Origin of the sequence: Borborobacter arsenicus, assembly GCF_003934165.1 — a bacterium.
GTDB classification, from domain to species: Bacteria; Pseudomonadota; Alphaproteobacteria; order Rhizobiales; family Rhizobiaceae; genus Pseudaminobacter; species Pseudaminobacter arsenicus.
Map to the genome: position 1 here is coordinate 402799 of NZ_RKST01000001.1, position 229863 is coordinate 632661.

At 62.1% G+C, this 229863-nt stretch carries 205 protein-coding genes, 2 tRNA genes, 2 other RNA genes, 2 pseudogenes and 2 riboswitches (1 of these 213 only partly in view); of the genes and pseudogenes, 82 read left to right on the top strand and 129 right to left on the bottom strand.

The features are described from left to right. From EET67_RS09490 to EET67_RS09500, 3 genes are all read left to right on the top strand, one after another. On the top strand, positions 1-55 hold the 3' portion of the coding sequence (locus EET67_RS09490) for an endonuclease domain-containing protein (protein ID WP_245450826.1). The gene continues 428 nt to the left of window position 1, outside the view; the window shows 55 of its 483 coding nt (coding positions 429-483); its start codon lies beyond the left edge, outside the window; it ends in the stop codon at positions 53-55. Next, complete coding sequence (locus EET67_RS09495; protein ID WP_128625892.1) at positions 52-2631, top strand: GcvT family protein; 2580 nt, start codon at positions 52-54, stop codon at positions 2629-2631. The genes EET67_RS09490 and EET67_RS09495 overlap by 4 nt, the downstream gene beginning before the upstream one ends. Before the next feature lie 65 nt (positions 2632-2696). Next, complete coding sequence (locus EET67_RS09500) at positions 2697-4058, top strand: M24 family metallopeptidase (RefSeq protein ID WP_128625893.1); 1362 nt, start codon at positions 2697-2699, stop codon at positions 4056-4058. Here EET67_RS09500 and EET67_RS09505 read toward each other — a convergent pair. Beyond that, positions 4025-4855, bottom strand: coding sequence for a phosphate/phosphite/phosphonate ABC transporter substrate-binding protein (locus EET67_RS09505; protein WP_245450828.1), 831 nt, complete (start codon positions 4853-4855; stop codon positions 4025-4027). The genes EET67_RS09500 and EET67_RS09505 overlap by 34 nt on opposite strands. A 145-nt stretch (positions 4856-5000) precedes the next feature. Next, complete coding sequence (locus EET67_RS09510) at positions 5001-6014, bottom strand: fatty acid desaturase (protein ID WP_128625894.1); 1014 nt, start codon at positions 6012-6014, stop codon at positions 5001-5003. 651 nt (positions 6015-6665) lie between these two features. On the opposite strand from EET67_RS09510, the gene EET67_RS09515 reads away from it, so the two are divergent. Both EET67_RS09515 and bmt read left to right on the top strand, forming a co-directional pair. Next, on the top strand, positions 6666-7517 hold the full coding sequence (locus tag EET67_RS09515; RefSeq protein ID WP_128625895.1) for a helix-turn-helix domain-containing protein: 852 nt from the start codon (positions 6666-6668) through the stop codon (positions 7515-7517). Positions 7518-7606: 89 nt separating this feature from the next. Next, positions 7607-8626 (top strand): betaine--homocysteine S-methyltransferase, encoded by a 1020-nt coding sequence (gene bmt / locus EET67_RS09520; RefSeq protein WP_128625896.1) that lies wholly within the window; start codon positions 7607-7609, stop codon positions 8624-8626. Here bmt and EET67_RS09525 read toward each other — a convergent pair whose 3' ends face one another. Together EET67_RS09525 and EET67_RS09530 are read right to left on the bottom strand one after the other, a co-directional pair. Continuing rightward, positions 8627-9286 carry a 4Fe-4S dicluster domain-containing protein gene (locus EET67_RS09525; RefSeq protein ID WP_128625897.1) on the bottom strand — a complete coding sequence of 220 codons (660 nt, stop codon included), beginning with the start codon at positions 9284-9286 and terminating at the stop codon, positions 8627-8629. A 92-nt stretch (positions 9287-9378) separates the two neighbouring features. Continuing rightward, complete coding sequence (locus EET67_RS09530; protein ID WP_128625898.1) at positions 9379-10953, bottom strand: trimethylamine methyltransferase family protein; 1575 nt, start codon at positions 10951-10953, stop codon at positions 9379-9381. A 263-nt stretch (positions 10954-11216) separates the two neighbouring features. Here EET67_RS09530 and EET67_RS09535 point away from each other — a divergent pair, with 263 nt between their 5' ends. Continuing rightward, entirely contained in the window at positions 11217-11915 is a 699-nt protein-coding gene (locus EET67_RS09535) for a corrinoid protein (protein WP_128625899.1), read from the top strand. 53 nt (positions 11916-11968) lie between these two features. Here the strand turns inward: EET67_RS09535 and EET67_RS09540 are convergent, their stop codons facing one another. Then, a complete protein-coding gene (locus EET67_RS09540; protein ID WP_128625900.1) occupies positions 11969-12106 on the bottom strand; it encodes an entericidin A/B family lipoprotein in 138 nt (45 codons plus the stop codon). An 80-nt stretch (positions 12107-12186) separates the two neighbouring features. Between EET67_RS09540 and EET67_RS09545 the strand changes: the two genes are divergently transcribed. The 9 genes and pseudogenes from EET67_RS09545 to EET67_RS09585 all read left to right on the top strand — a co-directional run bounded on the left by EET67_RS09545 (position 12187) and on the right by EET67_RS09585 (position 20546). Further along, positions 12187-12828, top strand: coding sequence for a DUF1638 domain-containing protein (locus EET67_RS09545; RefSeq protein WP_128625901.1), 642 nt, complete (start codon positions 12187-12189; stop codon positions 12826-12828). A 58-nt stretch (positions 12829-12886) separates the two neighbouring features. After that, the gene (locus tag EET67_RS09550; protein WP_128625902.1) at positions 12887-13459 is read left to right on the top strand and encodes a DUF4893 domain-containing protein; all 573 of its coding nucleotides are present in this window, start codon (positions 12887-12889) and stop codon (positions 13457-13459) included. A 171-nt stretch (positions 13460-13630) separates the two neighbouring features. Continuing rightward, a complete protein-coding gene (locus EET67_RS09555; RefSeq protein WP_128625903.1) occupies positions 13631-14272 on the top strand; it encodes an exopolysaccharide biosynthesis protein in 642 nt (213 codons plus the stop codon). A 63-nt stretch (positions 14273-14335) separates the two neighbouring features. Then, positions 14336-15117, top strand: a pseudogene (locus tag EET67_RS09560) (formyl transferase). A 137-nt stretch (positions 15118-15254) separates the two neighbouring features. Further along, positions 15255-15557, top strand: a complete 303-nt coding sequence (locus tag EET67_RS09565; RefSeq protein ID WP_128625904.1) for a virulence factor — start codon at positions 15255-15257, stop codon at positions 15555-15557. Beyond that, positions 15550-16203, top strand: a complete 654-nt coding sequence (locus EET67_RS09570) for a methylenetetrahydrofolate reductase C-terminal domain-containing protein (RefSeq protein ID WP_425359518.1) — start codon at positions 15550-15552, stop codon at positions 16201-16203. The genes EET67_RS09565 and EET67_RS09570 overlap by 8 nt, the downstream gene beginning before the upstream one ends. Then, on the top strand, positions 16203-17291 hold the full coding sequence (locus EET67_RS09575) for a methylenetetrahydrofolate reductase (protein WP_170313221.1): 1089 nt from the start codon (positions 16203-16205) through the stop codon (positions 17289-17291). Before EET67_RS09570 ends, EET67_RS09575 begins: the two co-directional genes overlap by 1 nt. Before the next feature lie 75 nt (positions 17292-17366). After that, positions 17367-18332, top strand: a complete 966-nt coding sequence (locus EET67_RS09580) for a methyltetrahydrofolate cobalamin methyltransferase (protein WP_128625906.1) — start codon at positions 17367-17369, stop codon at positions 18330-18332. A gap of 141 nt (positions 18333-18473) precedes the next feature. Next, positions 18474-20546: an ASKHA domain-containing protein gene (locus tag EET67_RS09585; RefSeq protein ID WP_128625907.1), complete on the top strand. Its 2073-nt coding sequence runs from the start codon at positions 18474-18476 to the stop codon at positions 20544-20546. 133 nt (positions 20547-20679) lie between these two features. Here EET67_RS09585 and EET67_RS09590 read toward each other — a convergent pair whose 3' ends face one another. Next, a complete protein-coding gene (locus tag EET67_RS09590; RefSeq protein ID WP_128625908.1) occupies positions 20680-21582 on the bottom strand; it encodes a LysR substrate-binding domain-containing protein in 903 nt (300 codons plus the stop codon). A 166-nt stretch (positions 21583-21748) separates the two neighbouring features. On the opposite strand from EET67_RS09590, the gene EET67_RS09595 reads away from it, so the two are divergent. The 3 genes from EET67_RS09595 to EET67_RS09605 all read left to right on the top strand — a co-directional run bounded on the left by EET67_RS09595 (position 21749) and on the right by EET67_RS09605 (position 23731). Beyond that, on the top strand, positions 21749-21934 hold the full coding sequence (locus tag EET67_RS09595) for a hypothetical protein (protein ID WP_128625909.1): 186 nt from the start codon (positions 21749-21751) through the stop codon (positions 21932-21934). Positions 21935-22280: 346 nt separating this feature from the next. Continuing rightward, positions 22281-22421, top strand: coding sequence for a hypothetical protein (locus EET67_RS09600; RefSeq protein WP_128625910.1), 141 nt, complete (start codon positions 22281-22283; stop codon positions 22419-22421). A gap of 371 nt (positions 22422-22792) precedes the next feature. Beyond that, complete coding sequence (locus EET67_RS09605; protein WP_425359519.1) at positions 22793-23731, top strand: GlxA family transcriptional regulator; 939 nt, start codon at positions 22793-22795, stop codon at positions 23729-23731. 36 nt (positions 23732-23767) lie between these two features. Here EET67_RS09605 and EET67_RS09610 read toward each other — a convergent pair whose 3' ends face one another. The 5 genes from EET67_RS09610 to EET67_RS09630 form a co-directional block, all read right to left on the bottom strand. Further along, positions 23768-24154 (bottom strand): MerR family transcriptional regulator, encoded by a 387-nt coding sequence (locus EET67_RS09610; RefSeq protein ID WP_128625912.1) that lies wholly within the window; start codon positions 24152-24154, stop codon positions 23768-23770. Positions 24155-24263: 109 nt separating this feature from the next. After that, positions 24264-25682 carry a magnesium transporter gene (gene mgtE / locus EET67_RS09615; RefSeq protein ID WP_128625913.1) on the bottom strand — a complete coding sequence of 473 codons (1419 nt, stop codon included), beginning with the start codon at positions 25680-25682 and terminating at the stop codon, positions 24264-24266. A gap of 201 nt (positions 25683-25883) precedes the next feature. Beyond that, on the bottom strand, positions 25884-26249 hold the full coding sequence (locus EET67_RS09620) for a hypothetical protein (protein WP_165899847.1): 366 nt from the start codon (positions 26247-26249) through the stop codon (positions 25884-25886). Next, positions 26246-27325 (bottom strand): hypothetical protein, encoded by a 1080-nt coding sequence (locus tag EET67_RS09625; protein ID WP_128625915.1) that lies wholly within the window; start codon positions 27323-27325, stop codon positions 26246-26248. The genes EET67_RS09620 and EET67_RS09625 overlap by 4 nt, the downstream gene beginning before the upstream one ends. 476 nt (positions 27326-27801) lie before the next feature. Beyond that, a tRNA-Leu gene (locus EET67_RS09630) sits at positions 27802-27886 on the bottom strand. A 178-nt stretch (positions 27887-28064) separates the two neighbouring features. Between EET67_RS09630 and lipB the strand changes: the two genes are divergently transcribed. After that, complete coding sequence (lipB, locus tag EET67_RS09635; protein WP_128626162.1) at positions 28065-28808, top strand: lipoyl(octanoyl) transferase LipB; 744 nt, start codon at positions 28065-28067, stop codon at positions 28806-28808. Between the two features lie 346 nt (positions 28809-29154). On the opposite strand, the gene EET67_RS09640 is transcribed toward lipB, so the two are convergent. From EET67_RS09640 to EET67_RS09755, 24 genes are all read right to left on the bottom strand, one after another. Further along, positions 29155-29838: an ABC transporter ATP-binding protein gene (locus EET67_RS09640; RefSeq protein WP_128626163.1), complete on the bottom strand. Its 684-nt coding sequence runs from the start codon at positions 29836-29838 to the stop codon at positions 29155-29157. Further along, entirely contained in the window at positions 29838-31121 is a 1284-nt protein-coding gene (locus EET67_RS09645) for a lipoprotein-releasing ABC transporter permease subunit (RefSeq protein ID WP_128625916.1), read from the bottom strand. Before EET67_RS09645 ends, EET67_RS09640 begins: the two co-directional genes overlap by 1 nt. Further along, positions 31118-32446 carry a proline--tRNA ligase gene (gene proS, locus EET67_RS09650; protein WP_128625917.1) on the bottom strand — a complete coding sequence of 443 codons (1329 nt, stop codon included), beginning with the start codon at positions 32444-32446 and terminating at the stop codon, positions 31118-31120. The genes EET67_RS09645 and proS overlap by 4 nt, the downstream gene beginning before the upstream one ends. Positions 32447-32959: 513 nt before the next feature. Continuing rightward, positions 32960-33229 carry a DUF1467 family protein gene (locus EET67_RS09655; protein WP_128625918.1) on the bottom strand — a complete coding sequence of 90 codons (270 nt, stop codon included), beginning with the start codon at positions 33227-33229 and terminating at the stop codon, positions 32960-32962. Continuing rightward, positions 33226-33630: a methylmalonyl-CoA epimerase gene (gene mce / locus EET67_RS09660; RefSeq protein ID WP_128625919.1), complete on the bottom strand. Its 405-nt coding sequence runs from the start codon at positions 33628-33630 to the stop codon at positions 33226-33228. Before mce ends, EET67_RS09655 begins: the two co-directional genes overlap by 4 nt. A gap of 16 nt (positions 33631-33646) precedes the next feature. Continuing rightward, entirely contained in the window at positions 33647-35317 is a 1671-nt protein-coding gene (locus EET67_RS09665) for a ribonuclease J (RefSeq protein WP_128625920.1), read from the bottom strand. Positions 35318-35376: 59 nt separating this feature from the next. Further along, positions 35377-36204, bottom strand: a complete 828-nt coding sequence (locus EET67_RS09670) for a biotin--[acetyl-CoA-carboxylase] ligase (RefSeq protein ID WP_128625921.1) — start codon at positions 36202-36204, stop codon at positions 35377-35379. 4 nt (positions 36205-36208) lie between these two features. Further along, positions 36209-37645, bottom strand: a complete 1437-nt coding sequence (nuoN, locus tag EET67_RS09675; RefSeq protein ID WP_128625922.1) for an NADH-quinone oxidoreductase subunit NuoN — start codon at positions 37643-37645, stop codon at positions 36209-36211. A gap of 13 nt (positions 37646-37658) precedes the next feature. Continuing rightward, positions 37659-39164, bottom strand: coding sequence for an NADH-quinone oxidoreductase subunit M (locus EET67_RS09680; RefSeq protein WP_128625923.1), 1506 nt, complete (start codon positions 39162-39164; stop codon positions 37659-37661). Further along, positions 39164-41152, bottom strand: coding sequence for an NADH-quinone oxidoreductase subunit L (nuoL, locus tag EET67_RS09685; protein WP_128625924.1), 1989 nt, complete (start codon positions 41150-41152; stop codon positions 39164-39166). Before nuoL ends, EET67_RS09680 begins: the two co-directional genes overlap by 1 nt. Before the next feature lie 12 nt (positions 41153-41164). Next, positions 41165-41473 (bottom strand): NADH-quinone oxidoreductase subunit NuoK, encoded by a 309-nt coding sequence (gene nuoK / locus EET67_RS09690; RefSeq protein WP_128625925.1) that lies wholly within the window; start codon positions 41471-41473, stop codon positions 41165-41167. A gap of 2 nt (positions 41474-41475) precedes the next feature. Then, complete coding sequence (locus EET67_RS09695; RefSeq protein ID WP_128625926.1) at positions 41476-42090, bottom strand: NADH-quinone oxidoreductase subunit J; 615 nt, start codon at positions 42088-42090, stop codon at positions 41476-41478. 137 nt (positions 42091-42227) lie between these two features. Continuing rightward, a complete protein-coding gene (gene nuoI / locus EET67_RS09700; protein ID WP_128625927.1) occupies positions 42228-42719 on the bottom strand; it encodes an NADH-quinone oxidoreductase subunit NuoI in 492 nt (163 codons plus the stop codon). Positions 42720-42721: 2 nt separating this feature from the next. Beyond that, on the bottom strand, positions 42722-42913 hold the full coding sequence (locus EET67_RS09705; protein WP_128625928.1) for a hypothetical protein: 192 nt from the start codon (positions 42911-42913) through the stop codon (positions 42722-42724). Then, positions 42910-43953, bottom strand: a complete 1044-nt coding sequence (nuoH, locus tag EET67_RS09710; protein ID WP_128625929.1) for an NADH-quinone oxidoreductase subunit NuoH — start codon at positions 43951-43953, stop codon at positions 42910-42912. The genes EET67_RS09705 and nuoH overlap by 4 nt, the downstream gene beginning before the upstream one ends. Positions 43954-43960: 7 nt before the next feature. Next, the gene (gene nuoG, locus EET67_RS09715; RefSeq protein WP_128625930.1) at positions 43961-46042 is read right to left on the bottom strand and encodes an NADH-quinone oxidoreductase subunit NuoG; all 2082 of its coding nucleotides are present in this window, start codon (positions 46040-46042) and stop codon (positions 43961-43963) included. A gap of 61 nt (positions 46043-46103) precedes the next feature. Next, positions 46104-46706 carry an NADH-quinone oxidoreductase subunit E gene (locus EET67_RS09720; RefSeq protein WP_245450831.1) on the bottom strand — a complete coding sequence of 201 codons (603 nt, stop codon included), beginning with the start codon at positions 46704-46706 and terminating at the stop codon, positions 46104-46106. A 128-nt stretch (positions 46707-46834) separates the two neighbouring features. After that, the gene (nuoF, locus tag EET67_RS09725) at positions 46835-48139 is read right to left on the bottom strand and encodes an NADH-quinone oxidoreductase subunit NuoF (protein ID WP_128625932.1); all 1305 of its coding nucleotides are present in this window, start codon (positions 48137-48139) and stop codon (positions 46835-46837) included. A gap of 10 nt (positions 48140-48149) precedes the next feature. Next, positions 48150-49424 (bottom strand): NADH-quinone oxidoreductase subunit E, encoded by a 1275-nt coding sequence (locus EET67_RS09730; protein WP_128625933.1) that lies wholly within the window; start codon positions 49422-49424, stop codon positions 48150-48152. Continuing rightward, the gene (locus EET67_RS09735) at positions 49424-50614 is read right to left on the bottom strand and encodes an NADH-quinone oxidoreductase subunit D (RefSeq protein WP_128625934.1); all 1191 of its coding nucleotides are present in this window, start codon (positions 50612-50614) and stop codon (positions 49424-49426) included. Before EET67_RS09735 ends, EET67_RS09730 begins: the two co-directional genes overlap by 1 nt. Positions 50615-50660: 46 nt before the next feature. Continuing rightward, the gene (locus tag EET67_RS09740; RefSeq protein WP_128625935.1) at positions 50661-51047 is read right to left on the bottom strand and encodes a four helix bundle protein; all 387 of its coding nucleotides are present in this window, start codon (positions 51045-51047) and stop codon (positions 50661-50663) included. A 34-nt stretch (positions 51048-51081) separates the two neighbouring features. Then, on the bottom strand, positions 51082-51684 hold the full coding sequence (locus EET67_RS09745; RefSeq protein ID WP_128625936.1) for an NADH-quinone oxidoreductase subunit C: 603 nt from the start codon (positions 51682-51684) through the stop codon (positions 51082-51084). Between the two features lie 6 nt (positions 51685-51690). Next, complete coding sequence (locus EET67_RS09750; RefSeq protein WP_128625937.1) at positions 51691-52272, bottom strand: NuoB/complex I 20 kDa subunit family protein; 582 nt, start codon at positions 52270-52272, stop codon at positions 51691-51693. Beyond that, complete coding sequence (locus tag EET67_RS09755) at positions 52263-52628, bottom strand: NADH-quinone oxidoreductase subunit A (RefSeq protein WP_128625938.1); 366 nt, start codon at positions 52626-52628, stop codon at positions 52263-52265. Before EET67_RS09755 ends, EET67_RS09750 begins: the two co-directional genes overlap by 10 nt. Before the next feature lie 346 nt (positions 52629-52974). On the opposite strand from EET67_RS09755, the gene EET67_RS09760 reads away from it, so the two are divergent. From EET67_RS09760 to EET67_RS09795, 8 genes are all read left to right on the top strand, one after another. Then, positions 52975-54201: a winged helix-turn-helix domain-containing protein gene (locus EET67_RS09760; RefSeq protein WP_128625939.1), complete on the top strand. Its 1227-nt coding sequence runs from the start codon at positions 52975-52977 to the stop codon at positions 54199-54201. 2 nt (positions 54202-54203) lie between these two features. Next, positions 54204-54407: riboswitch (cobalamin riboswitch) on the top strand. A gap of 39 nt (positions 54408-54446) precedes the next feature. Beyond that, complete coding sequence (locus tag EET67_RS09765; protein WP_128625940.1) at positions 54447-54869, top strand: DUF1636 family protein; 423 nt, start codon at positions 54447-54449, stop codon at positions 54867-54869. Further along, positions 54866-55903, top strand: a complete 1038-nt coding sequence (gene cobW / locus EET67_RS09770) for a cobalamin biosynthesis protein CobW (protein WP_128625941.1) — start codon at positions 54866-54868, stop codon at positions 55901-55903. Before EET67_RS09765 ends, cobW begins: the two co-directional genes overlap by 4 nt. Positions 55904-55996: 93 nt before the next feature. Beyond that, positions 55997-59341: a cobaltochelatase subunit CobN gene (cobN, locus tag EET67_RS09775; protein ID WP_128625942.1), complete on the top strand. Its 3345-nt coding sequence runs from the start codon at positions 55997-55999 to the stop codon at positions 59339-59341. Then, positions 59338-60834 carry a precorrin-3B synthase gene (gene cobG, locus EET67_RS09780; RefSeq protein ID WP_128625943.1) on the top strand — a complete coding sequence of 499 codons (1497 nt, stop codon included), beginning with the start codon at positions 59338-59340 and terminating at the stop codon, positions 60832-60834. The genes cobN and cobG overlap by 4 nt, the downstream gene beginning before the upstream one ends. A 2-nt stretch (positions 60835-60836) precedes the next feature. Further along, the gene (locus EET67_RS09785) at positions 60837-61469 is read left to right on the top strand and encodes a precorrin-8X methylmutase (RefSeq protein ID WP_128625944.1); all 633 of its coding nucleotides are present in this window, start codon (positions 60837-60839) and stop codon (positions 61467-61469) included. Then, positions 61466-62203 (top strand): precorrin-2 C(20)-methyltransferase, encoded by a 738-nt coding sequence (locus EET67_RS09790; protein ID WP_128625945.1) that lies wholly within the window; start codon positions 61466-61468, stop codon positions 62201-62203. The genes EET67_RS09785 and EET67_RS09790 overlap by 4 nt, the downstream gene beginning before the upstream one ends. Further along, complete coding sequence (locus EET67_RS09795; RefSeq protein ID WP_128625946.1) at positions 62200-62964, top strand: precorrin-3B C(17)-methyltransferase; 765 nt, start codon at positions 62200-62202, stop codon at positions 62962-62964. The genes EET67_RS09790 and EET67_RS09795 overlap by 4 nt, the downstream gene beginning before the upstream one ends. Here EET67_RS09795 and EET67_RS09800 read toward each other — a convergent pair. Continuing rightward, positions 62928-63695, bottom strand: a complete 768-nt coding sequence (locus EET67_RS09800; RefSeq protein WP_128626164.1) for a cobalt-precorrin-6A reductase — start codon at positions 63693-63695, stop codon at positions 62928-62930. The two genes, EET67_RS09795 and EET67_RS09800, sit on opposite strands and share 37 nt — an antisense overlap. Before the next feature lies 1 nt (position 63696). On the opposite strand from EET67_RS09800, the gene cbiE reads away from it, so the two are divergent. The 3 genes from cbiE to cobM are packed head-to-tail and all read left to right on the top strand — an operon-like array spanning position 63697 to position 66079. Beyond that, the gene (gene cbiE / locus EET67_RS09805; RefSeq protein WP_128625947.1) at positions 63697-64935 is read left to right on the top strand and encodes a precorrin-6y C5,15-methyltransferase (decarboxylating) subunit CbiE; all 1239 of its coding nucleotides are present in this window, start codon (positions 63697-63699) and stop codon (positions 64933-64935) included. After that, on the top strand, positions 64920-65318 hold the full coding sequence (locus tag EET67_RS09810; protein ID WP_245450833.1) for a cobalamin biosynthesis protein: 399 nt from the start codon (positions 64920-64922) through the stop codon (positions 65316-65318). Before cbiE ends, EET67_RS09810 begins: the two co-directional genes overlap by 16 nt. Next, entirely contained in the window at positions 65315-66079 is a 765-nt protein-coding gene (gene cobM / locus EET67_RS09815) for a precorrin-4 C(11)-methyltransferase (RefSeq protein WP_128625948.1), read from the top strand. Before EET67_RS09810 ends, cobM begins: the two co-directional genes overlap by 4 nt. Here the strand turns inward: cobM and EET67_RS09820 are convergent. Then, complete coding sequence (locus EET67_RS09820) at positions 66046-67176, bottom strand: cobalt-precorrin-5B (C(1))-methyltransferase (protein ID WP_245450848.1); 1131 nt, start codon at positions 67174-67176, stop codon at positions 66046-66048. The genes cobM and EET67_RS09820 overlap by 34 nt on opposite strands. Before the next feature lie 53 nt (positions 67177-67229). Here EET67_RS09820 and cobA point away from each other — a divergent pair, with 53 nt between their 5' ends. The 5 genes from cobA to EET67_RS09845 all read left to right on the top strand — a co-directional run bounded on the left by cobA (position 67230) and on the right by EET67_RS09845 (position 71508). After that, the gene (gene cobA, locus EET67_RS09825; RefSeq protein ID WP_128625950.1) at positions 67230-68015 is read left to right on the top strand and encodes a uroporphyrinogen-III C-methyltransferase; all 786 of its coding nucleotides are present in this window, start codon (positions 67230-67232) and stop codon (positions 68013-68015) included. Continuing rightward, entirely contained in the window at positions 68012-69325 is a 1314-nt protein-coding gene (locus EET67_RS09830; protein WP_128625951.1) for a cobyrinic acid a,c-diamide synthase CobB, read from the top strand. Before cobA ends, EET67_RS09830 begins: the two co-directional genes overlap by 4 nt. A gap of 3 nt (positions 69326-69328) precedes the next feature. After that, the gene (locus EET67_RS09835) at positions 69329-70087 is read left to right on the top strand and encodes an adenosylcobinamide-GDP ribazoletransferase (RefSeq protein ID WP_128625952.1); all 759 of its coding nucleotides are present in this window, start codon (positions 69329-69331) and stop codon (positions 70085-70087) included. Positions 70088-70107: 20 nt separating this feature from the next. Further along, positions 70108-71118, top strand: coding sequence for a nicotinate-nucleotide--dimethylbenzimidazole phosphoribosyltransferase (cobT, locus tag EET67_RS09840; protein ID WP_128625953.1), 1011 nt, complete (start codon positions 70108-70110; stop codon positions 71116-71118). Positions 71119-71193: 75 nt separating this feature from the next. Then, positions 71194-71508: a hypothetical protein gene (locus EET67_RS09845; protein ID WP_128625954.1), complete on the top strand. Its 315-nt coding sequence runs from the start codon at positions 71194-71196 to the stop codon at positions 71506-71508. Positions 71509-71517: 9 nt separating this feature from the next. Here the strand turns inward: EET67_RS09845 and EET67_RS09850 are convergent, their stop codons facing one another. Further along, positions 71518-72192: an SH3 domain-containing protein gene (locus EET67_RS09850; RefSeq protein WP_165899848.1), complete on the bottom strand. Its 675-nt coding sequence runs from the start codon at positions 72190-72192 to the stop codon at positions 71518-71520. 93 nt (positions 72193-72285) lie between these two features. After that, the gene (locus EET67_RS09855; RefSeq protein WP_128625956.1) at positions 72286-73464 is read right to left on the bottom strand and encodes a BaiN/RdsA family NAD(P)/FAD-dependent oxidoreductase; all 1179 of its coding nucleotides are present in this window, start codon (positions 73462-73464) and stop codon (positions 72286-72288) included. Between the two features lie 112 nt (positions 73465-73576). On the opposite strand from EET67_RS09855, the gene EET67_RS09860 reads away from it, so the two are divergent. Together EET67_RS09860 and EET67_RS25620 are read left to right on the top strand one after the other, a co-directional pair. Next, on the top strand, positions 73577-74461 hold the full coding sequence (locus tag EET67_RS09860) for a DMT family transporter (protein WP_128625957.1): 885 nt from the start codon (positions 73577-73579) through the stop codon (positions 74459-74461). A gap of 166 nt (positions 74462-74627) precedes the next feature. After that, a complete protein-coding gene (locus tag EET67_RS25620) occupies positions 74628-74804 on the top strand; it encodes a hypothetical protein (protein ID WP_165899849.1) in 177 nt (58 codons plus the stop codon). 154 nt (positions 74805-74958) lie between these two features. Here EET67_RS25620 and EET67_RS09865 read toward each other — a convergent pair. After that, a tRNA-Lys gene (locus tag EET67_RS09865) sits at positions 74959-75034 on the bottom strand. A gap of 99 nt (positions 75035-75133) precedes the next feature. Then, a complete protein-coding gene (locus EET67_RS09870; RefSeq protein ID WP_128625958.1) occupies positions 75134-76042 on the bottom strand; it encodes a PhzF family phenazine biosynthesis protein in 909 nt (302 codons plus the stop codon). A 125-nt stretch (positions 76043-76167) separates the two neighbouring features. On the opposite strand from EET67_RS09870, the gene EET67_RS09875 reads away from it, so the two are divergent. From EET67_RS09875 to EET67_RS09885, 3 genes are read left to right on the top strand one after another with little or no spacing between them, the layout of a single operon-like run. Continuing rightward, complete coding sequence (locus EET67_RS09875; RefSeq protein ID WP_128625959.1) at positions 76168-77454, top strand: efflux RND transporter periplasmic adaptor subunit; 1287 nt, start codon at positions 76168-76170, stop codon at positions 77452-77454. 6 nt (positions 77455-77460) lie between these two features. Next, a complete protein-coding gene (locus EET67_RS09880; RefSeq protein WP_128625960.1) occupies positions 77461-78165 on the top strand; it encodes an ABC transporter ATP-binding protein in 705 nt (234 codons plus the stop codon). After that, entirely contained in the window at positions 78165-79373 is a 1209-nt protein-coding gene (locus EET67_RS09885) for an ABC transporter permease (protein ID WP_128625961.1), read from the top strand. Before EET67_RS09880 ends, EET67_RS09885 begins: the two co-directional genes overlap by 1 nt. A 2-nt stretch (positions 79374-79375) precedes the next feature. Here EET67_RS09885 and EET67_RS09890 read toward each other — a convergent pair whose 3' ends face one another. Together EET67_RS09890 and EET67_RS09895 are read right to left on the bottom strand one after the other, a co-directional pair. Continuing rightward, positions 79376-80092 (bottom strand): hypothetical protein, encoded by a 717-nt coding sequence (locus EET67_RS09890; RefSeq protein WP_128625962.1) that lies wholly within the window; start codon positions 80090-80092, stop codon positions 79376-79378. Between the two features lie 37 nt (positions 80093-80129). Beyond that, positions 80130-81245, bottom strand: coding sequence for an endonuclease/exonuclease/phosphatase family protein (locus tag EET67_RS09895; RefSeq protein WP_128625963.1), 1116 nt, complete (start codon positions 81243-81245; stop codon positions 80130-80132). Positions 81246-81416: 171 nt separating this feature from the next. Here EET67_RS09895 and EET67_RS09900 point away from each other — a divergent pair, with 171 nt between their 5' ends. Then, the gene (locus EET67_RS09900; protein ID WP_128625964.1) at positions 81417-81950 is read left to right on the top strand and encodes a BA14K family protein; all 534 of its coding nucleotides are present in this window, start codon (positions 81417-81419) and stop codon (positions 81948-81950) included. 85 nt (positions 81951-82035) lie between these two features. On the opposite strand, the gene ilvC is transcribed toward EET67_RS09900, so the two are convergent. The 4 genes from ilvC to EET67_RS09920 all read right to left on the bottom strand — a co-directional run bounded on the left by ilvC (position 82036) and on the right by EET67_RS09920 (position 86631). Continuing rightward, on the bottom strand, positions 82036-83055 hold the full coding sequence (gene ilvC, locus EET67_RS09905) for a ketol-acid reductoisomerase (protein WP_128625965.1): 1020 nt from the start codon (positions 83053-83055) through the stop codon (positions 82036-82038). Positions 83056-83092: 37 nt separating this feature from the next. Next, on the bottom strand, positions 83093-83728 hold the full coding sequence (locus EET67_RS09910; RefSeq protein WP_128626166.1) for a TetR/AcrR family transcriptional regulator C-terminal domain-containing protein: 636 nt from the start codon (positions 83726-83728) through the stop codon (positions 83093-83095). 140 nt (positions 83729-83868) lie between these two features. Beyond that, complete coding sequence (locus tag EET67_RS09915) at positions 83869-85734, bottom strand: potassium transporter Kup (protein WP_245450836.1); 1866 nt, start codon at positions 85732-85734, stop codon at positions 83869-83871. A 156-nt stretch (positions 85735-85890) separates the two neighbouring features. Then, a complete protein-coding gene (locus tag EET67_RS09920) occupies positions 85891-86631 on the bottom strand; it encodes a pyridoxine 5'-phosphate synthase (RefSeq protein WP_128625967.1) in 741 nt (246 codons plus the stop codon). A gap of 116 nt (positions 86632-86747) precedes the next feature. Between EET67_RS09920 and EET67_RS09925 the strand changes: the two genes are divergently transcribed. Continuing rightward, positions 86748-87143 carry a SpoIIAA family protein gene (locus tag EET67_RS09925; protein ID WP_128625968.1) on the top strand — a complete coding sequence of 132 codons (396 nt, stop codon included), beginning with the start codon at positions 86748-86750 and terminating at the stop codon, positions 87141-87143. A gap of 187 nt (positions 87144-87330) precedes the next feature. Further along, on the top strand, positions 87331-87873 hold the full coding sequence (locus tag EET67_RS09930) for a hypothetical protein (protein WP_128625969.1): 543 nt from the start codon (positions 87331-87333) through the stop codon (positions 87871-87873). 132 nt (positions 87874-88005) lie between these two features. Here the strand turns inward: EET67_RS09930 and EET67_RS09935 are convergent, their stop codons facing one another. After that, complete coding sequence (locus EET67_RS09935) at positions 88006-89133, bottom strand: ATP-dependent DNA helicase (RefSeq protein ID WP_128625970.1); 1128 nt, start codon at positions 89131-89133, stop codon at positions 88006-88008. Between the two features lie 216 nt (positions 89134-89349). Here EET67_RS09935 and EET67_RS09940 point away from each other — a divergent pair, with 216 nt between their 5' ends. Both EET67_RS09940 and EET67_RS09945 read left to right on the top strand, forming a co-directional pair. Continuing rightward, entirely contained in the window at positions 89350-89817 is a 468-nt protein-coding gene (locus EET67_RS09940; protein ID WP_128625971.1) for a DUF4126 family protein, read from the top strand. Next, positions 89814-91193 carry an FAD-containing oxidoreductase gene (locus tag EET67_RS09945; RefSeq protein ID WP_128625972.1) on the top strand — a complete coding sequence of 460 codons (1380 nt, stop codon included), beginning with the start codon at positions 89814-89816 and terminating at the stop codon, positions 91191-91193. The genes EET67_RS09940 and EET67_RS09945 overlap by 4 nt, the downstream gene beginning before the upstream one ends. 1 nt (position 91194) lies before the next feature. On the opposite strand, the gene EET67_RS09950 is transcribed toward EET67_RS09945, so the two are convergent. The 6 genes from EET67_RS09950 to EET67_RS09975 all read right to left on the bottom strand — a co-directional run bounded on the left by EET67_RS09950 (position 91195) and on the right by EET67_RS09975 (position 96000). Beyond that, positions 91195-91524, bottom strand: a complete 330-nt coding sequence (locus tag EET67_RS09950) for a nitrile hydratase accessory protein (RefSeq protein ID WP_128626167.1) — start codon at positions 91522-91524, stop codon at positions 91195-91197. Positions 91525-91543: 19 nt separating this feature from the next. Next, positions 91544-92203: a nitrile hydratase subunit beta gene (gene nthB / locus EET67_RS09955; protein WP_128625973.1), complete on the bottom strand. Its 660-nt coding sequence runs from the start codon at positions 92201-92203 to the stop codon at positions 91544-91546. Further along, on the bottom strand, positions 92200-92820 hold the full coding sequence (gene nthA, locus EET67_RS09960) for a nitrile hydratase subunit alpha (protein WP_128625974.1): 621 nt from the start codon (positions 92818-92820) through the stop codon (positions 92200-92202). Before nthA ends, nthB begins: the two co-directional genes overlap by 4 nt. A 40-nt stretch (positions 92821-92860) precedes the next feature. Further along, positions 92861-93457 (bottom strand): LysE family translocator, encoded by a 597-nt coding sequence (locus tag EET67_RS09965; protein WP_128625975.1) that lies wholly within the window; start codon positions 93455-93457, stop codon positions 92861-92863. A gap of 108 nt (positions 93458-93565) precedes the next feature. After that, on the bottom strand, positions 93566-94138 hold the full coding sequence (ilvN, locus tag EET67_RS09970; RefSeq protein WP_128625976.1) for an acetolactate synthase small subunit: 573 nt from the start codon (positions 94136-94138) through the stop codon (positions 93566-93568). 74 nt (positions 94139-94212) lie between these two features. Further along, the gene (locus EET67_RS09975; RefSeq protein WP_128625977.1) at positions 94213-96000 is read right to left on the bottom strand and encodes an acetolactate synthase 3 large subunit; all 1788 of its coding nucleotides are present in this window, start codon (positions 95998-96000) and stop codon (positions 94213-94215) included. A gap of 348 nt (positions 96001-96348) precedes the next feature. Between EET67_RS09975 and EET67_RS09980 the strand changes: the two genes are divergently transcribed. After that, positions 96349-98190 carry an ATP-binding protein gene (locus tag EET67_RS09980; protein WP_128625978.1) on the top strand — a complete coding sequence of 614 codons (1842 nt, stop codon included), beginning with the start codon at positions 96349-96351 and terminating at the stop codon, positions 98188-98190. 65 nt (positions 98191-98255) lie between these two features. Here EET67_RS09980 and EET67_RS09985 read toward each other — a convergent pair whose 3' ends face one another. Next, positions 98256-99047, bottom strand: a complete 792-nt coding sequence (locus tag EET67_RS09985; protein WP_128625979.1) for a GGDEF domain-containing protein — start codon at positions 99045-99047, stop codon at positions 98256-98258. A 139-nt stretch (positions 99048-99186) separates the two neighbouring features. Continuing rightward, positions 99187-100122, bottom strand: coding sequence for a tRNA (adenosine(37)-N6)-dimethylallyltransferase MiaA (gene miaA, locus EET67_RS09990; protein ID WP_128625980.1), 936 nt, complete (start codon positions 100120-100122; stop codon positions 99187-99189). Between miaA and serB the strand changes: the two genes are divergently transcribed. Together serB and EET67_RS10000 are read left to right on the top strand one after the other, a co-directional pair. Then, positions 100100-100987 carry a phosphoserine phosphatase SerB gene (gene serB / locus EET67_RS09995; protein WP_128625981.1) on the top strand — a complete coding sequence of 296 codons (888 nt, stop codon included), beginning with the start codon at positions 100100-100102 and terminating at the stop codon, positions 100985-100987. The two genes, miaA and serB, sit on opposite strands and share 23 nt — an antisense overlap. After that, a pseudogene (locus EET67_RS10000) lies at positions 100984-101557 on the top strand (GNAT family N-acetyltransferase). Before serB ends, EET67_RS10000 begins: the two are co-directional and overlap by 4 nt. A gap of 253 nt (positions 101558-101810) precedes the next feature. On the opposite strand, the gene EET67_RS10005 reads toward EET67_RS10000, so the two are convergent. The 8 genes from EET67_RS10005 to EET67_RS10040 form a co-directional block, all read right to left on the bottom strand. Next, positions 101811-103379, bottom strand: coding sequence for a DegQ family serine endoprotease (locus tag EET67_RS10005; RefSeq protein WP_128625982.1), 1569 nt, complete (start codon positions 103377-103379; stop codon positions 101811-101813). A 119-nt stretch (positions 103380-103498) separates the two neighbouring features. Next, positions 103499-103684, bottom strand: a complete 186-nt coding sequence (locus EET67_RS10010; RefSeq protein ID WP_128625983.1) for a DUF2065 domain-containing protein — start codon at positions 103682-103684, stop codon at positions 103499-103501. 8 nt (positions 103685-103692) lie between these two features. Next, entirely contained in the window at positions 103693-104634 is a 942-nt protein-coding gene (gene hflC / locus EET67_RS10015) for a protease modulator HflC (protein WP_128625984.1), read from the bottom strand. Further along, positions 104634-105773 (bottom strand): FtsH protease activity modulator HflK, encoded by a 1140-nt coding sequence (hflK, locus tag EET67_RS10020; protein WP_128625985.1) that lies wholly within the window; start codon positions 105771-105773, stop codon positions 104634-104636. Before hflK ends, hflC begins: the two co-directional genes overlap by 1 nt. A gap of 141 nt (positions 105774-105914) precedes the next feature. Further along, positions 105915-106433 (bottom strand): dihydrofolate reductase, encoded by a 519-nt coding sequence (locus EET67_RS10025; RefSeq protein WP_128625986.1) that lies wholly within the window; start codon positions 106431-106433, stop codon positions 105915-105917. Positions 106434-106739: 306 nt separating this feature from the next. Then, positions 106740-106943, bottom strand: a complete 204-nt coding sequence (locus EET67_RS10030; protein ID WP_128625987.1) for a DUF3329 domain-containing protein — start codon at positions 106941-106943, stop codon at positions 106740-106742. A 30-nt stretch (positions 106944-106973) separates the two neighbouring features. Beyond that, positions 106974-107768, bottom strand: a complete 795-nt coding sequence (locus tag EET67_RS10035) for a thymidylate synthase (RefSeq protein WP_128626168.1) — start codon at positions 107766-107768, stop codon at positions 106974-106976. 142 nt (positions 107769-107910) lie between these two features. Further along, positions 107911-108222, bottom strand: a complete 312-nt coding sequence (locus tag EET67_RS10040; protein WP_128625988.1) for a DUF2853 family protein — start codon at positions 108220-108222, stop codon at positions 107911-107913. Between the two features lie 145 nt (positions 108223-108367). Between EET67_RS10040 and ssrA the strand changes: the two genes are divergently transcribed. The 5 genes from ssrA to EET67_RS10065 all read left to right on the top strand — a co-directional run bounded on the left by ssrA (position 108368) and on the right by EET67_RS10065 (position 110608). Next, positions 108368-108733: a transfer-messenger RNA gene (gene ssrA / locus EET67_RS10045) on the top strand. A 97-nt stretch (positions 108734-108830) separates the two neighbouring features. Continuing rightward, positions 108831-109415 carry an AAA family ATPase gene (locus EET67_RS10050; protein ID WP_128625989.1) on the top strand — a complete coding sequence of 195 codons (585 nt, stop codon included), beginning with the start codon at positions 108831-108833 and terminating at the stop codon, positions 109413-109415. A gap of 138 nt (positions 109416-109553) precedes the next feature. Continuing rightward, positions 109554-110090 (top strand): SspB family protein, encoded by a 537-nt coding sequence (locus tag EET67_RS10055; RefSeq protein WP_128625990.1) that lies wholly within the window; start codon positions 109554-109556, stop codon positions 110088-110090. 93 nt (positions 110091-110183) lie between these two features. Beyond that, entirely contained in the window at positions 110184-110381 is a 198-nt protein-coding gene (locus EET67_RS10060) for a DUF4169 family protein (protein ID WP_128625991.1), read from the top strand. Then, positions 110378-110608: a ribbon-helix-helix domain-containing protein gene (locus tag EET67_RS10065; protein ID WP_128625992.1), complete on the top strand. Its 231-nt coding sequence runs from the start codon at positions 110378-110380 to the stop codon at positions 110606-110608. The genes EET67_RS10060 and EET67_RS10065 overlap by 4 nt, the downstream gene beginning before the upstream one ends. Positions 110609-110619: 11 nt before the next feature. Here the strand turns inward: EET67_RS10065 and EET67_RS10070 are convergent, their stop codons facing one another. Next, positions 110620-114492, bottom strand: a complete 3873-nt coding sequence (locus tag EET67_RS10070) for an AsmA family protein (RefSeq protein ID WP_128625993.1) — start codon at positions 114490-114492, stop codon at positions 110620-110622. A gap of 355 nt (positions 114493-114847) precedes the next feature. Here EET67_RS10070 and EET67_RS10075 point away from each other — a divergent pair, with 355 nt between their 5' ends. Together EET67_RS10075 and EET67_RS10080 are read left to right on the top strand one after the other, a co-directional pair. Beyond that, on the top strand, positions 114848-115480 hold the full coding sequence (locus tag EET67_RS10075; RefSeq protein WP_128625994.1) for a DUF1326 domain-containing protein: 633 nt from the start codon (positions 114848-114850) through the stop codon (positions 115478-115480). Between the two features lie 9 nt (positions 115481-115489). Further along, positions 115490-116260 (top strand): DUF2182 domain-containing protein, encoded by a 771-nt coding sequence (locus EET67_RS10080; protein WP_128625995.1) that lies wholly within the window; start codon positions 115490-115492, stop codon positions 116258-116260. Positions 116261-116270: 10 nt separating this feature from the next. Here EET67_RS10080 and EET67_RS10085 read toward each other — a convergent pair whose 3' ends face one another. Then, positions 116271-117680, bottom strand: a complete 1410-nt coding sequence (locus EET67_RS10085; RefSeq protein WP_128625996.1) for an FAD-binding oxidoreductase — start codon at positions 117678-117680, stop codon at positions 116271-116273. A gap of 86 nt (positions 117681-117766) precedes the next feature. On the opposite strand from EET67_RS10085, the gene EET67_RS10090 reads away from it, so the two are divergent. Beyond that, positions 117767-118252, top strand: coding sequence for a thioesterase family protein (locus EET67_RS10090; protein WP_128625997.1), 486 nt, complete (start codon positions 117767-117769; stop codon positions 118250-118252). Positions 118253-118783: 531 nt separating this feature from the next. Here the strand turns inward: EET67_RS10090 and EET67_RS10100 are convergent. Then, positions 118784-119659 carry a dienelactone hydrolase family protein gene (locus EET67_RS10100; RefSeq protein WP_128625999.1) on the bottom strand — a complete coding sequence of 292 codons (876 nt, stop codon included), beginning with the start codon at positions 119657-119659 and terminating at the stop codon, positions 118784-118786. 204 nt (positions 119660-119863) lie between these two features. On the opposite strand from EET67_RS10100, the gene EET67_RS10105 reads away from it, so the two are divergent. Next, entirely contained in the window at positions 119864-122503 is a 2640-nt protein-coding gene (locus EET67_RS10105; RefSeq protein ID WP_128626000.1) for an ATP-dependent helicase, read from the top strand. A gap of 23 nt (positions 122504-122526) precedes the next feature. On the opposite strand, the gene panC is transcribed toward EET67_RS10105, so the two are convergent. From panC to EET67_RS10125, 4 genes are all read right to left on the bottom strand, one after another. Beyond that, positions 122527-123435 (bottom strand): pantoate--beta-alanine ligase, encoded by a 909-nt coding sequence (gene panC / locus EET67_RS10110; RefSeq protein WP_128626001.1) that lies wholly within the window; start codon positions 123433-123435, stop codon positions 122527-122529. Further along, on the bottom strand, positions 123432-124280 hold the full coding sequence (gene panB, locus EET67_RS10115) for a 3-methyl-2-oxobutanoate hydroxymethyltransferase (protein ID WP_128626002.1): 849 nt from the start codon (positions 124278-124280) through the stop codon (positions 123432-123434). The genes panC and panB overlap by 4 nt, the downstream gene beginning before the upstream one ends. Positions 124281-124436: 156 nt before the next feature. After that, positions 124437-125543 (bottom strand): FAD-binding oxidoreductase, encoded by a 1107-nt coding sequence (locus EET67_RS10120; protein WP_128626003.1) that lies wholly within the window; start codon positions 125541-125543, stop codon positions 124437-124439. 11 nt (positions 125544-125554) lie between these two features. Beyond that, positions 125555-126802 (bottom strand): aromatic ring-hydroxylating oxygenase subunit alpha, encoded by a 1248-nt coding sequence (locus tag EET67_RS10125; RefSeq protein ID WP_128626004.1) that lies wholly within the window; start codon positions 126800-126802, stop codon positions 125555-125557. Between the two features lie 114 nt (positions 126803-126916). Further along, a riboswitch (cobalamin riboswitch) is annotated at positions 126917-127121 on the bottom strand. 456 nt (positions 127122-127577) lie between these two features. Here EET67_RS10125 and EET67_RS10130 point away from each other — a divergent pair. Further along, a complete protein-coding gene (locus EET67_RS10130) occupies positions 127578-128738 on the top strand; it encodes a hypothetical protein (RefSeq protein WP_128626005.1) in 1161 nt (386 codons plus the stop codon). Between the two features lie 82 nt (positions 128739-128820). On the opposite strand, the gene EET67_RS10135 is transcribed toward EET67_RS10130, so the two are convergent. The 3 genes from EET67_RS10135 to EET67_RS10145 all read right to left on the bottom strand — a co-directional run bounded on the left by EET67_RS10135 (position 128821) and on the right by EET67_RS10145 (position 130462). Further along, positions 128821-129111, bottom strand: coding sequence for a hypothetical protein (locus EET67_RS10135; RefSeq protein WP_128626006.1), 291 nt, complete (start codon positions 129109-129111; stop codon positions 128821-128823). Positions 129112-129287: 176 nt separating this feature from the next. Next, a complete protein-coding gene (locus EET67_RS10140) occupies positions 129288-129929 on the bottom strand; it encodes a DapH/DapD/GlmU-related protein (protein ID WP_128626007.1) in 642 nt (213 codons plus the stop codon). A gap of 47 nt (positions 129930-129976) precedes the next feature. Further along, positions 129977-130462 carry a CreA family protein gene (locus EET67_RS10145; RefSeq protein ID WP_128626008.1) on the bottom strand — a complete coding sequence of 162 codons (486 nt, stop codon included), beginning with the start codon at positions 130460-130462 and terminating at the stop codon, positions 129977-129979. Between the two features lie 180 nt (positions 130463-130642). Between EET67_RS10145 and EET67_RS10150 the strand changes: the two genes are divergently transcribed. From EET67_RS10150 to EET67_RS10160, 3 genes are all read left to right on the top strand, one after another. Further along, the gene (locus EET67_RS10150; RefSeq protein ID WP_128626009.1) at positions 130643-131221 is read left to right on the top strand and encodes an SCO family protein; all 579 of its coding nucleotides are present in this window, start codon (positions 130643-130645) and stop codon (positions 131219-131221) included. A gap of 46 nt (positions 131222-131267) precedes the next feature. Beyond that, a complete protein-coding gene (locus EET67_RS10155; RefSeq protein ID WP_128626010.1) occupies positions 131268-132140 on the top strand; it encodes a 50S ribosomal protein L11 methyltransferase in 873 nt (290 codons plus the stop codon). Positions 132141-132261: 121 nt separating this feature from the next. Beyond that, positions 132262-134091 carry an aminopeptidase P family protein gene (locus EET67_RS10160; protein ID WP_128626011.1) on the top strand — a complete coding sequence of 610 codons (1830 nt, stop codon included), beginning with the start codon at positions 132262-132264 and terminating at the stop codon, positions 134089-134091. On the opposite strand, the gene EET67_RS10165 is transcribed toward EET67_RS10160, so the two are convergent. The 22 genes from EET67_RS10165 to mraZ all read right to left on the bottom strand — a co-directional run bounded on the left by EET67_RS10165 (position 134092) and on the right by mraZ (position 160473). Then, positions 134092-134388, bottom strand: a complete 297-nt coding sequence (locus EET67_RS10165) for an AzlD family protein (RefSeq protein WP_128626012.1) — start codon at positions 134386-134388, stop codon at positions 134092-134094. Further along, positions 134385-135110: an AzlC family ABC transporter permease gene (locus EET67_RS10170; protein WP_128626013.1), complete on the bottom strand. Its 726-nt coding sequence runs from the start codon at positions 135108-135110 to the stop codon at positions 134385-134387. Before EET67_RS10170 ends, EET67_RS10165 begins: the two co-directional genes overlap by 4 nt. 202 nt (positions 135111-135312) lie before the next feature. Further along, positions 135313-137466, bottom strand: a complete 2154-nt coding sequence (ligA, locus tag EET67_RS10175) for an NAD-dependent DNA ligase LigA (protein ID WP_128626014.1) — start codon at positions 137464-137466, stop codon at positions 135313-135315. 132 nt (positions 137467-137598) lie between these two features. Continuing rightward, a complete protein-coding gene (recN, locus tag EET67_RS10180; protein WP_128626015.1) occupies positions 137599-139275 on the bottom strand; it encodes a DNA repair protein RecN in 1677 nt (558 codons plus the stop codon). An 11-nt stretch (positions 139276-139286) separates the two neighbouring features. After that, on the bottom strand, positions 139287-140153 hold the full coding sequence (locus EET67_RS10185; protein WP_128626016.1) for an outer membrane protein assembly factor BamD: 867 nt from the start codon (positions 140151-140153) through the stop codon (positions 139287-139289). A gap of 172 nt (positions 140154-140325) precedes the next feature. Further along, positions 140326-141261 carry a UDP-3-O-acyl-N-acetylglucosamine deacetylase gene (gene lpxC, locus EET67_RS10190; RefSeq protein WP_128626017.1) on the bottom strand — a complete coding sequence of 312 codons (936 nt, stop codon included), beginning with the start codon at positions 141259-141261 and terminating at the stop codon, positions 140326-140328. Between the two features lie 297 nt (positions 141262-141558). After that, positions 141559-143226: a cell division protein FtsZ gene (ftsZ, locus tag EET67_RS10195; protein ID WP_128626018.1), complete on the bottom strand. Its 1668-nt coding sequence runs from the start codon at positions 143224-143226 to the stop codon at positions 141559-141561. Between the two features lie 141 nt (positions 143227-143367). Continuing rightward, on the bottom strand, positions 143368-144678 hold the full coding sequence (ftsA, locus tag EET67_RS10200) for a cell division protein FtsA (protein ID WP_128626019.1): 1311 nt from the start codon (positions 144676-144678) through the stop codon (positions 143368-143370). Beyond that, positions 144675-145616 (bottom strand): cell division protein FtsQ/DivIB, encoded by a 942-nt coding sequence (locus tag EET67_RS10205; protein WP_128626020.1) that lies wholly within the window; start codon positions 145614-145616, stop codon positions 144675-144677. The genes ftsA and EET67_RS10205 overlap by 4 nt, the downstream gene beginning before the upstream one ends. Next, on the bottom strand, positions 145604-146527 hold the full coding sequence (locus EET67_RS10210) for a D-alanine--D-alanine ligase (protein ID WP_128626021.1): 924 nt from the start codon (positions 146525-146527) through the stop codon (positions 145604-145606). The genes EET67_RS10205 and EET67_RS10210 overlap by 13 nt, the downstream gene beginning before the upstream one ends. 277 nt (positions 146528-146804) lie before the next feature. Continuing rightward, complete coding sequence (gene murB, locus EET67_RS10215; RefSeq protein ID WP_128626022.1) at positions 146805-147770, bottom strand: UDP-N-acetylmuramate dehydrogenase; 966 nt, start codon at positions 147768-147770, stop codon at positions 146805-146807. Beyond that, complete coding sequence (gene murC, locus EET67_RS10220) at positions 147767-149173, bottom strand: UDP-N-acetylmuramate--L-alanine ligase (RefSeq protein WP_128626023.1); 1407 nt, start codon at positions 149171-149173, stop codon at positions 147767-147769. Before murC ends, murB begins: the two co-directional genes overlap by 4 nt. Beyond that, the gene (gene murG / locus EET67_RS10225) at positions 149170-150297 is read right to left on the bottom strand and encodes an undecaprenyldiphospho-muramoylpentapeptide beta-N-acetylglucosaminyltransferase (RefSeq protein ID WP_128626024.1); all 1128 of its coding nucleotides are present in this window, start codon (positions 150295-150297) and stop codon (positions 149170-149172) included. The genes murC and murG overlap by 4 nt, the downstream gene beginning before the upstream one ends. A gap of 3 nt (positions 150298-150300) precedes the next feature. Then, complete coding sequence (gene ftsW / locus EET67_RS10230) at positions 150301-151455, bottom strand: putative lipid II flippase FtsW (RefSeq protein WP_128626025.1); 1155 nt, start codon at positions 151453-151455, stop codon at positions 150301-150303. After that, positions 151455-152855 (bottom strand): UDP-N-acetylmuramoyl-L-alanine--D-glutamate ligase, encoded by a 1401-nt coding sequence (murD, locus tag EET67_RS10235; protein ID WP_128626026.1) that lies wholly within the window; start codon positions 152853-152855, stop codon positions 151455-151457. The genes ftsW and murD overlap by 1 nt, the downstream gene beginning before the upstream one ends. Positions 152856-152864: 9 nt before the next feature. Further along, positions 152865-153947 carry a phospho-N-acetylmuramoyl-pentapeptide-transferase gene (gene mraY / locus EET67_RS10240; RefSeq protein ID WP_128626027.1) on the bottom strand — a complete coding sequence of 361 codons (1083 nt, stop codon included), beginning with the start codon at positions 153945-153947 and terminating at the stop codon, positions 152865-152867. Positions 153948-153973: 26 nt separating this feature from the next. Continuing rightward, entirely contained in the window at positions 153974-155407 is a 1434-nt protein-coding gene (locus EET67_RS10245; protein ID WP_128626028.1) for a UDP-N-acetylmuramoylalanyl-D-glutamyl-2,6-diaminopimelate--D-alanyl-D-alanine ligase, read from the bottom strand. Continuing rightward, complete coding sequence (locus EET67_RS10250) at positions 155404-156858, bottom strand: UDP-N-acetylmuramoyl-L-alanyl-D-glutamate--2,6-diaminopimelate ligase (protein ID WP_128626029.1); 1455 nt, start codon at positions 156856-156858, stop codon at positions 155404-155406. The genes EET67_RS10245 and EET67_RS10250 overlap by 4 nt, the downstream gene beginning before the upstream one ends. Before the next feature lie 53 nt (positions 156859-156911). Then, complete coding sequence (locus EET67_RS10255; protein WP_128626030.1) at positions 156912-158624, bottom strand: peptidoglycan D,D-transpeptidase FtsI family protein; 1713 nt, start codon at positions 158622-158624, stop codon at positions 156912-156914. After that, a complete protein-coding gene (ftsL, locus tag EET67_RS10260; protein ID WP_128626031.1) occupies positions 158621-158995 on the bottom strand; it encodes a cell division protein FtsL in 375 nt (124 codons plus the stop codon). The genes EET67_RS10255 and ftsL overlap by 4 nt, the downstream gene beginning before the upstream one ends. A 6-nt stretch (positions 158996-159001) precedes the next feature. After that, the gene (rsmH, locus tag EET67_RS10265) at positions 159002-160012 is read right to left on the bottom strand and encodes a 16S rRNA (cytosine(1402)-N(4))-methyltransferase RsmH (RefSeq protein WP_128626032.1); all 1011 of its coding nucleotides are present in this window, start codon (positions 160010-160012) and stop codon (positions 159002-159004) included. Further along, positions 160009-160473 (bottom strand): division/cell wall cluster transcriptional repressor MraZ, encoded by a 465-nt coding sequence (gene mraZ / locus EET67_RS10270; protein ID WP_128626169.1) that lies wholly within the window; start codon positions 160471-160473, stop codon positions 160009-160011. The genes rsmH and mraZ overlap by 4 nt, the downstream gene beginning before the upstream one ends. 405 nt (positions 160474-160878) lie before the next feature. On the opposite strand from mraZ, the gene EET67_RS10275 reads away from it, so the two are divergent. Further along, the gene (locus EET67_RS10275; RefSeq protein ID WP_128626170.1) at positions 160879-161991 is read left to right on the top strand and encodes a cystathionine gamma-lyase; all 1113 of its coding nucleotides are present in this window, start codon (positions 160879-160881) and stop codon (positions 161989-161991) included. Between the two features lie 46 nt (positions 161992-162037). Here EET67_RS10275 and rnpB read toward each other — a convergent pair. From rnpB to EET67_RS10300, 5 genes are all read right to left on the bottom strand, one after another. Then, positions 162038-162436: RNase P RNA component class A (gene rnpB, locus EET67_RS10280), an RNA gene on the bottom strand. A 92-nt stretch (positions 162437-162528) separates the two neighbouring features. After that, the gene (locus EET67_RS10285; protein ID WP_128626033.1) at positions 162529-163287 is read right to left on the bottom strand and encodes a lytic transglycosylase domain-containing protein; all 759 of its coding nucleotides are present in this window, start codon (positions 163285-163287) and stop codon (positions 162529-162531) included. Between the two features lie 179 nt (positions 163288-163466). Next, positions 163467-164237 (bottom strand): peptidoglycan recognition protein family protein, encoded by a 771-nt coding sequence (locus EET67_RS10290; protein WP_128626034.1) that lies wholly within the window; start codon positions 164235-164237, stop codon positions 163467-163469. After that, positions 164234-164953: a J domain-containing protein gene (locus tag EET67_RS10295; protein ID WP_128626035.1), complete on the bottom strand. Its 720-nt coding sequence runs from the start codon at positions 164951-164953 to the stop codon at positions 164234-164236. Before EET67_RS10295 ends, EET67_RS10290 begins: the two co-directional genes overlap by 4 nt. 173 nt (positions 164954-165126) lie before the next feature. Further along, positions 165127-165339 carry a hypothetical protein gene (locus tag EET67_RS10300; RefSeq protein ID WP_128626036.1) on the bottom strand — a complete coding sequence of 71 codons (213 nt, stop codon included), beginning with the start codon at positions 165337-165339 and terminating at the stop codon, positions 165127-165129. A 211-nt stretch (positions 165340-165550) separates the two neighbouring features. Between EET67_RS10300 and EET67_RS10305 the strand changes: the two genes are divergently transcribed. Continuing rightward, entirely contained in the window at positions 165551-169360 is a 3810-nt protein-coding gene (locus tag EET67_RS10305) for a hydantoinase B/oxoprolinase family protein (protein ID WP_128626037.1), read from the top strand. A gap of 99 nt (positions 169361-169459) precedes the next feature. Here the strand turns inward: EET67_RS10305 and EET67_RS10310 are convergent, their stop codons facing one another. Then, a complete protein-coding gene (locus tag EET67_RS10310) occupies positions 169460-170851 on the bottom strand; it encodes a serine hydrolase domain-containing protein (RefSeq protein WP_128626038.1) in 1392 nt (463 codons plus the stop codon). Between the two features lie 209 nt (positions 170852-171060). Between EET67_RS10310 and EET67_RS10315 the strand changes: the two genes are divergently transcribed. Both EET67_RS10315 and EET67_RS10320 read left to right on the top strand, forming a co-directional pair. Further along, complete coding sequence (locus EET67_RS10315) at positions 171061-171876, top strand: glycoside hydrolase family 25 protein (protein ID WP_128626039.1); 816 nt, start codon at positions 171061-171063, stop codon at positions 171874-171876. A 108-nt stretch (positions 171877-171984) separates the two neighbouring features. Next, positions 171985-173136: a lytic murein transglycosylase gene (locus EET67_RS10320; protein WP_425359520.1), complete on the top strand. Its 1152-nt coding sequence runs from the start codon at positions 171985-171987 to the stop codon at positions 173134-173136. 94 nt (positions 173137-173230) lie between these two features. Here EET67_RS10320 and EET67_RS10325 read toward each other — a convergent pair whose 3' ends face one another. Further along, positions 173231-174451, bottom strand: coding sequence for an alanine racemase (locus tag EET67_RS10325; RefSeq protein ID WP_128626041.1), 1221 nt, complete (start codon positions 174449-174451; stop codon positions 173231-173233). Between the two features lie 231 nt (positions 174452-174682). Between EET67_RS10325 and EET67_RS10330 the strand changes: the two genes are divergently transcribed. After that, the gene (locus tag EET67_RS10330; RefSeq protein WP_128626171.1) at positions 174683-175564 is read left to right on the top strand and encodes a DMT family transporter; all 882 of its coding nucleotides are present in this window, start codon (positions 174683-174685) and stop codon (positions 175562-175564) included. Positions 175565-175993: 429 nt separating this feature from the next. Here the strand turns inward: EET67_RS10330 and metF are convergent, their stop codons facing one another. Then, positions 175994-176920, bottom strand: a complete 927-nt coding sequence (metF, locus tag EET67_RS10335; protein ID WP_128626042.1) for a methylenetetrahydrofolate reductase [NAD(P)H] — start codon at positions 176918-176920, stop codon at positions 175994-175996. Continuing rightward, positions 176920-177927, bottom strand: a complete 1008-nt coding sequence (locus EET67_RS10340) for an ArsR/SmtB family transcription factor (protein WP_128626043.1) — start codon at positions 177925-177927, stop codon at positions 176920-176922. The genes metF and EET67_RS10340 overlap by 1 nt, the downstream gene beginning before the upstream one ends. Before the next feature lie 115 nt (positions 177928-178042). On the opposite strand from EET67_RS10340, the gene tsaA reads away from it, so the two are divergent. From tsaA to EET67_RS10355, 3 genes are all read left to right on the top strand, one after another. Then, the gene (gene tsaA, locus EET67_RS10345; RefSeq protein ID WP_128626044.1) at positions 178043-178540 is read left to right on the top strand and encodes a tRNA (N6-threonylcarbamoyladenosine(37)-N6)-methyltransferase TrmO; all 498 of its coding nucleotides are present in this window, start codon (positions 178043-178045) and stop codon (positions 178538-178540) included. A gap of 12 nt (positions 178541-178552) precedes the next feature. Beyond that, complete coding sequence (locus EET67_RS10350) at positions 178553-178879, top strand: DUF2293 domain-containing protein (protein ID WP_128626172.1); 327 nt, start codon at positions 178553-178555, stop codon at positions 178877-178879. A gap of 72 nt (positions 178880-178951) precedes the next feature. Further along, complete coding sequence (locus EET67_RS10355; protein WP_128626045.1) at positions 178952-179917, top strand: aminotransferase class IV; 966 nt, start codon at positions 178952-178954, stop codon at positions 179915-179917. Positions 179918-179933: 16 nt separating this feature from the next. Here EET67_RS10355 and EET67_RS10360 read toward each other — a convergent pair whose 3' ends face one another. The 3 genes from EET67_RS10360 to ettA form a co-directional block, all read right to left on the bottom strand. Next, the gene (locus tag EET67_RS10360; RefSeq protein WP_128626046.1) at positions 179934-181058 is read right to left on the bottom strand and encodes a beta-ketoacyl-ACP synthase III; all 1125 of its coding nucleotides are present in this window, start codon (positions 181056-181058) and stop codon (positions 179934-179936) included. Between the two features lie 117 nt (positions 181059-181175). Next, positions 181176-181943: a trans-aconitate 2-methyltransferase gene (tam, locus tag EET67_RS10365; RefSeq protein ID WP_128626047.1), complete on the bottom strand. Its 768-nt coding sequence runs from the start codon at positions 181941-181943 to the stop codon at positions 181176-181178. A gap of 66 nt (positions 181944-182009) precedes the next feature. Next, positions 182010-183659, bottom strand: coding sequence for an energy-dependent translational throttle protein EttA (gene ettA, locus EET67_RS10370; protein WP_128626048.1), 1650 nt, complete (start codon positions 183657-183659; stop codon positions 182010-182012). A 130-nt stretch (positions 183660-183789) separates the two neighbouring features. Between ettA and EET67_RS10375 the strand changes: the two genes are divergently transcribed. The 3 genes from EET67_RS10375 (at position 183790) to EET67_RS10385 (ending at position 187631) form a co-directional block, all read left to right on the top strand. Beyond that, positions 183790-184722: an alpha/beta fold hydrolase gene (locus EET67_RS10375; protein WP_128626049.1), complete on the top strand. Its 933-nt coding sequence runs from the start codon at positions 183790-183792 to the stop codon at positions 184720-184722. Positions 184723-184812: 90 nt separating this feature from the next. Further along, positions 184813-185985 carry a CaiB/BaiF CoA transferase family protein gene (locus tag EET67_RS10380; protein ID WP_128626050.1) on the top strand — a complete coding sequence of 391 codons (1173 nt, stop codon included), beginning with the start codon at positions 184813-184815 and terminating at the stop codon, positions 185983-185985. Continuing rightward, on the top strand, positions 185982-187631 hold the full coding sequence (locus EET67_RS10385) for a thiamine pyrophosphate-binding protein (RefSeq protein ID WP_128626051.1): 1650 nt from the start codon (positions 185982-185984) through the stop codon (positions 187629-187631). Before EET67_RS10380 ends, EET67_RS10385 begins: the two co-directional genes overlap by 4 nt. Before the next feature lie 44 nt (positions 187632-187675). On the opposite strand, the gene EET67_RS10390 is transcribed toward EET67_RS10385, so the two are convergent. From EET67_RS10390 to aptA, 7 genes are all read right to left on the bottom strand, one after another. Further along, positions 187676-188113: a CHRD domain-containing protein gene (locus EET67_RS10390; protein WP_128626052.1), complete on the bottom strand. Its 438-nt coding sequence runs from the start codon at positions 188111-188113 to the stop codon at positions 187676-187678. Between the two features lie 154 nt (positions 188114-188267). Continuing rightward, on the bottom strand, positions 188268-189233 hold the full coding sequence (locus tag EET67_RS10395; protein WP_128626053.1) for an ABC transporter substrate-binding protein: 966 nt from the start codon (positions 189231-189233) through the stop codon (positions 188268-188270). Between the two features lie 23 nt (positions 189234-189256). Next, the gene (locus EET67_RS10400) at positions 189257-190375 is read right to left on the bottom strand and encodes an ABC transporter permease (protein ID WP_128626054.1); all 1119 of its coding nucleotides are present in this window, start codon (positions 190373-190375) and stop codon (positions 189257-189259) included. Then, positions 190372-191250, bottom strand: a complete 879-nt coding sequence (locus EET67_RS10405) for an ABC transporter permease (RefSeq protein WP_128626055.1) — start codon at positions 191248-191250, stop codon at positions 190372-190374. The genes EET67_RS10400 and EET67_RS10405 overlap by 4 nt, the downstream gene beginning before the upstream one ends. 3 nt (positions 191251-191253) lie before the next feature. Further along, positions 191254-192045 carry an ABC transporter ATP-binding protein gene (locus tag EET67_RS10410; RefSeq protein WP_128626056.1) on the bottom strand — a complete coding sequence of 264 codons (792 nt, stop codon included), beginning with the start codon at positions 192043-192045 and terminating at the stop codon, positions 191254-191256. A gap of 287 nt (positions 192046-192332) precedes the next feature. Beyond that, the gene (locus tag EET67_RS10415) at positions 192333-193583 is read right to left on the bottom strand and encodes a Zn-dependent hydrolase (RefSeq protein WP_128626173.1); all 1251 of its coding nucleotides are present in this window, start codon (positions 193581-193583) and stop codon (positions 192333-192335) included. A gap of 115 nt (positions 193584-193698) precedes the next feature. Further along, a complete protein-coding gene (gene aptA, locus EET67_RS10420; protein ID WP_128626057.1) occupies positions 193699-195027 on the bottom strand; it encodes an omega-aminotransferase AptA in 1329 nt (442 codons plus the stop codon). A gap of 225 nt (positions 195028-195252) precedes the next feature. Here aptA and EET67_RS10425 point away from each other — a divergent pair, with 225 nt between their 5' ends. Continuing rightward, entirely contained in the window at positions 195253-195894 is a 642-nt protein-coding gene (locus EET67_RS10425; RefSeq protein ID WP_128626058.1) for a TetR family transcriptional regulator C-terminal domain-containing protein, read from the top strand. 27 nt (positions 195895-195921) lie between these two features. Here EET67_RS10425 and EET67_RS10430 read toward each other — a convergent pair whose 3' ends face one another. Together EET67_RS10430 and EET67_RS10435 are read right to left on the bottom strand one after the other, a co-directional pair. Next, on the bottom strand, positions 195922-196380 hold the full coding sequence (locus EET67_RS10430; protein WP_128626059.1) for a carboxymuconolactone decarboxylase family protein: 459 nt from the start codon (positions 196378-196380) through the stop codon (positions 195922-195924). A gap of 15 nt (positions 196381-196395) precedes the next feature. Continuing rightward, positions 196396-196911 carry an RrF2 family transcriptional regulator gene (locus EET67_RS10435; protein WP_128626060.1) on the bottom strand — a complete coding sequence of 172 codons (516 nt, stop codon included), beginning with the start codon at positions 196909-196911 and terminating at the stop codon, positions 196396-196398. A 238-nt stretch (positions 196912-197149) separates the two neighbouring features. Between EET67_RS10435 and EET67_RS10440 the strand changes: the two genes are divergently transcribed. Both EET67_RS10440 and EET67_RS10445 read left to right on the top strand, forming a co-directional pair. Continuing rightward, positions 197150-198133: a TAXI family TRAP transporter solute-binding subunit gene (locus tag EET67_RS10440; protein WP_128626061.1), complete on the top strand. Its 984-nt coding sequence runs from the start codon at positions 197150-197152 to the stop codon at positions 198131-198133. A gap of 113 nt (positions 198134-198246) precedes the next feature. Beyond that, the gene (locus EET67_RS10445) at positions 198247-200313 is read left to right on the top strand and encodes a TRAP transporter permease (RefSeq protein WP_128626062.1); all 2067 of its coding nucleotides are present in this window, start codon (positions 198247-198249) and stop codon (positions 200311-200313) included. Positions 200314-200373: 60 nt separating this feature from the next. On the opposite strand, the gene preA is transcribed toward EET67_RS10445, so the two are convergent. The 10 genes from preA to EET67_RS10495 all read right to left on the bottom strand — a co-directional run bounded on the left by preA (position 200374) and on the right by EET67_RS10495 (position 215974). Then, complete coding sequence (preA, locus tag EET67_RS10450; protein ID WP_128626063.1) at positions 200374-201687, bottom strand: NAD-dependent dihydropyrimidine dehydrogenase subunit PreA; 1314 nt, start codon at positions 201685-201687, stop codon at positions 200374-200376. Between the two features lie 2 nt (positions 201688-201689). After that, complete coding sequence (locus EET67_RS10455) at positions 201690-203054, bottom strand: NAD(P)-dependent oxidoreductase (RefSeq protein ID WP_128626064.1); 1365 nt, start codon at positions 203052-203054, stop codon at positions 201690-201692. Positions 203055-203285: 231 nt separating this feature from the next. Beyond that, entirely contained in the window at positions 203286-203549 is a 264-nt protein-coding gene (locus EET67_RS10460; RefSeq protein WP_128626065.1) for a hypothetical protein, read from the bottom strand. A gap of 90 nt (positions 203550-203639) precedes the next feature. Next, entirely contained in the window at positions 203640-206066 is a 2427-nt protein-coding gene (locus EET67_RS10465) for a GcvT family protein (protein WP_128626066.1), read from the bottom strand. Between the two features lie 206 nt (positions 206067-206272). Continuing rightward, on the bottom strand, positions 206273-207808 hold the full coding sequence (locus EET67_RS10470) for a trimethylamine methyltransferase family protein (RefSeq protein WP_128626067.1): 1536 nt from the start codon (positions 207806-207808) through the stop codon (positions 206273-206275). Between the two features lie 16 nt (positions 207809-207824). Beyond that, positions 207825-209144: an MmgE/PrpD family protein gene (locus tag EET67_RS10475; protein WP_128626068.1), complete on the bottom strand. Its 1320-nt coding sequence runs from the start codon at positions 209142-209144 to the stop codon at positions 207825-207827. Between the two features lie 195 nt (positions 209145-209339). After that, a complete protein-coding gene (locus EET67_RS10480; protein ID WP_128626069.1) occupies positions 209340-211907 on the bottom strand; it encodes a dipeptide ABC transporter ATP-binding protein in 2568 nt (855 codons plus the stop codon). 15 nt (positions 211908-211922) lie between these two features. After that, positions 211923-213083 carry an ABC transporter permease gene (locus EET67_RS10485; protein ID WP_128626070.1) on the bottom strand — a complete coding sequence of 387 codons (1161 nt, stop codon included), beginning with the start codon at positions 213081-213083 and terminating at the stop codon, positions 211923-211925. A 1-nt stretch (position 213084) separates the two neighbouring features. Continuing rightward, on the bottom strand, positions 213085-214119 hold the full coding sequence (locus EET67_RS10490) for an ABC transporter permease (RefSeq protein ID WP_128626071.1): 1035 nt from the start codon (positions 214117-214119) through the stop codon (positions 213085-213087). Positions 214120-214321: 202 nt separating this feature from the next. After that, positions 214322-215974, bottom strand: a complete 1653-nt coding sequence (locus EET67_RS10495) for an ABC transporter substrate-binding protein (protein ID WP_128626072.1) — start codon at positions 215972-215974, stop codon at positions 214322-214324. A 351-nt stretch (positions 215975-216325) separates the two neighbouring features. On the opposite strand from EET67_RS10495, the gene EET67_RS10500 reads away from it, so the two are divergent. From EET67_RS10500 to EET67_RS10530, 7 genes are all read left to right on the top strand, one after another. Beyond that, positions 216326-221797, top strand: coding sequence for an alpha-2-macroglobulin family protein (locus EET67_RS10500; RefSeq protein ID WP_128626073.1), 5472 nt, complete (start codon positions 216326-216328; stop codon positions 221795-221797). A 250-nt stretch (positions 221798-222047) separates the two neighbouring features. Then, complete coding sequence (pbpC, locus tag EET67_RS10505) at positions 222048-224144, top strand: penicillin-binding protein 1C (protein ID WP_128626074.1); 2097 nt, start codon at positions 222048-222050, stop codon at positions 224142-224144. A 221-nt stretch (positions 224145-224365) separates the two neighbouring features. Continuing rightward, positions 224366-225394: a sulfate ABC transporter substrate-binding protein gene (locus tag EET67_RS10510; RefSeq protein WP_128626075.1), complete on the top strand. Its 1029-nt coding sequence runs from the start codon at positions 224366-224368 to the stop codon at positions 225392-225394. 7 nt (positions 225395-225401) lie between these two features. Then, positions 225402-226253, top strand: a complete 852-nt coding sequence (cysT, locus tag EET67_RS10515) for a sulfate ABC transporter permease subunit CysT (RefSeq protein WP_128626076.1) — start codon at positions 225402-225404, stop codon at positions 226251-226253. After that, the gene (cysW, locus tag EET67_RS10520) at positions 226246-227130 is read left to right on the top strand and encodes a sulfate ABC transporter permease subunit CysW (RefSeq protein WP_128626077.1); all 885 of its coding nucleotides are present in this window, start codon (positions 226246-226248) and stop codon (positions 227128-227130) included. Before cysT ends, cysW begins: the two co-directional genes overlap by 8 nt. A 106-nt stretch (positions 227131-227236) precedes the next feature. Next, positions 227237-228280, top strand: a complete 1044-nt coding sequence (locus EET67_RS10525) for a sulfate/molybdate ABC transporter ATP-binding protein (protein WP_128626078.1) — start codon at positions 227237-227239, stop codon at positions 228278-228280. Positions 228281-228460: 180 nt separating this feature from the next. Beyond that, complete coding sequence (locus EET67_RS10530; protein WP_128626079.1) at positions 228461-228910, top strand: RrF2 family transcriptional regulator; 450 nt, start codon at positions 228461-228463, stop codon at positions 228908-228910. Positions 228911-228946: 36 nt separating this feature from the next. Here EET67_RS10530 and EET67_RS25625 read toward each other — a convergent pair whose 3' ends face one another. Continuing rightward, positions 228947-229096, bottom strand: a complete 150-nt coding sequence (locus EET67_RS25625) for a hypothetical protein (RefSeq protein ID WP_165899850.1) — start codon at positions 229094-229096, stop codon at positions 228947-228949. A gap of 354 nt (positions 229097-229450) precedes the next feature. Next, on the bottom strand, positions 229451-229768 hold the full coding sequence (locus tag EET67_RS10535; RefSeq protein ID WP_128626080.1) for a BRA0787 family protein: 318 nt from the start codon (positions 229766-229768) through the stop codon (positions 229451-229453). Positions 229769-229863: the final 95 nt, after the last annotated feature.

Genomic DNA, 229863 nt, shown 5'->3' on the forward strand with positions numbered 1-229863 from the left:
TCGTCCCGCGCGCCCCTCTGAATCAATCCATGCAAATCCGGATCTAACATCATGAAATCCCATGCAAAAGCTGTTGTCATCGGCGGTGGCGTCGTCGGTTGCTCGGTGCTTTATCATCTCGCCCGCGCCGGCTGGAAAGACGTGATGCTGATCGAGCGTTCGGAACTGACTTCCGGCTCGTCATGGCATGCCGCCGGCGGTTTCCATACGCTGAACGGCGACCCCAATGTAGCAAAACTGCAGGCCTATACGGTGCAGCTCTACAAGGAACTGGAGGAGCTTTCCGGCCAATCCTGCTCGCTGCATCTGACCGGCGGCATCATGATGGCCGATAGCCCCGAACGCATGGATTTCCTGCGCCTTGCCCATGCCAAGGGCCGCTATCTCGGCATGGACACCGAGCTCATCACGCCTTCGGAAGCCAAGGCGATGTTCCCGCTTATGGACGAGACCAATTTCGTCGGTGCCATGTGGGACCCGGTCGAAGGCCATCTCGACCCCTCAGGCACGACCCACGCCTATGCCAAGGCGGCGCAGAAACTGGGCGCCGAGATCGTGCTGCGCAACCGGGTGGTCGAACTCACCCAGGAACCGGACGGCACTTGGAACGTCGTGACCGAGCAAGGCACGGTGAAGGCCGAGCATGTGGTGAATTGCGGCGGGCTGTGGGCGCGCGAGGTCGGCCGCATGGTCGGCATCGAACTGCCGTTGCTTGCCATGGAGCACATGTATCTGCTGACTGAGCCCATGCCCGAGGTGGAGGCATTCAACAGAGCCACCGGCCGCGAGATGGTCGGCGTGCTCGATTTCAAGGGCGAGATCTATACGCGCCAGGAACGCAACGGCATCCTGCTCGGCACCTATGAAAAGGCCTGCAAGCCGTGGTCGCCGGTCAACACGCCATGGGATTTCGGCCACGAACTGCTCCAGCCCGATATCGACCGCATCGCGCCGTCTCTGGAGATCGGCTTCAAGCATTTTCCCGGCATTGCCGATGCTGGCATCAAGCAGATCATCAACGGGCCCTTCACTTTCGCGCCGGACGGCAACCCACTGGTCGGGCCGGTGCAGGGGCTGACCAATTTCTGGTGTGCCTGCGCCGTCATGGCCGGCTTCAGCCAGGGTGGCGGCGTCGGGCTGGCGCTTTCGAACTGGATGGTGAATGGCGATCCGGGATTTGACGTATGGGGCATGGATGTCGCCCGCTTCGGCGAATGGGCGACCCTGCGCTACACCAACGCAAAGGTGCGCGAGAATTATTCGCGCCGCTTCTCGATCCGCTTCCCCAATGAAGAGCTCCCGGCCGCAAGGCCGGCACAAACGACTCCGCTCTACGACACGATGCTCGCCAACAATGCGGTGATGGGCGATAGCTGGGGGCTGGAAACACCGCTCTGGTTTGCGCCGAAGGGCACCGAGCCGAAGGACGTGGTTTCCTTCCGCCGCTCCAATGATTTCGAACATATCGGCAATGAAGTGCGGGCCGTTCGGACAAGCGTCGGCGTCACCGAGATCGCCAATTTTGCGAAGTATGAAGTCGCGGGTTCGGGCGCCGGGGATTTCCTCAACCGGCTGATGACCAACCGCATGCCGAAGCCCAGCAGGCTGGTGCTGACGCCGATGCTCAACGAGTTTGGCAAGCTCATCGGCGACTTCACCATCGCCAATATGAGCCGGAATGGACAAGAGCGCTTCATGATCTGGGGCTCGTCGGCAGCCCAGAAATATCACATGCGCTGGTTCGAGCGGCATCTGCCCAAGGACAAGTCGATCAGTATCCATCGCTTCGACCAGACACTGGTCGGCCTCGCCATTGCCGGCCCGCGGGCTCAGGATTTGCTGGCGAGATTGGTGGACGAGGACGTTTCGACCAAGGTCTTCCGCTTCATGGATTGCCGCGAAATGGCGGTCGGCGGTGCGCCAGCAATCATCAACCGCATCAGCTATACCGGCGACCTCGGCTACGAAATCTGGATGGAGCCGGCCTATCAGCGGCTTGTCTATGCCGCTATCAAGGAGGTGGGCAAAGAGTTCGGCATCGCCGATTTCGGCATGCGCGCGCTGCTTTCCATGCGGCTGGAGAAGAATTTCCCGACCTGGTTCCGCGAGCTGCGGCCGATCTACGGGCCGTTCGAAGGCTCGATGGAGCGCTTCATCCGCATGGAAAAGAACGACTTCATCGGCCGGGAAGAAGCGGCCCGCGAGCAGACGCAAGGCCCGAAGCTGCGCCGCGTCTCGCTCGTGGTCGACGCGCTCGACGCTGATGTGATGGGGGATGAACCGATCTGGGCCAAGGTCTCGACCGATTACGGCACGGTGGACAAGCCGCATGGCTATGGCGCGCCGCGCTTCGACGAGACCGGCAAGGAGGTGCGCGTATCGGCGGCGGACGAAGGTGCTTCCTCCATTCGCGGTCTTGTCGATGGCGAGTGGCGCGTGGTCGGCTGGGTCACCTCGGGCGGCTATGCCCATCACGTGCGCAAATCGCTGGCGCAGGGCTATGTGCCGGCTACTCTTGCCGATGACGAGAGCGAAGGGTTGTTCGAGATCGAAATTCTCGGCCAGCGCCGCCCTGCCCGCATCAACACAAGGCCGTTGTTCGATCCGGACGGCGAAAAGATGCGCGGTTAGAGCATCGGACCGAAAAGTGGAACCCGGTTTTCGGAAAAATCCGATGCTCAAGGGATGGCGTCGACATGGCTGATCGGATCGCATCAGGAAATTTCGGCCGTCATCGCAAGATCATGCCGTTTGAGCCCGGCGATACCGATGACCGCCTGCGGCTTGCATCACGTCGCAAGGCCGCCGGCCTGAACCAGCATGTGCTGGGTTATGGCGCGCTGGCGGAAGACGAATGGCGCAGGGCCGGCATCGCCGATCCTGACCTGGCTGCGATGCGGCGCTATCGCCTGGAGCGCATCCGCACTGAGCTGAAGCGGCGCGACTATGCCGGGGCCCTGCTCTACGACCCGGTGAATATTCGGTATGCGACCGATTCCACCAATATGCAGCTCTGGGTCGCGCATAATCCGACGCGCCATTGTTTCGTCGCCACCGAAGGGCCGGTCGTGCTGTTCGACTATTTCTCCTGCGAGCACCTGTCCGATCACTCGGGTGTCGTTGACGAGGTCCGTCCGGCAATTTCGTGGATGTATCTCTATAGCGGCGACCTTACCGACATGAAGGTGCGGCGCTGGGCTGCGGGGATTGAGGAACTGGTTCGGGAACATGGCGGCGGCAACAGGCGCATCGCCGTCGACCATCTCGATGCCGAAGGCGTGACCGAGCTTGCCCGACGTGGCATTAAGATCGGCAATGGCGAAGCCGTCATGGAAAATGCCCGGCTGATCAAGTCGCCCGACGAAATCTTGTGCATGCGCCGGGCGATCGTGACCTGTGAGGCGGCGATGGGCGAGATGGAGGAAGCGCTGCGGCCCGGCATTTCCGAAAACGAGCTATGGGCCGAATTGCATCGCGGCAATATCGCGCGCGGCGGCGAATGGATCGAAACGCGCCTGCTGTCGTCCGGTCCACGCACCAATCCATGGTTCCAGGAATCCTCCTCGCGCATCGTCGAGGCGGGCGATCTCGTCGCCTTTGATACCGACCTCATCGGTCCCTACGGCTTTTGCGCCGACCTGTCGCGAACATGGCTGTGCGGAGACGAAACACCGAGCGATGAACAGCGCTATCTCTATCGCATCGCCGCCGAGCAGATCGCCTTCAACACCGAATTGATGAAACTCGGCGTATCGTTCCGTGGACTGGTAGAGCGTGCCAAAAACCCGCCGCCCGATTGCTTTCCTACCCGCTATGGCGTGCTTTATCACGGTGTCGGTCTTGCCGATGAATATCCGACCCTGCCCCATGCGGCGGACTGGACCGAAGACACACCCGATGGCGTGCTCGAGCCCGGCATGGTGCTGTGCGTGGAAAGCTATATCGGCCGGCTCGGCGGGCACGAAGGCGTCAAGATCGAAGAGCAGATCCTGATCACCGAAACCGGCAATGAAAAGCTGTCGAACTATCCGCTGGATGACGGGCTGATGGCACGCTGATCGGCCAGGGCGAGAACGCTTCGCAGCGCTGCGACTACAGGTGCCGGCGTGTTGATCGATGTGATGAACGGCAAGCCTTTGCGGCGACGGGTCCAGCCCACGGGTTGAAGCAGCTTCGCCGCCGGCTCGAAGCGCTGCGCCATCGCCCAGCTCCGGCAGTCCGCGGCACAGACATCTGCAAGCCCTTGCGCAACCGCAATCATCGAAGCGCGATGTCCGCCTGTCTCGATGGGCTCGGAAAACAAAGAGAGATCTTCGCCTATTGCTGCAAGGTCACGTGTCAGGGCGATTATGCCCGACATGGAATCCTCGCCATTATAGGCGAGCCGCTTGTCGCGAAGGCCATCGAGAGGGATGATCGCGCGGCCATCCGAAGGAGAAGAAATGCTCTCCTCCGAGTTGCCCGCCCGCATCAGGATCACGCTCGAATAAGATTCCCCCTGCCCGCCTTCGAAGCCTGAATAGTCAGGCTGACCGATCACCTGCACATGCCGCGACAATCCCAGTTCCATCGGGCCCCAGCAGGTCTGCGCAAGAAGAAGCCCCGGATGGCGCCATAGCGCCGGCAGGTCGAGCCTGTCTTGGGGCAGCGTGGCCGGATCGGGGGCGATGACATTGCCATCACCATCCCTGATACCACCCGGCACGGCAGGCAGATCGCCATTGCGGCGCGTGAGATGCTGCGGCGCATCGATGCCGGCAGATCGCAACCGGCCCCGTATCTCCGCCCACTCGGCATCGATCTCATGCCGCCTCTCGGGCCAGTCATACATGGGAAGCGCCGCAACATATGTCATGGCAGCATTTCCCACGGGTTCAGGCGCAAAGGCAAGATGAAGCGGGTAGATCGTTTCTGCTTTCTCCGAACTGCAAAAACGACCTCCCCTTTGTTTTTACGCAATTCCGGACGCAAAACCGCGGCACACTTTTGCTGGAATTGCTCTATTCCTTGGGCGGTTCGGCCGGTACGGGAACCGTGCCAAGTCCATGGACCGAGCGGCCGCGCACCCGCGGCTTGAAAGCGCGGCCGGCTTCCGGCGCACGGCGCAGAACCGGGTGCACCACCGGCTCCTTGGCCTTGAAAGCATAGGCTTTCAGCAGCGCCAGATAGTTCGGGAACACATACCCCTTGTTCATCCGCACCCACTCGTCCCGCTGTTCGCGGAACAGGGAAGGCAACTCATACCAGGCGATGGTTGGCCGTTTGTGGTGCACGAAATGCAGGTTGTTGTTGAGGAAAAGAAAGGCAAGCGGCGAGCGCTCGATGATGATGGTACGCCCGTCCGGCCGCTCCGACCACTGATGTTCGGCAAAGGTGCGGATCGACATGAATGATTGGCCAAGCCAGACCGGCACGAGGATGTAAAGCCACAGCGGGATGCCGAAGGCCAGCGTCACCAGCGGCAGGACGACGGTAAGACCGATCGCGTGCAGCATCCATGCCTTGCGCACAGGGCGGTCGCCATCGGCAATCAGCTTTGCCTCAGCCAGCAGGAATCCCGCGCTGCCGAGGACAGGGCCGAGCACGAAACGGCCGACCATTGTGTTGTTCAGCGTGAGCAGCGCTTTCATGGCGCGCGGCAACTCCCGATGGTGCCAGAGCGCCTGATAGTAGCTTTCGGGATCGTCGAACGGGTCGGTCAGGCTTTCGTCGGCGTGATGCCTCAGATGCAGCGCCTTGAACCTGCGGAACGGATAGACAAGCCCGATCGGCAAGCCGACGAGCACTTCGTTGACCCAGGCCTTGCGGGTCGGATGACCGTGCGAGGCCTCATGCATCAGTGAAGATTGCATGGCCAGGATAAAGCCAAGCAGAATCAGCGCCGGAATAGGATAAAGCGGCCAGAGGAAAATGCCGGCGCCCGCCCACGCCATATAAGTTGCCGCGATAAGCACGACCGTCGGCCACTCGATAGACGGCCTTTCGCTTCGCCGCTTGTATTTCCTACTTGTCATTGCCTCGTAAGCCCCACGCCCGGACTCCAAAGAGTCCTGACATGACGATGTCAGGAGCCGAGGTAGGATTCAACGCGACAATGTGCACAAAATGTTGATATTGCGCATATTGCACGCCAATTGTTGTGTATTATAAACAAAAGCGCGGAACCATCGCACCTTTGCGGCATTGAAGTGGGTCTGCGCACAAAATAGGTAGACCGGCAGACGCCCGGATAAATCCTGGCTGCCGCTCTATCTGATTGTTTTTGCCGCATTTGTGCGACGCCAAGTGGGTCCACTTGGCTGCAAAATGCTCTAGGACCAATCGACATTCAGGATTTGAGGCGTGGTATGAGCAAAAATCGTTCAGTTCGAGGAGCAGAGCCGATGGCGCAGTGGCCCTGCGTCGAGGCTTCGCGACGCGGAAATGGACGATTTTGGCCATATCCCTTCGGGACGCGGCGGATTTCGGCCCTCTGCCCTTCGGGCGTTCAGCTCTCAAAACGTCCACTGGACGTTTTGTCGGGCTACGCCCGAGACGAGACCTCACCGTCGAAAATGCTCGACGGTGGTCAACACCGCCTTGCGCTTTTCTCCTGTTCAGGACCGAAATCCGGCTCGCGCCACGCCCGAAACCTGAATGTCGATTGGTCCTAGTCGGAGCCAGCCGTGGATAAGCGTGATCTTTCGGGACTTTTTCGTGAGCGGCTGAAGACGCTGCTTCAGCGTTCCGGCCAGAACCAGTCGGCCTTTGCCGCTTCGGTCGGCATCGACCGTTCCGCCCTGTCGCAACTCCTGTCTGACGCCACGACCAGGCTGCCGCGCGCCGAAACGCTGATGACGATTGCCGCCGAGCACAAGGTCTCGCTGGACTGGCTGCTGGGCTTGAGCCAGGATGAAGGCCTGACCGGAGAAATTCGCGCCAGTCTGGAAATCGAGGAAGGCCCTGGAGGTTTCGACCGGACCTTGCTCGCCAAATGGCATGCCGAGGCGGCCGGCTCGAAAATCCGCTATGTGCCGGCGGGCATCCCCGACCTGCTACGCACCGAGACGCTGGTGGCCTACGAGGCCGATATTGCCAACAGGAACCGGCGCGCACAGGCGATCGAGACGCAATACCGCATCGACTATAGCAGGCGGCCCGAAACCGACATGGAAGTGTGCATGCCGCGCCACACGCTGGAGATTTTCGCGCGAGGTCTCGGCGTGTGGGACGGCCTTACCGAACAGCAGCGCCGGGCGCAACTCAACCATATGGCAAGGCTGCTGGACGACCTTTATCCGACCTTCCGTCTGTTTCTTTATGATGGCCGCGCGCGCTATTCGATCCCCTATACGATCTTCGGCCCCTACCGGGCCGCTATCTATGTCGGAGACATGTATCTGGTGCTCAACGCCACCGCGCCGATCCGCACGCTGACACGCCATTTCGACAATCTCATCCGTGGAGCCGACATCAATGCCCACGAAGCCGCAGATTTCGCGCGCAAGCTCGCCCAGACGGATCTCTCCACGCTATAGGCGGTTCTTTGCACGCTCAGGTTCATTGACTAGATATAATGACTTCTTTATATCATTATCTCACTCATTTTTCCGGAAGGCATCATCCCATGACCAACCCCATCGAGGCGCTGCTGGCCGAAAAGGGCGTGCTTCTTGCCGATGGCGCCACCGGCACCAACCTGTTCAACCTGGGGCTTGCCTCCGGTGAGGCGCCTGAGCTGTGGAACGAGAGCGCGCCGGAAAAAATCACCGCGCTCCACCAGAATTTCGTCGATGCCGGGGCCGACATCATCCTCACCAATTCGTTTGGCGGCACGCGGCACCGCCTGAAGCTGCACAACGCGCAGGATCGCGTCCACGAACTGAACAAGCGCGCTGCCGAGATCGCCCGCGCCGTCGCCGACAAGGCCGGCCGCAAGGTTGTCGTGGCGGGCTCCGTCGGACCGACCGGCGAGCTTCTGGAGCCGCTCGGCACCATGACCTATGACGATGCAGTCGAAGCCTTCTCCGAGCAGATCAAGGGTCTCAAGGAAGGCGGCGCCGAGATTGCCTGGATCGAAACCATGTCGGCGCCCGGTGAAGCCAAGGCGGCCGCGCAGGCAGCCATCAATGTCGGCCTGCCCTACACCTACACCGTTTCCTTTGACACCGCCGGCCGCTCGATGATGGGCCTGGCACCGAAGGACATCCACGGTGTGGTCGAAGGACTTGCCGAAGAGCCGGTCGGAGTCGGCGCAAATTGCGGCGTAGGCGCGCCCGATATCCTTGCCTCGCTTCTTGACATGACCGAAGCCAAGCCCGAAGCCACGGTGATCGTGAAGGGTAATTGCGGCATTCCGCAGTTTCACGGCACCGAGATCCGCTATTCGGGGACGCCGGAACTGATGGCAGATTACGTGCGTCTTGCCGTCGACAGCGGCGCGAAGATCATCGGCGGCTGCTGCGGCACCTCCTTCGAGCACCTCGCGGCCATGCGCAAGGCGCTCGACACCCACCACAAGAGCACGCGTCCGACCATCGAAACGATCGTCGAGCGCATCGGGCCGTTGCGCAACAAGACAGCCAATCAGAGCGGTGAAAGCGCGGAGGGCGCCGAGCCCCGCCGCGAACGGCGTCGCCGCGGCTGATCACAGGCCGGCGAAACTCGCCATATGGAAGGTCTGTTCATCGGCCGGGTAGCGGTATTCCGCCCCATAAGAGCAGGCATTGCGAGCCACACACCCCTCGCCCCGGCAGGCCTCGCCATTCTCTCCGCGCACATGCGACCGGCAGTTGTCATAGGCGAACCCGGACTGCGAATAAGCTCCGACCGGACAGGAATTCAGGCAAGGTTTTCCGACGCATAAGTCGCAAAGATGAATCTGTCCCTGAGGTCGCTCAATCTCGACCTCATGGTCGAACAGCAGCGCACCGCGATAGGCGTGCCACAGTCCGTATTGCGGATGCATGAGAATGCCCAAGGGCGACGGCTTCAGGCCCTCGGCGCGCATCGCCCATTGCTGGAATGGTAGCCACGGCTTGTCGGATGGCGAGACAGCGCGGGCGCCGAATTTCTCGGCCACCGCGCCGATGACTTCCCGCGCCCATGTATCGAGCGGATTTGCCAGGCCATCAGGCTGACTTCCCAGCCATTGCTGGAAATGCGGCCAGGGGGCTGCTCCCGCCTGCCCGACAAGCAGAACCGATCGTGCCGGGGCACCTGAGGGACCGGGCGGTGCATTCTCGTTGCCGGAGAAAACGAAGCCGCCACGCAGGATGAGACCATGTGCAGCGAGCGTTTTCTCCATCAGCGTTTCCTGTCCGGGTCGGAGAAGGCGCTCCGCCAGACTTCCTTGTGGATGATTTCGGCCACTTTAGCCCGGCCTGTATCGGGCTCTTTTCAAGTGAAGGCGTCGGGCATGGACTCCTTCTTGCGCGCGATGAAGTCCTTCAGCCCGTCATCGATACCCGGATCGAGGTAAGGCGCCTCATATGTTTCCAGCCAGCGCCGCGCGAGCGCGTTGGCGCGCTGCGGTGCGGTCTTCTGGCCTTCCGCCAGCCATTGCTCGTAGGAATTGTTGTCGGCGATGGAAGAGCGATAAAAGGCGGTCTGGAAATTGGCCTGGGTATGATCGCAACCGAGGAAATGGCTGCCCGGCCCGACCTGGCGGATGGCGTCCATGGCCTGGCCGTTTTCCGACAGATCAACGCCTTCGGCAAACTTCTGCTGCATACCGAGCTGGTCAATGTCCATCATGAACTTGTCATAGCTCGACGCCAGGCCGCCCTCCAGCCAACCGGCGGCGTGCAATACGAAATTGGTGCCGGCAAGCATGGTCGAGTTCAGCGTATTGGCGCTTTCATAGGCTGCCTGCGCGTCCTCGACCTTGGAGGCGCATAGCGAGCCGCCGGTGCGGAACGGTAGACCAAGGCGACGGGCAAGCTGGCCTGCCCCGTAAGACACCAGCGAGGGCTCCGGCGTGCCGAAGGTCGGGGCGCCCGATTGCATCGAGATCGACGAGGCGAATGTGCCGAACAGAACCGGCGCGCCCGGCCGGATCAACTGGGTGAAAGCGGCACCGGCAAGCACCTCGGCCAGAACCTGCGTCAGCGTGCCGGCGACCGTCACCGGGCTCATCGCACCGGCAAGGATGAACGGTGTGACGATGCAGGCCTGGTTGTGCCGGGCATAGACCTTGAGCGCGCCCAGCATGGTTTCGTCGAACACCATCGGGGAATTGGCGTTGATCAGGCTGGTCAGCACCGTGTTGTTTTCGACGAAATCGTCTCCGAACACGATCTTGGCCATCGCCACCGTGTCTTCAGCGCGTTCCGGCGCCGTGACCGAGCCCATGAACGGCTTGTCCGAATAGCGGATATGCGCATAGATCATGTCGAGGTGGCGCTTGTTGACCGGCACGTCGACCGGCTCGCACACCGTTCCGCCCGAATGGTGGATCGACGGCGCCATATAGGCGAGCTTCACGAAATTTTGGAAATCCTCGATCGTGGCGTAGCGGCGGTTGCCGTCGAGATCGCGCACGAAGGGCGGGCCGTAGACCGGAGCGAACACCGTCGCATCCCCGCCGATCTGCACCGACCGCGCCGTGTTGCGGGCATGCTGGATATAGGTGGATGGTGCTGTCTTCAGCAGTGAGCGCGGCAGGCCCTTGGGGAAATGAACGCGTTCGCCCTTCACATCCGCGCCGGCTTCCTTCCACAGTGCCAGCGCCTCCGCATCGTCGCGAAATTCGATGCCGGTTTCCTCAAGAACAATGTCGGCATTGGCTTCGATGAGCGCCAGCCCTTCCTCGTCCAGCACTTCATAGACGTTGATCTTGCGATTGATGTAGGTCTGCTGAATACCCGGCCCGCCCCCTGAACGCGCCGCGCGCCGCGCAGCAGCGCCACCGCTGGCGCCGCGCCCACGCCGTGCACCTGAGGCTTCCTGCTCGGACAAGAGCTTTTCTTCCATCGAACTCGTTCCTTAAGAAAACAGACTTTGGACGCATGTTTGCGCCCTTGCCTGGATCGTAGCCATGCACCTTTAGCGAAACGGCTTGACAGCGCCAAGCGCTGTCGCAAATTCGACACGAAATCCGATAAGTTGCCAGTCGCTTTCCTTTTGCAGGAAGTCGCAAATCAGCTATGGATTTGCCGCCGATGCGAGATAGGTATTGAAGCGAAGTTGCGCGCTGCGCTGGATGGGTAACCTGCAGCCACGAGGAGCCAGAAAAAATGTCAGATGATGAGATCATCCTGTCCGAGCTTTCCGACGACGAACTCGTGCAGCAGATGCATGACGACCTTTACGACGGTCTCAAGGAAGAGATCGAGGAAGGCACCAATATCCTGCTCGAACGCGGATGGGCCCCTTACAAGGTTCTGACCGAAGCACTGGTCGAAGGCATGCGCATCGTCGGCGAGGATTTTCGCGACGGCATCCTGTTCGTCCCCGAAGTGCTGCTTTCGGCAAATGCGATGAAGGCGGGCATGGCGATCCTGCGCCCGCTGCTGGCGGCCACCGGCGCGCCCAAGCAGGGTAAGATGGTCATCGGCACCGTCAAGGGCGATATCCACGATATCGGCAAGAACCTTGTCGGCATGATGATGGAAGGCGCGGGCTTCGACATCATCGACCTTGGCATCAACAATCCGGTCGAGAAATATCTGGCGGCGATCGAAGAGCATCAGCCCGATATTGTCGGCATGTCCGCCCTGCTGACCACGACCATGCCCTATATGAAGGTCGTCATCGACACCATGAAGGAAAAGGGTATCCGTGACGATTATGTCGTGCTTGTCGGCGGCGCCCCGCTCAATGAAGAGTTCGGCAAGGCCGTGGGGGCGGATGCCTATTGCCGCGACGCGGCCGTGGCGGTCGAAACCGCCAAGGAATTCATGAAACGCAAGCACAATGTGCATGCCACTGCCTGATTAAAAAAGGCCGCGTCTTACGCGGCCTTTTTTTCTTGATGAGCAGGCTGAGTTTATTCGACTGTATCTTCAACCGCATTGGCAGTCGATTTGACGTCCTGGCCGACGCCGCGAACCGTGTTGGCACAGGCCGAAATGGCCATGGCGCAAGCCAGAACGGCGGCAATTGATGCAAGGCGTGACAGTTTCATGGACGATGTCTCCCTCATTTACTAAATAGAGCAGGTGGGCAAATACAACTCCAACAACGCGGTCGAACTGAAGTGGTTCCATGACAGCCACACGCAAAGATAGTCGGGCTAAAGCCGATACAGTCCTCGTCATTGCTTGCGGCATGATCGCGCGCGAGGTTCTGGCGGTGAAGGAGCGGCTGTCCTTCGATCATCTCGAACTCACCTGCCTGCCTGCCGAATTTCATTACTATCCCGACCGTATCGCGCCGGCGCTGGACAAGGCGATCTTGCAGGCCAAGGCGGATGGCTACCGGCATATTTTCATCGGCTATGCCGATTGCGGCACTGGTGGAATGATCGACCGGATCTGTGAAAAACACAGCGTCGAGCGCATGGAAGGGCCGCATTGCTTTGCCTTCTATCAGGGCATCGAGGCCTTCAAGGCGATAGAAGACGGCGACATGCTTGCCTTCTATATGACGGATTTCCTGTGCCGGCAGTTCGAGGCGTTCTTCATCAAGCCGCTGGGGCTCGATCGCCACCCCGAACTGATCGGCGAATATTTCGGAAACTACGAAAAGGTGGTCTATCTCGCCCAGACCAACGACCCGGCTCTTGACAAGGTGGCCGAGGATGCAGCCCGTATGCTTGGGCTTACCTATGAGCGCCGCTTTACCGGCTATGGCGACCTGACAACGACGCTGCGCGCCAAGGCGGGCAAGACACCTGCCGATGCCTGACCACGAAAGCGTCGAAATCGCAGGCTCTTTTCGGGGCTGAAAGGAGCTGCACACAGCGATGCGCAGAGCACTTCTCACCTTGGTGCTGGCACTGAGCACATCGCCAAGCTTCGCCACAGGCGAGATCGAGGGTCTCATAACCCCACCCGACCGCACGCGCCTGGCACAATTCGGCGCCACTCGCAGCGCGGCGATCGACGAAGCGCGCAGGGGCGGTTTGGCCGAGGATGTCTCAACACTTGATATGATGCTGGCGAAGGAACCTGTCTCTTTTGCCGATTTCGACATGACGGGTGAGTGGCAGTGCCGCACCATCAAGGCCGGTGGCCCTGCCCCGCTGGTCGTCTACGGATGGTTCAGATGCCGCGTCATCGACGACGGATCAGGCTGGACATTGGAAAAGCTCACCGGCTCACAGCGCACGAAAGGACGCTTCTTCACCGATAGCGACAGCCGCCTGACCTATCTTGGCTCGTTTTATGTCGCGGGGGAAAAGGCCAAGCCCTACGGAAGCGAGGCCGACAGCGACCAGGCAGGCTATGCATTTCGCAGCGGCCCGAACGAATGGCGCATCGAATTTCCCGCACCGCGCTATGAATCGAAATTCGATATACTCGAATTCAAGCGTTAGCGCGCCTACGTGATGCTGCAACTACATTGCCTGATGCCTCTTGGCCTTGTAGACAACACTTACCGGTCGCCTGGCTCTCGTCACCAAGACTTAACCGCTCTTTGCAAAAGTGAGGCGGGGTGTCCGTGGCAAACGGACTGGAAAGGGCGCAAAGGGCGAATGGAATCCGATATGAAGGAATCTGACGCGGGCGGGACCCTCCAACCCAGGCGGCGAGCGCGTCAATTGTCGCAGCTTTTCATGCAATTGGCAGAGGATGCGGAAGACCGCGTGACGATGGGCAGCATCCGCGATGCCCTGGGAACACGCAGCTTTGCTGCATTGCTCGTCCTATTTGCCGCCTTCAACCTGTTGCCGCTTCCGCCCGGTGCTTCGGCATTTCTCGGCGTGCCGCTGCTGATCGTCTCCGCCCAGATGATGTATGGCAGCAAGCGCGTCTGGCTGCCGCAATTTGTCACCGAGAAATCGCTCTCGGCCGAACAGTTTCGTGCCATCATGGCGCGTGTGATCCCCCGACTCACGCAGGTCGAGCGCTTTATCAAGCCGCGCTACTGGCCCTTCTGGCGTCGCCGCGGCGACCGCGTCATCGGCATTGTCGCTTTCCTGCTGGCCATCGTGGTGACCCTGCCCATTCCCCTTGGCAACTGGCTTCCGGCCTTTTCTACAGCACTGCTCGGACTGGCGCTGTCGGAGCGCGACGGCATCCTGCTCGCAGTCGGGGGCGCGGTCGGCGTAGCCGCGCTCAGCGTTGTCATGCTCGTTGTCGGCACAGCCACGGCGGCGACACAAGCAGCGTTAGGGTGGGTTTTTTAGCCGGTGTTAGGTCGTGGGCTGAGTGTGTAAGCTCGCCTTCTTTCTGTCACCGCATGGGCCGCAATGGCGATGACCACCGCAAGACGAAAGCCGATTGTCGTGGTAACGGAGGGCGGGCCGCATATATGGGCCATCGTCAATGCGATCGGCGACGCGCTCCGGCCGGTTACCGTCATTCTGGAAACTCCGGAATCGAAGGCAAGGTTGCTGCAGCGCCGGGCCCGCAAGCAAGGCTGGGTTTCAGTTGCCGGCCAGATCGGGACAATGGCGTTCACCCGCGCCGGCAAACGGCTTTTCGCCGATCGCATGCAAAGGCTGGTCGCGCGAAATCATCTGGAAACCGCCCCCGACGCGCAGCAGAAGATAGTGCCGGTGCCCTCGGCCAATTCTGCCGAATTCCTCAAGGCGCTGGAAGATATCCGGCCGGCGGTCGTCCTGCTTGCCGGCTGCCGGATGCTATCGCCCGCAACGCTTTCAGCAATCAAATGCCCGGTACTGAACTATCACGCCGGCATTACCCCGAAATACCGCGGCATGAACGGCGGCTATTGGGCGCTTGCGACCGGTGACCGCGACAATTTCGGCGCAACCGTCATCTGGTCGATGCCGGCGTGGATACGGGAGGGGTGTTGTATCAGGTGCGCGGCAGGCCCGACCCGGACGATAATCTGACGACCTATGCGTTGCGGCTCGCCGCAATCTCGCGCCCTATCTGCATCAAGGCGATCCAGGATGCCCTTGATGGCAAGCTCGAGCCCATCGACACGCGGCTTGCTTCAAGGCAATGGTATCATCCGCCGATCTGGAGCTATCTCTGGACCGGCATCCGGCGCGGCATCTGGTAATTGCCGCGCCTCGTCCGGGCGGCTTTCATTTGCGACTCCCTGATACGTCGCTTTTGAATGCGCGCGCGTCGTCCCATAACAAGCAGCCCGGCAACGGTTCCGGCAATGCTCCCTCCCAGAAGAAAGTGAGACTTCAAATGGCTGACCTCGTCATCGTCTATTGGCGCGACATTCCTGCACAGGTCATCGTCAAGAAAGGCCGGCAGAACGCCAAGCGCGAGCTTCCGCTGCGCTTCATCGAGGCGATCGACATGTGCGCCATGCGCAGCGGTGCCCGCGACAGCAGCGACTATCTCGAAGACTGGCGCAAGGCCGATCCGGTGCCAGTCGGCGACGACCTCGAAGCCGAAGCCGACAAGGCGGCGGCCGAACTCGAGGCGCAATATGACAAGGCAAGGCTTGTCGCCCTCGTCAATTCACACGGCAAGGAAAATGTCTGACCCCCAGCCGATCTCCACTACCGCGGCCGGCTCCTCCGATGCGCCGCAAATCCTGCCGCCCGCCTCGTCGGGCGGCATGACCCAAGCGACCGTCGTCAGGAAGACGGCGCCGAAATCCGACTACAAGCCCTCCGACGTCTCGCCGCAGCGGCGGGTCCAGCGCTCCTACACCGTTCGGCTTTGGTCCGTCCGCCATTCGCGGCTGCTCGAATGGTTCTATGGCCGGTTCGCCGACGCCTTCCTGATGCTGCATCCGCTCTGGAAGGGCCTAGGTTATGAGCGCGTAGAAGCCCCGGTGAAATTCGTCGAGAAGCGCGTCAAGGGCTTTATGTTCGACTGCCGCATGTGCGGCCAGTGCATTCTTTCTTCCACTGGCATGTCCTGCCCGATGAACTGCCCCAAGCAGCTGCGCAACGGCCCCTGCGGCGGCGTTCGCGCCAATGGCAATTGCGAGGTCGAGCCCGACATGCCCTGCGTCTGGGTCAAGGCTTGGGAGGGCTCCCGCAACATGGTCCATGGTGACGCCATCCTCAATGTGCAAAAGCCTGTCGACCAGTCGCTGCGTGAAACCTCGGCCTGGCTGCGGGTGACCGCCCAGTCTGCCGCAGCGCGCGAAGCCGCCGTGCAAAGCGAGGCCAAGCCATGATGCGCCAGCGCGACGAGCATCCGGACGGGGTGCATCTGCCGCTCGATCCCCTGCCCGGCCATTCCTCGCGCGGCCGGCTGGAACGCATCCTGCGGCGCAGTGAATTCGCTGTCACCGCCGAGTTGAACCCGCCTGACAGCGCCGACCCGGAAGACGTCTATGATCGGGCGCGCGTTTTCGACGGCTGGGTGGATGGCATCAACGCCGTCGACGCTTCCGGCGCCAATTGCCACATGTCCTCTGTCGGCATCTGCGCGCTGCTGACCCGCATGGGCTATGCACCGATCATGCAGATCGCCTGCCGCGACAAGAACCGTATCGCCATACAAGGCGACGTTCTCGGCGCAGCCGCCATGGGCGTCGCCAACATATTGTGTCTGACCGGCGACGGCGTGCAGGCAGGCGACCAGCCGGGCGCCAAGCCGGTATTCGACCTCGATTCCATGTCGCTGCTCGAAACCATCCGCGTCATGCGCGACAATGGCAAGTTCCTGTCCGGCCGCAAGCTGACCACGCCGCCCAGCGTTTTCCTCGGCGCCGCCATCAACCCCTTCGCTCCGCCCTATGATTTCCGTCCGCACCGTCTTGCCAAGAAGATCGCAGCCGGCGCGCAATTCGTGCAGAGCCAATATTGCTTCGACGTGCCGATGTTCCGGACCTACATGGAACGGGTGCGCGATCTCGGCCTGACGGACAAATGCTACATATTGTGTGGTGTCGGCCCCCTCGCCTCGGCGAAAACCGCAAGATGGATTCGCTCCAATGTCCCGGGCATCCACATTCCTGATGCGGTGATCAAGCGGCTGGAAGGAGCCGCCGACCAGAAGAAGGAAGGCAAGCAGCTCTGCATCGACATCATCAATGAAGTGAAGGAAATCCCCGGTGTTTCCGGCATCCATGTGATGGCCTACCGGCAGGAGGAGTATGTCGCCGAAATCGTCCATGAATCGGGCGTGCTGAAGGGACGGCGCCCATGGCAGCGCGAAGCGCGCGCCGATGACCAGATGGTTGCCGACCGGCTGGAGCATATCCTGCATCAGGGCGAAAGCGAGCAGCCGGTGCAGATGGTGGAAAAGGCAGCGCAATGAGCTGTTTTGCAAGCGGCAGGTTGAAACAAAATAGATAACGATATAAAGAAGTCTTTATATCAAACGGAGAGTTTCATGACGCGTACGATTGTCGCCTCGGCTACCAGGGAAATCATCATCGGCTTCGATCAGCCCTTCTGCGTGATCGGCGAACGCATCAACCCGACCGGCCGCAAGAAGCTTGCGGCCGAAATGATGGAAGGCAATTTCGAGACGGTAAAGAAGGACGCGCTGGAACAGGCCGCCTGCGGCGCCACCATGCTGGACGTCAATGCCGGCGTGACCGCCGTCAACCCCAACGAAACCGAGCCCGCCCTCCTGGTGCAGACACTGCAGATTGTCCAGGATCTGGTCGACCTGCCGCTTTCGATCGACAGCTCTGTTTCCGGTGCCATCGAGGCGGCGCTGAAGGTCGCCAAGGGCCGGCCATTGGTCAATTCGGTCACCGGCGAGGAGGAAAAGCTCGAAGCGATCCTGCCTCTGGTCAAGAAATACAATGTCCCTGTGGTGGCGATTTCGAACGACGAGACCGGCATTTCAATGGACCCTGACGTGCGCTTCGCCGTGGCGAAAAAGATCGTCGAGCGCTGTGCCGACTATGGCATCCCGGCGCATGACGTTGTCGTCGATCCGCTGGTGATGCCGATCGGCGCGCTTGGCGATGCCGGCCGCCAGGTCTTTGCCCTGCTGCGGCGCCTGCGCGAAGAACTCAAGGTCAACACCACCTGCGGCCTCTCCAACATCTCTTTCGGGCTTCCGCATCGCCACGGCATCAATGCCGGCTTCATTCCGATGGTGATCGGCGCTGGCATGACGTCTGCGATCATGAACCCCGTACGCCCGCAGGAAATGGAGGCGGTGCGTGCCGCCAATGTGCTCAACGGCACCGACCGGGACTGCACGACCTGGATCAAGACCTACAAGGATTACAAGCCCGCTGCGGCTGGAGCGGCTGCCCCGGCACCCGTGGCAGCAGGCGAAGGTGCAGCTTCCGGCGGACGCCGACGCGGCGGACGCGAAGCACGCATGGCGCGTGGATGATGGGCAGCTTGATATCATGACCTACCTGCCGTCCCTCGGTTCCGCCGGAAGCCTCCCTCCAAGAGGTCGAGGATTGCCGGCATGCCGAGGAGACGGGCAAATCGATAAGACGTGCCGATCCCGGCCGGAAAGCAGCTTGCCATGAACCCGCCTCCGAACATCACCGATCCGCTCGTATTGTTCATGCCTTCGGGTAAGCGCGGGCGCTTTCCGATCGGCACTCCGATCCTGGATGCGGCCCGCCAGCTTGGCGTCTATGTCGAAAGCGTCTGCGGCGGACGTGCGACCTGCGGCCGTTGCCAGATCGAGGTGCAGGAAGGCAATTTCGCCAAGCACAAGATCGTCTCGTCCCTCGAACATATCTCCCCCAAAGGCCCGAAGGAGGAGCGCTATGAGCGCGTGCGCGGCCTGCCGGAGGGGCGGCGCCTCTCCTGCTCGGCCACGGTCCAGGGCGACCTCGTCGTCGACGTGCCGCAGGACACCGTCATCAACGCCCAGGTGGTGCGCAAGGCCGCCAGCGACCGCGTGATCGAGCGCAACCCCGCCATCCAGCTTTGCTATGTCGAGGTCGAGGAGCCGGACATGCACAAGCCACTGGGCGATCTCGACCGCCTCAGGCTGGCGTTGGAGAAGGAATGGGGCTGGAAGAATCTGCTGATCGCGCCGCATCTGGTTCCGCAGCTTCAGGGCATCCTGCGCAAGGGCAACTGGGCCGTCACAGCCGCTATCCATCGCGACGCCGGCGCCTCGCGCCCCTTCATCGTCGCCTTGTGGCCGGGCTTGAAGAACGAGGCCTATGGCATTGCCTGCGACATCGGCTCAACCACCATCGCCATGCATCTGGTTTCGCTGCTGTCGGGGCGGGTTGCCGCTTCGTCCGGCACATCGAACCCGCAGATCCGCTTCGGCGAAGACCTGATGAGCCGCGTCTCCTACGTGATGATGAACCCGGACGGGCGCGAGGCCATGACCAAGGCCGTCCGCGAGGCGGTGAACGGCCTGATCGGCAAGGTCTGCGAGGAAGGCAACGCGAACCGCGACGACATCCTCGATTGCGTGTTCGTGGCCAACCCGATCATGCACCATCTGTTCCTTGGCATAGATCCGACCGAGCTTGGCCAGGCACCGTTTGCGCTCGCCGTTTCCAGCGCGCTGCAATATTGGGCGCACGACATCGATATCGAAGTCAATCGCGGCGCTCGTCTCTACACCTTGCCCTGCATCGCCGGCCATGTCGGTGCCGACGCCGCCGGCGCGACGCTGTCGGAAGGGCCTTACCGCCAGGACAAGATGATGCTGCTCGTCGATGTCGGCACCAATGCCGAGATCGTTCTTGGCAATAGGAACCGGGTCGTCGCAGCCTCGTCCCCCACGGGGCCTGCCTTCGAAGGTGCCGAGATTTCAGGTGGTCAGCGTGCGGCGCCCGGCGCCATCGAGCGCGTACGCATCGATCCGGAAACGCTGGAGCCGAAGTTCCGCGTTATTGGCGTCGATAAATGGTCCGACGAACCAGATTTCGAAGAAGCAGTCGGTGCAGTCGGCGTCACCGGCATTTGCGGCTCGGCGATCATCGAGGTGGTGGCGGAGATGTATTTGTCCGGCATCATTTCCGAAGACGGCGTCATCGACGGCGAATTGTCCGCCCGCTCACCGCGCATATTCCAGGACGGCCGCACCTATTCCTATCTGCTGCGCGACGGCGAGCCCCGGCTGGTCATCACGCAACGCGATGTGCGCGCCATCCAGTTGGCCAAGGCGGCCCTTTACGCGGGCGTCAAGCTGCTGATGGAAAAACAGGGCGTCGACCATGTCGACATGATCCGCTTTGCCGGTGCATTCGGCTCTTTCATCGACCCGAAATACGCCATGGTACTCGGCCTGATCCCGGATTGCGACCTGGCCGAGGTCAAGGCGGTCGGCAATGCTTCGGGAACAGGCGCCATGATGGCCCTGCTCAACCGCGATCATCGCCGTGAAATCGAAGACGCGGTCCATCGTATCGAGAAGATCGAGACCGCGCTGGAACCACATTTCCAGCAAATCTTCATCGACGCCATGGCACTACCCAACAAGGTCGATCCTTTCCCGAACCTTGCTTTGGCCGTGAACCTGCCGCCTCGGCAGGCAAATTCCGAGGAGAAGACGGCAAGTGGCGAGGCAGCACCTCGGCGCCGCTCACGCGAGGAGCGCGCGGCCCGGCGGGAGCGTGGATAGAATATGATCCCGAAAAGTTGCAAACTTTTCGGACAAGCTCATGCATCAAGAACAAGGGTTTAGCGCAATTAACCACGCAGAAGAAAGGATCCGATCCTGCCCGGGATCGGACCCTTTTTTCTGTGATGGGAGCTCAGAATTTGCCGGTCTCCCGGAAAAGATCGAAGGCGGCGCGTATGTGGTCGGCAACCGCCTTCACCGGCGCGCTGGCCTCGGGGGCTACAAGCAGTGCCAGGCTATATTCGCCGATCTCTGGCATACCGTCCTTCGGCCCCAACTCGGCCAGATTGCAGCTGTTCAGGAAGGACTTCGGCAGCGGCGCCACCGCAAGATCGGCCAGGATTGCGGCTCGCTGGCCAGCCGTGTGTGCGCTCATATAGGCGATACGATAGTTGCGCCCTTCCCGCCCCAGAGCTTCCAGTGCCCCGGCGCGCCAGGCACACCCCTCTTCCCATAACGACACAGGAAGCGGCTCGCGCAGATGCGCCGATCCGCCCTTGGCTCCGGCCCAGACGATCGGCTCCGTCAGCAGCGTTTCGGCACCGGCCATCGCCGGCTTGTAGGAATTGGTGACAAGGGTGATATCGAGCGTTCGGTCATCCATGCGCCGGATGAGGCTCTTGCTCTGGTCGATGGTCACATCGACGGCGATCGACGGATGCGTCTGCGCAAAACGCTTCAACACATGCGGCAATATCCGTTCGCCATAATCGTCCGGAGAACCCAGCCTGACCACGCCGACAATGTCCGGAACGATGAACTTCGACACCGCCTCGCGATTGATCGACAAAAGCCGCCTCGCATAGCCAAGCAGCATTTCGCCGTCATTGGTGAGCGTCACCGAGCGGGCATCCCGGGAAAACACCGAGCGGCCGAGAATATCCTCGAGCTTCTTGATCTGCATCGACACCGCTGACGGAGTGCGGAACACCGCATTGGCGGCGGTGGTGAAACTGCCGGTCTCGGCAATCGCCACGAAGGTGCGCAATACGTCGAGATCGAGCACCGGCAACGGATGATTGAGTGGAGCTGTCATCGCTCTTCACTTTCAATTTTTCTGATCAACATGATCATTTCATTTCGATTGATTGAATATCACAAGCGGAGGATAGTCAAGACCGTGCGATGAGCCTGATGACATCGATCAGCCATCGCCAAGACCCCGGCAGAATTCAGGCCGGTAGCAACCTCAGGAGAGTGCCATGTCCGTTATTTCGACCATCGGCCGCTTTGCCGCCGATTATGCCGCCGCCCGCAGCCGCCGCCAGACCGAGCGCGAAATCCGCTCGCTGCCGCTTGAGGTACAAAAGGATATCGGCTGGCCGGACATCGAGCCCCGGCACCGCGTTTTGCCGTTTACACTTGGCGCATGGGCAGGATGCAAGTAATCATGCCCGCCCAACACATGGCCGGCCGGACCTCGCGACAGTGTCCGGTCGGCCTTTTCTTGGCTGCGGCCTCTCTGCCAAGTAGAAATGCCAGCCATGCGTTTCCGCAGGGCGCGTATGAAGCAGCCGCATAGCCAGTTAATTTTAGAATAAGTATTTGTAATAATTATATTTTTTAACGCTACCGCGACATGGGCGACATGGGCGATGTCGTTTTTCACGCCAAGTAGTTCGCTTTTTCCGCTTAACTTGCGCCACGAACTAACTATATCCGCATCGTCAACGTGCTGCCCCACTCCATCAAGCGAAGGCACCCCGTGTAACACTGACTGCATGGAGATGTGTCATGAAGATTTTTTCCCGCTTTTTCCGCGGCAAGCGCCGTGAAATGAACCTCACCACCGCGCTTGAGCGTCAGCGGCTTGACCGTACGATGCCCGGCCAGTCGGGTGCGGTTGCTGCAGCGCGCCTCGGGTTTATCGCCTGAGCGAAACCGGGTCCGACCGGAGCCGCCTCGCCTCAAATTTGGCTGGGTCGTTCCGCCGTAGTGTTGCACACCATCCGAAACCAGTCGGCTGCCAGAAACGCCTGATGAACTGCCGTTCTGCGAGAGCCGGAGCGGTAGTTTTTGCTTGAAATCTGCCACCGGCAGCCTTCGAGCCACCAGCATTCACCGATGTCGCAAATATTGTTTCCGGATGCGGCCCCAACCCATTGACAGCAACGAGTTTTGCTGATGACGCTATGCTGATCGCGACATCCGATCGCGCCGCTGCCGCTTTGCGTGAGGGTTTGGTGAACGCTCCTAAACAACCGATCAAGAGATCGCTTGTCTTCTTTCTGGTTCCCGATTTTACGATGATCGCCTTTGCAACGGCGCTCGACCCTCTGCGATCGGCCAACAGAATGCTTGGCTATGAAGCCTATCGCTGGCGTCTGGCCAGCATCGACGGCAAGCCTGTCCGCGCCTCCAACTATGTCGAATGCTCGGTCGACACTTCGCTGGAGGAAGAGCGCAAGAAGATGGCCGGACCGGACCGCCCGTCGATGGTGGTGGTGTGCAGTGGGCTGAATGTCGAGACATATCACAACAAGTCGGCCTTCGCCTGGCTGCGCGAAGAGTACAATCGCGGCGTTGCCGTTGGTGGCCTTTGCACCGGCGCGCATATTCTGGCAGCGGCCGGTCTGCTATCCAACAAGCGCTGCGCCATTCACTGGGAAAACCTGCCCGGTTTTGCCGAAGCTTTCCCGAAATCCAACGTGTTTGCCGACCTGTTTGAGGTCGACCAGAACATCTACACCTGCGCAGGCGGTACGGCTGCCCTCGACATGATACTGAAGCTGATCGGCGATGATTTCGACGACAGTCTGGTCAACCGGGTTTGCGAGCAGGTGCTGACCGACCGTGTGCGCAGCCCGACAGACCGCCAGCGCCTGCCGCTGCGCGCTCGCCTTGGCGTGCAAAATTCCAAGGTCCTCACCATCATCGAATTGATGGAGGCAAACCTTGCCGAGCCGCTGTCGCTGATCGAGATCGCCGATCATGTCGGCCTGTCGCGGCGCCAGATCGAACGGCTGTTTCGCACCGAGATGGGCCGGTCGCCGGCTCGTTACTACCTCGAAATCCGCCTCGATCGCGCCCGCCATTTGCTGATCCAGTCATCAATGCCGGTCGTGGAAGTGGCGGTCGCCTGCGGTTTCGTCTCAGCGTCGCATTTTTCCAAATGCTACCGCGAACTCTATGCACGCTCACCGCAGCAGGAACGCCTCGACCGCAAGCAGCTTATCGCGGCATAGCCAAGTCGGTCGCAGCTTCCGCCCGTTGCAGATGCATCAGGTCGTCACGCCAAGCTCGACGAGGCGTTCGACGCAGGACTCCTCGGCCTGGTCCAGCTCCGCAAGCGTCTCCTCAAGATCGCGCCGCTTCTGACGTAGGTCCTCGCGCTTTTCTTCGATGCGCGTGATCATCAGATGAAGCTGCCCGACCTCACCCGGCGGCTCCTTGTACATCTGGATGATCTCGCGAATTTCGTTGATCGAAAAGCCCAGCCGCTTGCCGCGCATGATCTGCTTGATCAGATGCCGGTCGCTTGGCCGGAACAAGCGCGTGCGTCCGCGTCGCACCGGTTGGATCAGCCCCTCATCCTCATAGAACCGCAGCGTACGTGTCGAGATGCCAAACTCGCGGGTCAGCTCCGTGATCGAATAATATTCCCGCATCAGGCTCCGTGCCGGTCAAAGATTCTCAGACCGGTCATTTACGCACGGCATTTACGTAAAAGTCAATTACAGCGATGTCCGCGATGCCGGGCTGCAGGGCTGCCGGGGGTCAAAGCAGGCCAAACCACCAGGTGGCGAGGCCGAGGAAAGCAAAGAAGCCGACCACATCCGTCACCGTGGTCACGAAAACGGCAGACGCAACAGCCGGGTCAGCCCCCAGCCTGTCGAGAAGAAGCGGGATAAGAATGCCCGCAAGGGCAGCGACGAACATGTTGATGATCATAGCCGCCGCGATGATGCCGCCGAGATTCGGGTCCTGAAACCAGAGCGCGGCAACAATGCCGATCAGCACGGCAAAGATCATGCCGTTGAGGGACCCTACCCCCATCTCACGGCGGATGATGCGCCCCGCATTGTAGATATCCAGGTCACGTGTTGCCAGAGCCCGCACGGTAACGGTCATGGTCTGCGAGCCCGCATTGCCACCCATGCCGGCCACGATCGGCATCAACACCGCTAATGCCACGATCCGTTCGATCGTGTGGTCGAACAAGCCGATGACCGACGCTGCGAGAAAAGCCGTGAACAGGTTGACCAGCAGCCACGGCACGCGCGAGCGCGAGGCCGCCAACACGCTGTCGGAGAGTTCTTCATCGCCGACACCGCCCATGCGCAGCAGGTCCTCCTCTGCCTCCTGCTGGATCACATCGACGACATCATCGATGGTCAAGACGCCGACCAACCGGTCATTTTCATCGACAACGGCAGCAGACAGAAGGTCATATTGCTCGAATTCATGCGCCGCCTCCTCCTGGTCCATGCTGGCTGGAATGGCATGGCGCGTCTCATGCATGACATCTTCGACCTTAACCGCACGTTTGGAGCGCAGGATCTGATCAAGGTCCACTGCGCCAAGCAGCTTGAAGGTGGGGTCGATGACAAAAATTTGGGTGAAGCGGTCAGGAAGATCCTTGTCCTCGCGCATATAGTCGATGGTCTGTCCCACCGTCCAGAAAGGCGGCACCGCCACGAATTCCGTCTGCATGCGCCGGCCGGCCGATTCTTCCGGATAATCCAGCGAGCGCCGTAGCCTGATCCGCTCTGTGAACGGGAGCTGTGCAAGAATCTCGTCCTGGTCTTCCTGGTCGAGGTCTTCCAGAATGTAGACGGCATCATCAGAATCGAGTTCCTGGACCGCCTGGGCGATCTGGGCATTAGGCAGACTGTCAACGATCTCGAGGCGGATCGCCTCATCGACCTCGGTCAGCGCCGAAAAGTCGAAATCGCTGCCCATGAGATCGACCAGCGCGCGTCGTTGCTCAGGCAGCAACGCCTCCAGCAGATCGCCAAGCTCCGACTGATGGAGCTTTCCGACCTCCTGCCGTAGGGTCAGCGTGTCGCGGTCAGCGATCGCGGCCCCGACCAGAGCCAGAAACGATGCACGAATGACGCCATCGTCGCCGTAGAGATCGGCGTCGGCATGAGGATGGGCGCTGGCCCCCGGCGAATGTTCGTCCTGGCCTTCCAAGCTTGCCTCGTGTTTTGCGATTTCCGGGAAGGATGCCTCCCAGAACTAGAGCAAGTCACGCGGCAAGATCAAACGAAATACGGATGTCTCAGTTGCGGAAATGGGGATTCCAATCAATCGGCGAGGTGCACCACATCGCGGCCGACAGAGCCGACCAGCCGCTCTCACGCTCGCATTATGAGAGAACTGCCCTCATGGGCCTCAAAGATGGCTAACCCTCATCTCCGGCGCCGCCACAGAGGCAAGCGCCGGGCGTCGCCTTTCGGGCCAGCACAGGACAATCACGGCTGAAACCGCCAATCCAAGCAGCAGGAAAATTGGAAAAGCAAGCAGCGCACGCGGCGGCAAGATAGCGCCGACCACTTCGGGTGGCGACAGCGGCTGGAAAAGATCGCCGGCTTTATCGCGCGTCATCTGGCGCGCCGACTGCAGGAGTTCCTGATAGTTGGCAGTCAATTTCACGAGCTCTGAAGCAGCCAATTCCCTGAACTGCGGGGTGATTCGTGTTTGCTCCATGCTGGATGCAAGTTCGATCTCTTTTTGCAAACTCGATATCTCTGCGATCACTTCTTGACGCTGTTCCAGCACACTTCGAACATAGTCGAAAGGGACGCCGTTCGCGTGAGCTCCATAATCTGCCCCAGCGCGTTGTCACCCACCTGCAGGCTCTCCGATCGATTGCCCCCCTGACCAATGGTCCCTAACTCCTGCGCGCGCGTATCCCTGCCGCCATGTTGATATTCACGAAGGTTGGAAAGCATCTGATCGAGACCAGCCACCCGCCGTTTCCGATCGTCGATCGCCAGGTAGCGTTCCCGCACATAAGTCGCTGAGACCGTATCGTTTCCGTCAAGGCCATCCGCGAATATCGGGTTGAAATAGATCGTTCGGAATAGCTTCAGTTCGGCGCTAACATCTTCAGCTGAATGACTTGCTGCCGTCGTCAGGGAGGCTAACCGGTTGTCGCTCGACAATATGGCCAATCCCTTCTCAATATTGGCCAGCCTGGCATTAGTAACCAGAATGCTCGCAGGTGTATCAAGGCGCTCACCCGACTGCGTCACCGCCATCCCTTGCAGGCGTGTATCGGCAAAAATACGAAATTCGCTGGAGTAGATACTCCAGATTCGCGGCAACGCAGTAGCGATTGCCGCGCCTGTATCTTCGTCCACGCCAAGGGCCATATGGTTGACGTCAATGCGCAGACCGGAAAGCATCACCCCCTGCAATTCGAGTTGATAGGCGGCATTTATCGCCTCTATCTCAGTCTGGCCGAGATTCTTGGCCGACAGCTTTTCTCGGTATTTCATGGAGACGGATGCCGCCATTGGCGAGCCGTACTGCACGTTTATGTAACGCCTTAGATCAATACCTTCCGGAATATTGAACTGATCGCTAAGCGCTCCGACAACCGGCGCGATCAACAAATCCTGCGGCGAAAAGGCCGTCCCATTGGGAAACTTTGAATTTTCTATGTTCTTGAGAGTAATGAAATAGCTGACGGGGGTCTGAACGCCTGTCGCCGCCTTGAAAACCCAAATGCAGGCCAGAACCAAGCACAGGAAAAGCACCGAAGCCAACAGACCTCGCAGCCGCCATGCCTTCTTTAAAGTATCTATGACCGAAATCTCGGTATTATCCACGACTCGCCCAAACCATAACCCACCGATTACTGATTTGCCTGACGGTTTCCATAAGTCAAGATGAGACTGAAACTCCTATATCAGTAAAAAATCAGTCGTACCGTATTACGATATTTTACCAATTAAGTAGCTATCCTTTACTCAGAGCATAGGGCCGAAAAATAGAATCGGCTTTCGGATTATTCCGATGCTTAATCAAAGTGTTAGAGCGTCCTTTATGCGTCCGTTCGGACGCATAAAGGACGCTCTAACAACGCTCTCGAACCAAAGACTTGCTCTGGGGCGCCACCACGCGACAGATTACAGCGTGCCATTTCGGTCCGAGAGGATGGAAGGTAAGGGAATGCGGGCTTGGCGTAACAGGCCGTTAGCCTGACGCCAAGATGTCGACCACTCGCGGGGGCACATGATTACATGCCCGGTCAGCAGACTTTTTCTGAGAAAAGAAAGGACCTATCTCCGAAGGAGATTTTTCATGGTGCGGTCGAGAAGACTCGAACTTCCACGGGTTGCCCCACAGCGACCTCAACGCTGCGCGTCTACCAATTCCGCCACGACCGCACGTCACGAAAATAGCCGGTCGGAACCGGTCAGCGGCATGTAGCAAATCGCCCCTGACGAAACAAGTGTGCGTTCACAATATTCGGCAGGAATTCATGGCTCTGCACAGACCATTGCCGGCAACGCTGGACCTTTTGCATGGCTACCGCCATATGGAGAGCGAGCCTGGAAATTTTCGATCATGCAACGCAGCCAGATAGCAACGTCCTTCCTGCCCCTAACGGGTTCGCCAGCCGCCGAATGGCGGATCGAGCCGGGGTTGACCGCCTATGAGGATGCGCTGGCCGTGATGGAGCGACGCGCCGCAGAGATTCGCGAAGGCACCCAAGGAGAATTGATCTGGCTGGTCGAGCATCCACCGCTCTATACCGCCGGCACCAGCGCCCAGCCCTCCGATCTTGTCGATCCGGGCCGCTTTCCAGTCTTCAACGCCGGACGGGGCGGAGAGTACACCTATCACGGCCCCGGCCAGCGTGTCGTCTATGTCATGCTAGATTTGAAGCGACGGCGCGAGGACGTCCGCGCATTCGTCGCAGCGCTCGAAGAATGGATCATTGCCACCCTTGCCAGTTTCAATGTCCGCGGTGAACGGCGTGAAGATCGAGTCGGGGTCTGGGTGGTTCGGCCCGACCGCCCATCCATGCCCGATGGTTCTCCCGCTGAAGACAAAATTGCCGCGATCGGCATTCGTCTCCGGCGTTGGGTCAGTTTTCACGGTATCGCCATCAATGTCGAACCGGATCTTTCTCATTTCAGCGGTATCGTTCCCTGTGGCGTTACCGACCATGGCGTTACCAGCCTGGTGGATCTTGGCCTGCCGGTTACCATGGCCGACCTGGACATTGCCCTTAAATCCGCCTTCGAAACGGTTTTCGGCCCCGTGGAGGCTGTGTCGGGCCTTCCGCTCCGCACCGCCGGCTGACCCCGACAGGTGCCTTGATTACATCGCGCCGATCCACATCGCCATAGTCACCAGAAAGGCACTCATGCAGACCAGCGAGGCAACATCCTGAAGCAGTTCGGTCATGATTCTCTCCTGTATTCAGTATGTTCTTATTTTGTTCTATCTTTGTCTGGACGTCAAGACGGAACAAGCGTGCGGCCCGGCAGATTTGGGCGAACGCTTGCCATGAAGGTTAATAGCTGGTTACCACATCGGCGCAGGATGGACGGTGCTACATGACCTCAAGCTTTTGAAGTCATGTAACCTGTGCATCCCTGCGCCATCCGGTCATGGGAAAAGACAAGAACGCGCCAGCGAAGGCTTGTCAGATCGGGACGACCTTGCCCTCGGACAAGGTGACGCGACGATCCATGCGGGCGGCGAGCTCATGGTTGTGCGTCGCAATCAGCGCCGCCAGTCCGGACTGCCTCACCAAAGCGGCCAAAGCATCGAATACATAGCTGGCAGTGACCGGATCGAGATTGCCGGTGGGCTCGTCGGCCAGAAGCACCAGCGGAGCATTGGCAACCGCGCGTGCAATGGCGACCCGCTGCTGCTCGCCGCCGGAGAGTTCGGCCGGACGGTGATGGCCGCGCTTGCCGATCTGCATATAGTCAAGCAACTGCGCTGCCCGCGCGCTGGCTTCCGCCGGCGGCAGCCCCTTCACCAGTTGCGGCATCATGATGTTTTCCAGCGCCGAGAATTCCGGCAGCAGATGGTGGAACTGGTAGACGAAGCCGATGTCGTTGCGCCTTATCGCGGTGCGCTCGTCATCTGACAGGCGCCCGCAGGCACGCCCGCCAAGGATGACATCACCAGCATCTGGGCGTTCAAGCAAACCTGCGGTATGCAACAGTGTCGACTTACCTGCACCCGAGGGTGCTACCAGCGCCACCATCTCGCCGCGACGCAGTGAAAACTCGACACCATTCAGGATGGTCAGCTTGCGCGCCCCCTGCACATAGTGGCGCTCCACGCCCTTCAACTCGATAATCTTGTCGCCTGTCATCATTCGTACCGAAGCGCCTCGACCGGATCGAGCTTGGCGGCACGCCAGGCGGGAAACAGCGTTGCCAGGAAGGACAGCGCCAGTGCCATCAGGATGACGCTGAGTGTCTCACCGAAATCCATCTTCGCCGGCAGTTTGCTGAGGAAATAGAGTTCGGGATTGAACAGAACCGTCCCGGAAATCCACGAGAAGAACTGGCGGATCGATTCGACATTGAGGCAGATGACGATTCCGAGCACCACCCCAGCCAGCGTGCCAGTGACGCCGATTGCCGCCCCCGTCATCAGGAAGATACGCATCACGGCCCCGCGCGTCGCTCCCATGGTGCGCAGGATCGCAATATCGCGGCCCTTGTCCTTCACCAGCATGATCAGGCCGGAAATGATATTGAGCGCCGCCACCAGCACGATCAGCGTCAGGATCATGAACATAACATTGCGCTCGACCTGAAGCGCGGAGAAGAAGGTCTGGTTGCGCTGGCGCCAGTCGGAGATGAACACGGGGCGCTTTGCAGCCTCCTCCACCGCCGGTTTCAGGCTGTCGACAGCGTCCGGATTGTCCACGAACACCTCGATCGTCTGGGCGCGATTTTCCATGTTGAAGTAAAGCTGCGCCTCCGAAAGCGGCATGAAGACAATGGAGGAATCATATTCCGACATGCCGACTTCAAAAATCGCCACCACGGGGTAAGCCTTCACGCGGGGCGTTGTGCCGATCGGGGTGATATCGCCATCCGGAGAAACCAGCGTGATCGGGTCCCCGAGCGACAGACCCATATTGTCGGCCATACGCTGCCCGATCGCCACGCCTTCGCCGCTGTCGAAACCAACAATCGAACCCTGGCGAATATTATTGGCCACGAGCGAGACCTTGCCGAGGTCCTCCCCACGGATGCCGCGTACCAATGCGCCGGTGCCGGTTCCGACATTGCCTTGCGCCAATACCTGTCCGTCGATCAGCGGCACGGCATATTTGACGCCCGACACCCCGTTGATGCGGCCAGCAACCTCGGCATAATCCTCAAGCGGCATATCCACCGGCTGCACGATCAGGTGCCCGTTGATGCCAAGGATGCGCGTCAGAAGCTCGGCGCGGAATCCGTTCATCACCGCCATGACGATGATGAGCGTGGCAACCCCCAGCATGATCCCGAAAAACGAGATCGAGGCGATCACCGAAATGACGGTCTCCTTGCGCCGGGAACGCAGATAGCGCCAAGCGACCATGCGCTCGAATACGGAGAAAGGCCCCGCACCCGTCGGGCCGCTTGCCGTCATGCTCATCTGGCGGCACCAAAGCGTTGGGCGGCCTGCGCCAATGGCAGCGTCTCGCGTTCGCCCGTGCGCCGATTCTTGATCTCGACCTCGCCGGCTGCCACGCCGCGCGGGCCGACAATCACCTGCCAGGGCAAGCCGATCAGGTCGGCAGTCGCGAACTTTCCGCCCGGCCGCTGGTCGGTGTCGTCATAAAGCACTTCCTTGCCCGCTGCCGTCAGCGCGGCAAAAAGCTCTTCGCAGACCCGGTCACATTCCGCATCCCCGGTCTTCATATTGATGATGCCGACGTCGAACGGAGCAACCGACTCCGGCCAGATGATACCGTTTTCGTCATGCGACGCCTCGATGATCGCTGCAATCAGCCGGCTCGGCCCGATGCCATATGACCCCATGGAGACGAAATGTTCCTTCCCGTCGGGGCCTGCAACCTTCGCTCCCATCGGCTTGGAATATTTGTCGCCAAAATGGAAAATATGGCCGACCTCGATGCCCCGCGCGGACACCCGGTCGCGATCGGCGATAACATCCCAGGCGGCTTCATCATGCATCTCGTCGGTCGCCGCATAAGGCGTGGTCCACTGCTTCACGATATCGGCGATCTGGCTGTCATTGGTGAAGTCCGTGCCCTCTCCCGGCACCGCCAGGTCAAGGAAATCGCGATGGCAATAGACCTGGCTTTCGCCAGTATCTGCCAGGATGATGAATTCGTGGCTGAGGTCTCCACCGATCGGGCCCGTGTCGGCACGCATCGGAATGGCCTGCAAGCCCATCCGCGTGAAAGTGCGCAGATAGGCGACGAACATGCGGTTATAGGCGGCCTTGGCGCCCTCATAGTCGAGGTCGAAGGAATAGGCGTCCTTCATCAGGAATTCGCGCGAGCGCATCACGCCAAATCGAGGCCGCACCTCGTCGCGGAACTTCCATTGGATATGGTAGAGGTTGAGCGGCAGATCCTTGTAGGACTTCACATAGGAACGGAAGATTTCGGTGACCATTTCCTCATTGGTCGGGCCGAACAGCATGTCGCGCTCATGCCGGTCCTTGATGCGCAGCATCTCCTTGCCATAGTCCTCGTAACGGCCGCTTTCGCGCCACAGATCAGCAGACTGGATCGTCGGCATCAGGATTTCGAGCGCCCCTGCCCGGTCCTGCTCCTCACGCACGATGCGACAGACCTTGTCGAGAACCCGCTTGCCCAGCGGCAGCCAGGAAAAGCTTCCCGCGGCCTGCTGACGGATCATGCCGGCACGCAGCATCAGCCGGTGCGAGACGATCTCGGCCTCGCGCGGATTCTCTTTCAGGATGGGAAGGAAATAGCGCGACAGACGCATGGGATATTCCGTCAAAAGAAGAATGATGGATGGCACCGGAATCGGCGGCAACAAAGAGCTGACTGCCGGGACTTCATAGCCATTTCGTGGCAGAATGGAAACCCGCGCGACCGCGTCACGTGCACGCGCCGGGCCTGTGGCATGTCACATGAAGATCCTTGCATATTTATTGTGCAGCGCAGCACATCTAATCCTGCCCTGACGGAAAATTGTTAGTGACATTTTAGCGCACCTTGGTCTAAGGTGCCCCGATAACTGAGGGAGCAGAGAAAAATCTGTCCCCCTACGCGGTCAAGTCTTGGGAGGATGCGATCTAGGCGCGATAACTACGCTGCCGCCGGATACCGGAAAGTAGATCGGACGCGTTTAACTGCAAGGCCTCGTGCCTTGCATTTTTTTTGGCAATCAGAAGCTTGCGACAAAAACCTCACGCATCGGTCAACCAGCCGCGGCGGTTGACCGGTTGCCAGAGGCGCAATTCTTCCAGCCGTCGCGCCAAATGTATCCCGTGGTTCAATCGACCTGCGGAATTACGATCGGGATATCGTCGAACCCTAGGCCGAGGACCCGCGTAACGTAGTACAGGCCGCCAAAAATGATCAGCGAAATGATGGTGGTGCGGATCACGGCCTTCAGCATATGAGGACGGCCGGGAGCACTCGAGACCGTGCCAAGAGTCACGTCTTCACTGTCGTCCTGCGTCTTCAGCCCGAATGGCAGGGCGGCAAACAGCACGGTCCACCAGATGATGAAGAAGACGGCAGCACCCGAAACCCAACTCATGCCTGCTCCAGTTCCACCAGCGTACCCAGGAAGTCCTTGGGATGAAGGAAAAGCACCGGTTTGCCATGCGCACCGATCTTGGGGTCGCCGTCGCCCAATATGCGCGCGCCGGCAGCCTTCAGGCGATCCCTCGATACGATGATGTCATCGACCTCATAGCAGATGTGATGCATGCCACCTGCCGGGTTCTTTTCCAGGAATGCCGCAATCGGCGAATTTTCGCCCAATGGCTCCAGCAATTCGATCTTGGTGTTGACGGTGTCGATGAACACGACCGTTACGCCATGCTCGGGCAGCGTCTGCGGCTGTGTGACCTTCGCACCTAGCGTATCCCGATAGACCGCGGTTGCGGCGGCAAGATCCGGTACGGCGATAGCGACATGGTTCAATCGGCCAAGCATTGTCATCGCTCCGAGTTCAGCGCGTGACGAAAACCGTCACCAGCGGCTTCTTGCCCCAGGCTTCGTTGGCAGCCGAGCGCACGGCACGGCGCACAGCCTCCTGTACAAGGTCCAGGTCTTTTCGGCGCGCACGCGGTATGGAGTCGACCGCGCCGATTGCCGCATCCAGCATCAGTTCTTCCAGTTCCTCGCCGTCGCCATCGGTTCGCGCCACCCCGATTGCAACTATATCGGGATCACCGGACAGTTCGTAGCGATCATCGAGCACGACATTCATCGCGACATGGCCGGCAAACGACAGTTTACGCCGTTCGCGAATGCCCATCGCTTCGTCATTGCCGATCAGCTTGCCATCCTTATAGATGCGGCCGAACGGCAATTGGTCGATGATTTCGGCAGCGCCCGGCGCCAGTCGCAGCATATCGCCGTTACGTATCTGCGCCACCTCCGGCACGCCGGCCGCACTGGCCAGCGCACCATGAGCAACCAGATGCGCTGCTTCGCCGTGCACCGGCACGGCAATGCGCGGCCGCGTCCATTCATACATGCGGCGCAGTTCGCTGCGGCGCGGGTGGCCTGAAACATGCACCAGCGCATCGCCATCCTCGATGATCTTGACGCCCTGGTCGATCAACAGATTCTTGATCTCGAGAATGGCCTTTTCATTGCCGGGGATCGTGCGCGAGGAGTAGATGACAGTGTCGCCCGGGGACAGCGCGACCGTCTTCATTTCGTCGCGCGCCAGCTTGGCAAGCGCCGCACGCGGCTCACCCTGGCTACCCGTGCAGATGATGACGAGATTTTCCCGCGGAATGTAGCCGTAATCTTCTTCGGAAATGAATTCCGGCAGCCCGTCCATATAGCCAAGCTCGTCGGCGACATCGATGACCCGCTTGAGCGAACGGCCGAGCACCAGAACCTGACGGCCGGCATCGCGCGCGGCCTCCGCGATGGAGCGGATGCGCCCGACATTGGATGAGAAGGTGGTTACGGCGACACGGCCGGGCGCTTTCTCAATGACGCCGCGCAGCCCTTCGCCCACCGCCTGCTCCGACGGCGAATCGCCGTCGCGCAAGGCATTGGTAGAGTCGCAAACCAGGGCCAGCACGCCCTTGTCGCCCAGCGCCCTGAATCGCGCCTCATCCGTCTCCGGTCCGATTTCCGGTGCCGGATCGATCTTCCAGTCGCCGGTATGGATCACCGTTCCGAGCGGCGAGGTGATCGCCAGCGACACCGGTTCGGGGATCGAGTGACTGACCGGCACCGCCTCGATACTGAACGGTCCTACTTCAAAAGTCTCGCCGGCCCGATAGATCGTCACCGGAACCTTGATGGTGCCGCTTTCGGATTGCCGCTTGGCTTCCAGCAGCCCGGCAGAAAACGGCGTCATCCACACCGGTGCCTTCAGCTTCGGCCACAGGTCGAGCAATGCGCCGTAATGATCCTCATGCGCATGGGTAATGACGATACCGCGCAGATTATGCACTTCGCCTTCGATGAAGCGTGTGTCAGGCAGGACAAGGTCGACACCTGGCAGGGATGCATCGGGGAAAGTGACGCCGACATCCACAATGATCCATTCGCGCTTGTCCGCCGGGCCATAGCCGTAGAGCGCGAAATTCATGCCGATCTCACCGACACCGCCCAACGGTGCGAATACGAGTTCAGCCTGCCTGTCTTGCGCCATGTCTTTTTCTCCAGTCCGGAAACGGTATCGCAAGACGAACCCGACTTGCAGCCCTCCGTTTATTGCGCGCCGGCCGACGCGACCGCGCCGAAATGCACGTCGCCGGCAGCGATTCTCACTATTTCGCCCTTGGTGTTGCGAATGACAAATCGGCAATCCTCGTCGATGGTCTCGAACACGCCGCGCACCACATCGCCATCGACCCTGACGGCAACCTCGCCGCCCAGCCCCGCCGCCCGCTCCAGCCATCGCTTGCGGATATGGCCAAGGCCCTGCCCCCCGTTCCATAGCCGGATGTTCTGGCTCCATGCATCGGATAGCGCAAGGAACAGCGTTTCGGCATCGCAATTCGCACCCAGCACATCGAGCGACGTCGCCGGATAAGGAACATCGTGGGGATAGGCTACGACATTGACACCGATACCAATGGCAACAGCCGCCCGCTGGCGATCGAGCACCGCAGACTCAAGCAGGATACCGGCAAGCTTGGCGCCCTCAGCCAGCACATCGTTCGGCCATTTCAGCTCGAAGCGATTGCCGCGTTCGCCACTGCCGCCGTCGGGAGCGATCCTGATCCGCCCGCCCGGCACCACCGCATCCAACGCATCGGCAAGCGACAGACCGGCAACAAAGCCGAGCGTGGCGGCAATCTTCAGGTCGCAATCGGTGACCATCAACAGCGTAGCGGCAAGATTGCCTTCCGGCGTTGCCCATGACCGCCCGCGCCGCCCGCGTCCGCTTTCCTGCTTTTTCGAAACCACCCAAAGCCGGCCGGGATCACCCTGCCGCGCCCGCTCCAGGGCAATCGCATTTGTCGATCCGACACTATCATGCGCTTCGAGCCTGAAGCCCTCGGACGCGGAAGTCGGAGCCAGTGTGAAGGCCATGCTGTCAGAAGAACGTTTTTGCGGCTGCTTCCGCCATGCGCCCGATCGGAGCACCGATCAACACGTAAAACAGAACGAACAGCCCCGATGCGCCGAGCACCAGCCGCAGCTCGCCGGCCATAGGCTGGAAGCCCTCATCCGGCTCGTCGAACCACATGATCTTGATGATGCGCAGATAGTAGTACGCGGCCACTACCGACATCAGCACGCCGATAACCGCGAGCGTGTATAGCTCGGCATTGATCGCGGCGAGGAACACATACCATTTCCCCCAGAACCCGGCGAGCGGCGGAATACCGGCCAGCGAGAACATCAGGAGCGTCAATAGTGTCGCCATCATCGGGTTGGTTCCGGCGAGACCCGCGAGGTCGTTGATCTGCTCGACATTGCCGTCCTTGCGCCGCATCGCCAGGATAAAGGCGAAGGCGCCGAGCGTCATCACCAGATAGATCAGCATATAGATGGCAACGCCGCGAATGCCTTCCTCGGTGTTGGCAGCCAGCCCCACCAGTGCGAAGCCGACATGGCCTATGGAGGAATAGGCCATCATGCGCTTGATATTGCGCTGGCCGATCGCCGCGAACGAACCCAGCGCCATCGAGGCAATGGAGACGAAGACGATGATCTGCTGCCAGTCCGGTCCAATCGGCTCGAACGGCGTCATCGTCACGCGAACCATCAACGCCATCGCCGCCATTTTGGGCGCGGAGGCAAAGAAGGCCGTGACCGGCGTCGGCGCGCCCTCATAGACGTCTGGCGTCCACATATGGAACGGCACGGCAGAAATCTTGAAAGCGACGCCCGCAAGCACCAGCACAAGGCCGAAGACCAGGCCGAGCTGCCGTCCGGTGTCGGTCAGCGCGCTGGCAATAGCATCGAAACCGGTATGGCCGGTGTAGCCGTAAACCAGCGTGATACCGTAAAGCAGGATGCCTGAGGAAAGTGCGCTGAGGACGAAATATTTCAGCCCCGCTTCGGTCGAGCGCGCGCTGTCGCGATTGATCGCCGCAACCACGTAAAGCGCCAGCGACTGAAGCTCCATGCCCAGATAGAGCGTCATCATGTCGTTGGCCGAAATCATCATCATCATGCCGGTGCTGGCGAGCAGCACGAGCACCGGATATTCGAACTTGTCGAACTTCTCGGCCTTGGCGAAGCCCACCGACATAATCAGCGTGATTGCAGCGCCGATCAGCATCAGCACCTTCATGAACACCGCGAAGGGATCGCTGACGAAGGCACCGCCGAACGCCTTGCCGTGACCGGCAAACAAAAGCATCCAGGCGCCCGCGCCTGCAAGCACGGCAACCGCCAGCCCATTGACGATGTCATTGGCCCGCCGTCCCGAAAACACCCCGACCATCAGCAGCGCCAATGCACCAACCGCAATAATCAGTTCAGGGGAAGCCAGCGAGAGGCTCGAAATGAGTTCCGGCGTCATAGGCCCATTCCTGTCAGTTCGCAGCCGCGCTCTGCGCGGCGTCGAGCGATACGGTTACGTTGTTGATCAGCGCCTGCACCGAGTTCGCGGTCACGTCGAAGACCGGTGCCGGATAGACGCCGAACAGGATGGTGAAGGCGATCAGCGGATAAAGGATCGCCTTTTCCCGCGTCGACAGATCGAGCATGCTCTTCAGGCTTTCCTTGGACAGCGCGCCGAATACAACCTTGCGGTAGAGCCACAGCGCATAGCCGGCCGACAGGATGACGCCCGTCGTGGCAAACAGCGCGACCCAGGTATTGGCCTTGAAGGCGCCAAGCAGCGTCAGGAACTCGCCGACAAAGCCGCTGGTGCCCGGCAGACCGACATTGGCCATGGTGAAGATCAGGAAGGCCACGGCATATTTCGGCATGTTATTGACCAGACCGCCATAGGCGGCGATCTCGCGGGTATGCATACGATCGTAGATGACACCAACGCACAGGAACAGCGCGCTGGACACCAGCCCATGCGACAGCATCTGGAAGATCGCGCCCTGGATGCCTTCCTGGTTTAGGGCGAAGATACCCATCGTCACATAGCCCATATGCGCCACCGACGAATAGGCGATCAGTTTCTTCATGTCCTCCTGCATCAGCGCCACCAGCGAGGTGTAGATGATGGCGATCACCGACAGGGCAAAGACCAAAGGCTGGAAGTAGAGCGACGCATCCGGGAACATCGGCAGTGAGAAGCGCAGGAAGCCGTAGCCGCCCATCTTCAGGAGAATGCCTGCCAGGATGACCGAGCCCGCTGTCGGCGCTTCCACATGTGCATCCGGCAGCCAGGTATGCACCGGCCACATCGGCATCTTGACCGCGAAGGAGGCGAAGAAGGCCAGCCATAGCCAGGTCTGCATACTAGCCGGGAAGTCATGCGTCAGCAGCGTCGGGATGTCGGTGGTGCCGGACTGCCAGAACATCGCCATGATGGCGAGCAGCATCAGCACCGAGCCGAGCAATGTGTAGAGGAAGAACTTGAAACTGGCATAGACGCGGCGCTTGCCGCCCCACACGCCGATGATGATGAACATCGGGATGAGGCCGGCTTCGAAGAACACGTAGAACAGCACGATATCCAGCGCACAGAACACGCCGATCATCAGCGTTTCCAGCACCAGGAACGCGATCATGTATTCCTTGACGCGGCTCTGGATCGACTCCCAGCTCGCCAGGATGCAAAGCGGCATCAGGAAGGCGGTCAGGACAACGAACAGCATCGAAATGCCGTCGACGCCCATATGGTAGGAAATGCCGCTGTCCAGCCAATCGGTCTTTTCGACCATCTGGAAGCCGGCCTCGCCATTGTCGAAGCCTGCCCAGACGAACAGCGACAGGATGAAGGTGAAGACGGTCGTCAACAGCGCGACATTGCGGATATTGCGCCGCGCATTGTCACTGTCGTCACGGATCAAGAGGATCAGGAACGCGCCGACGAGCGGCAGAAAGGTGACCGTGGAAAGAATAGGCCAGTCGGTCATCAGAACGAGCTCCCGAGCATCATCCAGCTGAGGAACGCGGCAACGCCGATCAGCATGACGAAAGCGTAGTGATACATGTAGCCGGACTGGAAGCGCACGGCCCTATTGGTGACGTCGATGACGCGCGCCGAGATGCCGTCAGGCCCGAGCCCGTCGATGAACCAGCCGTCGCCCTTCTTCCACAGGAAGCTGCCGAGCCACTTCGCGCTGCGCACGAACAGGAAATCAAAGAGCTCGTCGAAATACCACTTGTTGAGCAGGAAGGCGTAGAGGCCACGGTGACTTGCCGCCAGGTTCTTCGGCGTCTCCGGCGAGCGGATGTAGAAATGCCATGCGGTCAGGAATCCGACCAGCATCGCCACGAACGGTGCAAGCTTCACCCACAACGGCACGTCGTGGAAGTCGTGCAATATGTGGTTATCGGCTAGTGTGAACAGAGCCGTCTTCCAGAAGAGCTCATAGCTGGCCCCAATGAAGTAGTCGTGGAAGACCACGCCGGCAAATAGCGCGCCAATGGCAAGCAGCACCAGCGGCACCAGCATCACCGGCGGCGATTCATGCACATGATGCATGACATCGGCGGTTGCACGCGGCTGGCCGTGGAATGTCATGAAAATCAGGCGCCAAGAATAGAAGCTGGTGAATACCGCGGCAATGACAAGCAGCGTGAAGGCAAAGCCCGCAACCGCATTGTGCCCGACAAAAGCGCCTTCGATGATCGCATCCTTGGAGAAGAAGCCGGCCGTGCCGATGAGGGTCGCAGGAATACCGACGCCGGTCAGCGCAAGCGTGCCGATGATCATCATCCAATAAGTGACCGGGATCAGCCTTCTCAAGCCGCCCATCTTGCGCATGTCCTGCTCATCCGACACCGCATGGATGACCGAACCGGAGCCCAGGAACAGCAGCGCCTTGAAGAAGGCGTGCGTGAACAGATGGAAGATGGCCGCCGAATAAAAGCCCATGCCCAGTGCCACGAACATGTAGCCGAGCTGCGAACAGGTGGAATAGGCGATGACCCGCTTGATGTCGTTTTGCACCAGCCCCACCGTCGCCGCGAAAAACGCGGTGAAGGCGCCGATGAAGGTAACCACCGTCAGCGCCGTATGCGACAGCTCGAAAATCGGCGACATGCGTGCCAGCATGAAGACGCCGGCCGTCACCATGGTCGCGGCATGGATCAGAGCTGAAACCGGAGTCGGGCCCTCCATGGCATCGGGAAGCCAGGTGTGCAGCGGCACCTGCGCCGACTTGCCCATGGCTCCCATGAACAGGAGCAGGCAGACCACGGTCAGCGCACCGGCCCGATCGAGGTCGTGGCCGAGGAAATTGAAGATAGCCGCGGTATTTTCCTGCGCGCCCTCAGCCGGAACATAGGAAGCAGCCGTTGCAAAGATCGTGCTCAGATCGACCGAGCCGAACAGCACGAACACGCCGAAAATGCCAAGCAGGAAGCCGAAATCACCAACGCGGTTGACCACGAAGGCCTTGATCGCCGCCGCATTGGCCGACGGCTTCTTGTACCAGAAACCGATCAGCAGATAGGAGGCAAGGCCCACGCCTTCCCAGCCAAAGAACATCTGCACCAGGTTGTCTGACGTCACCAGCATCAGCATGGCGAAGGTGAAGAGCGACAGATAGGCGAAGAAGCGCGGACGATGCGGGTCGTGATGCATGTAGCCGATCGAATAGATGTGCACCAGCGCCGACACGGTGTTGACCACGACCAGCATGACCACCGTCAGCGTGTCGATGCGCAAGGCCCAGTCAGCCTGCATACCGCCTGAATCCAGGAAGCGCAGAACCGGAATGCTCAGGGTTTCCGCCGGACTGAAGCCGACAGAAAAAAAGGCGATCCAGGACAGAACGGCAGAGACCACCAGCAGGCCGGAGGTGATGTATTCGGATGCCTTGGCGCCAAGCGCTGTGCCGAACAGCCCGGCGATCAGGAAACCCAGGAGCGGAAGGAAGACGATAGCGTGATACATTGCTTTGTCCCGTCAACCCTTCATCATGTTGACATCGTCGGCCGCGATGGTGCCGCGATTGCGGAAGAAAACGACAAGGATGGCCAGGCCGATCGCAGCCTCGGCCGCCGCGACCGTCATCACGAAGAGCGCGAAGACCTGTCCGGCAAGGTCTCCAAGCACCGCCGAGAACGCCACGAAATTGATATTGACCGCCAGCAGGATAAGCTCGATCGACATCAGCATGACGATCACGTTCCGCCGGTTGAGAAAAATGCCGAACACGCCGACCGTGAACAGGATCGCCGAAACGGCAAGAAAATGTGCGACGCCGACTTCCATCGTCAGACCCCCTTGCCCGTTTCGACCTTCTTGACCTCGATCACCGGCTTGCGGGCAACTTGGGCCACGACGTCCTGGCGCTTGACGTTTTCCTTGTGGCGCAGCGTCAAAACGATCGCGCCGATCATCGCAACCAAAAGCACCAATCCTGCCATCTGGAACTGGAAAATGTAGTCCGTGTAGAGAATGTCGCCGAGTGCTGCCGTATTGTGCCGTGTGGCGATATCAGGCGTGGGCTGGGCAACGGCTCCGCCAAGCTCGGGCGCGAAGGCATAGCCGGCGGTCACCACGATCAATTCGGCAGCAAGGATCAGGCCTACCAGGGCGCCGATCGGCGCATATTGCAACGCGCCCGATTTTAGTTCGGCGAAATCCACGTCGAGCATCATCACGACGAACAGGAACAGCACCATGACCGCGCCGACATAGACGACGACGAGGATCATCGCCAGGAACTCGGCACCGGCGAGCAGGAACAGACCCGCGGCGTTGAAGAACGCGAGGATCAGGAACAGCACCGAATGTACGGGGTTGCGTGCGGAGATGACCATGAAGGCCGACGCCACCACAACAAAGGCAAAGAGGTAGAAAAAGGCTGCCTCTAATCCGCTCAGCATGGGTTCCCCCAGTTTTCCTTTTCGAGCCCACAGCTTCGCATCGGGGCCCGCTTCAGGTCCTCGCCTCTCCGTCTCCGGAAGGCCCAAGACCGCGTGTTCCTTAGACGAGCAAAACCGGCTCGTCCATGATTCTCATCTCAGCGATAAGGCGCATCCAACGCCATATTGCGTGCCAGTTCTCGTTCCCAGCGATCGCCGTTCGCGAGAAGCTTGTCCTTGTCGTAATAGAGCTCCTCGCGCGTCTCGGTCGCGAACTCGAAATTCGGACCTTCGACGATCGCGTCCACCGGGCAAGCCTCCTGACAGAAGCCGCAATAGATGCACTTCACCATGTCGATATCGTAGCGCACCGTGCGGCGCGTGCCGTCGTTGCGGCGCGGTCCGGCCTCGATGGTGATCGCCTGCGCCGGGCAGATCGCCTCGCACAATTTGCAGGCGATGCAGCGTTCCTCGCCGTTCGGGTAACGACGCAGCGCATGCTCGCCACGAAAGCGCGGGCTGACCGGCCCTTTCTCGTAAGGATAGTTCAGCGTGTATTTCGGTGCGAAGAACTGCCGCACCGAAAGCACCAGCGCCTCCACGAACTCCTTGAGCAGAAGCGATTTCGCAGCCTGGGCGAGAACCGACATCGTCAATCTCCAACTACATAAGGGGCTACGATGTAGCCGATGATCGGCAGGAGCACGAACTGGCTCAGGCCGGTAATATTCAGGACCCGTTTCGTTTCGGGCAGATCGACGCGCGAAGCAAGCAAGCGCAGCAGCATGAAATCCGCCGCCGCAATAGCCAGTCCTGCCAGCACGCCGATCAGGCCCGCGCTCATGCCAGACCCGTCAGCTTGAGGAAGGCGGCCGTCGCAATGACCATGAAGATCGAGATCGGCAGGAACACCTTCCAGCCCAGCCGCATCAGCTGGTCATAGCGATAGCGTGGCACGAACGCCTTCACGATCGAGAACATGAAGAAGACGAAGCAGACCTTCAGCACGAACCAGATCACGCCGGGCACCCAGGTGAAGGGCGCGATATCCAGCGGCGGCAGCCAGCCGCCAAGGAACAGGATGGTTGTCAGCGCACACATCAGCACGATCGCCACATATTCCCCGAGGAAGAACAGCAGGAACGGCGTCGAGGAATATTCGATCATGTGACCGGCGACGAGTTCGGATTCGGCCTCGACCAGATCGAAGGGCGGCCTGTTCGTTTCGGCCAGCGCCGAAATGAAGAAGATGATGAACATCGGGAACAGGCCAAGCCAATGCCAGTCGAGGAAGCTGTTGGGCAGGCCCATCATGGTGCCGAGCCCGTCGACTTGCGACAGCACGATATCGGTCAGGTTGAGCGAGCCGACCAGCAGAAGCACGGTGACGATGACGAAGCCGATCGACACTTCGTAGGACACCATCTGTGCCGCCGAGCGCAACGCGCCGAGGAACGGATATTTCGAGTTCGACGCCCAGCCGCCCATGATCACGCCGTAGACCTCAAGCGAGGAGAAGGCGAGAAGATAGAGGATGCCGACATTGATATCGGCGACCGCCCAGCCTTCACTTACGGGGATGACTGCCCAGCAGGCCAGCGCCAGCACGGCCGAAACCAGCGGCGCCAGAAGGAAGACGCCCTTATTGGTACCGGACGGGATGACCGGCTCCTTGAACACGAATTTGAACAGATCGGCGAAGGACTGCAGCAGGCCCCACGGCCCGACCACATTCGGCCCGCGCCGCAACTGCACGGCAGCCCAGATCTTGCGGTCCGCATAAAGGATATAGGCCACGAAGATCAGCAGGATGACGATCAGCGCCACCGACTTCAGCAGGATCAGCAGTCCGGGCAGGACGTAGAATGAAAAGAATGTATCCATGACCGTCCTATTCGGCTGCCTGTTTGATGTCGCCCTTCGCCAGAGCCGAGCATTCCGCCATCACGGCGGAAGCCCTTGCGATCGGGTTCGTCAAATAGAAATCCTTGACCGGCGACACAAACGCATCCTTGCCGAGCTTTCCGCCCAGCCGGGCGACCTTCGCGATATCAGCCGGATCACCCGCCGCAATCTCATCGATTTCGGCCAGATGGGGATGGTCGGCATAGAGCCTTGCCCGCAACTGAGCCAGCGAATCGAATGGCAGCCGGTGTCCGAGCACATCCGACAGCGCCCGCAGGATCGCCCAATCTTCCCTGGCCTCGCCCGGCGCGAAGCCGCCGCGATTGGTCTGCTGCACCCTGCCTTCGGTATTCACATAGGTGCCCGCCTTTTCGGTATAGGCAGCACCAGGCAGAATCACATCGGCGCGATGCGCTCCGGCATCGCCATGCGTGCCGATATAGACGACGAACGAGCCCTCGGTCCTGTTCATGTCGAGTTCGTCGGCGCCGAGCAGGAACAGAACGTCCATGTTGCCCAGCATTCCGGTGACATTCTTTCCGCCCTCGCCCGGCACGAAGCCGATATCGAGCGCGCCGACACGCGCCGCCGCCGTGTGCAGCACGGCAAAGCCGTTCCATTCGTCGCTGACCGCGCCAATGGCGGTCGCAAGCTTCGCAGTCTGGCCGAACACCGCCGCGCCATCGGCGCGTGCAAGAGCACCCTGGCCGATGATGATGAGCGGCCGAGAGGCCTTCTTCAGTGCCGAGAAGAACTTGCCCTTGCCGTCCGCCAGTTCCTTGAGCGATTCCGGACCAGCGCCCAGCATCTCGTAATCGTAGCGCAGGTCGCCCATGTCGCCGATCACGCCGATCGGCAGCCCGCCCGCACGCCAGCGCTTGCGGATGCGGGCATTGAGCACCGATGCCTCGAAGCGCGGATTGGCGCCGATGATGAGGATGGCGTCAGCCTCCTCGATGCCCTCGATCGTCGAGTTGAAGATGTAACTTGAGCGGCCGAGCGCCGGGTCAAGCGCGGCGCCATCCTGCCGGCAATCGATATTGGCCGAGCCGAGCGAGGTCATCAGTGCCTTCAGCGCGTAGATTTCCTCGACCGCCACCAGATCGCCGGCTATGGCGCCGATCCGATCGGCCGATGTCTTTGCAACCGCTTCCTTTATGGCGGCAAAGGCTTCGGCCCAGCTTGCCGGCTGGAGCCTGCCATTGCGGCGCACATAGGGCCGGTCCAGGCGCTGCGTGCGCAGCCCGTCCCAGATGAAGCGCGTCTTGTCGGAGATCCACTCCTCATTCACCGCGTCATTGTTGCGCGGCATGATGCGCATCACTTCGCGGCCGCGGCTATCGACGCGAATGGCCGAGCCGACAGCATCCATCACGTCGATGGACTCGGTCTTGGTCAGCTCCCATGGCCGCGCCTGAAAAGCGTAGGGTTTCGACGTCAACGCGCCGACCGGGCACAGATCGATGACATTTCCCTGCAATTCGGACGTCATCGCGCGCTCGAGATAGGTGGTGATCTCCATATCCTCGCCGCGCCCGGTGGCACCGAGCTCGGAAATGCCGCCCACCTCGGTGGTGAAGCGGATGCAGCGCGTGCAATGGATGCAACGCGTCATGATCGTCTTGACCAGAGGGCCGATATATTTGTCCTCGACCGCGCGCTTGTTCTCATGGAAGCGCGAGGAATCGACGCCATAAGCCATCGCCTGGTCCTGCAGGTCGCATTCCCCGCCCTGGTCGCAGATCGGGCAGTCGAGCGGATGGTTGATGAGCAGGAACTCCATCACGCCTTCGCGCGCCTTCTTGACCATAGGCGTGGTCGTGAAGATTTCCGGCGCCTCGCCATTCGGGCCGGGGCGCAGGTCGCGTACGCCCATGGCGCAGGAGGCCACCGGCTTGGGCGGCCCGCCCTTCACCTCGATCAGGCACATGCGGCAGTTGCCGGCAATCGACAGCCGTTCATGGAAGCAGAAGCGCGGAACTTCCGCGCCCGCCTCCTCCGCCGCCTGCAGCAGCGTATAGTGATCGGGAACCTCGATCTCCGTGCCGTCGACTTTGAGTTTCGCCATGCTCAAACCTCTGCGGTGATCCGCAACTCTTCGCCGGACGCTTACTGTCCGGCCAACCAATTCAATGCGTCGTCTTTTCAGCTACCAGCCGTGTCGCCTGCGCGGCCCAGCCATCACGCCCGATGCGGCCCTTGAACGACAGATAATCCTCGACCCATGCGATCTCCGCCTCGTCCCAGGCGATGACCTGCTCATAGGTCCACACACCAAGCCCGTTCAGGACCTGCTCGAGCTTCGGGCCGATGCCCGAAATCCGCTTCAGATCGTCAGGGGTGGCCGGACGGGCAAGCGCCAGCGGCTGCCTTGCTTTGACGCCAGGCTTTTCAGCGCCGGTCAGACCGGCGGTCGCTTCGCTGACGTCCCGCACCATCGAACGAACATCGGCCATCAGCGTCTTGGCAACGGCGCGCGCCTGTGTCGTCGCGGATTTCTCCTTGGGAACGAATGCGTCGACATCTTCCATTGCCTCGTCGTCCTGCGACACGAAGAAGCTCTGCGTGGCATGCGCCGCTCCAGCGACCGCGCCCATCCAGACACCCATCGCATGGCTTGCCATGCCGAGCCCGAGCGCCGAGCACGCGGCAGCACTGGCCACCGGGTGCACCATCAGATTGATGGCACCGGCAAAGTCATCCCGCAATGTGAAAGCCAATTCCTGATTCATATCTTTCCGGTGTTTCGCATCGGGTGTGAGAGTCTCGGATGTGGAAGATGTCGACATTGATCGGCTCCATCCTTTACCTGTTCACCCCACGGCCGCCGCGCGGCCGTGCCCGCTACAAATTCATTCCCTCATTCGGCAGCCGCCAGCACAGGCTGGGCGCGATGTGCATTGCGCGTGAACTCATCGATCCGACGCTCGATCTCCGGCCGAAAATGCCGGATCAGGCCCTGGATCGGCCAGGCTGCAGCATCGCCCAGGGCACAGATCGTGTGCCCTTCGACCTGCTTGGTGACATCGAGTAGCATGTCGATCTCACGCTTCTGCGCCTCGCCACGCACCAGGCGCTCCATCACGCGCCACATCCAGCCGGTGCCCTCGCGGCACGGCGTACACTGGCCGCAGCTTTCATGCTTGTAGAAGTAAGACAGCCGCGCGATCGCCTTCACAATGTCGGTGGACTTGTCCATCACAATCACCGCTGCCGTGCCGAGGCCCGACTTCAGGTCGCGCAGCGCATCGAAATCCATCGGCGTATCGATGATCTGCTCGCCCGGCACCAACGGCACCGACGAGCCGCCGGGAATGACTGCAAGCAGATTGTCCCAGCCACCGCGAATGCCGCCGCAATGCTTCTCGATCAGTTCCCGGAACGGGATAGACATCGCTTCCTCGACCGTGCACGGATTGTTGACGTGGCCCGACACGCAGAAAAGCTTGGTGCCTGCATTGTTCGGCCGTCCGAAAGACGAGAACCAGGCAGCCCCCCGGCGCAATATTGTTGGCGCAACCGCGATCGATTCGACATTGTTGACGGTCGTCGGGCAACCATAGAGGCCGACATTGGCCGGGAAAGGCGGCTTCAGCCGCGGCTGCCCCTTCTTGCCCTCGAGGCTTTCCAGCAGTGCCGTTTCCTCGCCGCAAATATAGGCACCGGCGCCGTGATGCATGTAGACGTCGAAGTCGTAGCCGTTCTTGTTGCCCTTGCCGATCAGGCCGGCGTCGTAAGCCTCATCGATCGCCCGTTGCAGCGCCTCGCGCTCGCGGATGAACTCGCCGCGCACATAGATGTAAGCCGCGATCGCGCCCATGGCGAAGCCGGCAATCAGGCAGCCTTCGACCAGCGTATGCGGGTCGTGGCGCAGGATCTCGCGGTCCTTGCAGGTACCCGGTTCGGACTCGTCGGCATTGACCACCAGATAAGAAGGACGGCCGTCGCTCTGCTTGGGCATAAACGACCATTTCAGGCCGGTCGGGAAACCTGCGCCACCACGACCGCGCAGGCCGGAAGCCTTCATCTCGTTGACGATCCAGTCGCGCCCCTTGGCAATGATGCCAGCGGTATCATCCCAATGGCCGCGCGCCATCACGCCTTTCAGCGAGTTGTCGAAGCGGCCGTAGATGTTGGTGAAGATGCGGTCTTTGTCCTGAAGCATTTTTCGTCCCTCAGACCGGCTTCTTGCCGAAGACGCGGATATATTCGGCCACACCGCCCTTGGCGAGCGCCTTGGCCTGTTTGCTCCAATCCTCGCGCTCGATACGGCCCTTGAAGTTCAGATAGGCGTCGACCCACTCACGCTCGGCCTTTTTCCAGGCGGCGATCTGCGCAAAGGTGAATATGCCGAGCGAGTGCAATATGGACTCGTTCTTGGGCCCGACGCCCGAAATCAGCTTGAGATCGTCCACCAGAGCCGGCCTGTCGATGCCTGCCGGACGGTTCTTGTCGTCCAGCGACGGCTTGGCCACGGCACCGACCTTGCGCCCACCGGCGCCGATCGGCTCACCCTTCAACCGCTCAGGTGACTTGAAGGCACTGGCGGGCTCATGCCTGGACGCCGCGCCCTTGCGCTGCTTGTCGACGGCTTCAACTGTCTGTTCGGCCTTGTTTGCGGCTGATTGATTGGCCACCGGTGCCGCTGCGCTCTGCTTTTTTTCCGCCTTCGCGCCGGCCTTCACCGGAGACGGCGATTTTACTGTGCCATTGGTCTCCATTGCATGCGTCTTCGGCTTAGCGGCCTTGGAGGGCGGCACGACTGCGCCGGTTGCCGCCACCTTCGCTGCCTTTGCGGCAGCCTTGGCTTCAGCCTCGCGCGTGGATTTCAGCACCGCCTTTTCGTCCTGCAGACTGGTCAGACCCGCCTGCGGGGCCGAATAGATGCGATCGACCTGCGGGCCGACCTTCACGCTGTCGCCCTTGCCAGCCTCGAACAGATCGATGATTTCGGCCAGGCGTTCGGGCGTCAGATCCTCATAGGCATCCTTGAAGATCATGATCATCGGCGCATTCACGCAGGCGCCCTGGCACTCGACCTCCTCCCAGGAGAGCGTGCCGGTCTCGTTAGTATGGAATTGGTCGTGATGGATCTTGGAACGGCAGACATCCATAAGCGCTTCGGCACCGCGCAGCATGCAGGGTGTCGTGCCGCAAACCTGGATATGAGCGCGCGTGCCCACCGGCTGCAACTGGAACTGCGTATAGAAGGTAGCGACCTCGAGCACCCGGATCAGCGGCATGTCGAGCATCTCGGCGACATGCTCGATGGCTGCCCGCGTCACCCAGCCTTCCTGCTCCTGCGCCAGCATCAACAGCGGGATCACCGCCGACTGTTCGCGCCCCTTGGGATATTTCTTGATCCATGTCTTTGCCTGCGCGGCCATGGCGCGGCTGAAGACAAAGCTTGCTGGCTGGACGTCAGTTTCTGCAAGACGACGGACTGACATTAGCGATCGACCTCACCAAACACGATGTCGAGGGAACCGAGAACGGCCGAAACATCGGCCAGCATGTGCCCCTTGCACAGAAAATCCATCGCCTGGAGATGCGCAAAGCCAGGCGCGCGCAGCTTGCAGCGATAGGGCTTGTTGGTTCCGTCCGACACCAGATAGACGCCGAACTCGCCCTTCGGCGCCTCGACAGCGGCATAAACCTCGCCGGCCGGGACATGGTAGCCCTCGGTGTAGAGCTTGAAGTGATGGATCAACGCTTCCATCGACCGCTTCATGGCCGCGCGCTTGGGCGGAACCACCTTGCCGTCGAGATTGGAAACCGGTCCGGTCGACTCCTTGCCAAGCAGGCGATCCACGCATTGGCGCATGATCTTGGCCGACTGGCGCATCTCTTCCATGCGGATCAGATAGCGGTCGTAGCAATCGCCATGCTTGCCGACGGGGATATCGAACTCCAACTCGGAATAGCATTCATAGGGCTGGCTCTTGCGCAGGTCCCAGGCAGCGCCCGAACCGCGCACCATCACGCCCGAAAAACCCCAGGCCCAGGCATCGTCCAGCGAGACGACGCCGATATCGGCGTTACGCTGCTTGAAGATGCGGTTATCCGCCAGAAGCACGTCGATGTCGTCGAGCGTCTTGTAAAAGGGGTCGATCCACTTGCCGATGTCCTCGACAAGCTGCTGCGGCAGGTCCTGATGCACGCCGCCGGGCCGGAAATAGGCCGCATGCATGCGCGCGCCACAGGCCCGCTCATAGAACACCATGAGCTTTTCGCGCTCTTCGAAGCCCCAGAGCGGCGGCGTCAGCGCGCCGACGTCCATCGCCTGCGTGGTGACGTTGAGCAGATGCGAAAGGATACGCCCGATCTCGGAATAGAGCACCCGGATCAACTGCCCGCGCTTCGGCACCTCGATGCCGAGCAACCGCTCCACCGCCAGCGCGAAGGCATGCTCCTGGTTCATCGGCGCGACATAATCGAGCCGGTCGAAATATGGGATCGCCTGGAGATAAGTCTTATGCTCGATCAGCTTTTCTGTGCCGCGGTGCAGGAGCCCGATATGCGGATCGACACGCTCGACCACCTCGCCGTCAAGCTCGAGCACAAGGCGCAGCACGCCATGTGCGGCCGGGTGCTGCGGCCCGAAATTGATGTTGAAATTGCGGACGTTATGTTCGGTCATAGACCTGACCTCACAGGCAGTCGGCTATAGGCAGTCGGCAGTCGGTTCATGACGACGCTCCGGTAGGTTGCACGGAACGAATCAGGCCGCGAAGCATCTTCCCAACCGTCTCCGCGCGCTCAAGTACTGGTGTCACAGCATCCTGCGAAGCAAGCCCAACCTTAAGTGCGAGCAACACATGGGTCTCCAGTTCCTTCAACGAGCCTTGTGCGTTCCTCAGAAATTGCGTGTAGCTGCCCGCGCTCTCGCGGCCATAACCTTCGGCAATATTGGCCGGCACGGATGCTCCGGCGCGGCGAATTTGCGAAGTCATGCCAAACGCCTCCTCGCGAGGAAAAGCGTGGGTCAACCCATAGCACGCCGCAGCCAGTTCCATAGCCTCGTTCCAAACTCTCAGATCGCGATACGAGCGAATAGCGCCGTCATCCGACATTCCGATTGCCCACTGCCCATTGCCGACTGCCGTATCACTGCTTCGCCTTTTCGTCTCCTGGCAGGACGTAGTCCGTCCCTTCCCATGGAGACAAAAAGTCGAAATTGCGGAATTCCTGCTTGAGCTCCACCGGCTCGTAGACGACCCGCTTGGCCTCGTCGTCGTAGCGGACTTCGACAAAACCGGTCAGCGGGAAGTCCTTCCTCAGCGGGTGCCCCTCGAAACCGTAATCCGTCAGCAGCCGGCGCAGGTCCGGATGACCGGAAAACAGGATGCCATAAAGATCATAGGCCTCCCGCTCGAACCAGTCGGCACCCGGAAAGACGCCGGTCAGCGACGGCACCGGCGTATCCTCGTCCGTCGCCACCTTGAGCCGGATGCGCAGATTCTGGCGCGGCGACAGCAGATGATAAACGACGTCGAAACGCTTTTGGCGTGCGGGATAATCAGCACCCGAAATGTCGATGAAAGACACGAACTGGCACTGCACATCATTGCGCAGGAACGTCGCGACACTGATGAGATCATCCGCCGGGATCGACAGCGTGAGTTCGCCATAGGCCAGCACGCTTTCGCTGATCTTGCCGCCGAGTTTTTCTGCGAGATAGGACGCCAGGTCCTTCAGGGCTTCACTCATCGCCACTCACCGTTCGATCGTGCCAGTGCGGCGGATCTTCTTCTGCAACAGAAGAATTCCATAAAGCAGCGCTTCGGCCGTGGGCGGGCAGCCCGGTACATAGATATCCACCGGCACCACGCGGTCACAGCCACGCACCACCGAATAGGAATAATGATAATAGCCGCCGCCATTGGCACATGATCCCATCGAGATCACATAGCGAGGCTCAGGCATCTGGTCGTAGACCTTGCGCAGCGCCGGCGCCATCTTGTTGGTCAGGGTGCCGGCAACGATCATCACGTCGGACTGGCGTGGGGAGGCGCGTGGCGCGATGCCGAAGCGCTCGGCGTCATAGCGCGGCATAGAAATGTGCATCATTTCCACCGCGCAACAGGCCAGACCAAACGTCATCCACATCAGCGAGCCGGTGCGCGCCCAGGTGATCAGCGCCTCGGACGAGGTGACGAGGAAGCCCTTGTCGGACAGTTCGCTGTTGATGTCGCCGAAAAACGGATCATCCGCCCCAACCGGCTTGCCCGTATTCGGATCGATGATTCCCTTCGGCCTGGCCGCGACCAGCGTGGGAGAAGCGTCGTTCAATCCCATTCCAGTGCTCCCTTTTTCCATTCATAGATGAAGCCGATGGTCAGCACCGCCAGGAAGACCATCATCGACCAGAAGCCGAGCATGCCGACATCGCCGAACGAAACGGCCCAGGGGAACAGGAACGCCACTTCCAGGTCGAAGATGATGAAAAGGATCGACACCAGATAGAAGCGTATGTCGAACTTCATGCGGGCATCGTCGAAGGAGTTGAAACCGCACTCATAGGCCGACAGCTTTTCCGGGTCCGGATTGCGATAGGCGATTATGAAGGGTGCCACGATCAGCGCCAGGCCGACGACCAGCGCCACGCCGATGAAGATCACGACAGGAAGATATGAACTCAAAAGCTCGTTCATGCTCCGACTTTCCGTTGTCGACCACGACCTGATTATAAGCTCTGACGCGAACCGGAGAACCGTGACAGATTGGCCCTATTAGACCGGCGCCGAGAAACCATGCTGCAACGCGGCGAGGGTTAGCGCAGGCAATCTTGCGAAGCAAGTCCAACCTTGGCGAAACCATGGACCCGAGAGTTAGTTTTCAGCCAAATGCCTCTATGCCGCACATATCTTATTTCTATACTTTTTTACTCAACTTTTTCTCCTGACATGGATGGCAAGTCGAACCTGCTAGTTTCGGGTGGATTTGCTGATTCAATTATGTGACCTCACCTCGATCAACCAATTTTTCCGGCGGGTTGGAATGAAGGAAACGATCTCGGCCGCTACGGCCCGGCGCATCGCGCTCGCAGCGCAAGGTTTTGCCGAGGCACGGCCGAATGGAGCAATCGACCAGCGCCACATCAACCGGACGCTCGCCCGTATCGGCCTGCTCCAGATCGATTCTGTCAGCGTCGTGGTGCGGGCGCATTACATGCCGCTTTTCTCGCGGCTCGGGTCCTATGCGCGCACGCTTCTGGACAATGCCGCCTCAGGCAGGAAACGTTCCTTATTCGAGTATTGGGCACATGAGGCCTCCTTCCTTCCGGTGGAAACCTATCCGCTGATGCGTTGGCGCATGGACCGCGCCGCTCGCCACGAGGATATTTATGGCGGCCTTGCCAAATGGGCGCGCGCCAATACCGGGCTGATTGACGATATTTACCGGGAAGTAGCGGCGCGCGGGCCGCTAGCAGCATCCGACATCAAGGGCGCCAAGGGTTCTGGCGGCTGGTGGGGATGGAGCGACGAGAAACATGCCTTCGAATGGCTGTTCTGGGCTGGACGCATCACCACCGCTTCGCGACGCGGCTTCGAGCGCGTCTACGATCTGCCGGAACGCGTCCTGCCTGCCTCGGCCGTCAACGCTCCTGTCCCCGCGCCGGCCGACGCGCATCGCCAATTGCTGCGCATCGCCGCCCGCGCCCATGGCATCGCCACTACACCTTGCCTGCGAGACTATTTTCGCCTTTCGGCCGGCGACATGAAGGGCCGCATAGAAGAACTGGTCGAGGCCGGCGAACTGCTGCCCGTGCGCGTAGAGGGGTGGAACCGGCAAGCCTATCTCCATGCCGGCGCGCGCATTCCACGCAAGGTGGAGGCACGGGCGCTGCTTGCCCCCTTCGACCCGCTTGTCTTCGAGCGCGCCCGCACCGAAGCGCTGTTCGATTTCCGCTACCGTATCGAAATCTACACGCCCGCGCCGAAGCGCCAATATGGCTATTACGTGCTGCCCTTCCTGCTCGGCGACCGGCTGGTGGCGCGGGTCGACCTCAAGGCCGACCGCCCGATGGGCACACTGCGGGTGCTTGCCGCCTATGCAGAACCGGCCGCACCGGCACACACGGCCGAGGCATTGGCAATGGAACTCCGCCTGATGGCAGACTGGCTCGGGCTGGAACGCATCGAGGCCGTTCCGGCCGGCGACCTCGGCCCGGCGCTGGCCGACATCATCATGTCGCAGCCACGCGTTGACACGGCAGCGCGCTAACGCATAAGTTCATGGCTGACGGTCCCCTCTCCGCAATGGGAGGGGCTAAGAGGGAATGCGGTGCGAAACGCAATGTTTCAAATCCGCAGCTGTCCCCGCAACTGTAAGCGAAGAGCCGAAGGCCGATAGCCACTGGGGTTTCCCGGGAAGGCAGCCCGAGGTGACGATCCGCGAGCCAGGAGACCTGCCGTCAGACCAGAAAATCCGATCGTCCGGCGGGTGTCCCGGACAAGGAGAACGATCGAGTGAAAATCGACGGTGATTCCGTAACACGGACTGATGACGCCGATCCCGGCGGCAGCGATGTCACCATTGTGGTCTGCTCCTCCTGCCGCGATGAAACCGGATCGGATATCCGTCCCAGTGCCGGCCAGCGCCTTGGCGAATCGACCACGCATGCGGCCCGCAATACGACAATTCACGTGCGACAGGTCGAATGTCTCGGCAATTGCCGACGACGGCTCAGTGCCGCGATCATCCGTGACGGCTCGTGGAGCTATGTCTTCGGCGATCTGACACCTGACAGCGGACCTGACCTGATTGCGGGCGCCGAACTCTTCGCCACCTCGACCGATGGCATCCTGCCCTGGCGGGGCCGTCCCGACAGCCTCAAGCGCGGCCTTGTCGCACGCATCCCTCCTATCGACCTTTTGAAGGATCCTTCATGACCGCTTCCGCTACCCGCGTCCCCTGCACCGTTGTCACCGGCTTTCTCGGCTCCGGCAAGACGACGCTGATCCGCCATATTCTCCAGCACGCCAACGGCAAGCGTCTGGCTCTGATCGTCAATGAATTCGGCGATATCGGCATCGACGGGGAAATCCTGAAAGGCTGCGGCATCGACACATGCCCGGAAGAAAACATCCTCGAACTGGCCAATGGCTGCCTCTGCTGCACCGTTGCCGACGATTTCGTCCCCGCGCTCGACCAGATCCTGGCGCTCGAGCCCAAGGTCGATCACATCATCATCGAGACCTCGGGGCTCGCTCTGCCCAAGCCGCTGGTGCAGGCCTTCCAGTGGCCTTCGGTCAAGAGCCGCGTCACTGTTGACGGCGTGGTTGCCGTGGTGGACGGCCCTGCCCTTGCCGATGGCAAGGTGGCAACCGACATGGAGGCGCTGCAGGCCCAGCGCCAGCAGGACGAGTCGGTCGACCACGACGACCCCGTCGAAGAGGTCTTCGAGGACCAGCTTGCCTGCGCCGACCTCATCATCCTTTCCAAGAACGACCTGCTCGACGAGGCCGGCAGCCTGCGTGCCAACACCCGCATCGGTGACCATCTTGCCCGTGCGGTAAAGATCGTGCCGACCACCCATGGCCGCATCGAGCCGTCGGTGATGCTTGGCCTCGGTCTTGCCGTGGAAGACGATATCGAGAACCGCAAGACGCATCATGACGGCATGCTCGACCACGAGCATGACGACTTCGACAGCTTTATCGTCGAACTGCCCGCCACCTCCGATCCGGACGATCTTGCCGCACGCGTGGCGGCTGCGGCGGAACAGGAAAACGTGCTGCGGGTAAAGGGCTTTGTCGATGTCAGCGGCAAACCGATGCGGCTTCTGGTCCAGGCTGTGGGCCCGCGCGTCAGCCATTATTACGACCGTGTCTGGACACCTGCCGACGATCGCCGCTCGCGGCTCGTGGTGATCGGGCTGAAAGGCCTGAACCGCGAAGCCGTCGAGAGGATTCTGGTGAACTGAGGTCCCGGTGAAAAGACGGCGTTCCACGTTGCCAGAGGGGGGTGTCGTAGAGCACCACCTTCGAAACGTCTTCACGTCGAGACGGGCATCGCCATGCACATACTGACCACCACATCCGCTTCGCTCGACGATCTGGTCGAGCCGGTCGATTTGCGGCAGGCGCCGGCGGATATCGTGGCGCTGTCCTTTACCGACAGCGATCTTGCCGGGTTGGCGGCGGCATGGCGGCAAGATGCCGCCACCTTGCCGTCAATGCGGCTGGCCGCCCTTCGCGACCTGCGCCATCCGATGTCGGTCGATCTGTGGATCGACAGCGTAGCGCGCCATGCCAAGGTCATCCTTATCCGCATTCTCGGCGGTTACGACTGGTGGCGCTATGGCTGCGACCAGCTCGCCGCGATCTGCCGGCAGAAACGCATCCATCTGGCGCTGCTGCCGGGCGAAAGCCACGATGAAGACATCCGGCTAATCGAATGCTCGACCCTGCCGCGCGAACAACTCGACCATTTGCTCGCCTATTTCCGTGCCGGCGGTCCCGCCAATATGCGTGCGCTGATGCAGCGCCTGGCTGGACTTGCCGGACATGAAGCAGCGGCGCCCGAACCGGTCGCGGTGCCGAAAGCAGGGTTTTATATGCCTGGTGCGGGCGTGGTGGAAGCGCTCCCTTATTTTCCTCCTGGGAAGGGTAAAGCAGCCCCGCTCGTCCCGATCCTCTTCTACCGCTCGATGCTGCTTGCCGCCGATGCCGCTCCCATCGACGCGCTGGTCGAGGCATTGCACGAACGCGGCATGGTCCCGGTTCCGATCTTCGTTTCCAGCCTGAAGGACCCCGCCTCGCTCGATTTCGTCGAGCAAGCGCTGAGATCCTTGCAGCCGGCCGCCATCGTCACCGCCACCGCATTCGCCAGCAGCGCGGAGCCCGGCATCGAAACGCTGTTCGACCGGGCCGGTGTGCCGGTGTTCCAGGCCATTGTCGCAACAACGCGCCGCGAGGCCTGGGCGACGAGCCAGCGCGGCCTCGCCCCTGCCGACCTTGCCATGCATGTGGTCATGCCCGAGCTCGACGGGCGCATCATGGCCGGTGCGATCTCCTTCAAGGCTGAGAGCGAGGCAGACGATGCACTCGCCTTCAAGGGTTTAATCAATCTGCCTGAGCTGGACCGCATCGCCCAGGTCGCCGAACGCATCGCCGCCTTCATCCGCATGCAGCGCGAACCGCGTGCAACGCGAAAGCTCGCAATCCTCATCCCTGACTATCCAAGCGCCCCCGGCCGTACCGGCTATGCCGTCGGCCTCGATGTGCCTGCAAGCGTGCTTGCCATGCTGCACGACCTGAAGGACGCCGGCTATCTGGTTGAGGAGATTCCGGAATCCCCACGCAGACTGCTGGATCTGCTGGAACGCAGCGACCACGGCTTGAGTCTTGAGGACTATGCGCGCCTTTCCGCCGAATTGCCGGCAGAGGCGCGGGCGACGGTCGAGGCTGCTTGGGACCCGAACACGGACTTTACCTTCTCCTTTCGGGCTGCGACCTTCGGCAATATCACCGTGGCACTCGCACCTGATCGCGGACGGGCAGCCGACCGCCGCGCCGACTATCACGACCCGACCTTGCCGCCACGGCACGCGCTGGTTGCCTTCGGCCTCTGGCTGCGCCACTCGATTGGCTGCCATGCGCTGGTGCATGTTGGCGCACACGGCACGCTGGAATGGCTGCCGGGCAAGACCGTGGCGCTGAGCAATTTCTGTTTTCCCGAAATCGTCACCGGCGCGCTGCCGGTCGTCTATCCGTTCATCGTCAGCAACCCCGGCGAAGCTGCACAGGCCAAGCGGCGCATCGGCGCCGTCACGCTCGGCCATCTGCCCCCGCCTCTTGCCGCCGCAGGCATGGACGAAAACCAGCAGAAGTTGGAACGGCTCGTCGACGAATACGCCCAGGCCGACGGGCTAGACCGACGCCGCCGCGACCGGCTGGCGAGGCTGATCGTCGAAACCGCAGCGAACAGTGGTCTTGCCGCGGAAGCCGGTGTGACTGGAACCGACGCTCCCGACGAAGCGCTGCGCCGCATCGATGCCTGGCTCTGCGACCTCAAGGATTTCGCCATCAAGGACGGGCTGCACATTTATGGCCGTTCGGCTTCCGACGAGCAGGACCCGCTACGTCGGTGCAGCGCCACATGCGAGCGCGACATGCTGATTGCTGCGCTGGACGGCCGTCATATCCCGGCCGGTCCTGCGGGTGCGCCAGCGCGCGGCCGCATCGATGTGCTGCCCACCGGCCGCAACCTGTTCACCACCGATCCGCGCACCATGCCGACGCCGACCGCCTTCGATCTCGGCCGAGCCGCCGCTCAGGAGGTGTTGACGCGCTATCTGCAGGATCACGGCGACTGGCCGCGCTCGCTGGTCATCGACCTCTGGGGCAGCGCCTCGCTGCGCACCGGCGGCGAGGAGATCGCACAGGGCCTGTTCCTGATGGGTTGCCGCCCGCAATGGGATGCCGCAACCGGGCGCGTCACCGGCATCGAGGTGCTGCCGCCAGCCAGCGTCGGGCGGCCACGCGTCGATGTCACATGGCGCATTTCCGGCCTGTTCCGCGACATGTTCCCAACCCAGATCGCGCTGATCGACGCGGCCGTGAAGGCTATAGCGGCGCGTGAGGAAGAGGCATCGGAAAATCCCCTGGCCGCCGATACCCGTTCAACCGGCAAGACGCCTTCGCGGATATTCGGCTCCTCTCCCGGCACCTATGGGGCGGGCTTGGAAGACCTGCTTTCCAGCGGCGAATGGGTAAGCCGCGAGGAACTCGGCCGCGCCTATCTCGATGCCACCTCCCATGCCTATGGCGGCGCCGATGGCGAGGGCATCTCCGCCCCCGGCGCCTTTGCAGAGCGGATCGGGAGGGCCGATCTGCTCGTCCACAGCGGCGACGATCCCGCCCGCGATATTCTCGAAGGCTCGGCCGATGTTGCTTTCATCGGCGGCTTTTCGGCAGCACTCGCCGCACTTGGCAAAAATGCCGACGTCATCGTGCTCGACACCACCGACCCGGCGCGTCCGCGCCCTCGCTCGATTACCGAGGCGGTAACGCGCGTCGTGCGCGCCCGCGCCGTCAATCCGCGCTTTATCGCGGGTCAGATGCGCCATGGGCCGCGCGGCGCTTCTGAATTTGCCGAGACGGTCGATCGCCTCATCGGCTTTGCCGAAACCACCGAAGCCATTCCGGGCGCGCTGATCGAGGCGGTGCATGACGCCTATATCGGCGACGAGGCCGTACGTGCCTTCCTGCTGCGGGAAAACCCGGCGGCGGCAAAGGTGATCGCGCAGCGTTTCGCCTCCGCGCGTCATCGTGGCCTGTGGCATCCGCTGCGCAATTCGATCGATGACGAGCTTGCCTGGCTTATCGCCGAGGCCGAGGCGCTGGAGGAGGCAGCATGAGCGCCTTTGCCCGCCGCGGTGCCTGCCCCTCCATCTCCCGTCCGATGCAGACCGGCGACGGGCTTCTGGTGCGCCTCAATCCGGTTGCTGGAAGTCTTTCGCCCAAAACGTTGATCGGACTCTGTGAATCGGCCTTGCGCCATGGCAATGGCATGATGGAGGTGACGGCTCGCGGCAGCCTGCAGATTCGAGGCCTGACCGCACAAAGCGCGCCATCGCTGGCGGCAGAAGTGGATGGGCTTGGCATCGCGGCCCGCACTAGCGTTCCTGTCGAAACCGGTCCCTTGGCCGGGCTGGACCCGCAGGAAATCAGCACCCCCATGGCGCTTGCCGAAAGCATCCGTCAGGAGATCGCAGCATCGGGCCTTGCCGACCGACTCGGTCCCAAAGTCTCCGTGGTCGTCGATGGCGGCGGCCAGTTGAATATGAATTCCGTACCGGCCGATGTCAGGCTTGTTGCCGTTACCAAGCAAGACTGGCTGCTGGCGATTGCCGGCGATGCGCATAACTGCACTCCCATCGGCAGTTTCAATGAGGCCGACGCGCTGACGGCGGCCCTTACGATATTGCAGGCCATCGCCGGCCTCGGTCCAGAAGGCAGGGCGCGGGATTTGGACGAGAAACATTTGGGGGAGTTACTTCACCAGCTCGAGAGCCTGAGTTCTTTCACGCCCCCCTCTGTCCTGCCGGACATCTCCCCCTCAAGGGGGGAGATCAGCCGTCATCGACTTTTCCAGCCTCTTTCTGCACCGCCAGCACCGTCTTACGCTGACAATTCGAGCGGAGAGCCCGGTGCCAGCATAATCTCCCCCCTTGAGGGGGAGATGTCCGGCAGGACAGAGGGGGGCAATATAGAACACCCCTCCCCGATCGGGATTTTCACACTTCACGCAACACTTGCCCTCGGCCTTGGGTTGCCTTTCGGCAGCATACCGGCCGACAGGCTGATCGCTCTGGCAAAGGAAGCGCTTTGCCTCGGCGCGACCGAAATCCGGGTCGCACCCCAGCGGGCGTTGCTCGTTCTCGGCCTGTCAGAAACTGCCTGCGCTTCGCTGCAGAACAGTGCCAAGAAACTCGGCTTCATCATCGATGCTGACGACCCACGTTGCGGCATTGCCGCCTGCGTCGGCGCGCCCGCCTGTGCCTCTGGTCACATCGCCACCCGCCAGATCGCGGAAAGCATAGCCCGCGACGCTGGCGACCTGCTCGACCCGCCCTTCGTCCTGCATGTCTCGGGCTGCGCCAAGGGTTGCGCCCATCCGGGCGCAGCAGCATTGACGCTGGTCGGCAGCGAAGCCCAACACGTCGGGCTGGTCCTGACCGGGACGGCACGAGACGAACCGGCCGCCTATGTGCCAACCGATAGACTTGCACGGGGATTCCGGCGCATGGCAGCGGCTTTGCGCATTGAACGCCACGCAAGTGAAACCACAGCAACCTGCCTCGCACGCATGGGGCATGCCCGGGTTGCCGCATTTTTCCAGCAAGGATGAGAATGGCCGCCTACGACTATATCCGCGACGGCAATGCGATCTACGAGCGCTCCTTCGCCATCATTCGAGCCGAAGCCGATCTCGGCCGCTTTTCCGAAGCCCAAGCCGATATCGCCATCCGCATGATCCATGCCTGCGGCATCGTCGAGGCAGCGGAAAAATTCGAATTCGGCGAGGGCTTCATCAAAGCCGCCCGCAACGCATTGAAAGCGGGCGCGCCGATCTTTTGCGATGCCGAAATGGTGGCACGTGGCGTCACCCGCGCCCGCCTTCCCGCCGACAATGAGGTCATCTGCACCTTGCGCGACCCGCGCACCCCTGCCCTTGCAAAGGAAATCGGCAATACGCGCTCGGCCGCTGCGATCGAACTCTGGCGCGATCGCATGGCTGGTTCGGTGGTCGCCATCGGCAATGCGCCGACCGCCCTCTTCTATCTACTCGAACTGCTGCGCGATGGCGCGCCAAAGCCGGCGGCCATCATCGGCATGCCGGTCGGCTTCGTCGGTGCGGCCGAATCGAAGGATGCGCTGGCCGAGAACTCTTACGGCGTGCCCTATGCCATCGTGCGCGGCCGTCTTGGCGGCAGCGCCATGACCGCCGCCGCCCTCAACGCGCTTGCGAGGCCGGGCCTATGACCGCTCAACCCAAAGGCCGCCTGATTGGCGTCGGCACTGGCCCCGGCGACCCCGAACTGCTGACGCTGAAAGCCGTGCGCGCGCTGCAAGAGGCGGATGTGGTCGCCCACTTCGCCAAGCGCGGCAGCAGTGGCAATGCCCGCGCCATCGTTTCCGGCCATTTGAAGCCGCAAATCATCGAACTGCCGCTGCTCTATCCGGTGACCACTGAGATCAACAAGGATCATGCCGATTACAAATCGGCGATTAGCGCATTCTATGAAGAGTCGGCGCAGGCCGTGGCCAACCATCTCAAGGCGGGGCGGATCGTAGCCGTTCTCAGCGAAGGCGATCCGCTATTCTACGGCTCCTATATGCATCTCCACGTGCGGCTGGCGTCAGATTTTCCGACCGAAGTCATCCCTGGCATCAGCGCCATGTCCGGCTGCTGGTCGCAAACCGGTCTGCCCATCGTGCAGGGCGACGACGTGCTGAATGTCCTGCCCGGCACGTTGAGCGAGTTCGACCTGACCCGTCGTCTGGCCGATGCCGATGCCGCCGTCATCATGAAGGTCGGGCGCAATCTGCCTAAAATCCGCCGCGCGCTCGAAGCAACGGGCAAGCTGGACCGTGCCGTCTATGTCGAGCGCGGCACGATGCAGAACACCGCCTCCATGAAGCTTGCCGCAAAGACCGACGACACCGCACCCTATTTTTCCATTGTTCTGGTGCCGGGTTGGGAGGGGCGGCCATGAGCGGGCGTCTCTTCGTCATCGGGCTTGGTCCCGGCAATCGCGGCCAAGTCACGCCGGAAGCGAGCCGTGCCGTGGCGGAAGCCGAATTCTTCTACGGCTACGGCCCTTATGTCGAACGGCTGGAGTTGCGACCCGACCAGACCCGCATCGCCTCCGACAATCGCGAAGAACTGTCCCGCGCCAACGCCGCGCTGCAAAAGGCGGCCGAAGGCGCCAGCGTTGCCGTGGTTTCAGGCGGCGACCCCGGCGTCTTTGCCATGGCCGCCGCCATCTGCGAGGCAATCGATACCGGCCCGGCGCAATGGCGCGATGTCGAACTGACAATCATTCCCGGCGTCACCGCCATGCTGGCCGTCGCAGCCCGCATCGGCGCACCGCTCGGCCATGATTTCTGCGCAATCTCGCTGTCGGACAATCTGAAGCCGTGGGACCTGATCGTCAGGCGGCTGGAGGCTGCTGCCAGCGCCGGTTTCGTCATCGCGCTCTACAACCCGATCAGCAAGGCGCGGCCCTGGCAACTCGGCAGCGCCTTCGAGACGCTGCGCCGCATCCTGCCCGACACCACGCCGGTCATCTTCGGCCGCGCCGCCGGCCGGCCCGACGAGCGCATCGAGATCACACCCCTTTCCCAGGCAAGGCCGGAGCAGGCCGATATGGCCACCTGCGTCATGATCGGCTCGGCCGAGACGCGCATCATCGAGCGTAAGGGTCGGGCTCCGCTGGTCTACACACCGCGCTTTTCGGCAGGTTCGAACCAATGATCGATCCAGCCGACAAGCTCCGAAACGCTCGCTGCCTGCCGCACCTGCGGCAGTTCCGGCCGGCGCAGCAGGATCACCTCGACGCCAAGTTTTCGTGCTGCGGCGATCTTGCCATAGGTAGCCGTCCCGCCGCTGTTCTTGGCCACGATCGCATCTATGTGATGGCTGGCCAGGAGGCTGCCTTCGTCTTCCTCGCGAAACGGCCCCCGTGCCAGGATATAGGTCGCGTGTGGCACGGCAAGCCGCGGTTCGACCGGATCGACACTGCGGATGACATAGGCATGTTGCGGGGCTTTTTCGAAATCTCCGATTTCCTGTCGTCCCAGCGCAAGGAACACCCGGCGTGGCTTTGCGCCGAGCGCCGCAACCGCTCCCGCGCCATTTTCGACCAGCGTCCAACGATCGCCTTCGACCGGCTCCCAGGCCGGGCGGCGCAGCGCTACGAGCGGGATACCCGCGATCTTGCCGGCTTCGGCCGCGTTGCGCGAAATGGTCGCCGCATAAGGGTGCGTCGCATCGACCAGCAGGCCGATCCGTTCAGCACGCAGATAGTTTGCGAGCCCTTCGGCGCCTCCGAAGCCGCCGCTTCGCACAGGCACCGGCAGAGCCGCCGGCTCGGCGGTGCGACCGGCAAGCGACATGGTCACCTTCAATCCGGCACGATGCGCCAGTTGCCCGGCCAATTGCCGGGCTTCGGTCGTTCCACCAAGTATCAAAATGCGGTGCATCATCATGCCTGCTGAGCGCCAATTATCCGCCGCACCTGATCGCTGGCTCACCATCGTCGGCATCGGCGAAGACGGTGTAGAAGGTCTTGGTGACGAGGCCAAGCGCCGGATCGCCGAGGCCGAGACGGTTTTTGGCGGCAGACGGCATTTGGCGCTGGTGGAAGGGCTCGTGCGTGGCAGGGCGCAGCCATGGCCCACACCCTTCGACGCCGGCATGCAAGCGGTGATCGCACTTCGCGGGCAGCGCATCTGCGTGCTCGCCTCCGGTGATCCCTTCTGCCACGGCGTCGGCACAACGCTCGCCCGCCATGTGCCCGCCGACGAGATGCATGTCATCCCGGCACCCTCTTCCTTCAGCCTTGCCGCCGCCCGGCTCAGCTGGTCGCTGCCCGAGATTGCGACAATCTCGCTGCATGGCAAGCCGATCGACCTGATCCGGCCGCTGCTGCACCCAAAGACGCGCATTCTGGCTCTGACTTCCGATGGCAATGGGTCGGCAGCGATTGCCCGCCTGCTATCGGAATTGGGCTTTGGCCCGTCGCGGCTGACGGTGCTGGAAGCGCTCGGCGGGCAGGCCGAACGGCTGATGTCGGCCCAGGCATCGACCTTCGACCTTAAAAACATCAGCCCCCTCAATGTTTTGGCGATCGAAGTGGAATCAACGCCTGAAGCGCGCATCCTGCCACTCAGCGCCGGCATAGCGGATGATCTGTTCGAGCATGACGGCCAGATCACCAAGCGGGAGATCCGCGCGGTCACCCTGTCGGCCTTGGCGCCGCGCCGTGGCGAGTTGTTGTGGGACGTTGGCGCCGGCTCCGGGTCGATTGCGATCGAATGGATGCTGCGCGACCCGTCACTGTGCGCCATCGCGATCGAGGCTTCCCCCGAGCGGGCCGTCCGGATCGGCCGCAATTCGGTTGCCTGCGGCGTCCCCGGGCTCACGGTCATCGAAGGACGTGCGCCGGTTGCCTTGTCGGGGCTGCAAACACCCGATGCGATCTTTGTCGGCGGGGGCGGCACGCAAGCTGGCGTGATGGATGCCGCCATCGACGCCCTGCCCGCCGGCGGGCGGCTGGTCGCCAACGCGGTCACATTGGAGATGGAAGCCCTGCTGCTTTCCCTGCACGCGAAGCATGGTGGCGACCTCATTCGGCTTTCGGTATCGCGCACGACACCGGTCGGCTCGATGCAGGGCTGGCGGCCGGCGATGCCCGTCACGCAATGGGCATGGGTGAAGCCATGATCGTCGCAGGCATCGGCAGCCGCAAAGGTGTCGGCGAAGAACAGGTTCTGAACGCGATCCGTAAGACCCTGGCGCAGTATGACCTTGATCCATCGCGCCTCGATGGCCTCGCCACCGCGACACTGAAAAGACAGGAGGCGGCGATCTTTTCGGCAGCACGCAAGCTTGGACTGCCCGTCACCATCGTGGACGACGATGCATTGGCAAAGGCCGGGGCGTATGTGCCAAGCCATTCGCAGCTTTCGCTGGCACTCACCGGCGCACCTTCGGTCTCGGAAGCGGCAGCCCTTGCCGCCGCCGGCGAGGACGCCCGACTACTCGGACCGCGTCTTTTGCTCGATTCGGTTACCTGTGCTGTTGCCATCAGTGGAGAACGCCCGTGACCGTCCACTTCATCGGTGCCGGCCCTGGCGCCGCCGACCTCATCACCGTTCGCGGCCGCGATCTTCTGGTCCGCTGCCCGGTCTGCCTCTATGCCGGTTCGATCGTCCCTGCAGAAATGCTCGCCTATTGCGCGCCCGGCACAAAGCTTGTCGACACCGCGCCGCTATCGCTCGATGAGATCGAGGCCGAATATCTTGCGGCTCATAATGCCGGGAAGGATGTCGCCCGGCTGCATTCGGGCGACCTTTCCGTCTGGAGCGCAGTGGCCGAACAGATACGCCGGCTTGAGCGCCATGGCATTCCTTATACATTGACACCGGGGGTTCCGGCCTTTGCCGCCGCCGCCGCCGCACTTGGCCGCGAATTGACGATCCCCGCACTGGCGCAATCGCTTGTGCTGACCCGTATTTCGGGCCGCGCCTCCCCCATGCCTGCCGGCGAAACGCTCTCCGCCTTCGGCAAGACCGGATCGACACTCGCCATCCATCTCGCCATCCATGCCATCGATCGGATCGTTGCAGAATTGACACCGCTCTACGGTGCCGATTGCCCGGTAGCGGTGGTCTTTCACGCCTCATGGCCAGACGAGCGCGTCATCCGCGGCACATTGGCCACGATCGCTGCAACCCTTGCCGCCGACCCGATCGAGCGGACAGCCATCATTTTCGTCGGGCCTACCTTGGCTGCAGAGGAATTTCGCGAGAGCTCGCTCTATGACGCCTATTATCAGCGCCGTTTCCGGGGGCGTGACACGCTATGAGCAGGCGCGAAGGGCGCATGCCCCATCAACACGCCGTCGCGGTTGAACACCAGTATTTCAAGCTCGATGTCGAGCGTTTCCAGCACATCCGCCGCCACTCGCCAAGCGCCGTGCGCAATCGCTTCTCCGACCGGCACGCCCTCGGCCGTCGCCAGCCCAAAGGCCTCCGCAACGGTATTGGCGCCGCGAATGCGCCCGGCCAGCGGCTCGCTCGCACCCGCTTCGACCGCCACGGCCGCCAGTGCCTCCAGATCGGGCGCGCCGCGCTTGGAATGAAGGTCAAGCATGCCCTGCGCCAGCTTGGTCATCTTGGCGACGCCGCCGGCGACTGTCACGCGCGGCAGCGGATGGGCGCGGATATATTTCAGCATGCCGCCGACGAAATCGCCCATGTCGATCAGCTGCACCTCGTTGAAGCCGTGGACTTTCTGCATCGCCATTTCCGAGGCGTTGCCAGTAGAGCCGCCAACATGGGTGAAGCCCATGGCGCGTGCCACATCGACGCCGCGATGGATCGAGTGAATCCAGGACGAGCAGGAATAGGGAATGACGATGCCGGTCGTTCCAAGGATCGAAATCCCGCCCAGAATACCGAGGCGCGGATTGAGCGTCTTTTTCGCCATTTCCTCGCCTTCGGGCACGGAAATCTCAACCTCGAAATCGGCATTCTCACCGGCCACCTCGCGGATGGCCGCCACAATCATGCGGCGCGGCACCGGATTGATCGCCGGCTCGCCCATCGGGATCGGCAGGCCGGGGCGCGTCACCAGGCCGACGCCCGATCCGCGCTGGAATATGATACCCGATCCTGGCTTGCCGGCGCGCACCGTGCTCTTGACCAGCGCGCCGTGCGTGACGTCGGGATCGTCACCTGCATCCTTGACGATGCCTGCCATGGCCTGCCCATTGCTCAATTTGTGATCGGCCAGCGCGAATGCCACGACATTGCCGCCCGGCAGCGTGATTTCGACAGGGTCGGGAAAGGTCCCGGTCATAAGCGCCGTGCAGGCGGCCTTGGTCGCAGCGGTTGCGCAGGCGCCCGTGGTCCAGCCACGGCGCAAGGGGGCTTCTTCGGCGGGAGCAGCTTCGGTGGTCATGCAACACTCTATAGGCTTGGCAAAGCCGTCCGTCATCGTCGAAAGCGGCATCCATGAGTCTCGAAAAAGCCATCGCCCGTCTCGGGCATCAACCACCGCGCCTGGAGCCGGGTCATGTTTGGCTCACCGGCGCCGGGCCGGGCGATCCCGGCTGCCTGACACTCGATGTGCTGTCGGCGCTCTCCCAGGCCGATGCGCTGGTGCATGACGCGCTGGTCTCGCCCGAAATCATCGCCATTGCCGAGCAAGCCGAGAAATTCTTCGTCGGCAAGCGCGGCGGCAGGCTCTCGATCCCGCAGGACGACATCAACGCCTTGCTGGTGAAGCTTGCGCGGGAGAGCCGCAAGGTCGTGCGGTTGAAGGGTGGGCATCCCTTCGTCTTCGGCCGCGGCGCGGAAGAAGCGCTGGTGCTGACGCGCGAGAATATTCCCTGGCGCGTCCTTTCAGGCATCACCTCGGCTTTCGGCGGACTGACCTCGGCCGGCATTCCGGCGACGATGCGCGGCGTTAACGGCGCAATCATCCTCGCCACCGGCTTTGCGGCCGTCACCGACGATCGTCCCGACTGGGCAGCCCTTGCCCGTACCGGCCAGCCCATCGCCATCTATATGGGCCTGACACATATGGCCGACACTGTCGCCCAGCTCCTGGCAGCAGGATTGCCTGAAGACACACCGGCGGCGCTGGTCGAGAACGGCTCCCTGCCGCAAGAGCGCACGGTTACCGCAACGCTCGGTGGCCTGGTCGAGGCCGCCGAGCGTGAGAAGGTCGTCTCGCCCGCACTGATCGTTATTGGCGGCATAGTATCGCTGCGCGCCGGGTTGCTGGGGAAATCATGACTGCTCGAGGCCTCATCATCGGTGCGCCGCGTTCCGGCTCCGGCAAGACCAGCGTCACCATCGGCATCCTGCGTGCCTTGTCGCGACGTTGCATACGCGTCGGCGGCGCCAAATCCGGGCCTGATTATATCGATCCCGGTTTTCACCACGCCGCCACCGGAAGGCCTGGCGTCAATCTCGACAGTTGGGCGATGTCGCCCGCGCTGCTGAACACGCTGGCCGCCGACGCGGCAAACAGCGCCGATCTGCTCTTCATCGAAAGCGCCATGGGGCTGTTCGATGGCATACCCGGCCCGGCCGGCCGCTCTGGGTCGGCGGCCGATCTCGCCCGCCTCTACGGCCTGCCTGTCCTGCTCGTGCTCGATGTTTCAGGCCAGTCGCAGACAGCGGCGGCTATCGCCAAGGGCTTCGCCACCTATGATCCGGCGGTGCGCATCGCCGGCGTCGTGCTCAACCGGCTGGGTAGCGACCGGCACAAGCGCCTCGCCGGCGAGGCGATCGAAGCGCTCGGCCTGCCGGTTGTCGGCGCCATATTGCGTGATTCGGCTCTGTCGCTTCCCGAACGCCATCTCGGCCTCGTTCAGGCCGGCGAGCATGCCGACCTGATGGCGCATCTCGACATTCTGGCCGATATGGCCGAACGCTCGCTCGATCTTGACGCGATCATCTCCCTGATGATGCCGCTGGCGCCGAGCGGCGAGGATTTTGCCGACGCCCTGCCCCCTCCCGGCCAGCGCATTGCCCTGGCGCAGGACGCAGCCTTCACCTTCCTTTACCCGCATGTGGCCTCGCATTGGCGCAAGCAGGGCGCTGAGATCATGCCGTTTTCGCCGCTGGCCGACGAGGCGCCCCCACCTGATTGCGATGTCTGCTGGCTGCCCGGCGGCTATCCGGAATTGCATGCCGGCAGGCTCGCTTCGGCGCATGCCTATCGTGCCGGAATGGAAAAATTTGCCGCGACAAAGCCCGTCCATGGCGAGTGCGGTGGCTTCATGGCCCTGGGTGAAGCCTTAGAAGACGCCACCGGCGTCACCCATCGCATGCTCGGCCTGCTCGGCCACTCGACCAGCTTCGCCAGGCGCAAGATGCATCTCGGCTACCGCCAGGCGACATTGCTTGCGGATTGCCCGATCGGACTGCAAGGAAGCGTAGTGCGCGGCCACGAATTCCACTATGCCCAGATCACCACACCGGGTACCGACGCCCCGCTGGCGGCACTGGCGGACGGACAGGGCAATGCGCTGGGCGAGTTCGGCGGGCGGCGCGGCAACGTCACCGGCACTTTCTTCCATGCCATCGCCAAGGGCTGACTGATGAACCGCCAGAACCGAATCTTGGGCGACATCGCCCTATCGCTCGTCTTCCTGACACGGCTGCCGCTGCCGCATCTGGATTTTGCGGGTCGCAGCCTGTCCGCCGCCCTCTGGGCCGCTCCTGTGGTCGGCCTGACCGTGGGATTGATCGGCGGCCTCGCCTTTGCGCTTGCGGCGTGGCTGGGCATCGGTCCGGCTCCGGCTGCGGGACTCGCGCTGGCCGCAACCATGCTGACCACCTTCTGCCTGCATGAAGATGGTTTCTGCGACACCGCCGACGGCTTCGGCGGCGGCACGACCCGCGAGCGCAAGCTGGAAATCATGCGCGACAGCCGCATCGGCACTTATGGTGCGGCAGCACTTGTGCTGTCGATCCTGCTGCGCTGGTCAGCACTTTACGATCTTGCCACAGTCCCGAACGTGCTGGCTGGCCTCGTTGCCGCCCATGCTGCCTCGCGCGGGCTCATTCCAGCCTTCCTGCATCTCCTGCCCTCCGCCCGCACCACTGGCCTTTCCGCCGACGCCGGCGCGCCGACCGCCAACACCGCCATCGGCGGCGCGGTGCTCGGCGCACTTGCCCTGCTGATGCTCGGCCTGCCGGGTGCCCTGTTGGCTGCCCTGCTTCTCGGCCTCTGGTTCGTTCTCTTTCGCAAGCTCTGCCTTGCCCAGATCGGCGGCCACACCGGCGATACGATCGGGGCATTGCAGCAGGGCGGCGAAATACTCGTCCTGCTCATTGCCAGCGCCATTCTCATCTGACTTTCTCTGGAGCCTGTTTCATGCCTTTCAATTCTTTCGAAGATTTGCGCGCCGCTTGCCAAAACCTGCCTGCCGGCAGTGACGGGGCCGCCCAGGCCGTCGCACATCGGCAGGATATATTGACCAAGCCGCAAGGCAGCCTCGGACGGCTGGAGACGATCGTGGCCTGGCTGGCGCGCTGGCAGGGTCGCGACATGCCAAAGCTGGACAAGGTGAAGGTGATCGTCTTCGCCGGCTCGCATGGCATCACCGCCCAGGGCGTTTCGGCCTATCCCTCCGAAGTCACCGTGCAGATGGTGGCGAATTTTGCCGCCGGCGGTGCCGCCATCAACCAATTGGCGCGCATCGCCAATGCCGAGCTTGACGTCATCCCGCTCGAACTCGACCGGCAGACCGGCGATTTTACGCAGGAACCGGCGATGAACGAGGCCGAATTCCTTGCAGCGGTCTCCACCGGCTATGAGAGTGTCGGCAAGGATATCGATCTGATCTGCTTCGGCGAGATGGGCATCGGCAACACCACGCCGGCTGCCGCCATCGCTGCCGGCCTTTTCGGCGGAGGCGCCGAAAGATGGACCGGGCGCGGCACCGGTGTCGACGATGCCGGCTTGAAGCGCAAGATCGCCGCAATCGACAAGGGGCTTGCCCGTCACACCGCGCAGGCCGCCGATCCGCTGAAGCTTGCCGCAGCCCTGGGCGGTCGGGAGCTTGCCGCCATTTTCGGCGCAACCCTTGCCGCACGCCATCTCGGCGTACCCGTTCTGCTGGACGGTTTTGTCTGCAGCGCCGCCGTCGCTCCATTGGCACGGCTGCACCCGCAGGGGCTCGCACACGTGCTTGCCGCCCATGTCTCGGCCGAAGCCGGCCACCGCAACCTGCTTGAAGCCATGGAGCTTTCGCCGCTGCTCGATCTCGGCATGCGTCTTGGCGAAGGTTCCGGCGCTTGCCTGGCGATCAACCTCGTGCGCTCGGCGCTGGAGTGCCACACGGGCATGGCAAGCTTTGCCGAGGCAGGTGTGTCGGAAAAATAGTCTCGACTGCACTGGATGGAACCAACGACCATTGCCGTCGTTCTGATACCATCATTTCGCAAGAGGAAATCAGATATGGCATCCACATTCTCCCGGTTTCGCGGCCAGTTTGAAGACGATCTGGAATCGCAGGTCGCGAGACTGAGTCGGGAGGTGTCGTCGTTGAAGAAGGCGCTCGCGAAGCGGGGAGCCACGGCCTATGAGGATACGCGAGACAGCGCGTCCGATATCTATGAGGATATGGTGGCGCGCTTGAGCGACGCCATGCCCGACATTGCCAGGCAGTCGCGTGCAGTGCGTCAGGCGGCACGCGACAATCCGGTGGCAGCAACCGTCGTGGGTGTCGCAATTGTCGGCTTGCTGCTCGGCCTGCTCGCGCGCGGCCGCTGATAGACACCCTTACATATAGCACTGGACGTGCCGGCGACTGCGCCGGCTATAGGCGCTGCGTTCGCCGCACGGGCTGCCATTGATCATCAAATCATAGGGGCATTGGCAGTCGCCCTCTTGTGGCGCACGCAGCGGTTTTTTCTCGCCGCCGAACAGTGCCTTGACGTTGGTGAGCAGCGAGGATGACTCCGATTGTGGTCGCAAGGCAGGGCCAGGTTGCCGGGGTGACATTTTCGCTGTCGTCGGACCCGGCACCGACTGGCTGGGGCGCGGCGCATCCGGCCCCGATCGGCGCAGATAATCGCCGAGAATCCAACCCTTGCGTCCCTGGACGGATACGAGCTGCCATTTGCCGTCGCGCAGGATCGGCTTGACCGCCTCGCCGGCGTCGAGCGTGGTTACGATCGCGGCTGCGGTGTTGGCGGTCGAACGCACATTCACCCGCGTCGTCGTATAGAGGGAATTGTCGGGCCGCTTTTCAGGAACCGGGCGCTCGGCGCGCGCCACCGAACTGGTGACGAGTTGCGAGGGACGCTGAACCGGCGTTTCCACCTTCTTGGGCATCCGGGGAACGTCGGCCTTGCGCTGAACAGAAGCCGCAGGCCGGGGTGTGGCATCCGGCCTATGCCGTTGCGGCGGCTCCTGGGTCATTGCCCAGATGCTCGCCCCAACGGCGCCAAACATCAGCCATCTCAATTTCGGAAGTGCAAAACCTGCCATGACCGCAGCATGGCCTGAAGGCCTTAAAAGGCGGTTGACACGGCACCGATTGCGGCATCACGCCACCTGTCCGGCGCACCAGCCCGAAGACCACGCCCACTGGAAATTATAGCCACCGAGCCAGCCGGTCACGTCCACCACTTCGCCTATGAAATAGAGGCCCGGCACGGATCTGGCCTCCATCGTCTTGGAATCGAGTTCGCGTGTATCGATGCCCCCCAGCGTCACCTCGGCCGTGCGATAGCCTTCCGAGCCAGCCGGTTTGATGCGCCAGCCATTTACCGCATCCTCCACCCGCCGCAGCACCTTGTCCGACATATCGGCAAGTTGCCCGGTGAGACCCAATTCATCGGCAATGGTCTGCGCCAGCTTCTTCGGCAGATGCACAGCCAATGCCGTTTGCAATGCCTGACGGCCATTTTCCACGCGCGCCGTTCGCAGCGCGGCGAACAGATCCGTCTGTGGCAGCATGGCTATGCGGATTTCCTCGCCCTCGCGCCAATAGGATGAAATCTGCAGCACCGCCGGGCCGCTGACACCACGATGCGTAAACAGCATCGCCTCCGAAAAACTGGTCCTGCCGCAGGCGATCTGCGCATCCACCGCGACACCAGAAAGGGGTTTCAGTCGTTCCAGCGTCCTTGCCTCGAAGGTCAGCGGCACCAGCGCTGGCCGAGTTTCGACCACCCGCAGGCCGAACTGCGCCGCCACTTCATAGCCGAATCCTGTCGCACCCATTTTCGGGATGGATTTGCCGCCGCTTGCCATGACCAGCGACTTGCATCGCACCCGGCCGCCGCCAACTGCCAGCACGAAACCATCCTCGGTTGGCTCGATACTGTTGGCGCTTGTGGCAAGCCGCAGTTGCACGGCATGGCGTTTCATTTCCGCAAGCAGCATGTCGATGATCTGCCTGGCCGAACCGTCGCAGAAAAGCTGCCCAAGCGTCTTTTCGTGGAAAGCGATTCCATAACGCTCGACCAGCGCGATGAAATCCCGCTGCGTATAGCGGGCGAGCGCGGAGATACAGAAATGCGGGTTCTGCGAGATGAAGTTCTTCGGGCTGGCATGGATATTGGTGAAGTTGCAGCGCCCGCCACCGGAAATCCGGATTTTCTCGCCCGGTGCTGCGGCATGGTCGAGGACCAACACCGAGCGGCCGCGCTTGCCAGCTTCGATCGCGCACATCATGCCGGCGGCACCCGCGCCGATCACCACAACGTCTACTGATTCCAAAGCGCACGCCCCATGTATGGACCGCAGACTTCGGCCCGGAAACCCGCTGGACTACTCGATTGGCCTGCAATTGGCGATTGCGATCCATGCGTTTCTCGCCAATAGGGTTTGAATGACTGCCGATCAATCGAATCTGAAGGCCGCCTTGTGGATGGGCGGGTCGCTCACCTGCATGCTCGCCATGACGGTGGCGGGACGCGAGGCGATGCGTGAACTGAATGTTTTCCAGGTTATGGAACTGCGTTCGCTGATCGGCCTGCTCATGCTCTATCCGCTGGTCTGGCGAAATGGTGGTCTGCGTGCAATGCGCACGGCCCACCCGATAAAGCATATTGGCCGAAACACCGTCCACTATGCCGCGCAGGGCAGTTGGTTCTACGCGCTCACCCTTATCCCGCTGGCGCAGCTCATCGCCATTGAATTCACCGCTCCAATCTGGGCCGCGTTGCTGGCCATGGCTTTCCTGGGCGAGCGTATGAACCTGCCGAAGCTTGGCGCCATCACCGCCGGCCTCATCGGCGTTACGATCATCGTGCGGCCGAGCACCGGCGGCATCGAACTCGGCCAGTTCGTGGTCCTTGCCGCGGCGTTCGGCTTTGCAACCTCCTTCGTCATGGTCAAATCGCTAACGCGAGCCGAAAGCGCAGTGAAGATCATTTTCTGGATGCTGGTCATCCAGTCGGTGCTCGGCCTGCTGCCGGCCCTCTATGTCTGGCGCTGGCCAACCCTCGGCGCGTGGCCCTGGCTGTTGGTGATCGCCTTTTCCGGATCATTTGCCCATTACTGCATGGCGCGCGCCGTGTCCCATGCCGATGCGACCGTGGTGATGCCGATGGATTTCGTCCGTGTTCCGGCAACTGCCTTCGTCGGCTGGCTGCTCTATTCCGAACAGGTCGACACCTACACCATCATCGGCACCCTGCTCATCCTGGGCGGCAATTTGCTGAACCTCGGCGGAAAGCGCCAGACCCCAACCACATCCGAAACGACATCATAGTTGTGATTTGCGCTGGCTGTGCCTGCCCCAGGTGGGTTGACCGGCTATGGCTAAATCGACATGTTTGCCCTGCGCCTGCCCTGGCGCGTAACGCCTTGAAGCACTGCAGGATTTCATCAAGGAATACCGCGCCTGTGTTCCAACGGCCCGATCCTGTGAGGTTGCGTTGATCAGACTGATAATTGTTGCCGCCCTGCTGCTTCCTGCTGCCGGCTGTGCGATGGACGACGGCTATGCATCGTGGAGCCGAGGCGAGCGCACGGTCACGCCGCTCAAGAAGGACCCCAACAAGATGGGTGGCGACTATAGCGGCTCCGGGCGCAGCGCAGGCGCCGCGCTTTAACAGATCCTCGACACAAGCGGTGCTGAAAAACGGCTCGAGGCCCTTTCAGCACCTGTTCGACCGGCGTGGAACAAATATTTGTCCCGCATGGGCGAACGCTTTGGCCGCGCGCTGATGGGCTCCGCGTCGATTTCCGCTAAGTCATTGAAAACATTGGTGGGTGTGCACAGGATCGAACTGTGGACCCGCTGATTAAGAGTCAGCTGCTCTACCAACTGAGCTACACACCCACACCACCGGCGTGCCGGTGTTGGCGCGGATATAACGGCAGCTTTCGAACCTGTCCAGCCCCGGATTCCGCATTCTGCACAAGATCGCCGGGTTTTTCTTCACAGCAGGAGTTGGCCCTCGGCAACTTTCACCGCATGGCCGCCGATCCGCGCCGAAATCATCCGGCCACCCTCGACATCAATCTCCAGCCTTATGCGTGACGGGCGGCCCATTTCCACCCCCTGTTCGATCCAAAGGCGCGTCTGCCCCTCGCGCAGCGCGTCGAAATGCATGATCGCACCGGAAAAGGCCGCCGCGGCCGAGCCTGTGGCCGGATCTTCATAAGATGGATTGCCAGGCACGAACATGCGGGCATGAAAGGAACTGTCGTGATGAACGGTGTCGCGCGTATAGACATAGGCGCTCGCCGCCTTGCCGTCCGTGCGCCTCGGGGAAAATTCCAGCCACCCGGAACTGTCAAGCCTGGCGCGCTTTATCGCCTCCAGGTCTGCAACCGGCACCGTCAAATAGGGAACGCCCGCCGACCACAGCCCGACCCGGTGATTCTCGAAGCCGATATCTTGCGGGTCCAGCCCCAGTGCGGCCCCGACAACTTCCGGCTCGATTGCAAGATCTAACTGTCGTGGCAATTCGGGAAGGTCAAATTCGGCAAAGGCGCCTGCCTTGTTGCGGGTAACGGCGCAGCGCACGGGTCCGATGTTTTCTTCCAGCACGAAGATTTCGTCCCTGCTGCCGCTTGTGAGTTCCGCAAGTGCGACGGCGCTGCCGACTGTCGGATGACCGGCAAACGGCATTTCATAGACCGGCGTGAAGATGCGCAGCCTTGCCTTATGCGCCTCATTTTGCGCCGGCATCACGAAAGCTGTTTCCGACAGGTTGAATTCGCGTGCGATGCGCTGCATTGCCGCCGTGTCGAGCCCCTGCGAATCAAGCACCACCGCCAGCGGGTTGCCTGCCATCGGTCTGTCGGCAAACACGTCATAGACCAGATATTTCCTGCCTTTCATTCCCGTATCCCTTGGCCTTGCGCCCGCTGCACGGCGCCAACATGAGCGAAATTTAACTTGTAATCCTGTCCCGCAGGCACGAATTGTCGACCCATAGGGACGTTCGCAGGCATAAGGGGGCCGTCATGGACCAACTTGTCAATCGGCCGGCGACGGAAACTCCAGATTCTGTCAAAGCCGCGCTTGGCCTCAAACAGGATGGCCTTGGCAGCGTTCGGTCGCGCAAATGGCTCCTTGCCTGGCTTGCCCTTGCACTGATCGTCGCTGGCATAGCCTATCTATGGATGGGTCGCTCGGCTGAGACCGTCAATTATATCACCACATCTGCTGAAACCGGCAATCTCACAGTGGAGGTTTCTGCAACCGGCACCTTGCAGCCGCTCACCCAGGTCGACATTTCCAGCGAGTTGTCCGGCGTCGTTCGCTCGGTCGCCGTCAACGAGAACCAACAGGTGCGCAAGGGCGATGTCCTGGCGGCGCTCGATACGACACGCCTGGCCGCCCAGGTCGAGCGCGCCGAAGCATCGGCAGCGGCGGCAAAAGCCAAGGTCACAGACGCCGAGACGACTCTGAAGGAAACCGATCAGGCGCTCGCCCGCGCAAGCCAGTTGTCCACGCGCGGCATGGTCGCCGACCAGACGCTCGAAACCGCCCAGGCAGCCCGCGACCGGGCGCAAAGCGCAGTGGAAAGCGCCAAGGCCAATCTTGCGATTGCAGTGGCCGATCTCAAGCTGCAGCAGGCCGATCTCGACAAGAGCACCATATATGCGCCCATCGATGGCGTCGTGCTGACACGCTCGGTCGATCCGGGCCAGACCGTTGCCTCCTCACTTCAGGCACCGGTGCTGTTCGTCATCGCCGCCGACCTGAAGCAGATGGAACTGAAAGCGGCAATCGACGAGGCCGATATTGGCTCCGTCAGTCCTGGCCAGAAAGCGCGTTTCACCGTCGATGCCTTCCCCGAGCGCAATTTCGATGCCGACATCCGCGACATCGCCTATGCCTCCGTCACCACGGAGGGCGTTGTCACCTATGATGCAAGGCTTGATGTCGACAATACCGAGATGTTGCTGCGCCCCGGCATGACGGCGACCGTTTCCGTCATCACGCGCGAGGTCAAGGATGCGGTATTGGTGCCGAACACGGCCTTCCGCTATCGCCCGCCAGTGGCCGAAACAAGTCGCGGCTGGAGTCTCGAACGCCTGTTCATGCCGCGCATGCGCCGACCGGGCGGCGAGCGGCAGCGCAGAGCAGAGCCAGACGGCACGCGTACCCTCTACGTGCTGAAGAACGGCGCCCCGGAAGCGGTGCGGGTCAAGACCGGCTCCACAGACGGCGAAAGCACCGAGATCATTTCGGGCCTTGCCTCCGGCGACCTCGTCATCACCGGCAGCCGTCAGGCACAAGATTGATCCGTCATGGCGCGCGATCCGCTCATAAGTTTCGACAAGGTCTGGAAGACCTACGGTCAGGGTGAGGCCCAGGTCCATGCGCTTTCCGGCGTCGACATGACCATTGGCCGTGGCGAATTCGTCGCCATCATGGGACCATCCGGTTCCGGCAAATCCACTGCCATGAACATCATCGGCTGCCTCGATACCCCGACCAGCGGCCGCTACGACTTTCTTGGCATCGACGCCGGCCGCCTCGATCGCAACCGCCGCGCCGTACTGCGAAATCTCTATGTCGGCTTCGTCTTCCAGGGCTACAATCTGCTGCCGCGCACCACCGCGGCCGAGAACGTGGAACTGCCGTTGATCTATCGCGGCGCGCCTTCCGGCGAGCGGCATGAACGTGCCATGGAAGCGCTGGAACAGGTCGGCCTCATGGGACGCCAGAACCATACGCCTGCAGAGCTTTCCGGCGGCCAGCAGCAGCGCGTTGCGATTGCCCGCGCGATCGTTACCCGGCCTACCCTGCTGGTCGCCGACGAGCCCACCGGCAATCTCGACACCGCCCGGAGCCATGAGATCATGGAACTGCTGACGACGCTCAATGCCGAACTCGGTCTGACCATTGTCATGGTCACCCATGAAGCCGACATCGCCGCCTATGCCCAGCGCACCATCGGCTTCCTCGACGGTCGCATCGCCTCTGACACGCGCAAGCTTGAGGTCGCGTGATGGTGTGGGAAACGATCCGCCTGGCGCTGCGCTCCATTCGCCGCAATGTATTGCGCTCCTTCCTGACGCTGCTTGGCATCGTCATCGGGGTTGCCGCCGTCATCGCCATGATCACCATCGGCAATGGCACGACGCAGAAGGTGCGCACCGACATTTCCAGCCTCGGCAGCAACCTGCTCGTCGTGCGCGCGGCAAGACCGGATCGGGGCGGCTCCACCTCGTTTACCCCGCGCCAGCTCGACGACAAGGATCTTGACGGCCTGCGCAAGGGATTGACCAATGCCAAGGCTGTCTCGGCGGCATCGCAAAAGAGCGTGCGCGTCGTCTATGCCGCCGGTAACGTCGCTGCCGACGTCACCGGAACCGATACGGATTTCTTCGTCGCCCGCGACTGGAACGCCTCAACCGGGCGCCTGTTTACCGAGCAGGAAGTGCGCGGCGGCGTCAATGTTTGCGTCATCGGCGAAACAGTGCGCCAGCAATTCTTCGGCGCGGGCGACCCCGATGGCCTGACCATTCGCGTTAGCCGGATGGGTTGCAGGGTCATCGGTGTGCTCCAACCCAAGGGCACATCCGGCTTCGGCCAGGATCAGGACAATGTCGTCATGATGCCGTTGCCGACCTTCCAGCGCCGTATCGCCGGCAACCGCAACATCGATGCCATCTATGTCGCCGCCCAGGACGGTGTTTCGACTTCGACGGTGCAGGAGGGCATCGAAACGATCCTGCGCGAGACGCGTCGCATCGCGCCCGAAGCCGACGACAATTTCCAGGTTCGCGACATGACCCAGATCGCCGACGCCATGGCAAGCGCCACGGCGACCATGACCGGCATGCTGGGCGCGGTCGCTGCTGTCAGCCTGCTTGTCGGCGGCATCGGCATCATGAACATCATGCTGGTATCGGTGACGGAGCGGACGCGCGAGATCGGCATCAGGCTCGCTATCGGCGCGCATGAAAAACACATCCTCATCCAGTTCCTTGTCGAGGCGACGGTGCTTTCGCTGCTCGGCGGGTTGATCGGCATTGTGCTCGGCCTGTCGCTCGCCGGTGCCGCCTCGCTTGCGCTGTCGATTCCATTCGCACCCAGCGCTGCCGTGATTTTGCTCGCCGTCGGCTTCTCGGCGCTGATCGGCATGGTCTTTGGCTTCTTCCCTGCGCTTCGCGGCGCGCGGCTCGACCCCATAGACGCGCTCCGGCACGAATAAGCTTATTCGGTGCCCGTGAAATGCCATCTCACAAGCGGCAGCATATGCGGCTTCAAGCCGTCGGGAAGGTCATGGGGACCGCGAATGACGACAGGCCCCTGGATTTCCGGCTCGGGATCGGATGCTACGAAGGCGCTGATTGTTTCGGCCAGTTCGTCCGCGTCCCGATCGAGGAAATAGCGGCGGAAAATCACCGTGCCGCTTTCCAGCGACAAGGCGTGATATCGCTCGTCGCGGCGCGCCCGGCTGATCTCCAGCCCCGTTTCCTCCTCGACCTCGCGTGCCATGTTGAAATCGACATCGACTAACCCATCGCGAAAGTCTGACGGCTCGAAGGAGCCGGCAGCGAAATAGACGCTGCCGGCATTGACCGTGTGCCCGCCCATGCGAATTGCCACCAGCGCATTGTCGCGCGACACCAGCACGGCATGGGCATAGACATGTTCTGCCCGCGCGTGGGATCGGTTGCCGCGCCAATGCATGAAGGTTGCAAAACGCACGGCATGGCAGTTGCCCTCAAGCCTCCCCTGACGATGCGAAAGCGCCGACAGCAACACCACGGTGCCATCGAACAGCGCCGGATTGGCCGCCTTTTCTGCAATCCAGTTGGCTTCGATCGCCTCGCTATTGGCCGTTTCAAAGGGATGCGGAGCCGGGTCGAGCCGGATATCGAGGTGATCCACCGGCAGGATCACATTGCGCGGAATATCGAATTCCATCAAACGCCTATCTTTCTGCAAAACCGCTTCTTCGAGATCATGCCCTGAGGTTGAGCGTGATGGCGACCGGGCAGTGGTCGGAAGCCTTGGGTCGGTCCCAGCCGGCGCGCGGGTAGCGTTCCACCTCCTGCCCCGGTGGGAAAACCGTGCGCCAGGGCTGGCCGCCACGGACGATGTCAGGGATGGAGCCGGTGTTTTCGCGAGCCAATGCCGGCGACAGCAATATGTAATCCAATTGGCACAGATGCCGCTCATCCGGCCCGCGCGTGTGGTAGAGCGTCCAGCGGTCGAGTTCCGGCCGCCGTTCCACGACATTTTCGGCAAAACCGTCAGCCAGCAATATGTCCAGGCAGGAACTCTCCTCGTCCGCAAGCGTGAATGTGTAGCCGCCAAACGCGGTGCCGCCGATGATCACACGCTGCCGATAGTCGTTGAAGTCGCCACAGATCGCCCAGCGCTTGTCGCCGGCATGATCCTTGCCGAAGCGGTCTTCGATGATGCGCCGCACCGCCTGTGCCTCGGCAATGCGGATCGGCATCGTGACATCGCGCCCCGGCACGCCGTCACGTGGGCCGCCCATGGATTTGAAATGGACGCTGTAGATCGTCAGTGGCTTGCCGGCGACCCTTACATCGATTTCCAGGCAGTCGCGGCGAAAGATCCGCTCGAACGGCTCATTGCCGATTGCCGCCAGCTCTGGCGTATGCAGGCCGAGTTCCTCATAGGTGAGATGGGCGTGGCTGGTCATGCGCACGAACTCGATAGGATCTCCGTCAGCCGTCTCGGTGCGCATCATCACGGCTACGTCGATGCCGCGCGTATCATTGCCCGAAGTTGTGTATTTGTGCCGGTAGCCCTGCCCGATCATCTTGAACAGATAGCCATATTCGAAGGCCTTCAGCGCCTCGATATTGTCCACCTCCTGCAGGCACAAAATGTCCGCACGTGTCTCGGCTATGGCCAGTGCCGTCAATTGCCGCATATCGTCTGCGTGAGCGATGGCACGCCCCTGCTCAAGCAGCCTGTATTCCGCCTCGTCCTTGATATCGAACAAGGCCAATGTCCGGTCCTGGTTGAGCTGGTTGCGGTAGCCGGAATAGTCGAACCTGTTCATGAGGTTTTCGACGTTGAAGGTGGCGAGGCGAAGCGACATGACGCCGAGCTTTGCCCGCAAGCGCAGGGAAAAACAAGGGTTCGCCCATCATGTGGCCGAACGCGGAAACATTTTCGTTCATCGCGCGTTCATGCTGTCAGGATCATTCTGGACCTTCTCCTTCGGGCATTCGGGCGACGGGCCGGACTGTTTCGATTTCTGGAGACGAAAATGAAACCGCACTTCTGGTCACTCGCTCGCTCGAGCCTGGTCGCCATGAGTCTGGTTGCCGGCATGGCCACACCTTCGCTTGCGGCTCCGCTGATGCCGATGAACCAGTTCTCATCCCTCACAACACCTGGAATTGGCGCTGAAACCGTTCAGTGGCACCGAGGCCATGGGGGCGGCAACTGGCGCGGAGGCCGTTGGCACGGCAATAACTGGCGCGGCGGCAACTGGCATGGCCGTCACTGGCGGGGCAACAACTGGCGGAGATATGGTCGGCACTACGGCGGGTCGTCCTTCTATTTCGGCCTGGGCCTGCCGTTCTACGGCTTGTATGGCCCTGGCTACGGCTTGTACGGCCCTGGCTACGGCTGGTATGGCCCACGCTACTACGCGCCGCGCCGGTACTACCGGGCCCGTGGCCTGTCACAGGGTCATATCGACTGGTGCTATAGCCGGTATCGCTCCTACCGGGCCTATGACAACACCTTCCAGCCCTATAACGGGCCGCGCCGGCAATGCTATTCGCCCTATGGCTGAAATGAATACGGCTGATGCAAGGCGAGCATCAGCCGTATCTTTCGGAAGTGCCCTCCTCCCAAGCGGGAAAAGGGCGAATTCCAGATTAGTTCTTGGCCTTGTCGACCAGCTTGTTCTTGGCGATCCACGGCATCATGCCGCGCAGCTTTTCGCCGACTTCCTCGATCTGGTGGCTGTCGTTCATGCGCCGGATGCCCTTGAAACGGGCAGCGCCCGAACGGTATTCCTGCATCCATTCGGAAGTGAACTTGCCGGTCTGGATGTCCTTCAGCACCCGCTTCATCTCTGCCTTGGTCTCGGCGGTGATGATGCGCGGGCCGGAGACATATTCGCCCCACTCGGCCGTGTTCGAGATCGAGTAGTTCATGTTGGCGATGCCACCCTCATAGATCAGGTCAACGATCAGCTTCACTTCGTGCAGGCACTCGAAATAGGCCATTTCCGGCGCATAGTCGGCCTCCACCAGCGTCTCGAAGCCGGCGCGGATCAGTTCGACCAGGCCGCCGCACAGCACGACCTGCTCGCCGAACAGGTCGGTCTCGCACTCTTCCTTGAAATTGGTCTCGATGATGCCCGAGCGCCCGCCGCCGACGCCGCAGGCATAGGACAGGCCGAGATCATGCGCATTGCCCGAAGCGTCCTGATGGACGGCGATCAGGCAGGGCACGCCGCCGCCCTTCTGGTATTCGCCGCGAACCGTGTGGCCCGGACCCTTCGGCGCAACCATCAGCACGTCGACGGTCTTCTTCGGCTCGATCAGGCCGAAATGCACGTTGAGCCCATGGGCAAAGGCAATTGCCGCACCGTCACGGATATTGGGCGCAATCTCGTCGCGGTAGATATCGGCCTGCAATTCGTCAGGCGTGGCCATCATCATCAGGTCAGCCCACTTGGCGACCTCGGCTACGCTCATGACCTTGAGGCCATCGGCCTCGACCTTCTTGGCGGTCCCCGAGCCGGCCTTCAGGCCGATGGCGATGTCCTTGACACCCGAATCCTTGAGGTTGAGCGCATGCGCCCTGCCCTGGCTGCCATAGCCGATGATGGCGACCTTCTTGCCCTTGATGAGATTGAGATCGGCATCGCGGTCGTAGTAAACGCGCATTTCCTGGTCCTTCCCTTGCGTGGTTTTAGGGGCGGCATCACATCGCCCCGGTTTGTGCTCCATAAAGAGCGAGAAACTGTCGCGTCGCCTGGGCCGCATCCCGGCCGATCGTCGCGTCAGTCATTTCCAGCCGGTCGCCAAGCAGCAACCGGATTTGCACGTCACGGGCGACAAGCCCGAAGAAAGTCCTGAACGCATCCTCCGCCTCCTCGAATGCAAGCAGGCCCTTGTCCTGACCGGCCAGCAGAACGGGCTTCAGGCGCCGTCCCATGGCCAGGCGGCCATTTTCCAGCACGATTGCGCCCAAATCCCGTTTATCGCTACCGGCATGCGCTACCGCAACGCGATTGAGCGCAATCGAGGTCTCGCTTGAAATCACGCTGAGCCAATCGGAAGCGAAGCGCTCCAGGCTCGCGGTCAGCGACGCCATGTCGAGCCTCTCACGATCGACCGAGGCAACACGTACCTTGGAGGCTTGCCACTGCACCGTCGCGGTCAGCAGGCCGTCACGGTCACCGAACCATTTATACAGCGTCTCCTTCGAGCAGCTCGCCCGCCGGGCAACCGCCGTCATGGTCAGCCTGTCGCCCTCCTCGACCAGAAGCCGCAGAACCGCGTTGAGCACGTCCTTCTGGCGCTCGGTCAATTCGGCGCTGGCCTCGCCGCCTTGCACAGGCGGCGCTTGTTCCAAGTGCTGGGTCAGGTGATCCGACAAATTTCCTCTCGTGCCGTACCGTACGTTACGGTTCTTAGCCATCAATGCCGAAATGCGCCGCACATTGCAAGCCTCATTTCCCAGTATCCATCCTGAGCCTAGACGGCTACCTGCGTGCCGATCTCGATCACCCTGCCGGTCGGTATCTGGAAATATTCGGTCGCATCGGCGGCGGTGCGGGCAAGGCCGATGAACAGCCGGTCCTGCCACAGCGGCATCCCGGAATTCGGCGAGGCCTTCAGCGAACGCCGCGACAGGAAGAAGGAGGTCGTCATGATGTCGAATTTCCAGCCCTGCTTGCGGCAGATCGCCAGCGCCTTGGGAATATTGGGATGCTCCATATAGCCGAAGGTCAGTGTCACGCGCATGAACAGGTCGTTCAGCGTCTCCATCTTCACCCGCTCCTCAACCGACACATTTGGCTGGCGCGCAGTGACGACGGACAGGATCACATTGTTCTCGTGCAGCACCTTGTAGTGCTTGAGGCTGTGCATCAGCGAGGTCGGCGCGCTTTGTGGATCGCTGGTCAGGAACACCGCCGTACCGGGGACCAGATGAGGCGGCTTGTCGACAAGGTTGGTAGCCAGGAAATCGAGCGGCACCTCGCTCTTGCGGGTCTTTTCGAACAAAAGCCGGCTGCCGCGCACCCACGTCGTCATCGCCAGCATGACGACGCCCGCGACCAGCAGCGAGGCCCAGCCGCCATCGAGAACCTTGACGATGTTGGAGACAAAGAAGCCGACATCGATGATGCCGAACAAGGTAATCAGCACGATCACCCGCGCAAGCGACCATTTCCAGATCCGCAGCATCACCACCGACAGCAGCACCGTGGTCATCAGCATGTTGCCGGTCACCGAGATGCCGTAGGCGGAGGCCAGGTCGCTCGATTGCTGGAAGCCGACGACCAGCAGCATGACGCAGATGGCCAGCAGCATGTTGATGCGCGGCATGTAGATCTGGCCGGACTGGGTCTCGGACGTATGCTGGATCTCCAGCCGCGGCAGCAGGTTGAGCTGCACCGCCTGCCGGGTCAGCGAATAAGCGCCCGAGATCACCGCCTGGCTGGCGATTACCGTCGCTGCCGTCGCCAGCACCACCATCGGCACCAGCGTCCAGCCTTCGTTCATTTCAAAAAACGGGTGCCCGATCCGCCCGTCGTTGGCCAGCACATAGGCGCCCTGACCGAAATAATTGAGCAGCAGGCAGGGGAAGACGATCGACAGCCAGGCAAGCACGATCGGCCGACGCCCGAAATGGCCGAGATCGGCATAAAGCGCCTCGGCCCCGGTCACCGCCAGAAAAATCGCACCGACCGTCACAAAGGCAACGCCGGGAGCTTGGCTCAGGAAGGAAATGATATGGATCGGATTGAGCGCGGCCAGGATGGAAGGCGCATCGGCGATGTGGATCAGGCCGGATATGCCTATGGCCAGGAACCAGGCGGCGGTGATCGGCCCGAAGACCGCCGCAACCCGCCCGCTACCAAAACGCTGCACGGCAAACAGCACGGCAAGTATGACAAGCGTTAGCGGAACCACATAGGGTTCGAAGGTGGGCGTGACGACCCTCATTCCCTCCACTGCGGATAGTACCGAAATTGCCGGGGTAATGACGGCATCGCCGAAAAACAGCGCCGCGCCGCAGATGCCGACGCCGAGAATGAACAACGAGGGCTTTTGAAAGCTGCCCTGTGCGAGCGCCATCAGCGACAGCGTACCGCCCTCGCCCCTGTTGTCGGCCCGCAGCACGAACAGGATGTATTTGATCGTGACGATGATGGTCAGCGCCCAGATGATCAGCGAAAGCACACCCAACACTGCCTCTGGCGAGGCCACGCCATCGCCTGATGCTGCCACCAGCGCCTCGCGGAAGGCATAGATCGGACTGGTGCCGATATCGCCATAGACGACACCGAGAGCACCCAGCATGAGCACCTTGGTATTTTGGGAGGCCACATCCATTGGCCTGGGCTGCTGCAAAAACTCCGCTTCGGGGCCAGATGTGGCTTGCGGCATTTCGGCGACTCCAAATGAGGCGCGGTGCTCTACTCCTGTTGCAGTGCAATAGCAACCCGTCGTCTGGCGACAACTCTCCTGCCATATGACGACATGGCGAGCCTACCAGCCGCAAGCGGCCAGAAATCGCCGCACAGTTCCGGCCATGCCATGCACCAGCGCGTCGGCAGTCAGGCCATGACCGATCGAAACTTCAGCCAGTTCAGGAATGCGCGCAACAAGTGGCGGCAGATTGGACACCACAAGGTCATGCCCTGCATTTACCGCGAGCCCGGCGGCAAAGGCGGCGTCAGCCGCTTTTACCAGTTTTTCCAATTCCTTGCGCGCTTTTTCGGAATCCGAATGGCAACTGCCATAAGGCCCCGTATAGAGCTCCACCCGGTCGGTTCCGGTGTCGCGCGCAGCTGGCATTTGCGCGGGATCGGGATCGGAAAACAGCGAGACCCGAAATCCGCTGCGCTTCAACCTTCCGACCGTTGCCTTGAGAAAGGCCGCGTGTTCGACAAAATCCCAGCCGTGGTCCGATGTCGCCTGCGCCGGATCGTCCGGCACCAGCGTCACCTGATCGGGCTGGTGCTTTTCCACCAGTTGCAGAAATTCTTCGGTGGGGTAGCCTTCGATATTGAACTCGGCGTCCGGAAATTCGTCGTCGATCAGCGCCCTGATTTCAGGCAGATCGGAAAAGCGCGTATGGCGCTCGTCCGGGCGCGGATGTACCGTAAGCCCATGCGCACCTGCCGCCAAGGCGATGCGGCCCAGCCCTGTCACGCTCGGCCAAGGCAGGTCACGGCGATTGCGCAGCATGGCGACCGCGTTAAGATTTACGGACAGCTTGGCAGGCATGGGCAAGGCCTCGTTTCAAGACAGCAACGACATTCAGCAAACCCTATAACGCCTCTGGCAGGAACAGACAGGCTTATTCATGTGTTCCAGTCAAATCTTCCTGGAGGGAAAACCTCATGAACCCGCTTGAAGCCGTACCGGCAATTCGCCGCATCGAAACCGACAAAGACGATCTGTGCGCGCTGGAAATCGTCGGTCATTTCACTGCAGCCGATCTGGAAAACGCCTATGGCCTGCTGCAAGGGGCCTATACCGAGCACGAAAAGATCGATCTCCTGCTGCGCATAACCCACTATGACGGCTTCGACTGGGGTTCCGCCTTCACCGAAGCAACGATTCGCGGCAAGACCCAGGCGTTGCGCCATATCCGCAAATATGCGGTTGTCGGCGGGCCGGGCTGGATGCGGATCATGATCGGTATTTTCGGCCCGCTGACCTCCGTCGAGACCCGCCATTTCGACGCCGATGAAGAGGAAAAAGCATGGCATTGGGTCGGCGGCAAACCGGCATGAGGCTGGTGGGTAGCGCCAATTCTCCTTTCGATAGAGGAAGCTACGCCTTATTTGGTAGACGCATTTCACCCATCAATATTGTCGCATCATCGCCTCGGACTTAAACTTGGCGCACCGGTAGATGCGGCCCTCAATGGCCCCGGGCCGGACATCATGCACATTGGTTTCACCGCTTGGGAGAACAGCCATGAAACGGCTTTCGATGACTGCTGCCGTGTTGGCGGCGGGCAGCCTGTTTGCGCCGTTTGGAGCAAACGCGGATGATGCTGCCTTGATCAAAAGTGCCGAATCCGCCGCGCCCGCCGCAGTCGGCGCAGGCGCGACCATCTACGCCATGGAGAAAGACGGCAAGATGCGCACGCTGCGCGAGGGCAAGAACGGGTTCTGGTGCATGCCCGACAACACCGAGACGCCCGGCCCCGATCCGATGTGCGGCGACGCCAATTCGATGGAATGGGCCATGGCGTGGATCGGCAAGAAGGACCCGCCCAAGGGCAAGGTCGGCTTCATGTATATGCTTTCGGGCGGCACGGATGGCAGCAACACCGACCCCTACGCCACTAAGCCGGAGGCAGGCAATAACTGGATCGAAACCGGCCCGCATGTCATGATCGTGAATGCGATGGACCTTATGACGGGCTATCCGACCGAGGCCAAGCCGGACACCAAGCAGCCCTATGTCATGTGGCCGGGCACGCCCTATGCGCATCTGATGATTCCGGTCGAATAGCGGGCCGGAACCTGCCTCAGGGGCTGGCTATGGCCAGGGCATCAGACCGAAAAGTGGAATCCGGTTTTCGGATTATTCCGATGCCCGGTCACAGCGTTGGAGGGTCTTTGCACCTGTTGGGCGCACAGCGCTTCAACGCACGATCGTCAGCCGCTCGGCCGCGCGCGTGATCGCCGTGTAGAGCCAGCGCTGGCGGGTATCCTTGAAGGCGTAGCTTTCGTCAAACAGGACGATATCGTTCCACTGCGAACCCTGCGCCTTGTGCACGGTCAGCGCATAGCCATAGTCGAAATCGTCGAAGCGCTTCTTCTGCTGCCACGAGATTTCGGCATCCGGATCCTCGAACGCGGCCTTGAGCAGCTTGATCTTGGCCACGCCCCGGTCCGGATCGTCCTCCTCCGGCGAGACCAGCAGGTTGATACCCGGCTTCACCGTCTCGCGCGACGAGGTCATGACCTTCCACAGGGAACCGTTCAGCAAGCCCTTGGACGGATCGTTGCGCAGGCACACCAGCTTGTCTCCGGCCTGCGGGTAGCTGGCCGTGAACCCCTTCAATTCCCGTAGCCGCTGATTGTAGCGCTTGCGCGTCCTGTTGGTGCCGACCAACACCTGGTCGGCTTGCAGCACCAGTTCCTGCGTCACCTCCTCCTTGCCGATCACCCTGGCCGTGCCGTAGTCGCCGCGCATGAATTCGCGGCCCTCGCGAACGTCGAGCGCCAGGCGGATGATCGGGTTGTCGCGCGCCTGCCGGTGAATTTCGGTAAGCAGATAGTCGGGCTCATGCTCGGTGAAGAAACCGCCGCCGGAAATCGGCGGCAACTGGCCCGGATCGCCCAGCACCAGGATCGGCGTCCCGAAGGAAAGGAGGTCGCGCCCGAGCGCCTCGTCCACCATCGAGCATTCGTCGATGATGACCAGCGCCGCCTTGGAGATCGGGCTCTGCCGGTTGAGCGAGAATGTCGGCGACATCGAGGTCTTGCCGGTCGCCTCGTCCTCCACCGCCTCCTCGCCCCGCGGCCGGTAAATCAGAGAATGGATCGTGCGGGCATTCAGCGCGCCCTTGGAGCGAAGCACCTGGGCTGCCTTGCCGGTAAAGGCGGCGAATTGCACCTGTCCGTCCACGTGCTCGGCGAAATAGCGCGCCAGCGTCGTCTTGCCGGTGCCGGCGTAGCCGAACAACCTAAAAACCTGCGGCCTTCCGGTCTTCAGCCAGCGTGCCACCGCCTGCAGCGCTTCATCTTGTTGAGGTGAAAATTCCATGGCTCCGACAGACAGGATTCGCGCCGGAAGGGCAAGGCGTTGTGTCCAGGCTGGGGATACTGGCTCACCTACAACGAGAACACAAGAGGAACATCCCTAATATCCCCCGAAGGGCCACGCTTGACAGCGCCCGCGCGATGCCATGTCATGGAGCTTCGTCGCCAGAATTGCCTGCGCTCTATCGCACCGGAACAACCCGAACTCCGGAGGGCTCTCATGTCGATCTATCTTTTGGCCCTGCTTATCGGCGTTGTCGCCGGCCTGCGCGCGATGACTGCACCGGCCGCGGTCAGTTGGGCCGCCTATCTCGACTGGCTGCCGCTGGAAAACAGCTGGGCGGCATTCATGGGCTATCGCTTCACGCCCTATGTCTTCACCGCTCTGGCCCTTGTCGAACTCATCGCCGACCAATTACCGAGCACGCCAAGCCGCAAGGTGCCGCAGCAATTCGGCGCACGCATCGTCAGCGGTGCGTTCTGTGGTGCGATCATCGGCACCACCGCCGGCGCATGGATCGGCGGATTGATAGCTGGTGCTGTCGGCGCAATAATCGGCACGCTGGGGGGCTATGAGGCGCGCAAACGGCTGGTCATGGCAACCGGCGGCAAGGATTTCCCGATCGCCATCCTGGAAGATGCCGTCGCTATCACCGGCGCACTTCTCATAGTGTCGGCAGTCGCATGAGCAGGCGCTTCGACGCCATCATCATCGGCGCCGGCCAGGCCGGTCCGCCGCTTGCCGGCCGCCTCACCGAAGCGGGCATGACCGTCGCATTGATCGAGCGCAAACTGTTCGGCGGCACCTGCGTCAACACCGGCTGCACGCCCACCAAGACACTGGTTGCCAGCGCCTATGCCGCACATTTAGCGCGCCGCGCCGCCGATTATGGCGTCACCATCGGCGGTCGGGTCGGCGTCGACATGAAGGTGGTGAAGGCACGCATGGATGCGGTTTCAGGCCGCAGCCGCCAGAATGTCGAAAGCTGGCTGAAGGGCATGGACAAATGCACCGTCTTCAAAGGCCATGCCCGCTTCTGCTCCCCGCGGGAAATCATTGTCGGTGATGAAGTCCTCATCTCCGAACGCATCTTCCTCAATGTCGGTGGCCGTGCCGCCGTGCCTGACCTGCCCGGGATCGACCGGGTGAAATTCTTCACCAACAGTTCGATACTCGAACTCGACACGCTGCCGCCGCATCTGGTCATTGTCGGGGGCAGCTATATCGGACTGGAATTCGCCCAGATCTATCGCCGCTTCGGCAGCGAAGTCACGATCGTCGAGAAAGGCCCGCGGCTGATCGGCCGCGAGGACCGGGAGATTTCCGAGGCAATTCGAGAGATTCTCGAAAATGAAGGCATAAAAATCCGGCTCGATGCCGAATGCATCAGTTTCACGCCGAAAGGCTCACAGATCGGGGTGGGCGTAGAATGCAGCACCGACGAGCCAGAAGTCCTCGGCTCACATGTGCTGCTGGCCGTTGGCCGGGGTCCGAACACCGACGATCTCGACCTCGACAAGGCCGGTCTCGAAACCGACAAGCGCGGTTATATCAGCGTTGACGATCAACTGCGCACCAATGTTCCTGGCATCTGGGCGCTTGGCGATTGCAATGGGCGCGGCGCCTTCACCCACACCTCCTATAATGATTTCGAGATTGTCGCAGCCAATCTTCTCGACAATGATCCGCGCCGCGTCAGTGATCGGACCATGGCCTATGCGCTTTATATCGACCCGCCGCTGGGCCGGGTCGGGATGAGCGAGGCCGAGGCGAGAAAATCAGGCAAGCGGGTTCTCGTCGGCACGCGGCCGATGAGCCGTGTCAGCCGCGCCATCGAAAAAGGCGAGACGCAAGGCCTGATGAAAGTGCTGGTCGATGCTGACAGCAAGGCGATCCTCGGCGCTGCCATTCTCGGCACCGGCGGCGACGAGGCCATCCACGGCATCATCGACATTATCCATGCCAAAGCGCCCTACACGGCAATCCAGCGCGCCATGCCTATCCACCCGACCGTTTCGGAACTGATCCCGACCGTGCTTGGCGAGTTGAAGCCGCTGGCCTGAACTATTCCCGCCCGTGAACCGGATCGTTCTCCAAAAGGATCGGCTTGCCATGCGGTGTCGCGTGGGCGGCGCGTTGCCACGCCGCAGCGACTGCATCGACATCCGGCTGCCCGGCGACGCCCTTTTTGGTGATCAGCACCTCCAGCGCCCGCAGCCAGTGCACATAATAGTCGCTGCCGTCCTGGGCTGCGTCAGGCTTTTTCAGTTCGGCCGAAAGCGTCTCGGCCCATTCGCCCCATGAAAACAGGCCCCGCTCGTGCAGTGCCACGACCATGGCGAAGGCCTGCGCCTGCCATGGCTCGGCAAATACCGGTGCATCGCCGCCCGGCATTGGCAAAGGTTCGACAATTTCAGGCGGGCTCAAGATAGCTCTCCCAAGCATCTATGGAGACCGTCAGCGTCGGATCGGCGCCCTCGCCCCAGATCTCCGCGCCTGTAAACACAACTGTATAGACCCATTGCGGGCTCTCGCCATTGCCATGCGCGTTGCTGTCGGGAAATACGAATCCGTCGCGCAGGGCCTCGACTACACCCTCCCTGTCGCGCGCGTAACGCGGCAGCCTTGTGTGCCCTTGCGGATGAAAATTCTTCGTCCGCACCCTGTCGCCGGGCGCAAAGCGTGGCTGCCTGGCCACCGGTCGGTCGCAAGGTCCGCCCCTGGCCAGCGTCGCCGGCACGTCCTCAGCCTTCAGCACGCGCTTCGGTGTCGCGCCGGGTCCATCGGCAGTGCCATGCGCCAATTCCCCAGCGGTCACGAAACCGTGCCTTTTCAGCAGTGTTTCCAGCGCCTTGATCCAGATTTCATAGTAACTGGATGAGTAATAGTCTGTCGGATGCAGACTTTCGCGCGCATGCCGGCTTTCATCGATATTCCACGCACCGAAGGCGCCGGCGGCAAGCGTCACCCCCAATGCGCGCTTTTCCCATTCGGCATGGAAGATCGGCTCGTCCTTTTCGGGTGCGACGGGCCCGAACCCCATCTGCCCGCCAAGGTCCTGCGGCCCGTTCATCTTGCACCAGGCTCCAAGGCAAGGCCGGTGCCGATCATGGAATCGCGCGTCACCAATGTTGCCAACGCCTCTTCATCCAGTGCCTCGGTGTCCTTCGGCCGCATCGGCACCACCAGATAGCGCAATTCGGCAGTCGAATCCCAGACGCGGATTTTCGTTTCCTCCGGCAGCGCGAGGCCGAATTCCGCCAGCACGCCGCGCGGATCGATCACCGCCCGTGAGCGATAGGGCGGCGCCTTGTACCAGACCGGCGGCAACCCCAACACGGTCCATGGATAGCAGGAGCACAGCGTGCAGACGACGAGGTTGTGCGTATCGGCAGTATTGAAAACCGCCTGCATGTGTTCGCCCTGTCGCCCGGTGAAACCAAGCGACGCGATGGCTTCAGTCGCATCGCGTTGCAGCCAGCCGGCGAAGTCAGGATCGCTCCAGGCCTTTGCCACAACTTTCGCGCCATTTCGCGGACCGACCTTGGTTTCGTAGGTCTCCACGATCACATCTATCGCAGCCGGGTCGATCAGCCCCTTTTGCGTCAGGATCGTTTCCAGCGCCCGCACCCGCGCCGCCATCGGGTCGAGTTCATTGTCGTGATGATGATGGTCGTGGTCGTGGCTCATGCGGAAAGACTAGGCTTGCCGCGCTGGCCTAGCAAGTGGCTCAGCGCAGCATCGGCCAGACCGTCGCCGCCAGCATCAGCCCCATGATGATGTTGAACCATTTGAGCCGCGTCGGATCGGACAGGAAGCTGCGCAGCGCCGTACCAAAACCCGCCCACGAGGAAACGCTCGGCAAGTTCACCACGGCGAAAGCCACCGAAATCAGCAGCACGGAGACGAAAGGCGCTTCGGGGCTGGTGTAAACGGCCATGGCGGTGAAGGCCATCACCCAGGCCTTGGGATTGACCCACTGGAAAGCCACCGCCTCCCAGAACGACATCGGCCTGGCTCCCTCGCTGCCGCCATTGTCCATCGAGCGCGACATGGCGATGCGCCAAGCAAGATAGAGGAGATAGGCACCACCGGCGACCTTGAGCAAAAGGTGGAAAGCGGGGAGTGCGCTCAGCACTGCCCCAAGACCAAAGCCGACGCCCAGCAACAGCAGCAGGAAACCGAAGCCGATGCCCAGCATATGCGGCACCGTGCGCACGAAGCCGAAATTTACCCCCGATGCCAGCAGCATCAGGTTGTTCGGCCCCGGTGTTATCGAGGTCACGAAGGCATAGACCAGCAATGCGAGGAATGTTTCGGCAGGCATGGGCACCAATTTATGTCAGCAATACTGCCCTATAATGGCAGATCGCGGAGCGGCAGGCACCGATCCATCAGCGATCCGCCGCTTATGCCAAGTTTTGTCCTGGACAGGTCACATCCCCTGCGGGCCACGATTCATCGCCGCTACGCCCGTGCGGCAAACCTCGACCAGCCCAAGCGGCTTCATGATGGCAATGAACTGCTCGATCTTCGACACCTTGCCGGTGATCTCGAAGATGAAATGCTCGGTATTGGCGTCGATCACATTTGCGCGGAAGGCGCCAGCCAATCGCAAAGCCTCAACGCGGGAATCGCCGGTGCCGGAAACCTTGACCAGCGCCAGTTCCCGCGCCAGCGGCCTTTCCTGGCCAAGCTCGGCCGCCCGCACCGAAAGATCGACGACGCGATGCACCGGCACGATGCGCTCGAGTTGGTGCTTGATCTGCTCCAGCACATGCGGCGTGCCATTGGTCACGATGGTAATGCGCGACAGATGCCTTTCATGCTCGGTTTCCGAAACCGTCAGGCTCTCGATATTGTAGCCGCGGCCCGAAAACAGGCCGATGACGCGGGCAAGCACGCCCGGTTCGTTGTCGACGAGGACCGAAAGCGTGTGATGTTCGGGCCGTTCCGTCTCCTTGGAGATGAAATAAGCCGAGCCGGTCGGTTGAAGTTGCGCGTTCATCTATGAATCCCGATCTCAAATTTCTGCGATAGCGCCCTGACTCCGCAGGGAAATCCCTGACGCCAGAAGTCACATTAAACCAGTTCGCGACCCTTGGCGTCGATGGCATTTGCCACCGCTTCGTCGGTCGCCTCGTCGGGCAGCAGCATTTCATTATGCGCCTTGCCGGAGGGGATCATCGGGAAGCAGTTGGCAAGTGCCGCCACGCGGCAGTCGAAGATCACCGGCTTCTTCACCTCGATCATTTCCTTGATCGCATCGTCCAGTTCGCCCGGCTTCTCACAGCGTATGCCGTGGCAGCCATAGGCCTGTGCCATGAGGACGAAGTCCGGCATCGCTTCGGTGTAGGAATGAGACAGGCGGTTGCCATGCAAAAGCTGCTGCCACTGCCGCACCATACCCATATACTGGTTGTTCAGGATGAAGATCTTGATCGGCGCATTGTGCTGCACCGCCGCACTCATTTCCTGGATCGTCATCTGCACGGAAGCATCGCCGGCAATGTCGATCACCAGCGCATCGGGATGCGCGATCTGCACGCCCAACGCCGCCGGCAGGCCGTAGCCCATGGTACCCAGCCCACCCGATGTCATCCAGCGATGCGGCTGGTCGAAATGGAAGTGCTGTGCGGCCCACATCTGGTGCTGCCCGACCTCGGTGGTGATGTAGGTGTCGTGGCCCTTCGTCAGTTCGTAGAGCCGCTCGATCGCATATTGCGGCATGATGATGTCGGCGTTTTGCGTATAGGCGAAGCTGTCGCGCGCACGCCAGCGAGCGATCTGCTCCCACCAGGGATGCAACGCCTTCTTGTCGGTCTTGGCGGTCGCCCGCCACAGCCGCACCATATCCTCCAGCACGTGCCCGACATCGCCCACGATCGGAACATCGACCCGGACGTTCTTGTTGATCGACGACGGGTCGATGTCGATGTGGATCTTCCGGGAATTCGGCGAGAACGCATTTAACCTTCCGGTGATGCGGTCGTCGAAGCGCGCACCCACGCACAGCATGACATCGCAATCATGCATGGCCATATTGGCTTCGTAGGAGCCGTGCATGCCCAGCATGCCGATCCAGTTCTTGCCCGATGCCGGATAGGCGCCGAGCCCCATCAGCGTGGAGGTGATCGGCGCGCCGGTCAGTTCGACCAGTTCGCGCAGCAGATGGCTCGCTTCCAATCCGGAATTGATGACGCCGCCGCCGGAATAGATGATCGGCCGCTTCGCCGCTGCCAGCAGATCTACCGCTTCCTTGATCTGGTTGAGGTCGCCCTGCACCTTCGGATGATAGCTGGTGCGCGGCGAGGTTTGCGGAGGCGTGTAGATGCCTTTGGCGAACTGCACGTCCTTCGGCACATCGACCACGACGGGGCCAGGCCGGCCGGTCGTGGCGACGTGAAATGCCTCATGCAGGACGCGGGCCAAATCATTGACGTCCTTGACCAGCCAGTTGTGCTTGGTGCAGGGCCGCGTAATACCGACCGTGTCGCATTCCTGAAATCCGTCGGAGCCGATCAGCGTCGTCGGCACTTGGCCGGTAATGCAGACCAGCGGGATCGAATCCATCAGCGCATCCTGCAACGGTGTCACCGCATTGGTGGCGCCGGGGCCCGAAGTCACCAGCATCACGCCGGCCTTGCCGGTCGAGCGGGCATAGCCCTCGGCCGCATGCCCTGCCCCCTGCTCGTGCCGAACCAGAATGTGTTCGACCTCCTCCTGCTGGAAAAGCTCGTCATAGATCGGAAGGACCGCGCCGCCCGGATAGCCGAAAATATGCTTGACGCCATTGTCCTTCAGCGCCTGCACCACCATTTCGGCGCCCGTCATCTCCCGCCGTCCGGTCTCGTTCTGTCCGTTGCTCATCGGTCTGGTCCCGTTTCTTCCGCTTCTTTCAGCAATTGCTGGTCGTATCGGTATTTTCGCCAATAAAAAAGGCCCCCGAGGGAGCCTGTGTGCAGCGCATGGGAGGATTTCGCCCGGCGGTTACACCGCCTTGCCCACGCGCCGTCCTACTACGAGAATGAGTGCTATTTTCATGGTCGCGGACCATAAGGGCGACGCGGACGACGTGTCAATCGAATTATTGGCAACACCGCCAGTCCACCGGCATTGTCGCGATCGGCTTTACTCTTCCTACACCACGCCGCAACACGCCAGCTTAACCGGCCTTTGCTATGAAATGACGGAGCACGCATCGGGGGCTTGTCGTCAATGTATGTGGATCAGGAGCGATCGACGGGAGAGACTACTCCGCAGGAACGCCGCGACGAGGGGCAGCCGGATGCGCGCATTCTCGGCCATGTCGTCCATTGCGACGGCGCCCGTGCCACCATCGCCGCCCATGCCAATAGCGCTGCCGGTAGTGCCGATGGTCTGTGGACCGTCGGGCGCATGATCTCCATCAATCTCGGCACCAGCCGCACGGTGGGATTGGTCTACTCGATCGGCAAGCCGGATCGGACCTGGAACAGCAATGGCCTTAACCCCATCGAAGTCGGCGTCGAACTGGTCGGCGAGGTCCGCGACGGGGTCGATGGCGGTCCGCCCGTCTTCGACCGTGGCATCACCACCTATCCCTATGTCGGCGCGATTGCCCACCGCATCCGCGGCCGCGACCTGCATGCCGTCTACGACCTTGCCGGCCGCCAGGCGATCACCATCGGCAAGCTGTCGCAGGACGAGAGCATGGATGCCTGTATCGCCGTCGAGGACACGCTGGCCAGGCATTTCGCGATTGTCGGCACCACCGGCGTCGGAAAATCGACCGCCGTGTCGCTGCTGCTGCGTAAGACCATTGCCGCTCAGCCCAATCTGCGTGTGCTGATCCTTGATCCGCACAACGAATTCTCCGCTGCCCTGCCCGATCTCAGCGTCAGGATCGACACGGCCTCGCTCGACCTTCCCTTCTGGTTGTTCCAGCTCGAAGAATTCGCCGAAGTCCTGTTTCGTGGCCGCGAAGTCGTGCCAGAGGAACTCGACGTGCTGCGTGATCTCATTCCCCACGCCAAGAGCCTCTACCGCAATCCCAATGCCGGCGCCTATCTGCGGCGCGGCAGCGATTCGCTGACCGCCGACACGCCGGTCCCTTACCGCATCGCCGATCTCATCAAGCAGTTGGACGAGCGCATGGGCCTGCTCGACAGCAAGAACGACCGTCCGGTCTATCGCGCGCTCAAGACGCGTATCGAAGCAGCCGTCAGCGACCCGCGCTATCGTTTCATGTTCGCCTCGCGGCTGGTGGAAGACACGATCCACAAGACGATCGGCAATATTTTCCGCATCCCGCATGACGGCAGGCCGGTGACCTGCTTCGAGATGGCTGGTATCCCGTCAGAAGTCGTCAATTCCGTCTGTTCGGTCCTGGCACGGCTGGCCTTCGATCTGGCTTTGTGGAGCGAGGGCAAGCTTCGGCTGCTGGTCCTGTGCGAAGAGGCCCATCGCTACATGCCGGCGGATTCACGCCTCGGCTTTGCCCCGACCCGCCATGCGCTGTCGCGCATCGCCAAGGAGGGGCGCAAATATGGCTGCTATCTCGGTGTGGTCACTCAGCGTCCCGGCGAACTCGACCCGACCGTGCTGTCGCAATGCTCGACGGTGTTTGCCATGCGGCTCGCCAATGAGCAGGACCAGGCCATCATCCGCTCGGCGGTATCGGACTCCTCCACCTCGACCCTGTCCTTCCTGTCTTCCATGGGCCAGCGCGAGGCGATCGCCTTCGGCGAAGGCGTGGCAACCACCATGCGGCTCAAATTCGAGCGCCTGCCGTCACATCTGATACCGGGTACAAGCAGGCGCGATCACCATCTGCCCACTCATGAAGATGGCAACGACGTCGATCTGGCCGGAATTGTCGAGCGGTTGCGCAACCTGCCGCGACCGCAACAGGCGAGCACAGGTATTGGTTTCGCCGATCCGGTTGCCGTGCAGCGCCAGGCCGGTGATCCCGACTATCGCAGCAAGCCGGCTGTCCATATTCCGCTGCAGGACGACGATCTTGACGCTGGCTACGGCCTCAAGCCGACCACGTTCGGCTTACGGCCTCGCTCCGATTGAGCCGTCGAAGGCGTAGGCTTCATCCGGATTTCGGACATTACCCCGGAAATTCCCGTTCAGACATTTCAGGCGCAGACGCGATTTCGCCCCTGCTTCTTGGCGTGGTAGAGATGCTTGTCGGCGCGGCGGAAGAATTCTTCGGCACTTTCCCGCTTGTCCCAGACGGCCAGGCCAACGCTTGCAGTGATCTTCAGGCGCACATTGCCTGACAACACAGTTGTTGCGGCAATCCCCCGACGGATGCGTTCGGCCAGCTTGATCAGCATGTCGCCATCCATGTTGGGTGCCACGACCGCGAATTCCTCGCCACCGAGTCTCGCCACCACATCGTGATAGCGTGTCATGTCCTTCAGGCAACTGGCGACGGCACGCAGCACCTCATCGCCCATATCATGGCCGTGCGTGTCATTGACTTGCTTGAAATGATCGAGATCGAGGATCATCAACCCGACCGGCTTGTCGATACGGCGGAACTCCTGAAGATACTCCTTCAACGCATCGTCGAAATAACGCCGGTTCTGCATGCCGGTCAGCCCATCGGTCAGGGCTGCGTGTTCCAGCGTTTCGGAACGTGCGCTGAGCGAGGCGGCCATGGCACGCAACTTGTCCTCCTCCTTCACCTGCGTGCGCAGCAGCGGGTAGATGAAGAAGACGCCAAAGAACAACGCGGTCGCCAGAAGCACGCCCGTCGTAAACAGCAGCTTGGACAGATAGTCGATATGGGCCATTCGCTCCGAATGGTCCAACGACCCGTTGAAAATCTGAAGCGCACCATAGGCGTGCACGGTCACCACGCCCGCGGCCAGGACAACCGTTATGAATACGAAAAATGCCGTTTCCGATTGATGGAAGCGCATATGGTTTCCACTACAAAGTCGAATTCCTTATCCCATGCCTGGCCTTACGGAGAGTTAATCACGGCAACCTCGACGCGAAGTCGCCATTGGCGCCCGAAAGAGGGTTCATGATGTGGAATTCTTGCCCGCCCGTTTACTTTCAAGGATTCTGAGGCGTCAGACGTCTCCATTCCTGTCCAAGCTGGTGACGGAACCACGTCGCCTGCCGCTTGGCATATTGCCTGGTTGCAATTTTTGCGCGCAGAATTGCCTCGTCGAAGGAAATTTCACCCGTATCGGCCGCCTGAAGCTCGCGAACGCCGATCGCCTTCATGGCCGGCAGTGCCGGATCAAGCCCCATCGCCGTCAGCGCCCGCACCTCTTCAAGCGCACCTTCAGCCAGCATACCCTCGAAACGCCGGTCAATGCGATGCACAAGTTGCGCTCGCTCCGGCTCGGTAACGAAGAAGTGAGCGCTGGCGTGATCGACCAGAGGCCGCCCGCGCTCGGCCTGCCATGCCAGGATCGATTTTCCTGATGCCTCCAGTACCTCCAGCGCGCGCACGATTCGCTGACTGTCAGTCGGCTTGAGGCGAAGTGCGGCCTCCGGATCTTCGCGCATCAGCACCCGATGCAGTTGATCCGGCCCCTCTTCCATCAGCCTGTAGCGCCAGCGTTCACGAACTGGCTGCGGAATATCCGGCATTTCCGACAAGCCCTCCACCAGCGCCCGAAAATAGAGCCCGGTACCGCCAACAAAGATCGGCACCTTGCCGGCAAACGTGCCCTCATCGATCAATCTCATCGCATCACGCAGCCACATACCGGTCGAATAGGCCGTGGCCGGCGATATGTGGCCGTAGAGATAGTGGGGAGCACGTCGCAATTCTGCCTCGCTCGGCCGTGCGGTCAGCACGTTCAGGACCGAATAACCCTGCATGGAATCGGTATTGACCAGGACGCCGCCCTTGCGTTCCGCCCAATCCAAGGCCAGTGCCGACTTGCCGCTGGCGGTCGGCCCGGCTATCAGGATCGCATTCTTCAGCAATCCCCTGTCCTTGCCGGAATCTTCGATGTCACTGGTCGCCACGCTCATTTCCCACCCGGCTCAACGCCATCTGTCGCCATCGCTGGCGAATATGGCCCTAACGGCGGTGGGTGCAACCCGCATCGACGTCCTGGCGCCGGCAATTGCCTGCGATCTGGCGCTGCCGCAAGGCCTGTCGGCACCTGAGGCGACCGAAATCCTGCGCCGGGCGATCGGCTCGGAGCCGTTGGACCTCGTCGTGCAGGAACAGGCGACGCGAAGGAAAAGAATTCTTCTCGCCGACATGGACTCCACCATGATCGACCAGGAATGCATCGACGAACTGGCCGACGAGATCGGTGTCAAGGATCGTGTCGCCGCCATAACCGCGCGTTCGATGAATGGCGAGATCGCCTTTGAGCCGGCCCTGCGCGAACGCGTCGCCCTGCTCAAGGGGCTGGATGCGGCCGTCATCGACCGCATTATCTCCGACCGGCTGACGCTGGCATCGGGCGGCCGCGAACTGGTCGCCACTATGCGAGGCCACGGCGCCTATGCCGCCCTCGTCTCGGGCGGCTTCGACCTATTTACCGCACGTATCGGCGCCATGCTTGGTTTTGACGAGAACCGTGCCAACCATCTCCTCCAGATCGACGGCCGCCTCACAGGCGAAGTCACAGAGCCGATCCTTGGCCGCAGCGCCAAGGCCGAAGCGCTGATCGAGATCAGCTCGCGGCTTGGCCTGTCGCCCGCCGATGTGATTGCCGTCGGCGACGGTGCCAACGACCTCGACATGATCCGCCTTGCCGGCACCGGAGTGGCCTTGCATGCCAAGCCGATGGTGGCGCAGCAGGCTTCCGTGCGCATCGACCATGGCGATCTCACGGCCCTGCTTTATCTCCAGGGTTATCGCCAGCAGGACTTCGTTGCGTGAAGCCGATCCACACAAAGCGCCTCATCCTGCGCAATTGGGAAGAGCGGGATCGCGACCTGTTCTTCCGGATCAATTCGGATGACGCGGTCATGGAATTCTTTCCGTTCCGCCGCGACCGGGCGCAGTCCGACGCGATGATGGATCACCTGCGCGACGAGAATTCAGCCAAGGGCTATGGCTGGACCGCGGCGGAGATCGCGGCAAGCGGCCAATGCATCGGCTTTATCGGCCTGCACGACGTCGAGATCGAACCGGTCGTGCCCGCCGGCTCGGTGGAGATCGGCTGGCGGCTCGCACCGGAATTCTGGGGCTTCGGCTATGTCACGGAAGCCGCGCGCGCCTTGCTCGGTTTCGGTTTCGAGACGCTGGACAAGCCCGAGATCATCTCCTTTGCCGTGTGGGACAACACGCGGTCCACCGCCGTCATGGAGCGGCTTGGCATGCGCCGCGATATTGCGGCGGATTTCGACCATCCTGGTGTTCCCGATACGCACCCGCAGTTGAAACTGCCATGTCCTCTACCGCCTGTCGCGCGAAGACTGGCGCCGAGGAAAGATGGCGGCCGGATAGACGTAGCGCATTTTTTCCCTACCCCCTCTCCGTCTCGGCTTCGCCTCGACACCTCTCCCCAGAGGGGCGAGGAACCCAGGTCCTGAAAGGTCTTAGCAACGGTTTTCCCTTGCCCCGCCCGCAAATGCGTCTGGTGGTCTTTGCCCCGCCCTTAAGCTGCCTTGCCCCGCCCCTCTCCGCCTCGCTGCGCTCGGCCCCTCTCCCCAGAGGGGCGAGGAACCCATATCCTGCGAGGGCTGCGAGCCTGCGAAGGCTAATCCATCCGCACAGTGACGAAGCGCAACTCACCGGTCTTGGAGGCCAGCATCAGCAAGGCGTTCTTGCGCCCCTGCTCCTTCAGCTTGCCGATGCGGTCCGTGACCTCCTTTGGCGACGATACCGATTCCTGGGCGATTTCGGTGATCACCTCGCCGGCCAATATGCCGCGCTCGGCTGCAGGCGAATTCGGCTCTACCTGAGTGATCACGACGCCGGAAATTTCCGGGCCGATCTCGAACTTGCTGCGCGTCTCGTCACTGAGTTCGCCGATCGTCATGCCAAGGACCGATGCGGTCGCAATCTCGCCGCCCTCCTCATCGGTAGGAGCCGCGTTCTCGCCATCGGCCAGTTTCTCGCCATCCTCAAGACGGCCGAGCGTCACCTTGACGGTCTGCTCGACGCCCTTGCGCACGATCTCGACATCGACCGCCTTGCCGACGGGGCTTTCCGCCACCACGCGCGGCAGGTCGCGCATTTCGTCGACTTGCCTGCCGTCAAATTTGGTGATGACGTCACCGGGCAGGATCGAGCCATTGTCGACCGGCCCACCCTTGATGACACCGGCGACCAGCGCGCCCTTCGCGATCTTCATGCCGAGGCTTTCGGCAATCTCGTCCGTCACCGGCTGGATGCGCACCCCAAGCCAACCGCGGCGCGTCTCGCCGAACTCGGCAAGCTGGCTGACCACGCCGGCTGCAAGCTCCGAGGGGATGGAGAAGCCGATGCCGATCGAACCACCGGAAGGCGAGATGATGGCTGTGTTGATGCCGACCACTTCGCCATACATGTTGAACAGCGGGCCGCCCGAATTGCCCCGATTGATCGCAGCATCCGTCTGGATGAAATCGTCATAGGGGCCGGAATTGATGTCGCGGTTGCGCGCCGAGATGATGCCGACGGTCACCGTTCCGCCAAGGCCGAACGGATTGCCGACCGCCATGACCCAGTCGCCGATCCGCATCGTCGATGAATCGCCGAACTTCACCGCCGTCAGCTTCTTCAGCTTCGGATCGACCTTGAGCACGGCGATGTCGGTCTTGGTGTCGGTGCCGACCAGTTCGGCCTTCAGCTTGGAACCGTCGGAGAAATTCACCTCGATCTCGTCGGCATCGGCGATCACATGGTTGTTGGTGACCACAATGCCCTTTTCGGCATCGACGACGAAACCGGAGCCGAGCGACTGCACCTTCTGCGGACTGCCGTCACTGTTGCCCTGACGATCCTTGAAGAAATCGTCGAAGAAGTCCTGGAACGGCGAGCCTTCCGGCAATTGCGGCATCGGCACGGTCCCCTCGCCGCCGCCCTTTACCGTCTGCGACGTCGAGATATTGACCACGGCACCCAGAAGCCCTTCGGCCAGATCGGCGACCGAGGCTGGCCCCTGCGCCGGCGCGCGCGGCTGTTCCTGCGGCGTCGTTTGCGGCTCGGGCGCCGGAACACGCGGCTTTTCCTGTGCCAGCACAGGCGTTGCCAGATAGGGCGTTGCGACCGCGCAGGCCATGAGGGCGGCGGTAGCCGCGACAAGCAGTGTCGAAAGGCGGGGCAGGACGATATTGCGTGTCATGGACTGAATTGCCTCCGGCTATCGGGAAAAACGCGGCCACCTCTCAGGAGGCCACGTCATCTTGGCAAGAAATAAGGCGTGTTTGCGACCTTGGCTACAGCCAGTTCGACAATCTTGCGTTACCCCCGGCACAGCCAGACGATGGCGACGCCGATCGCAATTGCCGCAAGCCCGGCCACCCGCAATGCGTTTTCCGGCACCGAAAGCACTTCCGACGCCAGTTTTTTCGCAAGGTTGGGAAAGCCGCCATAGATCAGCCCTTCGATGACGAGGACCAGACCTATGGCGACGAAAAAGTCCGACACCGGGCGGGTTACTGGTTCGCGCCGGCGGCAGGAGGCTGGGCAGCCCCGGTAGCCGGCGCGGTCGAGGCGGGCGCTCCGGTCGCGCTGCGGAAGAAGCGGAAGAATTCCGAATCCGGCGAAAGGACCATCGTGGTGCCGGTTCCTTCAAGGGCAGCACTATAGGCCTTCATCGAACGGTAGAATTCGAAGAAATCCTTGTCGCGCTCGAATGCGGCGGCAAAGGCGGCGTTACGGGCGGCTTCGCCCTCACCGCGCAGGATTTCCGATTCCTTGCGCGCCTCGGCCACCGTCTCGATCACCTCGCGGTCGGCCCGGGCGCGGATGCGCTGTGCGGCTTCGCGGCCGCGCGCCCTCAGCCTCTCGGCCTCGGCAAGACGCTCGGCCTTCATGCGCTCGAAGGTCTGCTCCGACACGTCCTGCGTCAGGTCGGTGCGGCGGATGCGGACATCCTCGATCTCAAGCCCGAGCGACGTGGCGTCAGGCCGCAACTGGTCGCGCACTTCACGCATCATCGAGGCCCGCTCCTCCGAAAGTGCTGCCTCGAAACCGCGCAGACCGTAGACCCGGCGAAGCGCCGCGTCGAAACGGGTGCGCAGCCGCGCCTCGGCCAGCGATATGTTGCCCGAAACCGCCTGACGGAAGCGGCGGGGATCGGAGATCCGATAGGCGAGGAAGGCATCGACATCGTAGAACTTGCCGCCGGAAACCTGGACGCGGATGTCGTCGAGGTCGAAGCGCAGCACGCGGTTTTCGACCATCTGGACATTGTCGGCCTCAAACAGGCCGAACGGCGCCTTGAAATAGATGCCCGGTTCGCTCTTGACGTCGACGATCTCGCCGAAGCGCAGGATGATCGCCTGCTGCTTGGCGTTCACCACGAAAACCGACGAATAGAGAATGAACAGCAGGGCAACGACGATGAAGCCGATAAGGGGAAGCCGGTTAGCCATCAGTTATTCCCTCCGGCATTGCTCATGCTGGGCGTGGCAGGAGCGGCTGGCGCCGCCGGTGCACGTTTCTGCAGTTCAGGCAGGGGCAGATAGGGAATGACGCCCTGGCCATTGCCCTGCCCGACGATGACCTTGTTCGAGCCCTGAAGCACCTTTTCCATGGTTTCAAGGAACAGGCGTTCGCGTGTGACATCGGGAGCCTTGGCATATTCCTCATAGACCGAGATGAAGCGCTGCGCCTCACCCTCGGCTTCCTGGACGACGCGGTTCTTGTAGGCGGCCGCCTCTTCGCGGATCTGGGCTGCCTCGCCTCGTGCCTGGCCGAGTTTCTGGTTGGAATACTGGTTCGATTCCTCGACGAAGCGGTCTTCGTCCTGCTCGGCACGCTGCACCTCGGAGAACGCATCGGCAACCTCGCGAGGCGGCGAGGCATCCTCGATCGAGATCGCGTTGACGGTGAGGCCCGAGCCATATTCATCAAGCGAAGTCTGGATGATTCCGCGCACGGCGTCGGCAATGCCTTGGCGGTCGTCGCGGAAGATATCCTGTGCGGGACGGCGGCCGACAGCCTCGCGCATGGCGCTTTCGGCCACTTGCCGCAACATCTCGTCAGGATTGGAGACATTGAAGAGATAGGCTGTCGGGTCGGAAACCTGGAACGCCACCGAGAACTGGACATTGACGATGTTCTGGTCGCCCGAAAGCATCAGGCCCGAATCGCTTGTCTCGCGCGTGCCCGAACCGATATTGATCAGCTTTTCAGCAGTGCTTGCCCGTTCGACCGTTTCCACCGGCCACCAGTGGAAATGCAGGCCGGGCTGCGACAATTCGGCTTTCGGCTTGCCGAAGCGCAGTTCTACAGCGACCTCGTCGGGCTGCACAGTATAGACTGCCTGGAAGGCCCAGAAGACCAGCAGCGCCACGGCAATCAAGCCGAAAAGCGCGGGGTTGCCTGCGCCACCGCCGGGAAGGATATCCTTCAGCCGGTCCTGTCCGCGGCGGATGATATCTTCGAGATCAGGCGGAGTGCCTTGCGGACCAACCGGACCACGCGGCCCCTGTCCCCACGGTCCGCCGCCATTGCCGCCGCCGCCACCCCATGGACCGCCGCCGCCGCCGCTCTGATTTTTCCAGGGCATGAATGTCCTTCCAGTTCAAACTTCGGCGCACAGCCCGCTACCGCGCGCACATCGTGCTTCTTGTATAGGGACGCCATGGCCGGCTTTCAACGTAATCGCTGTCTGCACAAGCCTTTTTCGCCAACGGCACGATCCTATCCTTCAATGCACGCCCGCGCGCCGTTCGTAAACCGTATAGCGTGTCGCATGGCTGTCCTTCTCGCCGGGGGGTATGTCGGCGGCACGAACCTCGCGCCACACGGCCGGATCGATCGGCGGAAACCGCGTATCGCCGTCGACCTCGGCCAGAACATGCGTGACATAGAGCCGGTCGGCGAGCGGCAGCGCCTGGCGATAGATCTCGCCGCCGCCGATGACACAGATTTCATCGGCAGTGGCCATGCAGCGCGCCCGAACGGTTGCAAGCGTGACCGCCTCTTCGAGCGAGCCGGCAACCTCCGCCCCTTCCGCCCGGAAACCCTGATCGCGCGTCATCACGATGTTCAACCGGCCAGGCAACGGACGGCCGATGCTTTCCCAGGTCTTGCGCCCCATGATGATCGGCTTGCCCATCGTATCGGCCTTGAAGCGCTTGAGATCGCTCGACAGGCGCCATGGCAGGCCGCCATCGCGCCCGATTACGCCGTTCTCGGCAATCGCCACCAGGATCGCAAGTTCCATAGCGTTCAAACCTTCACCGGAGAGTTTAGGACCAATCGACATTCAGGTTTCGGGCGTGGCGCGAGCCGGATTTCGGTCCTGAACAGGAGAAAAGCGCAAGGCGGTGTCGACCACCGTCGAGCATTTTCGACACATTCAGGGCCGAAATCCGCCGCGTCCCGAAGGGATATGGCCAAAATCGTCCATTTCCGCGTCGCGAAGCCTCGACGCAGGACCACTGCGCCTTCGGCTCCGCTCCTCGAACTGAACGATTTTTGCTCATACCACGCCTCAAAACCCTGAATGTCGATTGGTCCTAGTCCTGCATCACGGCCTGCCGCCGGTATCGGACGGCGGCGAATAGCGCAGCAGCAACTGCCAGACCGCATAACAGACGGCGCCCGAGGCGACGAGCGCCCAGACCTTCTCGCCGGCGGCAATTTCCACCCCCGTCCAGGCGACGCACACCGCAACCACCGCGATGCGGCGCCACAGAGGGCGGAAAAAAGGATGTTCATTGTCCTTGGTCACTGTGCCTCCGGCTCACGCCGCCTCCTCGGCTCAAACGGCGATGGGCGCGCGGATATTGGCATCGGCGACATAATTCTCCAGCCGGAAATCCTCATAACGGAAGGCGAAGAGGTCGGTGACGGCCGGGTTGATCCACATGGTCGGCAAGGGCTTGGGGCTCCGCTGCAACTGCTCGCGCGCCTGGTCGAAATGGTTGGCGTAGAGATGCGCATCACCGAGCGTATGGATGAATTCACCGGGCTGAAGCCCGCTTACCTGCGCCACCATCATCGTCAGCAGTGCGTAGGATGCGATGTTGAAGGGTACGCCGAGGAAAATATCGGCTGAGCGCTGATAGAGCTGGCAGGAAAGCCTGCCTTCCGCCATATAGAACTGGAACAGGCAGTGACAGGGCGGTAGCGCCATCTCATCCACCTCGGCCGGGTTCCAGGCCGAGACTATCAGCCGGCGCGAATGCGGGTTCTTGCGCAACTCGCGCAGAAGATTGGCGATCTGGTCGATCTCCCCGCCGCCAGGCGCCGGCCAGGAGCGCCATTGCTTGCCGTAGACGGGGCCGAGATCGCCACTCTCGTCGGCCCATTCGTCCCAGATGGTGACGCCGTTTTCGTTCAGGTAACGGATATTGGTGTCGCCGGCCAGGAACCACAGCAGTTCGTGAATGATCGATTTCAGATGCAGTTTCTTGGTCGTGGTGACCGGAAACCCCTCAGAGAGGTCAAACCGCATCTGGTAGCCGAAGACGGAGCGCGTGCCGGTTCCGGTACGATCACCGCGGTCGGTACCGGTTTCAAGGACATGGCTGAGAAGGTCGAGATATTGGCGCATCGGCTCCGCGTCGATTCGGGAAAGCAACAGGCCGATCATAGCCGAAGCCCGGCTATGCGCCTATGCATATCCAGGCTTTCCGCGCCGCCCCTCTCCCCTCCATGCACAAGCGATGGACGGCAGGGCGAGCACAAAATATTTTCTAAAGCGCGCCGAGCTTGCCGAGTTCCTTGGCCGCCAGATAGTAGAACGTCACCCGGCTCTTGGTGTTATCGGCCGACATCGCCTTGCAGACCTTTTCGATTGCCGCATCCGCCTTGGCGCCATCGGATACGCCGAGTTTCTTGGCGATCCAGTTTGCCTTCACGCGATCGAGTTCCTTGGCATCGGTGCACGAAACCAGCGACGAATCGCGGTTGCGCAATGCAATGCCCAGATGTTTGACGATCTTGTTGACCACATCGGCATCGGCGCCGGCATCATATTTCTTCACGTCTGCAACATAGTCGGTCATGAAAGTTCCCCTCGTAGAACAGGACTTCGCAGAGCGAGGAGCCGCGACTCACAATCGGTGCACTGACCCGACGATCCTCACTGTGGCGAACCTTCGGTTGTGGATGCACAACCTGTCAAGCCCGGGTATTGTTTGATGACCGCCGGCCCTTTCATTCGCCGCAATATCCCCCTATATTCCGAGGGTCAGCTTGACTGACTATGGCGATAAATGGGCGATGCAATAAGCCGTTCGGACCCGGGGGCGGTACCCGGCGCCTCCACCAAAAGCCGCTGCTCACACCATTCGGGAGCGGTTTTTGCTGGGGGCGAAACAGGATCGACGAAGGTGTAAAGATCGTACTTTTGCCCGGCATTGTACCACCGTTATCGGGCTAACTCAGTAGTTGCAAACGACAACTATGCGGAAGCACGTCTCGCCGCTTAATGCGGTGCGATAGCTTCAAATCAAGTCCTAGCGGTTCGCACCTCTAGGCGGGGTTCGGAGGTACCTGGCAACAGAAACCTCCACTTCCTTTCTCTCACTCTCACTGCATTTCGTTCGCTGCCTGCTGCCGCATTTGCGTCACGCAGCGCCGGACTCCGCAAAGTTTCCTGCGAAAGCTCGCCATGCAATCCGATGCCAATCATTCAGATTCCGATCGATTCTTCGTGCTCACCGGCGGCCCTGGTTCGGGCAAGACCACCTTGATTTCAGCCCTGAGCAAAGCCGGCTTCCACTCAACAGTCGAAGCAGGCCGCGCCATCATCCGGGACCAGGCGACCATTGGCGGCCCGGCCCTGCCATGGAACGACCCGGCCTTGTTTGCCGAACTGATGCTGAATTGGGAGATGCGCTCGCATGCCCTCGCCTCCGCACAGGCCGGACCGGTATTTTTCGACCGGGGCGTGCCGGACATCGCTGGTTACCTGCATGTGTGCGGATTGCCCATCCCTGAGCATGTCGAGGCCGCAACCAGGACCCTGCGCTACAACCGCAAGGTGTTCATCCTGCCGCCATGGAAGGAGATTTTCGGCGAAGACAGCGAACGCAAGCAGGATTTCCAGGAGGCCGTGCGCACCCATGAAGCGATGGTCGAAGTCTACACGGCCTTCGGGTATGAACTGGTCGCGGTGCCTTGCCTGCCCGTTGAAGAGCGGCTGCACTTCGTTCTGGCTGCGGCCGGTCTTTCGAACATTGCCGCAGCCAAATAAGCTTGTGGACAACCGCAGCAGCTTTGCTGCGCCGCAATATTTACAGCGCGAGATCGCACGGAAACGCTATATGCGGTTTACGCCGGGCCCAAGCTTGATTACAGCTATTCAGTCGATTCACCGGAACAGTTTCAGCACATGGCCGAGGACCATATCCGCTACGATATTCTTGCCCAGGAAGCATTGCGCGGGGTCATGCGCAAGGTTCTGGCGGAAGTCGCGCGCACGGGTCTGCCGGGCAGCCACCACTTTTTCATCACCTTCCTGACCGGTGCGCCTGGCGTGCGCATTTCAAGCCGCCTGCGCGAGCGCTACCCGGAACAGATGACGATCGTCATCCAGTTCCAATATTGGGACCTCAAGGTGAATGAAAGCGGCTTCGAGATCGGCCTGTCATTTTCGGACGTGCCGGAAAGGCTTGAGATCCCCTTCTCGGCAGTGCGCGGCTTTTACGACCCTTCCGTCAATTTCGAACTCGAATTCGACGTCAAGACCGAGGAGCCGGACGAGGACGCCGGCGAGCCGGCAAAGCTTTCCCCGCCGCCGGCAACGATCCAGCCCGCCGCGACAGAGCCGAAGAAGAAGGCCAAGGAGCCGGCCAAGGGCTCAGAGGGCGAAGCAGCACCGGCGAAAGGCGCCGACGTGGTTTCACTCGATGCCTTCCGCAAGAAATAGCGCAGAATTGCCGGCGCGAAGCTGGTCGCGCTTCAGGATTTTTTCCTGAAACAACAAGCTGTTGGCCCGATTTTCGGAATCAGGTTCTGAGCAATGTCCGACATCATCAATCTGCGCCTCGCCCGCAAACGCAAGACCCGAGCCGCCAAGGAACAGGTCGCCGAGCAGAATCGCGCCCGCTTTGGCCGCACCAAGCTCGAAAAAGCCGAGTCCCGAAAACTGGCCGAGCGCGAATCTCGCCTTCTGGACGCCCATAAGCGGGACCGCCCCGATGACGGCGAGGAAAAATGAGCCTGGTGCGCAAACGTTCGGTGACGATCCGAGGGCACCGCACCAGCTACTCGCTTGAGGAACCGTTCTTTGACGATCTGGTATCCATCGCCACACAGCGCGGCCTGACACTGGCTACCCTTGTGGCTGAAATCGATGAAAACCGCCCGCGCGAGGCCAATTTGTCGTCGGCGCTTCGGCTCTATGTGCTGGAATGGGCGAAGGGCGGCGGGAACCGCGCCGAATAGGAAAAACGTCTCTATTCGCCCTCATGCAGGGATTTGAGGAACTCATCGACCGAAAACGGGTCGAACGGCTTGGGCTCCTGCGTCGCCGCCCCTGCTCCGCTACCATCCGCCGGCGGCAAAGGCGCGCGCTCGATTTCGCGCGCGGGACGGGCCTTCTCAGCCTCGCGGCGTGCCTGTTCCTCGGCGGCCAGCCTTTCGGCCTCCTGTTTCCTGCGCGCCGCTTCCATCTCGGCTGCCGCCGCCTCGGCTTCAAGCCGCGCCTGTTCGTCCGCCCGCGCCTGCGCCTCGGCTTCCGCCCGTGCGGCCTCCTCTGCGATCCGCGCGCGTTCCAGCCCTGCCGCCCGTCGCCTGTCCTCTTCCTCTTGCTGCAGCCGCTGCATTTCGGCAGCCCGCACCCGCTCTTGCTGGAGTGCCGCATAGTAGCGGGCTTCGCGGCGCAGCCGCTGCTTCTCCAGCACCGCCGCCTGCATGGCCTCTACCCTGGCCTGTTCCCGCTCCAGCGCCCGCTGGGTCAGGAACTGGGCGAGCGGCTGCGTGTCGAGCGTACGGGTTGTCGCCATGGGCGGCCCCGAAAGAGCAAAGCGCAGGCTTGGCTCGGAACCCGCCAGCGCCTCGTCGCCCGGCGCATAGGCGATGGTGCCGTCAAGCACGGCATTGCCTTGGTTGAGATCGGCGCGGATATCGGCAGACACTTTCACCGCCGGATTTTCAAACGTGACCGGAGGCGCGCGCAAGATGCCGCCAGCGACCGTGAAGGCGATTTCCGCATCGGCCACCGGCAGCACCCCGGCCGCCGCAATATCGGGTGCGAACGCCGCCGTCTGATCGGCATTAATGTCGCGGCCGGCGGCATCGGCCTTGGCGATGAAGCTGCTGAACGCCTGCGGGTTGATACCCGGAATGACGAGATTTTTCAGTACCGTCGTGCCGGACCCCGAAAGCGTAGAGACAAGGCCGCCCACCGATTTGCCGCCGGCCGTCAGCGCGGTCGAAAAATCGCCGCTGCCATTCAGCCCGGCACCGGCCAGCGCCAGCGCCAGATCCGCCCCGTCGAGCTTCATCTGGCTTGAAAACAGGCCCGTCCCGCCATTGTTCTTCAATTCGAACAGGCCAGACAGCGCCCCGCCGTAAAGCTTGGCCTTGACGTCGGAAAGGCGCAGGCCTTCGGCACTCAACTCCAATGCCAGGCTGGCGTCGTAAGCGGTCGCGAGCCCGCCTACAGCCACCGTCCCTGCCGAAATCTGCAGATCGACGGCACCCGGCGCGAAGGATTTTTGCCGGAACGGCACTGCGGACCAGCGCCCTTCGGCCGGCTGTAGCGCCTCCTCGCCCAACACCATGGCAATGAACGGGCCAAGGTCGATCTCGTCGAGCTTGAGTGCACCGCCCAGATGCGGCAAGCCGTCTTCAAGCTTGGCGTTCAGGCCTCCCGTAACCGCTCCCTCATTGACGACGCCTTCCAGTCTGTCGAGCGTGAGAACGCCCTCCCGGTAACCGCCCTCTGACTCGAGCGAGACCGGCGTACCCAGCCCCATCCCCGGCAGGCCGACGCCCATCGTCATCAGCCATGGCTCGATGTCGGCAGCCTCCAGACCAATCCGCCCTTGAGCAAAGCCACCCTTTTCGTCCCGGCCGGACGTGCCGGTAAAGCTCGCCCGGAAATCCTCTGCGGTCAAATGAAATGTCGTATCCAGCCCGCCTTCGAGCGTGCCCTTGGCCGACGCAGTAAGGTCGCCGCCGCCGGTGAGGCCAAGCGGCAGCGCAGGCGCACCGGCCAGCGCCAGCAACCGCGTCGCATCCTCGTTGCGCGCCGAAAAAGACAAGGCAAGGCGTGCCTGGCCGAGGGCTTGGAGCGTTCCCTTAGCCGTCAGGTTGGCCGAGATCGCCGAGCCGCCCGCATCGCCCTGCACACTCAGCGCCAGTCCGGTCGCCCCGCCATCTTCGGCTGCCGCGCTGGCCACAAGGTCGATCCGCGCTTCCTCGAACAGGCCCGGATAGGCGTTCGCCCGCGTATCGAGGCCCTTGAGCAGCGCATTGTCGGGATAATGCTGCGCCGCCAGTGAAATCAGCGGCGCCAGATCGGCGGCAAGGATCGAGGCATCGAGATTGCCGGTCGGACTTTGCGGGAAATCCTTCACCCGGCCGGTCGCGCTCAGCGAGGCGCCCGCCAGCCCGCCGATCGACAACCGGTCGATTTCCAACAGTCCGCTGCGCAGCCGCAGTGCCGTGTCTACGGTTTCAGCCGTCAGCCCGCCTGCCGTCACCGGCCCGGCCTTGATCTCGAAATCGAGATCGCGGTCAGCGAAGCGGTTGGCGCCCTTGTCGCTGACGAAAAGCGAGGCGAAGGCGGCAAGCCCGTCCACATCCAGCGCCTCGCCGTCGAGTTGCAGCAGCACCGAGGGGCGCATATCCGGCGGCTGCCGGCTGTCGATCCGGCCGCGGAATTTGGCATCGCCGAGCACCAGTTCCAGATCGCTGAATTTCTGCCGCTGCCCGGTCATGTCGACTGTCGCCTTGAAACCGGCGGCCGGCAGCCGCCTGATTGCCTCGTCGACATCGCTCGCCACCCAGGCGGCAAAGCCTGAAGGCTGGCCGACCGCCAGCAGCAGCGAACCGGCGAAGCCGAATTCGTGGCCGGTGCGCAAGAAGCCGTCGGCTTCAAGCGTGGTGCGGCCAGGCAGCGTCGCAGCCAGAGACTTGACGGTCCAGCCGCCATCGGCAGGCTCGGCCGAAAGATGCACATCGCGCACGGTGGTGTCGCCGGCAACGATCGCCGGCAGATTGACCTCGACCTTGCCGGGCATGGACAATTTCGGCAGATCGGCGAGCGCTCTTTCCAGTGCGGCGATCCGCTCGGCCAGCGTCAGGCCGGCACCACTCTCGCTGCCGGCCACAGCCTCGTCGAAGCGCACCTGCGCGCCCTTGGTCTCAATGAAAAAGCGCGGCTCCTTGCCCAGTTCGACAAAGGCTGTCCCATCTGCCGTATAAGGATTGTCCAGCGGTCCCGTTTCGAAGCGGAACGCCTCGATGCCAAGCCGTTGGTGATCGAGCGAGAATTCCCCATTCAACCGGAAGCCGGGTTCCGGCTTCAGCGCCTCGATCTTCACGCTTTCGCCGCCGCTGCCTCGCAACGCCTCGGCTTTCTTCTCCTCCCCCATGATCTTGAACTGGCCGGAATAAAGCGCCTTGCCCTTTTCGATCCGGGCATTGCCGTCAGCTTCGATCGCCAGCGGGTAGAGACCAGGGTCCACTCGCAGCCGCAGCCGCATGGCGCCATTCTCGTCCACCTGGCCGGTCGAGGCAGCAAGCGTGGTCGACATCCCGTCCACCAGAACCGTGCCATTGGCGCGCCAAGGTCCGGCAAGCGACTTGGCCGAAATTGCGGTGTTGATCTGCGAAAGCAGATGCGTGCGCCCGCTGGCGGCATGGCGGATCGCCACCTCGCCGTCCGTCACCGTCAGCTTTTCCAGCGCGATGCGATGCGGGTCGAAGGGTGTGGAGGGCCGGATCGCCCAGTCGACGGTGCCATCCGCCGCGATGTCGATCACTGCCTTCGGCCGTACCAGCCGCATGTCGAAGATAAGGAATTCACCGCGCAGGAAGGGCGCCAGTTCCGCATCCATGGAAAATTTCTCGACCGTCATTGCCGGCTGGCGGCCATTCGCGCCGCCGACCGAAACGTCCGAGAAGGTCACGGAGGGAAACGGCAGCAGCCGGGCGGTCGCAGCCCCTTCCACCGTCACCTTGCGCCCCAGAACCGCGCTTGCCTCGCGCTCGAAATCGCCGCGATATGAGGTCCAGTCGATAAAATACGGCCCCACCAGCGCCGCCGTCAGCACCAGTACGATCAATCCGCCAATGAATACAAAAAGTCGTGCCAGCATCACCTATCGGCAGTCCACCCCCATGAGTCGGCTACTCTATGCGCATCGTGGTGTTGATTAAATGGCAATTGCGGCAACCGACCGGTCACCTCTTATTCGCTGCCGCCGCGCCCGCTCTCCAAAACCTCCCTTCGAAGGATGCGCTTCCCCCAACTGTATGTTTTTCCCCAACCCTGTTTAGTGCTAATATTCCCACTCTGGCCGAGCGCAGGACCACCTGCTTCAGGCAGGATTCCAGCAACTTGGCAAGGTTTACGCCTCGCGTCAGCCACCTGCGGCGCACGGCTGTTCAGATTTACACCCCCTGCTGCGCGGACACGATCTGTCCGTGCACATGGCATGCCGGGAGGAAAGAATGGCATTGGCCGATTGGAGACTGGAAGGCGAGTGGATCAAGAATTGCAGTTGCGCCTATGGCTGCCCCTGCGATTTCAACGCAAGGCCGACCCAGGGCTATTGCGAGGGCCTGGCGGGCATGCACATCACCAAGGGCCACTACAAGGATGTGCCGCTCGACGGATTGAGCTTCTTCGTCACCGTCCACTTTCCCGGCCCGCTGCATGAGGGCAATGGCCATGCCCAGCCGATCATAGACGAGCGCGCCAATCCACGGCAGCGCGAGGCGTTGACGGCGATCCTGTCGGGCGAGAACTCGGCGGAAGGAACGCTCTTTCACATATTGAGCCTGATCGTCACCAAGCTGCACGACCCGGTCTTTGCCCCGGTCGAATTCAGCTTCGACCAGCAGGCCCGCACCGCGCGTCTGGTCATTCCCGGTGTCCTGGAAACCGAAGTGGAGCCGATCCGCAACCCGGTGACCGGCGACCCGCACCGCATTCAGATCATGATGCCGGAAGGCTTCGAGCACCGCATGGCCGAGGTCGCTTCCGCCAATATCCGCAGCATGGCTGCGATCAAGTTCGAGACGTCCGGAATGCACAGCTCGCTGGCCTATGTCGTGCATACGCCAACAGGCGTCGCCGCCTAGGGACAAGGCGTGGCGCTGCTGGCGAGCCTGCACCGGCATGACCGGGCGATTGTCGTCACCGCCCTCCTGGGAGTCGTCGTGATTTCCTGGGCATATCTTCTGTTCGGCATCAAGATGCCGGCGCCGATGCCCGGAATGGAAGGCATGGCAATGCCTGCAAACTGGAGCGCCGCCTATCTGGCGCTGACGTTGGCAATGTGGCTTTCGATGATGGCGGCCATGATGCTGCCGAGCGCCACGCCGATGCTGCTGTTTTACGATTCCATCATAAGGCGGCAAAATCCGCTCGATAGCACCGTCAGCCCCACCGCCTTGTTCGCACTGGGTTATCTGGTCGTCTGGGCAGGATTCAGCGTTGCGGCAGTTGTCCTCCAATATGGCCTCGACCGCGCTAGCCTGCTCTCGCCGATGATGAGGACCACCAGCACGGCGCTGGCCGGCCTTATCCTGCTTGCCGCCGGCATTTACCAATTGACGCCATTGAAGCAGGCATGTCTTCGCCACTGCCGCTCGCCGCTCGATTTCGTCATGACATATTGGCGCAAAGGCCGGGCCGGCGCCCTGGCGATGGGCCTGCGACACGGCCTTTATTGCCTGGGCTGCTGCTGGATGCTGATGCTGCTGCTTTTTGCCGGCGGCGTGATGAACCTCGCTTGGATCACCGGCATCGCCCTGTTCGTGCTGATCGAGAAAGTGGCGCCGGCCGGCCACTGGATCGGCAGGGCAGCCGGTGTCGCGCTCATTCTATGGGGCGGAACGGTCCTGGCATCTCTTGCCTGAACCGTCTGTTTCAATCCGGCAGGACCTTCCCCGGATTGAGGATATTGTCGGGGTCGAGCGCGCGCTTGATTGCCCGCATGACATCGACGGCCTCGCCCAATTCGTGGCGCAGAAAGCCCATCTTGCCCTGCCCGATGCCGTGTTCGCCCGTGCAGGTGCCGTCCATGCCGATCGCCCGCATATTGAGCCGCGCGACAAACTTTTCCGCCTGCGCGATCTCGGCCGGATTGCTCGTATCCATCAGCACCAGCACATGGAAATTGCCGTCGCCGACATGACCGACGATCGGTGCGACCAGACCCATTTCGGCAATGTCGGTCTCGGTTTCAGCAATGCATTCGGCGAGCCGCGAGATCGGCACGCAGACGTCGGTCGAAAGGCCCTTGGCGCCCGGCCGCAGCACGAAAGAGGCCCAATAGGCCTCGTGCCGTGCCTTCCACAGCTTCGCCCGCTCCTCGGCAACACTGGTCCACAGGAACGGCCCGCCGCCATGCTCACTGGCGATTTCGCCGAACATCTCCGCCTGCTCGGCCACACCGGCGTCGCTGCCATGGAACTCCACGAACAGGCATGGGCTTTCAGGATAATCGAGCCTGGAATGGAGATTGATCGCCCGCATCTGCAAGGCGTTAACCAGTTCGATGCGCGCCACCGGAATGCCCATCTGGATGGTGGCGATCACCGCCTGGCAGGCCGCCTCGACGCTGGGAAACGGGCACACGCCGCCCGAAATCGCCTGCGGGATGCCGTAAAGCTTGAGCGTCAGCGAGGTGATGATGCCAAGCGTTCCTTCCGAGCCGACCAGAAGCCGTGTCAGATCGTAGCCGGCCGCGCTCTTCTTGGCCCGCTTCGCCGTGGTGATCGCGCGGCCATCCGCCATCACCGCCGTCAGGGCCAGCACATTGTCACGCATAGTGCCGTAGCGCACCGCATTGGTGCCGGAAGCCCGCGTCGCCGCCATGCCGCCGAGGCTGGCATTGGCGCCAGGATCGATGGGGAAGAACAGCCCGGTATCGCGCAGATAGGCATTGAGTTCCTCGCGCGTCAGCCCCGGCTCGATGGTCACGTCGAGATCTTCGGAATTGACACTAAGCACCCGGTTCATCCGCGACATGTCGAGCGAAATGCCACCGCCCGGCGCATTGACTTGCCCTTCAAGAGAGGTGCCGGTTCCGAACGCCACCACCGGCACGCGATGTTCGGCACAGGCGCGCACGATCTCCTGCACCTCCGCGACCGTCTGAGGAAAAACGACGCCATCCGGCATCTGGGTTGGAATATAGGTCGTGGTGTGCGCATGCTGCTCGCGCATGGAATGGCCGGTCTGGAAGCGGTCGCCGAAGCGCTGCCTGAGAATGCCGACCGCCGCCGCGATGCCGGCATCGTTGCGTTGCACACCCTTGACGTCGCTCAGGGCCATTGTCTTCTCCGCAATCAGACTATCCATGCCCCCGGGAGGCATTTATGGATGCCTACTCCCGGAGCGCCAAAAGAGAAAGCGATTCGATGGCAATTCCCGCACCCTTCATTTCCAGCGTCATCGAGGTCGAGAAGGACTGGATCGATTATAACGGCCATCTCAACATGGCCTATTACAACGTCATCTTCGACCGCTGTGCCGACCAGGCGCTGGCCGCGCTCGGCATGGGGCTCGACTATGTCCAGGGCCGCAAGCTGACCATCTACACCGCCGAAGTCCATCTCTGCTATGTGCGCGAACTGCATCTGGGCGACAAGGTGACCGTCACCTTCCAACTCGTCGATCACGACGAAAAGCGCCTGCATGCCTATCAGGAAATTCACCACGCCGATGGCTGGCTGGCGGCAACGTCGGAAACCATGTCGCTGCATGTCGACATGAGCGGCCCGAAGGTCGCGGCCTTCCCTTCCGACATCATGGAAAATGTAGCGGCGATGCGTGCCGTGCATGCAACACTGCCGGTTCCTCAGCGCGTCGGCCGGTCCATCGGCATCAAGCGCAAAAGCGCCTGAAACATACTGATTTCACTTAATTTTATTAAAATTTTAATGGTAAATGAACTGTTAACCTTAAGGGCTTTTCAACAGTTTGAACCATTCCCGCGGGTTGATATCGCCTCGGCGGGGGGCAAAATCCGGTCATGACGACTCAGAGATCGGAATGGCGGTGGGGGGCGCCGTCCGGAGGACTGGAATGAAAATAGACGTAGCTCAACTGTCCAGCCGCCTGGCATCCGATCATTCGATAAGTGACTATGATTTCTGGCGCGCGCTAAAGACAATAAATAACGAGCTTTACCGCATCGAACGTCTTCGGCTTCCTATCCCGATGCAGATGATCTACGCACGCGAGATCATAAAGACTGCCCGCCGCAAGAGACAGCCCCACCGGGCGTAAAATTATACTTTATAGTCACCACGAGGAAGAAACTCCCGCCAAGTCGTCAGCCGCTTTACTCGACACAAGGTCCCATTGCTGAAGCAGGTGCTCCGGATGGTTTTTTACCATCCGGATTAACCAAGGCCCTGCTCTGAACAGCAAGCTTACGCCAGCTTTTCCTTGAAGAAGGCGATGGTGCGACCCCAGGCGAGATCGGCCGCCTGCTTGTTGTAGCGCGCTTCGGAAGTGTCGTTGTTGAAGGCATGCTGCGCACCATCATAGATGTAGATGGTGAGCTCCTTGCCGGCCGCCTCCAGCGCCGCCTTATAGGCGTCGATCCCGGCATTGATGCGCTCATCCTGCCCGGCATAGTGCAACAGCAGCGGCGCCTTGATCTTGGCCACCTCCTCTGCCTTTGCCTGCCGCCCGTAATAGGCCACGCCAGCGGCAAGATCCGGGGCATTCACCGCAAGATCGTTCACCGCACCGCCGCCCCAGCAGAAGCCGACCGCGCCGACCTTGCCATTTCCACCTTCATGCCCCTTCAGATAGGCAACCGTTGCCACGCCATTGGCGATGGTCTGGCCCGCATCGAGTTCGCCAAACATTTCCCGGGCCCTGTCCTCATCCTCGGGCGTTCCGCCAAGCGGCGACAGGAAGTCGGGCGCGAGCGCCATGAAGCCTTCCAGCGCGATGCGCCGGGCGACGTCCCTTATATGCTCGTTCAGGCCACGATTCTCGTGGATGACGATGACAGCGCCCAGCTTGCCGTCATTATCCGCTGGGCGCACGAGATAGCCCTTCATCTCGCCTTCACCGCCTGGATAGGAGATGTCCTCCGCCTTCAGCCGCGCATCATCTTGCGCCACAATGGCTGCACGGGCGGAATTGGCGGCCAGCATCGGCGCGATCGCCGCGGCGGCCGCACCCGAGCCGGCGAGCCTGGTCAGTTTTTCCATGAAACCGCGCCGGTCCAGCGTCAGATGGGTGTATTCGTCATAGGCGTCGATCATCGCCTGGGTGATGGTCGGCTTGCTCATCGTCTTCCTCCACATGTCGTTTATGGGGAGAAAGGATAGGGGCTGCCCCCCGCCGGTCCAGTAACGCCTCGGTGATGGGGATTGCGGGCTGCATATCGGCCTGCCGGGATTATGCGGTGGATATGCGGGGCGCAGACGCCGCAAATGAGCACAAAACGGCAACAACGCTGGTCTTTCAGGCCCGAATCACTACATTCGCAGGTAATGCCCGATTTTCCAGACGATATGCCGTTTTTCGACGAAGAGCCGATGCCGCGTGCTGGCGCCGGCGGTATCGCCGCGCGCGCCATGGCGGCGCGCCGTCCGCCGGCGCCGAGCTATCTCGACGGCCTCAATCCCGAGCAACGGTTGGCGGTGGAAACCACGGAAGGCGCGGTGCTGGTGCTGGCCGGGGCCGGCACCGGCAAGACGCGGGTGCTGACCACGCGCATCGCGCATATACTCAGCCTCGGTCTGGCGTACCCCTCGCAGATCCTCGCCGTCACCTTCACCAACAAGGCCGCCCGCGAGATGAAGAGCCGCATCGGCCTTTTGGTCGGCGAGGCGATCGAGGGCATGCCGTGGCTGGGCACCTTCCACTCCATCGGCGTGAGGATGCTGCGTCGCCATGCCGAGCTTGCCGGACTGAAATCGGGCTTCACCATTCTCGACACCGACGATGTGATCAGGCTCATCAAGCAGCTGATCCAGGCCGAAGGTCTGGACGACAAGCGCTGGCCGGCGCGCCAGTTCGCCATGATGATCGACGGCTGGAAGAACAAGGGGCTGGGTCCATCCGAAATCCCCGAAGGCGATGCCCGCGCCTTCGCCAATGGCAAGGGCCGAGAGCTTTACAAGGCCTATCAGGACCGGTTGCAGACGCTGAACGCCTGCGATTTCGGCGACCTGCTGCTCCACCCGATCCGCATCTTCCGCCAGCACCATGACGTGCTTGCCGAATATCACCGCCGGTTTAAATACATCCTCGTCGACGAGTATCAGGACACCAACACCGCACAATATATGTGGCTGCGATTGCTGGCGCAGCGGCCGAAGCAGCCATCTTCTCCCCGTTCACGGGGAGAAGATGCCGGCAGGCAGATGAGGGGCGGCGCCCTAACATCCGATGTTGGCGCCGGCTCCTCATCCGGTCCTTCGGACCACCTTCTCCCCGTGAACGGGGAGAAGGAAGGACAGGTCAACATCTGCTGCGTGGGCGACGACGACCAGTCGATCTATGGCTGGCGGGGTGCGGAAGTAGACAACATCCTGCGCTTCGACAAGGATTTCCCCGGCGCGACCGTCATAAGGCTGGAGCGCAACTACCGCTCCACCGCCCATATCCTCGGCGCCGCCTCGCATCTGATCGCGCATAATGAGGGCCGGCTCGGCAAGACGCTGTTCACCGACATCGCCGATCCGGAGGACGCCAAGGTCAATGTCCATGCGGCCTGGGATTCGGAGGAAGAGGCGCGCGCGGTGGGCGAGACCATCGAGCAGTTGCAGCGCCAGAAGCACAATCTCAACGACATGGCGATCCTGGTGCGCGCGTCCTTCCAGATGCGCGAGTTCGAGGACCGTTTCGTCACGCTGGGACTCAACTACCGCGTCATCGGCGGCCCGCGCTTCTACGAGCGGCAGGAAATCCGCGACGCCATGGCCTATCTGCGCGTGGTGGCGCAAGGTGCGGACGATCTCGCCTTCGAGCGTATCGTCAACGTGCCCAAGCGCGGGCTTGGCGAAGCCGCCATCCGTCAGGTCCACGATACGGCACGCGCGCTGCGCGTTCCCATGCTGGAGGCAGCGGCCAAGCTTGCCGAAAGCGACGAGTTGAAGCCAAGGCCGCGCGCGGCACTGCGCGAGGTGGCGGCCAATTTCGCGCGCTGGCAGGCAGCGCTGGAAACCACGCCGCATACGGAACTCGCCGAGATCATCCTGGAAGAATCCGGCTACACGGAAATGTGGAAGAACGACCGCTCGGCCGAAGCGCCGGGCAGGCTCGAAAACCTCAAGGAACTGATCCGTTCGATGGAGGAATATGAGTCGCTGCGCTCCTTCCTCGAACATGTCGCGCTGGTGATGGATGCCGAGCAGAATGAGGAGATGGACGCCGTCACCATCATGACGCTTCATTCCGCCAAGGGGCTGGAATTCGAGACCGTGTTCCTGCCCGGCTGGGAAGAAGGCCTGTTTCCACACCAGCGCTCGCTGGACGAAGGCGGCCGCTCCGGCCTGGAGGAAGAGCGCCGGCTCGCCTATGTCGGGCTCACCCGCGCCAAGAAGAACCTGCATATCTGGTTCGTGTCGAACCGGCGTATCCACGGCCTGTGGCAGTCGACCATACCCTCGCGCTTTCTTGATGAACTGCCCGAGGCCCATGTCGAGATCGCCGATGCCGGCAATAGCTATGGCGGTTATGGCGGGGGCTCGTTCGCCGGCGGGCGTGGGGGCCGCCAGAACCCTTATGGAGCCTCGCGCTTCGACAATGTAGGCTACTCCGGGGGCGGGTCATTCTCGAATACTTACGCCACCCCTGGCTGGCAGCGCGCGCAAGCAAACCGCACCGAGGCGACGGATCGCAACTGGGGCTCGCGCTCCGGCCATGCGGTCGAGCGCATCGGCTATGGCGAGACCGATTCCACATATGGCGCCGGGCGCGGTTCGGTCAAAAGCCGCACCATAGACGGCGAACTGGTGGCCAAATCCGTTTCCGACGCGCCCTCTCCCTTCAAGGTCGGCGACCGCGTCTTCCATCAGAAATTCGGCAACGGCAATGTGGCGGCTATCGAGGGCAACAAGCTTACCATCGATTTCGACAAGGCCGGCCAGAAACGGGTTCTGGATGGCTTCGTCACCAGCGCGTGACGGCGGCCAAGGCCACCGATAGATCAGCCCACGCGCTGCAACACTGCAGCTACCTGCGGCGCGTGTGAAGAGCCGGCAAGGTGCCGGGGCGAAAGTTGCACATTATCGATCAGGCGCGTCTGACCGAGCCACGCCGCCACCAGCAGGCGTGCTGGTCGGTCGAGTTCAGCCAAGGGCAGCAAATCCTCTTCCGAGCGGAGCTCCAGATATTCGACCTTATCGTAGCCGGCAGCAAGGATTGCTTCGCCCGCTTGCGCTAGCACCTGGCCGACTGGCGCGCCTTCGGCCATCCGTTCGGTCGCATCGAACAGGACCGGCGCGAGCTTCGGCGCTATCTGGCGTTCGGCCGGTGAGAGACGGACATTGCGGGAAGAGAGAGCCAGACCGTCGGCCTCGCGAACGGTCGGGCAGGCAATGACCTCGATTGGAATATCGAGGTCGCGCGCCATGCGCCGGACCAGAAGCAGTTGCTGGAAATCCTTTTCGCCGAAGAAAGCGAAATCGGCGCCGGTCTGCAGAAACAACTTGGCAACGACAGTCGCCACGCCGTCGAAATGACCGGGCCGGAAGGCACCACACAGGCCGTCGCTGACGCCGTTCACCGAAACATTGGTCGAAAAGCCGTCCGGATAAATCTCCGCCGCCTGCGGTGCGTAGAGAAGATGCGCCCCAAGAGGCGCGAGTTTTGCCGCGTCGTCCTCCTCGGTGCGCGGATAGGCGGCAAGGTCGGCGGCGCTGTTGAACTGCTTGGGGTTGACGAAGAGCGTCACGATCACCCGGTCGGCCTTTTTCAGTGCGGCCCGCACCAGGCTCAGATGCCCTTCATGCAGAGCGCCCATGGTCGGCACGACGGCGACCCGCAGGTTTTCGCGGCGCCATCCGGCGACAAGTGCGCGCAGTTCGGCGACGGTTCTGACGATGGGGACGCTCATGCGGTTTCTCCCTCCGCAGCCTTTTGCGGCAGATCGGCAAATACATGCTCTGCGGCGGGAAAACGCCGCGCGCGAACCTCGGCCGCATAAGCGGCGATGGCCTGATCCGCGCCATTGCCGAGTTCGGCATAGCGCTTGACGAATTTCGGCCGGAACGAGGTGAACATGCCGAGCATGTCGTCCACCACCAGCACCTGGCCGTCGCAGCTGGCCGAGGCACCGATGCCGATGGTCGGGATGGCAAGTTGCGCGGTGATCCTGTCGGCCAGCGCCGCGGGTACTTTCTCCAGCACCACCGAGAAGGCGCCGGCTTGTTCTACCGCCGCTGCATCGCGCATGATGCGCTCCGCATCCTGCCCGCGCCCCTGAACCTTGTAGCCGCCCACGGTGTTGACCGCCTGCGGGGTCAGGCCGATATGCGCCATGACGGAGATGCCGCGATGCACAAGAAAAGAAATCGTCTCCGCCATGGTTTCGCCACCCTCCAGCTTGACCGCAGCACAATCTGTCTCGGCCATCAGCCGGGCAGCGTTGCGGAAGGCCTGTTGCGGACTTTCCTCGTAGGAGCCGAACGGCATGTCGACGACCATCAGTGCCTTTTGGAGACCCCGGCGCACCGCCTTTCCATGCATGATCATCATGTCGAGGGTGACGCCAAGCGTAGAGGGCAGGCCGTGAAGCACCATGCCGACGCTGTCGCCGACAAGAACGATGTCGCAATGCGCATCGACAAGCCGGGCCATCGGCGTGGTATAGGCCGTCAGGCAGACGAGCGGGTCCCCGCCCTTGCGCGCCGCCAGAACATCGGGCGGCGTGAGGGCTTTCGTCGCACCGGTCACGCTCATGGCATCTCCTTCCCTTACGTCAATATAAGGGCGTGTCGCACAATTTTGTGCAGTTGCGAAGAGCCAATGTCCATATTCTTCAGAAGCCCGGGCGGCCGGTCACGGCGGCCCAGCCTGGCTAATCCTCATCCGGCCCGGCAAATGGCGCGGATGGCCTCAAGCCTCGATCTCAAGGGCGGCAAGCGGCCTTGAGCAGCAGGCGAGGATAAAGCCGTCGGCGATCTCATGGTCGAGGATACCGCCATTGTGGCTCATCTCGACCTCGCCCGAGACTTTTTTCACCTTGCAGGTTCCGCAAAGGCCGAACTCGCAGGCGGCGGGAATGCGTACCCCCGACGCACGCGCGGTCTGCAGCACCGTCTGGCCAGAAACGCACTCGGCGTCGACATCGGAAAGCGAGAAACGGATCGGCACTGTCTCTGCCGCGGGAGCACCGTCCGGTGCCAGCCGCAGCTCGTCGACGAAAGGTGCCGGCACCGGCTCCACTGGCGACGCGCCGAAACTCTCCTGATGGTAATGTGCCATGTCGAAGCCGGAGGATTCCAGCATCGCGCGCACCGCCCGCATGAAGGGCTCCGGCCCGCAGCAGAACACCTCGCGTTCGCGGAAATCCGGCGACAGGAGCGGCAGTCGCACCGCATCGAGGCGACCCATATGGCCGAACCAGCTTTCGCGGCTCGACCGCTCCTCGATCATGAAACCCAGCGAAAGGCCGGGCATGCGCGAGCCGAGCAGCTCCAGTTCCTTGCGGAAGATGATCTCCTCCGGCCGGCGCGCGCAATTGACGAAGGCGACGTCGGTCTGGGGGGCAAAATCATTCAGCCAGCGCAGCATCGACATCATCGGTGTGATGCCGGACCCAGCCGAAATGAACAGGTATTTGGCCGCCGGGTGGTCGTGCAGCGAAAAATTGCCCCCGGGCCCATAGGCCTTGAGGCGCTCGCCGGGCTTCAGATGCTCGAACATCCAGCGCGTGCCGATGCTGCCTTGCTGCGCCTTGACGGTGACGGCAATCGAAAATGGCCGCGACGGTGATGACGACAGCGTATAGGTGCGCATGACGGAGCCTCCCTCCACGGGAAGCTCCAGCGTCACGAACTGGCCCGGCTTATAGCGGAACCAGGTCTGGTTGTCGGAACGGAAGATGAAGGTCCTCACTTCCGGCGCCTCGTCGATGACGCCGATCACTTCCAGCACCTGAAGCCGATCGTTCCAGGGCAGCATCTCGTCGAGATGCTTGTAGAGGCTCACCGTCGCATTCATGGCCGCCTCCTCTATGCCACGTTCTTCAATGCCGGCTTGTCGCTCTCGGCCAATCGAGGCCCGATGAAGTCGGCATACCATTCGACGAACTGGATCACGCCGCCCTCATGGACTTCCGAATACGGGCCGGGTTCATAGGCCGGCGAGAGGATGCCGAACGCGTTTTCTTCCACGATGCGGCGGTCCTCGTCATTGGTCATCGCCCAGACATGGGTGAGTTCATCGAGGTCATAGTCGACGCCTTCCACCGCATCCTTGTGGACCAGCCATTTGGTCGTCACCGCGGTTTCGGTCGGGCTGATCGGGAGCACCCGGAAAGTGGTCGCGTGATCGATCAGGACATGGTTCCACGTCGTCGGATAGTGATAGAGCATCAGCGTGCCGATCCGGTCCGCCGTCACGGCGTCCGACAGGTTCCGCTTGACGGCCGGCTTGCCGGTCATGGTGTAGGAGACGGCATCGCGCAGCAGCGGCGCGCGCGTGGTGCGGTATTGGCCATGGTCGTCGATGCGGAAACGCGAAGGTAGGCCTGCCACCTCGCAATGCGCCCAATGCGCCAGCATCTCCGGGTCGCTGTCCACGCTGGGGACGCCGGTGATGGTGGGGGCTTCAGGGAAAGTCTTGCACAATTCGGGATGATTGGCCGCGCAGTGATAGCATTCGCGGTTGTTTTCCCACACCAGCTTCCAGTTGCCTTTTTCAATGATGGTCGTCTCATGCGCGACCTTGGCATTGGCAAGGTTATGCGGTGCGAAATATGGCTCCATCATCGCACGGAACGAAGCAAAATCGGCAGGTTCATCAGCAAGGCAGATGAAGATATAGCCGGCCACACTTTCGCAGGCGATCGGCTTGAGGCCGAAATCTTCCTTGCAGAAACCCTCGCCCATCTGCCGCGCAAACAGCAAACTGCCGTCCAGCTCATAGGTCCATTGATGATAGGGGCAGACGAGCTTGGCCGCGGTGCCCTTTTCAGCCGGGCACACCCGGCTGCCGCGATGCCGGCAGGAATTGTGCAGGGCACGGATCTGGCCCTTCTGGTCACGGACGATCACCACCGGATAGGCGCCGATCTGCAGCGTGAAATAATTGCCCGCCTTGGGCAGCTCGCAATCATGGCCGACGAAGAGCCAGTCACGATACCAAATCAGCTCCATGTCGAGCTTGAAATAGTCGGGGTCGATATAGAAGGGCTGCTCGAGCGAGAAGCCCTGGCGGCGGCGTTCAAGCCGTCTCAGCATTTCAGTCCTGGTATCCATGTCCTGTCCTCTGCAATGCAAGGACTGAACTTGGTGGTGATTTCAGGGGAGAACGCCTGCGGACCGGCCGAAGGCCGTGCAGCATCCGCCTCTTGACCGCCCACCGCGATCAGTCGGTTCAACATGCTCAAGGCTGGTTTTCGGGCTTCGGAGCCGTCCTCCCGGACTGTCCCGACACCTTCCCAGGCTTTTTTGCCCAGTGGTTATCTGTCGGCCTTTCAGCTCCGCTACCGTTGCGGGGGCAGCGCCGGTTTCCGACCGGCTTCCCAATTAACCCGCCAACTTTCGCGTTCGGGGCACCTCAAGCGTCCTCATCTAATCATCGTTCGAAGACTGCAGTGCTCGCGAAAGCGACATGGCTCAAGCGCAAAGGCGACAGCGGAAAATACCTTCACGGCGAACTGACACCATGCTTGGAATCGAGCCTCGCGCGTTGCCTGTCAGATCATGAGCCATGCCGTTCGAGCGCCTTCACCCAGGGCCGGCAAAAGACTGCGGGGGCTTGGGAGAGGAGAGCATGCTTGGTGCCGTCCTTCGCCTTCGCTTAGACAGCCACAACCTGATGCAACCTTTGAGATTGTATATTGATAGTTTGTTTAAACTTTTAGTTGTAATTATTTCTATGCAGGCATGAGCCTGCTCTTCCGCTTCACGGCGGTACCTCCGGCCCCTTCCGTTACGCACCCCCGCAAACGGAAGGGGTTCGGCGCCGGCCTGGAACGCCGGAACATGAAAAATGGCGGCGGCGGCGCCTCGCCCGCACCGGGAGGAAGATGTGGCGACAAGAAGTGTCTGTGCCTTGCTGCTCGCAATCTCGACGGCCCCGGCTCTTGCAGATCCGTCTCCGGTTTCGGTCACCACGAGCGTTGAGCGCCACCACACCAGCAACGCGCTCGACAGCTCATTTGCCGTGCCGGATTGGTATACGCTCATGCGCGGTTCCCTGCAGCACCAGTGGCAACACGAGACAGGCTATGTGCGTCTCGGCGCGGAGGCCGAGGCAAGCCGCTACGACACGATCTCAATCGAGAACGACCGTGCCGCCGTTCTGCAACTGGAGGCCACCGGAAAAACCTCCCCCGAACTGGAACTGCGCGGCGCTCTGACCTACCGCATCTCCTCGCAAGGCGACGACCTGCCAATCGCAACGTTGATCCTCGGCACGCGCACGAAAAAGCAGGTTTTCGCGGCGGAAACCCAGATCGGCATAGATCTCGGCGGCGGCACGGCGCTGGTGCTCGAACTGGCCGACGCCTATGAGAAGATTGGCGCGGCGCGCTTCCAGCAATCGCTGCTTGCCCCGGCAAAACTCGACCCCGACCGCAACCGCCTCGTCGTCGGCGCCCGACTGGTGCGCAGCGTCGGCCCGCTTGCCTATGGCGTTTCCGCCTCCACAACCAGCGTCGCTGTGGAAGAGCTCGGTTTCCCGCCTGTCGGTCTCTCGCTGTCGCAATATGCGCTTCGGCTGGAAGGCGCCTGGACGGATGCCGATGCCGGTTCGCTTAACAGCGCAATCGGCTTCGAAATGCTGCGCGGTGCGGAGGGCATCTATGAAGATATCCGCCCCACCTACCGGGTCGCCTTCGCCAAGCCGCTGCCGAACGGCTTCGAATTGCGCGGCGCGCTGTTTGCCCGCTTCGAAACGGCCGACAGCGACGATCCCCTCGCCTCCTGGCTGCGGCGCGGCGAAATCGAGGCACGGTTGCGCGTTTCGGACCAGCTGTTGCTGGCTTCCGGCCTGTTCGGCGAATCGAAGGACAATCTGCTGCTGGAAAACCAGGAGCGCGCCCACGGCGCCTATGCCGAGGCAAGCTATGACGCGACCAGAACCATGGCGCTGGTGGTGCGCGTGGACTTCACCGACCGCTTCCTGACGGTGCTCGACGAGCGCCGCAAGACGCTGGACGCCTTTGTCGGCATCAGGACCAAACTATAGGGCACGCCCGGTCCAACGCCGACGGGAATAGGGCGGGAAGGCCGTTGCCCTCCCGCCCCATCACTTGCCGTTCGCGACAGTGTCAGTGCCGGCCGAGCTTGTAGCTCTTGTTGTTCAGGATGCTGTTGCCGCCGAGAATGCCGACGCCGATCCCGCTCAGGATACCGTTTCCGGTCTTGTTACCGTTGAGGATGCCATTCAGCACATTGACATCACCGAGCCCGAGCGAGGGCGACACATTGATCAATCCGCCGGTCGAGGTCTGGTTATGACCGACATGGGTGTAGCTGGTTTTGCCCCAGCCACCGGCCTGGGCAGCAATGGCCGAGCAAGAAACGAAGGCAGCAGCCAAAGTAAGCGTAAAGGTTTTCATGGTGTAGACTCCCTATTTGCACAAAGTATTTCTTCAACTTCCTGCGTCGTACCTCGAGTTTGATTATTCATAGCTTGTCGGCAGATGCAATCTGGAAGTGCAATTTGGGATCAATACAACCTGTTTTCCTTTCCTTAACCCTAATGCTTTACGTTAAGCGGAATGGTTACCGGCGCTTACTCGGAGGGCCGTTCCCAGCGCTCCAGAAAGGCTTCGATCGGCATCGACTGCATGTCGGGAATGGCATCGGCAAGACGGGCGAGCGGCCAATCCCACCAGGCAAGCGCCTCGATGCGGGCCGAGATTTCTGCCGGAAAGCGCCGGCGCAGGACTCTTGCCGGCGAGCCCGCAACGATCTCATAGGCGCCGACATTGCGCGTCACCACCGCATTGGCGCCCACCACGGCACCATTGCCGATCGACACGCCCGGCATGACGACAGCGCCATGACCGATCCAGACATCATGGCCGATTGCGACGGCCTTCCCCTGCCGGCGCTCGCGGAAACCGGCATCGACGCCGAGGTAACGGAAATACTCGTTCGGCCGGTAGCTGACCTTGTGGCTGGTGAGGCGCTCGATCGGATGCTCCAGCGCATTGAGGCGGGAATTGGCGGCAATCGAGCAGAACTTGCCGATTTGAGTGTAGATCGCCTCGCAATGGCGCTCGAAATAGGAGAAGTCGCCGACCGTGACCTCGCGCAGCACCGTGCGCTCGCCAATGACCACATGACGGCCGAGCTTGCAGGATTTCAGCTCCGCCGTCGGGTGGATGCGCGGCTCGGACGGCTTGAAGCGAAGATCGTCTTTCTCACTCATGCGCGGGCTTTACGCCGCAAGCCGCAGCCCCGCAAGCCGTGCGAAAGCTACTGCGGCTTTCCCTTGGTCCAGGTAACCTGCTGGCCATAGAGCGGGATGGTGGAGATTGCCATCTTGGCCGAGCCGTCCTGCACCTGGCGCGAATGCGACAGATAGATCAGCGTGTCGTTCTGCCTGTCATAGATGCGATTGACCACCTGCTTCTTCCAGATCAGGCTGATGCCCTGCTTGAAGACCTCCTCGCCGCCCTTGCCAAGATCGATGTCGCCTATGGTGATCGGCCCGGTCTGCTGGCAGGAAATGGCTGAATCGGATGGGTTTTCGAACCAGTTGCCCTTTTGCAGCCGGTCCACCATGCCACGGTCGAAATAGGAGATGTGGCAGGTCACACCCTCGACGGCAGGGTCCTTCACCGCCTCAACGATGATGTCGTTGCCGAGCCAGTCGACGCCGACCTTGCCGACCTGCTGCGCAGCGGCGGGTGAAAGGCCTGCGAGAACCGTAGCGGCGGCGGCCAGAAGCATGAAACGCATGGACATCTCCCTGAAAGTCGGTCGAGACAGAATTGGGATTGTGCCACAGCGGTTGCAAGTGCGCAGAATGATTGCACAGCGGCAACTTGGCCACTTTTGCCGGCAGGCCGCAGCGACTATCTTCGCGGGCAGGAAAAACCTTCGGCGATGACTTCGCCAGATTGATGAAAGTTCAAGCAGATGATGCGCGCAATTCTGATCGGGATACTGGTTTTGATGGCGGGCGGTATCGGCTGGCTGTCATTCGACTGGTATCAGACCCGCTATAGTGGCGAGCCCTTCGGCGCGCCTTTCACGCTGGTAGACCAGAAGGGCGAGGCAGTCACGGAAGCGGCCTTCCGCGGCCATCCCTCGGCGGTGTTCTTCGGCTTCACCCATTGCCCGGAAGTCTGCCCGACGACGCTGGTCGAGATGGACAGCTGGCTGAAGAAGCTCGGCAACGAGGGCAGCGACATCAGGGCCTATTTTGTCTCAGTCGACCCAGAGCGCGACACGCCGCAAATCCTCGACGCCTATGTGAGCAATGTCTCGGATCGGATCACCGGAATTACCGGCGATCCCGACAAGGTGGCGGCCATGGCCAAGTCCTTCGGCATCTATTCCAAGAAAGTGCCGCTGGATGGCGGCGACTATACGATGGACCACACCGCTTCCGTGCTACTGCTCGACCCGCGCGGCGACTTCTTCGGCACCATCGCCTATGGCGAAGACGGCGACACCGCCCTTGCCAAACTCAAGCGGCTTGCGGGCAAGGGCTGAAACAGGCACAAGCTGCGGCAACGCAACCCCGCAGCCGAGCAACCTTATGAGCCAGACCCGCCTTTACCTGACGGCCCCGCGCAAGGATGCCGAGCGCATCTTTGCGGCGCTGGAGACCGAATTCGAGGATGACGGCCTGCCGCTGGCCATGATCGAGCAGGATGAGGAGCGCGATCTCCACGAATTGTCGCTCTATGCCGAGGACGACGCCGAGCAGGCGGCCGAGCGCATGCAGGCCGTGCTGGCGGACCTCGATCTCGACATGGCGATAGAGCGAGAAACCCTGCCGGATGTCGACTGGGTGGCGCTGTCGCTGGAAGGGCTGAAGCCGGTGCGCGCCGGGCGTTTCATCGTCCATGGTTCGCATGATCGCCAGACGCCGCAGGAAGGCGAGATCGCCATCGAGATCGAAGCCGGCCTTGCCTTCGGCACCGGTCATCACGGCACCACCTCCGGCTGCCTGGAGATGATCGAGAAGGTAGTGGGCAGCGAGCAGTCGAAAAACGCGCTCGACCTCGGCACCGGCAGCGCGGTGCTGGCGATCGGACTTGCCAGGCTGGCTGGCATTCCGGTGCTTGCCACCGACATCGACCCGGTCGCCACTAAGGTAGCGGCCGACAATGCCAGACTGAACGGCGTCTCCGACCTGGTGGAAACGCACACCGCATCCGGTTTCGACGACCCGATCTTTGCCGCGCGCGGGCCCTTCGAGCTGATCGTGGCCAATATCCTCGCCGGCCCGCTGATCGAACTTGCCCCGCAACTGACGCAGCACGCGAAAGCTGGCGGCTCGATCATCCTGTCCGGCATTCTGGAACGCCAGCATGACGCCGTGCGGACGGCCTATATCGCCCAGGGCTGCCGCCATGTCGAAACCATCGCCCGCGAGGGCTGGGTGACGCTGTACCTCAAGCGGTGAGGCCCGCATTGCGTAGCCTCTTCAGTGGAGCATGATCTTTTCCGAAAACCGGTTTCCACTTTTCGGGATCATGCTCTAGGTTCACTTGCGATCCGACACAGGCTCGAAAACGAGACGATCCATGTTCCAATCCTTCGATTCCGCCAGCGACCCGACCACCGCCGCAGCCCGCGTCGGGCAATTGCGCGACTGGCTTGCAGCGCATGATCTCGACGGCTTCGTGGTGCCGCGCTCCGACGAGCATCAGGGCGAATATGTCGCCCCGCATTCCGAAAGGCTGCGCTGGCTGACCGGTTTCACCGGCTCGGCCGGCGTCGCGATCATCCTTGCCGACAAGGCCTATATCTTCGTGGACGGGCGCTATCAGTTGCAGGTGCGCGAACAGGTCGATCTCGGCATATTCACCATTGAAAGCCTGATCGACAATCCGCCGCCCGCCTGGATCGGGGACAATCTCGCCAAGGGCACGCGGCTCGGCTTCGACCCGTGGCTGCACACAATCGGCGATGTCGCAGCACTGAAGAAGGCGGCTGAGAAGGTCGGCGCGGAGCTGGTGCCGCTCGATCGCAACCCGATTGATGAAATTTGGGCGGACCAGCCGCAGCCGCCCGCCGAGGCGGTGGAACTCCATCCGATCGGCTTTGCCGGCGAACTGGCGAAGGACAAGCTTGCCCGGCTAGCCGAAGCGCTGACCAAGCAGGGCGCAACCCATTGCGTGCTGACCGATCCGTCATCGCTCGCCTGGGCGTTCAACATCCGTGGGCGCGACGTGCCGCACACGCCGCTGGCGCTTGGGTTCGCCATTCTGGCGGCCGATGGCAAGCACCTTCTGTTCCTCGACGAAAGGAAGCTGTCGCGCAGCGTCAAGGCCTATCTGACCCAGCTTGCCGATCTGCGGCAACCCGATCAGCTGGAAGCCGACATCATCGAACTGGCCAAGGGCAAGGCCAGGGTCGCGCTCGATCCGGTGCTGGCGGCAGACAGGCTGCGGGCGCTGGTCAAGGACAATGGCGGCACGGTGGTGGCTGAGCCCGATCCGGCCCGCCTGCCCCGCGCCACCAAGAACCAGGCCGAGCTTGCCGGCGCACGAGCCGCCCATCGCCGCGATGGCGCGGCTGTCGCAAAGCTCCTGTGCTGGCTCGACCGGCAGGACGCCGGTTCCCTCGATGAGATCAAGGTGGTGACCAGGCTTGAAGATTGCCGCCGGCAGGTGGGCGAGGAAACCCAGATGCCGCTTCGCGACGTCTCCTTCGACACCATCTCCGGCTCCGGCCCGAACGGCGCCATCATGCATTATCGCGTGTCGCACGCCACCAACCGCAAGGTGGCGGATGGCGAGCTGTTCCTGCTCGATTCGGGCGCGCAATATCAGGACGGCACCACCGACATCACCCGCACCATGCCGATCGGCCGGCCGAGCGATGAAATGCGCGAGCGCTACACGCTGGTGCTGAAGGGGCTGATCGCCATCTCGACGCTGCGCTTTCCCACCGGCACGCGCGGCTGCGACATCGACGCCTTTGCCCGCCATGCGCTGTGGCAGCGCGGGCTGGACTTCGCACACGGCACCGGCCATGGCGTCGGCTCCTATCTGGCCGTGCATGAGGGGCCGCAGCGCATCGCCAAGACCGGCACGCAAAAGCTGCTCGAGGGCATGATGCTTTCAAACGAGCCCGGCTATTATAAGAACGGCCATTACGGCATCAGGCTGGAAAACCTCATCATCGTCACCAGTGCCGAAGAGATTGCCGGCGGCGACATCGCCATGCATGGCTTCGAGACGCTGACGCTGGCGCCTTTCGACCGGCGGCTTCTCAATGCCGACCTGCTGACGCCGGCCGAGGTGGACTGGCTGAACGCCTATCACGCGCGCGTGCTGGAAGAGATCGGCCCCATGGTCGATGGCGAGACGCTGAAATGGTTGGAGGCGGCGACCGCTCCGATTGCCTGATTATCCGAGCAGATAGCGCAACGCGATCAGGACCGCAGCGCCGGTCAGGAACATGCTCATCATGCCGCCGCGCAGCGCCACCAGACCGGCAACCACGAGCGCGATCAGTTCGGCCGGCCCGGCCGAAAGTGCGGCCGGCGCAACCAGCGTCGTCAGTACCGCGGCCGGGACGGCGTTGAGGCCGGCCTCGACACGCGGATTGATCCGCTCGAAGCGCGACAGCACGACATAGCCGCCGATGCGGGTGAGATAGGTGAGCACCGCGCCCGCCAATATGATCCAGACCGTGCTGCTCATGGCTTTTGGCTCCCCTCGGTCGCGGGCGGCATGAGGACCGCCAGCAGGATGCCGGCCATGGCACCCAGCGAGACGTGCCAGGGCGAGCCGACGAATTTATAGGCGAGGATCGAGCCGATCGCGCTGGCGATCACCACCGGCAGCCAGAGCGAGCGCTTGCGGAAGCTCATCAGCAGGCCGAGGAAATAGATGGCGAGCAGGAAATCGAGCCCCAGCGCATGGGTACTCGGCAGCATCTGGCCGAACAGCGCGCCGAGCGCCGATTCCAGTACCCAGCTTACATAGATGCCCAGGCCCATGCCCATATACCAGGCGAAGGTGACGTCCTCGCCACGCTCGGCCTTGATCTCGGCTTCGGCGATCTGCGGGTCGGAGAGGAAGAAGAAGCCGACCGTCTTCTTGAGCGGCGACCAGTGGCGGATGCGCGGCGCAATGGCCGCCGAATAAAGGATATGGCGGAAATTGACGGCGAAGATCGAAAAAGCGATCAGCCAGGCCGGCACATTCTGGCCGAAGAGTTCCAAACCGACCATCTGGCTGGCGCCGGCAAATATGGTCAGGCTCATCAGCACCGCTTCAAAGACCGTGAAGCCGTTTTCGAGCGCAAGCGCGCCATAGAGAATGCCGAATGGAAACAGCGCCACCATCACCGGCACGGCGACGCGCACGCCGCGCCAGAACTGGCTGGTGCCGCCGCCTGCTTCTATTGCTTCGACTGCCATGAATTCTCCACCGCGCTCCGGATCGCCGCGAGCCGGAGCGGAAAGCGGCCCTTTTGTCTTCAAGAAACGGCGGAATGCCGGCCGCAAGCCGCTTGCATTCCATCCCGCCGTGGGAATGGGAGTGATGTAGGTGAGCCGGGCTTTGCTGTCATATGAATTCGCTTGAGCCAAAGATCAGGCGAAATGAAGCGTCGGCGGGCGGTCACGCGCCGCCCACTCGCTCGAACCACTGGTCCTCGTCGATAACCTCAATGCCGAGTTCGGTGGCGAGCTTGAGCTTGGAGCCGGCACCGGGGCCGGCCACAACCAGATCGGTCTTCTTCGACACCGACCCGGCCACCTTCGCACCCAGCCGCTCTGCCATCGCCTTGGCCTCGTCGCGCGACATTTTTTCGAGCGAGCCGGTGAAGACGACCGTCTTGCCCGAAACCGGGGTTTCGACCGTACCGACCGGCTTTTCGTCCAGCGGCGTCACCTCGGTAAGCAACGCCTCGACCGCTTCGCGATTGTGGTCCTCGGCGAAGAACTCCACCACCGACTCGGCGACAATTGCACCGATGCCGCTGACGCCGTTCAGTTCCTGCCAGTCGGCATTGCCCTTGTCGCCCTTGTCCTTAGGCGCAATGGCCGCCTCGCTCACGCGGCGCAACTCGGAAAAGCTGATGAAATGACGGGCCAGTCGCTTGGCGTTTGTTTCACCGACATGACGGATGCCGAGCGCAAACAGGAACCGCGAGAACTCGACCTTGCGGCGCTCGTCTATTGCGGCGAAAAGCTTGCGCACGGAGGTCGTGCCGAAACCGTCGACATTCTCCAGCTTGGTCAGCGATTTTTCCTGCCGCGCCTTCAGCGTGAAGATGTCGGCGGGCGAGCGGATTTGCAGCGCCGGATCCTCGGAATTGAAGAAAAAGGCGATCTGCTTTTCGCCGAGCCCCTCAATGTCCAGCGCGTTGCGCGAAACGAAATGGCGCAGCCGCTCCACCGCCTGTGCCGAACAGATAAGCCCGCCGGTGCAGCGCCGCACCGCCTCGCCTTCCTCGCGCACGGCATGGCTATCGCAGTCCGGGCAGCGTTCGGGAAAGACATAGGGCACGGCATCTGCCGGGCGCTTCTCCATCACCACGTCGAGGATTTGCGGAATAACGTCGCCGGCGCGCTGGATCAGCACGGTGTCGCCGACGCGAATGTCCCTACCCTCGCGGATCGGCTGGCCGCTGTTGCCGATGCCGCGAATATAATCCTCATTGTGGAGCGTGGCGTTGGTGACGACCACGCCACCGACCGTCACCGGCTCCAGGCGGGCGACAGGGGTCATCGCGCCGGTACGTCCGACCTGGATGTCGATGCCGGTCAGCACCGTGGTCGCCTTCTCGGCGGCGAATTTATGTGCCGTCGCCCAGCGCGGGCTGCGCGAGCGGAAGCCGAGCCGCGCCTGCAAATCCAGCCGGTCGACCTTGTAGACGACGCCGTCAATGTCATAGGGCAGCGCGGCGCGCTCGGCCTCGATTGCCTTGTAATGCGTCAGGATTTCTTCGATCGAGCGGCAGCGTTGCATACCGTCATTGATGGTGAAGCCCCAATCGGCAAAGCGGCGCACGACGTCGAACTGGGTTTCGCCCAGCGTCTCGCTGGTCTCGCCCCAGGCATAGGCAAAGAAGCGCAGCGGACGCGAGCGCGTCACTTCGGGGTCGATCTGGCGCAGGCTGCCCGCCGCCGAATTGCGCGGATTGGCGAACACCCTGCCCGTCTCGGCCATGCGCTGGTTGAGCGCAAAGAAATCGTCGCGGCGCATATAGACCTCGCCGCGCACCTCGATGACATCGGGGGCGTCGGCCGGCAATTGCTGCGGGATCTCGCCAATGGTGCGGATATTGGCCGTGACGTTCTCGCCAGTGGTGCCATCGCCGCGGGTGGCAGCCGTCACCAGCCGGCGGTTTTCATAGCGCAGCGACATCGACAGCCCGTCGATCTTCGGCTCGGCGGTGAAGACCAGTTCCTGATCGGCTGGCCAGGCAAGGAAGCGGCGCACGCTGGCGACGAAGTCCATCACGTCCTCGCCGGAAAACACATTGTCGAGTGACAGCATCGGCACCGAATGCGCGACCGAGCTGAAGGTGGCCGAAGGCACCACCCCCACCTTGAGCGAAGGCGAATCGGCGCGTACCAGTTCGGGAAACCGCGCTTCGATGGCGGCATTGCGAAGCCGAAGGGCGTCATACTCGGCGTCCGAGATGATCGGATCGTCTTCGCCGTGATAGCGCCGGTCATGCTCGGCAATTTCTTGGGCAAGCCGCGCCAGTTCCGCTTGGGCCTCGGCTTCGGTCAGGTCTTCGACGGGCTTGACGATATCAGACATGGCTTTTTCAGAATCCGGCGGGTCAGCGCCGGGACAATAACCCGCGACGCGTGAATATGGGAGCCGAACCTGCATAAAGCGCGACGCAGGCAGGCGGACTGCTGACATATATCGCCAGCGGACGACCGGGCGCTACAGCGAAGCGGCGCTGTTTTCCCGCAGCAGGCGTTCAGCCGCCGCGCGCGCCTCCTCGGTGATGCTGGCGCCGGCCAGCATGCGCGCGATCTCCTCCTGGCGCGAGCGGCGATCCATCTCGGCAATGCTGGTGGAAACCTGTTCGGAACTGCCCGATTTCGCAATCAGGAAATGGGTGTCGGCGCGTGCGGCCACCTGCGGCGCATGGGTGACGGACAGCACCTGCACCTTGTTGGCAAGGCGCGCCAGCCGCTGGCCGATCGCATCCGCGACCGCGCCGCCCACACCGGTGTCGATCTCGTCGAACACCAGCGTCGGCGCCGAGCCGCGATCGGCAAGCGCGACCTTCAATGCCAAAAGGAAGCGCGACAATTCTCCGCCCGAAGCGATCTTCATCATCGGCCCCGGCTTGGTGCCGGGATTGGTGCGCACCCAGAATTCGACCTGATCGATACCCTCTTCCATGCGGTTGTCGGGCTCGCTCATCATCTCGACGATGAACTCCGACCGCTCCAGCTTCAGCGCCGGCAGTTCGGCCATGACGGCCTCGCGCAGCGCCTTCGCAGCTATCTGGCGCAGGCCGGACAGGCTGGCGGCAACGCCGTCATAGGCATCGCGCGCGGCGACCGCCTGTTTTTCCAGCACGTGCAGGCGGCCCTCGCCGGCGTCGAGGTCGGCAAGATCAGCAGCCATGGTGTCGCGCAGCCGGGCGAGATCATCGACCTGCACATTGTGCTTGCGCGAAGCGGCCCGCAGCGCAAACAGCCGCTCCTCCGCCTTTTCAAGCCGCTGCGGATCATATTCGGTGGCGCGCAAGGCTGCTTCCACCCCGGATTGCGCTGCATCCAGCGACAGCATCGCTTCGTCGAGCGACGTCACGACATCGTCCAGCAGGCCCGGCACCTCGCCTGCCTTGCGCTGCAGGCGCCGCAGTAGGCTGGCCAGTTGCGGCAGCGGCGAATTGGGACCGGACAGCACATCCTGGGCGTCATTGATCTCGGCTGCGATCTTTTCGGCCCGCATCATCTGGTTGCGGATATCGGCGAGTTCCGTTTCCTCGCCCGGCTGCGGGTCGAGTTGGGTGAGTTCGCCGACCGCGGAGCGCAGATAGTCGGCCTCGCGTGCCGCCGCTTCCACCCTGGCGCGGTGGCGGGCCAGTTCCTGCTCGCAATCGCGCCAATGCCGCCAGGCCTGGGCGCAGGCGCGGGCTTCGCCGATGTGGCCACCAAAGGAATCCAGCAATTCGCGATGGGCAGCCGCATCGACCAGTGCGCGCTCGTCATGCTGGCCGTGGATCTCCACCAGCGCGCGGCCGATGTCGCGCATCATGGCGACGCTGGACGGCTGGTCGTTGACGAAGACGCGCGAGCGCCCGTCGGCAGTCTGCACGCGGCGCAGGATGATGTCGCCTTCGTCGTCCAGCGCATTGTCGATCAGGATCTGGCGGGCTGGGTGATTGCGCGGCACGTCGAAGACGGCCGAAATCTGCCCCTGTGCCGCGCCGTGGCGAACGAGCGAGGCATCGCCGCGCGCGCCGAGCGCAAGCGAAAGTGCATCGAGCAGAATGGATTTTCCCGCGCCCGTCTCGCCGGTCAGCACCGAAAGGCCCGGCGAGAAATCGATGTCCAGCCGCTCGATCAGGACAATATCGCGGATCGAAAGCCTGGACAGCATTGCCTGAAACGTCAGCCCGTGATCAGTTTTCCGGCTTTGGTGAGCCATGAGCCGGCGCTTTCACGCGGCTCCAGCCCACCGGTTTGCAAGAGCTTGTAGGAATCCCGATACCAAGGGCTGTCGGGGTAGTTCTGCCCCAGAACGGCAGCAGCCGTCTGCGCTTCCGACGTCAGGCCCATTGCGTAATAGGCCTCGGTGAGCCGGGCAAGCGCCTCCTCGACGTGGCGGGTGTTGGAATAGCCTTCGACCACGCCGCGGAACCGCTTGATGGCGGCGATATATTCACGGCGCTCGAGATAGTAGCGGCCGATCTGCATTTCCTTGCCGGCCAGCTGGTCGCGGGCAACGCGAATCTTTTCCTTGGCGTCTTCGACATATTCGGACTCCGGCCAGCGATCGACCACCTCCTGCATCGCCTCGATGGCGCGCCGCGATTCCTTCTGGTCCTGCGTCACGTCGCGGATCTGGCGGAAATAGCTGAGCCCGATAATGTATTGCGCATAGGCGGCATCTTCGGTCGAGGGGTAGAGCGCAAGGTAGCGCTTGGCCGAATTGATGGCGTCGTCGTAATTGCCCTGCCGGTAATTGGCGAATGCGCCCATGACCATCGATTTGCGCGCATATTCCGAATAGGGGTGCTGGCGATCGATGGCGTCGAACTTGCGGCTCGCCTCTTTCAGGCGCCCGGCGCTGAGATTGGCGAGGCCCTGATTGTAGAGCTGATCGGCAGGCTCGGTCTGCTCGACATAGGTCGACAGGTCGAGATCCTTGTCCGACGACGTGCAGGCGGACAGAAAAAGCGGAGCAGAAAGCACCGCAAGCGCAAGAAAAGCAGCGCGCGCCGGCGATCTCGTCTGTGCAGCTCGCTCAAAAACCATAATCGGACTCTGCCCTTTCGGCCTGATTACACTCGGTGCCCGCAGTCATAGACCACAACTGCCGTTGCACGGCAACGCTATCATCCGGCAATGGCACATTTTTGTGGCAGCACAAGCGGCCGATAGCACCGGTCTGTGGATTTCCAAGCTGTCGGTGTACCGACTTGCCTTGTCAAAGCGCCCAAGGCGCATTGGCTGGCGCGTTGACCGCAATCATCTCCGACGAGCGGCCACGCTCGCGGCGGGTTTCGACCACCTGGAAAGCCGAGCGGTCGGAGAACAGGCGGCGCAGGGCAGCGGCATTGAGCTTGTGCCCGCCACGATAGGAGCGGAAGCAGCCGATGAAGCGCGAGCCGGCAAGCGCCAGATCGCCCATGGCGTCGAGCGTCTTGTGGCGCGCGAATTCGTTTGCGTAGCGCAGGCCTTCCATATTGATGACCTGGCCGTCCTCGCCGATCACCACGGAATTCTCCAGCGACGAGCCGAGTGCAAAACCGGCGGCCCACAGGCGCTCGACATCCTTCATGAAGCCGAAGGTGCGCGCCCGCGCGATCTCCTTGCGGAATGTATCTGCCGTGATGTCTGCCGCAAAGGATTGGCGGCCGATGGCCGGGTTCTCGAAATCGATCTCGACTTCGAAGCGCGTGCCGACATAGGGCCGGAACTCGGCCCAGGACGCACCGGAATCGATCCGCACCGGCTTGAGGATGCGGATATAGCGGCGCTTGGCCGTCAGCGTCTCGAGGCCGACACGGTCGATCGCCTCGACGAACAGTGCGGCACTGCCATCGAGGATCGGCATTTCGTTGCCGTCGATCTCGATGACGACATTGTCGACGCCAAGTCCGAGCAATGCGCCCATGACATGCTCGACGGTCGCAACATGGTGTCCGGCCGGGTCGCCAAGCACGGTCGACAGATCGGTGCTGCCGACCTCAGAAACCAGCGCACGCAAATCCTGCTGCGGCTTGCCCGGCCCAGCATAGTGGAACACCACACCGGTATCGGCTGCGGCCGGCAGGAAATGCACGCAAACCGGCTTGCCGCTATGGACGCCGAATCCCGACAGCAAAACATCCGACTTGAGTGTGGTCTGATAGTCGTTCAAAAGGAATCCCCAATATGCCCGTTTAGCGCATGTCCGCTACGCCAGCCCATCGGCTCACAAATGCCTGCCTCGATCGGCGGACAAGACCCCTCCCCCAGGGCCTCCACGGATCGACTCCGTTCGCAGCAGAAGATAGTGAGGCATAGGAAAGACTCCAAATCACGGTTTTTTTCCCGATGTTACGGCACCGCCATCCGCCAATCACACACCAAGCCCTTGTTTTCATTTGATTTAATGAACTAACGGGCGGGCACTTGCGTGCCCGCCCGTTAACATTGGTTACAATCCGTTAACAGATCAGTTGGCCTGGCGGCGCAAAAATGCCGGAATCTCCAACTGGTCGTCTTCCTGCGGCCGCGCCGCCTGCGGGGCAATGCGGCCATGTTCGTCCAACTGGCCGCGACGCGGCGCGTAGAGCTGCGCGTCCTGGCTGGTGGCGCGACGCACTTCCGGCGCGACCTGGCGCAGCTTGGGCTCGCGCGGCTGTGCCGGCTGGAGCCGTGCAGGCTCTTCCTCGCGACGGGTCAAACCATTGGTCAGGCGCTTCAGCAGGCCCATCGGACCGCTGTCGTGATGCTCGACCGGCCGCGACTTGGCTTCCACCTCGGCCTTCACCAGCGGCGGAAAATCCTCCACACGCGGCATTCTCGGTGCCGGCATCGGCTGCTGGGCGACCTCACGCTGCGGCGCCGGCGCGGGTGCCGGGTGCGGCTGGAAAACGGCCTGCTGCTGCGGGGGCGGCGGCGCCTGGAACAGCTTGCTTTGCGGACGGAAGTCGTCGGCAGGTGCCGGGCGTGGCGCTACCGGAGCGGCAGCGGTTGCGGCATGGGCTTCGGCCATGCGGATCGCGTCGGCGACAGGATCGGCAGCGCGCGGCTCGGGCCGGGCGATTTCCTGAACAGGCTGTGCCGGGGCGGCGTGGTGGATTTCGGCGGCAGGCCGCGGCGCTGGCTTCAGCGGCTGGCGGATGGCAATCGGTGCGGCGGCGATTTCGGCCGCAGTCTTGTCGATACCGGTCGCCACCACAGAAACGCGGATGACGCCTTCCAGTTCCTCGTCGAAGGTCGCGCCGAGGATGATGTTGGCGTCCTGGTCGACTTCCTCGCGGATACGGGTTGCCGCCTCATCGACCTCGAAGAGGGTCAGATCGCGACCGCCGGTGATGGAGATCAGCAGGCCCTTGGCGCCCTTCATCGAGGTTTCGTCAAGCAGCGGATTGGCGATCGCGGCTTCGGCAGCAGCCATTGCGCGACCTTCTCCCGAAGCTTCGCCGGTACCCATCATCGCCTTGCCCATTTCGCGCATCACCGAGCGGACGTCGGCAAAGTCGAGATTGATCAGGCCTTCCTTGACCATCAGGTCGGTGATGCAGGCGACGCCCGAATAGAGCACCTGGTCGGCCATTGCGAAGGCGTCGGCAAAGGTCGTCTTGTCATTGGCAAGGCGGAACAGGTTCTGGTTGGGGATGACGATCAGGGTGTCGACGCATTTCTGCAGTTCCTCGATGCCCATGTCGGCCGTCTTCATCCGGCGCTGGCCTTCGAAATGGAACGGCTTGGTGACGACGCCGACGGTGAGGATGCCCTTTTCACGCGCAGCGCGGGCAACCACCGGGGCAGCGCCCGTGCCGGTGCCGCCGCCCATGCCGGCGGTGACGAAGCACATATGGGTGTTGGACAGATGGTCGATGATCTCGTCGATGCACTCCTCGGCGGCGGCACGCCCCACTTCGGGCTGCGAGCCAGCACCGAGACCCTCGGTGACGTTCGCCCCGAGCTGGATCAGGCGATCCGACTTCGACATCGTCAGCGCCTGCGCATCCGTGTTGGCGACGACAAATTCGACACCGCGCAGCCCGGCCGTGATCATGTTGTTAACGGCGTTGCCGCCGCCACCGCCGACACCGAATACGGTGATGCGCGGCTTGAGCTCGGTGATGTCCGGCTTTTGCAGATTGATTGCCATTGTCCTCGTCCTTTGCCTTTCCCGCCGCTTGCCGCTGCGGCTGCCTATGGGGCTGTCCCCGTCTGATTCCAAAACGAAGTGGGCTCACTCCGCTCCAACACGCTGCCTTGGGATCGGCGCTAAAAACGCCAACGCCGTTCCCTAGAAACTCTCTCGCAACCACTGACCCATGCGATACAATCTGCCGCCCGTCCCCGTCATGCGCATGCGCGAGAACATGCTCATCTGGTTGATTTCGAAATCCGCCACCTGCGGGTAGATCAGAAGCCCCACGGCGGTCGCAAAGGCCGGCCCCTTTGCCGCCACCGGCAGGCCGGCAACGCCAAGCGGACGACCGATGCGCACGCTGCGCCCCAGGATACGCCGCGCCGCTTCCGGCAGGCCGGCGAGCTGGCTTGCGCCACCCGTCAGAACCACGCGCTTGCCGACCACGCTGCCATAGTCCGACTTGTTCAGCCGGTCGCGCAGCATTTCCAGCGTCTCCTCGATCCGCGCGCGGATGATGCGCGTCATGACCGAGCGCGGGACCTGCAGCGGAACATCGGTTTCGTCGGAGCCGATCGGCTGGATCGACACCAGATCGCGGTCGTCGGCGCTACCGGGCAGTGCCGAGCCATGCATGACCTTGAGACGCTCGGCATCTTCAAGACGCGCCGAAAGCCCCTTGGCCAGATCCAGCGTGACATGGTTGCCGCCGATCGGCAGCGCATCGGCATGGACGAACTTGCCGTCGGAGAAAACCGAAATGGTCGTGGTGCCGCCGCCCATGTCGATGCAGGCAGCCCCCATCTCCAGCTCGTCATCGACGAGTGCGGCAAGCCCGCTAGCATAAGGCGTCGCCACCATCCGCTCGACCGACAGATGCGTGCGGTTGATGCACAACTCCAGATTGCGCAGCGGCGCGGAATCGCCGGTCAGCACATGCATGTCCACGCCGAGCGTGTCGCCGACCATGCCGCGCGGATCGCGCATGCCGCGCTCCGCATCGAGCGAAAACGACACCGGCAGCGAATGAACGACCTCGCGCTCGGCCCGCAGCGCCTGCTTGGCGCCAGCGGCCAGCACGCGCTTGATATCGCCTTCGGCTGCTTCATGACCACCAAGATTGATGGTGGCGGAAAAGATCTGGCTCTTGAGCCGCCCGGCCGTCAGATTGACGATAAGCGAATCCACCGTCAGCCCGGCCATGCGCTCGGCGGCATCGACGGCAAGGCGGATGGAATGCTCGGCGCGATCGAGATCGACGACCACGCCCGACTTCACCCCTTGCGACTTCTGGTGACCGATACCTATCACCTTGGCGCGATGCGTGCGGCCACGCAGGAGATGACTATCCTCGCCACTCGGCTGCAACTTGGCCACCACGCAGCACACCTTGCTCGACCCGACATCGAGCACGGTGACGATGCCGGAGCGGCGCGAGAGATTGTCCTTGACGCCGAGCAGGCTCATATCCGCTTCTCCACGCCGCGCTTTGCCGCCTTGGCCTGCTCCTTGAGCGAAGCTTCGCGGCGCTCGACGGCACCTGGCGTGAGCTGCACCACCAGCCTATCGGACAGGCGCATGTCGACAGCGGCGATGTCACGCGAGAGCAGCCCCGCCTCGCGGTCCATCTTCACCAGATCGGCGAGTGCTGCATCGGTGCCGTTTTCCGGCAGCTTGACGGTGATGCCGTTTTCAAGCCGCAGGTCCCAGCGACGGTCGGACACGCGGATATAGCCCTTCACGCGCGATGAAAGCTCGGGGTATTTCTGCATCCCGGCGAGGAACCCGGCGGCATGCTCAGCCGCGCCGAAACCGATGACCAGCGGCAGGGCAGCATGACGCCGGCCGGAGAAGGGCGCAATCACGCGGCCATCTTTCTCGACCACCACCAATTGCCCGTCATTCTGCCAGATCGCGAAGGGCTTGCGCTCCTCGATCTTCACTTCCAGCGTGTCGGGATAGACCTTGCGCACGGAGGCGACTTCGACCCAGGGCAGGCTGGCGACACGATCGCGTGCCTTGTCGGCATCGAAGCCGATCAGCGAGGTCCAGCCATCAAGCTCAAGCTTGTCGAGCACATCGATCTCGGAGGTTTCGTGGTGACCGACCACACGGATCTGATCGACTGCAAAGCCGCTGCGCGCCGTAATGGCCTGAACCACCGCCGGCATATGGCCACCGACATAGGCGCCGTAGATACCGCTGGAAGACAGCAAGACGGCAGAGGCGATAGTCGCCGCAAAAGGCGGCGGCGTGAAATCGCCATGCCCGAGGCGCGACACCAGCCGCGCCGGCCGGCGCAACCAACGTGGCAGCACGAACCCGTCCGCGAAGCGGGCCAGATTGAACGGACCCGGCCGGGCCGCTCCCATTCTGCCACTCTGCCCCCGCCTCAACGCAAACACGACGCGTCCTCCACCATCCAACTCAAAAGCTCACCAAACGAGTGCCCGGCCTGAGCGGCAATTTCGGGCACCAGCGACGTCGGCGTCATGCCGGGTTGGGTATTCACCTCAAGCCAGATGACCTCGCCATTTTCGGAATGGCGGTCGTCATAGCGGAAGTCCGACCGGGAAACGCCCCGGCACCCAATTGCTTGATGAGCCTTGAGCGCCAGTGTCTGTATTTTTTGGTAAATATTTAGTGAAATTTTAGCCGGGCATTCATGTTTTGATCCGCCGGCGACGTATTTTGAATCATAGTCGTAGAAGGAATGACCCGTCGGAATGATCTCAGTGACGCCGAGCGCCACATCGCCCATCACCGCACAGGTCAGTTCGCGGCCATAGACGTATCGCTCCACCATCACCACATCACCATAACCCCACTCGGGCGAGGAGATGATCTGGGGCGGATGCGACTGATCCTCCTTGACGATGACGACGCCGAAACTCGACCCCTCATTCACCGGCTTGACGACATAGGGAGGCTGCATCGGATGCTTGTCGCCGATCGAAAAACGGTCGAGCACCTTCGCCTCGGCAACAGGGATGCCGGCCGCCTTGGCGACCTTCTTTGCCTGCACCTTGTTCATGGCAAGCGCCGAAGCAAGCACACCGGAATGAGTGTAGGGAATGGCGAGATATTCGAGGATGCCCTGGATCGTGCCATCCTCGCCAAACGGCCCATGCAGCGCATTGAAGACGACGTCCGGCTTCAACGCCGAAAGCACGGAACCGACATCGCGGGTGACGTCGATGCGGGTGACCTGGTAGCCACAGGCCTCGAGTTCATCCGCGCAGGCCTTGCCGGAAGACAACGAAACGGGCCGCTCGGACGAGAAACCTCCAAACAACACGGCCACATGCTTCGTCATAGTTCCGCAGTCCCCTCGTCGAACCAGGTTTCCCAACCTAGCCTCCTGAATTGAGTCCGAGTCTTCCGGTGGTCTGCCCCCCAGACGGAAAACGCGCCGAACGCGTCGAACGACTCAAATCAGGAAACGCTTTAGTCCAAAGAATCAGAGAGTTGATTCCGTGGCAAGCCCTTACGATTCAAGACGATTCAATTTTTATGAAATTTGCGCCTTTTGGTGCCGAACCGGCTCCCGGAAGGCCACTGGCCGTTGCCGGCAGGGGCCGCAAGAGAGCGCGCTACAGCATCTGCCCGAGAAACTCCTGGACCTCCCGGCCGGGCTTGAATTCGCCGATGCGCTTGATCTCCCATTGCAGCCGGATTCCAGATGTCTCCAGCACGCGCGCACGCACCGTCTCGCCGAGATATTCCAGATCGTAGCCGGTGACGTTGCCGGTGTTGATCATGAAATTGCAATGCATCGGCGACATCTGCGCCCCGCCGATCATCAGCCCGCGGCAGCCGGCCTTGTCGATCTCCTTCCAGGCCGAAGTGCCCTCAGGATTCTTGAAGGTGGAGCCGCCGGTCTTCTCGCGGATCGGCTGCACGGTCTCGCGATGATGCTGGACCTCGTCCATCGCCGCCTTGATGACCTCGGGCTTTTCCGCGTAACCCTCGAACAGCGCCGAGGTGAAAATGAGATCGGGGGCGGCGGCGGAATGACGGTAGGAGTAACCCATGTCGGCATTCGACAAGACATGGACTTTCCCCTTCCGGTCGAGCGCGCGTATCTCGACCGCTCGTTCGCTCGTTTCCACGCCATTGGCGCCGGCATTCATGCGCAGCGCACCGCCGACGCTGCCCGGTATGCCGTGATAGAAATGCAGGCCGCCAATGCCCGCATCGAGTGCCGCGGCGGCAAGCCGCTTATCGGGCGTGGCCGCACCTGCGCGGATGCGCGTCGGCGACACTATTTCGGTATCGGCAAAACCCTTGGCCGACAGGCGCACCACGAAGCCGCGGATGCCGCCTTCACGCACCAGAAGATTGGAGCCGACGCCAACGATGGTCAGCGGGACATCTGCCGGCACCGCTTTCAGGAAAGCGGCAAGGTCCTGCTCGTCAGCGGGCTGGAACAACGCATCTGCGACGCCGCCGGCACGGAACCAGGTGATCTTTTCCATCTCGGCGTCGGGCGTGACGCGGCCTCGCAGCCCCGAAAGCCTGCCGTCGAGCCTTGCAAGCAGCGCCTCGCCTTTCGTCATGCCGCCTCCCCGCCAAGCTCCTTCGGCAGCGCATAAGCCCATTGCGTGATGTTGCCGGCGCCCAGGAAGACCACGAAATCGCCCGGCTTGGCAAGATCGCGCACGATAGGCGCAATTGCCGCCTGCCCCTCCAGGTAGCGCACATCGCGATGGCCGCCGGCCCGGATTCGTGCCGTCAGCGCCTCGGATGTGATGCCGGGGATCGGCTCCTCGCCGGCTGGATAGACCGGCGCGACCATGACTGTGTCGGCATCGTTGAAACAGGCGGCGAAATCATCGAACAGATCATGCAGGCGGGTGAAGCGATGCGGCTGGGCAATGGCGATGACGCGGCCCTGGCAGGCGTCGCGCGCCGCCCTCAGCACCGCCTTGATCTCGACGGGATGATGGCCGTAGTCGTCGAAGACGCTGACCCCGTTCCAGCTTCCCGTAGGCGTGAAGCGGCGCTTGACGCCGCCGAATGAGGACAGGCCCTTGCGTATCTGATCGGCCGACAGGCCAAGCTCATGGGCGACGGCAATGGCAGCGGTTGCGTTGGACACATTGTGGCGGCCGGGCATCGGCAGGCGCAGGTCGCTGATGGTCTTTGCCGCGCCATTATTGCGATCGCGCACCACCACATCGAAAACCGAGGTCGCGCCTTCCATGCGGTGATTGAGAAAGCGGACATCGGCCTGCGTGTTTTCACCATAGGTGACGACACGGCGATCCTCGATGCGGGAAAACAGCGCCTGTACCTCCGGATGGTCCGTGCACATGACGCCGAAGCCGTAGAAAGGCACGTTTTCCACGAATTGGCGGAAGGCATCGCGCACCTTGTCGAAAGAGCCGTAATGGTCAAGATGTTCCGGGTCGATATTGGTGACCACGGCAATGTCGGCCGGCAGCTTGAGGAAGGTGCCGTCGCTCTCGTCGGCCTCGACCACCATCCAATCACCCTCGCCCATGCGCGCATTGGTGCCATAGGCATTGATGATGCCGCCATTGATCACCGTCGGGTCAAGGCCGCCTGCATCCAGCAGTGCCGAGACCATCGAGGTCGTCGTCGTCTTGCCATGGGTGCCGCCGATGGCGACGCATTGGCGAAAGCGCATCAGTTCGGCCAGCATCTCCGCACGCCGCACCACCGGCAGCAATTTCTCGCGCGCGGCGGCCAACTCGGGATTGGACTTCTTGATGGCGGTGGAAATCACCACCACCTCGGCCTTGCCGAGATTTTCGGCGCGATGGCCGACAAAGCATTCTATGCCCTTCTCGCGCAGCCGCTGGACATTGGCGCTTTCTGACTGGTCGGAGCCCTGCACCTTGTAGCCGAGATTGAACAGCACCTCGGCGATGCCGCTCATGCCGATGCCGCCAATGCCGATGAAGTGCACCAGGCCGATCGTTTGCTGCATCTTCATGGCTGCATATCCTTTTTCATGTTCTCGACCGTCTTTCCCGCCGCAATAGCTTCTGTCAGGTCGGCAAGCAACCGCACGGCATCGGGCTGTCCCGCCGTCTTGGCCGCAATTGCCATCGCCGCCAGCCTGTCGGGGGCCTGCATCAGGTTCCCGATCAGGGTCGAGAACACGCCCTGCGACAGCGTTCCCTGCGGGTGTAGCTCTGCTCCGCCAGCAGCGGCAAGGGCTGCGGCATTGGCGGCCTGGTCATGATCGAGCGCGTAGGGATAGGGCACGAAGACCGCCGGCCTGCCGATGACGGCCAATTCGGAGACGGTGGAGGCGCCCGACCGCGAGATCACCAGATGGGATTCGGCGATGCGCTCGGCCATATCGGTGAAAAAGGGCAGCACCTGCGCCTCGACACCGATTTCGCCATAGGCGGCCAGAACGCGCGCCACATCGTTCACGCGCGCCTGCTGCGTTACGCGGAGCCTCTTGCGCAGTTCCTGCGGCAATGCCGAGATCGCCGGCGGCACGGCATCGGAAAAGAACTGCGCGCCCTGGCTGCCGCCAAAGACGAGAAGGTTGAACGGCTCGCCGGATTGCGACGGCGAATAAGGCGTATCGGCCGCCGCCAATACGGCTGGCCGCACCGGATTGCCGGTGACGATCGTCTTGTCGCCATGTCCGCCGGCCCCTTCGGCCAGAAAGCCGCCGGCAATGGCGTTGACGCGGGCGGCAAGCGCGCGGTTGGCGCGGCCCATCACGGCATTCTGCTCGTGAATGATGGTCGGCACCCTGCGGCGCGTTGCGGCATAGAGGGGCGGCAGGGTGGGATAGCCGCCGAAACCGACGACCACCTCCGGCCTCAGCTTACGAATCAGCTCCGAAGACTGGCGAAAGCCGCGCCAGATTTTCCAGAAGGCGCCGGCAAGTTTCAGCGGATTGCGCGAGCCGATGGTGGCGGATGCGATCGGATGAACCGCCTTGGCCGGAAAATTGCCGGCATAGCGTCCGGCCCGGTCGTCGGTGGCAAGATGCACCTCCCAGCCACGCCCGATCAGCTCATGGGCAAGCGCCTCGGCTGGAAAGAGGTGGCCGCCGGTGCCGCCGGCGGCCAGAAGAATCGTCCCTCTCGACATGGCCTATTCCGCAGCCAGAGCGCGGCCGGACAGACCGGTAAATCCAGGCGCCTTGCGCTTTTCAGGCCGCTTGCGGGTCAAGGCCAGCACCATGCCCATCGAGATCGCGATCGCGATAAGCGAGGAGCCGCCATAGGAGATGAAAGGCAGCGTCATGCCCTTGGCCGGCATGAGCTGGAGATTGACGCCCATATTGATGACGGACTGGAAGCCGAAGACGATGACCAGGCCCGCAACGCCGTAGCGGGTGAAATCGTCCTGCTCCTTCAGCGCGATGTTCAAACCGCGAAGCACGATGAAGGCAAACAGAAGCATGATGAGGAAGCACAGCACGATGCCGAATTCCTCGCCCGCCACCGCAAAGACGAAATCGGCGTGGCTGTCGGGGATGACCCGCTTGACCGTGCCCTCGCCCGGACCGACGCCGAACCAGCCGCCATTGACGAGCGCCTCGCGCCCCATATCGACCTGAAACGTATCACCCTCGCCGGTGAGGAAGCGATCGATGCGTCCGGCGACATGCGGAAACGCCGAATAAGCTGCCACCGCACCGCCGATACCGACGGCACCCAGCGCAATGATCCACAGCCATGGCATGCCGGCCATGAAGAACATCACGCCCCAGGTGCCGAGAACCAGCATGGTCTGGCCGAAGTCCGGCTGGGCGACGAGCAGCGCCACCACCAGGCCAAGCAGGATGATAGCGAATAGATTGCCCGGAATGTCGGGCTGGCGCGCATGCTCGGCAAACAGCCAGGCACAGACGATGACGAAGGCCGGCTTGAGGAATTCGGAAGGCTGCAGCGAGACGCCGGCCAGCGAGACCCAACGGCGCGCGCCCTTGACCTCGACGCCGATATAAAGGGCAGCGACCATCAGGACCAGCGAGGCACCCAGCATGATCAGCGCCATGCGCCGCACCTCGCGTGCCTCCAGGAACGACACCGCAATCATCACCACCAGAGCCGGGATGGTGAAGAATATCTGCCTTGTGGCGAAGTGGAAGCTGCCGAGGCCGATGCGCTCGGCAACCGCGGGGCTTGCCGCAAAGGACAGCACGATGCCAAGCCCCATCAGCGACAGGAAGGCGGCCAGGAACCAGCGGTCGACCGTGCGCCACCAGACCGCTACCGGGCTCGTATCCAGACGGCTTGCCATCAGTCTGTCCCTCCGATGATTTTCATTCCGTCAATAGCAGCGACCAGTTGCCTGAAGCTGTCGCCGCGTAGTTCGAAATTCCTGAACTGGTCGAAACTGGCGCAGGCCGGCGACAAGAGTACAACCGCTTCTTGCGCGCGGTCCTGCGCCGCGTCATGGGCGGCATGCTCGACCGCCGCATCGAGCGTGCCGGAAATCTCGTAAGGCACCGCCTCGCCCAGCGTCGCTGCAAAGGAGGGTGCGGCCGCGCCGATCAGATAGGCCTTGGCGACGCGGGGAAAGAGACCGCGCAACGGCTCGATGCCGCCTTCCTTGGCAAGACCGCCAGCAATCCAGTAGATGCGCGGGAAGCTCGACAGTGCGGGTGCTGCCGCATCTGCATTGGTGGCCTTGGAATCATTGACGAAAAGGACATTGTCCTTGCGGCCGACCTGCTCCATGCGATGGGCAAGTCCGGGAAAGCTCTCCAGGCCGGATTGAATCTCGCCGAGATCGAGCCCCACCTTGAGGCAGGCGGCGACTGCCGCCAGCGCGTTCTGGGCATTGTGCTGGCCCCGCAGCGAGCCGATGCCTTCGAGAAAGCCGATGCGGCTGTAGCGCCCGCCAATCGCTTCCATCAGATCCTCGCCAGCGGCGAAATAACCGTCGGTCAGCGGCAGGCGCTTAGAGATGCGGATCACCTGCTTGCCCGCCTTTTCGAGGCGGTCGGCAATCTGCGCGCAATAGATGTCGTCCACGCCGATGATGGCCGTGTCGCTGCCGGCAACCAGCCTTTCCTTGATGGAGGCGTAGTGCTGCATGGTGCCGTGGCGGTCGAGATGATCGGGCGTGACATTGAGCAGGATGCCGGCGGTCGGGTTAATCGAAGGGGCAAGATCGATCTGGTAGGACGAGCACTCGACGACGTAGTGCCTGCCGGGCTCAGGCGGATCGAGCGTCATGACGGCGCGGCCGATATTGCCGCCCATCTGCGCATCGCGCCCCGAAGCCTTGATGATATGGGCGGTGAGCGCCGTTGTCGTGGATTTGCCGTTGGTGCCGGTGATGGCGATGAAGGGCACATCCGGCGCCTGGCCGTTGCGTTCGCGCGAAAACAGCTCGACATCGCCGATGATCTCGACGCTGGCGGCCTTGGCAAGCTCGACGGTCCAATGCGGCTTGGGATGGGTCAGCGGCACGCCGGGCGACAGCACGAAGGAGGAAAAGCCACCCCAGTCCGCTTGGCGCAGATCGCCGGTGGCGATGCCTGCAACCTGCGCATTGGCCACGCTCTCGGGATTGTCGTCCCAGGCCAGAACATCGGCACCGCCCTTGATCAGCGCATGTGCGGTTGCCAGCCCCGAGCCGCCAAGCCCGAAGAGTGCAACACGTCGTCCGGAAAGAGAGCGCGCCGGGATCATCGCAAGCCTCTACCGCAATTTTAGGGTCGACAGGCCGACCAGGGCAAGAATGACGGCGACGATCCAAAAGCGGATGACGACCTGGCTTTCAGTCCAGCCGAGCTTCTCAAAATGGTGGTGGATCGGCGCCATCAGGAAGACGCGCTTACCCGTCATCTTGAAGAAACCGACCTGGATGATCACCGACAGCGCCTCAAGCACGAACAACCCGCCAATGATGGCCAGCACGATCTCATGCTTTGTGGCGACCGCGATCGTGCCGATCAGGCCGCCGAGCGCGAGCGAGCCGGTATCGCCCATGAAAATGGCGGCGGGCGGTGCGTTGAACCACAGGAAGCCCAGGCCAGCTCCGACGACCGCGCCCAGAATGACCGCGAGTTCGCCGGTTCCCGGCACGAAGTGGATCTGCAGATATTCGGCAAAGACAGCGTTACCGGACAGATAGGCGATGACGCCGAAGGAAGCGGCCGCAATCATGATCGGCACGATGGCAAGCCCGTCCAGCCCGTCGGTGAGGTTGACGGCATTGCCGGCTCCCACCACTACCAGGCAGGAAAAGGGGATGAAGAACCAGCCGAGATTGAGCAGGAAATCCTTGATGAAGGGGAAGGTGAGTGAGGAGGAGAACGGCGCCTGCCCGGCCTGCATGATGACCCAGGCGGCAATGCCGGCAATGACGAATTCGATGCCCAGCCGCTTCTTGCCGGAAAGGCCCAGATGCGACTGCTTGGTCACCTTCAGATAGTCGTCGTAAAAGCCGATCGCGCCGAAGCCGAGTGTCACGAAAAGCACCACCCAGACATAGATGCTGGAAAGGTTGACCCACAAAAGCGACGAGCCGACGATGCCCGACAGGATCATCAGGCCGCCCATGGTCGGGGTTCCGGCTTTCTTGAAATGCGTCTGCGGGCCGTCGGCGCGGATCGGCTGGCCCTTGCCCTGGCGGATGCGCAGCGAATCGATGATCAGCGGCCCGAAGATGAAGACGAGCAGCGCCGAGGTGATGAGCGCCCCACCGGTCCGGAAAGTGATGTAGCGAAAAATATTGAAGACCGAAAACTGGTCCGAGAAATCAACGAGCAATGTAAGCATATGAAGCTAGTTCCCCCGGACCGCTATCAGCGGCTTCTGGCATGTTCGGCCTCAGCCGAGAATTTTTCGATCAACGCGTCCACCAGCTTTGCAAAACCGATGCCCTTCGACGCCTTGACCATGACGACGTCACCCGGCCGGATCGCCTCGAACAGGACCTGTTGAAGCTCAGCGGCGGTCTGCCTGTACTCGGCCCTGAAATCGCTTGGCAAAAGATCGGCCAGGACTTTCATTTCCGGTCCCGCCAGGAACACGCGGTCGGTCTTCGTCTCGGTGATCAATTCAGCCAGCGCACTATGGAGCTTGGGTGAATATTGCCCGAGTTCCAGCATGTCGCCGAGCACGGCAATGCGCCTTCCATCGCCGGCAGCTGGCGTCGCGTCGAGCAGGTCTATCGCCGCCTTCATCGAGGCCGGGTTGGCGTTGTAGCTCTCGTCGATCAGCGTGAACTGCCCGCCCGGCTTGCGCAATGTATGGCGTCGCCCGCGACCGCGCTCGGCCTTCAAGTCGGCCAACGCGATTGCCGCACCGGCAATATCGGCACCGGCAAGCTGCGCCGCCCCCAATACGGCAAGTACGTTCTGGACGATATGGCGTCCCGGAGCGCCGATCTTGACCGCCACTTCCTGCCCGCCGACCTTGGCGGTCATGATCGAATGATCGTGGTGGAGGACGAAATTCGTCAGCCGCACCTGCGCCTTTGCATGTTCGCCATAGCCCCACACCTGTTCCACGCCGGCATCGCGCGCCAGCTTGTGAAGCAGCTTGAAGCGCGGGTCGTCCTGGTTGATGAGGGCCGTGCCGCCCGGCTCGACGCCTTCGAATATCTCGGCCTTGGCTCTGGCGATGGCATCGAGACTGCTGAAGTGGCCGAGATGGGCGGCGGCGACACCAGTGACGATGGCGATATGCGGGCGCACCATCTTCACCAGCGGGCGGATCTCGCCCTCATGGTTCATGCCGATCTCGAAGATCGCATAGTCGCAATCCTCCGGCATGCGCGCCAGCGTCAGCGGCACGCCCCAATGATTGTTGAAAGACGCCGCCGAGGCATGCACTGAGCCCACGGCAGATAGAGCGTGGCGCAGCGCCTCCTTGGTGCTGGTCTTGCCGACCGAGCCGGTGACGGCGATGACCTTGGCGCTGGTCCGTGCACGTGCAGCGATGCCCGCTTTTTCCAGCGCGGCAAGCACGTCCGGCACCACGATCATCGGGGCGGTCAGGCGGCCAAGCGCCGGCAGCTTGCCTTCCGCCACCACCAGAAGCCCCGCGCCGGCCTTGATGGCTGCGGTCGCAAAATCATGGCCATCCATGTTTTCGCCCTTGATGGCGAAGAAGGCCTCACCCGGCTCCAGGCTGCGGCTGTCGATGGAAATGCCGGTGACGCCTGCCGGCATCTGGCCGACAGGACGGCCATCCATGGCGGCAACAAGCGCTTCGGCTGTCCACAGATGTGTCATGCGGCATGCTCCTTAAGCGCCCGCCGCACCTCTTCATGATCAGAAAACGGGAAGGTCTGCGACCCGACCGTTTGCCCTTCCTCATGGCCCTTGCCGGCCACGATCAGCGTGTCGCCTGCATGCAGCATGGCGATCGCCTCGGCAATCGCCATGCGCCTGTCGCCGATCTCGATGGCGCCGGGTGCGGCCGCAAGGATTTCCGAGCGGATTTCCTCGGGAACCTCCGAACGCGGGTTGTCGTCAGTGACGATGGCAACGTCGGCCAATCGTGTCGCGATCTCGCCCATGATCGGCCGCTTGCCGCGATCCCTGTCGCCGCCGCAGCCGAACACCACGATCACCCTTCCGGTGGTGAACGGCCGTACCGAAGCGAGCACATTTTCCAGCGCATCCGGCTTGTGGGCATAATCGACATAGACCGGCGCACCATTTCCAGTCGTCCCGACGAGTTCGAGCCGGCCCGGCGCACCGCCAAGCTTTTCAAGCGCGCCAAGCGCCGCGGATGAAGGCGTGCCGGTGGCTATCGCCAGGCCGGCGGCAACGAGCGCATTGTAGATTTGGAAATCGCCTGCGAGCGGCAGGTCGATCTCATGGATGACGCCGTCGGCCTCGATCTCGGCCCGCTGACGGAAACGTTCATGCTCGACCCGCTTCAGGCGCAGGAAATCGCCCTGGCGGCCGACAGTCAACACCTTGAGGCCAGCGGCGCGTGCCGCTGCAATCGTCGGCTCCGACCAGCGGTCGTCGGCAAAGATCACCGCCGGCGCGCCCTTGGGCAACAGCGTGTCGAACAGGCGCAGCTTGGCGCGGTGATAGTCCTCGACCGTCGGATGATAGTCCATGTGGTCGCGGCCGAGATTGGTGAAGCCACCGGCCACAAGCCGCACGCCGTCGAGCCGGCTCTGGTCGAGACCGTGGCTGGAAGCTTCCATCGCCGCATGGGTGACGCCGGCCTCGGCAAGTTCGGTGAGCAGGCGGTGAAGGGCAACCGGGTCCGGCGTCGTCAGCGAGCCATAGTCGTTGCGGCCCGGCGCCACGACACCGGTGGTGCCGATGCTGGCCGAGGCGAGCCCGGCATGCTCCCAGATCTGGCGGGTGAAGGCGGCAACCGAAGTCTTCCCGCTGGTGCCGGTGACGGCCACCATCGTCTCGGGCTGGCGACTGAAGAAACGTGCCGCAAGCAGGGCCAACGCGCGCCTTGGCTCGTCAGTGGCAATGACTGGAATGGAGAGCGCACCGAGCGCTGCTCCCCTGGCCGCGACGATGGCCGCAGCACCCCGTTTCTGCGCATCGGCGGCAAAACTCGCCCCATCCGCCTTGCTCCCCGCAACGGCGACGAACAGGTCGCCCGGCCTGACCTGGCGCGAATCCGAGGAGACGCCGCTCACCTCCATGTCGGCGGGAACAATTCCTTCGACAGGCAGGATACCGGCAAGGTCTTTGAGTTTCATCAGGGTCCAGTCGTCACAAACAAATGGCGCGCTTTGCCGGCGCGCCCTGAGAATCATTGGTAGGAAACCAGCTTTGCTTCATTTTCATGGCCGAAATCTGGCTTCACGCCAAGGAATGATGCGGAGCGGCGAATGATATTGGCAACCACCGGGGCGGCATTGAGACCGGAGGTCGCACCCAGTCCCGGCTTCTCCGGCTTGGGCTCGTCCACGATGCTGAGCACGATATATTGCGGGTCATCCATCGGAAAGGCGGCGAGGAAGGCGTTGAACCTGACACCGGGCGCATAGCGGCCATTGACCACTTTTTCGGCCGTGCCGGTCTTGCCGCCGACGCGGTAGCCGGGAACTTCCGCACGCTTGCCCGATCCCTTCTCTGCGTTCAGCCGATAGAGATAGCGCATATCGGCGCTGGTCTGCGGGCTGACGACTTGCGTGGAGCGGGCGATGGCTTCTTCCTCGGTTCGCGGCAGGAAGGTCGGGTTCATCAGCCTGCCGCCATTCATCAGCGCCGCCGCACCCACCGCCGTCTGCAGCGGCGTGGTGGACATGCCGTGGCCAAAGGCGATGGTGATCGAGTGGACCTTCTTCCATACCTTGGGCTCGGTCGGCCGCGCCACTTCCGGAAGCTCGGTCTGCAGGCGGTCGAGCAGACCGATGCGCTTCAGAAATTCCCGGTGGCCTTCGATGCCGACGACATCGGCCTCGCGCGCCGAGCCGATATTGGAGGAATAGATGAAGACCTCGGGCACGGTGAGCACCCTGCCCTTGCCATGGAAGTCGCGGATCGTCTGCCGTCCGATGGTGATCGGACGCCTAGCATCGAAGGTGCTGTCGAGCGTTACCTTGCCGGAATCGAGCGCCATGGCGGTGGTGAAGCTCTTGATGGTCGAGCCCATTTCATAGACGCCGGCCGACATGCGGTTGAGGCGATCCTTGTCGAGCGCATTATAGGGGTTATTGGGGTCGAAATCCGGCACCGAGGCCATGGCCAGCACTTCGCCGGTCTTGGCGTTGAGCACAACCGCGCCGGCTGCGATGGCTTGGTATTTCTCAAGCGCGCGGGTGATCTCGTCATGGACGATGTGCTGCACGCGGTTGTCGATGGACAGTTTCACCGGCTTGAGATTGTCGGCCTCGACCAGGCCGCTGGCGCGAAGATCGGCCAGGCCCTGGTCGTCGATATATTTTTCCATACCGGCAATGCCCTGATTGTCGATATTGGTGAGGCCCAGAATATGCGCTGCGGTCGAGCCGCCCGGATAGAAGCGGCGCTTTTCGGTGCGAAAGCCAATGCCGGGAATGCCGAGCTGCATGATGTCGGCCTGCTGGCGCGGCGTAAGCTGGCGCTGCAGCCACACGAAACCGGTGCCGCTCTTGAGCTTGCGATAGGTCTGTTCGACCTCGATGTCAGGCAGGACGGTCTGGAGCTTCTCGATCACCTCGTCGGCATCGATGATGCGGCGCGGCTCGGCAAACAGCGAAGCGGTCTTGATGTCGGTCGCCAGCACTTCGCCATTGCGGTCGATGATATCGGGGCGCGAGGCGGTGATGCGCGCGACCGGCCCACTGGAAGCTTCCGGGTCCTGCAGGCCGAGATAAACGAGCCGACCGGCAATGGTCGCATAGATGCCGAAGAAAACCGCCATGGTCATGACGACCCGGTTTTTGGCGCGGCCGCCGATGGCCTTGCGGGCGCCGTCCACCACGATGGATGGAGTTGACGCTTCGGCGTTCGACTTGCGTTTGCGCCAAAGCTTCATCATTGCACCACCGCTCCCGTAACCACCTTGTCGGTTCCGTTGTCTGCCATGCCCCCAAGGGGCTCGTTCAAGATGTCCTGGATCTCTATCGGCCGTGGCGGCAGGTCTTCCAGATCGACGATCTGTCGCGCCTCGACCGGCTCCAATTGAAGTTGAGACTGATAGATCTCGGTCAGCCTCTGCAAGCGCGAGGGCTGGGTAAGCAGGCTCCAATCGGCCTTCAGGAGATCGATCGAATCCGCCTCGAAACGAATCTGCTGCTCGATCCTGCGCAATTCGGCGAGCTGGTTTTCCGCCTCATGCTTCGTCTTGTAGGTGAAGGCGGCAGCCGAAACCATGACGGCAATGAGGACGATGTCGGTCGTGCGGAACATTTGACGTTACCTTTCCGACTGGATTTCGGGCAGTTTGGGCAGGCCGAAGATCGAAAAATCGGCGGCGCGTGCCGGCGCTTCAGTGCGGATCGCAGCGCGCAGCTTGGCCGAGCGCGCGCGCGGATTGGCCTCGATTTCGGCATCCGAAGCGGCAACCACCCCACCGGCCTTGCCGAATGTCGCCGGGTTCACCTGCGCTTCCGGCAGATAGCGCGAACCGGCAGCGCTGCCGGAACGGTCGGCAATGAAGCGCTTGACGATCCGGTCCTCCAGCGAATGGAAAGTGACGACGACCAGCCGCCCGCCGGGTTTAAGCGCCCGCTCGGCCGCAAACAGCGCACGTGCCAACTCGCCCAACTCGTCATTGACGAAAATGCGCAGCGCCTGGAACACACGGGTTGCCGGATGGATCTTGTCCTTGGGGTTGCGCCCGACATGATCGGCGATGGCTTCGGCCAGATCGCGCGTGCGCTCGAAGCCGCGAACGGCGCGGCGCTTCTCGATCATCCGGGCGATGCGGCCGGCATGCCGCTCCTCGCCCAGAAAGCCAAAGATACGGGCAAGGTCGCCTGCCTTGAAGCGGTTGACGATATCGGCAGCACTTGGCCCCTTCTGCGCCATGCGCATATCGAGCGGCCCATCGGCACGAAAGGAAAAACCGCGCTCGGCCTGATCGAGCTGCATCGAGGAAACGCCGATGTCGAGAACGACACCGTCGACATCCTGCGCATAATCATCGAGGCGGGAGAACGGGCCATGCACCAGAAGCAGGCGCCCGCCAGAGGCTGCCTCCAGTTCCCGCCCGGCAGCGATCGCATCAGGATCGCGGTCGACTGCCACCACCGACGCACCGGCGGCAAGCAGCGCCCTCGTATAGCCACCGGCGCCAAAGGTGCCGTCGACAATCACTTCGCCTTGCTTCGGCTCCAACGCGGCGATCACTTCCTGGAGGAGAACCGGAATGTGACGGGCCGGTCCGCCAACGGCGCTATGGTCTTCGCCGTGACCCGCCATCATTCCGCTTCCTCCACCCGCCCTTCGCCCGTCCCTCGACGAAGCTGCAAAAGCCGTGCGCGCACCTGTGCGCCATAAGCGCTCAAACGCTGCGGCTCCCATATCTGGAAGAAATTGCCGCGGCCGACAAAGGCAATTTCCGAGGAAATGCCGGTATGTTCGCGCATGAAGTCGGTGACCGTGATGCGCCCATCCTGATCCAGCTTCAGGAACATTCCATCGCCATGGCAAAAGAACGACATATCGTCCGCCGTCTGCAAGAACGGATCCTCGAGCGCTATGCGCTGCTCGTAGCGGTCGAGCAGGTCGAGCCCGCCGACATCCAGCGCCGGCACGTCGAGTGCCCGCAGCGCATATAATTCGCCGTAGCCGCGCCTCTGCAGAACCGAGCGAAAATGCGCCGGAACGGAGACCCGCCCCTTGGCGTCGATCCTGTTTACCGCATTTGACAGGAACCGGTCCATCACTCGATACAGCCGCCTCCGTCGCGCCCCTCATCACCGCATCCTCCAGCCTGCCGCGTTGCGTGACCGTGATGCTCTTTTCCCTGCTTTCGAACACAGCAAACCCGGCTGGCACCACCGCTGCGACTGCTCGCTTGGGGAACGCCTCACCCGGTACTGGAACGAAGACTGGAATGTATGAATGGGATATCATGGGACTGTATGGGCGTCAACGGGAACAGGCATTCAGGCGGCCACTACGAGGGCTCCTCGCGCGGCTTTGGCAGCATTCGGATATTTATCGTCCGTTAAGCTTAACAAGCCGTTAGGAGCGCGACTTTCGTCGTGGTTTTGCGCCCTTGCCCGCGCCTGAGGACAGGAATAGCGTTGAGGCAGTCCATGTCCCCGCCGAAAGACCCTCTCGCCATGTCCGAAGCCCTTCAGTCCCGCGCCGCTACGCTTGTCCATCTTCGCGGCAAGACGCTAAAGCGCGGTGATTCCGTGCCGCTGCCGCTGACCATGGCATCGACCTTCCATGCGCCCGGCGATTCCACCGGATTTCACCAATATGGCCGCTTCTCCAACCCGACATGGGATGCGGTGGAAGAAATGCTGGCCCATCTGGAGAATGCGCCCTGCATCGGCTTTCCCTCCGGCATGGCGGCGATTGCGGCGGTCTATTTCACTCAGTTAAAGGCCGGCGACCGCATCCTGCTGCCGGCAGATGGCTACCCGACCGGACGCGGCCTTGCCGAACGCTATCTCGGCAAGCTCGGTGTCAGCTTCGACACTCGCCCGACCGCGACCTTCCTCGATGGCGGCTTTGCCGGCTATCGCCTCGTCTTCATCGAAAGCCCGTCAAATCCGGCTCTCGACATTTGCGACATCGCGGCGGTTGCAAAGGCTGCCCATGCCGAAGGCGCGATCGTCATGGCCGACAACACGACGATGACACCCTTCGGCCAGCGGCCGCTCGATCTTGGCGTGGATATTCTGGTCGCCGCCGACACCAAGGCGCCCAATGGCCATTCAGATGCGCTGTTCGGCCATGTCGCCAGCCGCGACCCCGACATCATCGCGGCCGTCAAGGATTGGCGCCAGACATCAGGCAGCATACCCGGCGCCATGGATGCATGGATGCTGCATCGCGGGTTGGAGACGCTGGAACTGCGCTTCGAGCGCATGTGCAATACAGCCGAAGTCCTCGCCAGGCGACTGAAGGAGCGGAAGATCCTCCAGTTGGTGCGCTATCCCGGACTGGAAGACGATCCGTCGCACAATCTCGCGCGCGCCCAGATGGATCGGTTCGGCTTCCTGATCAGCCTAGTGCTCGCATCGGAGGAGCAGGCCGAGGACTTCATCAATGGCTGCAGCCTCATTCAGGCTGCGACATCCTTCGGCAGCGTGCACAGCTCGGCCGAGCGCCGCACAAGGCGGGGCGACGCCGTGCCGCCGGGCTTCGTGCGTCTGGCCGTGGGCTGCGAACCGGCCGAGGAGTTGTGGGCCGCGATCAAGGCGTCGCTGGATCGGCTGGGCTGAATCAAACTCGGAAGGTAATCGCTCAACCGGCTGAAACAGCGGTGAAAATGCCAGCCAGCCTATAAGCCGGGTTCTGTATGGCCCTCGCGCCCGAGGGCACGAAAACGTGGCGGCCATTCGTCTTGGACGCATGTTGCCATGCGCCTCACGCAACCTACCCGGATGGCGGGGCCGGAAACAGCCCTGAAGGTTTCCCTTCACACCATCCCTATTCGGTCTTGCTCCCGGTGGGGTTTGCCCTGCCGCTCCTGTTGCCAGTCGCGCGGTGGGCTCTTACCCCACCCTTTCACCCTTGCCATGGCAAGCCATGGCGGTTTGCTTTCTGTGGCACTTTCCCTGGGGTCGCCCCCGCCGGTCATTATCCGGCACCGTGTTTCCATGGAGCCCGGACTTTCCTCACCCGCAGCCTTTCGGCTCCTGCTGGTGCGGCCGCCCGGCTGGCTGGCAAGTTCTATAAAGGGACTTGTAGGCCAAAACGCAAATGAAAAAGCCTGCACGACAGGCAGGCTTGCTTCATTGTGCTCAGGAGGCTTGCGATCAGTTGGCAGCGAGGTGCTGCAAAACCTTGCCGCAATAGGCCGAAGACACCGGATTCATCCGCTTGGCCGCATGACCAGCATTGTATTTCAGGATAGTGCCGCAGGTCGTGCCGCCGCCCAGCGAATGGGCCTTGGCGAGGTATTTCATGCCGTATTTGATGTTGGTCTCGGGGTCGAACAGGCCTTTGCTGCCGCCGCTATAGCCCATCATGCGCGCCGTCGACGGCTTGATCTGCATCAGGCCGATCTCGCCGGCGCTGCCGCGCGCATCGGCGCGATAATTGCTTTCGACCCGAATGACGGCATGGGCAAGCGAAACGGGAACGCCGTAGGAGGCCGCATATTGCGCGACCAGCTTGCCATAGCGCGGGTCCTTGCTCGCGGCGGCCTTGGCGGCAACCTTGGCGCCCTTCTTTCCGATCGATGCGGTCTGCATCATGTCCAGCGCAAGCTTCTTACCCTTCTTGCGGCTCTTCATCACCACGCTCTTGGGGCTGGAAGCCTTCTTGGACTTCGCCTGGGCGGTCTTGGCCTTTGCCGCCGGCTTCTTCTTCGGTTGCGTTGAAGCGGCCCGCTTGCTCTCTTTCTTGGGAGTGACTTCCGCCTTCTCAACCTCCGGCTTGTCAGTCTTGACGGCCGGCGTCACCACCGAATTGTCCTTGAGGCGCCCGCTCATGCTGGGATGCGGCTGGGAATGCGCAGCAAAACTCGTCAAGCCGACAGCAAATGCCGCCGTCAACACAGTCCATCTCTTCATGTCTTCCTGTTCTTTTTCTTGGCCGCGCGAATATCTTCACGCAGCAACCCTTACTCAAAAGCCTGAACCATTCTTGTAGTCAGGCCTCACACAGGGCGGGATTTGACAAGGGAATTGGCGGCAATGAAGGCCGGCGAAATCACTTTCGTTAACCGAATGTAACGCTATGGATTTCGTTGCTATACTTGAGCAAAACTGATGTGCAGGGATGAAAGAAGGCGACGCAAGGTTTCGACTGTGCTGGCATCGGCGACACCGTCAATCCTGGCGGGACGGAAATGGCGCTGGAAGGCGGCAACCACGATCTCCGTGGAGGCATCGAAAATCCCCGTGATCTCAACGCCGTAGCCATAGAGCTCAAGCATCGACTGAAGCTCTTCCACCAGCCGTCCACGGTCGCCGTTTTTGAGTGCCGGCCCGTCGCCGATCGGCACCGGCTCGACAAAATGGCCGACATTCGCCGTGGCCAGCCTCTTCCACGGGAACTTTTCGCCGGGATCCACCTTGCGACCAGGTGCCACATCAGAATGCGCTAAAATTCGCTCCGGCACGATGCCGTGGCGGCCACAAATACCCTGGCAAAGGGCGATTACGGCCTCAATCTGCCTGTCGGGAAACTCCGGATAGCCGAATTCATGGCCCGGATTGACGATCTCGATCCCCACCGACCAGGAGTTTATGTCGCTCACGCCGCGCCAGGAACTCTTGCCGGCATGCCAGGCACGATCGCTTTCGCGCACCATCTGCACGATGGCGCCATCTTCATGCACCAGATAATGCGAGGACACTTCGCTGACAGGATCGCAGAGCCAGGACTCGGCCGCCTTGGCGGTCGGCATGCCGGTATAATGGAGAATGATCGTGTCTGGCCGGTCGGTGCCACGCCGCGGATTGAAATTCGGCGATACACGGATTTCAACACCGGCATGGTCAGCCAGGAATCCGCTCATGCAGCTCGCGCGCTCCGTTCGATCAGTTCATAGGCCGCGTTGATTGCGGCAATGCGTGTGGTTGCGATCTTGATGAATTCTTCCGGCACGCCACGGGCAATCAACCGATCCGGGTGGTTGTGGGCGACCAGCGTGCGATAGTGCTTGCGCACATCTTCGAACGGGCGGCCGCGCTCGATTCCCAGCACGACATAGGGGTCTGCATCGCCGAGGTCGAGATGCCGGGCCAGTATGCTCTGATAGTGCTGCTCCCCGATGCGGAAAATTTCGGCCACGCGTTGCAGGAATCTGCCCTCGCGCTCATGCAGCATCCCGTCAGCCTTGGCGATGTGGAACAGCCCGTCCAGAATGTCTTCCAGCATGGCGCAGTTCTGGTGACCAGAGCCGCACAGACCTGCCATGCGCCTCGCGTAGGTTTCGAAGCCGGCAACATCCGCCTTGGCCAGGTCGTAAAGCCGCGCCACATTGTGCGCCTCCTCAGGAGGAATGTCGAAAATCTCGCGAAAGGCACGTATCTCGTCTTGCGTGACCACGCCGTCGGCCTTGGCCATCTTTGCCGACAGCGCGATCATCGCCACCGAAAAGGCGACGCGGCGACGCAAATCCGCATCGCCCTCGAATACGGTGCGCACGGCTTCGACCATGCCGGCAACGCCGGACAGGGCGGAAGCGGATGCACGGGATATGAACTCGCCTATGCGGTCCCAGATCGACATGGGCCGCTTATTAGGACGAAACGCGCCGATTGGCGAGGCGCAAATCCCACCTTCTTTCAGGTGAGATCGGAAATTAACGGTTCGGGCGGTGGCAAAATCGGAAACGGAAATGCAAGAAAGGCCGGCGAGGCCGGCCTTTCCAATGCTCTTACAAGCCTGACGACTGCACGGTTTTACTGCGCAGGAGCCGCCGGCTGGGTGGTGCCGCCAGTGCCGGTCTCGGGCGCAGGCGTTTCCGGAGCCGCTGCCGGCGGGGTGGTTTCAGGCGTGGTTTCGGTTGCCGGCGGCGTCGTGCTCTGAGTCGTGGTGCTGTCAGTGCTGTCGCTGCATGCGGCAATACCGAACAGGGCAACAGCGGAAACCGTGGCAAGAATGAGTTTCTTCATTATCTCTCTCCTAACGAACAACACCCAGTCTACCGGGCGGTCGTGTTAGGAATGTGCACAATGGCGCTTTGGTTTCGTCACTTACGCTGACTCGACGAAACATTTCGTCAGGCACGGACTGTCGATTGACCTCACCGGATACTTGCAAACGTTGACTAATGGATTTTGTTCAGCCTTAGAAACCGTTTCCGGCAACAAGGTATGACGCAACATGAAAGCAAAGCGCTGGGACTTCTGGATCGACCGCGGCGGCACATTCACCGACATCATCGGTCGCGATCCGAACGGCGTCCTGCATCCGCACAAGCTGCTTTCTGAAAACCCGGAAGCCTATCGTGACGCCGCCATCCACGGCATTCGCGACCTGCTCGGCATTCCGGTTGGCCGGCCGATCCCGCCCGGCCTGATCGGCGACATCAAGATGGGCACGACGGTGGCCACCAATGCGCTGCTGGAACGCAAAGGCGATCGCGTCCTGCTGCTGATCACCAAAGGGTTTCGCGACGCGCTGCGCATCGCCTACCAGGCGCGGCCCGATATCTTCGCCAAGCAGATCATCCTGCCCGAACAGCTTTATGAGCGGGTGGTGGAGGTGGAGGAACGGGTCCGCGCCGATGGCAGCGTGGAACAGGCGCTCGATCCGGACGCGACCCTGCCTTCGATCGAACAGGCGCGCGCCGACGGCATCGATGCGGTGGCGATCGTCTTCATGCATGCGTGGAAGTTTCCCGAGCATGAGCAGAAGGTGGCCCAAGCCTGCCGCGACGCCGGTTTCGGCCAGGTCTCTGTCAGCCATGAGGTTTCGCCGCTGATCAAGCTTGTCGGCCGTGGCGACACTGCGGTGGTGGATGCCTATCTCTCGCCGATCCTGTCGCGCTACGTGCAAAGGGTGGCGACGGAGCTGGGGATCGAGGCCGGTCAACGGGCGAAGCCCGCAAGCGCGACCGCGCGTCGGCCGTTACCGGCCGCCCAAGCGGAGGCCAGCGAGCAAAGCGAGCGCTCGGCCGAGAGCCCAAGATTAATGTTCATGATGTCGTCGGGCGGCCTCACCGCTGCCGAGAAATTCCAGGGCAAGGATGCGCTTCTGTCGGGTCCGGCCGGCGGCGTGGTCGGTATGGCAGAAACCGCCAGGCTTGCCGGCTTTGACAAGGTCATCGGTTTCGACATGGGCGGCACCTCGACCGATGTCGCGCATTTCGACAGCGACTATGAGCGCGCCTTCGACACTGAGGTTGCCGGCGTGCGAGTGCGCGCGCCGATGATGCGCATCCATACGGTAGCGGCAGGCGGTGGCTCGATCCTGCACTACACCTCCGGCCGCTTCCAGGCCGGGCCAGATTCGGCCGGCGCCAATCCCGGTCCGGCCTGCTATCGCCGGGGCGGGCCGCTTGCCGTCACCGACGCCAATGTCATGCTCGGCAAATTGCAGCCCGATTTCTTTCCCGCGATCTTCGGGCCCAATCAGGACGAGCCGCTGGACGCCGAGATCGTGCGGCGGAAATTCGAGGAACTGGCGGTCGAGATCGGCGACAGCCGCAGCCCGGAAACGGTGGCCGAAGGCTTCATCACCATCGCGGTGGAGAACATGGCCAACGCGATCAAGAAGATTTCGGTCCAGCGCGGCCATGACGTCACCGAATATCTGCTGAACTGCTTCGGCGGCGCCGGTGGCCAGCATGCCTGCCTCGTCGCCGACGCGCTTGGCATGGAATCCGTGCTTATCCATCCATTTTCCGGCCTGCTTTCGGCCTATGGCATCGGGCTTTCCTCGGTCTTCGCCTCGCGCCAGCAGGCACTGCTCCAGCCCTTGGCGGATGAATCGCTCCCGGACATAGGCGATTTGATTGCAGCACTCGGCAAGGAAGTGCTCGCCGAACTTGGCGATCAAGGCATTGCCGAGGCGGATGTCTCGTCGCGACCGCTGCTGCATGTGCGCTATGACGGCACCGACACCACCCTGCCCGTCTCGTTCGAAACCGGTTCGATTGAAGCCGCCATCAAAAGTTTCGAGGCGGCACACAAGGCGCAGTTCGGCTTTGTCTATGACGACAAGCCGATGATCGTCGAAGCTGTCAGCGTCGAAGGCACCGACATGGCAGGAAGCGGCGGTGACGAACCGCTGCAGGAGGTGGCCGAGCAATCGCCCGAGCCCGGCGAAAAGCGCAAGCTCCATAGCGACGGCGCATGGCACGATGCAGGCATCTTCCGCCGCGAGGCAATGTCTCCCGGCTGTAAGGTCGGTGGCCCCGCCCTTATCATCGAAAGCCACCAGACCATCGTGGTGGAACCGGGCTGGCAGGCCGAGATCACCGCGCGCAACCATATTCTGATGCGCCGCATAGCCAAGAAGCGGCGGATGGCAGCACTCGGCACCGAAGCCGATCCGGTGATGCTCGAGGTGTTCAATAATCTGTTCATGTCAATTGCCGAGCAGATGGGGCTGACGCTGCAAAACACCTCGCATTCGGTCAATATCAAGGAGCGGCTCGACTTTTCCTGCGCCGTTTTCGAGAAGAACGGCGCCCTGGTGGCGAACGCGCCGCATATTCCGGTGCATCTGGGCTCGATGGACCGTTCGGTGGAAACCATCATCCGTCTCAATGAAGGCGATATTCACCCCGGCGACGTGTTCGCGCTCAACGCGCCCTATAATGGCGGCACGCATCTGCCGGACATAACTGTGGTGACGCCGGTGTTTGAGGAAGCAGGCTCTTCTACCTCCCCCTTGTGGGGAGGTCGCGCCGAAGGCGCGGAGACCCCCACCCCGGACCTGCGGTCCGACCCTCCCCACAAGGGGGAGGGTAAAGAACGCCGCATCCTCTTCTGGGTCGCCTCGCGCGGCCACCATGCAGATGTCGGCGGCACCGCGCCCGGCTCGATGACCCCGATGGCAACCACGGTCGACGAAGAGGGCATTCTGTTCGACAATTTCCGCCTGGTGGAGCGTGGTCGCTTCCGCGAAAAGGCGCTGCACGACCTTTTGACCAACCACTCCTACCCCGCCCGCAACCCGAGCCAGAACATTGCCGACCTCAAGGCGCAGATCGCCGCCAATGAGAAGGGTGCGGCGGAATTGCGCAAGATGGTCGCGCATTTCGGGCTGGAGGTGGTGGAGGCCTATATGGGCCATGTGCAGGACAATGCCGCCGAAAGCGTGCGCCGCGTGCTCGAACGCCTGCCGGACAGTTCGCATTATGAATATCCGACCGATACCGGCCAGGTGATCAGGGTAAAGATCACCGTTGATCGCAAAAAGCGCGAGGCGACGGTGGATTTCACCGGCACTTCGAAAGTGGAGAAGAACAATTTCAACGCGCCGGAGCCGGTGGCGCGCGCCGCCGTGCTGTATGCGTTCCGGGTGATGGTCGAGGGCAATATCCCGATGAATGCCGGCTGCCTGCGGCCGATCAACATCGTCATTCCGGAGGGCTGCATGCTCAAGCCGACCTATCCGGCAGCGGTGGTGGCCGGCAATGTCGAGACCTCCCAGCACGTCACCAACGCAATTTTCGGGGCGATGGGCGCATTGGCCAATGCGCAAGGCACGATGAACAACCTGACCTTCGGCAATGACCGCTACCAATATTACGAGACGATCTGCTCCGGTTCGCCGGCAGGCCGGATGAACAGCGGCCAGGGTTTCCACGGCACCCCGGGCGTCCATACCCACATGACCAATTCGCGCCTGACCGACCCGGAGATATTGGAGCTGCGCTTCCCCGTGGTGCTGGAGGATTTCCATATCCGCGAAGGATCGGGCGGCGAGGGCAAATGGCATGCCGGCGACGGCACGCGCCGCACCATCCGCTTCCTGGAGCGGATGGAATGCGCGATCCTCTCCTCGCACCGCAACCGGCCGCCTAAAGGCATCGATGGCGGCGGCGATGGCGAGGCGGGCGCAACGCAGGTGCGCCGCAATGACGGCACGGTCGAGACGCTACGCGCCTGCGACCAGACTACGCTTGAAGCCGGCGAGGCGGTGATCGTGACCACACCGACTCCGGGCGGTTTCGGCAGGTAACGCTTGGAGCCGTTCTGGTTTAAACGGATCGAGAAACGGCTCTAAACTTTGGCCGCATTTCCGGACGCAAAACCGTTTCACACTTTTGCTGGAAAATGCCTATTCCAGCGCGGCAACCAATGCTGCCACCAGCGCCTGCGGCTTGTAGCCGATCTTGGAAGGTGTCAGCCCGAGCCGCAGCACGACAAGCCGGTGCGAGGGGATGATGGCCGTCGACTGGCCGTCATGCCCGAGCATCCAATAGGCATCGTTGGGCAGATCGATGCCGCCATCCGGATCGGCACCGACCGGTCCCGGCCCGGTCGGGCCATGCAGCCAGACCTGCCCTCGCCCATATTCGTCATTCGAGGCGGGTGCTGCCTCATGCATCCAGGCGACGAAACCGGAGGGCAGCAGCTGCCTCCCGTTCCACGCCCCGTCATCGAGCAGGAACTGGCCGAAGCGCGCCCAGTCCCTCGCGGTTGCATAGAGATAGGACGAACCGGCAAAGGTGCCGCGGGCGTCGGTCTCGAATATGGCACTCGCCATGCCGAGAGGGTCGAACAATGCGGCGCGCGGCCATGCCAGCGCCCGGTCAGGATCGCCGACCGCATCCTGCCACAGCTTCGACAGCAACGCAGCCGTGCCGCTGGAATAGCTCCAGACCTTGCCCGGCTCGCCTGACAGCGGCTTATCGGCGGCGAAAGAAGCCATGTCCGGCTCCAGATAGAGCATGCGCGTGACATCGGTCACGTCGCCATAATCCTCGTTGAAGGCGAGCCCCGACGACATCGCCATCAGGTCGGCGAGGCTGATCTGTGCACGCCTATCCGCCTTCCAGCTCTCAAAAAGGCCCTTGGCTTCGAGGCTCATCTTGCCGTCGCGGATCAGCGTTCCGACCAGTGCGGCATTGACCGTCTTGGTCATCGACCAGCCAAGCAGCGGGGTCGAGGCTGAAAAGCCATCGCCATAGCGCTCGCCGACAATGCGCCCATCCTTGACCACCACGACTGCGCGCATGCCCGGCCCGGTCAGGCCCGCATCGTCGAGTACTGCGGCAAGCGCTGGATCTTGCGAAGGCTGGACATGCTCGCCTTGCGGCCACAGGGCTTCGGGGTCGGCGACTACCTCCGCTGGCGGTTCCTGCGCGAAGGCTCTTGCCGCTTCCAAATCGCCATCCGGCACGGTGGCGCAGCCGCCATTGTCACGCGCGACGGCAAGCCCGCCGCCAAACAGGCCGAACAGCCCGGCTTTCACCGTTCCGGCTTCAGGATCGACGCTAACCGACATCAGCCGCAAGAGCGGATGGCCGGGTGCCTGCACATCGACCTTCAGCACTTCGGCAGCATTCCGCCCGGCGACGAAGACATTGGAACAGACGATCTTGGCTGCATAGTTCGAGCCCACCTGGATCAGAGCCGGCGGCGCGACATAAAGCCAGAGGCCGATGCCGGTAATGACAAGCAGAACCGCCGCTGCCAGCCATTTCGCACTTGTCCGCAGGACCCGCATATTCATCCCTCCCGCTTCGCCGCAATAGCGGTCTTCACGCAATTGTCATGGCCTGTCATAACCATCAACGGAAAATCAACCATGTTGGCGCAAGACAGAACTGGCTGCCCGTAACCACGGACAGCGGCAGAATCGATGATAGGGGCGTGACTCATCGGGCGCACCCCGGTTAAATGCCGACGCCGGAATTACGGTGCGAAGGAGAGGGTATGCGCCGCATTGCGCCGCTGATACTGCTTGCAGCCGCGCTGGCCGCCTGCACCACTATGGACGACCTCGCTCCGGTCGGCTCCTCGACAACGACCACGACCTTCACCCATGGCGAGGTGATGGTGCGCTATCCGCGCTTCGACGACAACGACCCGCACAAATGGACGGCGCGCGCGCCGTGGCAGCACCCCGTCCACGGCACCGACGTCTCCAAATATCAGATGTCGGTCGATTGGCAGAAGGCAAAGGCCAGCGGCATTTCCTTCGCCTTCGTCAAGGCCACCGAAGGCGGCGACCGCGTCGATGATTATTTCCGCGAGCACTGGCGCGAAACGAAGGCTGCCGGCATTCCCCGCAGCGCCTATCATTTCTACTATTTCTGCCGCACGGCAAAGGAGCAGGCCGAGTGGTTCATCCGCAACGTGCCGCGCGAGCGTTCCGCCCTGCCCCCGGTGCTGGACATGGAATGGAACCCGCAATCGCCGACCTGCAAGCTCAGGCCGCCGCCGGCGACCGTGCGCAGCGAGATGCGGACCTTCCTGGAGATCGTGGAAAAGCACTACGGCAAGAAGCCGATCATCTACACCTCGATCGACTTCTTCGACGATAACGGGCTTTCCGGCTTCCACGGCTACCCTTACTGGCTGCGTTCGGTCGCCGGCCATCCGGGCGAACGCTATGGCAGCCACCCCTTCACCTTCTGGCAATATACCGGCACCGGCGTCGTGCCCGGCATCAGAGGCGATGCCGATATCAACGTCTTCAATGGCAGCGAGGCCGCCTGGAACAAATGGCTTAAGCAAAACACGCATTAAGCTTCATCTTGCCTGCTTTTCGCCATGTCTTTTGGGCAGACGGTGATATTGAACTCACCAACAGGACTTGGAGCGGGAAAGATGCTACGGCGCAGGCGGCTGGTTGCAATGTTTATGGTAGCCATGACGGCGTCACCTGCCTTGGCGCAGGAATGCGGCGGTGACTTCACCGCCTGGAAGAATGCGCTTAAAGCTGAGGCCATCGCCGAGGGGATCAGGCCGACCGGACTTGCCGCGCTGGACAGCGCCGGCATCGACCAGAAGGTGCTGCAGCGCGACCGCGCGCAGGGCGTGTTCACCCAGACCTTCGCCGAATTTTCGGGCCGCATGATTTCCGACTACCGCCTGAAGCAGGGCGCGGCCAATCTGATGAAATATGCCGATGTTTTTGCCCGAGCAGAGCAGGAATTCGGCGTTCCAGGCCCTGTTATCGCGGCTTTTTGGGCGCTTGAGACGGATTTCGGCGCAGTTCAGGGCGATTTTCACACATTAAGTGCGCTGGTGACGCTGGCGCATGACTGCCGCCGGCCCCAGCTTTTCAGGCCGCAGATTATTCCGCTGCTGAAACTGATCGAGCAGGGAACCCTGCCCGCCGACGTCAAGGGCGCCTGGGCCGGCGAGATCGGCCAGACGCAGATGCTGCCCTCGGACTATCTGCTGCGCGGCGTCGACGGCGATGGCGACGGCATTGTCGACCTGCGCAACAGCGCGCCTGACGTCATCATGACCACTGCCAAGAAAATCCAATCGCGCGGCTGGAAGCGCGGCGAGCCTTGGCTGCAGGAGGTGCGCGTGCCTGAGCATATGCCCTGGGAGGAAACCGGCCGCACCAACAAGCTGCCGATTTCGCAACTCGCCGACTGGGGCATCACTGACCGCGCGGGAAAGCCACTCGCCACCTCCGGCCTGAAGGCCGGTGTCATCCTGCCCATGGGCCACAAGGGCCCGGCCTTCCTGGGCTACGACAATTACGACGTCTATCTCGAATGGAACCAGTCGATCACCTACACGCTGACGGCAGCGCATCTGGCCACCCGTCTTGCCGGCGAGCCGCCCTTCGAGCATGGCCAGCCCCAGCAGGGATTGACCGGCGAGGCGATGAAGACCTTGCAGCAGAAACTGCATGACAAGGGCTACGACGTCGGCGGCATCGACGGCATTCTCGGCACCAATACGCGCGAGGCGATCCGCCAGGAGCAGATTCGCCTCGGCCTGCCCGTCGACGGCTGGCCGACGCCGGACCTGCTGGCAAATTTGTGAGGTTAAGGGAATAGGGCAGTAGGGAAAGAAAGGACACCCTATTCCCCTATTCCCCTATTCCCCTATTCCCCTATTCCCCTATTCCCCTATTCCTTCAATCCGCCATCGTCTCCAGACTGGCGAAGCCTTGCGGCGCGTCACCCTCTTCGAACGGCGTCGCTACCTCGACAAAGGTGTCGGGATAGAAGCCGTTGAAGCGCGTGCGCAGGGAAAGCGAATAGGCGCCGATGTGACCGATTTCGATCCAGTCGCCGGTGTCGATCGTCTCCGGCAGCCAGAAAGGCCGCGATAATATATCGACGGAATCGCAGGTTGCCCCGCAGACCTTGAACGGCACGATGGTTTCGGCCGCGCCGTTGCGCGAGCGGATCGCCGGATCGGGGATGAAGCGCGCCGGCAGCGTGATCTTGCCGGTCCAGGAATCCGATAGCGACGCCCAGATGCCATCATTGATGTAAAGCCGCCTGCCCTTGCGCAGCAGCACGCGCACGATCAGCGAGAAAGCGCGCGCCACGATCACCCGGCCCGGCTCGGCCACCAGCGGCGTGGTATCGAACTGATACTCGGCAATATCGCCGCGCAGCCGCGACATGATCTGCCCGAGCGAGGGCATCTCGACCTTCTTGCGGTTGGGATCGTGCCCATATTCAGCCGGAAAGCCGCCGCCCACATCAAGCCCCGCTATATCGAAACTTAGGCGGTTGCGCACCCAGTCGGCCGAGGCCAGCGCCCGCTCATAGGTATCAGGATCTTCGATCTGGCTGCCGACATGAAAGCAGATGCCGACCTTGTAGCCGCTCCTGTTGAGCCGCTCGGCCAATTCCACCGCATAGGCAGGGCCCGCACCGAATTTCTTCGACAGTTCGTAGGCCGCCTGCCCCTTGGTCTGGATGCGCACGAAAACCGTCATCGCGCCGGGGTCGATGTCGAGAGCGCGCACCACGCGGGTCAGCTTGGTGATCTCGTCCTCATGGTCGATCGCGATGGTGCGGATGCCATATTGCTCCAGCGCAAGCCTGATATCCGACTGCGCCTTGACCGGATGCATGTAGAGCATCTCGGCCTCTTTCGAGACCGCGCGCACGGCGGCGAATTCGCCCGGCGAGGCCACGTCGAAGGCCGTCACGCCGGCTTCGACCAGCGTTTTCAGGACCACGGGTTCCCCATTGGTCTTGACGGCATAGGCCGTCTTGCCGGGGAACATCTCCATGAATTGCCTGGTGTCGGCCTTCAGCACCTCGGGCCGAAAGCAATAGACCGGATCGTCGGGGCGAAGGGTAAGGGCTGCTGCTTTCGCATTGTCGAATCGCTGCATGCATCCTCCTCGGACTGCGGGCCGCAACCTAGCGCACAAGCCGACGGATCGGAATCGATTTCTGGGCGGGATTGATGGGGTTGTCAGGAATACCCCAAGTCACGGCCGGCCACCTATCGGGCCAGGCTGGATTCGGGTGGCGGGGTTTCCGCGCGAAGCTTAGATATGGCTCGATGGATTCTGAAGGGACAAGCTGTGAGCGCAATCTCGGCGACGGCAACGCAAAACTCCATGGGGGCGAAACAGTGGGGCCAGCTCTTCCTGCTCGGCGCCATCTGGGGTGGCTCGTTTTTCTTTGCCCGCATCGCGGTCGCCGAGATCCATCCATTCGCGCTGGTGCTGTTCCGGGTTTCGATCGCGGCAATTGCGCTGCATGTCTATCTTGGCTGGCGCGGCCCCTCCTTCCGGCTGGCCCTGCCTCACATCGGCAGCTTCTTCGTCCTGGCGCTGCTCAACAACGTCATTCCATTTTCGCTTATCTTCCTCGGGCAGACCGAACTCGGCGCCGGGCTGGCTGCCGTGCTCAATGCCACAACACCCTTCTGGACGATGCTGATCGCCAATGCCGCCACGAGCGATGAAAAACTGTCCGTCAACAAGATCACCGGGATCGTGCTTGGCATTGCCGGAACCGCGGTCATGATCGGCCCCGGATTGCTGGCCAATATAGGCGGCCCCGTATGGGCGAAATTCGCCCTGATCGGCGCCGCTCTCTCCTATGGCCTGGCCAGTGTCTTCGCCAAGCGCTTCCAAAAGATCCCGCCAGCGGTCGTCGCCACCGGGCAGATGACGGCCGCCACCATCATCATGGTCCCGGTCGTTCTGCTGCTGAATGTCCCGCTCGATATTTTCAATATCAGTGCCACGGTGCAGGCCTCCGTTCTGGCACTGGCGCTGCTCTCCACCGCCTTTGCCTATATCCTGTTTTTCAACCTGCTCGGCTCGGCCGGCGCGACCAACACCTCGCTCGTCACTTTGATCGTGCCGGCAAGCGCCATTCTGCTTGGCATAGTCTTTTTGGGTGAGCGCCTTGACCTGTTCGAACTATGCGGATTCGGACTGATCGCGCTTGGGCTGGTGACCGTCGACGGGCGCCTGTTTCGGCGTCGCTGACGCAGATTTGACGTGATTCAGCCACAATTTATTCACAGGCGGCCGGCGCGTTTTTGGTAAATAATTTCAAAAGCTAATGCCCGGCCGGAGATTAAATTTCCGGTTCCGCTATCGCGATGCAATATGTTTTCCGCTTGCGTGTTGCATAAAGTCCCCTAGAATCCGCTGTCTAGCTCAACTTTAGGAGGCTACGCATGGGACTTACACGGCCAGTCAACGCTTTGATGATTTGTGCTGCGTTCGCTTTTATCGGCGCCCTCATCATGGGAGTTCTTCCATAAAGCCACCGCGAGCAGTGGAGGACCAGAGCAATCTGGTTGAAGACAAGAAGAAAGGCCGGGCCCACACCCCGGCCTTTCTTTTTGGAGCATCGGACCGAAAAATAGTCACTGGTTTTCGGGTCATTCCGATGCTCGGGTTTGAGCTGCTCTAAGCGGCAGCCGATCCGGCCAAAGCCTTTTCGACCGGCGGATTGGCGCGAACACCGATCATGTGGCAGATCGCGACCACCAGGTCCGAGCGGTTCATCGTATAGAAATGGAAATCGCTGACGCCGCGATCGACAAGGTCGAGCACCTGCTCGGCCGCGACCGCCGAAGCCACCAGCGCGTGGGTCTGCGGATCGTCCTCCAGCCCCTCGAAGCGCTCGGCAAGCCATGCCGGCACATGCGCGCCGGCACGCGAGGCAAAGCGCGCCACCTGGCCGAAATTATGCACCGGCTGGATGCCCGGCACGATGGGGATATAGATGCCGGCCCGGCGCGCCCTTTCGACATAGCGCTCATAAAGATCATTGTCGAAAAAGAACTGGGTGATGGCGCGGGTGGCACCATTGTCGACCTTGCGCTTCAGCATCTCGATATCGGTGGCGAAATCCGGGCTTTCGGGATGCTTTTCCGGATAGGCGGCAACGGAAATATCGAAATCGCCATGCGCCTTCAGGCCGGCGACAAGATCGGCGCCGTTATGGTAGCCACCCGGATGCGGCCGGTAGACCTCGCCGACACCCGATGCAGGATCGCCACGCAGGGCCACGAAGCGCGTGATGCCGATCGAGGCGAACTCGGCAATGACCGCGTTGACCTCCTCCTTCGACGCCCCGACGCAGGTCAGATGTGCGGCCGCTGGGATGCTCGTCTCGTTCAGGATCCGCTTGATCGTGCGGCCGGTGCGCTCGCGCGTCGAGCCCCCGGCGCCATAGGTCACCGAGACGAAATTCGGCTGCAAGGGCTCCAGCCGGGTCACGGTGTCCCACAGCCTTGCCTCCATCTCGTCGGTCTTCGGCGGGAAGAACTCGAAGGATACGCGGATTTTTGCCCCGATATCGGAGCGGCGGGAAAAGCCTAAGCTACTCATCAGACGGTTTCCCTCTGTGTTGCATTGTTCTGGGATGGGTCGGCAATCAGCAGGCGGCGATCACGGCCAAGCCATAGCTTGACCGTCAGGCCGCCCTGCACGCCGCTGCGGGGCTCGAAGTCCTGCGTCTCTTCCAGATCGAGGCCAGCTTCGGAAAACCATTCCGAAATCTGCCGATCCGAAAAACCAAGCCGCATATGCGCATGTTCCTCGCGCAGGAATTCCAGCGCATGCGGGGCGAAATCGACGATCACCAGCCGCCCGGACGGGCGCAGCAGGCGCGCCGCCTCCCGTATCGCCAGCGCCGGCTCGTCCAAATAGTGCAGCACCTGGTGCATGGTCACCAGATCGTAGGCGTCGCGGTCGGCCGGCGGCGCGAAGATGTCGCCCTGCCGCACCTGCGCATTGGAAATGCCCGCCTTGTCGAGATTGGCGCGCGCCACCGCCAGCATCTCGCGCGACATGTCGATGCCAAGGCCGCGCCGATAAAGCGGCGCGAAGATTTCGAGCAAGCGCCCGGTGCCTGTGCCGAGGTCGAGCATGGACTGGAACGGCCGCTTGCCGACAAGCTTCAGCAACGCCGTCTCGACGGCACGATCGGGCACATGCAGCGACCGTATCTCGTCCCAGCTTGCCGCGTTGCGGCTGAAATATTCGGCCGCCCGCTCCTGCCGCCTGCGCTTGACGCTGGCGAGCCGTTCAAGATCGCGTTCAATCATCGGGTCGCCGTCATTGATCCGCGACACCAGCCCCTCGACGAAATCGCGCGCGGCGTCAGAATCGGAAATGCGGAAATAGGCCCAGGAGCCTTCCTGATAGCGCTCGATCAGCCCTGCTTCGAGCAGCAGCTTCAAATGACGCGAGACGCGTGGCTGCGACTGGTTTAGAATCTCGGTCAGATCCGATACCGTCAGATCGCCCCGGAAAAGCAGGGCGAGGATGCGCAAGCGGCTGGATTCGGCAGCCGCCTTCAACGTATCAACCAGAGAGTCCAGAGTTACCCGCATGGGCGCCATCGATTGTAAAAAGACATAAACATATCTTTATATCGTATAGCCGATCTTTGCAATGGCGAATGTCGCACACGGACCAGAAGATGGCGCAACAGCCGGAGAAGACACTATGTTCGAAAAACGTGAGGGCGAGCGCGCCCTGGCCGAAGACCCCGCAATCTCGCCGGCGGACGGGCAGGTCGTCTTTATCGGCCGCATCCGTTCCGCGTGGAAGAAGCGGGAGGACTGCCCGAAGAACATGCGGGCAGCGCGAGAGAGAGGCGAACAGGCGACGATAGAGATCGCCCTGCCCTACCGCCCCGGCATCGACGGCCTGACGCGAGCGAGCCACGTCATCGTGCTCACCTGGTTTCACCACGCGCCGCGGAATCTGATTGTTCAAAAACCACGCCATGCCACGGAAGCGAAAGGGGTTTTCGCCATCCGCTCTCCGGTTCGGCCCAATCCGATCGGCCTTCACATCGCCCGGCTGCTCGCCGTCGATGAGGAGACCGGCGTGCTGACGCTCGATGCGATGGATGCGCTCGACGGCACGCCTGTCATCGACATCAAGCCTTATATCCCCACGGTCGACGTCTTCGCCGATGCGAGCTTTGGCAAGGACTGATTGCAACACATGATGAGGGGTTCGACCGGCCGCAAGCGAGCGGTTGCCAAGGCGCTGACGGCGCTCTTGCCTGCAGCGCCCTATATCGACATCGAGCAGATCCGCACCGATGCCAGCGCGCCGCATCTCAAGCCGCTGCCGCCGGCAATCGCCATCTGGCTGGCGACCGTCGCGCATGTGCGCCACCAGCATACGGATTACGAAAAGCTGCTCGACGAAGGTTACGACCGCGATTCCGCGCGCTTCTTCGTCATCGACCAGATCAACAAGGTGCTGACTTCCTGGCGGGCCACCCGGCTGCTCGATCCTGATCTCGACGAGGAGCTGGGCCAAGACTGAAGGGCCGATGGCGCTTCAGTCTGCCGCCTTCGCGGCTAGCTTACGGGCAAGTGATTCCTTGGGAGGATAGGAATGAACCGGACTGCCAATGACGCAGGCTTGCCCATGGTCGAAAGCCGACACATCGACCGGCAGGCCTATCCCAGCGGCGTCGCCTATATGGACGGGCAATATCTGCCCATGTCCGAAGCCAAGATTTCCATCCTCGACTGGGGCTTTCTACATTCCGACGCCACCTATGACACGGTGCATGTGTGGAACGGCCGCTTCTTCCGCCTCGACCTGCATCTCGACCGCTTCTTCGGCAGCGTGGAGAAACTGCGCATGACACTGCCCTTCGACCGCAACCAAGTGGCTGAAATTCTGCACAATTGCACGGTATTGTCCGGCCATCGCGCCGCCTATGTCGAGATGATCTGCACGCGCGGCGTCTCGCCAACCTTCAGCCGCGACCCGCGCGATGCGGTCAATCGCTTCATGGCGTTTGCCATTCCCTTCGGCTCGGTCGCCAACAAGGAGCAGATGCAACGCGGGCTCAACATCGCCATCAGCGACAAGGTGCGCATCCCGCCTTCATCCGTCGATCCGGCGATCAAGAACTATCACTGGCTCGATCTCGTGCGTGGGCTTTTCGACGGCTATGATCGCAACGCCGAAACGGCACTACTTGTAGACATAAACGGCAATGTCGCCGAAGGGCCGGGCTTCAACGTCTTTGCAGTCAAAGAGGGGAGGCTGACGACGCCTGCCTCCGGTGTCCTGCCCGGCATCACCAGACGGACGGTATTCGACCTTTGCCAGCGCCTCGGCCTGTCGGTTGCCGCGACCGATGTCAGCACAGCCGCACTTCGCGAAGCCGACGAGGTTTTCATCACCTCGACCGCTGGCGGCATCATGCCGGTCACCACCATCGATGGTGGGAAGGTGGGCGATGGCCGCGTCGGCCCTGTCACAACGCAACTAACCGAGCTTTACTGGCAGATGCATGAAGACCCGGAATGGTCGACGCCGGTGCGCTATCCCGCCCGGGCCGGATAATGGTTCGGCTGCGCGGCTACATCATCCTGAGCAGCGCGCCGCCGATCGAATAGCCGGCCCCGAAGGCACAAAGCAGGCCATACTCGCCCGCCTTCATGTCGGCGTGATTTTCCTGGAAGGCGATGACGGCGCCCGCGCCGGCGGTGTTGCCGAGCCGGTCGAGAACCATGGGCGCCCGGTCATGGCCAACCTCATGGCCGAAGGCGAGCTTGAGGATCATCGCATTCATGCGCGCATTGGCCTGGTGTAGCCAGAAGCGACGGATATCGTCCGGCGTCAGCCCGCCATGCTCGGCCAGGAAATCCACGATGAAGCGATGGCCGGCGACGGTAACTTCCTTGAACACCTTGTTGCCGACCTGCTTGATCAGGTTGCCCTCCATGTCGACATTGTAAGGGTCTTCCTGCGCGGTGCGGGTCATATAGCCGAGATTGGTGCGGATATTGCTCGAAAGCTGCGTCCACATGCGCGTGTCGCGCACCTCGAAGCGACCGGGCCGGGTCTCGTTTTCCCCGATGGCTTCCACCACCATCGAGGCAGAGGCGTCACCGAATATGAAATGCGTCTGCCGGTCGCGGAAATTGAGATGGCCGGTGATGATTTCCGGCGTCGCCACCAGCACCCGCTTGTGAGCGCCCGAGCGCACCATGTTGATGGCAACATGCAGCCCGGCCAGTGCCGACGAGCAGCCAAGCCCCATATCGAAGCCGATGCCCGAGGTGCCCATCGCCTGCTGCATCTCGATGGCGATGGCCGGATAGGGCCGCTGGTGATGCGAGGCCGAGCAGATGATCAGGTCTATGTCGTGGGGCTCCAGCCTGGCATGGTCGAGCGCGCGCCGCGCCGATGCGATGCCGAATTCGGCTTCCAGCGACAGCGCATCGTCGGGCCGGGCGGGAATGCGCGGGGCCATGCGGGTCGGGTCGAGGATGCCTTCGCGTTCGATCACATGGCGCTTCTTGACGCCAGAGGCATGCAGGATGAAGGCTGGATCGGATTTGCGCAGCAATTCCTCGCCGGCCTGTTCCCGGCGCGCATTCTCGCGATCGACCCAGATATTGAAGCTCTCCACCAGTTCTTCATTGCTGATGGAGGCCTCGGGAATTTTCACGCCGATGCCGCTGATGATGACGCGATGCATATTTATCGTCCCGGGTACACTATGCGGTCTGCTTGCGCCCCCTACAGAAACGCGACTCGCATCATCACTGTTGCAGTGCAGCAGTTTACGTCAGCTTAACCACATTGCAAACGTCGCCTATCCCCGCTGCGCGACGATGAACAGGCGCGGAAAGCGCAACAACACCTTGCCGTTCTGTGCCGGCGGATAGGCCGAAGCGATTTTTGCCGTGTAGGCCGCAAGGAACGTCCGGCGCTCCTCATCATCCAGTGGATCGACAAAAGGCTTCAGGCCGGTTGCCCGGACCCACTCCACGATCGCGGCGGCATCCGCCAGTGGATGATTGTAGAGCGTGTGCCAGATATCCAGCCGTGCCGCATCCGACGACAGCAGATCGTAATAGGAGGCGACCGGCGGCAGCTTCTGGCGCGCCGCATTGGCAATCCTGGCCGCGAATGGCATGGAAGATGCCGTCTCACTCATCAGCCTGTGCGACGGCTCGTGGAGATTGTCCGGCATCTGCACTGCAAGCACGCCACCCGGCGCGAGCAGGCCGAACAGCCGCCTGAGAACCGCCTGATGGTTCGGCAGCCACTGGAACACCGCATTGGCGAAAATCACGTCGACCGGCTCGTCCGGCGTCCAGTGCTCGGCATCGGCGAGGCTGAATTTTGCCGATGGCAGGCGGCGCCTCGCCTCCTCGATCATCGCCGGCGAAGTGTCGAATCCGCTGAGCCGCGCCTGCGGCCAGCGCGCGGCCAAGAGTTCGGTCGAGTTGCCCGGCCCGCAGCCGACATCCACTACATGGCGCGGGTCTTGCAGCGGGATTTGCGCCAGCAGGTCGCGCGCAGGCCTGGTCCGCTCATCCTCGAATTTCAGATAGAGCGAAGCGGACCAGTCTTTCATTGTCAGAACCCAGTCGGAAGGAGAAACGAAAACGCCCCGCCTTGGTGGCGGGGCGTTGGTGAAGTCTTATCGCGTCAGCCGCTTGTAGGTCATGCGGTGCGGATTGGCCGCGTCGGGGCCGAGACGGCGGATCTTGTCCTTCTCGTAGTCCTCGAAATTGCCCTCGAACCACTCGACATGGCTGTCGCCCTCGAAGGCAAGGATATGGGTCGCCAGACGGTCGAGGAACATACGATCGTGGGAGATGATGACCGCGCAGCCGGCATAGCTTTCCAGCGCGTCCTCAAGTGCTGCCAGCGTTTCGGTGTCGAGGTCGTTGGTCGGTTCGTCGAGCAGCAGCACATTGCCGCCGGTCTTCAGCATCTTGGCAAGATGCACGCGGTTGCGCTGGCCGCCGGAGAGGTTGCCGACCTTCTGCTGCTGGTCGCCGCCCCGGAAGTTGAAGGACGAGCAATAGGCGCGCGTATTGGCGTCGTGCTTGCCGAGCTTGACCACTTCCGCGCCGCCGGAAATCTCTTCCCATACGGTCTTGTTGGGGTCGAGCGCATCGCGGCTCTGGTCGACATAGCCGAGCTTGACGGTCTCGCCGATGCGGATCGAGCCGCTATCGGGTTTTTCCTGCCCGGTAATCATCTTGAACAGCGTGGTCTTGCCGGCGCCGTTCGGGCCGATGACGCCGACGATGCCGCCGGGCGGCAGCTTGAAGGTCAGGTCCTCGATCAGCAACTGGTCGCCATAGCCCTTTGAGAGGCCTTCCACCTCGATCACGACATTGCCCAGCCTCTCGCCATGCGGAATAACGATCTGGGTGTCGCTCGGGCGGCGCTTGTCGGCCTGCTCCAGCAGGTCCTCGAATGCCTTGATACGCGCCTTGGACTTGGTCTGGCGTGCCTTGGGGCTGGAGGCGATCCATTCGCGCTCGCGCGAAATCGCCCGCTGGCGCGCATCGTCCTCGCGGCCTTCCTGCTTGAGACGCTTGGCCTTGGCTTCCAGATAGGCGGTGTAGTTGCCTTCATAGGGAATGCCGCGGCCGCGGTCGAGTTCGAGGATCCAGCCGGTGACATTATCGAGGAAATAGCGGTCGTGGGTGATCAGTAGCACGGAGCCCTTATAGGCGCGCAGGTGCTTTTCCAGCCAGGCCGTGGTCTCGGCGTCGAGGTGGTTGGTCGGCTCGTCCAGCAGCAGCAGGTCGGGCTCTTCCAGCAGCAGGCGGCACAGCGCCACGCGGCGGCGCTCGCCACCCGACAGGTTGGTGACGTCGGCATCGCTCGGCGGACAGGCCAGCGCTTCCATCGCCATTTCGACCTGCTGTTCGAGGTCCCAAAGATTGAGCCGGTCCATCTCGTCCTGAAGATGGGCCGATTCGTCCGCCGTCTCGTCGGAGTAGTTCATCATCAGTTCGTTGTAGCGCTCGATGATGGCGGTCTTCTTCTTGACCCCGTCCATGACGTTTTCGAAGACGGTCTTGGTCGGGTCGAGTTGCGGCTCCTGCGCCAGATAGCCGACGGTCGCGCCCTCGGCCAGCCAGGCTTCGCCGGAATATTCCTTATCGAGGCCGGCCATAATCTTGAGGATCGTCGACTTGCCGGCACCGTTGGGGCCCAGAATGCCGATCTTGGCGTCGGGATAGAAGGAAAGGTGGATGTTTTCCAGCACCTTCTTGGTGCCGTAGGCCTTGGTCAGGTCGGCCATATGATAAATGAACTGGCGTGCCACGCTTGGCTTTCCTATCGAAGTTTACGGAAGTTGCGGGCTATGTAGGCGATACGGGCGATAACGGCAACGTCTTTCGCAGGGACGACCCTGCATTGGCCGGTACGTTGAACGCGCCGGACAGGGGATCACTATGGCGTTCCACAATCAGCGTCTTCATACATCGCCAAGCGGCGCTCGGCTGAACCTATACGTCCAGCCCGCCGCCACGGCCCCTGTCGGCGTGCTGCAGATCAACCACGGGCTGGCCGAGCATGCGGCGCGCTATGCCCGCTTCGCCGAGTTCATGGCGGCTCATGGCTTTCACACCTATGCCCACGACCACCGCGGCCATGGCCACACCACCGCGACGGATGCACCGCTCGGCAGATTTGCAGCGCGTGACGGCAGCGCCAAGGTCATCGCCGATGTCGCGGCAATCCACCAACTCATCGCCAGCGAACATCCAGGTCTGCCGGTCGTCCTGTACGGTCACTCCATGGGCGGCATCATCGCGCTCAACTATCTGCTGTGCCATTCCGACACCGTGCAAGCGGCGACAATCTGGAACGCCAATTTTTCCGCCGGCCTGCCCGGACGATTGGCGCAGGCGCTGCTTGCCTATGAAAGGTTCCGGCTTGGCTCCGACATGCCGTCGCGCCTGCTGCCGAAGCTTACCTTTCAGGCCTGGGGCAAGGCGGTGCCCGGCCACCGCACGGATTTCGACTGGCTGTCGCGCGATGCGGCCGAGGTCGGTAAATATATTGCCGACCCCCTGTGCGGCTGGGATGCCTCGGTGTCGCTGTGGCAGGACCTGTTCGGGATGATCTTCCTTGGCGCCGACGACAGCAATTTCGCCGCGGTGCGCAAGGATCTGCCAATCAACCTTGTCGGGGGCGAGCAAGACCCGGCCACGGCCGGCGGCAAGGCCGTGACCACGCTCGCTTCCCGTATGCGCGCAATGGGTTTTTCGAATCTGGTTTCAAAGGTTTACGCGCAAACCCGCCATGAAAGCCTGAACGAGTTGAATCGCGATCTCATCATGGAAGACTTCGCCGCTTGGGCAAGGCAGGCCGTAGCACGGTGAGCACTGCAATTCCTCTGGCCCATGCAACAACGGTGACATGATCACGAAAGATTTGTTACAGCCTTTCCAACACAAGCTTTCAGGGACTTCATGACAAATCCTCCTTTGCACGGCATCCGCGTCATCGAACTTGCCCGCATCCTCGCCGGCCCCTGGGCAGGTCAGATGCTTGCCGATCTCGGCGCCGACGTCATCAAGGTGGAAAGCCCTGATGGCGACGATACCCGCAAATGGGGCCCTCCCTTCGTTACCGGCAGTGACGGCAAGAACCTGTCGGCGGCCTATTACCACTCCTGCAATCGCGGCAAGCGCTCCATCATCGTCGATTTCTCCACCTCGGAGGGGGCCGAGACGGTGAGGAAGCTCGTCGCCACCGCCGATGTACTGATCGAGAATTTCAAGCTTGGCGGGTTGAAGAAATACGGGCTCGACTATGACAGCCTGAGGGCGATCAACCCGAAGCTTGTCTATTGCTCGATCACCGGCTTCGGCCAGGACGGCCCTTATGCGCCGCGCGCCGGCTACGACTTCATCATCCAGGGCATGTCGGGCCTGATGTCGATCACCGGCCCGGCCGGCGGCGAACCGCAGAAGGTGGGCGTGGCGGTGACCGACCTGTTCACCGGGCTTTATTCGGTCATCGCCATCCAGGCCGCGCTGCGTCATGCCGAGGCGACCGGCGAGGGCCAGCAGATCGACATGGCGCTATTCGATTCCCAGATTTCTGTTCTGGCCAACCAGAACCTAAACTATCTGGTCTCTGGAAAATCACCGGCCCAGATGGGCAATGCGCATCCCAATATCGCGCCCTATGAGGTGCTGCCGGTCAAGGACGGGCATTTCATTCTCGCGGTCGGCAATGACGGCCAGTTCCGCAAATTCTGCATCGTCGTCGGTCTGGCCCCGTTGGCGGACGATGAAGCCTATGCCACCAATGCAGCGCGCGTCGCAAACCGCGTAACGCTGCGCGAGAAGATCGTAGCTGCCCTTGCCGCTTTCGAGCGCGTGCCGCTGCTAGACGCGCTCGAAAAAGCCCATGTGCCGGCAAGCCCGATCAATAATATCGGCGAAATGTTCGCCGACCCGCAGACGGCCGCACGCGGCATGCGGATCGATCTGGAGGATGCAGACGGCAATCTGCTGCCTTCGGTGCGCGCGCCGATGGTGATGTCCGGCACCCCGCTGACCTATGAGCGGCCCTCGCCGCGCCTTGGCGAGCATACGCAGGAAATCCTTGCCGAACTGGAGCACAGAAAATCATGAGGACCGGCGGACAACTGATCGTCGAATCGCTGGAAGCAAACGGCGTCGAGCGCATCTTCTGCGTGCCTGGCGAATCCTACCTGGCCGTTCTGGATGCGCTGCACGATTCCCCCATCAAGACCATCGTCTGCCGGCAGGAAGGCGGTGCCGCGATGATGGCCGATTGTCACGGCAGGCTGACCGGCAGGCCGGGCATCTGCTTCGTCACCCGTGGGCCGGGCGCCACCAATGCGTCGGCCGGCATCCATATTGCCCGCCAGGATTCCATCCCGCTGATCCTGTTCATCGGCCAGGTCGCCTCCCATGCCAAGGAGCGCGAGGCGTTCCAGGAGGTCGACTACCGCGCCTTCTATGGCCCCATCGCCAAATGGGTGACCGAGATCGACGATGCGGCGCGCATTCCCGAAATCGTCAGCCGGGCCTTCTCGGTTGCCACCTCCGGCCGGCCGGGCCCGGTCGTCATTTCGCTCCCCGAGGACATGCTGACCAGCCTGGCGGATGCACCGGCCGCCCTGCCGTTTACGCCAGTGGAAACGCGGCCGGGCGAGGCCGAACTGGCTGAACTTGAAAAGCTGCTCACCAAGGCCGAGCGCCCCTTCGCCATTCTCGGCGGCACACGCTGGAGCACGAAGGCCGTGGCCGACTTCCAGTCGATCGCGGAAGCCTGGTCGCTACCGGTCGGCGTGCAGTTCCGCCGCCAGATGCTGTTCGACCACCTCCACCCGAACTATGCCGGCGATGTCGGCATCGGCATCAATCCCAAGCTTGCCGACTACATCAAGAAATCCGACCTCATCCTGCTTGTCGGTGGCCGCTTCGGCGAGATGCCGTCTTCCGACTACACGCTGCTCAAAAGCCCCTACCCCGACCAGAAACTGATTCATATCCACCCCGATAGCAGCGAGCTTGGCCGCGTCTACCGACCGACCCTGCCGGTCAATGCCTCGCCTTCAGCCTTTGCCGAAGCCTTCGCCGGCAGGAAACCGGCCAGGACGCCCGTTTGGGCCGACGAAACGGCGCGGCTGCATGCGCAATATCTTGACTGGTCGACGCCACCCCAGACCGGACCCGGCGAGGTGCAGATGGGCCCGATCATGACCTATCTGGAAAAGACGCTGCCGCAGGACGCGATCCTGACCAACGGCGCCGGCAACTATGCCACCTGGGTCCATCGTTTCCATCGCTTCCGTGAATTTGGCACGCAAGGCGCACCGGCCTCGGGCTCGATGGGCTACGGCACCCCGGCGGCGGTGGCGGCCAAGGCACTGCACCCAGACCGCATGGTGGTGGCCTTTGCCGGAGACGGCTGCTTCATGATGAACGGCCAGGAATTTGCAACTGCGGTCCAATACGACCTGCCGATCATCGTCATCGTCGTCAATAACGGCATCTATGGCACGATCCGCATGCATCAGGAACGCGAATATCCCGGCCGTGTCGAGGGCACCGACTTGCGCAACCCCGATTTCGCAGCCCTCGCCCGCGCCTATGGCGGCCATGGCGAGACCGTGGAGAGGACTGGCGACTTTGCCGCCGCCTTTGAGCGCGCGCGCGACAGCGGCAGGCCGGCGATCATCGAGATCAGGCTCGACCCCGAGGCGATCACACCGACCCGAACGCTGACCGATATCCGCGAAAAACGCTGAACTGAAGGGAGGGCGAGTCGCTTTCCCCCAGCCCGATTTGACAGCTACATGCCGGCTTTCTCGACCTGGCCGCGTATCTCGCCGTCCGGATTGGCTGCCGTGTGAATATTGACATAGTATTTTCCGGCCATGAGATCGGCAGCCTGCGCATCGGTCAGCGTCGCCGAGCCCTTCGCTCCACTCGCCGGGTCGGGGATAGGCACTGCTACATCCGCATTCTCGCCTGCAGCCGCCGGGCCATGGAAATGGGCAGCCGCGGCATCGCCGCTCAAGCCTGAATATTCCAAAGTCCATTCCAAGGTCTTGCTTTCGGTATCGAAACTGATGTCGGCGGTGCCCTTGCCGCCGCTGGAAGTCGGCGGAACCTCCTGTGCCGCATCCATCGTCGCGCTGAACTTGACCATCTCCGCCAGCGCGGGCGAAGCCAGCATGGTCGCGATGGCCACACCAGCCAGCAGCGAGGAAATGTCGGAGCGTGTCATCTCAATCTCCCATTTATCCTGAAGCCTGTTCCCCAACCAAGGCGCGAACTGCCCGCGGAACACAAGCTAACGGACTGGACGCGGGTAAGTTGCCCGCGCCCATGAAAAAAGGGGCGGTTGCCCGCCCCTTTCAATTCCATCGGTAGCCGACAGCCTATTTCAGCGCCTTGTCGGTGATTGCCGTGGTATAGGCGCCCTCCGGCTCCTTGGTGACGATCTTCTGATCAAGCAGCGCCTTGGCCGTGCGCTCATAAAGCGCCGGGTCGAGCTTGCCGTCGCCGATCAGCTTGGCGACCTCTCCGACCATACGCTTCTGATGGTTCTCGTCCTGGCCGCCGGCATCAAGCACCATGCCGGCCGCTTCTTCCGGATTTTCCACCGCATAATGCCAGCCCTTCATCGACGCGCGCACGAAGCGCACCATCTTGTCTTCGAAGGCCGGGTCCTTGAGTTTGTCTTCAAGCACGTAGAGGCCGTCTTCCAGCAAGTCGTTGCCGAGTTCGGTATAGTTGAAGACGACCAGATCCTCCGGTTTGAAGCCGGCATCGATCGCCTGCCAATACTCATTATAGGTCATGACGGAGATGCAGTCGGCCTGCTTCTGGATCAGCGGCTGCACGTCGAAGCTCTGCTTGAGCACGGTCACGCCGTCCGGGCCACCTTCGGTTGGCAGGCCGAGCTTGTTCATCCAGGCATAGAACGGATATTCGTTGCCGAAGAACCAGACGCCGAGCGTATGGCCCTTGAAGTCAGCTTCCGTCTTCACCGGGCCGTCCTTCGGGCAGATCAGTTCAAGGCCGGACTTGGCGAAAGGCTGAGCAATATTGACCAGCGGAACGCCCTTGTCGCGCGCGGAAAGACCCGCCGCCATCCAGGTCACGATGACATCGGCGCCGCCGCCGGCGATCACCTGCTCGGGCGCGACGTCAGGACCGCCCGGCTTGATCTCGACGTCGAGCCCCTCTTCCTCGTAGAAGCCCTTGTCCTTGGCGACGAAATAACCGGCAAACTGACCCTGTGCCACCCATTTGAGCTGCAGCGTCACCTTGTCGGCCGCCCAGGCCTGCACGACCGCCAGCGACATGGCGCCGGCAAGCATGGAAACAATCAGTCTTTTCATTTTTTACACCCTCTGAAGAGCGTCTATCCACCACGGATAGACGGATGCCAAAACGTGACTGCCCTTTCTACGAGGGCTACTGCCCCATAGAAGACCGAACCCGCCACCGCTGCAACCGCGATCTCGGCCCAGACCATGTCGATATTCATGCGCCCGACCTCGGTGGAGATGCGGAAGCCCATGCCAACCACCGGCGTGCCGAAGAATTCAGCGACGATAGCGCCGATCAGCGCCAGCGTGGAATTGATCTTGAGCGCGTTGAAGATAAAGGGCATCGCCGCCGGCAGCCGAAGCTTGAACAGCGTCTGCCAATAGCCGGACGCATAGGTCCGCATCAGGTCGCGCTCCATATGGCCGGAGGCCGTCAGGCCGACCACCGTGTTCACCAGCATCGGAAAGAAGGTCATGATGACGACCACCGCGGCCTTGGACTGCCAGTCGAAGCCGAACCACATCACCATGATCGGCGCGACCCCGATGATCGGCAGGGCGGCGGCCATATTGCCGACGGGCAGCAGCCCGCGGCGCAGGAAGATGAAGCGGTCGGCCGCGATCGCGGCCGCAAAGCCCGTGCCGCAGCCAAGCACATAGCCGACAAGCACCGCCTTGAAGATGGTCTGGTTGACGTCCGCGGCCAGCACCGGCAGCGAATTTGCAATACGCACGGCGATTGTGCTGGGCGGCGGCAGCAATACGAAAGGAATGCCGAAGCCGCGCACCAGCGCTTCCCACAACAAGAGAAGCCAGACGCCGAATATGGTCGGCACAATAAGGCGAAGCATGGTATCGGCAGTGCGGTTCTTCGGTCTTATCGTCACCAGTTCGGTGACGCAGCGCCAGGCCAGCAGCCAAGCAGCGGCAACCAGCAGGAAGAAAGAGGCGCGCGCCGAACCTTCATGGCCGGCAATACCCGAGACGAGCAGCCACGCAGCGCCATGGGCGCCGACGAAAAGGATCGCTGCAGCGAAGGCAGTCGAGGCCACCGTCATCGAGGCGAGCGCGCAAAGCACGATCAGCGCAAAAATCAGCACGGTCGTGCCTGCACTGAATGCTGCATCGGCTGCCAGCGGCAACGCCACGGCCGCCATTGCGCACAGCACAAGCGCCAGCCCGGCCTGCCAGGAGATGCCAAACCGGCTCATGCCTCTCTCCCGCCCATGGCCCGTTCGGTGATGCGTCCAGCCACGCCGACGAGCGCCACCAGCAGCACCGCCACCAGCGAGCCGGCGACGAGGGCCGCCCAGATTTCGATGGTCTGGCTGTAATAGGAACCCGACAAGAGCTTGGCGCCGATGCCGGCAATGGCTCCGGTCGGCAATTCCGCGACAATTGCCCCAACGAGGCTTGCCGCCACCGCCACTTTCATCGAGGCGAACAGGTAAGGGATAGAGGCCGGCACCCTGAGCTTCCAGAAGGTCTGCGCTGCACTCGCATTATAGGTGTGCATCAGGTCGAGATGCATGACCTCGGGCGAACGCAAGCCCTTCACCATGCCGACCGCAACCGGGAAGAACGACAGATAGGTCGAGATCAGCGCCTTGGGAAACAGGCCGGTGATGCCGATGGCGGCAAAGACGACGATCACCATCGGAGCCAGCGCCAGAATCGGGATCGTCTGCGAGGTGATGATCCAGGGCATCAGGCTGCGGTCGAGTGCCACGAAATGCACGATGCCCACCGCGATCACTATGCCGAGCACCGTGCCGAACAGGAAGCCGACCATGGTTGCTGACAGCGTCACCCAGGAATGGTAGACAAGGCTGCGTGCACTCCACGGCTTCACCTGGAAGGTCGTCTTGAAGAAATTCTGCGCCACCTGATGCGGGGCCGGCAGGGTCGGCTTGGGCTGCGACCAGGTCTTGACCAGAAATTCGGTATAGCTCGGCGTCTCGCCGGCCCGGCGGTCGAGATCGCGCTGGAACGGTCCGTTGAGTACCACTGCAAAGGCGTACCAGGCCACCACCAGCAGGGCCAAAAGCGTGGTGACGGGGATGATCTTGTCACGCAGCCGGTCCATCCCTCAATCCTCGTAGGAATGGCCGGCGCGCAGGCCGTCGCGCACGCGCGCGGCGATGGCCAGGAATTCAGGCGTCTCGCGAATGTCGAGCGGGCGATCACGCGGCAAGGTCGACTCGATCACATCAGTTACCCGCCCTGGTCGCGGCGACATGACGACGATGCGCGTTGACAGATAGACTGCCTCGGGGATGGAATGGGTGACGAAGCAGATCGTCTTGTTCGTCTGCTTCCATAGCTCTAGAAGCTGTTCATTGAGATGGTCGCGCACGATTTCGTCCAGCGCACCGAAGGGTTCGTCCATCAGGAGCAGGTCGGCGTCGAAGGCGAGCGCGCGCGCGATCGAGGCGCGCTGCTGCATGCCGCCCGACAATTGCCAGGGATATTTCTTCTCGAAGCCGGAAAGATTGACCAGGTCGAGCGTGCGCTTGATCCGCGCCTTCTGCTCCTCGCGCGCAATGCCCATGATCTCCAGCGGCAGCGCCACATTGGCTTCGATGGTGCGCCAGGGGTAGAGTGCGGCGGCCTGGAACACATAGCCATAGGCGCGTGCCTGCCGTGCCTGCTCGGCGCTCATGCCATTGATCAGGATGGAGCCGGAGGTCGGCTTCTCGAGATCGGCAATGACCCGCAGGAAGGTGGTCTTGCCGCAGCCGGACGGCCCGATGAAGGAAACGAACTCGCCCTTGTTAATGGTGAGATCGACATCCGACAGCGCCTGCACCGGCCCATCGCCAGTGTGGAACGTCAGGCCCAGTTTCTTTGCTTCGACGACTGCTTGTGATGCTGGCTGCAAGCTTGCTCTTCCCAAATTTCCTGCCGCTCGATTAGAGCATTGTTGGCGCGGCACGGACAATGATCCGCGCAAATGAAGAATCGGGAAAACAACAACATATCGCCTCCTCCTGATTCATCGCATGATGTGGCCGCCCACAGCCATGGCCGGCAAGGCGCTCAAGCCTTGCCCAACCGCAACTGCGGGCTCAACGCATCATGGCTTGAATGGTGCCGTTCAATCGAATTCCCCTTTTCTGCCGCGCGCTTCTTTCGAGCCCGTCGGCCTTTTCAATTTACCGCGAGCATCTACTCCACGATCACGGCCGTTTCCACAACGGCATGAAACAGAACGTCGCAGCCGGCGGCCGCCCATTCCGGAAAGATCTCTTCGGCCTCGTTGTGGCTCAGCCCGTCCACGCAAGGGCACATTACCATCGCCGTCGGCGCGACCCGGTTGATCCAGCAGGCGTCATGGCCTGCGCCCGACACGATATTGCGATGGCTATAGCCAAGACGCTCGGCGGCGTCGCGGATCGCCTTCACGCATCCTTCGTCGAAGGTGACGGGGTCGAAATGCCCGACCTGCTCGATTTCAAAGGAAATGTCGAGCGCCTCGCAAATCGTCTTGATGCCGGCACGGATGCGCCCGTCCATCTCGTCCAGCACATCCTTGTTGGGCGAGCGGATATCGATGGTGAATACGGTGCGCCCGGCAATGATGTTGCGCGAATTCGGATAGGCTTCCATGTGGCCGATCGCGCCCACCGCATCCGGCTGGTAGTCCATGGCGATCTCATGCACCAGTTCGGTCACCCGCGCCATGCCGAGCCCGGCATTGCGGCGTTTGGGCATCGGCGTGGAGCCGGTGTGACTCTCCTTGCCCGTAAGGTGCACCTCAAGCCATTTGAGCCCTTGGCCGTGGGTGACGACGCCGATGTCGATGCCTTCATCCTCGAGGATCGGCCCCTGTTCGATATGGAGCTCGAAAAAGGCCTTCATCTTGCGCGCGCCGACCTTTTCATCGCCCTTCCACCCAATGCGCGCCAGTTCGTCGCCGAAGCGCTTGCCTTCGGCATCCTGGCGCGCATAGGCCCAGTCCTGCTCATGCACGCCGGCAAACACGCCGGACGCCAGCATGGCCGGCGCAAAGCGCGTGCCTTCCTCATTGGTCCAGTTGGTGACGACGATCGGGTGCTTGGTCTTGATGCCGAGATCATCGAGCGAGCGGATGATTTCGAGCCCGCCGAGCACGCCCAGAACGCCGTCGAACTTGCCGCCGGTGGGCTGGGTGTCGAGATGGCTACCGACATAGACCGGCAGTGCATCCGGGTCGGTGCCCTCGCGGCGCGCAAACATGGTGCCCATCTGGTCGACGCCGGTTTCAAGCCCGGCCGCATCGCACCAGCGCTTGAAGAGATGCCGACCCTCGCCGTCAAAATCGGTCAGGGTCTGGCGGTTGTTGCCGCCGGCAATTCCAGGGCCGATCTTGGCCATCTCCATCAACGAGTCCCACAGGCGTTCGGAGTTGATCCTGAGATTTTCGCCCGGAGCGGCCATGTCTTCCCCTTCCATTTTGTTGTAGCCGCCGGGTCCCTGGAGGCACCCGGCAGCGCTTTTATCGTATTGCGTCGAAAGGCGGCTTCATTGCAATCCTTTCGATGCCGGTCGATCGTCAGTCGATCGTCCGCAACACTTCCCGCACGTGGTCGATAAGCTCGTTGATCTGGCCCTTGGTGATGATCAGCGGCGGAGACAGCGCGATGATGTCGCCAGTGGTGCGGATCAGCGCGCCGCGCTCGAACGCCTTCACGAAGGCAGAGAAGGCACGCTTGGACGGGCTGCCGGCGATCGACTCCAGTTCGATGGCGCCGACGAGGCCGATATTGCGGATATCGATGACATGCGGCTCGCCCTTGAGCGAATGCAGCGCATCCTCCCAATAGGGCGCAAGCTCCGCACCGCGCGTCAGCAAACCCTCTTCCTTGTAGGTATCGAGTGTCGCCAAGGCTGCCGCTGAGGCGATCGGGTTCCCGGAATAGGTGTAGCCATGGAAGAACTCGATCAGATGCTCCGGGCCGTTCATGAAGGCATCGTGGATTTCCTTGCGCACGAACACAGCGCCCATCGGGATGACGCCATTGGAGACGCCCTTGGCGGTGGTGATGATGTCCGGAATGACGCCGAAATAATCGGCCGCAAACGGCGTGCCGAGGCGGCCGAAGCCGGTGATGACTTCATCGAAGATCAACAGGATGCCGTGCTTGGTGCAGATGTCGCGCAGCTTTTGCAGATAACCCTTCGGCGGCAGGATGACGCCGGTGGAACCGGCAACCGGCTCGACGATGACGGCTGCGATGGTCGAGGCATCGTGCAGCGCAACGATACGCTCCAATTCGCTGGCCACATCGCCGCCATGTTCCGGAACGCCGCGCGTGAACGAGTTCTTGTCGGGAAAATGCGTGTGCGGCATATGGTCGACGCCCGTCAGCAGCGTGCCGAACATCTTGCGGTTGGAAACGATGCCGCCCACCGAGATGCCGCCGAAATTGACTCCGTGATAGCCGCGCTCGCGGCCGATCAGCCTGGTGCGCGCGCCCTCGCCTTTCACGCGATGATAGGCCAGCGCCATCTTCAGCGCCGTATCCACCGATTCGGAGCCCGAATTGGTGAAGAACACATGGTCCATGCCCTCGGGCGCGATATCGACGAGGCGGTTGGCCAGTTCGAATACGATCGGATGGCCCATCTGGAAGGCCGGCGCATAGTCGAGTTCGGCAGCCTGGCTCTGGATGGCCTCGGTGATCTTGGGGCGGCAATGGCCTGCATTCACGCACCACAGGCCGGCGGTGCCGTCAAGAATCTTGCGCCCGTCGCTTGCCGTGTAGTGCATGTCCTTGGCGGCGACCAGCATGCGCGGCGCCTGCTTGAACTGTCGGTTGGCGGTAAACGGCATCCAGAATGCGCTGAGGTCGTTCGGCGCTATGTTTTTTCGGTTGGACATGACCAAGCCTCTCCTTTCGGTCCAGAGTTTCGATACGCCAACGCTTGGTCCTCGCCGAGCTTCTGTGCTACGCAAATTTTGACCGATTGGACAAACGTTAGCACCGCCAAACAGGCGGTCAAGGGGGATACTAGCCCATATGCGAGGACGAATTCGCGCTCCACGGCACAAGAGGAACTGGTCCAGCGGATTGGGCCACAGAACACATCGCGCCATGAGGCGGCAATGAGCATGCAAACCGAAGCGCCCGCGCGCCGGACACGCATCCAGCGCGAGAAACGCGAACTGATCCTGGAAGCCGCGCTCGACGTATTCTCCACCCACGGCTTCCGCGGTTCGACCATCGACCAGATCGCCGAGGCGGCCGGAATGTCGAAGCCGAACGTGCTTTATTACTTCCGGGGCAAGGAAGACATCCACAAGACGCTGATGCAGCGCCTGCTCGACACCTGGCTGGCCCCTCTACGCGAATTCGACGACAGCGGCGACCCGATAGACGAGATCCGCAGCTATATCCGCCGCAAGCTGGAGATGGCGCGCGACTATCCGCGCGAAAGCCGGCTTTTTGCCAATGAGATCCTGCAGGGTGCTCCCCGCATCATGCCGCTGCTGGAAGGCGAGTTGAAGGCTCTATGCGACGAGAAGGCCGAAGTCATCAGGGGCTGGATGCGGGATGGCAAGATCGCTCACGCCGACCCATGGCACCTGATATTTTCGATTTGGGCAACCACCCAGCATTACGCCGATTTCGACGTCCAGGTCCGCGCCGTTCTCGGCCCGACGCGCGGCGGCGAGGACCGCTTCGAGGATGCCGCGCTGTTTCTGGAAAATCTGTTCACCCAAGGGTTGAAGCCGCCCCGGCCTTAAGACCGGAGCGGCGTAAGCTGCAAACACTCAGGCAGCCTTGGCGGTTTCCACCGGATGGATGGCGTGGAAGCTGACGCAGAGCCTGTTCCACACATTGATCATGCCGGCGGCAACGGTCAGCTTGGTCAGTTCCTGTTCGGAGAAGTGCTCGAGCGTCTTGCCGTAGAGTTCGTCGGAGACGCCACCGTTGGAAATCAGCGTCACCGCCTCGGTCCAGGCGAACGCGGCGCGTTCGCGCTCGGAAAAGAGCGGCGATTCCTTCCAGGCCGCGACGAGATAGAGCCGTTGCTCGGTTTCTCCGTCTTCGCGCGCCTCCCGGCTGTGCATATCCACGCAGAATGAGCAGCCATTGATCTGCGAAGCGCGCAGCTTGATCAGATGGAGCAAGCTGCGCTCCAGCCCGCTGTCCTCGACCGCCTTGTTGAGCGCCACCACGGCCTTCATGATTTCAGGAGCCGTGGCAAAAAACTGCAATCTCTGCTTCATCGTCTTTCCTTTCACTTACTGCTTGGGGGATCCGGATTTCTGCGGCCGCTGATGACGTGCGACGAAGGCGCAACTGGCAGCGACCGAGCGGGGATCGGCCTCGTCCATGAACGCGGCCACGATGTCGGAAAGCTTCTCGCCGGCGAGCGCGGCGCGATAGGCTCTTTCGGCCCGCAGCATCGCCGCATTGATGCCGCACGGCTTGGCATAGGCCGAAGCCGGCAGCTTGACGGGTCCACGCTGGCGGATCTCGCCGCAGCGGAACGCCGGCTGCGGCCCTTCCACCGCCAGCACGATATCGAGCAGCGATATGTCCTCGGCCGGGCGCGCAAGCCTGTAGCCGCCGGACGGGCCGGGCAGCGATTCCAGCACGCCCGCCGCCGTCAGTGCATTGAGATGCTTGAGCAGGTAGCTGGACGACAGGCCGAAAGCCTCGGCCATGGCCGCACCCGACACGGTCGCATTGCCCTCCACGCCTGCCAGCATGGCCGCGCAGTGGATAGAAGCCTCAACGCCTTCACTCAGTTTCATCAGACTTTCCGATCATTCATCGATAATTCTTATCATGGATAATTTATATCGACAATTCACATGATATTGAATGCTGACAACCCCTGACTGGAGCCGGAATATGCGCGTCCGGCCACACCGGTACGGCAGATCGATATCACGTTACGTCAACGAGTGAGCGTTGTGGAGGAGGCTCTGCCACGGTTGACAACCTGGCAACCTCCTGCCCATCTTTAGCGACCTTTGGGAGACTTTGGGCATGAGCTTTTCAATTTCACGTCGTACCTTCACCGCCGGCGCCGCGCTGATGATCGCAGGCGCACGGTCCGCCTTCGCACAGGGCCAGAAGTTCTTCAGGATCGGAACCGGCGGCACCTCAGGCACCTATTATCCAATCGGCGGCCTGATCGCCAATTCGATCTCGTCCACCGGGCCGAACGGTGTCGAAGGCCTCGTTTCGACGGCCGTTTCCTCGAACGGATCGGTCGCCAACATCAACGCCATCTCCGGCGGGTCGAGCGAATCCGGCTTCACGCAATCCGACGTCGCCTACTGGGCGCATTCCGGAACCGGCCTCTACGACGGCAAGGGCAAGGTCGAGGATTTGCGGCTCATCGCAACGCTCTATCCTGAAACCCTCCATATCGTCGCCCGCGCCGATGCCGGCATCAAGTCGGTCGCCGACCTCAAGGGCAAGCGTGTCTCGATCGACGAGCCGGGCTCCGGCACCATCGTCGATGCGCGTCTGGTGCTTGCCGCTTATGGGCTGACGGAGAAGGATATCCATCCCGAATATCTCAAGCCCGGCCCATCCGGTGAAAAGATGCGCGACAACTCGCTCGACGCCTTCTTCTTCGTCGGCGGCTTCCCGGCCGGCGCGATCGTGGAACTGGCGGCGACGAGCGGCATCACGCTGGTGCCGGTCTCCGGCCCCGAAGCGGACAAACTGCTTGAGGAACAGAAGTTCTTTTCCAAAAATACCGTTCCCGCCGACACCTACAAGGGCGTTGGCGAAACCGAGACGATCGCGGTTGCCGCACAATGGGTCACCAGCGCCAAGCAGGACGACGAACTCGTCTATGAGATCACCAAGTCGCTGTGGAGCGAAGGGACACGCAACGCGCTGGACGCCGGCCACGCCAAGGGCAAGTCGATCGTCCTGGAAAACGCGATCACGAGCCTGGGCATTCCCCTCCACCCGGGAGCCGAACGCTTCTACAAGGAGAGCGGAACCCTGAAATAGCTTGCCGAGGCAAGCTGCTTTTACACATTTCATTAGCCCGGTCGGCTCGGAGCCTACCGGGCTATTCGTAATGCGATCGAGATTCAGTTCCAGTCCCTGAGCAGGAATCCCTTATGGCTGCCCCGCGCGACGACAAGATCCGCCTGACCTCCGACGGTTACGACGAGGAAAAGGCGCGCGAACTCGAGGAAAAATTCGATAGCGAGATCCGTTTCCGCAGCCTCGGAAAGGCCGCGGGCTGGATAGTCGGCTCGATGCTGATCGTGCTCTCCATTTTCCATTACTACACGGCAGGCTTCGGCCTGCTGCAGGAGATGGTGCATCGCGGCATCCACCTGTCTTTCGTGCTCGCGCTGGTCTTCCTGGTCTTTCCCTTCACCAAGAAGGGTTACGACGCGCCGTTGAAGAGTTCGCTGCTGCGCCCCATGGGCATCCCCATCTACGACTGGATCCTGGCGATCGGCGCAATCGTTGCCGTGGCGCATGTTCCTCTCATTCCGCTCGACGATCTCGCCTTCCGCATCGGCAATCCCACGACGACGGATGTGGTCCTGGGAGGTTTCCTGATCGTGGCACTGCTGGAAGCCACGCGCCGCTCGATCGGCTGGCCGCTGCCGATCATCTCGCTGCTGTTCATGGCCTATGCGCTGTTCGGACCCTGGATGCCGGGCATATTGGTGCATCCGGGCAACACCGCCTCGCAGCTCATCGACCATCTCTACATGACGACACAGGGCATCTACGGCATCGCCCTTGGCGTCGTCGCCACCTATGTCTTCCACTTCGTGCTGTTCGGCGTCTTCGCCACCCGCATCGGACTCGGCCAATTGTTCCTCGATTGCGCGGCATGGGTGGCCGGGCGCTATGCCGGCGGCCCGGCAAAGGTTTCGATCTTCGGGTCGGCGCTGTTCGGCATGATTTCCGGCTCCTCGGTCGCCAATGCGGTGACCGTCGGTTCCCTCACCATTCCGGCCATGATCAAGCTCGGCTACAGGCGCGAATTCGCGGCAGCCGTCGAGGCGGCGTCTTCGACCGGCGGCCAGGTCACGCCGCCCATCATGGGCGCGGCCGCCTTCCTGATGATCGAGTTCCTCGAACTTCCCTACACGACGATCATCCTTGCCGCGATCGTACCGGCCTTCATGCATTTCTTCGGCGTGCTCATGCAGGTGCATTTCGAGGCCAAGCGGACCGGCCTGCGCGGCCTGCGCCCCGACGAGATGCCCGACATCAAGGCCGCCCTCAAGCGGGACTGGCCGACCATTATCCCGCTTGTCGTGCTGCTGTGGGTGCTGCTGTCGGGCTATACGCCCTATCTGGCGGCTTTCTGGGGCATCACCGCCTGCGTCGCGGTCGGACTGCTCAATCCGCGCCGGCGCATGACCGTCGGCGAAGTGTTCCTCGGCCTGCGCGACGGCGCCAAATACGCATTGGCGATCGGCGCGGCGGCGGCAACTGTGGGCATCGTCATCGGCGTCGTCACGCTGACCGGCGTCGGCTTCAAGGTCTCCTTCATCGTCACCTCGACGGCGGCGCAACTGGCGGACTTCGCCGGCTATATCCTGCCGACCAGCATCGTTGCCGCCTCGACCCTGTCCCTGCTGTTCACGCTCATCATGACCGGCGTGGTCTGCATCCTCATGGGCTGCGGAATCCCCACCACCGCCAACTATATCATCATGGTGACGATTGCCGCGCCGGCGCTGGTCATGCTCAATGTCGAGCCGATCGTCGCCCATTTTTTCGTCTTCTATTACGGGCTTCTGGCCGACATCACGCCACCTGTCGCGCTTGCCGCCTATGCGGCTGCGGGCATGGCGGCGGCCGATCCGTTCAAGACCGGCAACACCGCCTTCAGGCTCGGACTGGGCAAGGCGCTCGTCCCCTTCGTATTCGTCTTCTCGCCATCACTGTTGCTGGTGACGAAGGATTTCACCTGGGCGAATTTCACGCTCGCCTTCTTTGGCTGCTCGCTCGGCATCGTCTGCCTTGGCGCGGCATTATCGCGCTATATGCTGGTGCGCACCAGGGGATGGGAGAATGTGGTGCTGGTGGTGGCCGCCTTCCTGTTGGTGGCGCCGGAACTCTATTCCACCATCATCGGCGCGCTGATGATCGTGCCCATCGTCTTGCGGCATGTTTCGGCAGCGACGGCCGAACGGCGCGCAAGCCTCGCGTAAAATGAACAAGCCCGGCAGGACATCCTGCCGGGCTCGTTCATTGCAAAACCGGGGTTCGGCTTATTCGGCGGCGACCTTGGCCATCGGATTGTTAGGATGCTGCGTCCAGTTGGCATAGACCGGCGACACCGGCTCGCCGGTGCGCTTGTCGAGCGTTCCCGCCGCCAGCGGCTGCATGGTGATGCAGTTTTCGACCGGGCAGACATTGACGCACAGATTGCAGCCGACGCACTCTTCTTCCATCACCTCGAAATGACGCACGCCATCGACCATCGAGGTGATGGCCTGATGCGACGTGTCCTCGCAGGCGATATGGCAGCGGCCACATTTGATGCAGGCATCCTGGTCGATATGCGCCTTGGCGACATAATTGAGGTTGAGATACCGCCAATCAGTAACGTTGGGCGTGGCGCGACCAACGACATCGTCCAGTGTCGCATGGCCCTTGCGGTCCATCCAGTCCTTCAGGCCCTCGATCATCTCCTGCACGACCTTGAAGCCATAGGTCATCGCCGCGGTGCAGACCTGCACATTGCCGGCACCCAGCGCCAGGAACTCAGCCGCATCGCGCCAGGTGGTGATGCCGCCAATGCCTGAGATCGGCAGGCCCTGCGTTTCGGGATCGCGTGCAATATCTGCCACCATATGGAGCGCGATCGGCTTGACCGCCGGGCCGCAATAGCCGCCATGGCTGCCCTTGCCGTCGATCGTGGGTTCCGGCGAGAATGTGTCGAGATTGACCGAGGTGATCGAATTGATCGTGTTGATCAAGCTCACCGCATCGGCCCCGCCCCTCTTTGCCGCGCGGGCGGCATGACGGATATCGGTGATGTTGGGCGTCAGCTTTATGATCACCGGCATGCGGGTATATTGCTTGCACCAGCGTGACAGCATCTCGATATATTCCGGCACCTGGCCGACCGCTGAGCCCATGCCGCGCTCGCTCATGCCATGCGGGCATCCCAGATTGAGCTCGATGCCATCCGCCCCGGTTTCTTCCACCAGCGGCAGGATCGCCTTCCAGCTCTCCTCCTCGCAAGGCACCATCAGCGAGACGACAACTGCCCGGTCGGGCCAGTTCATCTTGACCTGCTTGATCTCGCGCAGGTTGAGGTAAAGGTCGCGATCGGTGATGAGCTCGATATTGTTGAAGCCGAGCAGGCGGCGATCAGCACCCCAGATGGCGCCATAGCGCGGACCGTTGACATTGACGACCGGCGGCCCCTCCTCGCCCAGCGTCTTCCACACCACACCGCCCCAGCCGGCCTTGAAGGCGCGCTCGACATTATAGGCCTTGTCGGTGGGCGGCGCAGAGGCCAGCCAGAACGGGTTGGGCGACTTGATACCGACGAATGTGTTGCGAATGTCTGCCATGCTCATGCCCTCCCATTAGAGGTGAGTGTGCGATGAATGCTCTCGGCGGCGTCGCGCCCCTGTGCAACCGAAGTGACGGTCAAATCCTCGCCGCCGCGGATGCAGTCGCCCCCCGCCCACACTTTCGCCATGGAAGTGCGGCCCTCGGTATCGACGATGATCCTGCCGCCTTCCATGGCAATCGACGCACCGCTGCCATTGAGGGCTGCCGGCTCGAAGAGCTGGCCGATCGCCTTGAACACCTGGTCGGCAGCAAGGCTGAGCGTCTCGCCGGTGCCGACCAGCTTGCCGCCTTTCATTATGGTGTATTCGAGCTCAATGCCGGTGACCTTGCCGCCATCCGCGACCACCCGCTTTGGCTGCAGCCAGTGGCGGATGTTGACGCCATTCGCCGCGGCCAGATCCTGCTCGAAATCGGAGGCGTTCATATCCTCCTGGCCGCGCCGATAGCAGATGGTGACTTCCTCCGCGCCGAGCAGCTTCGACTGCACGGCCGCGTCGATCGCCGTCATGCCGCCGCCGATGACGACGACGCGGCGCCCGATCGGCAGGCTCGACAGATCGCTTGCCTGGCGCAGTTCGGCGATGAATTCCACGGCATTTTCCACGCCCTCGGCATCTTCGCCTTCGGCGCGCAGCGCATTGATGCCGCCAAGGCCCAAGCCCAGGAACACGGCATCATATTTCGCCGTCAACTCGGACAGCGAAAAGTCGCGACCGAGCGCCTTGTCGTTTTCGATGGCGATGCCGCCAATGGCGGTGACATAGTCGACCTCGGCCTGGGCAAAATCGTCGGTCGTCTTGTAGGCGGCGATGCCATATTCGTTGAGGCCGCCGGATTTAGGCTTGGCCTCCAGCACCGTTACCTCATGGCCGTAGCGGGCAAGCCGATGCGCGCATGCAAGGCCGGCCGGCCCCGCGCCGACCACGGCGATCTTGCGGCCCGTGGGTTCCGCGCGGTCATAGAACTGCTTGTTCTGCTCCATCGCGACGTCGGTGGCATAGCGCTGCAACCGCCCGATCTGCACCGGCTTGCCTTCGGCAGCCTCGCGCACGCAGGCCTCCTCGCACAGCGTCTCGGTCGGGCAGACGCGGGCGCACATGCCGCCCAGAATGTTCTGGTCGAAAATGGTCTTGGCCGAACCGAGCGCATTGCCGGTCGCGATCTGGCGGATGAACATCGGAATGTCGATTGATGTCGGACAGGCATGCATGCAGGGCGCATCGTAGCAGAAATAGCAGCGATCGGCCTCCACCAGCGCCTCATGCGGGTCGAGCGGCGGATGCAGGTCTGAAAAATTCTCGGCATATTGCTGCGGCGCCAGCCTCCCGCCGGCTACGCCTTGCTTGAACTGACCTTCGGCCATTTCATTCCCCATTATTGTGGTTTTGCGAAAAGGCTAGCACAGTTTATTTTTTTATCAATTGGTCAATTTTCAAGGTAAGAGCTTGAAATAACGAGCTAAAACATGATTGATACTATCATGTTTTAAGGATGGAGGGCGATTGAAGGGTTGGGCCGCTGCAGGATAAAGGTTCCTCGCCCGCCAAGTGAGAAAGAACCCAAATTCTGACGAACCGCAGGCCGGAAAGGTCGGTTACCGCCTTACGCCGCCGGGCTGCATGATCGGCACTTCCAGCCGTGGCGGCTGGGTAATCGGGCGGTCCAGTTCCCGGTAAATCTGCTGCTGCTGTTGATATTCGCGCCGCTTCTGCATGGCTTCCAGAGCCTGCAAATCCTCCGGCCGCGCACGGTTCTTGATCTGGCGCTCGGTAGGAGGGTCGTTGTCGGCGGCAGAAGCAGGCGCGGCAAGAACCAGCATCGCCATCGCAGCCATTGTCAGAAAAGCCAGTCGCATCATCGTCCTGTCCAGGCACGGCAAATTCGCCCATACCGCCTGTCGAAATAGATAGTGCGTCTTTGGCCCTGCACCAACATGGAGTGGACGATTTCACCCTCGCAAGCGCCGCTGGTCGGCGTCGAACAGCGGCACCTTCTGCAGGCGCGCCTTGTATTTCCTGCCGATAAGCTCGATCTCGAAGGCTCCAGCCACGTCGGCAACCTCCTTCGGCACATAGCCGATGGCAACCGAACAGCCGGAATGATGGGCGTAGCCGCCCGAGGTCACCCAACCCCGGACCTCGCTTTCGAACCAGATCGGCTCGTCGCCGATCACATCGGCATCGTCCGTATCGACGACGAAGGCACATAGCCTGAGCTTGCCGTCCTGCTCCCGTTCGGCCAGCGCCGCTTGCTTTCCGATGAAATCGGCCTGCTTGCCATAGGCGACGAAGCGGTCGAGCCCGGCTTCGAGCGGCCCGTAGATCGGCCGGTATTCGCGCGCCCAGGAACCGTAGTTCTTCTCCAGCCGCAGCGAATTCAGCGCGCGGCTGCCGAACAGGCCGATGCCGAACTCCTCACCGGCTTCAAGCAGCGTCTGGAACACATGGCGCTGATATTCCGGCGCCACCCAGATCTCGTAGCCAAGATCGCCGGTGTAGCTGACACGACCGACGAGGCAGGAGGCCATGCCGATATCGAAACGCTTGATATCCATGAATTTGAAGGCTTCGCTCGATACATCGGCGCGGGTCACCTTCTGCAGGAGCCTTCGCGCATCCGGCCCGGCAATCGACAGACCGGTGAGTTTGAGGCCGAGCGCCTCGACCATGACCGAGCCGTCCTTCGGCAAATGCTGCTCGAACCAGCGCATGTGATAATGCTCGGCAATGCCGGAACCGGCAATGAACCAGCTGCCATCGCCGGGATTGGCGAGCGAGAAATCGCCTATCAGCCTGCCATCCTCCTTCAGCATCGGCGCAAGCGTCATGCGGCCGGGCTTGGGCAGCTTGCAGGCAAGGATACGGTCGAGCCAGGCTTGCGCGCCCTCGCCCCTCACGCGGTATTTGGCAAAGCTCGAAATCTCCATCAGGCCGACGCGCTCGCGCACGGTGCGGACCTCCTCTGCGACATGGGGAAAATCGGTCGAGCGCCGCCAGGAAAACTCGTCCTTCACGCCTTCAGGCGCAAACCACAGCGGCACTTCCAGCCCGTAGGCTGCGCCCCATTGCGCGCCCCTGGCCGAGAGCAAATCGTAGATCGGCGTGGTCTTGAGCGGCCGCCCGGCTGAAAGTTCCTCATTGGGGAAGCGGATGGAAAAGCGGCGCGAATAATTCTCGCGCACCCTGGCATTGGTATAGGCCATGGAGGCCCAATCGCCATAGCGCGACACGTCCATGGCCCAGACGTCGGCGCCCGGATCGCCGTGAATCATCCAGTTGGCAAGCGCCAGCCCGACACCGCCGCCCTGGCTGAAGCCGGCCATGACGCCGCAGGCCGACCAGAAGCCCGGCAGGCCGCGCACCGGCCCGACCAACGGGTTGCCGTCCGGCGCGAAGGTGAAGGGGCCGTTGATGATCTGCTTGATGCCGACATTCTGGAAGGCCGGGAAATGGCGGAAGCCGACCTCCAGCGAAGGCGCGATGCGGTCGATGTCGGGTTCCAGCAATTCGTGGCCGAAGCTCCAGGGCGTGGAAAATTCCGACCACGGCTTGCAGGCCTTCTCATAGGTACCCATCAGCATGCCGCCGCGCTCCTGGCGCAGATAGAGCTCGCCGTCGAAATCGATGGCATGGATGATCTCGGTGCCGGTCTTTTTGTTCCATTCGGCGACTTCCGGCATGTCCTCGGTGATCAGATACATGTGTTCCATGGCCAGAACCGGCAGTTCGAGCCCGACCATGCGGCCGACCTCGCGCGCCCACAAGCCACCGGCATTGACCACATGCTCGGCGACGATCTCGCCCTTGTTGGTGATGACCCGCCACAGCCCGTCCTCGCGCCGCACGATGTCCTCGACCTTCGTGAAACGCTCGACCTCGGCGCCCAGCACCCGCGCGGCCTTGGCATAGGCATGGGTGACGCCGGAGGGGTCGAGATGGCCGTCGACCACAGTGCGTACGGCACCGACGAACTCATTGGGATCGATGAGCGGCATCAATTCGCCGGCCTCGCGCGGCGAGATTTCCTCAAGCTCGATGCCGAGATAGCGGCCCTTGGCGACCATGCCGCGCAGCCAGTCGAGACGCGCCTGCGTCGCCGCCAGCATGACGCCGCCGGTAAGGTGCACGCCTGTCGCCTGGCCGGACAGTTCCTCGATCTCCTTGTAGAGGCTGATCGTGTATTTCTGCAGCTTGGCGACATTGGGGTCGCCATTGACGGTGTGCATGCCGCCGGCCGCATGCCAGGTGGAGCCGGAAGTGAGCTCATCGCGCTCGACCAGCACGACATCGGTCCAGCCATGCCTGGCCAGGTGGAACAGTACCGAACAGCCGACGACACCACCACCGATGATCACGACCCTTGCATGCGACTTCATGGGATTTCCCGTTGTTTCAATGGGTTGGATGGATTTACGGAATCAGGATGGGAGGAAGGTGAATCGAATTCGGAGGTTGGCGCCGCCCCTCATCCGCCTGCCGGCACCTTCTCCCCGCAAGCGGGGAGAAGAAACAAGCGACACCCGCAGCGCCCCCTCTCCCCGTTTACGGGGAGAGGGTAAGGGTGAGGGGCAGCACTGCCCTCTCATGGCTCCTCCACTCCGATTTCTTCTTTCCGCTTCGCCATATAGGCTTCGAGTTCCTCGCGGATCGCCGGGTCCATCGCCGGCTCGACATATTCCTCCAGCGCCCTCTTCCACAAAAGCGTGGCGCGCGCGGTGGCATCGAGGCCCCCGGCTTCCTGCCACGCCTCGTAATTCTGCCAGTTGGAGACCATCGGCTGGTAGAAGGCGCTTGCATAGCGCTCCAGCGTATGCGGTTCGCCGAAGAAATGGCCGCCGGTCGGCACGCGCCCCAATGCATCGAGCGCCAATTCGCCGTCATCCACCTCGATCGGGCGCAGGAACTCCATCATGTGCTGGATCATCTCCACGTCGAGGATGAGCTTTTCGTAAGAAGCGGTGAGCCCGCCCTCCTGCCAGCCGGCGGCGTGATAGACGAGATTGCCATGGCCCAGCACCGCGCCCCACAGCGCCATCATCGTCTCATAGGTGCCTTGCGCATCGGCAGCGTTGGAGGCACTGCCGGGGGTGGTGCGGTAGGGCAGATTGTAGCGGCGCGCGAGCTGGCCCGAGGCGATATTGGCCTTGGCGTTTTCCGGCGTGCCGAAGGCGGGCGCGCCCGAGCGCATATCCACATTGGAGGTGAAGGCGCCATACATGACCGGCGCGCCGGGGTGCACCAGCTGGGTGAGCACGATGCCGAACAGCGCCTCGGCGTTCTGCTGCGCCAGCGCGCCGGCAAGCGTCACCGGGCTCATCGCTCCCATTAGCGTGAACGGCGTGACGGCGACGGACTGGCCATATTCGGCCATGGTCATCAGCCCTTCGGCCATCGCCTCGTCGAAGCGGCGCGGCGAGTTGACCGAGATGATGGTGGTGACGGCGGGATCGTCGCGCATCTGGTCGAGTGTTAGCCCCCGGCTGATCGCCATCATGGCGATGCCGTCCAGCGCCCTGCCCCGGCCGATGGCCGACAAATGGAAGCTCTTGTCGGTGAGCGTCAGATTGGCGAAATAAGTGTCGAGATGGCGCGAATTGGCCGGCATCTCGATCGGCGCACAGACCTGATTACCGATCATGTGGATGCAGTTGAAGTGCTGCGCCAGCCGCACCAGGTCGCAATAGTCGCGATAATTGCCGGCCCGCCTGCCGCGCTCCATGTCATGGACATTGGGCGGCCCGGCGACCAGCGTGAAATTGATCGTGTCGCCGCCCAGATGGATCGTGCGCTCCGGATTGCGCGGGGTCAGCCTGTAGGTGGATTGCGTGCTCTTCAGCGCCTCGGCGACGAGACCGCGATCGAGCCACACCGTCTGGCTGGCATGATCGACCTTGGCCCCGGCCTTTTCGAGCAGGGAAAGCCCGCGCACATTCATCAGTTCGATGCCGAAATTTTCCAGAATATGCATCGAGGCCTCATGGATGGCCTCGATCTGGTCTTCCGACAAAAGCGCCATCGGCGGATAGGGATTACGCACGCGCCGCAAAGGCAGTTGCGGAATGGCGGCAGCCTTGCTGCCAGCCCTGTCGGCACTGCGGCGGCGTCTCGGTTCGCTCATGGTCTTGCCCGTCCCTTCATGCGGCTGTCGTCAGTGCCTCGACCAGCGGCGCGAAGGACGGCGCGCGGTCGAGCTTCATCACCAGATCCTCGATCTGCCGCGCCCTTGCCGTCACGCCACCGCTTTCCATCAGCGCATGGAATTTCGCGCTGATCTCGGCGTCGCTCAGTGGATTCTCCGCACTGCCGCGCGCGACGGCGGGCTGCGAGCGGATGATCCGCCCGCCGGCAAGCCTGATCTCCACCTCGGCCCAGCGCTCGGCCGGAAACAGGGCGGAGTAGCGTTGGTCGTCGATCAGCACCGTTGCATCTGCGATGCGCCTGATGTCGGGATCGCGCAACGCCGGCCCATCGATTTCTTCCGGGCCGACCCGGCCGCGTACTAGCAGGGCGGCGACGGGGAAAGGCAGGCTGTATTGGGCGGCATCGGTGGTTGACGGCGTAGCCGTCGCCAGCCGGCTCGCCTCCAGGAAAGTGCGCACGGTGACCGCCTCGACCTCGCCATGGACGAACCCGTGGTCGCGTCGCAACTGGGCGGCCGCCTCCATGGCTGGCTGCGCCCAGCGGCAGACCGGATAGGCCTTGAAATATTGCTCCTCGATGCGCCATCTGGCGCCGAGATCAGACCAGTAATGGCCAACCGCTTCGCCTTCGACGGTGACGGCCGGCGCGCCGGTAAAGCCTTCGCGCGCCAGCATGACGGCCATCACGCCGACCATGGCGCCCCAACCGGAACCGTCCTTGATCATGGTCGGATGATCGATGCAGCGCATCATCTGGCTGCGCGGCCCGTTGAATTCGGCAATGCCCAGCGCCTCGCGCACAATCTTGTCCTCAAGGCCCAATATGCGCGCGCCGATGGCCGCGATGCCGAGCGCCACCCAGGCGCCTGAAGTGTGATATTCCGCAGCCGTGGCGTGAAGCGCGATGCCGGCGCGGATGGCTATCTCGTAGCCGAGGATCAGATGCGCCAGCGCCTCGCTGCCGCTGATGCCCTCGCCATCCCCGGCAAAGGCGATGAGCCCGGCAAAGGAGCCGCAGCCGGCATGCCCCTTGGTGAGCGGATGGCCGTCATGGGCGTCGAAACCGTCGATCGTGGTGGAATTGGCGAGCGCCGATCCGGCCGGGCTGGCGCGGCGTCCATCGAACAGGAACCGGCCGTCGGCACCGCCGAACTGGGCATGAGCGACAGACCTCGCGATGCGGCTTGAGGGCAGTTGCGAGCCGGCGGCGGCAACGCCGATCAGGTCGAGCAGGCAGCTTTTCGCCTGCTGCGCCACCTGCAGCGGGGCGGCGTCAAGCCGAAAATCCCGGATGAAGGAAAGCGCGTCGGACATGATGACCATCTCCCTCGACACGTTGGGGGTTTAACCCGCACGTCGTCGCTGGTTGCATCATTCCGGCAGGATGCGCGTCCGGCTGTCAGAAAACCGTCATCTGCGGACGGGATTTTAGTTCCAACGTCAGCACTTTCCGGCCAATACAGAAATCGCGACATGATCTGCCGCTATTCCTAAAGTGAATATCAAAGCCTACCGCGGCTTCTTGCCAAACACCTTGATGTATTCGGCCTCGCCACCCTTGGCTAGCGCCTTGGCCTGGCGCACCCAGTCGTCACGCTCGATGCGGCCGCCGAAATTGAGATAGCCTTCGACCCAGGCGCGCTCCACCTTCTTCCAGCCGGCAATCTGGGCATAGGTATAGATACCTAGCCCGTTGAGCAGCCGCTCGATCTTGGGGCCGACACCGGAAATGAGCTTGAGGTCATCCGGCTTGGCAGGACGTTCGATTGCAATCGGACGGCCTTTCTCGGATGGCGGCACGACCGCGAGTGCGGATGTTGCCGATGCGGCAGTCTTCATCCGCCCCTTTGCGCCGATTGCAGCACGTACGGCTTCAGGCGATGGCGCCCTCTGCACCTTGCGCGGCGGCTTCACCGCACGAGCAGCCTTGGTCGCCTTGCGCGGCGCATCATCGGCCGGTGGCGCGGAGGCCGGATCGACCTCGTCCTTTTCTTCGAAGCTGATCACCGGCTCCATCTTTGCCAGCACGTCGTTGGCAAGCCAGCACAGGCTCTTGTGGCCGCCGCCGAGTTCCTTCAAAGGCGGCAATTTGGTCTCGCACAGATTGTCGGGAACCAGATGCTTGTAGCGGCAGCGCGTCTGGAACGGGCAGCCGCTCGGCGGGTTCATCGCCGAAGGAATGTCGCCCTCCAGCACGATGTGCTTCTTGACCACGCTGGTATCGGCAATCGGGATCGCCGATAGCAACGCCTCCGTATAGGGATGATAGGGCGGCGCGAAAATCTGGTCGGTCGTGCCCTGCTCGACGATATGGCCGAGATACATCACCACCACGCGGTCGGCGATGTAGCGCACCACCGACAGATCGTGGCTGATGAACAGCATCGTCGTCTTGTTCTTGCGCTGGATGTCCATCAAGAGTTCGGTGACCGCCGCCTGCACCGACACGTCGAGCGCCGAGACCGGCTCGTCGGCCACCACCACCCTGGCATTGCCGGCAAAGGCGCGCGCCACGCCGATGCGCTGCTTCTGGCCGCCGGACAATTGGCGTGGCATGCGCTCGGCAAAAGCGCGCGGCAGCTTCACCAGATCCAGCAATTCCAGCATGCGTTGCTTGCGCTCTGCCGCATTGTTGCCGACCTTGAACTTCTCCAGCGTGCGGATGATCTGCGAGCCTACGGAATGGCTCGGATTGAGCGTGTCGAACGGGTTCTGGAACACCATCTGGATCGAGGAGACGGTCTCCACGTCGCGATCCTCGACCGGGGTCGACTCGATCTCGTGATTGGCGAGCGAAATCTTGCCCGCACTTGCCGTCTCCAGCCCGAGCAGCACCTTGGCGAGCGTGGACTTGCCGCAGCCGCTCTCACCGACAATGGCCACCGTCTCGGATTCACGAGCCTCGAAGCTGATGCTCTCATTGGCCTTGACGACTCGCCCCTCGCCGCCGCCGAACACCTCATTGGCCGAGACGCGGTAATATTTGCGCAAATCGTCGATCTTCAGCACCGGCTTGCCGGGAACGACCTGTTCCTTTCCGGTCTTGCTTCCTTCCGGCAAAGCGGCCCAATCGATCTCATCGAAGCGCACGCAGCGGCTATGATGGTTCTCATGCCCTTCAACCGCGATCATCGGAATTTCGGCGGCGTTGCACACGCCATCGACGAAATGGTGGCAGCGCGGACCGAAATTACAGCCGCGCGGGCGCTCATGCGGCAGCGGCAACTGGCCGGGAATGGCGATTAGCGGCCGCGAATTCTTGTCGGCACCCGGCAGCGGAATGGAGCGGAACAGCCCCTGCGTATAGGGGTGGCGCATGCGGTCGAACACATCCTTGACGCTGCCGGTCTCCACAGCCTCGCCCGAATACATGACGGTGATGCGGTCGCAGGTCTCCAGGATCAGGCCGAGATTGTGCGACACGAAGATCATCGAGGTGCCGAATTCCTTGCCGAGCCCCTTGACCAGTTCCACGATGCCGGCCTCGACCGTGACGTCGAGCGCCGTGGTCGGCTCGTCGAGCAGAAGCAGCGACGGCTTCGACAAAAGCGCCATGGCGATGACGATGCGCTGCTGCTGGCCGCCCGAAAGCTGGTGCGGATAGGATTTCATCATCCGCTCGGGGTCGGGCAGGCGCACGGCCTTCAGCATTTCCAGCGAGCGGTTGTAGGCCTCCTGCTTGGACACCTTGTCGTGGATGAGCGGCACTTCCATCAGCTGGCGACCGACCTTCATGGCCGGGTTGAGGCTAGCCATCGGCTCCTGGTAGATCATGGCGATCTTGTTGCCGCGGATGGAGCGCAGTTCCTCCTCCGACATGTCGCCCATGTCCTTGCCCTGGAACTTGATACGGCCGCCGACAATCTTTCCGACATTGGACAGGTCGCGCATGATGCCGAGCGAGACGGTGGACTTGCCGCAACCACTCTCGCCGACGATACCCATCGCCTCGCCGGGCATGACGGTGCAGGAAAAATCCATCACCGCCGGTATCTCGCCACGCCTGGTGAAGAAGGAGATGGAGAGGTTCTCGATCTCGATGATGGGATCGGCTGGTTTGCGAACGGTTTCGTTCATGGCTGGCTCCTCATCTCAATCCTTCATCGATTGCTCGCGCAGCGCGTCGGCAAGCAGGTTGAGGCCGAGCACGAAGGACATCAGCGCGATCGTCGGCGGCAGCGCGGGATGGATGAAGGAGCGCAAGAGCCGGCTGGCATCCTTGATCGCCGTGCCCCAGTCGGGACTTTCGGGCGCAAGCCCCAGCCCGAAATAGCCGAGCGTGCCGAGCAGGATGGTGGTGTAGCCGATGCGCAGGCAGGCATCGACGATGAGCGGGCCCCGCGCATTGGGCAATATCTCCCACAGCATGATGTACCATGGGCTTTCACCGCGGGTCTGTGCCGCCGCCACGTAATCGCGTGTCTTGATGTCCATGGTGAGCCCGCGCACGATGCGGAACACACCGGGGCTCGAGGCAAACACCACCGCAACGAAGATATTGAGTTCGTTGGGGTCCATGCTGACGATGCCGAAGGGATCAGCGTCGAAAACCAGGCCGATATAGATCCAGCCGCCGATGAGGATGGTTGTGCCCAGCAATATATAGAGCCGCTCCGGCCGGTTCTTGAAGCGCGTGTAGAACAGCACGCAAAAGAAGATGATCGGAAAGATGAAGAACAGGCCCGCCATGCCGTAGGGGATGGGCGTCTCCATGATGCCGGGCGTCACCAGCAGGTAGAACAGCAGGATGACCGGGAAGGCCAGCACCAGATTGGCCAGGAACGACAGGATCGAATCCACCTTGCCGCCATAATAGCCGGCCGGCAGGCCGAGCGTGATGCCGACCATCAGCGCAAAGGCGGTGGCCAGAGGTGCTATCGCCAGCACGATCTGGCTGCCATAGACCATGCGGCTGAAAACGTCGCGTGCAAGCTTGTCGCCGCCGAACAGATAGACCCCACCGCTGTCTGGCACGATGGCACCCGGCAGCGCATCCTTCATGATCGGGATCTGCGCCAACGGATTGAAGGGCGAAATCTGGCTGGCGAGGATCGAGGTGAACAGCCAAAACAGGCAGATGGCGACGCCGGCGACGCCGACGCCGCTGTCGAACAGCTGGCCATAAAGGCCGAGCCGCTTTTTGAAAACGATGCTGATGCCAAGCACGATGGCGAGCGCCAGCCAGACCGTCCAGAAACGCGCAAGCACGCCGAGCACGATTTGGAACCCCGAGACATATTCGATCGCGCCCATCCTATTGCACCCTGATGCGTGGATTGAGATAGGCGTAGCCGACATCCGAAATGAGCTGGGTGACCAGCACCACGAAGACGGAAATCAGCGAACAGCCAAGCAGGAGGTCGATATCGTTATTACCGGCAGCTTCCACCAACACATAGCCGAAGCCCTGGTAGCGGAACATAACCTCGACCACGACGACGCCAGTGAGCAGCCACGGAAATTGCAGCATGATGACGGTGAACGGCGCAATCAGCGCGTTGCGTAGCGCATGCTTGATGACGACGGTGGAAAAGCTCAGGCCCTTGAGCCTCGCCGTGCGGATATATTGCTGTGTCATCACCTCGACCATCGAGGCCCGCGTCATGCGCGCGATGTAGCCGGTACCGTAGATGGCCATGGTCATCACCGGCAGGGTGAAATTGTAGAAGGTGATGCCCTGGCCGGTGGCGCTGGCGGCCGAGCCGTTGAGCCAGCCCAGCCACGAGGCGAAGATGACGGTGAAGATGACGCCCGAAACATATTCCGGTGTCGCCGTGGTGGAGATGGAAGCGACGGATAGAGCCCGATCTGTGCGCGTGCCCTCACGCATGCCGGCCAATATGCCGATCAGAAGCGAGATCGGTACCATCACCGCCATCACCCAGAACATCAATATGCCGGTGGCACCGAGCGCGGGGAACAGCTTGTTGGCCACCGTGGTGCGGAACTTGGTGGAACAGCCGAAATCGCCCTGGAAAACACCGGAGAAGGTCGGCACGTCGGGCTCGTCGCAATAGCGGAAGCGCGGCACCGGCTTGCCATTGGCATCCATGACCGGCTGCTTGGGCCAGACGCCAAGCCATTGCCCGTAGCGGACGAAGAAATTTTGCCGATAGCCGTTCTTGACCAGCCAGCTCTCCAGCTGCTCGGCCGATGCACGCTGCTCGGTCTGGCTAATCGCCAGCTTCTTCAAGTTGGGCTCGAGATTGACGAGGAAGAAGACCACCAGCGTCAGGCACAGCATGGTGAGCAGCATGACACCGAGGCGGCGTAGGACGAATGCGAGCATGAAACTCCCCTGCCAATTTGGTTGGGGTCAGTGCATGGCCCGGGAAATCATGGTCGATTTCCACAAAGGCTCATACGCCGGTTCGAAAGGATGCCCCGTAGGCGCCGCGCACGCAATGGCGTATGCGGCGATGACCGCCGGGTGATTTTCGAAAACGAGAGGAAGGGGCGCGATGCGCCCCTTCCGTTCAGTGCGGCGCGCGTCACGCCTCGTCGAGCCAAACCTTACCGAGATCGATCTCGAAGGTCGGATGCATGCCGTGGTTCTTCACCGCAGGCACCGAGTGGTTGTAGAGCTTGCGCCAATAGGGCTGGATGATGATGCCGGACTCCTGGAGGAGCTTTTCGATATCCTCCATCAGCGCCTTGCGCTTCTCGGCATCGGCGACGGCCAGCGCCTCGCCGAGCTTCTTGTCGAACTCGGGATTGGACCAGGCGGTTTCGTTCCACGCCTCGCCGGTGCGGTAGCCCAGCGCCAGCACCTGGACGCCAAGCGGACGCATATTCCAGTTGGTCATGGAGTAGGGATATTTCGTCCAGTCGTTCCAGAAGGTCGAGCCGGGCAGGACGGTGCGCTTGACCTTGATGCCGGCCTCGCGCAGCTGCGCGGCGATGGCATCGCCGGTGTTCTTGTGCCAGTCCTCGTCCACAGTGATGAGCTCGTGTTCGAAATCGGCCTGGCCGGCCTCCGCCATCAGTGCCTTGGCCTTTTCCATGTCGCGCTTGATCGGCGGCAATTCGAAATATTCCGGATGGATCTGGCAGACATGGTGGTTTTCGGCGACCGTACCGGCGCCGCCATAGCCAAGCTGCAGGATGGTGGCGTTGTCGACGGCAAGCTGAAGCGCCTGACGCACCTTCTGGTCGTCATAGGGCTTGTTGGCGACGTTGGTGCGCGCTACCAGCGTCGTTGCCGTCACCACTTCCGACTTCACCAGGTCGAGCCCGTCGAGGATCGTCACATAGTCGGCCGAGGTCTCGTAATTGCTATGGATTTCGCCCGCCTCGAAGGCACTGACGGTCGCCGCCGGATCGGTGCCGTAGTCGATGAATTCGATCCCGTCGAGATAGGCTTCGCCGCCCCACCATTTGCCGTCTTCGCGGCGCTTGTAGACGACGCGGCTGCCGACATCGAAGGAAACCAGTTCGAACGGACCGGTGCCGATCGGGTTCTTGGTGAAGTCCGCGCCGGTTTCATCGAAGGTATGATGCACGACAAGGCCCGGATAGTCGGCCAGGTTGGGCACGAAGGAGATATCCGATTCCGTCAGCGTGATCTTGACGGTGTGGTCATCGACCTTGGTGATGCCGCCTTCGCGCGCCTTGCCGGTTTCCTTGTCGACCAGCGTGCCCATGCGGGCTGCCATGGAATTGCCTTCCGCCTTGCTGTCGCACCAGCGGTTGAGATTGTAGATCACATCGTCGGCATTGAACGCATCGCCATTGGTCCAGGTCACGTTGTTGCGCAACTTCAGGACATATTCGGTGGCGTCGTCATTTACTTCCCAGCCTTCCAGAAGATAGGGCTCGAAGGTGTATTCGCGCGTATATTTGACCAGCGGCTCCAACGACTGGCGCTGCGAATTGGCAATCTCGGACCAGTCCGCCATGCGCGGGTCCTTGGGCGCCTTGATGAACATGGCGATCTTGATGACGCCGCCCTTCTTGGGCTCCTGCGCCAGTGCCTGCGTGGGCGCGGCAAGCCCGATCATGCCATAGGCCATGACAGTTGAAGCGCCGAATGCGCTTGCCAGGGCAAGAAATTCACGGCGGTCCATCTTGCCCGCCTTGGTGCTCTCCGCAAGTTCACGGATATGATCAGGGACGACGTCCCCGTTACTTTTGTAAAAAGTCATTGATCTCTCCCATTTGCTCGGCTTTCCGCCTGTTAACATTTCGCATCCCGCCCTCCTTGTCAAAGAGAGCGGAATGCAAAACTTGCAACGGAATGTGCAACTTTGAACGGCAGGCAGTTTGCGCAATTACGACAGTCATGACGCAAACCCGCTAATTACCGCAAGATTCGAGCGAATTCTTTCGGGCGATCAAACAGCGGCAATTCCCTGTGGACACTCAGGAGGCCGCGATACCTTACGTAGGGTCCACGTAACCGTTTCGCGTTGCCGCGCTACCCCCTCAACCTCTTGATCATGTTGACAAGCAGCGGTGAAGCTTGAAACTGCGGATGGCGACTTCTGGAGGGAACCATGATCACCCTGGCTAATCGCAATTTCTCGATTCCAGCCCTCCTGCTGCTATCGCTGTTCTGGCTGGGGCTGCCGGCGCAGGCGCAGGACGCCAAAACCATCGTCACCACCGACAATAGCGACTATTTCGGCTTCGACCTGAGGTCGGAACAGAATGTCTCGCTCGACCAGTGCAAGAGCACCTGCCTCGGCGATTCCTCCTGCCGCGCCTTCACCTACAACACCAAGGCCAAGTGGTGCTTCCTGAAATCGGATTTCAGCGTGCTGAAACCGTTCGCAGGCGCGGTCGCCGGCAAGGTCGTCACCTATAATAGCGATCCCGATATCGGCGCTCCGCCGGAACTTGCATTCTTCGGCGCCGGCATGATCGACGAGGCACGCCAGTTCCGGGCAAGCCTGACCGACGGCTCGGTGGCGGTGGGCGAGGAAGGTATGGCCGCCCTCTCGGATGAGGCCGAACACGCCCTGCGCAACGGCGATCCGCGCACCGCCATGCAGAAACTGACCACGGCCGCCGCGACCATGCCGGATGACGGCGCAGCGTGGATCGGGCTTGCCCGCGCCATTCTCGGGGCCCAGCCTGCCAATGGCGAGGAGACGGCCAAGCTGCAGCGCGACGCGACCTCGGCAGCCTGGAATGGCTATCAACTGCTGCGCACGGTGGCCACGCGCGCCGACGCGCTGGCGGTGATGGCGGTGGCGCTTGACCGGCGCGAACTGTTCCGCCCTGCCCTACAGGCCTATGAGGCAAGCCTGACGCTGGTCAACTCGCCTTCGGTACGCGCCGAATATGAGGACCTGAAGGCTCGCAAGGGCTTCCGCATCATCGATCACACCGTCGACAATGACAGCGCAGCGCCGCGCATCTGCGCGCAGTTTTCCGAAGAACTGGTCAAGACCGGCATCGATTATTCGCCCTTCGTGCGCGTCGACAATGCAGCCCCCAGGGCGATCGAGGCCAAGGGACAGCAGATTTGTGTCGAGGGCCTCGAACATGGCCGCCATTACAGCGTCTCGTTCCGCGCCGGCCTGCCCTCCGCCATCGGCGAAGTGCTGAGCGCACCGGTTGCCCTTTCCATCTATGTACAGGATCGCGCCGCCTCCGCACGCTTCACCGGCGACAGTTTCGTGCTGCCGGCGACGGCACGGCGCGGCATCCCGCTCGTCACCGTCAACACCTCCTCCGCCGACGTGAAACTCTACCGCATCGGCGACCGGGCGCTTGCCCAGCTTCTGACCGGCTACCAGTTCCTGCGCCAGCTCGACGGCTATGACATTTCCAGCATTTCCGACCAGATGGGCGAACCGGTCTGGGAAGGCCAGATCGAGATCGCCAATGAGCTCAACAAGGAGGTAACGACCTCATTTCCGGTCGATGAAGCTCTGCCCGAGCGCAAACCCGGCGTCTATGTGCTCACCGCCCAGCCGCAGAACGACCGCAGCGAAACCTATGAATCGCGCGCTACCCAATGGTTCGTCGTCTCCGATATCGGGCTTTCCACCTATACCGGCGAGGATGGGCTGAACGTCTTTGCCCGCTCGCTGGGTACCGCCAAGCCCATTGCCGATGCGGAATTGACGCTGCTTGCCCGCAACAACGAGGTGCTGGGCACGGCGAGAACCGACACGCAAGGCCGCGCCACCTTCACGCCCGGTCTGACGCGCGGCTCGGGCGGCATGGTGCCGGCCGTGCTGATGGCAAGCAGCGGTGACGAGGATTTCGTTTTCCTCGACATGACGCGGGCCGGCTTCGACCTCTCCGACCGGGGCGTGACCGGACGCGCCGCACCCGGCGCGCTCGACGTCTATGCCTGGACAGAACGCGGCATCTACCGCGCCAGCGAGGAGGTGCATGTCGCCGCCCTTGCCCGCAACGAGGCGGCCGAGGCGCTGGAGAACCTGCCGCTGACCTTCATCTTCACCCGGCCGGATGGGGTGGAAGACCGGCGTATCGTCTCCGAAGGGGTAGCCGCCGGCGGCCATGCTGTCGACCTGACGCTTTCGCCCAACGCCATGCGCGGCACCTGGAGTGTCGCCATCCACACCGATCCGAAACAGGCCGCAGTAGCCAGCCAGATGTTCCTGGTCGAGGATTTCGTGCCCGACCGCATCGAGTTTGACCTGACCAGCGACCGCGAGGAGATCGCGGCCGGCGAAGCGGCCGAGCTTACGGTCGATGGGCGTTTCCTCTATGGCGCGCCGGGCGCCGGGCTGGCGCTGGAGGGCGAAGTCACCATTGCGACCAAGCGCGAATGGCAGCGCTTCAAGGGCTATTTCTTCGGCCTGGCCGACGAAGAGGAAGGCGATGCCACCCGCATTCCGCTCGCCGACCTGCCGGTCGTGGGCGATGACGGCAAGGCCGTCTTCCCCGTGGCAGTGGACCAGCTCCCCTCAACGACAAGGCTGCTCAACGCGGCGGTTTCGGTACGCATGCGCGAAAGCGGCGGCCGCGCCGTGGAGCGCTCGCTCGACATCGCCATAAGCCCGCAAGGCCGGATGATCGGCATCAGGCCAGATTTTTCCGGCGGTGAGGTACCGCAAGGCTCGACCGCCAAATTCAGCGTCATCGCCGCCGAGGCCGACGGCACACGCACCGCCCTCGACGGTGCCGAGTGGTCCCTGGTGAAGGTGGAGCGCAATTATCAATGGTATCGCAGCGGCAATAGCTGGAACTACGAGCCGGTGACCTTCACCAAAGTGGTCGCCAGTGGAAAGGTCGATATTGAAGCCGGCAGCGAAACGGCGATCTCAGCGCCAGTCGATTGGGGCCGCTATCGGCTGGAAATCGCCACCGCCGACCCGACCGGGCCGGAAACGAGCGTGGAGTTCGATGCCGGCTGGTATGTCGAGGCGACTTCGACCGAAACGCCAGACGGGCTGGAAATCGCTCTCGACAAGGAGCAATACGCCGTCGGCGGTACGGCGAAGCTGCAGGTCTCGCCGCGCTTTGCCGGCGAGCTTCTGGTGACGGTGGGAGCCGACCGCCTGTTGGAGACTTTCACGGCTTCGGTGCCGGAGGGCGGCGCCAGTATCGACATTCCGGTCGGCGCCGATTGGGGTGCCGGCGCCTATGTCACGGCGACCCTCTTTCGACCGGGCGAGGCCCAGGAATCGCGCATGCCGGCCCGCGCCATCGGCGTGAAATGGCTGAAGATCGACCCCGCCGACAGGAAGCTCGACGTTTCACTCTCACCGCCGGAAAAGACCGCGCCGCGCCAGCCGCTGTCGATCCCGGTCGCCGTGGAAGGCGCTTCCGGCGAAGCCCATGTCATGGTCGCCGCCGTCGATGTCGGCATCCTCAACCTGACCAAATATCAGACGCCGGATCCGGAGACCTGGTTCTTCGGCCAGCGCCAGCTCGGGCTGGAACTGCGCGACCTCTACGGGCGGCTGATCGACGGTTCGCTCGGCGTCACCGGCAGGCTGCGCACCGGCGGCGACGGCGCCAGCCTGACCACCGAGGGCAGCCCGCCGACCGAGAAGCTGGTCGCCTTCTTCTCCGGGCCGGTGACGCTGGACGCCGACGGCAAGGCGACGATCGAATTCGAGCTGCCGCAATTCAACGGCACCGTCCGCGTCATGGCGGTGGCGTGGAGCGCCAAAGGCGTGGGCCACGCTGTCACCGATGTCATCGTGCGCGATCCGGTAGTCGTCACCGCCGGCCTGCCGCGCTTCCTGGCGCCGGGCGACACGGCCCAGATGCGGCTCGACATCGCCAACACCGACGCACCCGATGGCGACTATGCGCTGACGGTCGAAACCAGCGGCGGCCTTGCGGCAGGTAATGCGCCCGAGAAGGTCACGCTGGCGGCCGGCAAGCGCCAGTCGCTCACCATTCCGCTGACAGCAGAAGCGGCGGGCGACGGCGGCGTCACGATAAGGCTTGCCGGTGCTGACGGGCTCACGGTCGAGCAATCGCTTTCGTTGCCGATCCGCCCCGCCGACCTGCCGGTGACCACCCGTACCGTGGTCGATCTTGCGCCCAATGGCGGGAGCCTGCGCGTCGACCGCGAGCTTCTGGCGGCAAGCCTGCTCGACGGCGCCCATGTCAGCATCGGCGTTTCGCCGGCAGCCGCCTTCGACGTGCCCTCGCTTCTGATGGCGCTCGACCGCTACCCCTATGGCTGCACGGAGCAGACCACCAGCCGCGCATTGCCGCTGCTCTATCTCAGCGAACTGTCGGCGCAGGCCGGCATGGCGGACGATCCGGAACTACGCCAGCGCGTCCAGGATTCGATCTATAGGGTGCTCAACTATCAGTCGTCCTCCGGCAGCTTCGGGCTGTGGTCGCCCGGTTCCGGCGACCTGTGGCTCGACGCCTATGTCACCGATTTCCTGACGCGGGCGCGCGAGAAGAAATTCGACGTACCGCGCGAGGCGATGCTTTCCGCACTCGGCAATCTGCAGAATTCTCTGGCCTATGATCTCGACATCGAAGGGCGCGGCAGCGAGATCGCCTATGCGCTCTATGTGCTTGCCCGAAACAAGAAGGCCTCGATCGGCGATCTGCGCTATTATGCCGACACGCAGCTCGAAGCCTTTTCGAGCCCGATGGCGGTGGCCCAGCTTGCCGCGAGCCTAGCGCTCTATGGCGACCAGCAGCGGGCGGAAGCGACCTTCACCGCAGCACTGGCTCTGGCAAGGGCCAATCCAGACCACAATTATTCGCGTTCGGACTATGGCTCGCGGCTGCGCGACGGCGCTGCCATGCTGGCGCTTGCCGGCGAGAGCCGGCCGCTGCCGAAAGTGGTGCCGGAACTGGTCAAGCTGGTTTCGGCCGAACGCAAGGTGGCGACCTACACCAGCACGCAGGACCAGGCCTGGATGCTGCTCGCCGCCCGCGCGCTGCGCGCCAATGGCGAGGCGATCAGCCTCACCGTCAACGATGCTGCGCACGATGGCCCCTATTCGCAGACGCTGACCGGCAATGAATTGCTCGACAGCCCCGTCACCATTGCCAATAAAGGTTCAGACCCGGTGCAGGCGGTGGTGACGGCGGTTGCCGCCCCTGCCCAGCCGCTGCCGGCAGGCGGCGACGGCTTCGAGATTACGCGCACCTATTACGATCTCGACGGCAACGAGGTGAACATCACCAGCATCGGCCAAAACGAACGCTATGTGGCGGTGCTCACCGTCAACCAGTTCAACGACTGGCCCTCGCGCGTGCTGGTCAGCGACCTGTTGCCAGCCGGTTTCGAGATCGACAATCCGGGACTGGTTTCCAGCGCCGACCTGTCCAACTTCCCCTGGCTGTCGCGCACCGAAACCGCGCATCTGGAGTTCCGCGACGACCGTTTCGTCGCCGCCTTCGACCGGCCGGCCGGCGAGAACGGGCAGATCACGCTCGCCTATGTCGTGCGCGCGGTGACGCCTGGCATCTTCGCCCATCCGCCGGCGGCGGTGGAAGACATGTACCGGCCTCAGTTTTCGGCGCGCACCTCCAGCGGCATGATGGAGGTGCGGGGGCAATAGCGATGCGACCGTGCCCTTTCACCCCCACCCCTAACCCCTCCCCACAAGGGGGAGGGGAACCACGGTGCCATCACTTCCACCGGGAGCAGCCACCACGTCTGGCGCGAACAGCTCCGAAATCCCCCTCCCCCTTGTGGGGAGGGGTTAGGGGTGGGGGTCAAAACTTTGGCGTTCCTTACGAAACCTCCCTATGGAAGCGCCCGGACGTTCCCCCGTTGTGGGAGAAAGTGGCAGAGGCAAGCGAGGTGGGATGAAGGGCTTCTCGCATACCGCCCTTCACAGGCTCGCCGTCGGCGCAGGCACCGTCCTGGCGTGCTTGGTGCTTGCCATCTCCGCCCTCCTCGCCCTCGACCGCACGTTCCCGCCGCCGCTGCCCAAGCAGCTGACCGTCTCGACCGAAGTGCTCGACCGGGACGGCGCTCTGCTGCGGGCCTATGCGACGCCGGACGGTTATTGGCGGCTCGACACCCATCTCGATGCCGTCGATCCACAATTCGTGAAGATGCTGGTCGCCTATGAGGACAAGCGCTTTTTCGAGCATTCGGGCGTCGATGTGCTGGCGCTGCTGCGCGCGGCAAGACAGTTTGCCTTCAATGGCCGCATCGTTTCCGGCGGCTCCACCCTTTCCATGCAGCTTGCCCGGCTGATCGAGCCGCGCGAAAGCCGCTCGATCTGGGCCAAGGTCCGCCAGATCGCCCGCGCGATCCAGATCGAGCGGCGGCTTTCCAAGCATGAAATCCTCGAGCGCTATCTGACGCTGGCGCCCTATGGCGGCAATCTGGAAGGGGTGCGCGCGGCCTCCCTCGCCTATTTCGGCAAGGAGCCGCGCCGGCTCACAATGTCGGAATCGGCTTTGCTGGTCGCGCTGCCGCAACTGCCCGAGCGCCGTCGGCCCGACCGCAACCGCGGCGGTGCCGAGGCGGCACGCGACCGGGTTCTGAAGCGCATGGTGAGTGCCGGCCTCTTTGGCGAACGCGAGGCCGCACGTGCCGCCGCCGAGGAAGTCGCAGGCACTCGCTTTGCTTTGCCAGCACTTGCGCCTCACGCTGCAGACCGCGCCCTGCGCAACGCACCCTCGCAACAAAGCCACCAACTGACCTTGAGCAGGCGCGTGCAAGAGGGACTGGAGGCGGTCGCGCGAGCCTCTGCGGCAAAGCTGGGCTCCAAAATTTCGGTGGCGATGGTGCTGGCCGATGCGCGCAGCGGCGAGGTGCTGGGCGAAGTGGGGTCGGCGGATTATTTCGACGCCGCCCGTTCCGGCTGGATCGACATGACGCGCGCCTCGCGCTCGCCCGGCTCGACGCTGAAGTCGTTCATCTATGGCCTCGCCATCGAACAGGGGCTGGTGGCGCAGGAGACCATGATCGAGGACCGGCCAGCCGATTTTGCCGGCTACCGCCCGCGCAATTTCGACATGAGCTATCAGGGCGACGTGACGGTGCGGCAGGCGCTGCAATTGTCGCTCAACGTACCGGCCGTGCGCCTGCTCGACGCGGTCGGCCCGGCGCGGCTGACTTCGCGCTTCCGGCAGGCCGGCGTGATCCCATCGCTGCCCAAGGACGAGCCGCCCGGCTTGGCAATCGGGCTCGGCGGCGTCGGCCTGTCACTGCGCGATCTGGTCCAGCTCTATACCGGCCTCGCCAATAGCGGCAAGGCGACCCGCTTGCGCGACGGCACCGAGGCTGAGCCGCCGGCACAGGGCGGCGGATTGATCCTCGACGACCGCGCCACCTGGCAGGTGGCCGACATGCTGGCCGGCGTGCGGCCACCGGAAGGTGCTTCCCGACGCGGTGTCGCCTACAAGACCGGCACCTCCTATGGCTATCGTGACGCCTGGTCGATCGGTTTCGACGGCCGCCATGTACTTGGCGTCTGGGTCGGCAGGGCCGATTCCGGGTCGGTGCCCGGCCTGTCCGGCTATGTCTCGGCCGCACCCATCCTGTTCAAGGCCTTCACGAGGTCAGGCCTTGCCGCCGTGCCATTGCCGCGCGCGCCGGCCGGCACACTGCACACAGCCCAGGCCGACCTGCCGGTGACCTTGCAGCGTTTCACCTCCGGCTCGGACGGGCTGGTGACGGTGGCGCCGACGGAGCCAGCCCCGCAGATCGTTTTTCCGCCTGACGGCGCGCATGTCGAACTCAGCCCCGCCTCGGCCAAGGCATCGCCGCTGGTGCTGAAGCTGCAGGGCGGCCGTGCACCTTTCCGCTGGCTGGCCAATGGCAAGCCGCTGACCGAACCGCTGCGCCGGCGTACCGCAACATGGCAGCCCGACGGCGCCGGCTATTCGACATTGACGGTGATCGATGCGGCCGGACGCGCGGCAAGCGTAAAAATATTCGTCGAGTGATCCAAAATCGGCGACAATAGCCACGATGGGGAACCACCGCCGGCGACAGCCGTTCGGGTGGGTGCGACCATGATCGGCATCAGGCTAGGGAGAAAATGATTCCCCGTCGACCGATGAGCGAGACGCGGAAATTGCTCTGAGACCCGCAAATTCGCAACAACGGGTCCGTTCAAATTCTACTAAATCGATAGAGTATGGCCTTGTGAAAACAGGAGGCAGACATGACTCAGCTTCGATCGCGTAGACTTCTGGCCGGCCTCCTTGCCGGCGCAGTGCAGTTCGGCATCCTCGGCTTTGCCTTTGCCGACACCACCATCCTGAACGTGTCCTATGATCCGACCCGCGAGCTCTACAAGGAGTACAATGCGGCCTTCGCGGCCAAGTGGAAGGCCGATACCGGCGAGACCGTGACCATCCAGACCTCGCATGGCGGCTCGGGCAAGCAGGCGCGCGCGGTGATTGACGGGCTGGATGCCGATGTGGTGACGCTGGCGCTGGAAAGCGACATCAACGCCATCGCGGAAAAAACCAGGAAGATCGCGCCCGATTGGCGCAGCCGGCTGCCCAACAATTCCTCGCCCTATACTTCGACCATCGTCTTCCTGATCCGCAAGGGCAATCCCAAAGCCATCCATGACTGGGGCGACCTGACCCAGGAAGGGCTGCAGGTCATCACGCCCAATCCGAAAACCTCGGGCGGCGCGCGCTGGAACTATCTGGCGGCCTGGGCCTGGGCAAACCATGAATATGGCGGCGACGAAGCCAAAATCAAACAATATATCGGCGCGCTCTATTCCCATGTGCCGGTGCTCGACACCGGCGCGCGCGGCTCCACCGTGACCTTTGCCGAACGCGGCCTTGGCGACGTGCTGCTGGCCTGGGAAAACGAGGCCTATCTGGCGCTCGACGAATTCGGCGCCGATCAGTTCGACATTGTCATCCCGCCGCAATCGATCCTGGCCGAACCGCCGGTCGCCGTGGTCGACGGCAATGTCGATGCCAAGGGCACGCGCAAGGTGGCGCAAGCCTATCTGACCTATCTCTATTCCGAAGAAGGCCAGCGCATTGCCGCAAGGCATCACTATCGGCCGTCCAAGCCCGATCTTGTGCCGGCCGAAGAGTTGCAGAAGCTGCCGGAACTCAAGCTGGTGACCATAGACGATCCGATCTTCGGCGGCTGGGCCAAGGCGCAACCCTATCATTTCGGTGACGGCGGTATTTTCGACCAGATCTACAAGCCGGCACAGTGAGGGCCTGATGAACACTGCACCCGCTGATGCAGGGTGGCGATTCAGGGTGCCGAGCGTCATTCCCGGTTTCGGGCTGACGCTCGGCTTCTCGCTTGCCTATCTGACGCTGATCATCCTCATTCCGCTCTCCGGGCTCGTCTGGCGCTCGGCAGCGCTCGGCTGGACCGATTTCTGGGCGATCGCCATGGATCGCCGCACGGTCAAGGCGCTGGAAATCAGCTTCGGCACGGCCATCATCGCCGCCGCCGTCAACGTCGTGTTCGGCACCATCGTCGCCTGGGTGCTGGTGCGCTACCGCTTTCCCGGCCGCCGCATCATCGACGCCATGGTGGATCTGCCCTTCGCGCTGCCGACGGCGGTGGCCGGCATCGCGCTGACCTCGCTCTATGCGCCGCGCGGCTGGATCGGCAGCCTGCTCGAGCCGCTCGGCATCAAGGTCGCCTATTCGCCGCTCGGCATCGTTGTCGCCCTTATCTTCATCGGCCTGCCCTTCGTCGTGCGTACCGTGCAGCCGATCATCGAGGAGATCGACAAGGAGGTGGAGGAAGCGGCGGCAACGCTTGGCGCAAGCCGGTTCCAGACCATCACCCGGGTGCTGTTTCCCGGCCTTGCGCCGGCCATCGTCACCGGCTTTGCGCTCGCTTTCGCGCGCGGCGTCGGTGAATATGGCTCGGTCATCTTCATTGCCGGAAACCTGCCCTATGTGTCTGAAATCGCGCCGCTTCTGATCGTAATCCGGCTCGAGGAATATGACTATGCGGCCGCCACCGCCATCGCCACGATCATGCTGGCGCTGTCATTCGTGATGCTTCTGGTGATCAATCTCATCCAGGCATGGAGCCGCAAGCGCTATGGCTGATTTCGTCTCGACCGCATCTCTCCATGCCGAGAAGAACAGGGCGACCGCGACCACGGAAAGCCGCGCCACCAGATGGGTGCTGCTGGCGCTTGCCTTCGGCTTCATCGCGCTGTTCCTGCTCCTGCCGCTGATCCTGGTTTTTGCCGAGGCTCTCAAGCGCGGCGTCGGCCCCTATCTGGAGGCGCTGGGCGACAGCGACACGCTTTCGGCCATTCGCCTCACCTTGCTGGTGGCGGCAATCTCGGTGCCGCTCAACCTGATCTTCGGCATTGCCGCCGCCTGGGCGATCGCCAAATTCGAATTCAAGGGCAAGGCCTTCCTGATCACGCTGATCGACCTGCCCTTCTCGGTCTCGCCGGTGATTTCGGGCCTGGTCTATGTGCTGCTTTTCGGCTCAAGCAGCCTGCTCGGCCCCTGGCTGAAAAGCTATGGCATCGAGATCCTATTTGCCGTGCCGGGCATCGTGCTTGCCACCGTGTTCGTCACCTTCCCCTTCGTGGCCCGCGAACTCATCCCGCTGATGCAGGAACAGGGCACCGGTGACGAGGAAGCGGCGCTTTCGCTGGGCGCCAATGGCTGGCAGGCCTTCTGGTATGTCACCCTACCCAACATAAAGTGGGGCCTGCTCTATGGCGTGCTGTTGTGCAACGCGCGCGCCATGGGCGAATTCGGTGCCGTGTCGGTGGTGTCGGGCCATATTCGCGGCCTGACCAACACCATGCCGCTGCATGTTGAAATCCTTTACAATGAATACAACGCCGTCGCCGCCTTTGCCGTGGCCTCGCTGCTGGCCGGCCTGGCGCTGGTGACGCTGGTTTTGAAGACCATACTGGAAATTCACTACGGCCACGCGATCGCCGGCAGTCGCGGGCACTAGAAGCATGATCCCGAAAAGTGGGAACCGGTTTTCGGAAAAGATCATGCTCAACAAATAAGTTGAATGCCGAGCGTTCACATCGACGCTCAAACTCTGAGGTATTTGAATGGACGTTCGCGTTGCCAATGTGCGCAAGGAGTTCGACCGGTTTCCGGCGCTGCACGATGTCTCGCTCGACATCAGGTCGGGGGAACTGATCGCGCTTCTGGGACCTTCCGGTTCCGGCAAGACCACACTTTTGCGGCTGATCGCCGGGCTGGAGACGCCGACGCGCGGCGCGATCTATTTCGGCGACGAAGACGCCTCGCACCGCACCATCCAGGAGCGCAATGTCGGCTTCGTGTTCCAGCATTATGCGCTGTTCCGCCATATGACGGTTGCCGACAATATCGGCTTCGGCCTCAAGGTGCGGCCGGGTGCGACAAGGCCGCCGAAGGTAGAAATCCGTAAGCGGGCGCGCGAATTGCTCGACCTTGTCCAGCTTTCCGGCCTGGAGGACCGCTATCCGGCGCAGCTTTCGGGCGGCCAGCGCCAGCGGGTCGCGCTTGCGCGTGCGATGGCCATCGAGCCCAAGGTGCTGCTGCTGGACGAGCCTTTCGGGGCGCTCGATGCGCAGGTACGGCGCGAATTGCGGCGCTGGCTGCGTGATATCCACGACGCCACCGGCCACACCACCGTCTTCGTTACCCATGACCAGGAAGAAGCGCTGGAACTCGCCGACCGCGTCGTCGTCATGAGCCAGGGGCGCATCGAACAGGTGGGCACCGCCGACGAGGTCTATGACACCCCTAATTCGCCCTTCGTCTACGGCTTCATCGGTGATTCAAGCTCGGTTCCCGTCAAGATCGAGGCAGGCCAGGTGTGGATCGACGAGCGCCCTATCGGCCTGTCGGTGCCCGCCGCATCCAATGGCGACGCCACGCTCTATTTCCGGCCGCACGACGTCGAGCTGCTCGACGGCTGCAGCGGCTGCATTGCCGGCACGGTCGTTGCCAGCCGGCGCGTTGCCGGCACAAGGCGTGTCGAACTGGAATTCGGCGGCCACCAGCAGCGGGTCGAGATCGAGCTTCCGGTCGAGCATCCGGCCGCGCAAAAAAGCCGCGTTGCGTTCAGGCCGCGGCGCTGGAAGATCTTTCCGCAAGAGGCATAGAGGGAAACGACAGGCTCAAGAGGTCATCATTTGCCCACAAAGGAGCGTCAGACGCGATTGCAGCACGACTAGTCTGGTTTTGATCGGAAACCTGTTCTAAGCTCTTGTTTTGATGCATGATCCGATCGGACAAGACTCGAAGGATCGTGCCTCGCCGATTTCTGAAGAACTGTCTCTTGCATGCTCACCAAAAAAGGCAAATACGGCCTCAAGGCCCTGGTGCATCTTTCCGGGATGCCTGTTGGAGAGCTGGCTTTCGTCAACGACATCGCGGTTGCCAATAACATCCCCAAGAAGTTCCTCGACGCCATCCTCGGCGAGCTGCGCAACGCCGGCTTTGTCCAGAGCCGCAAGGGCAAGGATGGCGGCTACCGGCTCGCTCGCCCCGCCTCGGAGATCAAGATCGGCCATGTGATCCGTGTGCTGGACGGCCCGCTGGCGCCGATCGCCTGCGCCAGCCTGAGCCAGTATGAGCGCTGCGAAGATTGCGACGAGGCCACGTGCCAGGTGCGGCACATGATGCTGGAGGTTCGCCAAGCCATTGCCGAGGTGCTGGATCATCGCAGCCTCGCCGCGATGCGCGACGCCGACAATGACGAGATCCTGCAGGACGTCAAATTTCGATTTTAGAGTAGGAATGGGGTGTCGGACCGTATATCGGTCTGTTCAGCCGATCAGCCCGCAGACCATTGCTGCCGTGAATCCGAATGCAATGGCAAAGAACAGCCAGGCTAGAGCAGCCCTTAGCGCCGGGCTTCGCGCCGCGGCATGGACGGTGGATAGGCGCAGCGCAAGGCGCTGGTCTGCTCGGGTCATGGGCGATCTCTCCAAAACCGGTGCAGGCAGCCGCGCGTCGGAAACGAGCGCGCCAAGACTGCCGGCATCGGGAACCGACACCTAGACCATGATGCCGAAAAGTGTGCGGTTTTCGGACGACATCATGGTCTATCTAATTGACTTTGCGCATGTATGCGACGCCAAGTGAGTCCACTTTGCTGCAACATGCTTGAGCGCCACTCGAAATCGGTTTCGATTCCGTTGACGCCATTCGGTTAGTCTATAAATTTTATAGACATTGTCGATTGCAAATTTCTCAGATCACCCGGAAATCTGTTCCTACAACGCGGTATTTTCAGGAATAATCTTCTGGAGAGTGCCTGAAATCAGGCTTCAGGCCTTGAGGCGATCGACGCAAAGCGCACGCAACAACAACGCCGCATGGGCATAAGTCACCTGGTCCTCATCGATCTCGGCCACCGGCCCTACCACGTCGCGAACCGCCTCGAGCGCACGGATGGGCAGGATATCGGTGCAGGTCCGCATACGGCCGAACACCGCGCTTATCGCTACGCTGGCACCGTCGAAATCGACGAGGGGCTCGGGCGAACCGACGATCCATTCCTCATAGGCGTCGAGAGCATCGTCAAAGGCCTGATGCAGAATGAAGGGCGCATGGCCCTCATGGAGCGGGGGCAGCAAAACCGGCATATTATCCTCTCTTTCTTACGTCGCAGCAATGAATCCTTCGGTTCCCCGCCTGAGCCTCAAAATTTTTTTTGGAAAAGGGCAGGTCGCTATCCGGA

What these genes read in the sequence shown, in the direction of transcription:
- EET67_RS09495 (WP_128625892.1), top strand. Translation starts at nt 52, where the DNA reads ATGAAATCCCATGCAAAAGCTGTTGTCATCGGCGGTGGCGTCGTCGGT.
- EET67_RS09500 (WP_128625893.1), top strand. Translation starts at nt 2,697, where the DNA reads ATGGCTGATCGGATCGCATCAGGAAATTTCGGCCGTCATCGCAAGATC.
- EET67_RS09505 (WP_245450828.1), bottom strand. Translation starts at nt 4,855, where the DNA reads ATGACATATGTTGCGGCGCTTCCCATGTATGACTGGCCCGAGAGGCGG.
- EET67_RS09510 (WP_128625894.1), bottom strand. Translation starts at nt 6,014, where the DNA reads ATGACAAGTAGGAAATACAAGCGGCGAAGCGAAAGGCCGTCTATCGAG.
- bmt (WP_128625896.1), top strand. Translation starts at nt 7,607, where the DNA reads ATGACCAACCCCATCGAGGCGCTGCTGGCCGAAAAGGGCGTGCTTCTT.
- EET67_RS09525 (WP_128625897.1), bottom strand. Translation starts at nt 9,286, where the DNA reads ATGGAGAAAACGCTCGCTGCACATGGTCTCATCCTGCGTGGCGGCTTC.
- EET67_RS09530 (WP_128625898.1), bottom strand. Translation starts at nt 10,953, where the DNA reads ATGGAAGAAAAGCTCTTGTCCGAGCAGGAAGCCTCAGGTGCACGGCGT.
- EET67_RS09535 (WP_128625899.1), top strand. Translation starts at nt 11,217, where the DNA reads ATGTCAGATGATGAGATCATCCTGTCCGAGCTTTCCGACGACGAACTC.
- EET67_RS09540 (WP_128625900.1), bottom strand. Translation starts at nt 12,106, where the DNA reads ATGAAACTGTCACGCCTTGCATCAATTGCCGCCGTTCTGGCTTGCGCC.
- EET67_RS09545 (WP_128625901.1), top strand. Translation starts at nt 12,187, where the DNA reads ATGACAGCCACACGCAAAGATAGTCGGGCTAAAGCCGATACAGTCCTC.
- EET67_RS09550 (WP_128625902.1), top strand. Translation starts at nt 12,887, where the DNA reads ATGCGCAGAGCACTTCTCACCTTGGTGCTGGCACTGAGCACATCGCCA.
- EET67_RS09555 (WP_128625903.1), top strand. Translation starts at nt 13,631, where the DNA reads ATGAAGGAATCTGACGCGGGCGGGACCCTCCAACCCAGGCGGCGAGCG.
- EET67_RS09565 (WP_128625904.1), top strand. Translation starts at nt 15,255, where the DNA reads ATGGCTGACCTCGTCATCGTCTATTGGCGCGACATTCCTGCACAGGTC.
- EET67_RS09570 (WP_425359518.1), top strand. Translation starts at nt 15,550, where the DNA reads ATGTCTGACCCCCAGCCGATCTCCACTACCGCGGCCGGCTCCTCCGAT.
- EET67_RS09575 (WP_170313221.1), top strand. Translation starts at nt 16,203, where the DNA reads ATGCGCCAGCGCGACGAGCATCCGGACGGGGTGCATCTGCCGCTCGAT.
- EET67_RS09580 (WP_128625906.1), top strand. Translation starts at nt 17,367, where the DNA reads ATGACGCGTACGATTGTCGCCTCGGCTACCAGGGAAATCATCATCGGC.
- EET67_RS09585 (WP_128625907.1), top strand. Translation starts at nt 18,474, where the DNA reads ATGAACCCGCCTCCGAACATCACCGATCCGCTCGTATTGTTCATGCCT.
- EET67_RS09590 (WP_128625908.1), bottom strand. Translation starts at nt 21,582, where the DNA reads ATGACAGCTCCACTCAATCATCCGTTGCCGGTGCTCGATCTCGACGTA.
- EET67_RS09595 (WP_128625909.1), top strand. Translation starts at nt 21,749, where the DNA reads ATGTCCGTTATTTCGACCATCGGCCGCTTTGCCGCCGATTATGCCGCC.
- EET67_RS09600 (WP_128625910.1), top strand. Translation starts at nt 22,281, where the DNA reads ATGAAGATTTTTTCCCGCTTTTTCCGCGGCAAGCGCCGTGAAATGAAC.
- EET67_RS09605 (WP_425359519.1), top strand. Translation starts at nt 22,793, where the DNA reads ATGATCGCCTTTGCAACGGCGCTCGACCCTCTGCGATCGGCCAACAGA.
- EET67_RS09610 (WP_128625912.1), bottom strand. Translation starts at nt 24,154, where the DNA reads ATGCGGGAATATTATTCGATCACGGAGCTGACCCGCGAGTTTGGCATC.
- EET67_RS09640 (WP_128626163.1), bottom strand. Translation starts at nt 29,838, where the DNA reads ATGACAGGCGACAAGATTATCGAGTTGAAGGGCGTGGAGCGCCACTAT.
- EET67_RS09645 (WP_128625916.1), bottom strand. Translation starts at nt 31,121, where the DNA reads ATGAGCATGACGGCAAGCGGCCCGACGGGTGCGGGGCCTTTCTCCGTA.
- proS (WP_128625917.1), bottom strand. Translation starts at nt 32,446, where the DNA reads ATGCGTCTGTCGCGCTATTTCCTTCCCATCCTGAAAGAGAATCCGCGC.
- EET67_RS09655 (WP_128625918.1), bottom strand. Translation starts at nt 33,229, where the DNA reads ATGAGTTGGGTTTCGGGTGCTGCCGTCTTCTTCATCATCTGGTGGACC.
- mce (WP_128625919.1), bottom strand. Translation starts at nt 33,630, where the DNA reads ATGCTTGGCCGATTGAACCATGTCGCTATCGCCGTACCGGATCTTGCC.
- EET67_RS09665 (WP_128625920.1), bottom strand. Translation starts at nt 35,317, where the DNA reads ATGGCGCAAGACAGGCAGGCTGAACTCGTATTCGCACCGTTGGGCGGT.
- EET67_RS09670 (WP_128625921.1), bottom strand. Translation starts at nt 36,204, where the DNA reads ATGGCCTTCACACTGGCTCCGACTTCCGCGTCCGAGGGCTTCAGGCTC.
- nuoN (WP_128625922.1), bottom strand. Translation starts at nt 37,645, where the DNA reads ATGACGCCGGAACTCATTTCGAGCCTCTCGCTGGCTTCCCCTGAACTG.
- EET67_RS09680 (WP_128625923.1), bottom strand. Translation starts at nt 39,164, where the DNA reads ATGACCGACTGGCCTATTCTTTCCACGGTCACCTTTCTGCCGCTCGTC.
- nuoL (WP_128625924.1), bottom strand. Translation starts at nt 41,152, where the DNA reads ATGTATCACGCTATCGTCTTCCTTCCGCTCCTGGGTTTCCTGATCGCC.
- nuoK (WP_128625925.1), bottom strand. Translation starts at nt 41,473, where the DNA reads ATGGAAGTCGGCGTCGCACATTTTCTTGCCGTTTCGGCGATCCTGTTC.
- EET67_RS09695 (WP_128625926.1), bottom strand. Translation starts at nt 42,090, where the DNA reads ATGCTGAGCGGATTAGAGGCAGCCTTTTTCTACCTCTTTGCCTTTGTT.
- nuoI (WP_128625927.1), bottom strand. Translation starts at nt 42,719, where the DNA reads ATGTCGGTTCTCGCCCAGGCTGCGAAATCGCTTCTGCTCAAGGAGTTC.
- EET67_RS09705 (WP_128625928.1), bottom strand. Translation starts at nt 42,913, where the DNA reads ATGAGCGCGGGCCTGATCGGCGTGCTGGCAGGACTGGCTATTGCGGCG.
- nuoH (WP_128625929.1), bottom strand. Translation starts at nt 43,953, where the DNA reads ATGGATACATTCTTTTCATTCTACGTCCTGCCCGGACTGCTGATCCTG.
- nuoG (WP_128625930.1), bottom strand. Translation starts at nt 46,042, where the DNA reads ATGGCGAAACTCAAAGTCGACGGCACGGAGATCGAGGTTCCCGATCAC.
- EET67_RS09720 (WP_245450831.1), bottom strand. Translation starts at nt 46,706, where the DNA reads ATGAATCAGGAATTGGCTTTCACATTGCGGGATGACTTTGCCGGTGCC.
- nuoF (WP_128625932.1), bottom strand. Translation starts at nt 48,139, where the DNA reads ATGCTTCAGGACAAAGACCGCATCTTCACCAACATCTACGGCCGCTTC.
- EET67_RS09730 (WP_128625933.1), bottom strand. Translation starts at nt 49,424, where the DNA reads ATGTCAGTCCGTCGTCTTGCAGAAACTGACGTCCAGCCAGCAAGCTTT.
- EET67_RS09735 (WP_128625934.1), bottom strand. Translation starts at nt 50,614, where the DNA reads ATGACCGAACATAACGTCCGCAATTTCAACATCAATTTCGGGCCGCAG.
- EET67_RS09740 (WP_128625935.1), bottom strand. Translation starts at nt 51,047, where the DNA reads ATGTCGGATGACGGCGCTATTCGCTCGTATCGCGATCTGAGAGTTTGG.
- EET67_RS09745 (WP_128625936.1), bottom strand. Translation starts at nt 51,684, where the DNA reads ATGAGTGAAGCCCTGAAGGACCTGGCGTCCTATCTCGCAGAAAAACTC.
- EET67_RS09750 (WP_128625937.1), bottom strand. Translation starts at nt 52,272, where the DNA reads ATGGGATTGAACGACGCTTCTCCCACGCTGGTCGCGGCCAGGCCGAAG.
- EET67_RS09755 (WP_128625938.1), bottom strand. Translation starts at nt 52,628, where the DNA reads ATGAACGAGCTTTTGAGTTCATATCTTCCTGTCGTGATCTTCATCGGC.
- EET67_RS09760 (WP_128625939.1), top strand. Translation starts at nt 52,975, where the DNA reads ATGAAGGAAACGATCTCGGCCGCTACGGCCCGGCGCATCGCGCTCGCA.
- cobW (WP_128625941.1), top strand. Translation starts at nt 54,866, where the DNA reads ATGACCGCTTCCGCTACCCGCGTCCCCTGCACCGTTGTCACCGGCTTT.
- cobN (WP_128625942.1), top strand. Translation starts at nt 55,997, where the DNA reads ATGCACATACTGACCACCACATCCGCTTCGCTCGACGATCTGGTCGAG.
- cobG (WP_128625943.1), top strand. Translation starts at nt 59,338, where the DNA reads ATGAGCGCCTTTGCCCGCCGCGGTGCCTGCCCCTCCATCTCCCGTCCG.
- EET67_RS09785 (WP_128625944.1), top strand. Translation starts at nt 60,837, where the DNA reads ATGGCCGCCTACGACTATATCCGCGACGGCAATGCGATCTACGAGCGC.
- EET67_RS09790 (WP_128625945.1), top strand. Translation starts at nt 61,466, where the DNA reads ATGACCGCTCAACCCAAAGGCCGCCTGATTGGCGTCGGCACTGGCCCC.
- EET67_RS09795 (WP_128625946.1), top strand. Translation starts at nt 62,200, where the DNA reads ATGAGCGGGCGTCTCTTCGTCATCGGGCTTGGTCCCGGCAATCGCGGC.
- EET67_RS09800 (WP_128626164.1), bottom strand. Translation starts at nt 63,695, where the DNA reads ATGATGCACCGCATTTTGATACTTGGTGGAACGACCGAAGCCCGGCAA.
- cbiE (WP_128625947.1), top strand. Translation starts at nt 63,697, where the DNA reads ATGCCTGCTGAGCGCCAATTATCCGCCGCACCTGATCGCTGGCTCACC.
- EET67_RS09810 (WP_245450833.1), top strand. Translation starts at nt 64,920, where the DNA reads ATGGGTGAAGCCATGATCGTCGCAGGCATCGGCAGCCGCAAAGGTGTC.
- EET67_RS09820 (WP_245450848.1), bottom strand. Translation starts at nt 67,176, where the DNA reads ATGACCACCGAAGCTGCTCCCGCCGAAGAAGCCCCCTTGCGCCGTGGC.
- cobA (WP_128625950.1), top strand. Translation starts at nt 67,230, where the DNA reads ATGAGTCTCGAAAAAGCCATCGCCCGTCTCGGGCATCAACCACCGCGC.
- EET67_RS09830 (WP_128625951.1), top strand. Translation starts at nt 68,012, where the DNA reads ATGACTGCTCGAGGCCTCATCATCGGTGCGCCGCGTTCCGGCTCCGGC.
- EET67_RS09835 (WP_128625952.1), top strand. Translation starts at nt 69,329, where the DNA reads ATGAACCGCCAGAACCGAATCTTGGGCGACATCGCCCTATCGCTCGTC.
- cobT (WP_128625953.1), top strand. Translation starts at nt 70,108, where the DNA reads ATGCCTTTCAATTCTTTCGAAGATTTGCGCGCCGCTTGCCAAAACCTG.
- EET67_RS09845 (WP_128625954.1), top strand. Translation starts at nt 71,194, where the DNA reads ATGGCATCCACATTCTCCCGGTTTCGCGGCCAGTTTGAAGACGATCTG.
- EET67_RS09850 (WP_165899848.1), bottom strand. Translation starts at nt 72,192, where the DNA reads ATGTTTGGCGCCGTTGGGGCGAGCATCTGGGCAATGACCCAGGAGCCG.
- EET67_RS09860 (WP_128625957.1), top strand. Translation starts at nt 73,577, where the DNA reads ATGACTGCCGATCAATCGAATCTGAAGGCCGCCTTGTGGATGGGCGGG.
- EET67_RS09870 (WP_128625958.1), bottom strand. Translation starts at nt 76,042, where the DNA reads ATGAAAGGCAGGAAATATCTGGTCTATGACGTGTTTGCCGACAGACCG.
- EET67_RS09875 (WP_128625959.1), top strand. Translation starts at nt 76,168, where the DNA reads ATGGACCAACTTGTCAATCGGCCGGCGACGGAAACTCCAGATTCTGTC.
- EET67_RS09880 (WP_128625960.1), top strand. Translation starts at nt 77,461, where the DNA reads ATGGCGCGCGATCCGCTCATAAGTTTCGACAAGGTCTGGAAGACCTAC.
- EET67_RS09885 (WP_128625961.1), top strand. Translation starts at nt 78,165, where the DNA reads ATGGTGTGGGAAACGATCCGCCTGGCGCTGCGCTCCATTCGCCGCAAT.
- EET67_RS09890 (WP_128625962.1), bottom strand. Translation starts at nt 80,092, where the DNA reads ATGGAATTCGATATTCCGCGCAATGTGATCCTGCCGGTGGATCACCTC.
- EET67_RS09895 (WP_128625963.1), bottom strand. Translation starts at nt 81,245, where the DNA reads ATGTCGCTTCGCCTCGCCACCTTCAACGTCGAAAACCTCATGAACAGG.
- EET67_RS09900 (WP_128625964.1), top strand. Translation starts at nt 81,417, where the DNA reads ATGAAACCGCACTTCTGGTCACTCGCTCGCTCGAGCCTGGTCGCCATG.
- ilvC (WP_128625965.1), bottom strand. Translation starts at nt 83,055, where the DNA reads ATGCGCGTTTACTACGACCGCGATGCCGATCTCAATCTCATCAAGGGC.
- EET67_RS09915 (WP_245450836.1), bottom strand. Translation starts at nt 85,734, where the DNA reads ATGGATGTGGCCTCCCAAAATACCAAGGTGCTCATGCTGGGTGCTCTC.
- EET67_RS09920 (WP_128625967.1), bottom strand. Translation starts at nt 86,631, where the DNA reads ATGCCTGCCAAGCTGTCCGTAAATCTTAACGCGGTCGCCATGCTGCGC.
- EET67_RS09925 (WP_128625968.1), top strand. Translation starts at nt 86,748, where the DNA reads ATGAACCCGCTTGAAGCCGTACCGGCAATTCGCCGCATCGAAACCGAC.
- EET67_RS09930 (WP_128625969.1), top strand. Translation starts at nt 87,331, where the DNA reads ATGAAACGGCTTTCGATGACTGCTGCCGTGTTGGCGGCGGGCAGCCTG.
- EET67_RS09935 (WP_128625970.1), bottom strand. Translation starts at nt 89,133, where the DNA reads ATGGAATTTTCACCTCAACAAGATGAAGCGCTGCAGGCGGTGGCACGC.
- EET67_RS09940 (WP_128625971.1), top strand. Translation starts at nt 89,350, where the DNA reads ATGTCGATCTATCTTTTGGCCCTGCTTATCGGCGTTGTCGCCGGCCTG.
- EET67_RS09945 (WP_128625972.1), top strand. Translation starts at nt 89,814, where the DNA reads ATGAGCAGGCGCTTCGACGCCATCATCATCGGCGCCGGCCAGGCCGGT.
- EET67_RS09950 (WP_128626167.1), bottom strand. Translation starts at nt 91,524, where the DNA reads ATGCCGGGCGGCGATGCACCGGTATTTGCCGAGCCATGGCAGGCGCAG.
- nthB (WP_128625973.1), bottom strand. Translation starts at nt 92,203, where the DNA reads ATGAACGGGCCGCAGGACCTTGGCGGGCAGATGGGGTTCGGGCCCGTC.
- nthA (WP_128625974.1), bottom strand. Translation starts at nt 92,820, where the DNA reads ATGAGCCACGACCACGACCATCATCATCACGACAATGAACTCGACCCG.
- EET67_RS09965 (WP_128625975.1), bottom strand. Translation starts at nt 93,457, where the DNA reads ATGCCTGCCGAAACATTCCTCGCATTGCTGGTCTATGCCTTCGTGACC.
- ilvN (WP_128625976.1), bottom strand. Translation starts at nt 94,138, where the DNA reads ATGAACGCGCAACTTCAACCGACCGGCTCGGCTTATTTCATCTCCAAG.
- EET67_RS09975 (WP_128625977.1), bottom strand. Translation starts at nt 96,000, where the DNA reads ATGAGCAACGGACAGAACGAGACCGGACGGCGGGAGATGACGGGCGCC.
- EET67_RS09980 (WP_128625978.1), top strand. Translation starts at nt 96,349, where the DNA reads ATGTATGTGGATCAGGAGCGATCGACGGGAGAGACTACTCCGCAGGAA.
- EET67_RS09985 (WP_128625979.1), bottom strand. Translation starts at nt 99,047, where the DNA reads ATGCGCTTCCATCAATCGGAAACGGCATTTTTCGTATTCATAACGGTT.
- serB (WP_128625981.1), top strand. Translation starts at nt 100,100, where the DNA reads ATGTCACTGGTCGCCACGCTCATTTCCCACCCGGCTCAACGCCATCTG.
- miaA (WP_128625980.1), bottom strand. Translation starts at nt 100,122, where the DNA reads ATGAGCGTGGCGACCAGTGACATCGAAGATTCCGGCAAGGACAGGGGA.
- EET67_RS10005 (WP_128625982.1), bottom strand. Translation starts at nt 103,379, where the DNA reads ATGACACGCAATATCGTCCTGCCCCGCCTTTCGACACTGCTTGTCGCG.
- hflC (WP_128625984.1), bottom strand. Translation starts at nt 104,634, where the DNA reads ATGGCTAACCGGCTTCCCCTTATCGGCTTCATCGTCGTTGCCCTGCTG.
- hflK (WP_128625985.1), bottom strand. Translation starts at nt 105,773, where the DNA reads ATGCCCTGGAAAAATCAGAGCGGCGGCGGCGGCGGTCCATGGGGTGGC.
- EET67_RS10025 (WP_128625986.1), bottom strand. Translation starts at nt 106,433, where the DNA reads ATGGAACTTGCGATCCTGGTGGCGATTGCCGAGAACGGCGTAATCGGG.
- EET67_RS10035 (WP_128626168.1), bottom strand. Translation starts at nt 107,768, where the DNA reads ATGCGCCAATATCTCGACCTTCTCAGCCATGTCCTTGAAACCGGTACC.
- EET67_RS10040 (WP_128625988.1), bottom strand. Translation starts at nt 108,222, where the DNA reads ATGACCGACTATGTTGCAGACGTGAAGAAATATGATGCCGGCGCCGAT.
- EET67_RS10050 (WP_128625989.1), top strand. Translation starts at nt 108,831, where the DNA reads ATGCAATCCGATGCCAATCATTCAGATTCCGATCGATTCTTCGTGCTC.
- EET67_RS10055 (WP_128625990.1), top strand. Translation starts at nt 109,554, where the DNA reads ATGGCCGAGGACCATATCCGCTACGATATTCTTGCCCAGGAAGCATTG.
- EET67_RS10060 (WP_128625991.1), top strand. Translation starts at nt 110,184, where the DNA reads ATGTCCGACATCATCAATCTGCGCCTCGCCCGCAAACGCAAGACCCGA.
- EET67_RS10065 (WP_128625992.1), top strand. Translation starts at nt 110,378, where the DNA reads ATGAGCCTGGTGCGCAAACGTTCGGTGACGATCCGAGGGCACCGCACC.
- EET67_RS10070 (WP_128625993.1), bottom strand. Translation starts at nt 114,492, where the DNA reads ATGCTGGCACGACTTTTTGTATTCATTGGCGGATTGATCGTACTGGTG.
- EET67_RS10075 (WP_128625994.1), top strand. Translation starts at nt 114,848, where the DNA reads ATGGCATTGGCCGATTGGAGACTGGAAGGCGAGTGGATCAAGAATTGC.
- EET67_RS10085 (WP_128625996.1), bottom strand. Translation starts at nt 117,680, where the DNA reads ATGGCCCTGAGCGACGTCAAGGGTGTGCAACGCAACGATGCCGGCATC.
- EET67_RS10090 (WP_128625997.1), top strand. Translation starts at nt 117,767, where the DNA reads ATGGCAATTCCCGCACCCTTCATTTCCAGCGTCATCGAGGTCGAGAAG.
- EET67_RS10100 (WP_128625999.1), bottom strand. Translation starts at nt 119,659, where the DNA reads ATGAGCAAGCCGACCATCACCCAGGCGATGATCGACGCCTATGACGAA.
- EET67_RS10105 (WP_128626000.1), top strand. Translation starts at nt 119,864, where the DNA reads ATGCCCGATTTTCCAGACGATATGCCGTTTTTCGACGAAGAGCCGATG.
- panC (WP_128626001.1), bottom strand. Translation starts at nt 123,435, where the DNA reads ATGAGCGTCCCCATCGTCAGAACCGTCGCCGAACTGCGCGCACTTGTC.
- panB (WP_128626002.1), bottom strand. Translation starts at nt 124,280, where the DNA reads ATGAGCGTGACCGGTGCGACGAAAGCCCTCACGCCGCCCGATGTTCTG.
- EET67_RS10120 (WP_128626003.1), bottom strand. Translation starts at nt 125,543, where the DNA reads ATGAATGCGACGGTGAGCCTCTACAAGCATCTCGACGAGATGCTGCCC.
- EET67_RS10125 (WP_128626004.1), bottom strand. Translation starts at nt 126,802, where the DNA reads ATGGATACCAGGACTGAAATGCTGAGACGGCTTGAACGCCGCCGCCAG.
- EET67_RS10135 (WP_128626006.1), bottom strand. Translation starts at nt 129,111, where the DNA reads ATGAAAACCTTTACGCTTACTTTGGCTGCTGCCTTCGTTTCTTGCTCG.
- EET67_RS10140 (WP_128626007.1), bottom strand. Translation starts at nt 129,929, where the DNA reads ATGAGTGAGAAAGACGATCTTCGCTTCAAGCCGTCCGAGCCGCGCATC.
- EET67_RS10145 (WP_128626008.1), bottom strand. Translation starts at nt 130,462, where the DNA reads ATGCGTTTCATGCTTCTGGCCGCCGCCGCTACGGTTCTCGCAGGCCTT.
- EET67_RS10150 (WP_128626009.1), top strand. Translation starts at nt 130,643, where the DNA reads ATGATGCGCGCAATTCTGATCGGGATACTGGTTTTGATGGCGGGCGGT.
- EET67_RS10155 (WP_128626010.1), top strand. Translation starts at nt 131,268, where the DNA reads ATGAGCCAGACCCGCCTTTACCTGACGGCCCCGCGCAAGGATGCCGAG.
- EET67_RS10160 (WP_128626011.1), top strand. Translation starts at nt 132,262, where the DNA reads ATGTTCCAATCCTTCGATTCCGCCAGCGACCCGACCACCGCCGCAGCC.
- EET67_RS10165 (WP_128626012.1), bottom strand. Translation starts at nt 134,388, where the DNA reads ATGAGCAGCACGGTCTGGATCATATTGGCGGGCGCGGTGCTCACCTAT.
- EET67_RS10170 (WP_128626013.1), bottom strand. Translation starts at nt 135,110, where the DNA reads ATGGCAGTCGAAGCAATAGAAGCAGGCGGCGGCACCAGCCAGTTCTGG.
- ligA (WP_128626014.1), bottom strand. Translation starts at nt 137,466, where the DNA reads ATGTCTGATATCGTCAAGCCCGTCGAAGACCTGACCGAAGCCGAGGCC.
- recN (WP_128626015.1), bottom strand. Translation starts at nt 139,275, where the DNA reads ATGCTGTCCAGGCTTTCGATCCGCGATATTGTCCTGATCGAGCGGCTG.
- EET67_RS10185 (WP_128626016.1), bottom strand. Translation starts at nt 140,153, where the DNA reads ATGGTTTTTGAGCGAGCTGCACAGACGAGATCGCCGGCGCGCGCTGCT.
- ftsZ (WP_128626018.1), bottom strand. Translation starts at nt 143,226, where the DNA reads ATGGCAATCAATCTGCAAAAGCCGGACATCACCGAGCTCAAGCCGCGC.
- ftsA (WP_128626019.1), bottom strand. Translation starts at nt 144,678, where the DNA reads ATGAGCCTGCTCGGCGTCAAGGACAATCTCTCGCGCCGCTCCGGCATC.
- EET67_RS10210 (WP_128626021.1), bottom strand. Translation starts at nt 146,527, where the DNA reads ATGACGAAGCATGTGGCCGTGTTGTTTGGAGGTTTCTCGTCCGAGCGG.
- murB (WP_128626022.1), bottom strand. Translation starts at nt 147,770, where the DNA reads ATGACGAAAGGCGAGGCGCTGCTTGCAAGGCTCGACGGCAGGCTTTCG.
- murC (WP_128626023.1), bottom strand. Translation starts at nt 149,173, where the DNA reads ATGAAGATGCAGCAAACGATCGGCCTGGTGCACTTCATCGGCATTGGC.
- murG (WP_128626024.1), bottom strand. Translation starts at nt 150,297, where the DNA reads ATGTCGAGAGGGACGATTCTTCTGGCCGCCGGCGGCACCGGCGGCCAC.
- ftsW (WP_128626025.1), bottom strand. Translation starts at nt 151,455, where the DNA reads ATGGCAAGCCGTCTGGATACGAGCCCGGTAGCGGTCTGGTGGCGCACG.
- murD (WP_128626026.1), bottom strand. Translation starts at nt 152,855, where the DNA reads ATGATCCCGGCGCGCTCTCTTTCCGGACGACGTGTTGCACTCTTCGGG.
- mraY (WP_128626027.1), bottom strand. Translation starts at nt 153,947, where the DNA reads ATGCTTACATTGCTCGTTGATTTCTCGGACCAGTTTTCGGTCTTCAAT.
- EET67_RS10245 (WP_128626028.1), bottom strand. Translation starts at nt 155,407, where the DNA reads ATGACACATCTGTGGACAGCCGAAGCGCTTGTTGCCGCCATGGATGGC.
- EET67_RS10250 (WP_128626029.1), bottom strand. Translation starts at nt 156,858, where the DNA reads ATGAAACTCAAAGACCTTGCCGGTATCCTGCCTGTCGAAGGAATTGTT.
- EET67_RS10255 (WP_128626030.1), bottom strand. Translation starts at nt 158,624, where the DNA reads ATGATGAAGCTTTGGCGCAAACGCAAGTCGAACGCCGAAGCGTCAACT.
- ftsL (WP_128626031.1), bottom strand. Translation starts at nt 158,995, where the DNA reads ATGTTCCGCACGACCGACATCGTCCTCATTGCCGTCATGGTTTCGGCT.
- rsmH (WP_128626032.1), bottom strand. Translation starts at nt 160,012, where the DNA reads ATGATGGCGGGTCACGGCGAAGACCATAGCGCCGTTGGCGGACCGGCC.
- mraZ (WP_128626169.1), bottom strand. Translation starts at nt 160,473, where the DNA reads ATGGACCGGTTCCTGTCAAATGCGGTAAACAGGATCGACGCCAAGGGG.
- EET67_RS10275 (WP_128626170.1), top strand. Translation starts at nt 160,879, where the DNA reads ATGTCCGAAGCCCTTCAGTCCCGCGCCGCTACGCTTGTCCATCTTCGC.
- EET67_RS10285 (WP_128626033.1), bottom strand. Translation starts at nt 163,287, where the DNA reads ATGAAGAGATGGACTGTGTTGACGGCGGCATTTGCTGTCGGCTTGACG.
- EET67_RS10290 (WP_128626034.1), bottom strand. Translation starts at nt 164,237, where the DNA reads ATGAGCGGATTCCTGGCTGACCATGCCGGTGTTGAAATCCGTGTATCG.
- EET67_RS10295 (WP_128626035.1), bottom strand. Translation starts at nt 164,953, where the DNA reads ATGTCGATCTGGGACCGCATAGGCGAGTTCATATCCCGTGCATCCGCT.
- EET67_RS10300 (WP_128626036.1), bottom strand. Translation starts at nt 165,339, where the DNA reads ATGAAGAAACTCATTCTTGCCACGGTTTCCGCTGTTGCCCTGTTCGGT.
- EET67_RS10305 (WP_128626037.1), top strand. Translation starts at nt 165,551, where the DNA reads ATGAAAGCAAAGCGCTGGGACTTCTGGATCGACCGCGGCGGCACATTC.
- EET67_RS10310 (WP_128626038.1), bottom strand. Translation starts at nt 170,851, where the DNA reads ATGCGGGTCCTGCGGACAAGTGCGAAATGGCTGGCAGCGGCGGTTCTG.
- EET67_RS10315 (WP_128626039.1), top strand. Translation starts at nt 171,061, where the DNA reads ATGCGCCGCATTGCGCCGCTGATACTGCTTGCAGCCGCGCTGGCCGCC.
- EET67_RS10320 (WP_425359520.1), top strand. Translation starts at nt 171,985, where the DNA reads ATGTTTATGGTAGCCATGACGGCGTCACCTGCCTTGGCGCAGGAATGC.
- EET67_RS10325 (WP_128626041.1), bottom strand. Translation starts at nt 174,451, where the DNA reads ATGCAGCGATTCGACAATGCGAAAGCAGCAGCCCTTACCCTTCGCCCC.
- EET67_RS10330 (WP_128626171.1), top strand. Translation starts at nt 174,683, where the DNA reads ATGGGGGCGAAACAGTGGGGCCAGCTCTTCCTGCTCGGCGCCATCTGG.
- metF (WP_128626042.1), bottom strand. Translation starts at nt 176,920, where the DNA reads ATGAGTAGCTTAGGCTTTTCCCGCCGCTCCGATATCGGGGCAAAAATC.
- EET67_RS10340 (WP_128626043.1), bottom strand. Translation starts at nt 177,927, where the DNA reads ATGCGGGTAACTCTGGACTCTCTGGTTGATACGTTGAAGGCGGCTGCC.
- tsaA (WP_128626044.1), top strand. Translation starts at nt 178,043, where the DNA reads ATGTTCGAAAAACGTGAGGGCGAGCGCGCCCTGGCCGAAGACCCCGCA.
- EET67_RS10350 (WP_128626172.1), top strand. Translation starts at nt 178,553, where the DNA reads ATGAGGGGTTCGACCGGCCGCAAGCGAGCGGTTGCCAAGGCGCTGACG.
- EET67_RS10355 (WP_128626045.1), top strand. Translation starts at nt 178,952, where the DNA reads ATGAACCGGACTGCCAATGACGCAGGCTTGCCCATGGTCGAAAGCCGA.
- EET67_RS10360 (WP_128626046.1), bottom strand. Translation starts at nt 181,058, where the DNA reads ATGCATCGCGTCATCATCAGCGGCATCGGCGTGAAAATTCCCGAGGCC.
- tam (WP_128626047.1), bottom strand. Translation starts at nt 181,943, where the DNA reads ATGAAAGACTGGTCCGCTTCGCTCTATCTGAAATTCGAGGATGAGCGG.
- EET67_RS10375 (WP_128626049.1), top strand. Translation starts at nt 183,790, where the DNA reads ATGGCGTTCCACAATCAGCGTCTTCATACATCGCCAAGCGGCGCTCGG.
- EET67_RS10380 (WP_128626050.1), top strand. Translation starts at nt 184,813, where the DNA reads ATGACAAATCCTCCTTTGCACGGCATCCGCGTCATCGAACTTGCCCGC.
- EET67_RS10385 (WP_128626051.1), top strand. Translation starts at nt 185,982, where the DNA reads ATGAGGACCGGCGGACAACTGATCGTCGAATCGCTGGAAGCAAACGGC.
- EET67_RS10390 (WP_128626052.1), bottom strand. Translation starts at nt 188,113, where the DNA reads ATGACACGCTCCGACATTTCCTCGCTGCTGGCTGGTGTGGCCATCGCG.
- EET67_RS10395 (WP_128626053.1), bottom strand. Translation starts at nt 189,233, where the DNA reads ATGAAAAGACTGATTGTTTCCATGCTTGCCGGCGCCATGTCGCTGGCG.
- EET67_RS10400 (WP_128626054.1), bottom strand. Translation starts at nt 190,375, where the DNA reads ATGAGCCGGTTTGGCATCTCCTGGCAGGCCGGGCTGGCGCTTGTGCTG.
- EET67_RS10405 (WP_128626055.1), bottom strand. Translation starts at nt 191,250, where the DNA reads ATGGACCGGCTGCGTGACAAGATCATCCCCGTCACCACGCTTTTGGCC.
- EET67_RS10415 (WP_128626173.1), bottom strand. Translation starts at nt 193,583, where the DNA reads ATGGCCGCTCCGGGCGAAAATCTCAGGATCAACTCCGAACGCCTGTGG.
- aptA (WP_128626057.1), bottom strand. Translation starts at nt 195,027, where the DNA reads ATGTCCAACCGAAAAAACATAGCGCCGAACGACCTCAGCGCATTCTGG.
- EET67_RS10425 (WP_128626058.1), top strand. Translation starts at nt 195,253, where the DNA reads ATGAGCATGCAAACCGAAGCGCCCGCGCGCCGGACACGCATCCAGCGC.
- EET67_RS10430 (WP_128626059.1), bottom strand. Translation starts at nt 196,380, where the DNA reads ATGAAGCAGAGATTGCAGTTTTTTGCCACGGCTCCTGAAATCATGAAG.
- EET67_RS10435 (WP_128626060.1), bottom strand. Translation starts at nt 196,911, where the DNA reads ATGAAACTGAGTGAAGGCGTTGAGGCTTCTATCCACTGCGCGGCCATG.
- EET67_RS10440 (WP_128626061.1), top strand. Translation starts at nt 197,150, where the DNA reads ATGAGCTTTTCAATTTCACGTCGTACCTTCACCGCCGGCGCCGCGCTG.
- EET67_RS10445 (WP_128626062.1), top strand. Translation starts at nt 198,247, where the DNA reads ATGGCTGCCCCGCGCGACGACAAGATCCGCCTGACCTCCGACGGTTAC.
- preA (WP_128626063.1), bottom strand. Translation starts at nt 201,687, where the DNA reads ATGGCAGACATTCGCAACACATTCGTCGGTATCAAGTCGCCCAACCCG.
- EET67_RS10455 (WP_128626064.1), bottom strand. Translation starts at nt 203,054, where the DNA reads ATGGCCGAAGGTCAGTTCAAGCAAGGCGTAGCCGGCGGGAGGCTGGCG.
- EET67_RS10460 (WP_128626065.1), bottom strand. Translation starts at nt 203,549, where the DNA reads ATGATGCGACTGGCTTTTCTGACAATGGCTGCGATGGCGATGCTGGTT.
- EET67_RS10465 (WP_128626066.1), bottom strand. Translation starts at nt 206,066, where the DNA reads ATGAAGTCGCATGCAAGGGTCGTGATCATCGGTGGTGGTGTCGTCGGC.
- EET67_RS10470 (WP_128626067.1), bottom strand. Translation starts at nt 207,808, where the DNA reads ATGAGCGAACCGAGACGCCGCCGCAGTGCCGACAGGGCTGGCAGCAAG.
- EET67_RS10475 (WP_128626068.1), bottom strand. Translation starts at nt 209,144, where the DNA reads ATGTCCGACGCGCTTTCCTTCATCCGGGATTTTCGGCTTGACGCCGCC.
- EET67_RS10480 (WP_128626069.1), bottom strand. Translation starts at nt 211,907, where the DNA reads ATGAACGAAACCGTTCGCAAACCAGCCGATCCCATCATCGAGATCGAG.
- EET67_RS10485 (WP_128626070.1), bottom strand. Translation starts at nt 213,083, where the DNA reads ATGGGCGCGATCGAATATGTCTCGGGGTTCCAAATCGTGCTCGGCGTG.
- EET67_RS10490 (WP_128626071.1), bottom strand. Translation starts at nt 214,119, where the DNA reads ATGCTCGCATTCGTCCTACGCCGCCTCGGTGTCATGCTGCTCACCATG.
- EET67_RS10495 (WP_128626072.1), bottom strand. Translation starts at nt 215,974, where the DNA reads ATGACTTTTTACAAAAGTAACGGGGACGTCGTCCCTGATCATATCCGT.
- EET67_RS10500 (WP_128626073.1), top strand. Translation starts at nt 216,326, where the DNA reads ATGATCACCCTGGCTAATCGCAATTTCTCGATTCCAGCCCTCCTGCTG.
- pbpC (WP_128626074.1), top strand. Translation starts at nt 222,048, where the DNA reads ATGAAGGGCTTCTCGCATACCGCCCTTCACAGGCTCGCCGTCGGCGCA.
- EET67_RS10510 (WP_128626075.1), top strand. Translation starts at nt 224,366, where the DNA reads ATGACTCAGCTTCGATCGCGTAGACTTCTGGCCGGCCTCCTTGCCGGC.
- cysT (WP_128626076.1), top strand. Translation starts at nt 225,402, where the DNA reads ATGAACACTGCACCCGCTGATGCAGGGTGGCGATTCAGGGTGCCGAGC.
- cysW (WP_128626077.1), top strand. Translation starts at nt 226,246, where the DNA reads ATGGCTGATTTCGTCTCGACCGCATCTCTCCATGCCGAGAAGAACAGG.
- EET67_RS10525 (WP_128626078.1), top strand. Translation starts at nt 227,237, where the DNA reads ATGGACGTTCGCGTTGCCAATGTGCGCAAGGAGTTCGACCGGTTTCCG.
- EET67_RS10530 (WP_128626079.1), top strand. Translation starts at nt 228,461, where the DNA reads ATGCTCACCAAAAAAGGCAAATACGGCCTCAAGGCCCTGGTGCATCTT.
- EET67_RS25625 (WP_165899850.1), bottom strand. Translation starts at nt 229,096, where the DNA reads ATGACCCGAGCAGACCAGCGCCTTGCGCTGCGCCTATCCACCGTCCAT.
- EET67_RS10535 (WP_128626080.1), bottom strand. Translation starts at nt 229,768, where the DNA reads ATGCCGGTTTTGCTGCCCCCGCTCCATGAGGGCCATGCGCCCTTCATT.